The organism is Flavobacterium sp. 28YEA47A (assembly GCF_041262125.1).
Lineage (GTDB): Bacteria > Bacteroidota > Bacteroidia > Flavobacteriales > Flavobacteriaceae > Flavobacterium.
On the sequence record NZ_JBGCCI010000007.1, the window covers coordinates 1 to 230,686 of the forward strand.

At 36.7% G+C, this 230,686-nt stretch carries 209 protein-coding genes, 1 tRNA gene and 1 pseudogene (1 of these 211 cut by a window edge); 137 read left to right on the forward strand and 74 right to left on the reverse strand.

All coding sequences use genetic code 11. From position 1 onward, the window contains the following. Nucleotides 1-130 precede the first annotated feature (130 nt). Nucleotides 131-1,363 carry a glycosyltransferase family 4 protein gene (locus ABH942_RS11000; protein ID WP_370031932.1) on the forward strand — a complete coding sequence of 411 codons (1,233 nt, stop codon included), beginning with the start codon at nucleotides 131-133 and terminating at the stop codon, nucleotides 1,361-1,363. 35 nt (nucleotides 1,364-1,398) lie between these two features. Here the strand turns inward: ABH942_RS11000 and ABH942_RS11005 are convergent, their stop codons facing one another. From ABH942_RS11005 to porU, 5 genes are all read right to left on the reverse strand, one after another. Continuing rightward, a complete protein-coding gene (locus tag ABH942_RS11005) occupies nucleotides 1,399-3,060 on the reverse strand; it encodes a pyruvate dehydrogenase complex dihydrolipoamide acetyltransferase (protein WP_370031934.1) in 1,662 nt (553 codons plus the stop codon). A gap of 5 nt (nucleotides 3,061-3,065) precedes the next feature. Beyond that, nucleotides 3,066-4,064 carry a pyruvate dehydrogenase (acetyl-transferring) E1 component subunit alpha gene (gene pdhA, locus ABH942_RS11010; protein ID WP_370031936.1) on the reverse strand — a complete coding sequence of 333 codons (999 nt, stop codon included), beginning with the start codon at nucleotides 4,062-4,064 and terminating at the stop codon, nucleotides 3,066-3,068. 144 nt (nucleotides 4,065-4,208) lie between these two features. Next, nucleotides 4,209-4,691, reverse strand: a complete 483-nt coding sequence (locus tag ABH942_RS11015) for a cytidine deaminase (protein ID WP_370031938.1) — start codon at nucleotides 4,689-4,691, stop codon at nucleotides 4,209-4,211. A 72-nt stretch (nucleotides 4,692-4,763) separates the two neighbouring features. Further along, nucleotides 4,764-5,942, reverse strand: a complete 1,179-nt coding sequence (porV, locus tag ABH942_RS11020; protein ID WP_370031940.1) for a type IX secretion system outer membrane channel protein PorV — start codon at nucleotides 5,940-5,942, stop codon at nucleotides 4,764-4,766. Between the two features lie 42 nt (nucleotides 5,943-5,984). Further along, nucleotides 5,985-9,827: a type IX secretion system sortase PorU gene (gene porU, locus ABH942_RS11025; RefSeq protein WP_370031942.1), complete on the reverse strand. Its 3,843-nt coding sequence runs from the start codon at nucleotides 9,825-9,827 to the stop codon at nucleotides 5,985-5,987. A gap of 210 nt (nucleotides 9,828-10,037) precedes the next feature. Here porU and gldJ point away from each other — a divergent pair, with 210 nt between their 5' ends. The 4 genes from gldJ (at nucleotide 10,038) to ABH942_RS11045 (ending at nucleotide 14,293) form a co-directional block, all read left to right on the forward strand. Next, nucleotides 10,038-11,711 (forward strand): gliding motility lipoprotein GldJ, encoded by a 1,674-nt coding sequence (gldJ, locus tag ABH942_RS11030; RefSeq protein ID WP_370031945.1) that lies wholly within the window; start codon nucleotides 10,038-10,040, stop codon nucleotides 11,709-11,711. 61 nt (nucleotides 11,712-11,772) lie between these two features. Then, a complete protein-coding gene (gene murF, locus ABH942_RS11035) occupies nucleotides 11,773-13,056 on the forward strand; it encodes a UDP-N-acetylmuramoyl-tripeptide--D-alanyl-D-alanine ligase (RefSeq protein ID WP_370031946.1) in 1,284 nt (427 codons plus the stop codon). Between the two features lie 144 nt (nucleotides 13,057-13,200). Next, nucleotides 13,201-13,917, forward strand: coding sequence for a MotA/TolQ/ExbB proton channel family protein (locus ABH942_RS11040; RefSeq protein WP_370032340.1), 717 nt, complete (start codon nucleotides 13,201-13,203; stop codon nucleotides 13,915-13,917). Further along, complete coding sequence (locus tag ABH942_RS11045; protein ID WP_140000620.1) at nucleotides 13,898-14,293, forward strand: biopolymer transporter ExbD; 396 nt, start codon at nucleotides 13,898-13,900, stop codon at nucleotides 14,291-14,293. Before ABH942_RS11040 ends, ABH942_RS11045 begins: the two co-directional genes overlap by 20 nt. A gap of 79 nt (nucleotides 14,294-14,372) precedes the next feature. Here the strand turns inward: ABH942_RS11045 and ABH942_RS11050 are convergent, their stop codons facing one another. The 4 genes from ABH942_RS11050 to ABH942_RS11065 form a co-directional block, all read right to left on the reverse strand. Next, a complete protein-coding gene (locus ABH942_RS11050) occupies nucleotides 14,373-14,984 on the reverse strand; it encodes a hypothetical protein (RefSeq protein WP_370031949.1) in 612 nt (203 codons plus the stop codon). A 48-nt stretch (nucleotides 14,985-15,032) separates the two neighbouring features. After that, the gene (locus tag ABH942_RS11055; RefSeq protein WP_370031950.1) at nucleotides 15,033-15,551 is read right to left on the reverse strand and encodes a hypothetical protein; all 519 of its coding nucleotides are present in this window, start codon (nucleotides 15,549-15,551) and stop codon (nucleotides 15,033-15,035) included. Between the two features lie 470 nt (nucleotides 15,552-16,021). After that, a complete protein-coding gene (locus ABH942_RS11060; RefSeq protein ID WP_370031952.1) occupies nucleotides 16,022-16,561 on the reverse strand; it encodes a hypothetical protein in 540 nt (179 codons plus the stop codon). Between the two features lie 17 nt (nucleotides 16,562-16,578). Continuing rightward, entirely contained in the window at nucleotides 16,579-17,220 is a 642-nt protein-coding gene (locus ABH942_RS11065) for a hypothetical protein (protein ID WP_370031954.1), read from the reverse strand. Nucleotides 17,221-17,432: 212 nt separating this feature from the next. Between ABH942_RS11065 and ABH942_RS11070 the strand changes: the two genes are divergently transcribed. Together ABH942_RS11070 and ABH942_RS11075 are read left to right on the forward strand one after the other, a co-directional pair. Further along, nucleotides 17,433-18,725: an Ig-like domain-containing protein gene (locus ABH942_RS11070; RefSeq protein ID WP_370031956.1), complete on the forward strand. Its 1,293-nt coding sequence runs from the start codon at nucleotides 17,433-17,435 to the stop codon at nucleotides 18,723-18,725. 45 nt (nucleotides 18,726-18,770) lie between these two features. Further along, entirely contained in the window at nucleotides 18,771-19,595 is an 825-nt protein-coding gene (locus tag ABH942_RS11075) for a sulfite exporter TauE/SafE family protein (protein ID WP_370031958.1), read from the forward strand. A gap of 81 nt (nucleotides 19,596-19,676) precedes the next feature. Here the strand turns inward: ABH942_RS11075 and ABH942_RS11080 are convergent, their stop codons facing one another. The 3 genes from ABH942_RS11080 to ABH942_RS11090 all read right to left on the reverse strand — a co-directional run bounded on the left by ABH942_RS11080 (nucleotide 19,677) and on the right by ABH942_RS11090 (nucleotide 21,534). After that, a complete protein-coding gene (locus ABH942_RS11080) occupies nucleotides 19,677-19,853 on the reverse strand; it encodes a hypothetical protein (RefSeq protein ID WP_370031960.1) in 177 nt (58 codons plus the stop codon). A 46-nt stretch (nucleotides 19,854-19,899) separates the two neighbouring features. Beyond that, nucleotides 19,900-20,346, reverse strand: a complete 447-nt coding sequence (locus ABH942_RS11085; protein ID WP_370031961.1) for a hypothetical protein — start codon at nucleotides 20,344-20,346, stop codon at nucleotides 19,900-19,902. A 183-nt stretch (nucleotides 20,347-20,529) separates the two neighbouring features. After that, nucleotides 20,530-21,534, reverse strand: coding sequence for a hypothetical protein (locus ABH942_RS11090; protein WP_370031962.1), 1,005 nt, complete (start codon nucleotides 21,532-21,534; stop codon nucleotides 20,530-20,532). A 362-nt stretch (nucleotides 21,535-21,896) separates the two neighbouring features. Here ABH942_RS11090 and ABH942_RS11095 point away from each other — a divergent pair, with 362 nt between their 5' ends. From ABH942_RS11095 to ABH942_RS11150, 12 genes and pseudogenes are all read left to right on the forward strand, one after another. Next, nucleotides 21,897-22,073: a hypothetical protein gene (locus ABH942_RS11095; protein ID WP_370031963.1), complete on the forward strand. Its 177-nt coding sequence runs from the start codon at nucleotides 21,897-21,899 to the stop codon at nucleotides 22,071-22,073. Nucleotides 22,074-22,107: 34 nt separating this feature from the next. Next, entirely contained in the window at nucleotides 22,108-23,856 is a 1,749-nt protein-coding gene (locus ABH942_RS11100; protein ID WP_370031964.1) for a hypothetical protein, read from the forward strand. Nucleotides 23,857-23,868: 12 nt separating this feature from the next. Beyond that, entirely contained in the window at nucleotides 23,869-24,534 is a 666-nt protein-coding gene (locus tag ABH942_RS11105) for a response regulator (protein WP_370031966.1), read from the forward strand. Between the two features lie 118 nt (nucleotides 24,535-24,652). Next, nucleotides 24,653-24,883: a hypothetical protein gene (locus ABH942_RS11110; RefSeq protein ID WP_370031968.1), complete on the forward strand. Its 231-nt coding sequence runs from the start codon at nucleotides 24,653-24,655 to the stop codon at nucleotides 24,881-24,883. Beyond that, on the forward strand, nucleotides 24,880-25,179 hold the full coding sequence (gene yidD / locus ABH942_RS11115; RefSeq protein WP_370031970.1) for a membrane protein insertion efficiency factor YidD: 300 nt from the start codon (nucleotides 24,880-24,882) through the stop codon (nucleotides 25,177-25,179). The genes ABH942_RS11110 and yidD overlap by 4 nt, the downstream gene beginning before the upstream one ends. A gap of 197 nt (nucleotides 25,180-25,376) precedes the next feature. Then, nucleotides 25,377-26,450, forward strand: coding sequence for a type I restriction endonuclease (locus ABH942_RS11120; protein ID WP_370031972.1), 1,074 nt, complete (start codon nucleotides 25,377-25,379; stop codon nucleotides 26,448-26,450). Nucleotides 26,451-26,475: 25 nt separating this feature from the next. Beyond that, nucleotides 26,476-26,676 carry a hypothetical protein gene (locus ABH942_RS11125; RefSeq protein WP_370031974.1) on the forward strand — a complete coding sequence of 67 codons (201 nt, stop codon included), beginning with the start codon at nucleotides 26,476-26,478 and terminating at the stop codon, nucleotides 26,674-26,676. A 229-nt stretch (nucleotides 26,677-26,905) separates the two neighbouring features. Next, nucleotides 26,906-27,169, forward strand: a pseudogene (locus ABH942_RS11130) (DUF6804 family protein); the annotation flags it as partial. A gap of 48 nt (nucleotides 27,170-27,217) precedes the next feature. Continuing rightward, a complete protein-coding gene (locus tag ABH942_RS11135; protein WP_370032350.1) occupies nucleotides 27,218-28,429 on the forward strand; it encodes a hypothetical protein in 1,212 nt (403 codons plus the stop codon). Continuing rightward, nucleotides 28,416-29,495: a hypothetical protein gene (locus ABH942_RS11140; RefSeq protein WP_370031976.1), complete on the forward strand. Its 1,080-nt coding sequence runs from the start codon at nucleotides 28,416-28,418 to the stop codon at nucleotides 29,493-29,495. The genes ABH942_RS11135 and ABH942_RS11140 overlap by 14 nt, the downstream gene beginning before the upstream one ends. 30 nt (nucleotides 29,496-29,525) lie before the next feature. Beyond that, nucleotides 29,526-29,786: a hypothetical protein gene (locus ABH942_RS11145; protein ID WP_370031977.1), complete on the forward strand. Its 261-nt coding sequence runs from the start codon at nucleotides 29,526-29,528 to the stop codon at nucleotides 29,784-29,786. A gap of 38 nt (nucleotides 29,787-29,824) precedes the next feature. Next, nucleotides 29,825-30,193: a hypothetical protein gene (locus ABH942_RS11150; RefSeq protein WP_370031979.1), complete on the forward strand. Its 369-nt coding sequence runs from the start codon at nucleotides 29,825-29,827 to the stop codon at nucleotides 30,191-30,193. A gap of 2 nt (nucleotides 30,194-30,195) precedes the next feature. Here ABH942_RS11150 and ABH942_RS11155 read toward each other — a convergent pair whose 3' ends face one another. Beyond that, complete coding sequence (locus ABH942_RS11155) at nucleotides 30,196-30,831, reverse strand: RNA polymerase sigma factor (protein ID WP_370031981.1); 636 nt, start codon at nucleotides 30,829-30,831, stop codon at nucleotides 30,196-30,198. 179 nt (nucleotides 30,832-31,010) lie between these two features. Here ABH942_RS11155 and ABH942_RS11160 point away from each other — a divergent pair, with 179 nt between their 5' ends. From ABH942_RS11160 to ABH942_RS11180, 5 genes are all read left to right on the forward strand, one after another. Beyond that, nucleotides 31,011-32,042: a FecR family protein gene (locus ABH942_RS11160; protein WP_370031983.1), complete on the forward strand. Its 1,032-nt coding sequence runs from the start codon at nucleotides 31,011-31,013 to the stop codon at nucleotides 32,040-32,042. Between the two features lie 35 nt (nucleotides 32,043-32,077). Next, nucleotides 32,078-35,344: a TonB-dependent receptor domain-containing protein gene (locus ABH942_RS11165; protein WP_370031985.1), complete on the forward strand. Its 3,267-nt coding sequence runs from the start codon at nucleotides 32,078-32,080 to the stop codon at nucleotides 35,342-35,344. Nucleotides 35,345-35,487: 143 nt separating this feature from the next. Beyond that, on the forward strand, nucleotides 35,488-36,423 hold the full coding sequence (locus ABH942_RS11170; RefSeq protein WP_370031987.1) for a T9SS type A sorting domain-containing protein: 936 nt from the start codon (nucleotides 35,488-35,490) through the stop codon (nucleotides 36,421-36,423). A gap of 66 nt (nucleotides 36,424-36,489) precedes the next feature. Next, a complete protein-coding gene (locus ABH942_RS11175; protein ID WP_370031989.1) occupies nucleotides 36,490-37,230 on the forward strand; it encodes a hypothetical protein in 741 nt (246 codons plus the stop codon). A gap of 66 nt (nucleotides 37,231-37,296) precedes the next feature. Next, nucleotides 37,297-37,578 carry a hypothetical protein gene (locus ABH942_RS11180; RefSeq protein ID WP_370031991.1) on the forward strand — a complete coding sequence of 94 codons (282 nt, stop codon included), beginning with the start codon at nucleotides 37,297-37,299 and terminating at the stop codon, nucleotides 37,576-37,578. Nucleotides 37,579-37,719: 141 nt separating this feature from the next. Here ABH942_RS11180 and ABH942_RS11185 read toward each other — a convergent pair whose 3' ends face one another. The 6 genes from ABH942_RS11185 to ABH942_RS11210 all read right to left on the reverse strand — a co-directional run bounded on the left by ABH942_RS11185 (nucleotide 37,720) and on the right by ABH942_RS11210 (nucleotide 41,258). Next, nucleotides 37,720-38,355, reverse strand: coding sequence for a hypothetical protein (locus tag ABH942_RS11185; RefSeq protein WP_370031993.1), 636 nt, complete (start codon nucleotides 38,353-38,355; stop codon nucleotides 37,720-37,722). A 67-nt stretch (nucleotides 38,356-38,422) separates the two neighbouring features. Next, complete coding sequence (locus ABH942_RS11190; protein ID WP_370031995.1) at nucleotides 38,423-38,803, reverse strand: hypothetical protein; 381 nt, start codon at nucleotides 38,801-38,803, stop codon at nucleotides 38,423-38,425. Nucleotides 38,804-38,812: 9 nt separating this feature from the next. Beyond that, the gene (locus tag ABH942_RS11195; protein WP_370031997.1) at nucleotides 38,813-39,364 is read right to left on the reverse strand and encodes a hypothetical protein; all 552 of its coding nucleotides are present in this window, start codon (nucleotides 39,362-39,364) and stop codon (nucleotides 38,813-38,815) included. A 7-nt stretch (nucleotides 39,365-39,371) separates the two neighbouring features. Then, entirely contained in the window at nucleotides 39,372-39,926 is a 555-nt protein-coding gene (locus tag ABH942_RS11200; RefSeq protein ID WP_370032342.1) for an imm11 family protein, read from the reverse strand. Nucleotides 39,927-39,940: 14 nt separating this feature from the next. Beyond that, the gene (locus ABH942_RS11205) at nucleotides 39,941-40,723 is read right to left on the reverse strand and encodes a DUF4261 domain-containing protein (protein ID WP_370031999.1); all 783 of its coding nucleotides are present in this window, start codon (nucleotides 40,721-40,723) and stop codon (nucleotides 39,941-39,943) included. Nucleotides 40,724-40,850: 127 nt separating this feature from the next. Next, nucleotides 40,851-41,258, reverse strand: a complete 408-nt coding sequence (locus ABH942_RS11210) for a 5-fold beta-flower protein (protein ID WP_370032001.1) — start codon at nucleotides 41,256-41,258, stop codon at nucleotides 40,851-40,853. 273 nt (nucleotides 41,259-41,531) lie between these two features. Here ABH942_RS11210 and ABH942_RS11215 point away from each other — a divergent pair, with 273 nt between their 5' ends. The 5 genes from ABH942_RS11215 (at nucleotide 41,532) to ABH942_RS11235 (ending at nucleotide 45,876) form a co-directional block, all read left to right on the forward strand. Next, nucleotides 41,532-42,281 carry a LytR/AlgR family response regulator transcription factor gene (locus tag ABH942_RS11215; RefSeq protein WP_370032002.1) on the forward strand — a complete coding sequence of 250 codons (750 nt, stop codon included), beginning with the start codon at nucleotides 41,532-41,534 and terminating at the stop codon, nucleotides 42,279-42,281. A gap of 182 nt (nucleotides 42,282-42,463) precedes the next feature. Next, entirely contained in the window at nucleotides 42,464-43,006 is a 543-nt protein-coding gene (locus tag ABH942_RS11220; protein WP_370032004.1) for a hypothetical protein, read from the forward strand. A 31-nt stretch (nucleotides 43,007-43,037) separates the two neighbouring features. Then, on the forward strand, nucleotides 43,038-43,541 hold the full coding sequence (locus ABH942_RS11225) for a hypothetical protein (protein WP_370032005.1): 504 nt from the start codon (nucleotides 43,038-43,040) through the stop codon (nucleotides 43,539-43,541). Nucleotides 43,542-43,640: 99 nt separating this feature from the next. Next, nucleotides 43,641-44,780, forward strand: coding sequence for a hypothetical protein (locus ABH942_RS11230; RefSeq protein ID WP_370032007.1), 1,140 nt, complete (start codon nucleotides 43,641-43,643; stop codon nucleotides 44,778-44,780). A gap of 127 nt (nucleotides 44,781-44,907) precedes the next feature. Continuing rightward, the gene (locus ABH942_RS11235) at nucleotides 44,908-45,876 is read left to right on the forward strand and encodes a S41 family peptidase (protein WP_370032009.1); all 969 of its coding nucleotides are present in this window, start codon (nucleotides 44,908-44,910) and stop codon (nucleotides 45,874-45,876) included. A 146-nt stretch (nucleotides 45,877-46,022) separates the two neighbouring features. On the opposite strand, the gene ABH942_RS11240 is transcribed toward ABH942_RS11235, so the two are convergent. From ABH942_RS11240 to ABH942_RS11265, 6 genes are all read right to left on the reverse strand, one after another. Next, the gene (locus ABH942_RS11240) at nucleotides 46,023-47,252 is read right to left on the reverse strand and encodes a transglutaminase-like domain-containing protein (RefSeq protein WP_370032011.1); all 1,230 of its coding nucleotides are present in this window, start codon (nucleotides 47,250-47,252) and stop codon (nucleotides 46,023-46,025) included. 259 nt (nucleotides 47,253-47,511) lie between these two features. Beyond that, a tRNA-Val gene (locus tag ABH942_RS11245) sits at nucleotides 47,512-47,589 on the reverse strand. 58 nt (nucleotides 47,590-47,647) lie between these two features. Continuing rightward, entirely contained in the window at nucleotides 47,648-48,868 is a 1,221-nt protein-coding gene (locus tag ABH942_RS11250; RefSeq protein ID WP_370032012.1) for a folylpolyglutamate synthase/dihydrofolate synthase family protein, read from the reverse strand. A 23-nt stretch (nucleotides 48,869-48,891) separates the two neighbouring features. After that, nucleotides 48,892-49,767: an energy transducer TonB gene (locus ABH942_RS11255; protein WP_370032014.1), complete on the reverse strand. Its 876-nt coding sequence runs from the start codon at nucleotides 49,765-49,767 to the stop codon at nucleotides 48,892-48,894. Nucleotides 49,768-49,838: 71 nt separating this feature from the next. After that, nucleotides 49,839-51,065, reverse strand: coding sequence for a Glu/Leu/Phe/Val dehydrogenase dimerization domain-containing protein (locus ABH942_RS11260; protein ID WP_370032016.1), 1,227 nt, complete (start codon nucleotides 51,063-51,065; stop codon nucleotides 49,839-49,841). Between the two features lie 86 nt (nucleotides 51,066-51,151). Continuing rightward, complete coding sequence (locus ABH942_RS11265; protein ID WP_370032017.1) at nucleotides 51,152-52,219, reverse strand: anhydro-N-acetylmuramic acid kinase; 1,068 nt, start codon at nucleotides 52,217-52,219, stop codon at nucleotides 51,152-51,154. Between the two features lie 98 nt (nucleotides 52,220-52,317). On the opposite strand from ABH942_RS11265, the gene ABH942_RS11270 reads away from it, so the two are divergent. Continuing rightward, nucleotides 52,318-53,460, forward strand: coding sequence for an acyl-CoA dehydrogenase (locus tag ABH942_RS11270; protein ID WP_370032019.1), 1,143 nt, complete (start codon nucleotides 52,318-52,320; stop codon nucleotides 53,458-53,460). 89 nt (nucleotides 53,461-53,549) lie between these two features. Then, nucleotides 53,550-55,964 (forward strand): ATP-binding protein, encoded by a 2,415-nt coding sequence (locus ABH942_RS11275; protein WP_370032021.1) that lies wholly within the window; start codon nucleotides 53,550-53,552, stop codon nucleotides 55,962-55,964. A 143-nt stretch (nucleotides 55,965-56,107) separates the two neighbouring features. Here ABH942_RS11275 and ABH942_RS11280 read toward each other — a convergent pair whose 3' ends face one another. Together ABH942_RS11280 and ABH942_RS11285 are read right to left on the reverse strand one after the other, a co-directional pair. Beyond that, the gene (locus ABH942_RS11280) at nucleotides 56,108-57,448 is read right to left on the reverse strand and encodes a sigma-54-dependent transcriptional regulator (RefSeq protein ID WP_370032023.1); all 1,341 of its coding nucleotides are present in this window, start codon (nucleotides 57,446-57,448) and stop codon (nucleotides 56,108-56,110) included. Nucleotides 57,449-57,601: 153 nt separating this feature from the next. Further along, complete coding sequence (locus ABH942_RS11285; protein ID WP_370032025.1) at nucleotides 57,602-57,895, reverse strand: hypothetical protein; 294 nt, start codon at nucleotides 57,893-57,895, stop codon at nucleotides 57,602-57,604. Nucleotides 57,896-58,391: 496 nt separating this feature from the next. Here ABH942_RS11285 and ABH942_RS11290 point away from each other — a divergent pair, with 496 nt between their 5' ends. Then, on the forward strand, nucleotides 58,392-59,351 hold the full coding sequence (locus ABH942_RS11290) for a M28 family peptidase (RefSeq protein WP_370032344.1): 960 nt from the start codon (nucleotides 58,392-58,394) through the stop codon (nucleotides 59,349-59,351). A gap of 282 nt (nucleotides 59,352-59,633) precedes the next feature. Then, the gene (locus tag ABH942_RS11295) at nucleotides 59,634-60,311 is read left to right on the forward strand and encodes an SDR family NAD(P)-dependent oxidoreductase (RefSeq protein WP_370032028.1); all 678 of its coding nucleotides are present in this window, start codon (nucleotides 59,634-59,636) and stop codon (nucleotides 60,309-60,311) included. On the opposite strand, the gene ABH942_RS11300 is transcribed toward ABH942_RS11295, so the two are convergent. Both ABH942_RS11300 and ABH942_RS11305 read right to left on the reverse strand, forming a co-directional pair. Beyond that, a complete protein-coding gene (locus tag ABH942_RS11300) occupies nucleotides 60,300-61,007 on the reverse strand; it encodes a VanW family protein (RefSeq protein WP_370032030.1) in 708 nt (235 codons plus the stop codon). The genes ABH942_RS11295 and ABH942_RS11300 overlap by 12 nt on opposite strands. Next, nucleotides 61,004-61,684: a class I SAM-dependent methyltransferase gene (locus ABH942_RS11305; protein ID WP_370032032.1), complete on the reverse strand. Its 681-nt coding sequence runs from the start codon at nucleotides 61,682-61,684 to the stop codon at nucleotides 61,004-61,006. The genes ABH942_RS11300 and ABH942_RS11305 overlap by 4 nt, the downstream gene beginning before the upstream one ends. Before the next feature lie 47 nt (nucleotides 61,685-61,731). Here ABH942_RS11305 and ABH942_RS11310 point away from each other — a divergent pair, with 47 nt between their 5' ends. The 7 genes from ABH942_RS11310 (at nucleotide 61,732) to ABH942_RS11340 (ending at nucleotide 67,781) form a co-directional block, all read left to right on the forward strand. Continuing rightward, nucleotides 61,732-62,337: a SprT-like domain-containing protein gene (locus ABH942_RS11310; RefSeq protein WP_370032034.1), complete on the forward strand. Its 606-nt coding sequence runs from the start codon at nucleotides 61,732-61,734 to the stop codon at nucleotides 62,335-62,337. Between the two features lie 75 nt (nucleotides 62,338-62,412). After that, nucleotides 62,413-63,471: a mannose-1-phosphate guanylyltransferase gene (locus ABH942_RS11315; protein WP_370032035.1), complete on the forward strand. Its 1,059-nt coding sequence runs from the start codon at nucleotides 62,413-62,415 to the stop codon at nucleotides 63,469-63,471. 137 nt (nucleotides 63,472-63,608) lie between these two features. Further along, nucleotides 63,609-64,181, forward strand: coding sequence for a Crp/Fnr family transcriptional regulator (locus tag ABH942_RS11320; protein ID WP_370032037.1), 573 nt, complete (start codon nucleotides 63,609-63,611; stop codon nucleotides 64,179-64,181). A gap of 73 nt (nucleotides 64,182-64,254) precedes the next feature. After that, nucleotides 64,255-64,734, forward strand: a complete 480-nt coding sequence (locus ABH942_RS11325; RefSeq protein WP_370032039.1) for an SRPBCC family protein — start codon at nucleotides 64,255-64,257, stop codon at nucleotides 64,732-64,734. Nucleotides 64,735-64,963: 229 nt separating this feature from the next. Next, a complete protein-coding gene (locus ABH942_RS11330) occupies nucleotides 64,964-65,431 on the forward strand; it encodes a GyrI-like domain-containing protein (RefSeq protein ID WP_370032346.1) in 468 nt (155 codons plus the stop codon). A gap of 168 nt (nucleotides 65,432-65,599) precedes the next feature. Next, a complete protein-coding gene (locus ABH942_RS11335; RefSeq protein ID WP_370032041.1) occupies nucleotides 65,600-66,184 on the forward strand; it encodes a Crp/Fnr family transcriptional regulator in 585 nt (194 codons plus the stop codon). Between the two features lie 79 nt (nucleotides 66,185-66,263). Beyond that, nucleotides 66,264-67,781, forward strand: a complete 1,518-nt coding sequence (locus ABH942_RS11340) for an alpha/beta hydrolase (RefSeq protein ID WP_370032043.1) — start codon at nucleotides 66,264-66,266, stop codon at nucleotides 67,779-67,781. 90 nt (nucleotides 67,782-67,871) lie between these two features. Here the strand turns inward: ABH942_RS11340 and ABH942_RS11345 are convergent, their stop codons facing one another. The 6 genes from ABH942_RS11345 to ABH942_RS11370 form a co-directional block, all read right to left on the reverse strand. Further along, complete coding sequence (locus ABH942_RS11345; protein WP_370032045.1) at nucleotides 67,872-68,663, reverse strand: ABC transporter ATP-binding protein; 792 nt, start codon at nucleotides 68,661-68,663, stop codon at nucleotides 67,872-67,874. After that, complete coding sequence (locus ABH942_RS11350) at nucleotides 68,660-69,409, reverse strand: ABC transporter permease (protein ID WP_140000572.1); 750 nt, start codon at nucleotides 69,407-69,409, stop codon at nucleotides 68,660-68,662. Before ABH942_RS11350 ends, ABH942_RS11345 begins: the two co-directional genes overlap by 4 nt. Nucleotides 69,410-69,500: 91 nt before the next feature. Beyond that, a complete protein-coding gene (locus ABH942_RS11355; RefSeq protein WP_370032047.1) occupies nucleotides 69,501-70,349 on the reverse strand; it encodes a glycosyltransferase family 2 protein in 849 nt (282 codons plus the stop codon). Between the two features lie 11 nt (nucleotides 70,350-70,360). Further along, nucleotides 70,361-70,885: a methyltransferase domain-containing protein gene (locus tag ABH942_RS11360; protein WP_370032049.1), complete on the reverse strand. Its 525-nt coding sequence runs from the start codon at nucleotides 70,883-70,885 to the stop codon at nucleotides 70,361-70,363. A gap of 51 nt (nucleotides 70,886-70,936) precedes the next feature. Then, nucleotides 70,937-71,995 (reverse strand): 3-oxoacyl-ACP synthase III family protein, encoded by a 1,059-nt coding sequence (locus ABH942_RS11365; protein WP_370032051.1) that lies wholly within the window; start codon nucleotides 71,993-71,995, stop codon nucleotides 70,937-70,939. A 130-nt stretch (nucleotides 71,996-72,125) separates the two neighbouring features. After that, entirely contained in the window at nucleotides 72,126-72,500 is a 375-nt protein-coding gene (locus tag ABH942_RS11370) for a group III truncated hemoglobin (RefSeq protein ID WP_370032053.1), read from the reverse strand. A 118-nt stretch (nucleotides 72,501-72,618) separates the two neighbouring features. Here ABH942_RS11370 and ABH942_RS11375 point away from each other — a divergent pair, with 118 nt between their 5' ends. Then, the gene (locus ABH942_RS11375; protein ID WP_370032055.1) at nucleotides 72,619-73,143 is read left to right on the forward strand and encodes a hypothetical protein; all 525 of its coding nucleotides are present in this window, start codon (nucleotides 72,619-72,621) and stop codon (nucleotides 73,141-73,143) included. A gap of 64 nt (nucleotides 73,144-73,207) precedes the next feature. Here the strand turns inward: ABH942_RS11375 and gcvP are convergent, their stop codons facing one another. After that, a complete protein-coding gene (gene gcvP / locus ABH942_RS11380; protein WP_370032057.1) occupies nucleotides 73,208-76,057 on the reverse strand; it encodes an aminomethyl-transferring glycine dehydrogenase in 2,850 nt (949 codons plus the stop codon). 137 nt (nucleotides 76,058-76,194) lie between these two features. Here gcvP and ABH942_RS11385 point away from each other — a divergent pair, with 137 nt between their 5' ends. Beyond that, nucleotides 76,195-77,004 (forward strand): hypothetical protein, encoded by an 810-nt coding sequence (locus ABH942_RS11385; protein WP_370032059.1) that lies wholly within the window; start codon nucleotides 76,195-76,197, stop codon nucleotides 77,002-77,004. A 38-nt stretch (nucleotides 77,005-77,042) separates the two neighbouring features. On the opposite strand, the gene ABH942_RS11390 is transcribed toward ABH942_RS11385, so the two are convergent. The 10 genes from ABH942_RS11390 to ABH942_RS11435 form a co-directional block, all read right to left on the reverse strand. Next, a complete protein-coding gene (locus ABH942_RS11390) occupies nucleotides 77,043-77,864 on the reverse strand; it encodes a DCC1-like thiol-disulfide oxidoreductase family protein (protein WP_370032061.1) in 822 nt (273 codons plus the stop codon). Between the two features lie 330 nt (nucleotides 77,865-78,194). Further along, nucleotides 78,195-78,512: a hypothetical protein gene (locus ABH942_RS11395; RefSeq protein WP_370032063.1), complete on the reverse strand. Its 318-nt coding sequence runs from the start codon at nucleotides 78,510-78,512 to the stop codon at nucleotides 78,195-78,197. A gap of 53 nt (nucleotides 78,513-78,565) precedes the next feature. Then, nucleotides 78,566-79,069: a GbsR/MarR family transcriptional regulator gene (locus ABH942_RS11400; RefSeq protein WP_140000561.1), complete on the reverse strand. Its 504-nt coding sequence runs from the start codon at nucleotides 79,067-79,069 to the stop codon at nucleotides 78,566-78,568. 117 nt (nucleotides 79,070-79,186) lie between these two features. Beyond that, a complete protein-coding gene (locus ABH942_RS11405; protein ID WP_370032065.1) occupies nucleotides 79,187-82,948 on the reverse strand; it encodes a gliding motility-associated C-terminal domain-containing protein in 3,762 nt (1,253 codons plus the stop codon). 152 nt (nucleotides 82,949-83,100) lie between these two features. Then, nucleotides 83,101-85,128 carry a M3 family metallopeptidase gene (locus ABH942_RS11410; RefSeq protein ID WP_370032066.1) on the reverse strand — a complete coding sequence of 676 codons (2,028 nt, stop codon included), beginning with the start codon at nucleotides 85,126-85,128 and terminating at the stop codon, nucleotides 83,101-83,103. A gap of 185 nt (nucleotides 85,129-85,313) precedes the next feature. Continuing rightward, nucleotides 85,314-85,796, reverse strand: a complete 483-nt coding sequence (purE, locus tag ABH942_RS11415) for a 5-(carboxyamino)imidazole ribonucleotide mutase (RefSeq protein WP_370032067.1) — start codon at nucleotides 85,794-85,796, stop codon at nucleotides 85,314-85,316. Between the two features lie 27 nt (nucleotides 85,797-85,823). Continuing rightward, complete coding sequence (locus ABH942_RS11420; protein ID WP_370032069.1) at nucleotides 85,824-86,981, reverse strand: 5-(carboxyamino)imidazole ribonucleotide synthase; 1,158 nt, start codon at nucleotides 86,979-86,981, stop codon at nucleotides 85,824-85,826. Between the two features lie 140 nt (nucleotides 86,982-87,121). Then, entirely contained in the window at nucleotides 87,122-87,781 is a 660-nt protein-coding gene (locus tag ABH942_RS11425; protein ID WP_370032071.1) for a response regulator, read from the reverse strand. 2 nt (nucleotides 87,782-87,783) lie between these two features. Then, nucleotides 87,784-88,560 (reverse strand): sensor histidine kinase, encoded by a 777-nt coding sequence (locus ABH942_RS11430; protein ID WP_370032073.1) that lies wholly within the window; start codon nucleotides 88,558-88,560, stop codon nucleotides 87,784-87,786. Between the two features lie 688 nt (nucleotides 88,561-89,248). Continuing rightward, the gene (locus tag ABH942_RS11435; RefSeq protein ID WP_370032075.1) at nucleotides 89,249-89,935 is read right to left on the reverse strand and encodes a hypothetical protein; all 687 of its coding nucleotides are present in this window, start codon (nucleotides 89,933-89,935) and stop codon (nucleotides 89,249-89,251) included. Between the two features lie 320 nt (nucleotides 89,936-90,255). On the opposite strand from ABH942_RS11435, the gene ABH942_RS11440 reads away from it, so the two are divergent. Further along, a complete protein-coding gene (locus ABH942_RS11440; protein ID WP_370032076.1) occupies nucleotides 90,256-91,977 on the forward strand; it encodes a hypothetical protein in 1,722 nt (573 codons plus the stop codon). Nucleotides 91,978-92,047: 70 nt separating this feature from the next. Here the strand turns inward: ABH942_RS11440 and ABH942_RS11445 are convergent, their stop codons facing one another. Continuing rightward, nucleotides 92,048-92,686: a hypothetical protein gene (locus ABH942_RS11445; protein ID WP_370032078.1), complete on the reverse strand. Its 639-nt coding sequence runs from the start codon at nucleotides 92,684-92,686 to the stop codon at nucleotides 92,048-92,050. A 134-nt stretch (nucleotides 92,687-92,820) separates the two neighbouring features. Here ABH942_RS11445 and ABH942_RS11450 point away from each other — a divergent pair, with 134 nt between their 5' ends. From ABH942_RS11450 to ABH942_RS11460, 3 genes are all read left to right on the forward strand, one after another. After that, on the forward strand, nucleotides 92,821-94,266 hold the full coding sequence (locus ABH942_RS11450) for a sensor histidine kinase (protein ID WP_370032080.1): 1,446 nt from the start codon (nucleotides 92,821-92,823) through the stop codon (nucleotides 94,264-94,266). Beyond that, nucleotides 94,263-94,940: a response regulator transcription factor gene (locus ABH942_RS11455; protein WP_370032081.1), complete on the forward strand. Its 678-nt coding sequence runs from the start codon at nucleotides 94,263-94,265 to the stop codon at nucleotides 94,938-94,940. The genes ABH942_RS11450 and ABH942_RS11455 overlap by 4 nt, the downstream gene beginning before the upstream one ends. Nucleotides 94,941-95,017: 77 nt before the next feature. Then, nucleotides 95,018-95,725, forward strand: a complete 708-nt coding sequence (locus tag ABH942_RS11460; RefSeq protein ID WP_370032083.1) for a DUF2461 domain-containing protein — start codon at nucleotides 95,018-95,020, stop codon at nucleotides 95,723-95,725. Between the two features lie 234 nt (nucleotides 95,726-95,959). On the opposite strand, the gene ABH942_RS11465 is transcribed toward ABH942_RS11460, so the two are convergent. The 5 genes from ABH942_RS11465 to ABH942_RS11485 all read right to left on the reverse strand — a co-directional run bounded on the left by ABH942_RS11465 (nucleotide 95,960) and on the right by ABH942_RS11485 (nucleotide 106,757). After that, nucleotides 95,960-97,003, reverse strand: a complete 1,044-nt coding sequence (locus ABH942_RS11465) for an NAD(P)-dependent alcohol dehydrogenase (RefSeq protein WP_370032084.1) — start codon at nucleotides 97,001-97,003, stop codon at nucleotides 95,960-95,962. Nucleotides 97,004-97,168: 165 nt separating this feature from the next. Further along, on the reverse strand, nucleotides 97,169-103,609 hold the full coding sequence (locus ABH942_RS11470; RefSeq protein WP_370032086.1) for a T9SS type A sorting domain-containing protein: 6,441 nt from the start codon (nucleotides 103,607-103,609) through the stop codon (nucleotides 97,169-97,171). 16 nt (nucleotides 103,610-103,625) lie between these two features. Continuing rightward, nucleotides 103,626-104,741 (reverse strand): ABC transporter substrate-binding protein, encoded by a 1,116-nt coding sequence (locus tag ABH942_RS11475; protein ID WP_370032088.1) that lies wholly within the window; start codon nucleotides 104,739-104,741, stop codon nucleotides 103,626-103,628. A gap of 41 nt (nucleotides 104,742-104,782) precedes the next feature. Next, nucleotides 104,783-105,364, reverse strand: a complete 582-nt coding sequence (locus ABH942_RS11480) for a phage tail protein (RefSeq protein ID WP_370032090.1) — start codon at nucleotides 105,362-105,364, stop codon at nucleotides 104,783-104,785. A gap of 982 nt (nucleotides 105,365-106,346) precedes the next feature. Then, nucleotides 106,347-106,757, reverse strand: coding sequence for a helix-turn-helix domain-containing protein (locus ABH942_RS11485; RefSeq protein WP_370032091.1), 411 nt, complete (start codon nucleotides 106,755-106,757; stop codon nucleotides 106,347-106,349). A 446-nt stretch (nucleotides 106,758-107,203) separates the two neighbouring features. Here ABH942_RS11485 and ppk1 point away from each other — a divergent pair, with 446 nt between their 5' ends. Next, on the forward strand, nucleotides 107,204-109,270 hold the full coding sequence (gene ppk1, locus ABH942_RS11490; RefSeq protein ID WP_370032093.1) for a polyphosphate kinase 1: 2,067 nt from the start codon (nucleotides 107,204-107,206) through the stop codon (nucleotides 109,268-109,270). Here the strand turns inward: ppk1 and ABH942_RS11495 are convergent. From ABH942_RS11495 to ABH942_RS11510, 4 genes are all read right to left on the reverse strand, one after another. After that, the gene (locus ABH942_RS11495) at nucleotides 109,267-110,499 is read right to left on the reverse strand and encodes a cation:dicarboxylate symporter family transporter (RefSeq protein ID WP_370032095.1); all 1,233 of its coding nucleotides are present in this window, start codon (nucleotides 110,497-110,499) and stop codon (nucleotides 109,267-109,269) included. The two genes, ppk1 and ABH942_RS11495, sit on opposite strands and share 4 nt — an antisense overlap. Before the next feature lie 73 nt (nucleotides 110,500-110,572). Then, nucleotides 110,573-111,130 carry a hypothetical protein gene (locus ABH942_RS11500; protein WP_370032097.1) on the reverse strand — a complete coding sequence of 186 codons (558 nt, stop codon included), beginning with the start codon at nucleotides 111,128-111,130 and terminating at the stop codon, nucleotides 110,573-110,575. Nucleotide 111,131: 1 nt separating this feature from the next. Then, nucleotides 111,132-111,878 (reverse strand): DUF3667 domain-containing protein, encoded by a 747-nt coding sequence (locus ABH942_RS11505; protein ID WP_370032099.1) that lies wholly within the window; start codon nucleotides 111,876-111,878, stop codon nucleotides 111,132-111,134. Between the two features lie 201 nt (nucleotides 111,879-112,079). Next, nucleotides 112,080-113,342 carry a sorbosone dehydrogenase family protein gene (locus ABH942_RS11510; protein WP_370032101.1) on the reverse strand — a complete coding sequence of 421 codons (1,263 nt, stop codon included), beginning with the start codon at nucleotides 113,340-113,342 and terminating at the stop codon, nucleotides 112,080-112,082. Between the two features lie 189 nt (nucleotides 113,343-113,531). Between ABH942_RS11510 and ABH942_RS11515 the strand changes: the two genes are divergently transcribed. From ABH942_RS11515 to obgE, 4 genes are all read left to right on the forward strand, one after another. Beyond that, nucleotides 113,532-114,062: a phosphoribosyltransferase gene (locus tag ABH942_RS11515; RefSeq protein ID WP_370032103.1), complete on the forward strand. Its 531-nt coding sequence runs from the start codon at nucleotides 113,532-113,534 to the stop codon at nucleotides 114,060-114,062. 66 nt (nucleotides 114,063-114,128) lie between these two features. After that, nucleotides 114,129-114,701: an adenylate kinase gene (locus tag ABH942_RS11520; protein WP_370032105.1), complete on the forward strand. Its 573-nt coding sequence runs from the start codon at nucleotides 114,129-114,131 to the stop codon at nucleotides 114,699-114,701. Between the two features lie 15 nt (nucleotides 114,702-114,716). Continuing rightward, complete coding sequence (locus tag ABH942_RS11525) at nucleotides 114,717-115,991, forward strand: hemolysin family protein (protein ID WP_370032107.1); 1,275 nt, start codon at nucleotides 114,717-114,719, stop codon at nucleotides 115,989-115,991. An 89-nt stretch (nucleotides 115,992-116,080) separates the two neighbouring features. Continuing rightward, nucleotides 116,081-117,097 carry a GTPase ObgE gene (gene obgE, locus ABH942_RS11530; protein ID WP_370032108.1) on the forward strand — a complete coding sequence of 339 codons (1,017 nt, stop codon included), beginning with the start codon at nucleotides 116,081-116,083 and terminating at the stop codon, nucleotides 117,095-117,097. Between the two features lie 55 nt (nucleotides 117,098-117,152). Here obgE and ABH942_RS11535 read toward each other — a convergent pair whose 3' ends face one another. Then, nucleotides 117,153-117,857 (reverse strand): LytR/AlgR family response regulator transcription factor, encoded by a 705-nt coding sequence (locus ABH942_RS11535; protein ID WP_370032110.1) that lies wholly within the window; start codon nucleotides 117,855-117,857, stop codon nucleotides 117,153-117,155. Beyond that, nucleotides 117,854-118,906 carry a sensor histidine kinase gene (locus ABH942_RS11540; RefSeq protein WP_370032111.1) on the reverse strand — a complete coding sequence of 351 codons (1,053 nt, stop codon included), beginning with the start codon at nucleotides 118,904-118,906 and terminating at the stop codon, nucleotides 117,854-117,856. The genes ABH942_RS11535 and ABH942_RS11540 overlap by 4 nt, the downstream gene beginning before the upstream one ends. Nucleotides 118,907-119,126: 220 nt before the next feature. On the opposite strand from ABH942_RS11540, the gene ABH942_RS11545 reads away from it, so the two are divergent. From ABH942_RS11545 to murC, 6 genes are all read left to right on the forward strand, one after another. Then, entirely contained in the window at nucleotides 119,127-119,927 is an 801-nt protein-coding gene (locus ABH942_RS11545) for a DUF5694 domain-containing protein (RefSeq protein WP_370032113.1), read from the forward strand. Further along, nucleotides 119,924-121,330 (forward strand): S41 family peptidase, encoded by a 1,407-nt coding sequence (locus ABH942_RS11550; protein WP_370032115.1) that lies wholly within the window; start codon nucleotides 119,924-119,926, stop codon nucleotides 121,328-121,330. The genes ABH942_RS11545 and ABH942_RS11550 overlap by 4 nt, the downstream gene beginning before the upstream one ends. Nucleotides 121,331-121,517: 187 nt before the next feature. After that, nucleotides 121,518-123,515, forward strand: a complete 1,998-nt coding sequence (locus tag ABH942_RS11555; RefSeq protein WP_370032117.1) for an LTA synthase family protein — start codon at nucleotides 121,518-121,520, stop codon at nucleotides 123,513-123,515. A gap of 196 nt (nucleotides 123,516-123,711) precedes the next feature. Further along, a complete protein-coding gene (locus ABH942_RS11560; RefSeq protein ID WP_370032119.1) occupies nucleotides 123,712-125,859 on the forward strand; it encodes a S46 family peptidase in 2,148 nt (715 codons plus the stop codon). Nucleotides 125,860-126,068: 209 nt separating this feature from the next. Continuing rightward, complete coding sequence (locus tag ABH942_RS11565; RefSeq protein WP_370032121.1) at nucleotides 126,069-126,767, forward strand: tetratricopeptide repeat protein; 699 nt, start codon at nucleotides 126,069-126,071, stop codon at nucleotides 126,765-126,767. Nucleotides 126,768-126,792: 25 nt separating this feature from the next. Continuing rightward, on the forward strand, nucleotides 126,793-128,151 hold the full coding sequence (gene murC / locus ABH942_RS11570; RefSeq protein ID WP_370032123.1) for a UDP-N-acetylmuramate--L-alanine ligase: 1,359 nt from the start codon (nucleotides 126,793-126,795) through the stop codon (nucleotides 128,149-128,151). Between the two features lie 54 nt (nucleotides 128,152-128,205). On the opposite strand, the gene ABH942_RS11575 is transcribed toward murC, so the two are convergent. Continuing rightward, a complete protein-coding gene (locus ABH942_RS11575) occupies nucleotides 128,206-128,781 on the reverse strand; it encodes a DUF1287 domain-containing protein (protein WP_370032125.1) in 576 nt (191 codons plus the stop codon). A 120-nt stretch (nucleotides 128,782-128,901) separates the two neighbouring features. Between ABH942_RS11575 and radC the strand changes: the two genes are divergently transcribed. Further along, nucleotides 128,902-129,597, forward strand: coding sequence for a DNA repair protein RadC (gene radC / locus ABH942_RS11580; RefSeq protein WP_370032127.1), 696 nt, complete (start codon nucleotides 128,902-128,904; stop codon nucleotides 129,595-129,597). A 79-nt stretch (nucleotides 129,598-129,676) separates the two neighbouring features. On the opposite strand, the gene ABH942_RS11585 is transcribed toward radC, so the two are convergent. Continuing rightward, the gene (locus ABH942_RS11585) at nucleotides 129,677-130,861 is read right to left on the reverse strand and encodes a hypothetical protein (protein WP_370032130.1); all 1,185 of its coding nucleotides are present in this window, start codon (nucleotides 130,859-130,861) and stop codon (nucleotides 129,677-129,679) included. 208 nt (nucleotides 130,862-131,069) lie between these two features. Here ABH942_RS11585 and ABH942_RS11590 point away from each other — a divergent pair, with 208 nt between their 5' ends. The 5 genes from ABH942_RS11590 to ABH942_RS11610 are packed head-to-tail and all read left to right on the forward strand — an operon-like array spanning nucleotide 131,070 to nucleotide 134,918. Next, the gene (locus ABH942_RS11590) at nucleotides 131,070-131,699 is read left to right on the forward strand and encodes an ABC transporter ATP-binding protein (protein WP_370032132.1); all 630 of its coding nucleotides are present in this window, start codon (nucleotides 131,070-131,072) and stop codon (nucleotides 131,697-131,699) included. Further along, nucleotides 131,696-132,967: an ABC transporter permease gene (locus tag ABH942_RS11595; protein ID WP_370032134.1), complete on the forward strand. Its 1,272-nt coding sequence runs from the start codon at nucleotides 131,696-131,698 to the stop codon at nucleotides 132,965-132,967. Before ABH942_RS11590 ends, ABH942_RS11595 begins: the two co-directional genes overlap by 4 nt. Continuing rightward, the gene (locus ABH942_RS11600; RefSeq protein WP_370032136.1) at nucleotides 132,960-133,505 is read left to right on the forward strand and encodes a hypothetical protein; all 546 of its coding nucleotides are present in this window, start codon (nucleotides 132,960-132,962) and stop codon (nucleotides 133,503-133,505) included. Before ABH942_RS11595 ends, ABH942_RS11600 begins: the two co-directional genes overlap by 8 nt. A gap of 1 nt (nucleotide 133,506) precedes the next feature. Continuing rightward, nucleotides 133,507-134,193, forward strand: a complete 687-nt coding sequence (locus ABH942_RS11605) for a YjjG family noncanonical pyrimidine nucleotidase (RefSeq protein WP_370032138.1) — start codon at nucleotides 133,507-133,509, stop codon at nucleotides 134,191-134,193. An 11-nt stretch (nucleotides 134,194-134,204) separates the two neighbouring features. Further along, nucleotides 134,205-134,918, forward strand: coding sequence for a hypothetical protein (locus tag ABH942_RS11610; protein ID WP_370032140.1), 714 nt, complete (start codon nucleotides 134,205-134,207; stop codon nucleotides 134,916-134,918). Here the strand turns inward: ABH942_RS11610 and ABH942_RS11615 are convergent. Next, nucleotides 134,915-136,192 (reverse strand): replication-associated recombination protein A, encoded by a 1,278-nt coding sequence (locus ABH942_RS11615; protein ID WP_370032142.1) that lies wholly within the window; start codon nucleotides 136,190-136,192, stop codon nucleotides 134,915-134,917. The genes ABH942_RS11610 and ABH942_RS11615 overlap by 4 nt on opposite strands. Nucleotides 136,193-136,386: 194 nt before the next feature. Here ABH942_RS11615 and ABH942_RS11620 point away from each other — a divergent pair, with 194 nt between their 5' ends. Continuing rightward, complete coding sequence (locus ABH942_RS11620; protein WP_370032144.1) at nucleotides 136,387-137,187, forward strand: rhomboid family intramembrane serine protease; 801 nt, start codon at nucleotides 136,387-136,389, stop codon at nucleotides 137,185-137,187. On the opposite strand, the gene rlmB is transcribed toward ABH942_RS11620, so the two are convergent. From rlmB to ABH942_RS11645, 5 genes are all read right to left on the reverse strand, one after another. Then, entirely contained in the window at nucleotides 137,184-137,918 is a 735-nt protein-coding gene (rlmB, locus tag ABH942_RS11625) for a 23S rRNA (guanosine(2251)-2'-O)-methyltransferase RlmB (protein ID WP_370032146.1), read from the reverse strand. The genes ABH942_RS11620 and rlmB overlap by 4 nt on opposite strands. 81 nt (nucleotides 137,919-137,999) lie before the next feature. After that, on the reverse strand, nucleotides 138,000-138,908 hold the full coding sequence (locus tag ABH942_RS11630) for a hypothetical protein (RefSeq protein WP_370032148.1): 909 nt from the start codon (nucleotides 138,906-138,908) through the stop codon (nucleotides 138,000-138,002). Between the two features lie 14 nt (nucleotides 138,909-138,922). Then, nucleotides 138,923-140,398: a SusD/RagB family nutrient-binding outer membrane lipoprotein gene (locus ABH942_RS11635; RefSeq protein ID WP_370032149.1), complete on the reverse strand. Its 1,476-nt coding sequence runs from the start codon at nucleotides 140,396-140,398 to the stop codon at nucleotides 138,923-138,925. An 11-nt stretch (nucleotides 140,399-140,409) separates the two neighbouring features. Continuing rightward, complete coding sequence (locus ABH942_RS11640) at nucleotides 140,410-143,493, reverse strand: SusC/RagA family TonB-linked outer membrane protein (RefSeq protein WP_370032151.1); 3,084 nt, start codon at nucleotides 143,491-143,493, stop codon at nucleotides 140,410-140,412. Between the two features lie 108 nt (nucleotides 143,494-143,601). Continuing rightward, nucleotides 143,602-145,170: a hypothetical protein gene (locus ABH942_RS11645; protein ID WP_370032154.1), complete on the reverse strand. Its 1,569-nt coding sequence runs from the start codon at nucleotides 145,168-145,170 to the stop codon at nucleotides 143,602-143,604. Between the two features lie 368 nt (nucleotides 145,171-145,538). On the opposite strand from ABH942_RS11645, the gene rpsL reads away from it, so the two are divergent. From rpsL to carA, 33 genes are all read left to right on the forward strand, one after another. Beyond that, nucleotides 145,539-145,922, forward strand: coding sequence for a 30S ribosomal protein S12 (gene rpsL, locus ABH942_RS11650; RefSeq protein WP_007136570.1), 384 nt, complete (start codon nucleotides 145,539-145,541; stop codon nucleotides 145,920-145,922). 22 nt (nucleotides 145,923-145,944) lie between these two features. Then, nucleotides 145,945-146,421: a 30S ribosomal protein S7 gene (gene rpsG, locus ABH942_RS11655; RefSeq protein WP_121376831.1), complete on the forward strand. Its 477-nt coding sequence runs from the start codon at nucleotides 145,945-145,947 to the stop codon at nucleotides 146,419-146,421. Nucleotides 146,422-146,431: 10 nt separating this feature from the next. Then, nucleotides 146,432-148,588 carry an elongation factor G gene (gene fusA / locus ABH942_RS11660; RefSeq protein WP_370032157.1) on the forward strand — a complete coding sequence of 719 codons (2,157 nt, stop codon included), beginning with the start codon at nucleotides 146,432-146,434 and terminating at the stop codon, nucleotides 148,586-148,588. Nucleotides 148,589-148,600: 12 nt separating this feature from the next. Beyond that, nucleotides 148,601-148,906 (forward strand): 30S ribosomal protein S10, encoded by a 306-nt coding sequence (gene rpsJ, locus ABH942_RS11665; RefSeq protein WP_056068841.1) that lies wholly within the window; start codon nucleotides 148,601-148,603, stop codon nucleotides 148,904-148,906. A 151-nt stretch (nucleotides 148,907-149,057) separates the two neighbouring features. Then, complete coding sequence (gene rplC / locus ABH942_RS11670) at nucleotides 149,058-149,675, forward strand: 50S ribosomal protein L3 (protein ID WP_140000500.1); 618 nt, start codon at nucleotides 149,058-149,060, stop codon at nucleotides 149,673-149,675. Next, nucleotides 149,675-150,304 (forward strand): 50S ribosomal protein L4, encoded by a 630-nt coding sequence (gene rplD / locus ABH942_RS11675; protein WP_370032159.1) that lies wholly within the window; start codon nucleotides 149,675-149,677, stop codon nucleotides 150,302-150,304. The genes rplC and rplD overlap by 1 nt, the downstream gene beginning before the upstream one ends. Nucleotides 150,305-150,310: 6 nt before the next feature. Next, nucleotides 150,311-150,601: a 50S ribosomal protein L23 gene (gene rplW / locus ABH942_RS11680; RefSeq protein WP_121376827.1), complete on the forward strand. Its 291-nt coding sequence runs from the start codon at nucleotides 150,311-150,313 to the stop codon at nucleotides 150,599-150,601. Between the two features lie 16 nt (nucleotides 150,602-150,617). Further along, nucleotides 150,618-151,442: a 50S ribosomal protein L2 gene (rplB, locus tag ABH942_RS11685; protein ID WP_140000498.1), complete on the forward strand. Its 825-nt coding sequence runs from the start codon at nucleotides 150,618-150,620 to the stop codon at nucleotides 151,440-151,442. Between the two features lie 6 nt (nucleotides 151,443-151,448). After that, nucleotides 151,449-151,727, forward strand: a complete 279-nt coding sequence (gene rpsS, locus ABH942_RS11690) for a 30S ribosomal protein S19 (RefSeq protein ID WP_014085019.1) — start codon at nucleotides 151,449-151,451, stop codon at nucleotides 151,725-151,727. A gap of 8 nt (nucleotides 151,728-151,735) precedes the next feature. Next, nucleotides 151,736-152,146: a 50S ribosomal protein L22 gene (rplV, locus tag ABH942_RS11695; protein WP_056068831.1), complete on the forward strand. Its 411-nt coding sequence runs from the start codon at nucleotides 151,736-151,738 to the stop codon at nucleotides 152,144-152,146. 4 nt (nucleotides 152,147-152,150) lie between these two features. After that, a complete protein-coding gene (rpsC, locus tag ABH942_RS11700) occupies nucleotides 152,151-152,897 on the forward strand; it encodes a 30S ribosomal protein S3 (RefSeq protein WP_370032164.1) in 747 nt (248 codons plus the stop codon). A gap of 19 nt (nucleotides 152,898-152,916) precedes the next feature. After that, nucleotides 152,917-153,342 carry a 50S ribosomal protein L16 gene (rplP, locus tag ABH942_RS11705; RefSeq protein WP_056068828.1) on the forward strand — a complete coding sequence of 142 codons (426 nt, stop codon included), beginning with the start codon at nucleotides 152,917-152,919 and terminating at the stop codon, nucleotides 153,340-153,342. A gap of 12 nt (nucleotides 153,343-153,354) precedes the next feature. After that, entirely contained in the window at nucleotides 153,355-153,546 is a 192-nt protein-coding gene (gene rpmC / locus ABH942_RS11710; protein WP_140000497.1) for a 50S ribosomal protein L29, read from the forward strand. Between the two features lie 17 nt (nucleotides 153,547-153,563). Further along, nucleotides 153,564-153,821 (forward strand): 30S ribosomal protein S17, encoded by a 258-nt coding sequence (gene rpsQ / locus ABH942_RS11715; RefSeq protein WP_026710306.1) that lies wholly within the window; start codon nucleotides 153,564-153,566, stop codon nucleotides 153,819-153,821. A gap of 2 nt (nucleotides 153,822-153,823) precedes the next feature. Further along, a complete protein-coding gene (gene rplN / locus ABH942_RS11720; protein WP_007803649.1) occupies nucleotides 153,824-154,192 on the forward strand; it encodes a 50S ribosomal protein L14 in 369 nt (122 codons plus the stop codon). Nucleotides 154,193-154,203: 11 nt separating this feature from the next. Continuing rightward, nucleotides 154,204-154,518 (forward strand): 50S ribosomal protein L24, encoded by a 315-nt coding sequence (gene rplX / locus ABH942_RS11725; RefSeq protein WP_140000496.1) that lies wholly within the window; start codon nucleotides 154,204-154,206, stop codon nucleotides 154,516-154,518. Between the two features lie 2 nt (nucleotides 154,519-154,520). Beyond that, nucleotides 154,521-155,072 (forward strand): 50S ribosomal protein L5, encoded by a 552-nt coding sequence (gene rplE / locus ABH942_RS11730; protein ID WP_370032167.1) that lies wholly within the window; start codon nucleotides 154,521-154,523, stop codon nucleotides 155,070-155,072. A 3-nt stretch (nucleotides 155,073-155,075) separates the two neighbouring features. Then, entirely contained in the window at nucleotides 155,076-155,345 is a 270-nt protein-coding gene (gene rpsN / locus ABH942_RS11735) for a 30S ribosomal protein S14 (RefSeq protein ID WP_014085011.1), read from the forward strand. 154 nt (nucleotides 155,346-155,499) lie between these two features. Continuing rightward, on the forward strand, nucleotides 155,500-155,898 hold the full coding sequence (gene rpsH, locus ABH942_RS11740; protein ID WP_140000494.1) for a 30S ribosomal protein S8: 399 nt from the start codon (nucleotides 155,500-155,502) through the stop codon (nucleotides 155,896-155,898). 19 nt (nucleotides 155,899-155,917) lie between these two features. Further along, nucleotides 155,918-156,460: a 50S ribosomal protein L6 gene (rplF, locus tag ABH942_RS11745; protein ID WP_370032169.1), complete on the forward strand. Its 543-nt coding sequence runs from the start codon at nucleotides 155,918-155,920 to the stop codon at nucleotides 156,458-156,460. Between the two features lie 12 nt (nucleotides 156,461-156,472). After that, complete coding sequence (rplR, locus tag ABH942_RS11750) at nucleotides 156,473-156,826, forward strand: 50S ribosomal protein L18 (RefSeq protein WP_056068815.1); 354 nt, start codon at nucleotides 156,473-156,475, stop codon at nucleotides 156,824-156,826. Nucleotides 156,827-156,832: 6 nt separating this feature from the next. Beyond that, entirely contained in the window at nucleotides 156,833-157,357 is a 525-nt protein-coding gene (gene rpsE / locus ABH942_RS11755; RefSeq protein WP_056068813.1) for a 30S ribosomal protein S5, read from the forward strand. A gap of 11 nt (nucleotides 157,358-157,368) precedes the next feature. Beyond that, entirely contained in the window at nucleotides 157,369-157,551 is a 183-nt protein-coding gene (gene rpmD, locus ABH942_RS11760) for a 50S ribosomal protein L30 (RefSeq protein WP_008464315.1), read from the forward strand. A 12-nt stretch (nucleotides 157,552-157,563) separates the two neighbouring features. Further along, nucleotides 157,564-158,019 (forward strand): 50S ribosomal protein L15, encoded by a 456-nt coding sequence (gene rplO / locus ABH942_RS11765; protein ID WP_056068809.1) that lies wholly within the window; start codon nucleotides 157,564-157,566, stop codon nucleotides 158,017-158,019. Between the two features lie 15 nt (nucleotides 158,020-158,034). Next, a complete protein-coding gene (gene secY / locus ABH942_RS11770) occupies nucleotides 158,035-159,387 on the forward strand; it encodes a preprotein translocase subunit SecY (protein WP_140000492.1) in 1,353 nt (450 codons plus the stop codon). Between the two features lie 5 nt (nucleotides 159,388-159,392). Next, the gene (gene infA, locus ABH942_RS11775; protein WP_007136545.1) at nucleotides 159,393-159,608 is read left to right on the forward strand and encodes a translation initiation factor IF-1; all 216 of its coding nucleotides are present in this window, start codon (nucleotides 159,393-159,395) and stop codon (nucleotides 159,606-159,608) included. Between the two features lie 11 nt (nucleotides 159,609-159,619). Then, complete coding sequence (ykgO, locus tag ABH942_RS11780; protein WP_002987490.1) at nucleotides 159,620-159,736, forward strand: type B 50S ribosomal protein L36; 117 nt, start codon at nucleotides 159,620-159,622, stop codon at nucleotides 159,734-159,736. 2 nt (nucleotides 159,737-159,738) lie between these two features. After that, the gene (gene rpsM / locus ABH942_RS11785) at nucleotides 159,739-160,113 is read left to right on the forward strand and encodes a 30S ribosomal protein S13 (protein WP_056068805.1); all 375 of its coding nucleotides are present in this window, start codon (nucleotides 159,739-159,741) and stop codon (nucleotides 160,111-160,113) included. 8 nt (nucleotides 160,114-160,121) lie between these two features. Further along, the gene (rpsK, locus tag ABH942_RS11790; RefSeq protein WP_023574076.1) at nucleotides 160,122-160,505 is read left to right on the forward strand and encodes a 30S ribosomal protein S11; all 384 of its coding nucleotides are present in this window, start codon (nucleotides 160,122-160,124) and stop codon (nucleotides 160,503-160,505) included. An 88-nt stretch (nucleotides 160,506-160,593) separates the two neighbouring features. Continuing rightward, on the forward strand, nucleotides 160,594-161,199 hold the full coding sequence (rpsD, locus tag ABH942_RS11795; protein WP_140000491.1) for a 30S ribosomal protein S4: 606 nt from the start codon (nucleotides 160,594-160,596) through the stop codon (nucleotides 161,197-161,199). Between the two features lie 19 nt (nucleotides 161,200-161,218). Then, complete coding sequence (locus ABH942_RS11800) at nucleotides 161,219-162,211, forward strand: DNA-directed RNA polymerase subunit alpha (protein WP_056068801.1); 993 nt, start codon at nucleotides 161,219-161,221, stop codon at nucleotides 162,209-162,211. Nucleotides 162,212-162,249: 38 nt separating this feature from the next. Continuing rightward, entirely contained in the window at nucleotides 162,250-162,765 is a 516-nt protein-coding gene (rplQ, locus tag ABH942_RS11805; protein ID WP_140000490.1) for a 50S ribosomal protein L17, read from the forward strand. Nucleotides 162,766-162,927: 162 nt separating this feature from the next. Next, a complete protein-coding gene (gene carA, locus ABH942_RS11810; RefSeq protein WP_370032177.1) occupies nucleotides 162,928-164,040 on the forward strand; it encodes a glutamine-hydrolyzing carbamoyl-phosphate synthase small subunit in 1,113 nt (370 codons plus the stop codon). A gap of 70 nt (nucleotides 164,041-164,110) precedes the next feature. On the opposite strand, the gene ABH942_RS11815 is transcribed toward carA, so the two are convergent. Beyond that, the gene (locus ABH942_RS11815) at nucleotides 164,111-167,647 is read right to left on the reverse strand and encodes a T9SS type A sorting domain-containing protein (RefSeq protein WP_370032179.1); all 3,537 of its coding nucleotides are present in this window, start codon (nucleotides 167,645-167,647) and stop codon (nucleotides 164,111-164,113) included. 541 nt (nucleotides 167,648-168,188) lie between these two features. Here ABH942_RS11815 and eno point away from each other — a divergent pair. The 5 genes from eno to ABH942_RS11840 all read left to right on the forward strand — a co-directional run bounded on the left by eno (nucleotide 168,189) and on the right by ABH942_RS11840 (nucleotide 176,702). Further along, on the forward strand, nucleotides 168,189-169,481 hold the full coding sequence (gene eno, locus ABH942_RS11820; protein ID WP_370032181.1) for a phosphopyruvate hydratase: 1,293 nt from the start codon (nucleotides 168,189-168,191) through the stop codon (nucleotides 169,479-169,481). 195 nt (nucleotides 169,482-169,676) lie between these two features. After that, nucleotides 169,677-171,644: a tetratricopeptide repeat protein gene (locus ABH942_RS11825; protein ID WP_370032183.1), complete on the forward strand. Its 1,968-nt coding sequence runs from the start codon at nucleotides 169,677-169,679 to the stop codon at nucleotides 171,642-171,644. Between the two features lie 3 nt (nucleotides 171,645-171,647). Continuing rightward, nucleotides 171,648-172,409 carry a LytR/AlgR family response regulator transcription factor gene (locus ABH942_RS11830; protein ID WP_370032185.1) on the forward strand — a complete coding sequence of 254 codons (762 nt, stop codon included), beginning with the start codon at nucleotides 171,648-171,650 and terminating at the stop codon, nucleotides 172,407-172,409. A gap of 98 nt (nucleotides 172,410-172,507) precedes the next feature. After that, on the forward strand, nucleotides 172,508-175,171 hold the full coding sequence (locus tag ABH942_RS11835) for a T9SS type A sorting domain-containing protein (RefSeq protein ID WP_370032187.1): 2,664 nt from the start codon (nucleotides 172,508-172,510) through the stop codon (nucleotides 175,169-175,171). A gap of 247 nt (nucleotides 175,172-175,418) precedes the next feature. Beyond that, complete coding sequence (locus ABH942_RS11840; protein ID WP_370032189.1) at nucleotides 175,419-176,702, forward strand: citrate synthase; 1,284 nt, start codon at nucleotides 175,419-175,421, stop codon at nucleotides 176,700-176,702. A gap of 29 nt (nucleotides 176,703-176,731) precedes the next feature. Here the strand turns inward: ABH942_RS11840 and ABH942_RS11845 are convergent, their stop codons facing one another. After that, complete coding sequence (locus ABH942_RS11845) at nucleotides 176,732-178,039, reverse strand: hypothetical protein (RefSeq protein WP_370032191.1); 1,308 nt, start codon at nucleotides 178,037-178,039, stop codon at nucleotides 176,732-176,734. Nucleotides 178,040-178,133: 94 nt separating this feature from the next. Here ABH942_RS11845 and ABH942_RS11850 point away from each other — a divergent pair, with 94 nt between their 5' ends. The 3 genes from ABH942_RS11850 (at nucleotide 178,134) to ctlX (ending at nucleotide 181,653) form a co-directional block, all read left to right on the forward strand. Next, on the forward strand, nucleotides 178,134-179,687 hold the full coding sequence (locus ABH942_RS11850; RefSeq protein ID WP_370032193.1) for an NAD(P)/FAD-dependent oxidoreductase: 1,554 nt from the start codon (nucleotides 178,134-178,136) through the stop codon (nucleotides 179,685-179,687). Nucleotides 179,688-179,739: 52 nt separating this feature from the next. Then, entirely contained in the window at nucleotides 179,740-180,654 is a 915-nt protein-coding gene (locus tag ABH942_RS11855; protein WP_370032194.1) for a dimethylarginine dimethylaminohydrolase family protein, read from the forward strand. Nucleotides 180,655-180,717: 63 nt separating this feature from the next. Further along, the gene (gene ctlX, locus ABH942_RS11860) at nucleotides 180,718-181,653 is read left to right on the forward strand and encodes a citrulline utilization hydrolase CtlX (protein WP_370032196.1); all 936 of its coding nucleotides are present in this window, start codon (nucleotides 180,718-180,720) and stop codon (nucleotides 181,651-181,653) included. Between the two features lie 50 nt (nucleotides 181,654-181,703). Here the strand turns inward: ctlX and ABH942_RS11865 are convergent, their stop codons facing one another. Beyond that, entirely contained in the window at nucleotides 181,704-182,333 is a 630-nt protein-coding gene (locus ABH942_RS11865; protein WP_370032198.1) for a MarC family NAAT transporter, read from the reverse strand. 137 nt (nucleotides 182,334-182,470) lie between these two features. Here ABH942_RS11865 and ABH942_RS11870 point away from each other — a divergent pair, with 137 nt between their 5' ends. Together ABH942_RS11870 and ABH942_RS11875 are read left to right on the forward strand one after the other, a co-directional pair. Then, nucleotides 182,471-183,598 (forward strand): carboxypeptidase-like regulatory domain-containing protein, encoded by a 1,128-nt coding sequence (locus ABH942_RS11870; RefSeq protein ID WP_370032200.1) that lies wholly within the window; start codon nucleotides 182,471-182,473, stop codon nucleotides 183,596-183,598. 71 nt (nucleotides 183,599-183,669) lie between these two features. Beyond that, nucleotides 183,670-184,035, forward strand: a complete 366-nt coding sequence (locus ABH942_RS11875) for a CoA-binding protein (protein WP_370032202.1) — start codon at nucleotides 183,670-183,672, stop codon at nucleotides 184,033-184,035. A 136-nt stretch (nucleotides 184,036-184,171) separates the two neighbouring features. On the opposite strand, the gene ABH942_RS11880 is transcribed toward ABH942_RS11875, so the two are convergent. Further along, complete coding sequence (locus tag ABH942_RS11880) at nucleotides 184,172-185,674, reverse strand: sodium:solute symporter (protein WP_370032204.1); 1,503 nt, start codon at nucleotides 185,672-185,674, stop codon at nucleotides 184,172-184,174. Between the two features lie 99 nt (nucleotides 185,675-185,773). Here ABH942_RS11880 and ABH942_RS11885 point away from each other — a divergent pair, with 99 nt between their 5' ends. From ABH942_RS11885 to ABH942_RS11905, 5 genes are all read left to right on the forward strand, one after another. Next, nucleotides 185,774-186,238, forward strand: a complete 465-nt coding sequence (locus tag ABH942_RS11885; protein WP_370032206.1) for a hypothetical protein — start codon at nucleotides 185,774-185,776, stop codon at nucleotides 186,236-186,238. 108 nt (nucleotides 186,239-186,346) lie between these two features. Further along, nucleotides 186,347-186,967, forward strand: a complete 621-nt coding sequence (gene recR / locus ABH942_RS11890) for a recombination mediator RecR (protein ID WP_370032208.1) — start codon at nucleotides 186,347-186,349, stop codon at nucleotides 186,965-186,967. A gap of 55 nt (nucleotides 186,968-187,022) precedes the next feature. After that, a complete protein-coding gene (locus tag ABH942_RS11895; RefSeq protein ID WP_370032210.1) occupies nucleotides 187,023-187,811 on the forward strand; it encodes a polysaccharide biosynthesis/export family protein in 789 nt (262 codons plus the stop codon). A gap of 8 nt (nucleotides 187,812-187,819) precedes the next feature. Continuing rightward, nucleotides 187,820-190,261 carry a polysaccharide biosynthesis tyrosine autokinase gene (locus ABH942_RS11900; protein ID WP_370032212.1) on the forward strand — a complete coding sequence of 814 codons (2,442 nt, stop codon included), beginning with the start codon at nucleotides 187,820-187,822 and terminating at the stop codon, nucleotides 190,259-190,261. Then, nucleotides 190,246-191,142, forward strand: a complete 897-nt coding sequence (locus tag ABH942_RS11905; protein WP_370032214.1) for an ABC transporter permease — start codon at nucleotides 190,246-190,248, stop codon at nucleotides 191,140-191,142. The genes ABH942_RS11900 and ABH942_RS11905 overlap by 16 nt, the downstream gene beginning before the upstream one ends. 186 nt (nucleotides 191,143-191,328) lie before the next feature. Here the strand turns inward: ABH942_RS11905 and ABH942_RS11910 are convergent, their stop codons facing one another. The 4 genes from ABH942_RS11910 to ABH942_RS11925 form a co-directional block, all read right to left on the reverse strand. Beyond that, complete coding sequence (locus tag ABH942_RS11910; protein ID WP_370032215.1) at nucleotides 191,329-192,228, reverse strand: type IX secretion system membrane protein PorP/SprF; 900 nt, start codon at nucleotides 192,226-192,228, stop codon at nucleotides 191,329-191,331. Nucleotides 192,229-192,256: 28 nt separating this feature from the next. Continuing rightward, nucleotides 192,257-200,146 (reverse strand): gliding motility-associated C-terminal domain-containing protein, encoded by a 7,890-nt coding sequence (locus ABH942_RS11915; protein ID WP_370032217.1) that lies wholly within the window; start codon nucleotides 200,144-200,146, stop codon nucleotides 192,257-192,259. Nucleotides 200,147-200,148: 2 nt separating this feature from the next. Continuing rightward, nucleotides 200,149-200,577 carry a hypothetical protein gene (locus tag ABH942_RS11920; RefSeq protein WP_370032219.1) on the reverse strand — a complete coding sequence of 143 codons (429 nt, stop codon included), beginning with the start codon at nucleotides 200,575-200,577 and terminating at the stop codon, nucleotides 200,149-200,151. 678 nt (nucleotides 200,578-201,255) lie between these two features. After that, entirely contained in the window at nucleotides 201,256-203,106 is a 1,851-nt protein-coding gene (locus ABH942_RS11925; protein ID WP_370032221.1) for a tetratricopeptide repeat protein, read from the reverse strand. Between the two features lie 303 nt (nucleotides 203,107-203,409). On the opposite strand from ABH942_RS11925, the gene ABH942_RS11930 reads away from it, so the two are divergent. The 25 genes from ABH942_RS11930 to ABH942_RS12050 form a co-directional block, all read left to right on the forward strand. Continuing rightward, the gene (locus ABH942_RS11930) at nucleotides 203,410-204,801 is read left to right on the forward strand and encodes a UDP-glucose 6-dehydrogenase (protein WP_370032223.1); all 1,392 of its coding nucleotides are present in this window, start codon (nucleotides 203,410-203,412) and stop codon (nucleotides 204,799-204,801) included. A 10-nt stretch (nucleotides 204,802-204,811) separates the two neighbouring features. Then, the gene (gene rfbB, locus ABH942_RS11935) at nucleotides 204,812-205,858 is read left to right on the forward strand and encodes a dTDP-glucose 4,6-dehydratase (RefSeq protein WP_370032225.1); all 1,047 of its coding nucleotides are present in this window, start codon (nucleotides 204,812-204,814) and stop codon (nucleotides 205,856-205,858) included. Nucleotides 205,859-205,909: 51 nt separating this feature from the next. Further along, nucleotides 205,910-206,449, forward strand: a complete 540-nt coding sequence (gene rfbC, locus ABH942_RS11940; protein WP_370032227.1) for a dTDP-4-dehydrorhamnose 3,5-epimerase — start codon at nucleotides 205,910-205,912, stop codon at nucleotides 206,447-206,449. A 9-nt stretch (nucleotides 206,450-206,458) separates the two neighbouring features. Then, nucleotides 206,459-207,322 (forward strand): dTDP-4-dehydrorhamnose reductase, encoded by an 864-nt coding sequence (gene rfbD / locus ABH942_RS11945; protein ID WP_370032229.1) that lies wholly within the window; start codon nucleotides 206,459-206,461, stop codon nucleotides 207,320-207,322. Beyond that, entirely contained in the window at nucleotides 207,319-208,197 is an 879-nt protein-coding gene (rfbA, locus tag ABH942_RS11950; RefSeq protein ID WP_370032231.1) for a glucose-1-phosphate thymidylyltransferase RfbA, read from the forward strand. The genes rfbD and rfbA overlap by 4 nt, the downstream gene beginning before the upstream one ends. Before the next feature lie 41 nt (nucleotides 208,198-208,238). Beyond that, nucleotides 208,239-209,207: an SDR family oxidoreductase gene (locus ABH942_RS11955; protein ID WP_370032232.1), complete on the forward strand. Its 969-nt coding sequence runs from the start codon at nucleotides 208,239-208,241 to the stop codon at nucleotides 209,205-209,207. Nucleotides 209,208-209,258: 51 nt separating this feature from the next. Further along, nucleotides 209,259-210,539, forward strand: a complete 1,281-nt coding sequence (locus tag ABH942_RS11960; RefSeq protein WP_370032234.1) for a nucleotide sugar dehydrogenase — start codon at nucleotides 209,259-209,261, stop codon at nucleotides 210,537-210,539. Nucleotides 210,540-210,578: 39 nt separating this feature from the next. Beyond that, nucleotides 210,579-211,616: a polysaccharide biosynthesis protein gene (locus ABH942_RS11965; protein ID WP_370032236.1), complete on the forward strand. Its 1,038-nt coding sequence runs from the start codon at nucleotides 210,579-210,581 to the stop codon at nucleotides 211,614-211,616. Nucleotide 211,617: 1 nt separating this feature from the next. Next, complete coding sequence (locus tag ABH942_RS11970) at nucleotides 211,618-212,049, forward strand: dTDP-4-dehydrorhamnose 3,5-epimerase family protein (RefSeq protein WP_370032238.1); 432 nt, start codon at nucleotides 211,618-211,620, stop codon at nucleotides 212,047-212,049. An 18-nt stretch (nucleotides 212,050-212,067) separates the two neighbouring features. Beyond that, on the forward strand, nucleotides 212,068-213,186 hold the full coding sequence (locus ABH942_RS11975; RefSeq protein ID WP_370032240.1) for an NAD-dependent epimerase/dehydratase family protein: 1,119 nt from the start codon (nucleotides 212,068-212,070) through the stop codon (nucleotides 213,184-213,186). Continuing rightward, nucleotides 213,183-213,833, forward strand: a complete 651-nt coding sequence (locus ABH942_RS11980) for a hypothetical protein (RefSeq protein WP_370032242.1) — start codon at nucleotides 213,183-213,185, stop codon at nucleotides 213,831-213,833. Before ABH942_RS11975 ends, ABH942_RS11980 begins: the two co-directional genes overlap by 4 nt. After that, nucleotides 213,833-214,972 (forward strand): non-hydrolyzing UDP-N-acetylglucosamine 2-epimerase, encoded by a 1,140-nt coding sequence (gene wecB, locus ABH942_RS11985; RefSeq protein WP_370032243.1) that lies wholly within the window; start codon nucleotides 213,833-213,835, stop codon nucleotides 214,970-214,972. Before ABH942_RS11980 ends, wecB begins: the two co-directional genes overlap by 1 nt. Before the next feature lie 7 nt (nucleotides 214,973-214,979). Next, on the forward strand, nucleotides 214,980-216,197 hold the full coding sequence (locus ABH942_RS11990; protein WP_370032245.1) for a glycosyltransferase: 1,218 nt from the start codon (nucleotides 214,980-214,982) through the stop codon (nucleotides 216,195-216,197). Continuing rightward, on the forward strand, nucleotides 216,187-217,299 hold the full coding sequence (locus tag ABH942_RS11995; protein ID WP_370032247.1) for an EpsG family protein: 1,113 nt from the start codon (nucleotides 216,187-216,189) through the stop codon (nucleotides 217,297-217,299). Before ABH942_RS11990 ends, ABH942_RS11995 begins: the two co-directional genes overlap by 11 nt. A 3-nt stretch (nucleotides 217,300-217,302) precedes the next feature. Beyond that, nucleotides 217,303-218,439 (forward strand): glycosyltransferase, encoded by a 1,137-nt coding sequence (locus ABH942_RS12000; protein WP_370032249.1) that lies wholly within the window; start codon nucleotides 217,303-217,305, stop codon nucleotides 218,437-218,439. Further along, nucleotides 218,439-219,440, forward strand: a complete 1,002-nt coding sequence (locus ABH942_RS12005) for a hypothetical protein (RefSeq protein ID WP_370032251.1) — start codon at nucleotides 218,439-218,441, stop codon at nucleotides 219,438-219,440. Before ABH942_RS12000 ends, ABH942_RS12005 begins: the two co-directional genes overlap by 1 nt. A gap of 150 nt (nucleotides 219,441-219,590) precedes the next feature. Beyond that, on the forward strand, nucleotides 219,591-221,117 hold the full coding sequence (locus ABH942_RS12010; protein ID WP_370032253.1) for a lipopolysaccharide biosynthesis protein: 1,527 nt from the start codon (nucleotides 219,591-219,593) through the stop codon (nucleotides 221,115-221,117). Between the two features lie 63 nt (nucleotides 221,118-221,180). After that, entirely contained in the window at nucleotides 221,181-222,494 is a 1,314-nt protein-coding gene (locus ABH942_RS12015; RefSeq protein ID WP_370032255.1) for a glycosyltransferase, read from the forward strand. Beyond that, nucleotides 222,491-223,642, forward strand: coding sequence for a glycosyltransferase family 4 protein (locus ABH942_RS12020; RefSeq protein WP_370032257.1), 1,152 nt, complete (start codon nucleotides 222,491-222,493; stop codon nucleotides 223,640-223,642). The genes ABH942_RS12015 and ABH942_RS12020 overlap by 4 nt, the downstream gene beginning before the upstream one ends. Then, nucleotides 223,635-224,237 carry a sugar transferase gene (locus ABH942_RS12025; protein ID WP_370032259.1) on the forward strand — a complete coding sequence of 201 codons (603 nt, stop codon included), beginning with the start codon at nucleotides 223,635-223,637 and terminating at the stop codon, nucleotides 224,235-224,237. The genes ABH942_RS12020 and ABH942_RS12025 overlap by 8 nt, the downstream gene beginning before the upstream one ends. Continuing rightward, nucleotides 224,227-224,841 carry an acetyltransferase gene (locus tag ABH942_RS12030; protein ID WP_370032261.1) on the forward strand — a complete coding sequence of 205 codons (615 nt, stop codon included), beginning with the start codon at nucleotides 224,227-224,229 and terminating at the stop codon, nucleotides 224,839-224,841. Before ABH942_RS12025 ends, ABH942_RS12030 begins: the two co-directional genes overlap by 11 nt. Nucleotides 224,842-224,851: 10 nt before the next feature. Next, on the forward strand, nucleotides 224,852-225,991 hold the full coding sequence (locus tag ABH942_RS12035) for a DegT/DnrJ/EryC1/StrS family aminotransferase (protein ID WP_370032263.1): 1,140 nt from the start codon (nucleotides 224,852-224,854) through the stop codon (nucleotides 225,989-225,991). A 216-nt stretch (nucleotides 225,992-226,207) separates the two neighbouring features. Beyond that, on the forward strand, nucleotides 226,208-228,184 hold the full coding sequence (locus ABH942_RS12040) for a polysaccharide biosynthesis protein (RefSeq protein ID WP_370032265.1): 1,977 nt from the start codon (nucleotides 226,208-226,210) through the stop codon (nucleotides 228,182-228,184). 50 nt (nucleotides 228,185-228,234) lie between these two features. Then, nucleotides 228,235-229,014: a polysaccharide biosynthesis/export family protein gene (locus ABH942_RS12045; protein ID WP_370032267.1), complete on the forward strand. Its 780-nt coding sequence runs from the start codon at nucleotides 228,235-228,237 to the stop codon at nucleotides 229,012-229,014. A gap of 3 nt (nucleotides 229,015-229,017) precedes the next feature. Next, nucleotides 229,018-230,686: the 5' portion of a GumC family protein gene (locus ABH942_RS12050; protein ID WP_370032269.1), read on the forward strand. It continues 686 nt past the right edge of the window; the window shows 1,669 of its 2,355 coding nt (coding positions 1-1,669); it begins with the start codon at nucleotides 229,018-229,020; the stop codon falls past the right edge of the window.

Sequence of the window (230,686 nt, forward strand, 5' to 3'; positions counted from 1 at the left end):
AAGCCCGCCTGCGCAGATGGTACTGCAATCCTGTGGGAGAGTATGTCGCCGCCTTCCTTTGAAAAGGGTTCCCATAGGGAACCCTTTTTTGTTTTATAAGGTTTGCTTAAAATATCTTTTCTTTGTAATTATGAATAAGCAGAAACTTTTGATTATTGGAATGGTATTTCCAGAGCCGAATTCTTCAGCAGCAGGAAGAAGAATGCTGCAATTGATACAGCTTTTTAAAGAAACAGGCTACGAAATTACTTTTGCAAGTCCAGCGCAGGATAGTGAATATGAATTTGATTTAGAACTGTTAGCAGTTCAAAAAGCTAAAATTAGTCTGAATGACGAAAGTTTTGATATTTTTATCCAGAGCTTGAAGCCTGATATTGTTCTGTTTGATAGGTTTGTGATCGAAGAACAGTTTGGCTGGAGAGTTTCTAAACATTGTCCGGTGGCTATTAAAATTTTAGATACTGAAGATCTCCACTGTCTTCGTTTAGCCAGGCAAAATGCATTCAAAAAGAAAAAAGAATTTACTGCTTCGGATTTATTTAACGATACTGCAAAAAGAGAAATTGCGAGTATCTTACGCTGTGATATGTCTTTGATTATTTCTGACTTTGAAATAAAACTCCTTATTTCTGAGTTTAAGATTGATCCTTCCTTATTATTTTATCTTCCTATTTTTGCTGATACCAGCTTAGATTTTGTTCCTTTTAATGAGAGAAAGGACTTTGTCTTTATTGGTAACTTCCTACACGAACCCAATTGGGATGCTGTTCAGTATTTAAAAAGCACCATCTGGCCTTTGATTCACAAACAGCTTCCTGATGTAAGTATGTTTGTTTATGGGGCTTATCCATCACAAAAGGTTTTGGAGTTAAATCATCCAAAATCAAATTTTCATATCATGGGTAGGGCAGATAATGCTGCTGAAGTGATAAAAAAGACTAAAATTATGTTAGCGCCATTACGATTTGGAGCAGGAATAAAAGGAAAGCTCATTGAGGCGATGGAATATGGAACTCCTAGCGTTACTACCAGTATTGGAGCTGAAGGAATGCATATCGACAGGCTTTGGAACGGTTTTGTAACGGATAATGCAGAAGATTTCGCCAATCATGCCATAGAACTTTATAAAAATGAAAATCTTTGGCGTAAAGCACAAGAAAATGGGTTGCAGTTATTGGAGAAAAGATTTGCTGAAAATCTCTATAAGAACGTATTTATTGCGATGATTAATGGATTAAAAGATAACTTGACAGAACACAGGAATAAGAACTTTATCGGTCAGATTTTGCAATATCACGCGATGCGAAGCACCGAATATATGTCACGTTGGATAGAAGCTAAAAATAAAAAAATCCCGTCTTAAAAGGCGGGATTTTTGTTTTATGGTGAGTAGCTTAATTAAGCTAACATCGTAACCGGATTTTCCAGATATTGTCTCAAAGTCTGCAAGAATTCAGCTCCTGTAGCTCCGTCCACTGTTCTGTGATCGCAAGCAAGTGTTACTTTCATCGTATTGCCTACTACAATCTGACCATTTCTAACAACTGGTTTTTCAACAATTGCTCCAACAGAAAGGATAGCTGAGTTTGGTTGGTTGATGATTGAAGTAAACTCCGTAATGCCGAACATTCCTAAGTTAGAAACTGTAAAAGTACTTCCTTCCATTTCAGCAGGCTGTAGTTTTTTGTTTTTAGCTCTTCCGGCAACATCTCTTACGTTTGCACCTATTTGAGTTAAGCTCAATTGGTCAGCAAATTTTAATACAGGAACAACTAAACCATCTTCAACAGCAACAGCAACTCCAATATGTACGTGATGGTGAATTACCGTCACATCATCTTTCCATTGTGAATTTACTTTTGGATGTTTTTTCAATGCCATTGCACAAGCTTTGATAACCATATCGTTAAAAGAAACTTTTGTGTCAGGCAATGAATTGATTGTACTTCTGGAAGCCATCGCGCCATCCATTGCTACTTCAATTGTCAAATAATAGTGAGGAGCAGTAAATTTAGACTCAGATAAACGCTTGGCAATAACCTTACGCATCTGTGAGTTTTTGATTTCTTCTGAATACGTTTCACCAGCAGGAACAAATGGTTTTACAGCTGGAGCAGCAGCAGTAACTTCTGGTTTAGCAGCAGTTTCTTGTGAAGCTGGTGTTTGAGAAGTTGCAGCAGGCTTGAAGTTTTCGATATCGCTTTTTACGATACGTCCGTTTTCACCTGTACCTTTTACTTGTGAAATGTTTATGTTTTTCTCTTCCGCAATTTTTTTAGCTAAAGGAGAAATGAAAATTCTTCTTCCGTCAGAAACAGTTTCTACAGTTTCTTCTTTCGATTCAGCAGTTTCAGATTTTGGCTCTTCGGCTTTTTCTTCTTTAGCGGGAGCAGATGCAGTACCACCTTTTTTGAAGTTTTCAGCAACTCCTGATATATCCGTTCCTTCTGGTCCTATAATTGCCAAAAGGGAATCAACTGGAGCCGACTCGCCTTCAGGAATCCCGATGTACAGTAGAGTTCCAGAGTTGAAAGATTCAAATTCCATAGTAGCTTTATCGGTTTCGATTTCAGCTAAAATGTCTCCTTCATTAATTTTATCGCCTACTTTTTTCAACCATGTAGCTACAGTACCGTCAGTCATGGTGTCGCTCAAACGAGGCATGGTTACAACTACTACGCCTTTAGGTAAAGCAGTGCTTTCAGATTTTGGAGCTTCTTTGGCTTCTTCTTTAGGAGCTTCGGCAGTTTTTTCTTCAGCCTTTGGTTCTTCTTTTTTATCAGAAGAACTTCCGCCGGCTATTAGGTCAGAAATGTTTTCACCTTCTTTTCCTATAATTGCCAAAAGAGAATCAACCGGAGCTGATTCACCTTCCTGAATTCCGATATATAATAAAGTACCAGAGTTGAAAGATTCGAACTCCATAGTAGCTTTATCGGTTTCGATTTCAGCTAAAATATCTCCCTCATTAATTTTATCCCCAACTTTTTTCAACCATGTGGCTACAGTTCCTTCTGTCATAGTATCGCTCAAGCGAGGCATTGTGATTTTTGTTGCCATAATGATTATAGTTTATGAGGTAAAAAAGGATAGTTTTCTTGTTCGTAAACAACGTCATAAAGTTGTTGCGTATCAGGAAACGGAGAGTCCTCAGCAAACTGAGCACACTCTTCAACCAGGTTTTTAACTCTTTCGTCAATAGCTTCAATTTCTGCTTCTGTAGCATAATTGTTTTCTTTGATGATATCAAGAACCTGAGTGATTGGGTCAATTTTTTTATATTCTTCTACTTCTTCTTTTGAACGGTATAATTGTGCGTCAGACATAGAGTGTCCTCTGTAGCGGTATGTTTTCATTTCCAAGAAAGTTGGTCCGTCGCCACGTCGTGCTCTGTCAATTGCTTCTTGCATTGCTTCTGCAACTTTTACCGGATTCATTCCGTCAACTGGACCACATGGCATTTCATAGCCTAATCCTAATTTCCAGATATCTGTATGGTTTGCGGTTCTTTCTACCGACGTTCCCATCGCATAACCGTTATTTTCTACAATAAATACTACAGGAAGTTTCCAAAGCATTGCCATGTTGAAGGCTTCATGCAAAGATCCCTGACGGGCAGCACCGTCACCAAAATAAGTTAGGGTAACGCCACCTGTATTAAAATATTTGTCAGCAAAAGCAATACCTGCACCAACCGGGATTTGAGCTCCTACAATACCGTGTCCTCCATAAAATCCTTTTTCTTTTGAAAAGATGTGCATCGAACCACCCATTCCTTTAGATGTTCCGGTAACTTTTCCTAATAGTTCTGCCATAACAGCTTTTGGATCCACACCCATACCAATTGGCTGAACGTGGTTTCTGTAGGCAGTAATCATTTTATCTTTGGATAAATCCATAGCATGCAAAGCACCAGCCAGAACGGCTTCCTGGCCATTATATAAGTGAAGAAATCCTCTTACTTTTTGCTGAATGTATAAAGCGGCTAATTTGTCTTCAAATTTTCTCCAAAGTAGCATGTCTTCATACCACTTCAAATAAACTTCTTTTGTAATTTCTTTCATTGTTTGTTTTTTGCTAAACGTTATTGTGCCAGTAAATTGCTAAAATAATAAGACGCAAAATAGTTTCCTCACACAAATTTGCGAAAGGCAAAAATAAGACATTCCTACTTAGAAGTAAAGTTTAAAATGTAAATTTTAGGTTTTTTATAAGAAGTTTTTATCAAACATAAAAGGTAGCAGATTTTTAAGCGAATCTGACTTATAGACTACTCCTGTTTCACCCATGAAATAAATTTCTATTGGATAATCTTGTTTGAATTCATACTCTGATATGGATTGTCTGCAAGCTCCACAAGGTGGAATAGGAGAGGTAACTGGTCTTTCGTCTGATGTGGCTGAAATTGCAATTTTCAAAATCTTAGCATCAGGATATATAGCTCCTGCCTGGAAGATGGCAACTCTTTCTGCGCAAAGTCCAGACGGATAAGCGGCACTTTCCTGGTTTGAACCCAAAACAATTTTTCCGTTGTCTAAAAAAATGGCAGCTCCAACCCTGAATCTTGAATATGGGGCGTATGCTTTTTTACGTATCTCAATGGCTTGATCCATCAGATTTTTTACATCTACAGGCAGTTCTTCTTTGTTGTCAAATACTGAGAATGTGGTCGTAATGTTGATTTGTTTCATAAATGTTTTGAGGAAAAAAAATCCAAATTACTAATGAAAGCAATTTGGATTTTATAGACTTTAAATTATATACTAATATTCATCATATTTGTCTCCGAACGCAAAGCTAAGAGAAAAACGTAATGTGTTTTCCAATGGGTTTCTGATTTTTGAAGTTGAAAACAGGTAGGATACATCCAGTTTTACAATGTTGTATTTAAATCCTGCTCCAAGCGAAAGGAATTTTCTAGCTCCTTTTTCTTTGCTTTCGTTAAAATAACCGGCTCTTACTGCAAAGGAATCCTGATACCAATATTCGGCTCCTAAAGCCCAGGTAACTTCTTTTAATTCTTCTTTCAGTCCGCCTGGTGCATCTCCAAATGATTTGAAAATACCGCTTACCCATCCGATTGAACGATAATTTTGATTGTTTTGTGCTCTTTCCACATCAGTAATCTCACCATCTCCGTTCAAATCAGGATTCTGGGGAGTAGGTACCAACAGCTTGTTGATTTCTGCGTTAAGAGACACTTTGTTATATTCATCAAAAATGAAGTCGAAACCACCTCCAAGTTTTAAATTGGAAGGAAGGAAGTTAGATCCTTCATCTGAATTGTCCAAGTCATAATTAATTTTTGGTCCTAAGTTTTGGAGGTTGAAACCAGCTCTCCATCTTCCGTTGAAATCTTCGTAAGCTATTTCTTCAGTCTGATAGTAACCTGAAATGTCTACTGCAAAAGAACTTGCAGCAGATGCGTCATTGTTCAGCTGTGCCAGTCTCAGGTTAGAACGGATATATCTAAAGGCAACAGACATGGAGTATCTTTCACTTAATCTCAATGCGTATGATAAATCTAAAGCAAACTCGCTTGGATTCACTTCTACAGCAGGGTCATCTGGGTTATCGTTTCTGAATTCGATAACTCCAAGACTGAAATAACGTAGGCTTGTTGCAAAAGCACTTTTTTCATTAATTCTATTGAAGTAGGTGACCTGACTTAAGGAAATGTCATTTACAAGTTCTGGAAGATAAGGCGTGTAGCTTAGCGAAAAACCTTGCTTATCAAGTGAAAATGCATACTTGGCTGGGTTCCATTGTTGTGAGTAGGCATCTGGAGTAGAAGCTACTCCGATATCACCCATACCAGCGGATCTGGCGTCTCCAGCAATAAGAAGAAAGGGTACTCCTGTTGTGATGACCCTGTTTGTTTCTTGGGCTTTCACCATATTGATTCCTAATATGCAGATAATAAATAATGCGGCTTTTTTCATTCTGAAATGGTATTAATTGAATTGAACAAATATAGTATTTTATTAAAGTATAACAAGTTTTTCGTATTTTTCTGTTTTTTTGTTGGTCAGTGTCGACTTGACAGTGAGTTTATAAACGTAAACTCCTTTTCCTATCTTATCTCCAAAATCATCTTTTCCGTCCCATGAAATTTCTCTTGACAGGAATCCTTCTGTGCTAACCACTTGATTGATTGTCTTGACTATTTTTCCTGTTATGGTGATAATCTGTACCTGTACTTCCAAAGGTTCGTACGGACGGTTGTGCGTGAACCAGAATTGGGTATAACTTACAAATGGATTCGGATAGTTAAGTACATTTTTTAATGTTACCGTTTCATCACCAACAACTATAAATTGTATTTCTGACGTCACCGGATTGTTGTATACATCCCAAGCTTTGAAGGTAATCGTGTGCAAACCTACTGCCAGATTACGGAAAGGGAAACGGACTTTTCCTTTTGTGTGATTGTCAAGTTCGGTTTCATAATAATCATTAAGGATATACGGATTGTTTTCATCACCATCTAAAATAGCAACAATATCATGTCCGATACCGCTGGCTGTGTTGATTCCGTTTTCGTCTTCCAGAAAAGCCAGGAATATAGGCGATTCGTTGGTAATGCCTCCGGATATAAATGTTTCGTCATTCATATACAGTCGCACTCTTGGACCGATATTGTCAGCTGTGGCATTGGGATTGATTCCTCCTATTTTGATATCAGTATTGTATCCGGTCTGGTCTTCCAGTCCCTGACTTCGTTTTGCGTAAAAGCTGATTCTTCCATTTCCTACGGGAATTGAAATGTCTCTTGGTACGACAAAATTAAATTCAAATTGCCCGTTTGCGACAGAAGCGTTACCGCGGAAGATGGTTTCGCCAAGCAGCGTAAAATTCATTAAAACTAAATGGCCAGACCCGTCAGTTACTCCGTCGTTTCCAAGTGTAGTTCTTTGTACGTTTTTGTCGAATATGTTTACAGACAGGCTTCCGTTATAGTTTGATAATATCGTGTTTCCATCTACATTTCTGACTTCGCCGGTTAGCTTTACCGGGCTCAAGGCGTTAAAAACAAATGTTGATGTAGCAACAGGCTGGTCATTTATCTTGGTCAAGACGATTTTAGGCTTTGGAATTGCAAGTCGTATAGCTGGATCTCCTATATAAGAAACCATCAGGGCAGAATTGTTGGTGTAATTGTTTTTGGCAACTCTTAAGGCTTCTGAAATAGGCACATTAACTGTTGTTCCATAACCGTATAGTTCACTTGAAAAGGCCTGATTGATTTCTTGTCCGGTAGTAACACTTATCTGTCGCGTAGTGGTTACCATTGAAATTGCCCCGCCTTTAGGGTTCCAATACGTATATTCACCCGCCGTTGGTCTGTAAGGATTGTCGAATCTTGTGAATTCACAGGTCACGGTTACAAATAAAGGATATTTATAACGATTGTTTAGGTTTTGGGCATCTGCCTTTTCAAAAATCCTTTCTTTGGCAAGGCCGTCTTCACCGCCATGTCCGAAATAATTAAAGACAAGAGCACCTTGATTTATGGCGTCAACAAAATCCTTTCTGGCTTTTGGATAGCGGAAACCTCCTGCGGATGCTTCCTGTACATAAGAATCAGTATGGATTTTTTCTACATTCACAAAAGGTTTTTGCGCGGCAATCTGATCGCCTAAGGCATCAATTCCGGTTTGGATAGAATTTTCCCAGAGTTCATCGACGTCATCCGAAATCAGGACAAAGTTGTTTCTCCATTTTCCGTACGATTCGATAGCGTGGTATTCGATTACTTTGGTTACCATTTCTTCTGCCTGCTTTATATCGCTGACAAGCATTCTTCCGACGGCAAGTTCCATGTCATGCGCGCGCGTATCAAGCATAAGTCCCTCGTTATCGTCTAACATCGTAAAATAATCGTCAGACATAATAGAGCCTGCTAACGAAAAACTATTTAAGGCCTCGAAAACCGGAACAATGTTGGTGTTGTTTGGAGTCCTGTTTTTATAATCAAATGATGCATCACCAAATAAATTCAGATACTTTAACCTCTTAGAAGGAATCGATCCGTTATTATAGATGTATTTCACAAAGTTCCGGATTGCACCAATGTCTTGTTTGCCCGAAGAAAATTCTTCATAGATGTTTTCAAGATCAACGACTTTTACATTTAACTGCGAATTATTTCTGTGGAAGTTAGCCAATCGTTCAGCTTGTGAGTGTAGGAAGGCAGGTGTTACAATAAGATAATCAATGTCCTGGAAAGCACCCTGCGAATTTTTCAGGATAGTCCCTTTTAAATTTTGGTTGACTACACGTGTTCTGGAATCTTTCAATGGCGAATAATAATCGGAAGCATCAACGGCTATATAATTTCTGTCTTCGCCCATATAAGCCTTAAAGGAAAAAGCATCTGCTGCGTTATTTTCTACTTTTTGTACATTATATATATCTGTTATATCCCATACTTGTGTTATCCTTGTCGCATTAGAAAGCTGGTATTGGATTACTCCGGTATTCAGATCCGCATCGTTATATTGGAATCGGAATTGTTTTCCGTATCCCTGAAGGTTTCTTTTTGCCTGTAATATGATATAATCTAAATAGGCATTGGCACTTGGGACACCTCTATTATTGTAATTTAATTTTATGGCTACGTTTTCTGCTGCCGGAAAACTGCCTGTCGTATCAAGTTCAGATGCTACGTCGCCATTTGTACTTGTTGCAGAAAAAGCCAGCATGCCGATGTCTTGGTTGTTTGCAGAGATGCTCATCGTGGTTTGTGTAAAGGCAGCTGCAGCTGCGTTTATCTTAAACTTGATTTGTGTTCCTGTAGCAATGTTTGGGAATTTAAAATCAAAGGTCTGCTCGTTCTCAATGTTGAATCTTTCTCCAAACCATTTTCTTCCCAAACGTCCGATATTGATTTTGTCGAGTTCATGGTATTGGTAATCATCAAAAGTTGTAACATTTAAGGTAGCATTGTCAGCAATAGTAGGCATATTTCCAATTCGCTTTCCTGGGCCACCTTGGGCTGTTACATAATAATAGGATCTGTCTGCATATAAATTATTATGAGTCAGGTTTTCTTCATTCCAGTTGTCAAGACCTTCTGCATAAAATAAGATATAATCCTGACTGTCAAAAGAACCGTCGCTTTCTCCTACTAAGGTAATAGCGTTTTCAATAAGATCTTCCGGATAATAAGTGCCGTTGAGTAAAGGTAGCATACGGCCGCCGTTTCCATAAATCTTTATATTTCTTGCATTTGCAGCGCCTACATTCATGCCAAGGCTTTGCAAAAAACTTCTGGATATTTTGTAAACTCCAGATTTTACTACATAGAATCGGTACCATTCACCTGAACTCAATACAGAGTTGGATATGACAGAGGAGTTTTGTGTGGTATTGCCTGATCGCCTTGCAGTTGTAGAAAAGGAATAGGTAAACGATTTTACTCTTTGGAATGTATTTCCGGATTTAATAATAGGTGATAGGCTCAGTACCGCTCTTTGTGAAGCAGGATTGCTCATGTTTTTAAGGCTTGCCTCAATAGAAGAAGGAATCGATGCGACTTTTAAGTCGCCAAGCTGTTCGCGAGAAATAGTTTCGTATACTATATTGGTTATCTGTAGGCTGTTTTCGTCAGCAAAACCAGATACGGGAATTTTTAAATTAAAAAAAACGGATTTCTTATCATAATCAAATTCAAAACTGGAAGACTTGAAAATAGGGGCTTTAATCTGGATTTGTTCTGAATAAATTCCGGAGTTATCAACCCATTCAATAGATATATTGTCTCTTTGTTGAGCAAAAGAAACGTAAGAGCTTATAAGCAATAAGAGTAAAGTAATCTTTTTCATTAACTTGAATAACGCCAGTAGCGCCTAATTATTACGAAAAGTAAAAATAATTTTTTAACTTAATATTAAGTACAATAAACTCAATAAATTTGCGTTCTAGCAGAAGACTTTTAACACAAAATTAGATTTTTATTAATATTTCAAAATTGTTGTTGCAGTTTAATGGTTAATTATTATATTGCGGCTCGAAATTTATTACCTACTGAAAGTATGAAAGTAAACAAAATTATGGCTTTGAAGCTGATGCTCTCCTTGGCATTAGTTATGGGTTTTACTAGTTGTAGCAAGAAATCCAGTTCAAAAAACGCTTCCTCTGCCACTGGTTGGAAAATCAATGACAAGAAAGGCGGATTCCAATACAATTCTAAATTTAAGAAGCAGGAAACTGCTCCGGGATTGGTTTTGGTTGAAGGAGGAACGTTCACTATGGGTAAAGTTCAGGACGATGTAATGCACGATTGGAACAATACGCCTAATCAGCAGCACGTTCAGTCTTTCTATATGGATGAGACTGAGGTAACCAATCTTATGTATATGGAATATCTTGATTGGTTGAAAAGAGTTTTCGATCCGGAAGATGAAAATTATAAAAATATTTATGAAGGAGCTCTTCCTGATACATTAGTTTGGAGAAATAGATTAGGTTATAATGAAACAATGACCAACAACTATTTAAGACACCCTGCTTATGCAAACTATCCTGTAGTTGGTGTAAACTGGATCCAGGCTGTTGAATTCAGTAAGTGGAGAACTGACCGTGTTAACGAAGGTGTTCTTGAAAGAGAAGGCTACCTGAAAAGAGATGCAAAAGTATTAGATGCAAAAGGTGACAACACTTTCAGTACAGAAACCTACCTTAATGCTCCTACAAAAACTTATGGTGGTAATGAAGAAATTGTCCTAAAAGGACAAAGAGGAAGATTAGCGGCTAAAGAAGATGCTAAAAATGTATACGCTCAAAGAACTTCAGGTATCATACTTCCTGAATACAGACTTCCAACAGAAGCTGAGTGGGAATATGCAGCTGCAGCTGATGTAGGTAACAGAGAATACAACCTTTACAGAGGTCAGAAAAAATATCCATGGAAAGGTAACTATACTCGTTCTGGAAAAAGACAAACTAAGGGCGACCAATTGGCTAACTTCAAACAAGGTAAAGGAGATTACGGCGGAATCGCTGGATGGACTGATGATGGAGCTGATATCACTAACGTAGTAAAATACTATCCACCAAACGATTTCGGATTGTATGATATGGCAGGTAACGTAGCAGAATGGGTTGCTGACGTTTACAGACCAATCGTTGACGATGAGGCTAATGACTTCAACTATTACAGAGGTAACATCTACATGAAAAATAAAATTGGTGAAGATGGAAAAGCTGAAATCGTTACAGGTGAAAACATTGCTTACGATACTTTAGCTAACGGTAAAATTATCGCAAGAAACTTCCCTGGACAAATTGCTCAGGTTCCTGTTGACGAAAAAGAAACTTACCTAAGACAAAACTTTGATAAGTCTGATAACAGAAACTATAGAGATGGTGACAAGCAATCTACAAGATACTATGACTTCGGAAATTCTGAAGAAGGTGAAAAAGTAGATGATTCAAAAAGAATGTACGATTCTCCAAAACACAATGTTACTACTGACAGTTTAGGTAACATGGTTAGAAAATATGACAAGTCTTCAAAAAGAACAACTTTGATCGATGATAACGTAAGAGTTTACAAAGGTGGTTCTTGGAGAGACAGAGCTTACTGGTTAGATCCTGCTCAAAGAAGATACTTCCCTCAGGATATGGCTACTGATTACATCGGATTCAGATGTGCGATGTCAAGAGTAGGTCCTAAATCTGACAAGAAGAAAAAAGCAAGAAATTAATTTTCTGTAATAATTCTACAAAAGCCCTTTTTAGGGCTTTTGTTTTTTTAAATCGCATAGCATGGAAATTAAAGAAATACACAACCTGTTTTTAACATGTGCTTCAGTTTCAATCGATACCAGAAAAATTGAAGAAAACTCAATGTTCTTCGCTATAAAAGGTGAACATTTTGATGCTAATACTTTTGCTCAGGAAGCACTGAACAAAGGTGCCTTATATGTAATTATCGACAATAAAGACTATTACATTGACGAAAAGACAATCCTGGTTGCCAATACGCTTGAAACATTGCAGGAAGTAGCAAAGTTTCATAGAGAATACCTCGGATTGCCAATTTTGGCATTAACTGGAAGCAACGGAAAGACCACTACAAAAGAGCTAATCAATGTGGTGCTTTCAAAACGTTATCATACAAGAGCCACTGTTGGTAATTTGAATAACCATATTGGTGTTCCGCTGACTTTGCTTTCATTTACTTCTGATACCGAAATAGGAATTGTCGAAATGGGTGCGAACCACCAGAAAGAAATTGAATTCCTCTGCAATATTGCCACTCCTGATTTTGGGTACATTACCAACTTTGGTAAAGCGCATTTGGAAGGTTTTGGTGGAGTAGAAGGCGTTATCAAAGGAAAAAGTGAGATGTATACATTTCTTTCAGAACACAACAAATATGTTTTTGTAAACCTTGATGATGCGATACAAAAAGAAAAGACAGACAAAAATCTTCGTATCACGTTTAGCCATACAGACAAAAACGCTTCTGTCTTGATTAATAAGATTACTGCAAATCCTTTCGTTGCCATCGAATTTGACGGCATCAAAGTCAAATCACATTTGATAGGATTGTATAATGCCAATAATATCAATGCGGCAGTGACTATTGGAAGGTATTTCAAGATTTCTGATACTGAAATAAAAGAAGCCATTGAAAGCTACATTCCGGAAAACAACCGTTCGCAGTTGTTAGTGAAAAATTCCAATGAAATCATTCTGGATGCTTATAATGCAAATCCTAGCAGTATGGAAGTAGCTATCAAAAACTTCTTGCAATTAGAGAAACAAAACAAGGTTGCTGTTTTAGGTGATATGTTTGAATTGGGTGAAGAAAGCCTACACGAGCACAAGCATATTGTTGCTTTGCTTAAACATGAAGAAAAAGTACAAACCTATTTTGTTGGGAAAGATTTTTACAAAAATAAAATTGACAGAGAGAATCTTCATTTCTTTAAAACTTTCGAGGAATTTACCCAGGCATTTAACGCGGAAAAAATAGAAAATAAGACTTTATTGATCAAAGGTTCCAGAGGTATGGCTTTAGAAAGAACACTCGAATTACTGTAGCTTAACGGAATTGCGAGCTTATAGAAAATACTATATTCTAAAAACTGCCGTTATACTTTTAAAACTAAATAAAAAACTTATTTTTGTCTGAAGCAACAAATAGCTTTATAAATTAAATAACCAAATCCCTGTATTATATTTATGATATTTTCAACAATTTTACTGCAGACTGATACTCTTGCAAAAGCTTCAACGAATACAGTAATTGAGGGAATCGCCAAAAATGAAGAGATGAACCTGTTTAGCTTTCTGATGAAAGGTGGAGCATTTCTGATTCCGATTGTAATTCTTCTTTTTTATACAATCTACCTGATTTTCGAAAGATATCTTTCTATAAAAAAAGCAACCAAGCAAGATTCGCATCTGATTAAGGATATCAGCATACAGTTGGGTTCCGGAAATATGAATGGGGCACTATCATTGGCAGAAAGATCGAGCACGGCTTCAGGAAATATTTTAAAAGAAGGAATCCTGACTATTGGAAGACCGATTTCAGAAATCGAATCCAATATGGAAAGAGCGGCCAATATTGAAATTGGGGAAATGGAAAAAAGAATGGGACACTTGGGACTTATTGCCGGTATCGCACCGACTTTAGGTTTCGTTGGAACCATTTCCGGAGTTATCAAGATTTTTTACAGCATATCGCAAACAGAAGATATCAGTATCGGGAATATTTCTGGTGGTTTGTATGAAAAAATGATCAGTAGTGGTGCCGGACTTGTTGTAGGTATTATTGCTTATGCTGCTTACCACTTATTTAACGGGATGATTGATAATTTTTCTTTAAATGTCCAAAAACAGATTTTGGAATTTGTAAGTGTAATCCAAAGACCTAACGATGGCTCTAAAACGAAATAGAAGATTTCACGCGGAAGTAGCTACTTCTTCCTTAAGTGATATTATGTTCTTTTTGCTGTTGTTTTTCCTTATTATTTCAACACTGGCAAATCCGAACGTAATAAAGATGACACTGCCTAAAACGCAGCAGAACGACAAGACGAACAAGCAGCACATCACGCTGTCAGTTTCTGAAGAAAAGCAATACTATGTCGATAAGCAGAATGTAGCTTTTAATGAACTGGAAGCAGCACTGCTGACAAAAATGGGCGATGCTAAAGACCAAACGGTAATTGTGAGAATTCCTTATAATCTACAGGTACAGGATTTAGTAGACTTGCTTCAGATTGGCGTCAAAAACAACTTAAAGTTTGTGATTGCTACAGATAAAAAATAGAAAATAAAAGAGATAAAAAACGCTTCGGGAAACCGAAGCGTTTTTTGTTTATATCATATTCTTTCACGCTTTACTGATATTATAATCTAGGTGCAATGATGATTTTATGGACAACTTTTGGACTTTTGGTTTTAAAAACAAAACCCAACAAGGCAATACAGAATAAAACTCCAAATAATAAGATCACATTCAGTGTTCCTATTGATGCAATAATCAAGATTAGTGAGGTTATTGATCTGCCGCTACCTACAACTTCATATTGATTTCCTTTTTCAATTTCATAAGCGAGATAGAATGCCCAGGAGAAAATAATCAAAATAAAAGCCATTGCAAATAAAGGTTTTTTGCCCGCTTTAAATTTCGAGTACTTTTCGACTTCATAGCTGCTATTAGGAATTTCGTTTCGCAAGAAATCAAAAATTTCTTGCTTTTTATCCGCATCATTTATTTTTAAATGTTCAGTGGAATCCAACCCAAATAAAACTTCAATATAATTTTTTCCTACTTCAAAGTTAACTTCTTTGAGAAGCTTTTGAGGAATGCCAAATAAGGAAGATGTTTGCTTTCCAATATTTAGCTCGCGAATTACCGTTTCGACTTCGTCTGGTTTTGGATTTCCTTTATAGATGGTTTTGTCATAATAGGCTATGATTTTATCGTCGCCTTTTACATTACTTTTCCAGATTTTCATAGGCTTTTTCTATGGTATTGAATTCATAGCTTCTATTTTCTGATAGCTTTAATTTGATTTTCTGTAAACTCTGATTGGGATTCCATTATCATTAAAAAGATCTTTTAAACGATCTAATTTTTCGTAATCATCATTCTTTAATTTGTCTTTGCCAAAACTTGAAGAAAATGTCTTACAGTTATAACAGAATTGAATATACTCAAACACATTCCCTGCCTTATCAAAAAATAAGATTGCATATCCGGTTTCTGAACATTTTCCTTTACCGATTATATTTTCCTTGATGCTTTTTGAGAAAATGATATCTGATAATTTTGGATATTCAGATTTTTTTAAATTCACGAGTTGTTTGAATTCCCCAACATTTATTTTGCCATTTGTTTTTGGGATTTCACGACATTCAATTATAGATAAGGTGTCATTTGTAAATTGCAAATTCTCAAATGAAGCAATCATAATTGAATTTGTTTTTGAGAAAGGATAGCTGCTTAAAGCATTTACTTTAGATTGCCCTATAACTAAATTGCAAATAAAAAATCCAATCAAAACAAATAAGGTACGATTCATAAATCTTGTTGTTTTAAGCATGGTAAAATTTGATAAAAATTCAAGCCTTGGGCAGTTACTCCAAACGTCATAATATACTCGTGTCTTGACAAATACAGTTCCATTTCTCTAAATAGAATTTAGTTTTTGTTATGGCTAAATATACAAATGTTTTAATCCATTCTAGGTACTGTCAACAGTAACCATAGCAAAAATAAATTCCATACCAGCCCAAGTCCATTTATGATAAGCAATGCAATGTTGTTTTTAAACTTATCTTTAAAAGTTAACCCTGCTGTTATCAAAAGTAAGTTGGTTGATAGGAGTGCAAACAGTTCTAAAGAATTGGATCTCATTAGTCCACCAGCTTCTGTAATCGTTATATAGTTGAATGGAATAAAGTAAATGTTTGTCAAGATAATTAGTAAGGCAATCGTTCTGTTTAGTATTTTTTAACTCCATTTGTTTGTACAGGTTAGAATAATGTTTTTTTAGATTTCGATTTTTTCAATCTGATCTAAATATTCCTGAATCGAATAATCAAAATCTTCTTTTGATAGATTTAAATTGATAACTACATCATCTATTTGTATTTCATAATAATATCCGTCTTCCCACTTTTTGAAATCTGAGGGATTATTTTTTATTATTTGAAAAGCTTTTCCAACACTATCTTTTAAGATTTCTGATTCGCTACATTTTTTCTTAAACAATTCTAATTCTTTTAGAAAATGCAATAAAGAAAGAGTACTTACATCTTCAAAATTGATGTCTTCAATGCTGTTTTTACATTTTGAGACCTGAGGATAGGATAGTACAGAAAACAGGTCAACACCCCATTCAACATAGTTTTTAGGATTATTTTGGTTTACCAGCGTTTCCAACTCTTCAATTATTTCTGATATAGAATCTAATTCTAATTCGCTTAAATCACCGCTATTTGAATAATTCGCATCATAAAGACGAAGCCTTACTTCACGCTTTAAATTTGGAAATTTTTTATATACTGTTATGCTTTTTATTAGATTCATAGTAGAGCTTTTGTTTGTTAATCCCTCTTTTTAGGCATATTCAATTCCTCTTGCCCGCAATCTATGAATTCATCTTCATTTAATGGTTTTAAGCCAATTTCAATTCTTGCTTTGTTAGTTGCTTCTTTTGTCTGAATACACGGCTTACCAAACTGTGAACCATAAAAAACTCTCCTTTGTTTTTTGTTGGTACTGTTCAACCAGTAATACTTATCTAAAACCGAGGCAAAAAAAGCGTTGTCAATATTTCCTTTATTGACTTCTTTTAGAAATAAATCAAAATATACTTTTTCGTTCACAAGCCTGTGTGGATTATGTAACAAAATTGCAACAACAGCTGCCTCAACACATTCGTGCTTCATGTTTCTTTCTCCTAATAATGCTTCAGTCGGGTAGCCATTCTTAATAATAAAGTCAACCATGTTAGCAAAATTTGTAGAGTCAATTTTAGGCATTAATTCCTTTTTATTAAAGCTCAGTTTGTTATCTCTGATGCCTTGATCAAAGCCATACATTTTGCATAACTCAAAAGCCAGGCTGTCTTGCTTAAAGGTATTTTCGGAAATTGGAATATTTGTTTTGGTAGTATGTTTTCGGCTACAGCTAAAAATTAAGGAAGAAACTATAACAAATGAAAGTAGGATTTTGAAAATTCTCATGAAAATGGTTTAAGGTTTACGAATATAAATAATTAAGAGATATAAGTATGAAATTATCTGTGAATGCTATGATCTTGTGTGAATGATCGGATAAACTGATAGTTCATGTTTTAATTCAGATTGATAATTATTTTAGTAAGTTTACGAAGACAAAAAGACTTTATAAACTTTTTGGAATACATCTTGAATATCACAGAAATACAAATTAAAAAATGAAAAAATTACTCCTGCTGCTTTTAACCATGACACCACTATTCAGTTTTAGCCAACAAATTATAGCGGATGATATTGATAAATTTTGGAATGCTTATGACAAAATCGTTGTAGAAAAGGACTCGCTAAAACAACTGGATTTAATCAAAACCTTATATATAGAAAAAGCAACTCCTGGTTTAGGTGGGATTATGAAAGCAAGGCGATATACTGCCGAAGAGTTTGTTTATGCCATCAATCAGTATCCTAAATTTTGGAATTCGGTACGGAATAATACGTTAAAGTCGAAAGAGTTTTCAAAAGAGATCAATGATGGTGTAGCAAAGCTAAAAGAGATCTATCCGGATTTAAAACCGGTCAACACCTATTTCGAAATCGGGATTTTAAGAACAGGAGGAACAACACAGGATGGCATGCTTTTGATAGGAAGTGAAGTTGCTTTAACTGATAAATCGGTTGTTACGGAAGAATTTGATAAAAAATATCCACACCTACGCAGTTATTTTGATACAGAGCCTATCAATGATGTAGTGTTTTTGAATGTTCACGAATACATTCACACACAGCAAAAAACTACTATTGGAAATTCTCTTTTAGCCCAAACCGTAATGGAAGGAGTTGCTGAATTTTTAACTGGAATTTCTTTAAATGTAAAATCTCCAAATCCTCAAATCGAATTTGGATACCAGAATGAAGAAAAAATAAAACAGGAATTTGTAAAAGAAATGTTTTCTTCAAATATTTATAATTGGCTCATGAATAGCCCAAACAATCAATTTAAGATGAGGGATTTGGGATATTTTGTAGGTTATGCCATTTGTAAAAGATATTACGATCAATCTCCAGATAAAAAACAGGCTGTGAAAGAAATGATCAATTTAGACTACAATAATGAAGCAGCGCTGATAAGTTTCGTTGAAAAAGCAAAGTATTTTGATAAACCACTCACTTTCTATAAAGCCGAATTTGAAAAACGCATACCAATAGTAGTCGCTATTTCACCTATTAAAAATGGCAGTAAAAAAGTAAAATCTGGAAAAACCAAAATTACGATTACTTTCTCCCAACCGCTCAACGGACGTAATTCAGGAATTGACTTTGGGCCTTTAGGGGCTGATTATTTTCCAAAATTAAGCTCTGATAGAGTTTGGTCTGAAGACAAAAAGTCTATAACACTTGAAGCCGACTTAGAGCCAAACAAACATTACCAATTTGTTGTTGACAAGACTTTCAGAAACGACGAAGGAATTAGGATAAAGCCTTATCTGGTCGAATTCACAACCAAAAAATAAGGACTTTGTACGTATCTTTGGAATCCTAATTAATACCTTTTCAGTTTGGAACTATTTCTTTTAATATTGGCCGGTTTTATTATTGGTACTTGTGGAACGTTAATCGGTGCCGGTGGCGGTTTTATATTGGTGCCGTTGTTATTATTATTCTATCCAGAGCTTCCACCTGAAACCGTTACTGCCATTTCTATGGCTGTGGTGGCAGCAAATGCCATTTCAGGATCAGCCGCCTATGCAAAGTCAGGAAAGATTGATTATAAAGCAGGCGTTATTTTTGCACTGTTTACAATTCCGGGTTCTATACTGGGTGTGTTTACGGTACAGTATATCCCAAAAGAATCTTTTAATATCATTTTCGGAATCTTGCTTCTTGCGCTTTCGGTATTTCTTTTTTTTAAAAAACAATCAGAGAAAAAACAGGTGCAAGATGACGACAGTCAGCAAAAAGGACTAAAACACCGAAAGTTGGTTGACAAGATGGGTACGGTTTATCAATACAGCTATAACCAGCGCAATGGTATTATCATCAGTATTGTGGTGGGTTATATGTCACCACTTTTAGGCATTGGCGGTGGAATAATCCATGTGCCGGCCATGGTTAATTGGTTGCATTTTCCGGTTTATATTGCAACAGCAACCTCGCATTTTATTCTGGCAGTAATGTCGACTGTGACCGTAATAGTACACGCAATTAATGGAACCTATAATGACCCAACGGTATTAAAAATGGTAGTCTGTCTTGCGGCAGGAGTAATTCCTGGAGCGCAATTGGGAGCCTATTTTTCGCATAGGGTTAAAGGAACAAATATTATTAAAGTATTGGCAATTTGTTTGGCGTTGGTTGGAATTAGGATTTTGCTTAAGAATTAATTGGTAGATAAAGGCAGCCAACCCTGTTAATATGTTGCATGTATTTTTATGTAGCACAAATGCTTGAGTTTAATAAAAAGATCATTTTTTTACAAGCATAATGAATAGGTAAAATGCTCCGCCAAAAGCTAGAACCACACCTAGCATGAGGCAAATTGTACTTGTTGGATGCCCCAATTTTGTAGAAAAAGCAAATCCACTTAAAAGTACGCCACAAATCATTGCGGCAATCGAAAGTAATATTTTGTTTTTATCCATTAATTATATACTGTTATTTTAATTAGTATGTTTGATGCTGTCTAAGTCAATTTATTGGATAATCTCTTCCTAAGCCTAAGTCCCAAAAAATATTCTTTTGAAAATACAAAAAGGCTATAAAAAGAATAACAAGTAAAATTTTAGTTGTTGTATTTATCCCAGTATTTTTAAAGATCTTATATAGGATTATGGGCAAACAAAGAATCAGCCCAATAAAGTAAAATCCGTACATCCATTCTAATCCTTCAAGATCGTGCGTTCCACCAGAGTATAGTTTTATTCCAACGTCGAGCATTAAAAACAATATAGCTGTAATCATTAGCTTGAAATAAATTTTCAAGTTTGTAAATTGAAATACCATGATGGTAGCAAGAATCATTGTTATAGGAAGCAAATCAATTCCGTGAGGAGCATAATAATGCCCAATATAAATATGGAGCAGTACTATGATTATAGAAATAATGGTGATAAGTAATGAATTTAGCTTTGTCATTATTTAAGTTAAAGAAGAAATTTAAAGTGTGCCCGTGCTACTCTATTTGTAATACGTTTATTATTGGAATATAGTATGTATTAAATTAGTTCTATACTAAAATTACTCCCTCTTAACTCTCTCCATTGAATCAACTTCTGAAATTTCTTCATTATCAATTCAGTAAACTCTTATTCCGGAATATCAATTTCTAGTACTCATAAAATACGTCTTAATCATATAATCAGAAAGTTCTTTTAAAGTCTTCCCTGTTTCCGGATGTCTTCCGGGAAGAGTGAAATATTCCATTTGTTGATCTGCATTCTTACCATAAAAAAATCTTTTTGTTCCGTCAGGGTTTAAAAATCTTGTTGTGTCGGTAATCTTGACCTTTCTTTGATATTTAAGAAGTTGTTCATCTATAGGGATGACTTTTCTTCCTTCAGAAGGATCTAACTCATAATCGCATGCTACTTTTTCGTAATGATCTTCACTCCAAATCATACAACCTTTTTCCTTAAGCAAATCGCTTTTTGCTAAATATCCACCACCTATAGCTACCAATAAAAAAACGAAGACTATTTTTACATAGTTCGTTCCGGACTTATTTGGTGTTGCGGAAATCTTTTGAGGAATTGTACTCTGGAAATTCATCCTTTTGTAATCTCTGATTGGAGAATCTGTTATAATATCAGCTCCTATACCTTCATCTTTTCTCTCTACATCTTCATCATTTCTGTCACTATTGAAAGGAGCGATGTTCTCTTTTTCTTTCTCTTTCTCCTCACCATTATTGTCGTCTGGTATTTGTGGTATATCAACCTTCTCAAATTCATTATTAGGTTCTGCTTGTCTAATTCCAATCCTATTGAACTTTTGTATAGGTCTGGGTTGGAAGTCCACCAAGATTGCAAATAACTCTATAGTTGTCAGGCTTGTTGGTGATGGGCCTCCTCTCATATACCGTACTAAAGGCCTGAACTTATCTATATCAATTTTTTTGATATGGTTGAAATCAAGATTAGTATCAAGGTTTTCAGGTGTAAAAAATTGCATAAAAATCACTTTGTCATCGGAGCTGAGTGAATTTAATAAAAGTTCACATAATCCTCTAAGTTTTGCCCCAGTAGGATGTAATAAAAAATGGGGGTGCAGATTGTCTTTTACGGCTTCATAGTGAGCCAATACTGCTTTTTTATACTCTTCCATAATTACTTTAAATTATTGTTTAAACAGGATTTATTAGGAATATTTAGGAATATCCGGGATTTTTCTGGAATAATTGGAATGACTTGAATATCATGCTCAAGTCCTTAAAAATCAGATGTTTCTTTGTCTCAGAAATTAGTTGCTCTATAAGCGCAATAGGGCAAATGTACAAAACTACTTTCAACATTTAAGTGCTGCTGTACAGATTGTTAACAGCTATCCGGGAAGTATAATCTGCTTACGGTCTGATCAGCATCACTTCACTTCCCAAAAAATAGCGGCATCCAAAAATGTTGGCTTACAGCCTTAAGGCTTAACAGCATATCGGACTGCCAAGTGTCTAATTTTTAATTAAAACGGAAATGAAAAAAATAGTTTTGCTGGCAGCTTTTTTGCTGCTAGGTGGCAGCTTAGTGTCTTGTGACAACGAAACGGTAAACGAAAATGGTGAAATAACTTCATATGGTTCAGACGATGGTAATATTCCTATTCCGCCGCCGCCGCCGCCAGATCCAATTATCGTAAAACCAAAACCATAGGTTACATAAATTAAATTTTTATTAATTTCGGGGGATGAAACTTATTTATAAGATTTACTCCCCCTTTTTTTTGCTATTCCTGTTAGCAGGGATTGTCTCTTGTAGTAAACCAAAAAAAGAATTTATACTTCGTGATGCTTTAGATAAAGAGAAGAGTGCTTTATTGGAAAATTATAAAGATAAGGCGGAACAATTCATGAACGCTAAAATATATGATAGCGCTTTTACGTATTATAATAAATCCCTTGAATTACAGATTGAAGCGAAAGATACTTTGGGTGAAGGGCATTCTCTGATAAAAATGGGGCAAATACACTTTGAGGAGGGTGATGCTCCTACTTGTGAAGATAACGTAACACAAGGATTAGCTCTTTTAGAGAATCTACAGCCTAAAGAGTTTCATAATAAAAAAGATAGCTTGGATCGTCAAGACTTAAAAGAAAAATATTTAAGTCAGGCTTATAATCTTTTGGGCAAGTGTTACAGAAGTCTTTTGAATCCTGAACGGGCCATAGAATTTTATGATAAGGCGAAAAATGTTGCCAAAGATTCATTGGCATTATGCACTCTTGAGAATAATAAGGCAAGTGTTTACATTGAAAATCAGGATTATGAAAAAGCATATCAAATACTCAGTAATTTAATGACTTCTGATGTAGTTTTAAATGATGCAGAAACAAAAGCCCGTGTATTAAACAATTTAGGTAATGTAGCTGATATTCTGAAAAAACCAGAGGCTTTGAGTTATTTAGAATCTTCGTTAAATATAAGACGTGCTAATAATTTGCCAATTGCATCCAATTATATCCAGCTAGCAAAATTTTATGAAAATAAAAAAAATAATAATGAAGCGGCTTTGTATGCTCAAAAAGCTTACGAGTTTGCAGGAAGCCTTAAAGATACAGATAAGCGTTTAGAAGCTTTGAAGATACTTATTTATGTATCTGCTAAAAAAGAAGCGGCAGCACTAAAGTATATCGAAATTAATGACAGTATTAATAAAGTACGGCGAAGAAACATAACTGGATTCGCAAGTTTGAAATACGATTCTAAAAATGCAGAAGCAAAAAATTTAAAACTCAGTGCAGAAAATGCGCAAGCTGAATCAGACAAATTATTGCTTGGAATAATAGGAGTCTCGATTCTGATTATTTCCGGTTTCGTAATTTATATATTGCGACAAAGACATAAAAAGGCAAAAATTATGGAGGTGCATAATACAGAAACACGTATTTCGAAAAAAATCCATGATGAGCTGGCAAATGATGTATTCAATGTCATGTCGTATGCAGAATCGTCTGATACACCTTACCCTGAACAACGAAAACTTATTCAGGATCTGGACTCTATTTACCAAAAGACACGTGATATTTCAAGAGAAAACAATACTATCGATACTGGTGAAAATTTTGGTAACGTACTCCGTGAAATGCTAACGGATTATAAGACAGCAACGATTAATTTAATGAACATAAATTTTGACAGCATTGATTGGAACCAAGTCTCTGAGCATAAAAAAATAACAGTCTACAGGGTACTTCAAGAATTGATGGTCAATATGAAAAAACACAGCCATGCTGATGTTGTGGTTATAAAATTCGCTATTAAAAATAAAAAAATCACAATACAATATACGGATAACGGGAAAGGGCTGGGCAAAGATGCCCTAATTTCTAAAAATGGACTGCAAAATGCGGTTTCCCGCATTTCTGCCATTGACGGTACGCTTATATTTGATACTTCAATGGGCGGGCTCAAAGTAACTTGTACTTTTCCTGCATAATTATAAGACTTTATGTTTAAAAAAATAATTGTAGCTGAAGATATTGATAGTATCAGCCAGGGCTTAAAGACACTATTAGAAAAACTTGATGGAGTAGAAGTTGTCTATACGAAGTATTGTGATGAAACATTCCTGAAAATTAAAAAGGCACAGAATGATAATGAGCCTTTTGAACTTTTAATTACCGATCTTTCTTTTAAGAGCAGCCATATGGATGTAAATCTTACATCAGGGGAGCAGCTTATCGGGCAGCTTAAAAAAGAAAATTTCGATATTGTAATAATCGTCTATTCCATTGACGAAAGAGGCTATAGCATAAGGTATCTTTTAGATGATGTAGGGATTGACGGATATGTGTCTAAAGGCAGAGAAAGTACACGAGATTTACTAAAGGCGATAAAAGCAACCTATGATGGTGAACAGTATATTTCACCTCACTTGATTCATTTAAAAAAACCTTCATCGGTAACAGATATTGACCAGTTTGATTTGGAAATTATCCAGCTTCTGGCTAAAGGACTAAATCAGATTGAGATTGTTGAAGACTTTAAACGCAAGGGCAAAAAAGCATCAAGCATTAGCAGTATCGAAAAACGCATTATAAAAATGAAAGCTTCGCTTAAAGCAAAAAATACTACGCATCTTATAAGTTTAGCAAAAGATATGGGGTTGCTCTAAAGTCCATTAAATATTCATTTTGAGTATAAAATGCTTTTTATTCTAACGATTAAGGATTCCCTTAAATTATCTTTTCAAATAAGGAATAAGTTTGCTGAAATCTAAACCTTATTACATTATGGAATATAAAGTTGTGCCTTTTATAGCTTCAATAGATCCTAAAAAAGAAAACACCGGTCACGTTGCCGAACAGCTACAGGCAACTATCAGAAGTCATGTCGATTTAGGCTGGGAATACGTAGGACTGGAAAGTGTAACCACATACGTGCAACCTGAGTATGGTTGCTTTGGTCTAGGTGCTAAACCAGGTTTTACTACCGCAAACCAAATGGTTGTGTTTAAACGATGAGGTATCTGTTACTTGCGGCCATCCGAATTTATTGGCTGATACCCAAAAGCAAACGACGCACTTGCCTTTTTAAAAAATCCTGCTCTCATTTTGTGTTTGAAGCAGCGGCGAATCATGGAACAGTAGCCGGACTAAAAGCATTGCATTACAGATTTAAGACCTGCAGATATGGTGCTGTTGTTTACATTAATCCATCTTCTGGTAAAGCAGAAATGATTTTAGCCAATAAGGATATTATAACCCATGATAAAATTTCGGATAGGCTATTGTTTAACTGCCAACATCCCTATCCCTAAAAGCTTTACCCAATAATTGAAAGAGACCGGCTATATGCCGGTCTTATTTTTTTGGATTTTTTTAGAAAATAAGGATTCCCTTAAAATTAAGTTTTTCAGACACAGTAGGTTTGGATAAAATTTAAAAGCAATATCATATTAAGATGTTGCAATGTCAAATTAGAAATTTTTACAAACAAACTAAACTGTTTTCAGATATGGACTTTAAAGATCAAATAAAATCACTGGGTGAAAGAGTCAGCAAACTCAAAGCTCAGGTTAATACAGAAGAAGCTACGAAAAATGCTTTTATAATGCCTTTTATAAAGGAACTTGGCTATGATGTTTTTAATCCGTTTGAAGTAACTCCCGAGTTGGTTGCGGACATCGGGATAAAACAGGGAGAAAAAATAGATTACGCCATTATGCAGAATGGCGAACCTATAATACTCATTGAATGTAAACACCATGCAGCTCCGTTAAATGTGAACAATGCTTCACAATTGTTTCGGTATTTCCACACAACAAAAGCCAAGTTCTCTATCCTGACAAACGGTATAGAATATAAATTTTATACGGATCTGGTTGAAACGAATAAAATGGATGAAAAGCCCTTTTTCTCGTTTGACATTACAGACATAAAAGAGAACCAGATTGAGGAGCTGAAGAAATTCCATAAAGCATATTACGATTTTGAAAATATTGTAAATACAGCCAGCGACCTGAAATATACCAATGAACTGAAAAAACTGATCCATTCAGAATTTACCAATCCGGGTGGTGATTTTGTAAAGCATTTTGCCCGTCAGGTCTATCCGAGCGTCATAACTGCAAAGGTGTTGGAGCAATTCACCAATCTTGTAAAGACTTCTCTGAACCAGTATATAAGCGACATGATAACCGAAAGGTTAAAATCTGCGCTTACTAAAGAAAATCAGGTAATAAAAGAACAGGATGCCGCCTTAGCAACAGAAACGGAAGTAGAATCTAATCAGGCTGTTACCACTCAGGAAGAATTAGAAGGCTTTATGATTGTAAAAACCATTCTCAGACAGAAAGTAGCTTTAAGTCGCATCGTCTATCGGGATGCACTTTCCTATTTTGCCGTACTGCTTGACGATAATAACCGTAAAACATTGTGTAGGCTATACTTTAATGGAAACAAGAAGTATATGGTAACATTAGATGAGCAGCGCAAGGAAGTACGGCATGACCTATCGTCACTAGACGATATTTTTAATTATTCTGATACGCTCTTAGAAGTATTAGCGAACTATGAAAAAGTAAAATAAAAAGTAACCTAAAACAATCTTAATTATGGAAAAGTATTATGTAAATGACAAAGCACAGTCTAACGGAGACCATGAAGTGCACAAAAGTGGCTGCAATTATATGCCAAGTAGTAGAACATATCTAGGAGAATATTCTTCTTGCGATAATGCTGTTAAAGAAGCCAAGAAAAAATATACAAAGGTTAATGGCTGTTATTATTGCTGTAAAGCCTGCCATACAACTTAATTATGGGATTGCGGTTTCGAAAAAGGGTAAACTTTGGAGGTGGATTTGGACTTAATATAAGCAGTAGTGGCGTTTCATCCAGTTTACGGACTAAATACGGGACGATCGGTAACAAACGAATCTCTGTAAACACTGGCATTAAAGGCGTAACCTATTCAAATAGGCTCCGTAAATCTAATGCGAGTGGTTGTGTCGTTGTTTTTTTAATAACCTTTTTGATTGTAGTATCATGCAGGTAAATAGTATAAAAAATATTTGTGCAGCCTGTAGCATACTATTGCTGTTAGCCTGTCTTCCGTTACCGATTGGATATTATACTTTTTTGAGAATTATTGTATTTATTTCGGTACTACTCATACTCGCTTATGACCGAAATATCGATATTAAATGGAAGATAGCATTGCTGATAATCGGTCTTATTTTTAATCCGATATTCCCAATATACTTATATGAAAAAATATTTTGGATACCTGTTGATCTGTTATCCTCAGCACTTTTTTTATGGATTTTTAAACAAAAATATTTCACTAAAACAATAAAAATGGAAGAAAAAATACTCGAAAAAACAGAAGAAAAAGAAGGCATTACCTATCATGCCTACGGATTTAAGTCAGCGCAGAATGCTAATTCAAGACATCAGGCCGTTGGATTCTTTTTAGATAATGTATACGAAAGATTTATCGAAGAGATGAAACTAGATGCAAAAGGTATTAAAAGCAGGATAGAGAAGTTAAAAGCCGAAGTACTGCAAAGCAAGGCAAAAAAGAATGAAACCCAAGCCGAAATTACTACATACGAAAGCCTTAAGCAGGAAAAGAGCAAGCAGATTGAGGATTTGGAGCTTGAAAGGATAGATATTAAAAATGGTGATGGAGAAACTGGCGACACCATTCCTTTTGTAATTGGGACCTTTATAACAATACTGCTTACGTTTTACTTATTTACATTCTATTCTTCTTCAGGTTATGCCGCACTTTATGGGGTTAAAGAAGGTAAGATCAGTTGGATTTCCAATCCGTTTGCAGAAATAAGTGGGGGTTCTATAGCTATTGTAATCTTATTCCCGGTAATATTCTTAGGATTAGGTTTTTTGATTCATGATGCACTGGAAAAGAATAAAAAGTTAGTGGCTCAAAATAAGCCTAAAAAATTCCTGACTATTGGTCTGTTATTATTTATAACACTAATAGCCGATGCTTTTATTGGATATAAAATTTCACAGGGTGTTCACAATAATGAGTTTAATACAGGTCTGACCCAAGAACAATGGCATTTCAAGATGATATTTACGGATATAAACTTTTATATTGTTTTACTGCTTGGCTTTGTAGTCTATGTCATCTGGGGCTTCCTTCTGAATTTTGTATTAAGCCATCCTTATGTAAAAACAGAAAATGAAAAAATTAAAATACTATTGGAAAACATAGATAAAAAGATTGAAGAAAGACGGGCAGAACTAACTGAAATTGTAGCCAGAATTAATAGTCTTTCTAATCAGATGATGACCTTAGATGATGAAATTTCGGGTAAGCAAAATGATATTATCGGTTATGAAAATGGTGTAATCCCGGTTAGTATTCCTTCTTTGAAAGCGGCCATTGGTGAATTTATGGGTGGGTGGGGTGCCTATACACATGGTTTTTTTGGAGCTAAAGCTCACGACATCTTAAAAGAGACCGAACAGACTAAAGAAGAATGGCAAGAGAATAAAATTCTAAACATTAAGACCGAGTATAGCAGTGGAAAATTTTAAGAAAAAAAAGAAAAAAGATAGGAAGCCTTTGTTTATACTGTTTGCTTTCTTCGCTGTTTTTGTGTTGTTTATTTATCTTATTTCAAGGCCAAGTCCGGAAGAAGATGCCAAAAGGGAATTGCTTGCGGCATATAGAAAAGATGATGTAAAGCAAGTATGGGAAAAATACAAGATAGGATTACATGATAACGAAAGTTTTTTGCTCGCCATACGTACAAAGCTCAATACTTTAGCACTTAGTGATGCAGAAATTAAAGATTGTCTAAGCTGGCTTCCTCCAGCTCCTGAAAGTTTGAATATTATTGTAGTTCCGGATTTGTCTAATAGAATAGATAAAATTCCCGGCCAAATAGATAGTGATAAAAAAACGATGGAAGCCATTTGGAATGCATTTGAATCAACCTGTAAGTTGAAAAAAGACTCTCATGATAGATTGATAGTTGATGTTACGGATAAACATCAGGCAGGAGGTGAATTTGAAAAAATTGCCAATAATCTGAGATTTGATCTTTCTAATCATAAAGGAAAAACGAATAGGCTCTATTTTACACAGCAACTATCAAATCAATATAAGCAAGCTGTTAATACAATGTATGCTTCTGCAAAAGGAAAAGAACTAGGAGCAGATTACTATCGATACTTTCGGCAATATTTAGAATCTAATTTAAAGAAGCCGAATTTCTTTACTAAATATAAAAATAAAGTAATTATCCTTACTGATGGATATATAGAGCCGCAGGATGAGAAAGCGTATACAAAACTTTATGGTTATGAGAAAATACTATATCCTGTAGCAAAAAAAGGAGACTTAAAAGATATGATTAATAAAATTAATAAATATGATCTTAATATTCCATCCGTAAATATAGATTTATCAGATACTGAAATACTTGTTTGTGAAGTAACTGAGAGAAAACCAGGTGAAGGTAAAGATTCTTTGATACTAGAAGCTTATTGGAAAGATTGGCTTAATAGGATGGCTGCAAAAAAGGTATTGTTTTACGAACGTCAAAAAGCCTCAGCAGCCACAATTGAAACAATCAAAAAATTTATCTCTTCATCATAGTTTTCCAGATAAGACTTAATCTATTTAAGGATGAAAAATATTCTAGATTATTTTTCTTTATTGTTGCTCTTTGCTTTTTTAAGTTGTGATAATTCCAAGCAGGAAAAATCTCCTAATGATCGCAGGGTATATGTTTGTGAAAGTGCAATGTCATATAAATACCACCTGAATCCGGAATGTCCGGGTCTTAAACAATGCGCACATGATATTTCTGAAACATGGGAATCGTCTGCAAAAAAAGAAGGACGAATGTTTTGCGGACGAGAAACGGACTACAGTGCGTATGAGTAATTTTTTTTCCTATATTTAATTTCCTAAAACCTACCACAATGAAAACAACACTACTCACATTATTTCTTTGCATTGCTTGTTTAACAGCAAAAGCGCAGACTGCCAAAGAATTAATCGGCAAATGGCAACTCGTACGGTATCTGCATAACGGACAGGAAAAAGACATTAAAGATTTCTTTAAGACAGATCAGGTGTATCAGGTGTTTTATGAAAACGGCAAATTTGAAAGCCTTATCGGTGATGAAGTACACAAAGGAAAGTGGAAAATATCAAAAGACAATCAATACCTGACGCTTACCTCAACGCTGATTCCGGTAAAACTCCATATCGATCTTTTTAAGGATGGAAAACGTATTACGTCTTATGAATCCATATGGACGTTTGAGCACAAAAAAATAAATGATTGATATTACTTCATCAGGCTATACCATATAGCCAAAGCACCCATATTAATCGTTTTTATTTTCTGCATCGTATCTCCTTCCTGCAACATTAAGGACACTTTTTCACGTATAATACTAATGGCAGTATACATTCGGTTGTATACTGCTTTTTCGTCAATGTTCAGCAGCTTTGCTGTTTCCTCAGTAGACAAATCATCTTTCCATCGGTGGTTAAAAACCTTTTGGGTCAGCTCTGGCAGTGTAGCAATGATTTCATCAATCAGGGTATAGATTTCCTTTTCTTCTATTTCTTCTGAAATATGGCTATAAATCAAGGTTCGGGAAAGCTGGTCGAGTTCGTCTCCTATGCTTGAGAATATTTTTCGGGTCATATTGGCGCGGATATAATCCAGTACCCTATAAGTAAAAAAATGCAACAGATAATTCTTTGCATTCCCTTCCGCATTCGTTTTTATCTGTATGGGATTCAGCCAAAACTGAGCCCAGAATTCCTGGGTGATTTCTTCCGTAATTTCTTCACTGCCTACACGATTATAGGCCCATCGATAAAGCAATGCCGCATAACGATTGTAAAATTCATAAAAAGCCGCCTCGTCTTTATTCGTAATCCTGTCGATAAGGATTTGATCTGGAGTTTTCATAGGGTTGTTTTCTACATATTTTGTAGATGCTGAATAAGAAGAACACCGCAAATGTATCATAAAAATATACCTCTCAATTTGACAAAAAAACACTTAACATATTAGTAATGTTTTCATAACGGATATCGCCAAGAAATCGGGAACAATGATTACGATTATCTATATAAGAACAAAACAATATGAACAAGAAGCTGAATAAAGAAGAACAAGAGAAAAAAAAGCTGATTTGGTTTTTGTGGTTGCATGATTATTTCCACAGATATTATAACGGACAGGCATCTGAAAAAGAAATCCAGAGTATTAAGAATTGGAATCCTGAAAAATCAGAAAACACTCCATTTGAAGCTTCCGAAAGCCAGATAAAAAATGGTGTTGAAAAAGTCTGGGAATCCTTATCATCACAATACGGGTTCGGCAATCCGGAACGTCGGCCGATAAAAGTTTTCAGATTGCAAAAACTAATGCCTTATGCGGCGGCTGTCATTGTTATGCTGATGACTTCTGTTGCGGCCTATCAATACAACACCTATGGGACATTCCAAAGTCTAGGGTGTTTATTCTCAAAAGAGATGGTATACCAGACAGACAAAGGAGAAGTAAAAAAGTTTACACTACCGGATGGCTCTTTTATTACGCTAAACGGAAATACCACTCTGGCTTTTGTAAAAAATGAATTTAACGACACCAAAAGAGAAATCTGGCTTGAAAACGGAGAAGCATTTTTTGAAGTAACTAAAAATCCACAGAAGCGTTTTATCGTGCATTCTCAAGATGCTGATGTCGTGGTGAAAGGAACTTCTTTTAGCGTAACAGCCTATAAAGAATTGCATAAAAGCAGCGTAGCAGTCAGAACGGGCAGGGTTGAGGTGTTAAGAGACAACCGAAAAATCTGCGTATTGGTTCCTTCACAAAAAGTAGTTATCGATAAAAAGAAAAATGCGGTCAGCTTATCGGAAATAGAAACTTCAGCAATTGCTACATGGCGACAAGGAAACCTGACACTCAATCATTCTGATGCGGATGAATTAATCCTAAGAATGGAACAGCATTTTGATATTGAAATCATAACACAGCCTGACTTGCTGAAAGACATGAGCTTTAGTGCTTCTTTTGAAAAAGAAACTTCCCTAAACAATGCGCTCGATATTATTTCAGACATCTACGGCATACACTATACCATTAAAAACAATACAGTAACCCTTTACAAATAATTACAACAACTTCAACAACAGCACTAACGAACATTATGAAAAATTGGTTCCTATTTAAAACAATACTACTTTTAATTTTTACGCAATCTCTCTATGCCCAGCAGGATATTTCATTTCCTGAAGAAACTCTGGAATCACGAATCATACGTATAGAAAAATTAGGCAACATCAGCATTGCCTTTGACCATAAACAAACCGGAACAGTAAAAGTCCCGGCCTATTCAGCAAAAAACCAAACTTGGGAAAAAGCGTTGGAAACCTCTCTTTCAGGTACTTCTTTTATACTTAAGAAAAATGGCAGCTCGTATGCTATTGTCCCAAAACCGACTACTGTGAAAAAAATCGGAGCCGTAAAAGGAAAAATAGTCGATGAATTCGGCCTTGCCTTAGCGGGAGCGAATGTGGCACTTGAAGGAGCAAAGGCAGGCGCACAAGCTGATAGTAATGGAAATTTTTCATTGTCGTTAGAAGAAGGCATCAACAATCTGGAAGTAAGCTATATTTCCTATCAGACAAAACGTATTACAGGAGTTGTAGTAAAAGCTGGTGAGGTGACAGACCTGAATGTTGTCTTGAAACCGGACGCATTAGGATTGGATGAAGTGGTAATTACGGTAGACTATAATGATGCTTCTGCCCAGGGATTGCTCATGCAGCAAAAAAGAGCCCCACAGATGAGCGACGGTATTTCTTCTGAACAGATTGCAAAAACGCCCGATAGCGATGTAGGTGCTACCCTGAAAAGAATTACCGGAATTACGACAATTGACAACAAATATGTAGTAGTGCGTTCTATGGGAGAGCGCTGGAATACTGCCGCAATGGACGGTATCAATCTGCCAAGTACAGAAGCCTATAACCAAAACTTTTCGTTTGATATTATTCCTACGGCTATGGTAGAAAGCGTAGTAGTAAGCAAGTCGGCTACACCTGATATGAATGCCAGTTTTGCGGGAGGTTATGTGGAAGTAAGGACAAAAGACATTCCGGAAAAGGATTTTTTCTCTTTCAGCTGGGGAAGTTCCTATAATACCGAATCTACTTTTAAAGATTTTTTGTCCAGGCAAAGAGGTGAATCCGATTATTTTGGCTTTGACGACGGCACAAGAGATTTTCCAAAAGGTCTTATTTCTACTACCTGGAATAATCCGGTGTTTTTTGAACAATCCAAACGTTTTACAAACGATAATTTCACCACCTATAGTTCAAAGGCCGATCCGGGTTCTAGTTTTCAGCTAGCGATGGGGCGAAGCTTTAAGATGAAGAATAATAACAAATGGGGTTTTGCAGCAGCAGCTACTTTAAGAAATGAGCAGACAAAACTGGATATTGAACATACCGGAAGGGGAAACTGGCTCGATAATACAGCTTTAGTGGGTAATTGGAAGGAAACAGGCGTAGCACCTGTAGAATTTTTCAGCTTTCGAAATAAAGGAGCATCATACACCTATACTTCCACATTGGCGGGAATGTTTAATACGGGATTACAGCTGGGTAATAATCGCCTGTCGTTTCGTAATTCCTATACGCATCTTTATGATAATACACTTACGAGGATTACAGGATGGAATGAATATACAGGAGGTAGTGGAATGGCAGCAGCAGCAGAAGGTGCTTACAACTATTTTTATCATGGAATTGTTCCGGACAATGACGACAGAAACATTCCCGGTTTAGATAGACCGTATACAGATAATGTCAATTATCCGGTGTATCAAACATTGATACAGAATAAGCTTGAAGGAAGCCACAAAATTGGAGGGTTAGAGCTTAACTGGTTTGCAGCGAGGACTAGTGTGGCTTCAGACACCAAAGACTTGACACAGAACATAACCTATTATAGTTTTATAGGAAGGGAAATCATGGAATACCACCAGATATATAATTCCGGAAATAATTTTACAAGAGCCTACATAGAGAACAGAGAAACTGACTACAATTATGGAGGATCTTTAAAGTGGAATCTGGATATTGGAGATTTTAAAAATGATATCAAGGTAGGGTATGCAGGTACTCTGAAAAGTAATACTAACCAACAGGAAAAGTTTTTCCTAAGAGTAGATGAAAATAGGGATGTACCCAATAGTGAAAGAAACTCCTTAGCCATTTTTGGCCCGCTCAGTGATTGGTTTGACGGCTCAAAATATGTACCGGGCGGTATCGGGTGGCAGACGATGCCAATCTATAAAGACTCAAAATATGAAGGTGAAGTAAAACAGCATGCACCTTATTTTATGTTTGACAATCGCTGGACAAATAAACTGAGGCTGGTATGGGGTATGAGGGCGGAGTATTTTAAATATACGCTGATTTCTCAACAGCTGGATCCTGCCGACTCAAGAAATTTATTAAAAGAGCCTATCCATGATAAGGCATGGCAGTTTATGCCCTCAGTTAACTTTACTTACAGTCCTATAAGTAGTATGAATCTAAGATTAGCCTATAACAAGACTGTAATCCGCCCTCAGTTTAATGAAAGGACTGGACTTCCGTATATCGATCCGGTAGCCAATGCGATGATCTATAATACTGAAATGACATCTTCCGTAATCAATAATTACGATTTTAAATTTGAGTGGTTTCCCAACTTAGGTGAAATATTGTCGGCGGGAGTATATTACAAAAATATTGACCAACCGATAGAGCGTGAGGGTTACATTTCTAACGAAGGAAACCTATACCTCTATAATGGGAATTCAAAAAATGCAAAACTGGTAGGATTTGAAATGGAGCTAAGAAAGAATCTAGGCTTTATCAACAATAGCACTTTCCTTAACAGCCTTTTCATAAGTGGAAATTTTACCTATAACAAAACACAAGTTACTGCTTACAAAAACAGATACGAGACAGGTGATACCTATAAGGTAGACAGACCATTGTATGGACAGACGCCTTATGCCTATAATTTGGGATTGGTTTATGAAGGAGATAGGTTAGGAGCCAGCTTTTTATACAATGCCAAAGGTGACCAATACATAACCGTAGGCTATTCTTATAATGCCGAAGAAATACAACGTCCTTATGCGGTTGCAGATGCTCAGATTGCCTATAAGTTTTTAAAAAACAAAAATCTTGAGATAAAATTTCATGTCAAAAATCTTTTTGACCGCGTGAAGGAATACTATAACAATTACAATTCCTATTCGGTTACCCGTGGGGTAGGTAGTGAATATGCAACGGAAAGAGAAAATCTGGCGCTTTTGCCAGGTGCGACCAGCAAATATGACAAAGATATTGATAAGATTATTTTTCGTGCCCGTACAGGAAGGACTTTCGGGATAAGCGTTAACCTAATTTTTTAAACGGCCTGCCTATGAAATAAACCCAAAAACAACGCGACACCATAATTTAAAAATAAAATCCAATTCCTGCCTTTACTCGGCTCAGGCAAAGAATTGCAAAAGATAACAGAAGCGGAGAAACTACAACACTTAACAATACAAAAATGAAAAATTTATTACTATTAGCAGCCTTATTGGTTACCACTGTTTTTTACGGACAACTTCCGGTATGGGTCAATTCTTTTGACTCTCCAGACGATATGGTAGGATGGACATTCCATGACCTGAATGAAAATGGGAACAAATGGGTTCAGGGTCAGAATATTTACCATAACGGAACTTCTCTTGTCTATGGTACATCAGGAGTACTGCGTTTTTCTATCAGTAATGTACCAACCGGAAATGCAACCGGTTTTGCTACAGAAAATGATTGGGTAATTTCTCCGGAAATTGATTTGACATCCGCTTCAGGAACGATTACGCTTGCAGCTTATATAGGCAGGCAAAGGACGACACATTTAACCTTAGGTAGATTTTTGTATATATATACCAGTACACCAGAAAAACAAGTGCCTGATTTGTCCGATTTTCAGGCAATGGCTTTAGATGAAGCAGGAGAGCAGATAGCTTATCCCTATTTGATAGTTGCAGGTGAAGGAGTAAATCGCCCGTTTCCAAGTGATTTGACACAATTTGTTGAAAGCCTTGTAAATATTTCTGCATTTGCCGGAAAAAAGATTTACATAGGTTTATGGTCAAACCGAATTAGTTCAGGACCGACTTCCGGTCAAAATGTACAAAATATTAATATTGATGAAATAGGTATCTACGCAACAGCATTGGGCACAAAAGATATTGAGAAAGGCTTGAATGCAACCAAAATATTGCAGAATCCTGCAATGTCAGAATTGGTGTTGGAACTTAATCCGTCACTTTCAGCTGAACAGACAACAGTTAAAGTGTATAATATGATGGGACAAGAGATTATGGCTGCGCCTTTCAATACACGTACAGATGTTTCATCCTTATCTAGCGGCACCTATCTAATTACGATTACTGACGGCACTACTGTTGAGAAGCTTAAGTTTATCAAGAAATAATTAAGTACTCAAAAAATCCCGCAACTATGTCTGGTTGCGGGAAATAAAATACAATCCATATTGATTATGAAAAAAACAATAGTATTTATAATAGGGCTACTTATTTTGACTGCTTGTGAAGCAGAACTTACCAATTCTATTGACGCAGCTCAAAAACCAGCTCGAGTAAAGATAAAAGGATATTCCAGTCCGGATGCCGTACAGCTGAGGTTCAACGGAGAACCGGTTTTGATAAACCAGCAGGGAAGTTACAGAGGAAATATAGAAACTACTCTGGAATTTGTTTTAGACAAAGGAGAAAAAGATTATCTGGGCATTTATAATAATGAAACTGGAAACGAATTGGCAAACTATGAAATTACATACTACAATAGTGACCAATACAAGGAATTGTACTTTTTTAACCTGCCTGGTATTTTTCTAAAGACCTATGCAGTAAAACCTACAGTAAATATCGGGAGGGTAGGCTTTGTGTTCCTTTTTCCAAATCTTGGAGAGTTTTCAGGCTCTGAACTGCAAACAGTAAAGGGCGTGCTAAAAAGAGAAAATGGAACAGTACTGGCAGAATTTCCAAACATAGGAAAGGAAAACTTTTCTGAACTCAAAATCTATAGTTTCTTTAGTAATACCGCTCCCGTATTTTTAGAATTGTATAAACCGGGAACAACAGAATCCTACACAGGTTCTACACCAATACGAGTACAAATTATTCAAACTGTTGGAGCCAATATGATTGTATTGCAGGAAAAATTAGAAAACGGCAATCTGGTAGTCAAAGGCGATATAGATATTGCAGATTATCTTTAATCTGCCACAAAGGCAACATAAAACAAAATAATTGTGGCAGCCAATAGCTGCTCAAAAAGTCTACACATGATAAAGATAGATGCCAAAGACCATGAGCAATTGGTAGAGGCTTATGGCAGATACAAAGAATACCATAATTTATATGGAGCCATAACTATTACTGAAGAGCAAGATCAGGAAATCAGAAATAAAGCATCAGAACTTCAGGGAACCTACGATTATTATAAAATATTGATACATGAACTGGAACGATGCATTGGTAGCTATCATATAGCCAGAAATTCTTTAAAATCAAAAATATATTCACCAGCCAGAAAAATGAGTACCATAAAGAAAAACCAGAAATAGTTTTTTCGACTTGTTGTTTGTAACCCGATATCCGTATCGGGTTTTTTACGTTGCTGTTTTATGGGAAGCAGAGAATTTTTTTTAAATAAATCATAAATCATAAATCATAAATCATAAATCATAAATCATAAATCATATTTCTTAATTTCTAACGCCCACCCAATTTCTATCCAAATCACTATAAGGATAAATATTTATCATTTTCAACATATTTACAAAACCTTTATGCCCAAACATCTCTACTGTAGCCAATTCTTCTTCAAAAATTTCTTGGCATAGAAGTAAATGATGTTTTTGTTTTCCAATTTTGAACTCTTTGTAAACGTCAAAAATGATGTATTTGTTTCCGCCATTATCGTCTTTTAACTGACATATTTCAAAAGGATTAAAATCCTTTTTTGATGCTACACCGGCAATCTGAGTAAAAGTATCACAAATACGTCTTTCAATTCGGTTGAATTCTGTCGGTGGTTCCTGTTCTGGATTGTTATAAGCCTGTTTTGTAAAAGCGATTAATTCATACGTGCCTTTTTTATTCTTAGGGCCTTTTCCGTCAGGGTTAATTAATTGCATCGTTGTAAATCCGGTACCGGATATATGATTTGGAAAATAATACATATCAACAGCTCCAACAGTCATGTCGCCAATAGTTCCGAATGGGATTATTGAAAGCCCAATATTTTCAGCCGAAACTCCTAGAATAGATTCTATTGATTTTAGCTTTTGATTATGATATTCAACGTATTGCTCATCTGTAAAGTTTTGTTCTTCTTTCATTTTTTGTTTGAATGTTTTATATGGTTTTTGAGCTGTCGGTATTTTATGATTTTCCTTCAACCAGAATTTAACCTACCACTGTGTCGTCAATAATCTCCCATTTTTTCATATCCAATATGATTTCTGTAGAACCAAATCGTAGCCTGCCAATAATTAATTCCCAGACACAATTTTCTTCCTCATTTTCGGGCAACGTGATTTTATGTATACTGACAGGCATTTTATAGTTAACCAATTTTATATCTTCTGCATGGAATTCTTCAAGTTTTGTCCTTGCAAAAGTTTTGTAATCGTCTAAATGAACAGTTAATAGTTCCAATAAAAAATCAATTTGCGTTGCTTTCAGCTTTGTGATTTTAACGGTGTTTTCATTTCCGCCGTGTATTCTTAATTCTTTATTAATGGGAGACAAAAGTTTCTTTAGTTCTTCCCTTTTTAAATCTGCCATTTTTATTGATTAATGTGTATAATAACGAATGACCGACTGATTTTTATTGATTTCTACATAGTCAGACGAAACAAGTTCAGTGCCGCAATCCAGTTCTTCAATTGAGAAATAAGTAGGCGTCGTGTTTTGCGTTTGGCTTCGGGCTTCTTCCCAACAGCCTACGAACCAATTCTCATAAATTTCATTTTTTTCTTCGTTATACTCGTCCATCATGTCTTCCCATTCATCTGTATCGTCTTCCAGATTTTCTTCCAACTCGTCCATTTCATCCATCACATCTTCTGATTTTGAATGGTATTCATTCAGGTCGTTGAACAAAAGACTGATAGGTTCCGTAATGGTCAGGCCTCTGGCATTGGAACCAAAAAACACTATTGAAAACCATTCGTGACGGTATTCGAAATTAAAGGAGGCAATATCGCTTTTTTCGTAAGTAGGCAACATCGTAATAGCTGTTCCGTTGAGTATTTGTATAAGCTCTTCAGTAATTTTAGGGCTTCTTGCTTTTAATGTTGCTTGCAACATTGTATTCAGTTCTTTGAGTTCTTTTAATTGTTCCATTTTATTTTTAATAGATAGGATATTTATTTGTAGGGACAAACCGGAATCCTTTCAAACCATATTCGGTTATTTTATTTTTCAGCGCTTCGCTTACGGTCACGCTATGCAATAGGTTGTGAATGGTAAAAATGTCTTCATTAATGCTGTCTTTTTTAACCACTAATTTCCGTACACGGCGTATTTTTTTATCACTCAGCATAAACAAGTCCGATTGTTCGTAATCAACACAATCGATTTCTTTATTGACTTTCATCAAAAAGATTTCCATCGATTCTTCCCATTTGATGTGGTGCACTGTTACGGGTACAAATTCCAAGTGCGGAATATTTAAAGACAAGAAAAAATCTTTGGCTTTGGCGGAAATACCATAATGTCCTGAAATAAAATCAGTGTCGAACTCGCCCTGATAGTAGGTTTTAGGAAAAGGTTTGCCTTCCATTGCCCGTTCTAAATTGCCATCGGCTTCCCAGCTTACATATTTATCCCCGGGATTGATGTCATGTTCTAGGATATAGTAATGCATCGTTTGCTTGTTTCTGTTTTTTTGATTCTGAGTCTTAATTCAAATTACGAATTTTATAATTCCAGTTTAAATGATTCTCCTTCTACAAATTTCCCTTTTGATTGTGTTATTTTGATTTTCTGCTCTGCTGTATAGCCTAATGTCTCACCACTTTTAAATGTAACATTGCTTTTGATGACATAAGCGCAAATTTCACTTAAAAAAGTGTGCAATTCTCTTAAGCTCATAGGGGCGTTTACAAACTCCATTTCCAGTTTGTCAAAAGCGGTCAATCCGTAAGAATAGGCACTATTGGTTTGCTCTCCTCTTCGGACACCTATGTAAATCCATAAATCGAGTGGAATCCGGTCAGATTTTAAGGCTTCAGCACTGTCAAGATATTGTGCTTTAGGAATAAGTAGAGATTGAGTGCCTTGGTATACTCCAATACAATTACTTGTTGCGAGGATAGCCGTTAGTACTTTTGTCAAAATCGCAAAGCGCTCTTTAGCGGTAGTGTTATTCGATAATATGGTTACAAGACCGTGTACATTGTGATTTTCCAGGTCTTTTACTGCAGTTGGCCAATTATAAGCATATTGTGCAGCTCCTTTAATATCGCCCATAGGGATTTGTGCAGCTATTGTTGCCAATACTACTGTTTCGCCCTGAATAGAAAAACTTGCCGACTCTGCAGATTTATCGATATCCGTTACATCAATGCCCCAATCGGATTTGAGGTATGCTATTATCTTATCGATATCAAACCTTTCATCATTGTTAAACATTGGCATTGCAAGCAATAAGTTGCTTTTAACAGTTTCTTCCTGTTTTTCTTTCTTTTTAAAAAATCCCATTTATGATATGTTTTAATAGTTTGTTTCTTTTGTATTATTCATAAATTTCAAGCGATTCTAAGCTGATTTTCTCTAAATCCACGGTGTCTGTTTTTCTTTAAAAAAGACTTGAAACTCCGGCTAACAGTTATAATTTAAAAAAGAAATATACAACCGCCACCCATTCTTTTTTGATTCCTTTGGCATAACCAATAGTGCTACGGCTGGCATTCTCAATCGTTCCGTCATCTTTGATATAGCCCAGAGTGGATCGGCTGCTGTTTTCAACGGTTCCGTCGCTCTTTACATAACCAACTGTAGATCGGCTTTTGTTTTCGATAGTACCATCACTTTTAATATAGCCAATAGTGCTTCGGCTACTGTTTTCAATGGTGCCATCGTTTTTAATATAACCAACTGTTGAATGGCTGCTGTTTTCAATAGTTCCGTCACTTTTAATGTAACCAATAGTGCTACGGCTGCCGGATTCGATAGTCTGTGCCTTGGTAATTGTAAAAATTAGTAAGGCAATGATAAGGAGTGCTGCTTTTTTCATTTCTTAAAAATAGTGTTATAATTATGAATATATTATTTTATTTTGAGTCAGTTGCTGTTTACTGTCCTAAAAAATCTTCAGAATGACCCAAATATAGAAGAAAGAAAAGTCAGTATGATATTAAATTAAGCAACGTAGCTTTTTGGGATATTAACGTTGAATAGCTGAGGTTAATCGTTTGAATAGTTTTTTTTTGCAGACAAATATTTTTTAGTCGACTAGGTTTATACAGTAAGATTTAAAATTTCCTATATTTACGCAAACTAGAATTATATGCTACGAGCCGTTGTCATTGATGATATTGAGCGTATTAGAAAAGAAAATATCGCGATTATAAAATCAAACTGTCCGAATATTTCAATAATCGGACAGGCAGAATCAGTTGAGTCGGGTGTGAAATTAATAAAGCTCACTTCTCCTGACCTTGTTTTTCTTGATGTCGAAATGTCTGACGGAACGGGCTTTGATCTGCTTCAAAAACTAAAACCGATTCAGTTTAAAGTCATTTTTATCACAGGCTATGAGGATTTTGCAATCCGGGCATTCCGATTTTCGGCCATTGACTATCTGCTGAAGCCGCTTGATGCAGTAGAATTAGTGGATGCTGTGAAAAAAGCGCAGGAATCATTCGGCAATGAAGTTTTCGATACGAAACTCAATAACCTGTTTGCTAATATCGAACGTCCGAAGAATCTCCAAAAACTGATACTTAAAACAGCTGATAAAATCTATTCAGTCAATATACAGGATATCGTAAGCTGCGAAGCCGATAAAAATTATACAACTTTTAATTTCATCAATGCGCCAAAGCTTATTGTTTCTACCAACCTCAAGGAATACGAAACAATGCTGGTGCCTTATAATTTTTTCCGAACTCACAAGTCGCATCTGGTCAATATGGCCTATTTCGACCATTTTATAAAGTCAGATGGTGGTAATACAATCGTAATGCAAAACAAGCTTACGGTGCCTTTATCAGTACGCAAAAAAGAAGAATTTCTTTTGCTGCTCGAAAATATGTAGGATACTTTAGTTTAAAAAACACTTCTTCTTTCATTACAAACGATAATCCTGTAAAACGTTACGCAGGTTCATCGGTCAAAATTTTCATTTCTTTTTGATTTAGTATTGCAATGCAGTTCTGGAATGATTTGATTTTCAGTTGCTGTACAAACTTAACTTAATTACAACCTAAATCAATTTAAATGAAAACAACAGTACGCATTTTTGGAATCTTTATCATTTTGTTTGTGTTACTCGCAAGTTCTGCGTCAATCTGGAGATCTCAGCGAGATAAGGATGAACTTCGTGAAAGTCAGGAATTGATTGCTCAGGCACAGCAAAGCCTTACCTTAATGAAAGAAGAAGTCAAGAACATGACGGGCGAATCGAAAGTAGAAATGGAAAATCAAATTGCTGAAGCAGAATCAGGTATTAAAAAACTTCCGTCTGAATCTACTTTTACAATTGTACAGGTATTGTTTGGGGCTTCTATGGTTTTATCAATAGTATTTGGAGTATTTCTTTTCCGTCCGAATTTGAAATCGTCAAAGACGTTGCTTGTAATGTCTATTCTGCTTTTACTAGCCACTTATTTTATTTCGCCTGACATAGAAGGAGGAAAATATTCAGGGTTTTCAAACAGAACATTGGCACTTATTACAGGAATCCCTCTTATTGTTTTAGCGCTATTTGCTTTCTGGATTGCTAAGAAAAAGAATGTAGAAAGTTTGCGTAATGGTCGCTAAACGAATCAATAACTGCTTAATATTTAATCTTATGAAACTTAAAAATGTAATGTTTGGTCTGGTGATTGCACTGGCGGTATCCTGTGGGTCAAAAGAAACTAAAGAAAACAATGCGGCTGCTACAGATAGCACTGCTACGGCCACTGAAGCGACTGAAACAAAAGCTCCTGCATCTGTAAAAGAAACCCTGACAAAAGTCTGGGTATTAAATGATATTGATTACAACGTGGGCCTTAATGCAGCTAAGGACAAAGAAGCATACAAGGCACAGCTTGAAAAAGTGTTAGCTGACATGAAAGGGAAAAGCGAATTAAACCTGAGTGCTGATGGAAAAGTTACTGTTGAAATGATGGATCATACCAATGCCATCAAAAATTACACTGGTAAATGGTCGCTTACTGATGAGGATAAAACTCTAAACGTAATGCCGGAAGGCGCACTGGATCCATTTCAATGGACAATTTGGGAAATTAGTCCGGAAAGCTTGTCGTTATTGATAAATAACACGACAATGAAATTCGTCCCTAAAAAATAAAACAACAACATCTTACTTAATTCACTGATGAGCCATAACCGAAAGGTTGTGGTTTTTTCAGATTGTTTCAATTTTTAAGACCTATACAAAACATCTAAAATGAAAAAAATCCTATTTATCATGCTTTTGGCAATGAGTGCTACAAGTCATGCACAACTTTCGGCCTTTATCAACGGGAAGGCAATCAAAGAAGGAGCAAGCGTCTCTAAAAATGATCTTGCATCGTTGCAGGTTGGTTTTAAGAACCCGAAAAAAGTCACGATTATTTCCGGAGTGAGCGTACTCTATGTTCAGCTTCTTGATGCAAATAAAAAAAACATCCAGACTTTTTATCTCCAAAAAGATGGGTATGTTGCCATCGAAGATTTTTTTAAGAGTAACACACCAACAAAAAAATTTAAAGTATTTGGTGAAGAAGGTTTTTTGGGTGATGGTAATACGCTTGATTGGACATTGTCATCAGCTGTTGGGCAAGAAACCCAGAAAACGATACAGGTAAAAGTCGGATTGTATGTTGCTGAAGAAACAGGCTACAGACAATACGGGCAACGTGTAAATTTGTTGGAGCCTATGACATTCAATGTGCCAATTTGGGATGCAAAAAATGTTACTATGCCATTCCTTGACCTTGCAATCGATAAGACCAATATAGCGGGTGATATGGATACCAAGCAAAACGGAATGCTGGGCAGAGAAGGAACTGAGATTGGGTATCAGCTTCGTGAAAAGAACAAAATATGGTATACTGCTTTTGCTCTTGATAGTGATAAATATCCAGGTCTGAATGCCAAAGAAGTGGCAGACGATTTTATCCATGCCGGGACATACTATGCTAATTATAACCAGATGAATGATAAAAGGCCATTTAAGGATTATGATATCCAGAAATATACATTGCCATGGGATCATATCAACGATTTGCTGGATTCGAAAAACAGGCTTTCTAAGCTTTCATATCGTGTAAACAAAGCAGCCAAGAATAGCAACCTGATGAATATGTTTGAAACAGTTACTATCAATGGTATGAAAGGTTATGCATTCAAAACCAATACGGATGAGCGTGAGCATATTAATGCAACCAATTGGACTCCAAAAGGCAACTTTGTTATTTACATTCTGGAACATCCAACTAATCCAAAGCTGACTCTTATCATTTCAAGCTCTGTAAAAAATAACGGAAATACTCTGGAAGAGACCGATGCGCTTCTCCAGACTTTTATCAATAGCATCAAAAAGTAATAATAATAGTAAAAGTTTGTTTAAAACCGCAGTTGCCTACTGCGGTTTTTTATTTAATAAAAATACCTGATAGTGCTTTATTCTTATTTTTGTTAAGACAACAAACAGAAGTTTTATCAATATAACTATGATCAGACATTTTTTTCTTATCCTGTTCTTTAGCTCATTTGTCGTATATGGGCAAAATTCAGTAAAGGCAAGCAAAGAAAGCCTTAAATTAAAAAAGGAAATCTTTCAGATTATAAAAGAAAACGCTTTGTATACAGACTCTTTGGATTGGAAGAAAATTAAAGACGAATATGAGACAGTTACATTAAGTGAAAATGATTCTGTCAGTCAGAGTATATTATTTAAATTTTTTACTGAAAAACTAAGACAGGCGGGAGATCACCATTCTTTTTTTGTTTCAAAGAAGACCATGTCAGCCAAAAAGCAAATTACGGATCATGAACAGCCTAAAGGTAAATACTTGGGAGACCATATCGGATTGATAAAAGTGCCTCGCTGTGTGATATTTGATGCTGAAAAAGATCTGGCATTTGCCAATACGATACGGGAAGAAATTAAAAGTGTAGATAGTACAAACGATATTACCGGATGGATAGTTGACTTGCGTCATAATTCAGGCGGCAATATGTGGCCCATGCTTGCAGGTTTGAATGCATTAATAGAGGATGGAGAAGTGGGTTACTTTGTTTATCCTGCATCAAATTATAAAATGCCTTGGTTAAGCGAAAATGGGTACCTGTTGTCTAAAAAGTCAAAAGTCAACGATTATAAAATAAAAGACAGGCAGCTAAAAATTGCCGTGCTTATAGATTCATTAACCGCAAGTAGTGGAGAAATGACTGCTATTTCATTTCTTGGAATTCCTAACGTAAAAACATTTGGACAACCATCAGCAGGATATACCACTTCAAATGGTACGTTTCCTTTATCAAACGGATCACATCTGTATTTGGCAACAAGTCATGCGGCTGACCGGACAGGAAAAGTATATAAAGAGAAAATTTTCCCAGATGTAACAGTTGAGGACAATTCAAATACAAAAGAAGATGAGGTGATTGAAGAAGCGAAGAAATGGATAAGGCAATGATTTAGTAATTGTATCAGGCTGTTTTTCTTCAGAAAAATGAAAAAATAAGTTTTACATATTAAAAAAGGGAAGGATAAAAATCCTTCCCTTTTTTAGTGATAAGAGATTTGAAATTCTAACTTCATCACATCATAAATCTTCTATTGTTAATTTTTTACTTCGGGCGATTTCCAAAAATAAGCAGGATCGTGAGTAATAGCATTATTTTTCAAATACTTATTGCTGTCTTTATCAAAACCAGTAGGAATTAGCGAAATATATTGTAAATCGGTATCTGCCTGTCTGTATCTGCTTTCTGTATTGAACTGACTTTTATTGGTGCATTGGATCCAATATAAGTTTTTAGCCATGTAATTATCCAAATACCAGATTTTGGTTACTTTCGTTTCGGTATTTAACTTTAAGGATTGGTTGCTAATTAATCGTTCTCTAACTTCTTCAATACTCAGCAGATTGTTATTTTCGTCCATAACATAAGCGCCATGAGAAGGATCCATCCAAAGCCATTTTTTTAGCGTCTCAGAATATACACTATTAATAACATGGCAGTCGGTGTCCGTATCGTCTTTTGGCATGCAGGTTACATAGCGTGATTTAAAACCCATTGCCAGATACATTTCATTTAATGTCATAGCCTTGTGTCGGCAATTGATGCCCTTGCCTGTTGCCTTATGGTAGTTGTAAAAATCAATGGCATCAAATTCACACAAAGCCCAATTCGTTCCGTCATACTTAATGCTATTGGTAACAAACAACATGATATTAATTATTTTTGAAACTTCATCACCTTTTCCGGCTATGGAGTCCAGGTTGAAATATCGTTTCACTTCTTTTAGATTATGATCGTTTGCGGTCTGGTAGTTAAACGCAGGCAAAGAAGAACCTTTGTTTTCTGATATATACTTGCCAGATTGTTGTAATAGGAATAACTTGTCGTATTGCTTTAATTGGCTAAATGCTTTTATGAATTTTTTCTCTTTTCGAATGTTGGTAAGGTCTGTATCATTTAGAGCATTCTGATAATCTTTATAGCCCCAAACTATTGCTTTTTCAAAACTAGTAATTGCTTGTTTTTTTTCATTTAGCAACGATTGTAAACAAGCTAAATTATAGTAAACATTAGCATATACATCTTTGATGATAGGCTGAAATTCCTGCTTTTCTTTTTCGGTTAATTTTAAATTGTCTAGTGTAGTAGCAACTGTACTTAATACTGTGGCTGCTTGCTGGTATTTCTTTTCGGAATAATGTGTGCTATACTCGACTTGTGCTTTTTGTAAGTCTGAAAGGAATGTGTTCCAAGTTGGTGAATTGGTTTGTGCAAATGAGCTGAATGCAAAAAATGCTGCCAAAAATAAGGTAGGCAAAAGTTTCATGGGCTGTTTCTGTTTTTTGATGATTGATTTTACAAATATGATTTTTTTTAAACTCTTTTGCAATAAGACGAGGCTCTTTTTGAAATGTAACAGAGTAGTGTGTAAAATAAAAAAGGTGTAGGTTTTTAACGTGTAAATTTTTGTAGGTGACAAAAGATTAGCGCTGCCCCAACCGGATAAGGTAGTGCTAAAACAAAACCAAAACCTTTCAGGACTTTGTAAAATGCAAAAAGCCGAAACGTAAGTTTCGGCTTTGTCTTGGTGGGCGATGAGGGATTCGAACCCCCGACCCTCTGGGTGTAAACCAGATGCTCTGAACCAACTGAGCTAATCGCCCTGATTGCGAGTGCAAATATAGACTGTTTTTTTATATCTGCAAACAATATTCGTAAAAATTATAAAATTTCTGCAACTACAAATGTGCTTCCGCCTATGTAGATAAAATCAGTTTCAGAAGCATTTTCTAAAGCGATTTTGTAAGCATCTGCAACAGAGGAATATACTTTTCCGTTAAGTCCAAAGGTTGCTGCTTTTTCTTGTAATGCTGTTGCGTCTAGTCCGCGTGGAATATTTGGTCTGCAAAAATAATATTTGGCATTTTTGGGAAAAAGAGGCAGCACATCATCCAAATCTTTGTCATTTACAACACCTAAAACGATATGCAGTGCGTCAAATTTTTGGCGAGCAACCTGTTTCATGACAATTTCCAGTCCGTGTTTGTTATGTGCCGTATCGCAGATTACCATTGGAGCTTCTTTTAATTGCTGCCAACGGCCTTGCAATCCGGTGTTTTTGATCACGTTCCAGAATCCGTCTTTTATGTTTTCTTCAGAAATTATAAAATTACTTTGTGCTTGCAATACGCGGATGCTTTGCAGCACGGTTTTTTTGTTTTGTTCCTGATAATCTCCCGTAAGGGTAGAAGGGTAGGTACTGCTTACCAAATCAGAAGCAAAATATATTTCAGATTGCATTTCTGTTGCTTTCTTCTCAAATACGGGCTTTGTTTCTGTAGTATATTCCCCAATAACCACAGGTGTTTTTGATTTGATGATTCCTGCTTTTTCAAAAGCAATCTTTTCCATCGTATTGCCTAAAAACTGCACATGGTCCATCCCAATATTGGTAATGACAGAAACCAATGGCGAAATGATGTTAGTAGAGTCTAGCCGACCTCCCATGCCCACTTCGATAATGGCAACATCTACCTTTTCCTGGCGGAAATAATCAAATGCCAGCCCAACGGTCATTTCAAAAAAACTCAACTGGTTCTGTTCAAAAAAGGATTTGTTTGAAGTAATAAAATGCACTACAAAATCTTCTGAGATCTCCTTGCCGTCAATTTTTATTCTTTCCCGAAAATCTTTTAAATGCGGAGAAGTATAGAGTCCGGTTTTGTATCCGGCTTCCTGTAAAATAGAAGCCAGGAAATGGGATGTAGATCCTTTTCCGTTAGTTCCTGCTACATGGATTGTTTTGATGTTCTTTTCCGGATTATGAAGATGGTCCGCTAATAAAATTGTATTGGTCAGGTCTTCTTTGTAAGCCGAAGCACCTTGTTTTTGGTACATTGGCAACTGGCTGAACATCCAGTCTAAAGTTTCAGAATAAGTCATCGGGAGATGAGTTTCAGTGTAATTTAGTTTAAGCCGAAGTTATAGATAATTTTACCAACCTGACGATCAGGAGCATTGTCGCTAGCCTGCCATTTGGTTCTCATGGCGGCTTGTTTTGCCTGATCTCTTAAACATTTGGCTGTGATAGTAGTTCCTTTAATTCCGGCAGTAGCACTAATGGTGTTGCCGTTTTTATCTACAGATACTTCAACGACGACAATTCCAGTTTCATTACTACAATCACTGTTAGGCGTTGGTTTTGACAAGGCTTTTCGGTTTCCTAAAGAATAGCCGCCTCCGCTTCCACCGCCAGAACCCGGTCCGCTTCCGGGACCATTACCAGGTCCGTTACCCGGGCCATTTCCGCCTCCGGTTCCACCACCTGAGCCGCCATCACCATAGTAATTGTTGGAATTTTTATCGCCATTCAGCTTTCCTTTGTTTCCGGACACTCCGTCGTCGCCATCGCCACCTTTGTTAGAACCGCCCAAAATGCTGGAAAGTGCATCATTTGTAGATTTTGATGGTTTTTTGACTTCAACCTGAGTAATAGTAGGTTTTTTGACTTCTGACTTGACAGGCTTTTTTGTTTCTGTAACAGAAACAGCATCCTCGTCGGAGTTCTGTGTCAAAATATCTTCTTGTGAACTAGCTGTTGGCTGTGGCGCTGATTTTGTTGCTTGGGTTACTTTTAAAACCTCGCTTGTATAATCAGCACCAGAACCAAACTCGCTGTCGCCAAAATTTACGGTCACACCTCCGCCTCCGCCTCCGGCAAGTTCTTGAATTCTTTCCTCGGTAGCAAATTTGATCAGAAACAAAAGCAATAGCAGCAACGCAAACAAAGCTGTTGTGATGGCTAAAGACTTTTTTTGTTCGTCAGAAAGGGTGATATTCATAATTTTTGCGAATTATACTCGATAAAGATAACGCAATTATCGAAAAAATGTTATCTAAATACTATCAATAATTAGACCAGCTGTTTCAAGGCAATTTCGAAAGCAGTCGCACTGATATTTTTCTTGTCAGCATTTAGGTCGTGAGCTTTTTGTATTGCATTTTTGATGGTTTCAGAAGTATCGTTGAAGATAGCTTCGTCTGTCATCTGTACTTTTTTCTCCATGAAATAAGCAAATACTCTTGCCATTCCGCAGTTTGAAATAAAGTCAGGAATCAGGCTTATCTTTTTGTCGGCAGCTTCCATAATAGGACCAAAGAAAATCTCCTTATCTGCAAATGGAACGTTAGCGCCACATGAAATTACTTCCAGTCCGGCAGCAGCCATATTGTCTAATTGCTCTTGAGTAACTAATCTTGAAGCAGCGCATGGAGTAAAGATTTCAGCACCTATTGTCCATATCTTTTTGTTGATTTCTTCAAAAGGAATCATGTTGTCAGCTACAAGCTGGTTGCCGTTTTTGTTAACGAATAAATTTCTGATTTCTTCAAAAGTAAAACCGTTTTCATTGATAACACCGCCATCTCTGTCAATGATACCTACGATTTTTGCTCCTGAATTAGCCAAATAATAAGCTGCAGCAGAACCTACGTTTCCAAATCCCTGAACAATAGCTTTTTTTCCTTTGATACTTCCACCGTAGATGTCATAGAAATGACGTACTGCTTCTGCCACACCAAAACCAGTAATCATGTCGGCTACTGTATATTTTTGGTTTACATCAGGAGAATAGATAGGGTTTTCAATAACTTTCACAACACCCTGACGCAATTGTCCAATTCTATTGATTTTATCAGCTTCACTTGGCTTGAAATGTCCGTTGAAAACACCTTCCTGCGGATGCCATACACCACATTCTTCTGTCATTGGAATTACCTCATGGATTTCATCAACGTTTAAATCGCCTCCGGTTCCATAATAGCTTTTCAATAAAGGAGAAACTGCCTTATACCATCTTTGTAAAACGCCTTTTTTTCTTGGATCGTTCGGGTCGAAATTGATACCGGATTTAGCTCCGCCAATTGCAGGCCCTGAAACTGAAAATTTTACCTCCATGGTTTTTGCCAAAGAGAGAACCTCATTCACATCAAGCCCTTTTCTCATTCTTGTTCCGCCACCGGCAGCACCGCCGCGAAGAGAGTTGATTACTGTCCATCCTTCCGCTTCAGTTTCGGCATCTTTCCAGTTGAATATTATTTCAGGTTCTTTATTCTCAAATTTCTTAAGTAAATCTTTCATTATATTGTATTATTTGTCTGTTGTTTTTTATTGGTTTGCAAATATAGTTTTAAAAGCATCAATGCACAAAGTTTTAGGAATTCCGTTTAAGGCAGGAATATTTTTCCGGAACTGTGATCGTGTTTGGCTCCGGTCACGCTAGCCAATACATTCACTTCATTTCGCAGTTTTAAAATGCCAAGTAAGGCAAAAATCAAGGCTTCTTTATATTCTACTGTTTTGCCGTCAGGTACTTTGAATGTTATTTCTGGTAAATGGAAAGCCATTCGTTCCAGCAAGAACTCATTATACGCTCCGCCTCCGGTTGCTAAAATAGTTCCTGTTTTTTTAGGAAGCGCCAATGAGGTCTGTATGGCGACATGCTCTACAAATGTCCGTAACTTATCTGTTATGGAAATGTCATGTTTTTCCATCATAGGCAATACGGTTGTTTTTACAAATTCATAGCCTAAGGATTTAGGATAGGCTTTAGTGTAAAAATCAATGCTGTTAAGTTCTTGTAATAAAGGTTCAGAAATACTTCCACTTCGGGCAATCATTCCTTTGTTGTCATATTCGTGACCTAACAAGCCTGCATAGAAATTCAGAACTGTATTTACCGGAGAAATATCAAAAGCGATTCTTTTGCCATCCTGTTCAAATGAAATATTGGAAAAGCCGCCAAGATTCAGGCAGAAATCATATTCCGGAAACAAAAAACGATCGCCTATAGGAACTAAAGGAGCTCCTTGTCCGCCATATTCCACATCCTGCACGCGGAAATCGCAGATTATTTTCTGATTGGTAAGTTTTGCTATTTCTGGAAGGTTTCCAATCTGTAGGGTAAATCCATTTTGAGGCTGGTGCAGAATTGTATGTCCGTGAGAACATACTCCATCCAGATTTTCCAATTGATTTGCTTTAATGAAATCAGAAATTATGTTCCCTAATAATAAGGTATACTCCTTATTTAGTTTTTCGAGTTCTTCCTGGGAAAAATCCACGGCTCTTTTTAGTCTGGAAACCCAATCTTCTGTATAGGGAACCGCTTTGGTTTCCTTGATTTGATACTGCCAGCAGTTTTCCAGCCTATGAAAAATTATATGGGCCAGGTCGATGCCATCCAAGGATGTGCCTGACATAACTCCGATAACGTTATAGTTTTCTTTAGCCATAGCGCCAAAATTAGGTAATCTTATTGAAAATTTGATATTTAATATTTACATTTGGGCGCAAAAAAACAATAAAACGGCAAATAATACCTTTACAAATTATGGATTTTAAACTAACCGAAGAACATCTGATGATTCAGCAAGCAGCTAGAGATTTTGCTCAGGCAGAGCTGCTTCCGGGTGTAATTGAAAGAGACGAACATTCAAAATTTCCAACTGAACAAGTCAAAATGATGGCTGATCTAGGTTTTCTTGGGATGATGGTTGACCCTAAATATGGAGGGGCTGGTCTTGATAGCGTTTCTTACGTTTTAGCAATGAAAGAGATTGCAAAAGTAGATGCTTCGGCAGCAGTCGTAATGTCTGTAAACAATTCACTTGTTTGTGCGGGTATTGAGAAATATTGTAACGAAGAACAAAAACAAAAATACCTTGTGCCTTTGGCTAAAGGTGAAGTTATCGGAGCTTTCTGTCTTTCTGAACCAGAAGCAGGTAGTGATGCGACTTCTCAAAAAACAACAGCAATTGATAAAGGTGACCATTATCTTTTGAATGGCACAAAAAACTGGATTACAAACGGAGCTACGGCTTCTACTTATATTGTAATTGCTCAAACCGATATTGAAAAAGGACACAAAGGAATCAATGCATTTCTTGTTGAAAAAGGATGGGCTGGTTTTGAAATTGGCCCGAAAGAGCAAAAAATGGGAATTCGTGGATCTGATACGCATTCTTTGATGTTCACAGATGTAAAAGTTCCTAAAGAAAACAGAATCGGAGAAGAAGGTTTCGGATTCAATTTTGCAATGGCGGTATTGAATGGCGGAAGAATCGGAATCGCTTCTCAGGCACTTGGAATCGCAACAGGAGCTTATGAACTGGCATTGAAATACTCTAAAGAAAGAAAAGCGTTTGGAAAAGAAATCTCCAAGCACCAGGCTATTGCTTTTAAATTGGCAGATATGGCAACTCAGATTAGCGCAGCAGAATTGCTATGCCTGAAAGCAGCTTCTGAAAAAGATGCCGGACAAGACATTTCACAATCAGGAGCGATGGCGAAATTATTTGCTTCTCAAACTGCAATGGATACTACTATTGAAGCGGTACAAATTCATGGTGGTAACGGATATGTAAGAGAATACCATGTAGAAAGAATGATGCGTGATGCAAAAATCACTCAGATATATGAAGGAACTTCAGAAATTCAAAGAATTGTAATTTCAAGAAGCATCCTGAATGCTTAAGTTTTGCCAGAGTTTGGCGTTTAAAAAATCCAGCAGTTTCTGCTGGATTTTTTTTTAACAGATTATTTTAAAATAGTATCTTTATCCTCATGAGTCAGAAACCGAAATCTTTAAAAGTAAAAGTTATTGTAGGATATTTATTGCTTTTTGTGATAGCCGCTTTGTCGGTCTGGTTTATCTATTCTGAAATCCTAAAAATTGCCACTCCTAGCAATGACGCCAATGCGGACAACCAAAAGGTAATCCGTGTCAGTAATGCTATTGCCAGTTTGTATGCTTCTGAAACTGTGGGAAGAAATTCGATATTGACAGGCTCTAAGGCTGATCTTAACGAATATACCAAGCTGCTTGACAGTATAAAATTAGAAATTGAGGCTATAAAATCGGAAGCCGATAAAACACAGCTTCCTAAGCTGGATACGATTCAGTACTTGCTTCAGAGAAAGAAAAACAGTATCAATGAAATTATAAAGTTTCGGAAAGATCTTGATACAAAGGTTACTTATAGAAAAGCCGAAAGAAAGGTGTACACTACAAAAGACTCATTGGTCAAAAAAATAAAACCGGTGCAGTTTTCAGGAAGGCAACAATACAGGTCGTTTTTAAATGAAGTGCTTACGAAAAGACAGCTGGATTCTTTGAGTAAGCTACCGCTTTCTAACGATTCGCTTATGATTGCGATTCAAAGGGGCATGCGAAAAATGGCTGCAAGAGAGCTTGAAACGCAATATGAATTGGCAGGAAAGGAGCAGAAAATGCTTGATGAAAACCGATATATTTCAGATCAACTCCGAACGGTTCTGTCTTCTTTAGAAAAACAGATGTTGGAAAATTCATATGCAAAAATCAATGAATCCAAACTCGCCATCGATAATACTATTCAGACGATTGCATGGGTTGGGGCCATAACATTCTGTCTGCTGATTATTTTTGGATATATTATCATAAGAGACATTACTATAAATCAAAATTACAGAAATCAGCTTGAGAGCCTGAATGCTGAAAAAGAAGACCTGCTTCGAAGCAAAATGATGCTTTTGGCTACTGTTACACATGATATACAGACGCCACTGGGAAGCGTTATCGGTTTTTCTGACCTGCTAAAAAACACCAATATTAATCCGAAACAAGAACAATATCTTGACAACATAAAGCATTCCTCAAATTATATATTAAAGCTAGTCAATGATTTGGTGGATTTCTCAAAATTGGAAAATAACCGCATCAATGTTGAAAAAGTCAGTTTTAATTTTAAAGATCTGATTGAAAGTACCTGTAAGCCATTAGGACCGAATGCGGAAAATAAAGGCATTGAGCTTAACTGGGATGTTGAAGAAGTACTCGATGATAATTTTGTGTCAGATCCCTATAGGCTCAAGCAAATTTTAACCAACCTGATTTCAAACGCTATAAAATTTACCCAGGAAGGTTCTGTTGAGGTTCATGCTAAAGTAGAATCAGATACTATTGTTGTTTCTGTAATCGATACGGGAATAGGGATTGCAAAAAACAAGCAGAAAGCGGTTTTTAAAGAATTTACCCAGGCACATGCCGGGATAGAAAAGAAATTTGGCGGAACAGGTCTGGGATTGACGATTGCCAAAAGAATGCTACAGCTTTTAGACGGCGATATCATATTAGATAGTGAAGAAAATCAAGGGTCAATATTTACGATTACGATTCCGGCTATAAAATCAGGAGCAGAAGCTATTGAGACTGCGGTTCCAAGTTTGGATTCAGAAGCAGAATTTTTAAAAGACAAAAGGATTCTTATTGTCGATGACGATGCGATGCAGCTTTCGTTAATGAAGGAGATTTTCTCCAATTATCCTGTAAAAATAACTACGTTGGTCGATGCTGCCAAAGTGAGGGATTTATTAGAACATGAGCAATTTGATCTTGTTTTAAGCGACATTCAAATGCCTAACATTGATGGATTTGAGTTGGTAAGGATTATCCGCAATAACAACAACCAGCAAATAGCTTCTATTCCGGTAATTGCTCTATCAGGAAAGAGAAATCTTAATCCGGAAGATTTTACAAGCAAAGGTTTTACTGCATTCCATCCAAAACCATTGCGATTGGAAGAACTTCTGTTTCTTATGAAATCCATATTCGATGGGAAGCCTGTAGATATTGGAGTTCAGGTTGCCGAAGCCAGAAAAGATGAAAAGCTATTTGATTTGACGAGCCTGAATAAGTTTACCCAAAACGATCCGGTTTCTTTAAAGCTAATTGTGGATACGTTTATTATGAGCGTTTCAGAAAATACGGAAGCGTTACGACAGGCTACTTGTGAAATGAACGTAATAAGGATGTCGGAAATAGCCCATAAGATGATTCCGATGCTCAAGCAAATGGAAGTATATACAATTTCGGACCTGTTAGAACCGATAGAAGATCAAAGTCTGGAATATAGTAAGGAAGAAATGGAAAAATATGTAGAGAGTATTTTCCAAAAGCTATCAATTTTAATTTCTGAATTGGAGAAGGAAATTAGTTAAAGAGGTTCTGAGGTGCTAAGGTTGTGTGTTTTGTATGCGAAATAGGAAGTTATAGAAAGTAGAATTTCATATCTTCTTTCATCTGGAATAATCTTAGATCTGGTGTAATTATTCTAATCTGCGGCTAAAAATCTCAATAGAAACTAAAGATCGATACTGTATAATTTCAATTTGTTATAAAGTGTCTTACGGTCAATATTTAGCAATTTGGCAGCTTTGGTTTTATTAAAGCCTGCTTTTTCTAATGCAGAACGGATTGCCGATTCTTCATTTTCTTTTGAATAATACGGAATCGCATTTTCCTGCTCTATGGCAGTACGCATTTCTTGTGGCAACACATCAATAGGAACGGTATTGGTTTTTGTAAGCAATACAGATCTTTTGATCGTATTTTTCATCTCACGAAGGTTTCCAGGCCAGTCATAATTCATAAATAATTCAATGACTTCGTCATCAAAACCTTCAATGTTTTTTTCGAGATCATCATTAGCCAAAGCCAGAAAATGATGTGCAAAAACCATAATATCCTGCTTTCTTTCGCTCAATCTAGGAGCCTGGATGCAAAATTCATTGAGCCTGTGATATAAATCCTCACGGAAATCTCCTCGCTTAACAGCTTCGGAAAGATCTTCATTAGTGGCAGCAATGACACGGATGTCAACCTTGATTTCATGATTGCTTCCTACCGGTTTTACTTTTCGTTCCTGCAATGCGCGAAGTAGTTGAATTTGTACTTCATAGGAAAGGTTTCCTACTTCGTCCAAAAACAATGTTCCACCATTCGCAGCTTCAAAATGTCCGGTTTTGTCATTGATAGCTCCGGTAAAGGAACCTTTTATATGTCCGAAAAATTCGCTTGAAGCTAGTTCTTTGGGAATAGCACCACAATCAACAGGAATAAAAGGCTTGTCTTTACGCTTGCTTTGCATGTGTATGGTATGTGCAATGTATTCTTTTCCCGTACCGCTATCGCCAATGATTAATACAGACATATTGGTAGGCGAAACAAGACCGATGTATTCATGCAGCTGATTGGATATAGAGCTGGCGCCTTTTACAAAAGCAAAATCGGAAGTTTCTTTTTTTTCTTTTTTCTCGGCAACAGGTTCCGGCTTCTCAAGTCTCTTTTTTAGAGACTGTTCGATAGTGTGAAGAATCTCGTCAGGATTGATAGGTTTACCCACATAATCATAGGCTCCCAATTTCATGGCACTGACGGCTGTTTTAATATCAGTATACCCGGTCATTAGAACAACCTGGGTCTTAAAAGAAGTTTCTTTTATATATTTTAATATCTGGATACCGTCACTGTCTGGCAGTCGGATATCTGTAAGGACAACATCAAAAATTTGATTTCGTATCGCTTCTTCAGCTTCTTTCGCATTGAAAGCATTGGTAACATCATAACCTTTTTTTTGCAAGAAGGTTTTCAGCATTACACAAAAAGACGTGTCATCATCAATCACCAAGATTTTCGAACTCATATTGGGGTACTAATGTTTTTCACAAATTTAAAATTTTAAACCAATTTTAAATGTTAATATATGTTATAATATAAAAACAATAAAGGAGATGCCCCCACATCTCCTTTATATTGCGAAGAATATAAATTCTTCCTTCAACAAACTTAACTTAAACTATGCTTCTTTTATAAGCTCACCTGTAGCCGTGAAATAAGCTGTAACGGTCTTATCATCTTTTGAAAGTACCAGCTTGAATTCTCCGTCGCTAGCAACGTGTGCTTCCTTTATTGTATATCCGCCATATTTTGAACTGATGTTTTTTAGTACATCAGCTGGAATAGCAGATGGTTCAATTGGTTTATATTGTTTTTCCTGAATTACGGAAATTTCATTTGTCATTTTATTTGATACCGCAGCGTTTACCCCAACTCCTAATATTAATCCGGCTAATACTAAAATCTTTTTCATAACAATTTTTTTTGGGGTAATAGCTGTGTTTCTTTTTCGATTAGTTAATAGAAAGAAATGTGCCATTTTGAGAAAGTTATGCCGAATGGTTGTAAGTATCTGTAAATCAGTGTTATTTTTGTTTTTTTAATTATTGTTGAATGTGGGGAATATGTGTAAAAGTGTGGAATTTGTCTAAAAAAAGTGTGGAATTCAACAATTTTAGTGACATTTTGAGAATGTAAGAAAAAGCTGATTCTCGTGATTTAGTTATAAAAAAGTAAGAAAAGTTACAGAAAAGATTATGTCTAAAGAATGAGATGTGAAAAATAACAATTTTCAAAAAAAACTTTTTATGGGTTTTGCAACTCTGCGATTTTTGCGTAAAAAATAGCTCGCAAAATCGCAGAGTCATAAGGGTTTGGATGGATGAGCAAACCCGGATAAGTTTTGAGCTGCTAATTGCAGTATTTTTTTTACTTTAGCCAAAACCAATCTGTCAACTGTAGATCTAATGATTAAGAGAATAGTTTGTCTGTTTTTTTTGATTGCATTAAGTTGTAAATCAAATATTTATGATAGCGGATCAGACAGTCTTGCCAAATCGTATAAGGTAAATCAGGAATCGGTTGCGAAGACCTTAGAATTTCTTGCTTCTGATGAATTGCAAGGCAGAAAAGCTGGGTCAGAAGGAATTGAAAAGGCGGCTCAATATCTGGAAACTGTTTTTTCGCAAAATCATATCAAGCCTTATTTTAAGACCTATAAAGACACGCTTTCTAACTATCCAAAGTTAGCGTATAATATTGTAGGGTATTTGGAAGGAAATGACCCAAAACTAAAAAATGAATTTGTAGTTGTCGGAGCACATTATGATCATATTGGCCTGGCAAAAGAAGCAATAAACGGAGATACTATTAATAATGGAGCAAATGATAATGCTTCCGGGACTACGGCAGTTACAGAAATAGCAAAATATTTTGGCAAGTTTAAGTCAAATAAAAGAAGTCTGCTTTTTGTGTTTTTTTCTGCCGAAGAAGAAGGATTGTTAGGCTCAGAACATCTTGCGAAAAAATTAAAAGCACAGAATTTTAATATCTATACGATGCTGAATTTTGAAATGATTGGTGTTCCTATGAAACGTGATTTCACAGCTTATATAACCGGATATGCAAAATCGAATATGGCTACTAAATTCAATGAATATTCAGGGAAAAATCTGGTTGGTTTTGTACAGCAGGAACTGACATATAGGTTGTTTATGGCTTCAGATAATTATCCGTTTTATAAAGAATTTAATGTGCCTGCACAGACAGTTTGTACATTTGACTTTGAAAATTTCAACTATTACCATCAGGTACAGGACGAATTTAAGCTGATGGATACGGCACATATAACATCTTTTATTCAGGATATGTTGCCAGTAGTTGAAAAAATGGCAAATTCTTCCACAAAAGAAATTGCTTTGAAGAAATAATTAAAGGCTGGCAAGGAGTTTACGCCTTATAAAGATAAATTGATTTCACCGGTTTGTTTCAGTTGCGGAATTTTATTTTACCCACAGATTAAAATAATTTGCAGATTTAAGAAATCTATACCAAATGAAAGAAAGTATGAAATGTTAACTTTCAGTGATTTCTCTTTATGAACTTTGCGGCTCAGCGTCTTTGCGTGAGAAATGGCTCGCAAAGACGCAGAGCCGCAGAATAAAAAAGTATAACTTATAATGCAAGGATAGCTTTGCGATTTAAAAATTAGAATGAAAAATATTATCATAACAGGAACAAGTAGAGGAATTGGTTACGAATTAGCTTTACTATTTGCAAATGCAGGTCATCAGGTTTTGGCTATTTCCAGAAAAACACCTCAGGCATTAATAGAAAATCCAAATATAACCTGCCTTTCTGTCGACCTATCTAAAGAAGACGATCTGGCTAAAATTGAAAACTTTCTTTCTTCTGCATGGAAACAGGTAGATGCCATTGTCCATAATGCAGGAGCCTTATTATTAAAACCGTTTTCCGAAACATCAACACAGGATTTTGAGAAAATTTATAAAGTAAATGTTTTTGGAGTTGCTTCCCTGACCCGAATTTCATTACCTTATTTGAAACCGGGAAGCCATGTGGTGACTATCAGCAGTATGGGCGGTATTCAGGGCAGTATGAAATTTGCCGGACTTTCGGCCTACAGTTCCAGTAAAGGAGCCGTAATTACGCTTTCTGAACTGCTTTCTGAGGAATATAAAGAAAGAGGAATTTCGTTTAACGTATTGGCTTTAGGATCTGTACAGACTGAAATGCTTGCCGAAGCTTTTCCGGGCTATCAAGCTCCGCTTTCAGCAAAAGAAATGGCAGATTACATCTATGATTTTACTTTAAAAGGGAATAAATTTTATAACGGAAAAGTACTACAGGTGTCTTCATCAACGCCTTAATTTGTTATAGAAAGAAAGAGCGACTTTTTTATTCTCTATAAAGGTAACCACTTCAATTTTTTTGCCCCTGTCGATAGTATTGAAAGACACATGATGTTCTTCAATTTCGTTCTGACTGTTCAGTGAACAGCTAATATGGGAACCTTCAATTTCGATTTTAAATTGAATCGGAATGTCAGTGTTGTTTTTAATCCACAGGTCTTTATATCCATAAACAACAGTAGCGTCGGCACCTAAAGGAGTAAAACGCTCTTCTTCGGAATAAATGTCGACAGAATGATTGTGTCTTTCCAATATCTGGAGATTGGCTGTCAGTGCCGTATGATAGATGATTCCAGAAAGCTGACAAAGTCCGCCGCCAACTTCTTCAGAAATTTTCTGATTTACGATGTTTCTTCCTTTTTTAAAGCCGTTTCTTTCGGAAGGATATCCCACGGTTTTCCAAAAAGAAAACAGTTCGCCCGGATAGATACAAATTTCATTAATTGTTTTGGAGGCCAGTTTCAGGTTATGGATTTTGTTCTCTAAAAAGGTTCCCTTTTTTATTTCTTGCTGAATTGTAATGGAGAAACCGGATATATTTTCATGTGGCCTTTTTTGGGCAAAGCGATTTTTAGAAATAAATTTAAGATCGGTAATCTTTCTTTTTATTACCTTGAATTTTAACTTTACGAAATTTGGGATAAGTTTTTTCACCTTTTTGCTTTTTCTAATTCGATAACGAGGTAAGAAGAATACTCTTTGAGAAAGGTTTTACAAAAAAGAGTATCGATTTTTTGCAATAAAGGTCGGATTGAAGAAGGAAATCTGTGGATGGGAAAAAAGAGTATTCCCTGATACTGTTTTATTTTCCAGTCCTGTTTTATAAGATTTTCGATATCTTTTATTAAAAGGGCATTAGCGCCATGCCAGCCTTTGTTTTTGTAATTGAAAAGCCTTCTCCTTTTTTGAGAAGGAAAATCGAAAATCAACCTGCCGTTCTCTTTTAATTTTTGATGTGATTCATTGAGGAAATCTGTTACAGCGGTTTTGTCCAAATGCATCAGAACATGGAAAGAAAAGATAATATCAAAGAAAGCATCCGGATGTGGAATTTGAGAAACACTTCCCAAATTAATGGTTTTGTCCGGGAATTTTTCCTGAGCTATTTCGATCATTTTTGGACTGATGTCTACACCATGATTTGCATAATTCATAAATCTTCCTGTTCCGCAACCTAAATCCAGAATATTAGCAGTGCTGTTATGAGGCAAACGTTTTTCAAGATAGGTCCTTTCTTGTATGTCAATATAGGTGCCGTAGGAATTTCCAAACCTGTTTTGGTCATAAGTGGATGCTAATTCATTATAATATGTTTTTATTTCTTCAATCATATTCTAAATGTATAGCTTTTCTACCAAAAATAAATAAATTTGTAATAATGAGTGAAGTCTTGTCAAAATACCTGCCTGAACATGCTGTGGAACCTTGTTTCGAGTTGATTAAGGCTAATGAAGTCCATCTTAAAATTGTCAATGAACGTGTTACACGTCATGGCGATTATAGAAAAGGTCTGGGTGGGAAACATGAAATCACTGTCAATTCCAGTTTGAATAAGTACAAGTTCCTGATGACGCTGATTCATGAAATCGCACATCTGGTAGCCTTTAAAAAATTCGGAAGGAATATTAAGCCTCATGGCAATGAATGGAAGTATACGTTCCAGCAGTTAATGGTGCCTTTTATCCGACCTGAAATTTTTCCAAGCCATATATTGCCTCTAATGGCAAGGCATTTCAGAAATCCTGCGGCAAGTAGTGATACTGATGCGACTTTGTCATTGGCTTTAAAGCAATTTGACAAAGAAAATGACAAAAGTTATATTTTTGAGATACCTTACGGGAGTTTTTTCAGGATTCATAACGGCAAAATATTTAAAAAAGGAGCTCAGAGAATTAAAAGATTTGAATGTGAGGAAGTAAGTACGGGAAGAACTTATCTGTTTAGCCCCAATGCTGAGGTTGAGCTTTTGCCGGCCCGATGTTAATGTTGATTAAATGCTTTGATTTAAATTTAGAAATAAGAATATTTACATAGAGATTGTATAAACTCTTTATCCAAGATGAATAAAAATTATTATGCCATATTAATGGCTGGAGGTGTCGGTTCACGATTTTGGCCGGTTAGTACCAGCGAATTTCCAAAACAGTTTCACGATATGCTGGGAACTGGAGAAACCTTGATCCAAAAAACATTCGGAAGATTGTCTAAATTAATACCGGAAGAAAATATTTTTATTCTGACCAATGAAAGATACAATGACCTGGTTTTAAGTCAGCTTCCACAAGTGAGACAGGAACAGGTATTGCTGGAACCGGCAATGAGAAATACGGCTCCTTGTATTTTATATGCTTCGCTGAAGATAAAAAAAATAAACCCAGACGCTGTTATGGTTGTGGCTCCAAGCGATCATTGGATTGAAGATGAAACCGCATTCATAAACAATCTGCAAACTGCTTTTGACTTCTGTGAAAAAGATAACGCCTTGATGACTTTAGGGATCCAGCCTACTTTTCCAAATACGGGTTTTGGCTATATTGAATACGATAAGTCGGATGCAAACAATATAAAAAAAGTAAACCAGTTCCGCGAGAAGCCAGATTATGAAACAGCAAAAGAATTTTTAAAAAGCGGTAATTTTCTTTGGAATGCCGGAATATTTATCTGGAGTGCAAAATCAATCATACAGGCTTTTGAGACATTTCAGCCCCAAATGTATAACTTGTTTATGTTGGGTTATGGTGCCTATAATTCAGATTTGGAAAAAGTTTTTATAGAGGAGAATTATGCCGATTCTGAAAATATTTCGATTGATTACGCTGTTATGGAAAAAGCACCGAATGTATTTGTGCTTCCTGCCACTTTTGATTGGAATGATTTGGGAACATGGGGCTCATTATACGAAAAACTTCCAAAAGATAACCAGCTGAATGCAGTTGTAAATGCATCTGTTTTTCTGGAAAATGCTTCCAATAATATCATCCGTACTGATGCAAAAAAATTAATTGTTATTGACGGATTAAACGATTATATTATTGTCGATAAAGAAGATGTACTGTTGATTTATCCTAAGGGAAAAGAACAGGAAATAAAAAGAATTAGAGAGATTATGAACAAATAAAAAAAAGAGGCTGTCCAAAAATAACAGCCTCTTTTTTTGTCCGTTTTTTTGTTCCGCTCCGTAAGAAAGGTCTCAAATATTCAATTCTCAAAGGCTTTTTATAGCGAAATGCAGTATATTTCCAAAAAAGAAACAAAATGACAGAATTTGAGATCAGTCTGAAACAATACTTCGGAATTGTTAACACAGAAGAACTACAATCCATTACATCTTTATTTGAGCCGGAGCTATTGAAAAAAGGAGATTATTTCCTTAGAACAAATAAAAAATGTGATCGGCTGAGTTTTGTGCAATCCGGGTTTTTGAGGATTTTTCTCGAAACGGAAACCAAAGAGATTACGCAATGGATTTCTACAAAAGGTTACTTCGTTACCGATTTGTCCAGTTTTATTTTTGACCAGCCGGCTCGTTGGACCATTCAGGCATTAACCGATGTAGAGATTTATACTATCAGGAAAAGCGAATACGATAAGATAAAAACTGCTATTCCGAAATGGCCTGAGTTAGAGAAACTGTTTATTGTACATTGCTTTACAACACTAGAAGACAGAATCTTTAGCCATCTTTCTATGACCGCAGAAGAACGCTATTATTTTTTCTTCGAAAACAATAAAGAATTATTCAATCAGGTTCCATTGCAGTATATTGCTTCAATGCTTGGTATGACACCTGAAACTTTTAGCCGGATAAGAAAAAAGCAACTTTCTTGAATTCTTGATTTTTATCAAGCCGACATCATTATACAAAACAGACCTTTGTGATGTTCAATTAAACACCATACAAATGAAGCGTCTATTTTTAGTATCAGCAACCCTTTTGATGAGTATAACAGTTATGGCAAAAGAAATCAAAACAGAAATCGTTATTCAGGCAACACCTGAAAAAATATGGTCAATCCTTACCAATTTTGAAGATTATCCTAATTGGAATCCTTTTGTAAGTTCTATAGAAGGTACTGTTGATATAGGTAATAAAATCAAGGTTCGTATCCATCCGCCTGGTGGAAAGGAAATGACTTTCAGACCCGTCATAATTACTAAAATAGACGAAAAAGAATTGAGCTGGCGTGGCAAATTGCTCGTTAGTGGGCTATTTGATGGAGAACATAAATTCGAACTTATAGACAATAAAAACGGAAGCGTAACATTTATCCAGAGCGAAAAGTTCAAAGGACTGTTTGTATGGATGTTTAATCTGAAGAAAACAGAAGATGGCTTTAATCAAATGAATGAGAAATTAAAAGAACTTGCCGAAAAGGAGTAATATAGATTAGGAAGTTGCGCTTTGTCATCTAATCACGCAGAATTGAGCCGCTATTTTATGATTATTTAAAAAATGTCCGATACTCCTGACATAGGGCTGTCACTGGTGCATTTTACATTTGTTCTGTAATCAAATTAATAGAGCAATGAAAAAAAATTACAGCATATTATTTTTATCCTTCATGTTCGTATCTGCAACGGCTCAAATTCAAACAAAAACTTCTAAAACTATGGACAATCAAACGATCCAACGATTTCATGTAATCGGAATTTCGACAAGAACAACCAACAAAGACGGACAAGCCGGCAAAGATATCGAAGCGCTATGGGTCAAATTTTGGAACGAAGAGATTCAAAAACAAATTCCAAACAAAGTCAGTGATGAAATTTATGCCGTTTATACAGATTATGAAACCGACTTTACCGGTTCTTATACTACAATTATAGGATTGCCGGTTAGTTCTTTAGAAAATATTCCGGAAGGATTTGTAGGCCTAACCATCGAAACGACGTCCTACAAGAAATTTATTTCAAAAGGAAAAATGCCTGAAGCAGTCATCAACACCTGGCTTGAAATATGGGCAAATAAAGAGCTTAATTTAAAACGCGCCTACAAGGCAGACTTTACCGTTCACGGAAAAAAATACTATGACGGAAATAACGCAGAAGTAGAAACTTTTATATCTGTAAAAGAATAATTTGTTTGAGTGGGCTTTTGAATTGGGAAGAGTATAAACTTCGGACAAAGGAAGTAGCAGGGGAGTTGGCTTCAGCTTTATATGTTCAATTTTTTTGTATTTTTAGCTGAATCCTAACTTCTGTGGAGTGGTAAAACTACACTTTGAACCTGTTAAGAAATAAGTACGTTGGAGAAAAAAGAACCAATACATACAACATTAGATAAATTTCAGATTGTTTCTCCATTCTCAAAGGAGTTGTTTATACAGCGGGCACAAATCACTGAATTGCCGAAAAATAAGATTATTTTTATCGAAGGCAAGAAAAATCAGTCGGAGTATTTACTGCTTTCCGGAGTAGCACACCGCTACAACATTTCGGATAAAGGAGATATTGTTACGACAGGATTCTATATGTCAGATTCCGTAATAACACCTCATTTTGCGAGAACCCATAAAGGGAAAAATATTTTCAGTTTACAGACTTTGACCGAAGCCGTCATTGCAGAAATTCCAGTTAAAGAATTGGATTACCTACGATATACCAATGAAGAGTTTCAAGCATTCGGACAACGAATCATCGAGACTGAGCTCGCCAATAATTTTTTCAATGAAGTTGTCTTTCGTTCCTATAATGCCAAAGAACGACTTCTTGCTTTGCGGAAACAATTTCCTAATCTTGAAAACCTGGTTCCCCATACTATTATTGCTTCTTATATAGGTATTACAAAAGTCTCATTTAGCAGGTTGAGAAATGAGTTGACCAGAGAATAATACACTTTTATCAAATGATAACGGTTTACTATTTTGCCGGACTCATATTTGTACCATTAATCTATTAAAAACATAAAAGATGAAATGGTACAAAGTAGCATTATTGGTTATGTTGGCAACTAATGCCTATAGTCAGAGTAAAAAACAATTAGAATTATTTGCGGTAGGAGGTTTGCAAATGAACACTTTTAGTTCCGGATTTAATACCAATGTTAGTGATAACATAAATTCTTTTGGTTTAGGAGCGGGAAGTCATTTTTATATGGGTAACTTTTTTTTAGGAACAACATTCCAATTCTTTAATGGTTCACAGAAAAACTCGGAGTATAAGCTCTCCCTTTCAGGAATGAATTCTACTTTTTCTATAGGGTATAATCTACTCCAGCATAATAAATTAAAATTGGCACCGAGTATAGGACTTGCCAACTTCGCTAATAAGGTAATCAGAGATGATATGAAAAATAACAAATCAGAGTATTTTGATAAAAATAATTTTGGATTTGTTCCTGCTCTTGATTTTTCATATATCAATTCCACAGGTGTGTTTTATGGGGCAAGAGTAGGCTCTACTATAGCAATGAATGGTGGGAATCCGTGGAAAAATGGAATTTATGAAAATGCATCCGTATTCACGGACAATACAAATTCATTTTTTATTCAGATTAAACTTGGCGGAGTTCTCGACATAAAAAAGAAAGAAATGCCAGTAGAGACCAAACATGCAAATCTTCCATCACTACAAAAAAATACGGACATGAATACTTCTATAGTCAACAATAACGGAGACAAATTATACACTAGAATTTACCCGAATCCTGATAAAGAAACCGTCTTATTATTGCATGGTGGACCAGGCTTTCCAAGCGACCTGACAGAAGTTGCAGATACTCTGAAGGAGAAGTTTCAGATCATTACTTTTCATCAGAGAGGAACAAAAAAATCGCCTTGCGCAAGCAAAGATTATTCAATGGAAGCGTATTTGAGCGATGTGGAAGCAGTTCGGAAATTTTATCAGATTGATAAGTTCCATTTGTGGGGACATTCCTGGGGTGGACTTTATGCTCAAATTTATGCTGAAAAATATGCGGATAATTTACTGAGCCTATTTTTATGCAGTCCCGGTTCAGGAACCAATATTCAGTGGAAGCAAACCGAAAAAGAAGTAATGCAGCTCAATAAATCGAAAACTACCGGCTGGCAATGGACAAAGATGGGCATGAATAGCTTCTTTGGGATGTTGGGAAGTGATAAGGCCTACAAACGTCTTTTCAAACAGGTAATGAAAAATTACAATAACGGATTTATACCGACAGGCAGTTCTGATATCAGCGAAGATTTTGATTTACTGAAAGCAGCTCCGATAAATAAAACAAGACCTGAAATTGTAAAATATCATCTGTTAATGGGATTATCGGAACCGGATTTTAGAATAACCATTCAATATGGAGATCAGGACATTTATAAAACAAGCAAAAACTTTGTGATAGATCGTTATCCAACAGCAAAGGTATTTACGGTTTTAAATTCAGGCCATATTCCCTGGTTGCATAACCCGGAGGCCTTTAAGGATATTGTTGCCAATCATTATCAGCAATAGAGGATTGTTGTAGTTGTGATAAGTGCAGTTTAATCAGTATAAATACAGACCGAAGATTCATTATCCCGGTCTGTATTTTATGTTTCAAGACTAGGCCTTTTTTTCTTTCTCTTCATCTTCCACATCAGCAAGAAGACTTTCACGTACTTTTTTGAATAGGTCAGATGAATATACGAACTCAACAATCGACTTGTTTTTCGTTTCTAGGATTTCTTCATTAGTTCCTTCCCATTCTTTTATTCCATTTTTCAGGAACACGATTTTTTCTCCAATCTGTAAAACGGAGTTCATATCGTGTGTATTGATGACGGTAGTCATATTGTATTCTTTTGTGATTTCCTGAATCAGTACGTCAATCAATATTGAAGTTTCCGGATCTAATCCAGAGTTTGGCTCATCACAAAAAAGATATTTAGGATTGTTTACGATAGCTCTTGCAATTGCAACACGCTTCTGCATTCCTCCAGAAATTTCTGAAGGATATTTATTGTTGGCATCGACAAGATTTACTCTTTCAAGAACCTCGTTTACACGATCGCGGATTTCATTTTTTTTCTTGTTGGTAAACATTTTTAAAGGGAAACCAACATTTTCTTCTACCGTCATGGAATCGAAAAGGGCGCTTCCTTGAAATACCATTCCGATTTCAGTTCTCAGCTCTCTTTTTTCATCTTTAGACAGTTCAGAATAAACTCTCCCATTGAAAGAAATAGTGCCTTCATCAGGAGTGTGGATTCCAAGTAATGTTTTAAGCAACACAGTCTTTCCGGAGCCACTTCGCCCAATAATAAGATTGGTTTTTCCAGCCTCAAAAGTGGTTGAAATCCCTTTTAATATCTGTGAATCGCCAAATGACTTTTTTATATCTTTTACTTCGATCATGAGCTTAAAAGTAATTGTGTTAGAATATAGTTCATGAGAATCACCACGACACTCGTCCATACGAAGGAAACGGTACTGGCTTTACCAACTTCCAAAGCTCCACCTTTCATATAATAACCATGAAATGAAGGGATAGTTGCCAAAATAATAGCATAAACAATTGTTTTTATAAAAGCATACACGATATGGAATGGGATAAATTCCGTCTGCAGACCCGTGATAAACTCATCACTTGAGGTCAGGTTTCCATATACGGAGGCCATATAACCGCCTAAAATTCCCAAAAACATACTCAAAGCAATAACAAAAGGATAAAGCATCAAGGCAACAATTTTTGGAAATACAAGATAGTTGAGTGAATTGACTCCCATTACTTCCAGAGCGTCGATTTGCTCTGTTACTCTCATTGTTCCGATGCTGGAAGTAATAAACGATCCAACTTTTCCGGCCATAATTATGGAAATAAAAGTAGGAGCAAACTCTAAGATAACGGATTGCCTGGTGGCAAAAGCGATCAAAGTTTTTGGAATCAGAGGGTTTGTCAGGTTCAATGCCGTCTGGATTGCAACAACACCTCCAATAAAGAATGAAATAAAAGAAACGATTCCTAAAGACCCGATAATCAAATCGTCAATTTCCTTCAGAATGAGCTGTTTCATATAGGACCATTTTGTGGGTTTGTTGAAGATTTCCTTCAACATAATAAAATAGCGTCCTATCTGGGTTAAGTATCGAATTATCATTATGAGTTTCTAAATAATGGCTAAAATACGAAATTTGTCAAGAGTAGCTGGTTTTGCTTTGCGAGTTTTTTAACTAATAAATAGTTGCAGCAAATCACAGTAATTTTTCCTTCATTTTTTTTAATCGGTAGTCTCTGATAAATTTGGCTTGCTCTTTGGTTACTAGTAGCGGCTTCTTCTCAGATTTGGCCTTTAGAAATCCTTTTATATAATCAAAAAACAAAAAGGGTTTCTTTTTTAGCATGGCCAGTTTAGCGGATGCTATTGCCGTAATAAAAAAACCATAACCCAAAGTATAGAAGGCTTCGCCTTGTTTGTAGCGTGCTGTTTTATTGTAATTGGCTCCGGTTGGCTTTAAATGTTTTACTTTTAAGGACTGGTCTGTTACAACTTTCCAACCATAAAACTGGCATAGCAATTCGTCGACAGTATCCCATCCCATGGCAGGTTTAAGGGTTCCGATTTGAAGAAAACATTCTTTGCGATAGGCTTTAAAAGCTCCCCGAATATGATCTTTGTCGGTCAGGTTTTCAAGAATCCAATCGCCATTTTTTTCGATATAGGCAAAACCGCCCGCCATTCCTATTTTAGTATCTGATTTGAAAATATTGAGAATCGTTTCAAAATAGTTTTGCGGAAGGATCAGGTCAGCATCCAGTTTTACAATGATATCATAATTAGCATCCAAGGTTTCATATCCTTTATGGAAAGCCTGAATAACTTTGCTTCCGGGAAGATGGATGGCTTCGGATGTTTTCTGTACAAGGTTTATAAACGGATATTGAGCTGCAAATTCCCTAACAATTGTTGAGGTAGTATCGGTTGAATTGTCATCTACCACAACCACTTTTGCAGGAGGAACTGTTTGTTCAACCAACGATTGCAATGTCAGAGTAATAAATGCTTCTTCGTTATGAGCCGGAATGACGATATAATAGTTCATAGTTTCAGGAATTATTTTACTTTCTCTGCGTAAACTATATAATATCGGTTAGTGAATCTTCGCAATAAAGGCCTGATACCAAACTTTTTTACCGGATTTGTCCATTTTTGGCGATCCAGTATTTTCCATCCGGTTTTTTCCAATAGCCAATCGAGCTGCCAGTCTTCAAATTCATGATAATGGCGGTCCCACATATCGGTTTTGCTTCGGTAAGCCGGAGAAAACCAAAGACGTAGCGGAATAGAAATAAATAATTTGTCTGATTTTATATTTTGCAATACGGCATACGGATTCAGCAAATGTTCAAAAATTTCAAAAGCTGTTGCAACTGTATATTGCTGTGACTGTAGCGCTGTCTGATTATTGTCAAGATCCTCTCCGGTAGTGTTTATGACCTGGAAACCGTTTTCTTTCATAATTTTAGAGAACGGATTTTCAACTCCTAAATCCAGGATTGTCTCTGAAGAATTGATATGCTTGTTTAAAAAATCAAGCGTGTGCTTGAATCTTTTTTGCGGAAAAGTTTTTTCGTACATCTTGTATCAAGTTTAAGGCTTCGAGCAATGAAGCCAGAAACCGAACTTTTGTTATAGTCGATACGTAAATGCATTAACATTCATTCCCGCACCAACGGATGCAAAGATAATAACATCTCCTTTATGAAGTTCCTGATTTTCAATTTTTCCTTTAATCAGCAAATCATATAATGTTGGGACGGTAGCCACGCTGCTGTTTCCTAATTTGTGGATGCTCATTGGCATAACACCTTTTGGCGGAACTGCTTTGAAGAGTTTGTAAAATCGGTTAATGATTGCCTCGTCCATTTTTTCGTTGGCCTGGTGGATCAGGACTTTTTTGACTTCCGAAATGTCTATCCCGCTTTTTTCAAGACAACTTTTCATCGCCATTGGAACCTGGCCTAAGGCAAATTCATAAATTTTTCGCCCAAACATTTTAATGTAACGTACATCCGGATCCAGTTCCTTATTATAGGACTTCCCAAAAAACAGATAATTTGCTTCTTCGTATGCAAATGTGGCACTTTCGTAGGATAGTAAACCTTCACTTTCTTCTGTGCCTTCAACAATAGTCGCTCCTGCACCATCAGCATAAATCATAGAATCGCGATCGTGTGGGTCTAAAACTCTTGAAAGTGTTTCAGCACCAATTACAAGGCAGCGTTTTCCCATTCCGGATTTAATAAAAGCATTGGCCTGAAGTACGCCTTCAATCCAGCCCGGACATCCGAAAAGAATATCATAGGCTACACATTTTGGGTTCTTTATCTGAAGTTTATGCTTGATTCTTGATGCCAGACTTGGCAGAATATCGGATTGGATTTTTCCATATTGTACATCACCAAAATTATGAGCTACTATAATATAGTCAATCGTTTCAGCATCAATCTTTGCGTCCGCTATCGCTCTTTGTGAAGCCAAAAAGCCAATGTCTGAGGCCAACAGATTCTTTTCTGCATAACGACGTTCTTCTATTCCGGTAATATCTTTAAATTTTTCAATAATGAGTTCTGTTGGATGCGATAAAGGCTCGCTATTATCGTCCAAAAAAATATGATTATCAAAATCGTGATTGGCGACTTTGATTTCTGGAATGTAGCTTCCAGAACCTATAATTTTTATGTTCATTACTGAAAGATTATTGTTTTTTGCTAATGTATTAAAAATTAACGCGCTTCATTGCAAAAAAGTATTATGCATGCATACAATTATGAAATAGTCAATTTTGTGTCTTAATAATTAAGAATATGATTTTATTTTAAGCAGATTTATGCAGTTTAATTTGCATCACGGTTGCAATGGAAAGGGCTTTGGTTTTGATTTTTTCTGAATTTTCGCCTGAAAAGTTTTCATCTACAGTCAGATAGAAGGTGTCAAGCCAGATTTTGAAATGCTCCGTAGTCAATTTTGATTTTTCATTAAGGTCCAAATGGAGCTTAAGCACGTTGTTTTTATAATTGCCTTTGCCAAACAAACTGAGATTCCAGAAATCTACAATAACAGGTAAATGATGTTTCATATCTATCTTGGCAACTTCGGTAAACAGATAATTAATGGCTTTATTTTGGAGCAATTTTTGATAAAAATTGCCCATCAGCAGGGTTAAATCTTCCCGGTTTTCAAGGTCTTTCATGACGTTTTTAGTGAGTTTTAAAATTAGCTTAATATTTGATTAAGAAAAAATAGCAGGAGTTTTTTTTGTATGCAAAAATCTTATATTTGTTTCAAAATCAACAATCAACATCAAAAAAATGAAAAAAAGTATTTTATTGTTAGTATTATTAATGACTTCATCATTAATTTTTGCGCAATCAGACAAAATTTTTAAACACAATGGAGAAACCGTTAATGGAAAAGTTGTGCGCTTGGACGAATATGTAATCGTATTTAAATATGATGGTGAAGATGCTGAAAACTCAATAGGAAAATATGCTATTGAAAAAATAGTTTACGGCAAAAGCGGAAGGGTTGAAGAAGTTTCCGAAAAGATTGATGTAAAATCAGAGAATGATTGGGAGAAAGTAGTTATCCTTGAAGAGAAGTCGTATATAGCCGGATTGAAAAAAGGAGGAGAGGTAAGAGGTAAGACTGCCCTTATCAATTTCCAGACAGGAAACACGGGCGATAAAAAAGCAGAGAAAAAACTAAAGATGGAAGCTGCTAAATTAGGATGTCCATTTATCCTGCTTATTTCTGATAAGACTACTGTTGGAGATAGTTCAAATGCTCTGGGTGGTACGCAAGCTATCAAAAAAGGTGTTGCTTATAAATATTAAAAAGTATTCAAAATAAAAAAAGCCGATAGTTTACTATCGGCTTTTTTGTTTTATAAGATGTCTATTAGCTTTCCATGTAGGCTTCAATTGGAGCACATGAACAAACTAAGTTTCTGTCACCATAAGCGTCGTCAACTCTGCGAACAGATGGCCAGAATTTATTTTCTGCAATATATTCCAATGGGAAAGCAGCTTCTTCTCTGGTGTATGGGAAATCCCAAGTGTCGGCTGTAAGCATTGCCAATGTATGGGGAGAATTTTTCAAGACATTGTTTTTGTCGTCAGCAGAAGCTTTTTCGATTTCTTTTCGGATGGAAATCATCGCATCACAGAAACGGTCTAATTCTTCCAGGTTTTCACTTTCTGTAGGCTCGATCATCAAAGTTCCAGCTACCGGGAAAGAAACTGTAGGAGCGTGGAAACCGTAGTCCATCAAACGCTTTGCAATATCCGTAACTTCAATTCCTTTTTCTTTAAACGGACGGCATTCGATAATCATTTCGTGAGCCGCACGTCCCATTTCTCCAGAATATAAAGTCGCATAATGACCGTTCAGTCTTTCTTTGATATAGTTGGCATTCAAGATGGCATGCTGGGTTGAACTTGTTAAACCTTCAGCGCCAAGCATAGTGATATAGCCATATGAAATCAAGCAAACCAAAGCAGAGCCCCACGGTGCAGCAGAAATTGCGGTAATTGCATGATCTCCGCCTGTAGCGATTACTGGGTTTGTAGGCAAGAATTCTACTAAGTGTGGTGCAACACAAATTGGTCCAACACCAGGTCCTCCGCCTCCGTGAGGAATAGCGAAAGTTTTATGCAGGTTCAAGTGGCAAACGTCAGCTCCAATTGTAGCCGGATTTGTTAGTCCTACCTGAGCATTCATGTTAGCGCCGTCCATATAAACCTGTCCGCCGTTTTCGTGTATGATTTTTGTTACTTCAATAATAGAGGCTTCATAAACTCCGTGAGTAGAAGGATAAGTTACCATCAAACACGCCAGGTTATCTTTGTATTGGATAGCTTTAGCTCTTAAATCTTCAACGTCAATATTTCCGTTTTCAGATGTTTTTGTAACTACAACCTGCATTCCTGCCATAGTTGCTGTTGCTGGATTTGTTCCGTGAGCAGAAGCTGGGATTAAGGCGATGTTTCTATGCGATTCACCTCTTGACTGGTGGTAAGCGCGAATAACCATCAAACCGGCATATTCTCCTTGTGCACCAGAGTTTGGCTGTAAAGTTGTTCCTGCAAAACCAGTAACAACATTTAGCTGCTGTTCTAGTTTTTTCAACATCGTTTGGTAACCTTCAGCTTGTTCGATAGGGGCAAAAGGGTGTATGTTGTTCCAGTTTGCCATGCTTAAAGGCAACATTTCAGCAGCAGCATTCAATTTCATCGTACATGAACCCAAGGAAATCATCGAGTGATTTAGGGCCAAGTCTTTTCTTTCCAGCATTTTGATGTAGCGCATCAAAGCTGTTTCTGAATGGTGCTTGTTGAATACTTCATGTGTCAAGAAAGTACTTGTTCTGTTCACGCTTCCTTGATATTGAACCTGAGCGGCCAATTCAGTTACTTTTATGGTTTCTTTTCCTGCAACTTCAGCAAAAATAGAAATCATAGTATTGATGTCGGCTAAACCGGTTGTTTCATTAAACGAAATTGAAACCGTATCCTTGTCGATATAATAGAAATTGAATTCGTTTTTCTCAGCAATCGCTTTTACTTTCTGAGCATCCGCTTTTACAACGATAGTATCAAAGAAAGAAGTATTAGCTTGCTGGATTCCTAGTTTGCCCAAAGCATCGGCAACTGTTACAGCAGAAGCATGTATTTTTCCGGCAATATAATCCAAGCCTTTTGGACCGTGATATACAGCATACATCCCAGCCATAACAGCCAAAAGAACTTGAGCTGTACAAATGTTAGATGTCGCTTTTTCACGTTTAATATGTTGTTCGCGAGTTTGGAGTGCCATACGAAGAGCACGGTTGCCATTGGTGTCAATAGTTACACCAATAATTCTTCCCGGCATACTTCTTTTATATTCTTCTTTGGTTGCAAAAAAAGCAGCGTGAGGTCCGCCATAACCCATCGGGATTCCGAAACGTTGTGTTGTACCTACTACTACATCTGCCCCCATTTCTCCCGGAGAAGTCAGTTTCACCAAACTCATGATATCAGCAGCAACGGCTACTTTTATCTCATTTGATTTTGCCTGTGCAATGAATGCAGCATAATCGTAAACCTGACCGTATTTGCCCGGATATTGAAGAATTGCTCCAAAGAAATCAGTTCCAAATGTAAATTCTTCGTGGTTTCCTACTACTAATTCTACACCGATTGGAGTTGAACGAGTCTGCAAAACCGATAATGTTTGCGGCAAAATTTCTTCAGAAACGAAGAATTTGTTTGCGTTGTTCTTTTTCTGGTCGCGGGTTCTTACGTCAAAAAGTAATGCCATAGCCTCAGCAGCGGCAGTTCCTTCATCAAGAAGAGAAGCATTTGCGATTTCCATTCCTGTCAGTTCGATAACCGTTGTCTGGAAATTCAAAAGAGCCTCTAAACGTCCTTGTGCAATTTCAGCCTGGTAAGGCGTATATGCCGTATACCATCCCGGGTTTTCAAAAATATTTCTTTGGATAACCGCAGGAACAATTGAAGGATGATAACCCAAACCAATGTATGACTTGAATACTTTGTTTTTATTTCCTAGTTTTTGAATATGATCTAAATATTCATATTCAGTCATGGCTGGTTCTAAGTTCAGGGGCGCTTTTAGACGGATGTCATCAGGAAGCGTTTCATAGATCAATTGGTCAATTGATTCAACACCAATAGTTTTCAGCATATGCTGCAAATCGTTTTCTCTCGGACCGATGTGTCTTAAAGCAAAAGCATCTGTTTTCATATAATATTGTCGTGGGTTGTTTTTTGTGGCACAAAAATACTTATTAATCTCAGAAATAAATCCTTTTTTAACATGGTTTTTTTAGGAAATTTTCAACGAAAACTCGGTGTTGTTAACAGTTTCGCTATTTTTGCAGGATGCAGGTTATCAGACGACTATTTGATTTTTATATCAACGGCAGCATACACGTCGCTGTTGCTGTTTTGTCGCTGGTTTTAATGACCAACCATATGTTCCAAAATCCTTTTGATTTGTCGATGGCAGGTTTTGCTTTTTTTGGAACAATTTTCGGGTATAATTTTATCAAATATGAAGACTTTTTTAGAAATAAAAAGCCTTTACGATTTGAACTCAAAGGCATTGCTGTTTTAAGTATGATTGCTTTTGCTGCGGCAGCCTATTTCTTTTTCCATCTGAAACTAACTACCCAAATTACGGCTTTTGTTTTCTTTGGACTGACTTTTTTGTATACGGTTCCGATACTGTCAAGCAGGAAGAATATCAGAAACTGGAGCGGTGTCAAAATTTATATCGTGGCGCTTTGCTGGGCAGGAGTTACTACCTTGCTGCCTTTAATGAATGTGGGAACCGAAGCCTTTTCGGATATGATTCTTAAATTTTGCCAGCGTTTTTTACTGGTTATCAGTCTGATCTTGATTTTTGAGATTATCGATTTAAAGACAGATAGTCCTACTTTGGGTACTGTGCCACAACGGATAGGAGTGAAGAAGACCAAAATTGTAGGTATACTTTTACTGGTACCGCTTTATTTTTTAGAATTCCTGAAAAGCACGATTGATACCAATCAGCTTTTTGTCAATGCCATATTGGTTTTGGTTACTTCACTTTTTATGGTTTTTGCTAATGAAAACAGATCGAAATATTATACTTCTTTTTGGGTTGAAAGTATTCCGGTTTTTTGGTTGGGATTGGTGTATTTGTTTTGACGTAACCCTTTCGAGGTTGAAAACCCGCCAGGGTTGGATTAAAAGTTTAAAATAACAAGTAAGATAATTACTCTGTAAATTACCCAAGTATAACAAAGAGCTGTTGGAAGTTCTAGGATTTTGATTCTTCTGAAATGTTCTATGAGCATGAGCAAAACTGTGATAGCAAACCAAGCGAGTATAATGATTTCAGGAATATCTATAAGCTGATTTAGAATTAAGATTGGTGTTAAGAGTATAGAGCCTGCTAAGGATACAGTCATCAGGTTTCCTGTGTAATTTAATAGTGTTCTACGTCCAAGTTTTAGTAAAAACATATTTTGAAAAACAATTTGCCCGAAGGCTATTATCAATTCTCTGCTGAAATTTCCAATAGGCAGATTGGGTATCAGTTTAGAATAATTGTATAGCGTTAAAGCTGTAACCAAAAGGGTAAAGATGATATAAATAATCCGGTACTTGTAATTAAAACTTGGTACGCATTGCAAAACAGTATCATTGGCTTTTTTGTTTGGGATAATTACTTTTCGATTGTATGAGATAAAAGAATAAAGCTTCTTTAGCAAATATTTCACAGGAGGAACGTTTCCGACTTTTTCCATCCACGGAAAAGAATTTCCAATAACTTTCAACAAGCTGTCAATGCCATATAAGACAGTTTTGTTTTTGTTGTCAACTAAAGCGATTTCATTTGAAGCTCTTTTGAAATCAACAAAGTTGTGTTCTTCGGTTGTCAAATTAGAGAAGGGTTTTTTGCCGTTTTTGTCAAGCATTCCTGTTTTTATAAAACCTGTTGTGTAGGCTTGACAGAGTGGGCAATCTTCGTCATAAAGTAGTGTTTGGTTTTCAAGGGTTTTCATAATCAAGTGTTTTGATTAATAATTTGAAAAAATAAAATGCCGTAACATTCGGGATGAGCGTTACAAAAAGTATCTGTAAAAAATCATTTTGCATTATATTGTGAAAGAAGGAGATAAGAAGAAATGTATTTGTAATGATTACGAGCCAATAAACTTTTATATCCCTTTTGAGTTTTTGTTGCTGCTTTGAGAAAATTTCCAATGTTATAAATAGGGCGGTTATAATTTGTATTGAACATAAAAACAATTGACCTATAAATCTCAGATAACAAGTCATATAGCATAAAATACAGATTAGTATTGCGAACTTATTTATTACTACTAGCTTCATCACTCTTTTTCTATGATTATAAAATGTAGAATAATTGTCATATAAATTGCCAGTGCCAGTGGCATAGCCCAAATCCATCCCCAATCCGTAGTATGCCATAATAAAAAAAACAGAATACAAAATAAAAAATAAGCTTGTAGGTGTCTGTTTTTGTAATGATTAACAAGAAGGCTTAATCCGATAGAAACTTGTAAAAAACCTGTGACAATTGTTGATATAAAAGCCAAAAAGAACATTCCGGGTTCAAATACTTCAAATGAGAGTATAACCAAAGGAAGACCTATGGCGAAACAATTAGTTTTTTGTAGAAAAGTCATAATTGATAATTTTTAAACTTTCAGAAAAAAATGAAACTTTTATTGAAATTTTTTTACTTCATGATTTTCATGACCAAACGGCCAATCCAGTTGTCTTTAAATTCGGTTACCTTGTCAATCATATTGTCTGCTTTTAATACGAAATCGTAGAGTTTGGAAGTCTGTTCAACAAAATGCTTTGTTTCTTTAGTCTCATTGCCTTTGATGGAAGAAACATCTTTTAAGACTCTTAATGCCGGTTTAATTTCTCTTTTGCTTCTTTCCTGTGCTATTTTAACAGCCAGTTCGTCTAAATCTTTTTCAGCTGTAAAGAACTCTTTTCTTTCGCCTGATTTGTATTCTTTATATACAATCCCCCAATCCATCAAGGCACGCAGGTTCATACTGGCATTCCCTCTGGAAATCAATAATTCTTCCATAATGTCTTCCATAGAGAGCGGTTCAGGAGAAACCATAAGCAACGCATGAATCTGTGCCATCGTTTTATTGATGCCCCATTGTGAGCCTAAAGCGCCCCATGTTTGGATGAATTTATTTTTTGCGTCTTTGAATTCCATACACCAAATGTATAAATTTATTTTTGAACTTTCAAAAATAATTGAAAATAAAAACGGTAAAAATAAAAAAGACCGTTAGTAGAAACTGACGGTCTTAATTTGTAATAAAAGTGAGGATTAATTTACTTCACGATTTAAATAAACCCAACCTGTTTTTTCTTTTCCATCTCTAAATGCGATATAATAGTAATAGGTTGCTGTAGGAAGCAGCTTGCCATCAGAACATTGACCGTGCCATTGGTTTACGTAATTGTTCATTTCGTAGACTTCTGTCCCATAACGATTAAAGATTTTGACTTTCAAGATGTCAAGTCCAGCTAAATTCCAGGTGTCGTTTTTATTATCGCCGTTTGGTGAAACTCCTTTTGGGATTACGCAATAGCTTTTTTCGACAGGGATTGATGTTGTAGTGGTACATCCTTCTTCATTGGTTACTACAACGGTATATACTCCCGATTCCAGACCGGTAATGTCCGTAGACTGTGTTGTAGCATGAAAACCATTTGGTCCTGTCCAGACATAGGTAGCGTTTGACTCATTGAAAGAATTGTCTATTGCGAAGGCAGTAAGCATATAATGGTCGTTTTCACACTTAGCTCGGGCTCCAACAGAAAAAGTGTCTGTATTTTCATCAATTTGTATATTTTTTGAGAAAGAACAATTGTTTAGGTTTACCAAAACACTGTACAATCCAGGCTCATTGATTTCAATTTCGGCAGAATTACCGCCAATTACTTGTCCATTTTCATTATGCCAAATATAACTAGCATCTAATTCCTGAAAATTGTCAGGAACTACTTTTACTATGCTTTCCTGCCCAAAACAGATTTTGGTGTCTTGCTGCGCAAAATGGAATTCTGGTTGTGGTGTTACGACAAGCTCAAATGATAGAGGTTCTGAAGGACAATTGACCAGATTGGTTGTAACGGTATAAGTTCCGGACATTCCAACTGTCGCATTTGGAAATACGGGATTGATGCCTGTAGCCGTAAATCCGTTTGGTCCTGACCAAGTATAATGGTATAGTAGGTTTGGATTTTGGATGCTGACGTTTATTGGCGAGCCTTCACAAACCGGGCCAATAGGGTTAATGATAGGAGGTAATACAACATTGTAAAAATGGATAGAAACTATGGCTTCGTCTTCTACGCCGCAAAATCCTCTTACAAAATATCTGAAATAATAAGTTGAGCCTTGCTGGGCGCCGGTAGTATTCCAAACATTTGCAGAAAGAGTGCCTGTAGATGAGATTTGTTCCCAAGTCCCATTTTGGTCTGCATTGCCTAACAGATAGTCAAATAAATTGATTGAAGAAGGAATTGAGCAAAGATTTGCATCGTTGTCATTTCCTGCATTTGGTGGGGTTCCTGCGTTGATTTCATAGTTTAAGATTTGATTCAGGCAGGAGTCCGGTTCTGCAGGATACGAAATGGCTACGTGATACATACCAGATTGTGTGTTGACATTTAGAGGCGCAAAATTTAAAGTAGAACTTGTGCCCAATGTAACATTTTCGGCTCCCTGTTTATACCATCTGTATTGCAGGTAAGAAAAATTAGGAACAGAAAGCGTACTGTTTTGTCCGTCACACAAGGTAGCGGCTATAGAAAACACGAATGGGGTGGTAACATCGTGGGTGTAGATGCTTGTGTTTTGACATTGGTCTTTTATTTCAAAAATATAAACAGCAGACTCCAGATCAGTAAATAATGGACTGCTGCCATTTGAAAAAATAAATGGCTGTCCGTTTTTTTCGATTATTCTGAAAGTGAAGTTTCCTTCGCCCACTACGTTTAACAAGACATCCGATAAGGTGCCGGAACATGAAAAATTCAATGCTCCTTTTATTTCAGGAAGTTTTCCTGTTTCAAATTCTTTTATAGTAAATATGCAAAAATTGTTGGCACCTACACTGTTATAGATGGATGAAGGAGTTATGATCCTAAATTTTCCCCCTATTGGAAAATTCAGGTTCCAAGTATTATTATTGATAACAGAGATTGAATTGTTAATGTTAGGAAGGGAATTTTCAGTATAGACAACATTTGTATTAGGATGGCCCCATTGGCCTGTTGCCGGATTGAACTTCTGTAGCCAGTATCCGAGGTTTAAAATTGAGCCGTTATTATTTGTATGGTTAAATCGGAGATTAAAAGAAGAACATCCTTCTACAATTTCAAAAGTCGTGTTACCTATATATTCCTTGATTTGTAAAGTTAAGGTATATTCTGCATTACAAGAATCTTTTATCTTGATACGATAGGTTCCAATTGGTAGCGAACTCATCATGAAGTAGGCCCCCCTGATGTTGACAGAAACATTCATCGGGCCGGTATAACTGCTAGGCACAGATACAAATTCGGCACTTAGTATCTGGACATCAGGTGCGCCTCCTATATAAACAGAACCAAATCCGGGTTCGCATCCGCCTAAATAATTGACTCTTGGCGCACCTGACCCACCAACTGGTACAGTAACCGGTTTTGTATAAGTATTTCCGCATTCGTCTACTATAGTTATAGAATATAGTCCAGGGACAAGGATATTGGAGATGATTATACCTCCATCACTTTGTATGTAGGAACTGGCATTATAGGGAGTGGGGAAAGCAAAGTTAGAAGGTGCTGTGTTTATGGTGGCAGAAACGATATCAGAGCCTAGAATTTCACCAAAAATAACACCAGATGCACCACAGGATCCTGTAACTGTAAATTTAGCATCGGTTTCATGATCAATTGTCACATTGTCTGTAGCCGTTCTTCCGCACGCATCAGTTACTTTTACTGTATAAGAACCTTCCGGAAGTATATTGGTAATATTCCCAAAAATCGGATCAGAATAATAAATAGGATGTGTGGGATTGTAAACAGAAGGATTGAATCCGGCTGGCGCAGAAAGAAACTCTACAGTTATTGGATAGGTAAAGTTTGATGTTTGAACCATAAAGGATTGTATACCGCATCTTAACGTTTGCCGTTCCAGTAATATTGAAAATATTGTATTCATAGGGGTGATATCTTGCCGGAATACTTTGCCACAACTATCTGTAACTACTAAACTATAGCTGTAAGGAGCATTGTAAAATGGGAGCTCTATGGTATTTTGGGGGCTATTTACTATGAAGGTCTTTGTAATAGGAGCGCCGCCCCCTGGAGGATAAATAGTAAATACAAAAGTTAGCGGATAGCTTACTGTTGCTCCTGCTATTGCCTCTACAGTATAAGAAGCTTCAATCGTATTACAATTAATCAATTCAGAATGAGGTATCGTACCAATGGAAATTTGTAGATTGCTAGGGATTTCTTCGAGAGTTACTAAAGTATAGGATCTGGATACTGCATTGCCACAGGAATCATAAACTTTAATCAGGTAGTTTCCTGCCACAAGATCGGTGAAAATGTTGGAAGTTTGCCGGGGTTTTATTATGGGCCCTGAAATGATTTCATATCCTATAGGATTGCCGCTGGTGACATTCACAATTATATTTCTATTGAGGCTGCAAGCAATATCACTAAAAGTCATATTAAATTCTAAAAAAGAAGCTGTACTATTAATGACATAATCTTTTTGCTTCTGATTATTTTCAGTGCCTAAAGTTTGTGTAGCAATGACCCTGTAAGTGCCTCCTGTAAGTCCCGACAAGGAATTAGTAGAGACTGTAGCATAAGGAGTCGCGACATTGGGAAGCTTGTAAATCGTATAGATGATATTAGCATTTGGATGGGTTCCGGATACTGTAAAAGATAAAGTTCCGTTCCTGTTACAAGTTTCATCGGTTCCGGTAACGGTAAGGGTGAAATCCGGCAGCTGTCCGTAAGAGCTGATTGCGTTTAAAGAAAAAATTAATGCAAATATAAAATTCAGGTAAAGTTTTTTCATAAGCAAATCGTTAAGGGAGATTTCAAATATATAAAAAACTGTAAGAAAAATTACGGATATCCATACAAGTAAAATCAAAAAAAACAAATAAAAAAAGGGATTACCTTATTTTGCAGGCAATCCCAAGTGTTTTTAAATCAAATAATTGTGTGTTAAAGTAGCCCGGCTCTTTTTAGCAAGGCATCTGGCTTAGGTTCGCTTCCTCTGAATCTTTTATATAAGACCATTGGATGCTCTGTACCGCCTTTTGACAGTATATTTTCTTTGAATTTTGTAGCAATTTCAGAATTGAATATTCCATGTTCTTTAAAATATTCGAAAGCATCGGCATCAAGGACCTCAGCCCATTTATAGCTATAATATCCCGATGAATAACCACCTTGGAAGATGTGTGAAAAGGAAGTACTCATAGCATTTTCCTTCACATCCGGATAAAGTTTGGTTGAGGCAAACTGAATGTTTTCAAATTCTTTTACATCTTTGATAGGTGTCGGGTCCTGTCCATGCCATCCCATATCCAGCAAACCAAAACTCAATTGTCTTAAAGTAGCCATACCTTCCTGGAAGCTGGCACTTTCTTTTATCTTTTGTATATATTCCGTAGGGATGATTTCACCGGTTTGGTAATGGTGTGCAAACAGCGCCAGGGCTTCCGGTTCATAACACCAGTTTTCAAATATCTGGCTTGGCAATTCAACAAAATCCCAATATACGCTGGTTCCCGAAAGGCTTGGATATATAGTGTCTGCCAACATTCCGTGTAAGGCATGCCCAAATTCGTGAAATAATGTGGTTACTTCATTAAAAGTAAGTAGCGAAGGTTTGGTTTCTGTCGGTTTTGTAAAGTTGCAGACAATAGAAACATGCGGTCTTTCATTACTACCTCCTAAAACATATTGGGATTTGAATGAAGTCATCCATGCGCCGTTTCTTTTTCCTTTTCTAGGGAAAAAGTCAGCATAGAAAATGGAAACAAGATTGCCTGTAATGTCTTTTACCTCATAGGTTTTTACATCGGGATGATATTTTTCAATATCATTTATTTCTATGAAAGTCAGTCCGTATAATTTTCCGGCAACGGTAAAGGCTCCTTCCAATACGTTTTCCAGTTTGAAATAGGGTTTTAGTTTTTCGTCATCCAGATTGAACAATTGCTGTTTAAGTTTTTCGGAATAGTAAGCTCCGTCCCATTTTTCAAGTTGCTCAATACCGTCCAGTTTTTTAGCAAATTCTGTTAACTGGCTGAATTCTTTTTCAGCTGCCGGACGTGCTTTTGCCAATAGGTCATTAAGAAAAGAGTTGACTTTTTCAGGACTTTCAGCCATTCTTTCTTCCAATACAAAATGGGCATGTGAGGCATAGCCTAAAAGTTTGGCTCTTTCAAATCGGAGCTTGGCAATTTGAAGTACGATTTCCTGATTGTCGTGTTCGTTTTTCTGAAAACCTTTTGCACCAAACGCAATTGCCATTTTTTTGCGGAGTTCCCTATTGTCAGCATACGTCATAAAAGGAACATAACTCGGATAGTCTAGTGAAAAAATCCAGCCTTCTTTTTCGTGGCTTTGCGCCAATTCTTTTGCAGCTTCAATGGTTCCTTCCGGTAATCCGGAAAGGTCTTTTTTATCTGTAATATGGAGTTCAAAAGCGTGTGTTTCTGACAGTACGTTTTCGCCAAACTCTAAACTGAGTTTTGAAAGTTCCTTGTCGATTTCACGCAGTTCATTTTTTTTGTCTTCTGATAAATTAGCTCCGTTTCTGGAAAAGCTTTTGTATTGTTTGTCTAGCAAAGTTGCCTGTTCAGCCGTTAGTGAGAGGCTGTCTTTTTTATCGTAAACCGCTTTTACCTTTTTAAACAAGTCAGCATTGAGGCGAATGTCGTTTCCAAATTCGGATAACAAAGGAGAAACTTCCTGTGCTATTTTTTGTATTTCGTCGTTTGTCTCGGCTGAATGCAGATTGAAGAAAATATTAGAAATTCTGTCCAAAGTAGCCCCGCTAAAAGCCATCGCTTCTATTGTATTTTCAAATGTTGGAGTTTCAGGATTATTGACTATTTCGTCTACTTCTTGTTTTGCACTGGCAATCGCTTCTTTGAATGCCGGAAGGAAATCCTCATTCTTGATTTGAGAAAAAGGTGCGGTATCGTATTTTGTTGTAAATTTTTTAGTAAGAACTGACATATCAGGGTCTTTTTAAATATTCTGTAAATAGAAAATAAGTTTCAGGCAAGGGAAAGCTATTCCGGCATGCTGTTTCCAAAAGTATAAAATTGGAAAGTAAATACCTATGGCGTTATGAAAACGTTGAGGTTTAAAATAAAAAACCAAGCCTGTATGGGCTTGGTCTCTACTATTTTTATAAGAAATTATTTTTTTAGATTTTCAGACGCCTTAAGCACAGCTTGTTTCAAACCTTCTTTATAGGCGATAATTTTATCCAAAACGGCCTTATCGCTACTTCCAATAATCTGTGCAGCTAAGATTCCTGCGTTTTTAGCGCCATTTAAAGCAACTGTTGCAACCGGAACACCACCAGGCATTTGAAGAATGGAAAGTACGCTGTCCCAACCATCAATAGAGTTGCTTGATTTTACGGGAACACCAATTACTGGAAGTGGAGACATAGAAGCTACCATTCCAGGTAGGTGTGCTGCGCCTCCAGCTCCGGCAACAATCGCAGCAATGCCACGGGTATGTGCATTTTTGCTAAAGTCGAATAGCTTTTCCGGTGTGCGGTGAGCTGAAACGATGTCTACTTCAGTTTCAATTCCAAATTCTTTAAGTATGTCGATGGCTTCCTGCATGACCGGCATGTCGGAAATTGAGCCCATTATGATTGCAATTTTCATAGGTATAAGGTATAATTAAGCGGCAGCTTATGAATTGCTGATTACTCGTATTAGTTTTTTTACTTCTTCTGCTGTTTTTCTGGCTTTGGCAATGTCTTTATTTACGATGGTAACATGGCCCATTTTTCTGAATGGTCTTGTTTCGCGCTTTCCGTAAATATGAGGTGTTACACCATCAATAGCTAATATTTCTTCGATGTTTTTGTAAACTACCTGACCTGAGTGGCCTTCTTCGCCCACAAGGTTAACCATAATGCCGGCTACTTTGCTTTCTGTATTGCCCAAAGGAAGGTCGAGAATAGCACGCAGATGGTTTTCAAACTGTGATGTATAACTGGCTTCGATACTGTAATGACCTGAATTATGCGGTCTGGGTGCTACCTCATTGACTAAAATTTCGTCATTTTCTGTCTGGAACATTTCAACAGCAAGTAATCCGACATGTTCAAAGGCTTCAGAAACTTTCAATGCTATTTCTCTTGCTTTTGCAGCTACGTTGTCATCAATACGAGCCGGACAGATAACATATTCTACCTGATTGGCTTCGGGATGAAATTCCATTTCAACCACCGGATAGGTCTTGATTTCGCCTTTAGGATTTCGCACGACGATTACAGCCAGTTCATTTTTAAAAGGAATCATTTCCTCAGCAATACATTCTACATTAGGCAGGTTTGCCAAATCAGATGTAGAGCGTACTATTTTGACACCATTCCCGTCATAACCAAATTCGGCACTTTTCCATACGAAAGGTAAAGAAAGGTTATTGTTTTCAAGACTATTTTTTAATTCTTCCAGAGTCTGGAATCTTTGAAAAGGAGCGGTCGGGATATTGTGGGTTTTATAAAAATCTTTCTGTCTTCCTTTGTTCTGGATGTTTCGAAGCGTTTTTGGTGAAGGATACACTTTTATACCTTCCTGTTCCAGTTTTTCAAGAGCTTCAAGATTCACCAGTTCTATTTCAAAAGTCAGAACATCGGTTTTTTTGCCAAATTCATACACCGTATCATAATCCATAAGGTCACCCTGGTAGAATTTGTTGCAGCCCATTCGGCTTGGAGCTTCTTCGCTTGGGTCTAAGACATAAGTCTGTATATCAAATTTTCGGGTATCGGCCAGAAGCATTTTGCCAAGCTGTCCTCCGCCTAGTATTCCGAGCTTAAAATCGGATGAGAAGTAATTCATTGTTGTGTTGTTGTTTGCTGCAAAGATAAGCATTCTTTAGAATGATGAATTATCCTGTTTTAGATTTAAATACTTTCTTGGAAGAAGAGAGTTGTTGAAGCAAAAAACACAATGTGACTGAGGGTAATTTTTTTCTGTGATTAAATAAAAGGCGGTGTTATCTGGTATTTATAAGAAAACAAGACGAGTCCTACTTTTGATTTGATGCCAAACCTTTCAAAGAGAGCTGTACGATAGGATTCGATAGATTTTACAGATAATCCCATACTGTCTGCCATCTGGTCATACGTCAGTTCTCTTTCATCACAAACCAATTTCAGAAACTCCAATTCTCTTTCAGACAATACAATTTGGTTTTTAGCATCTTTGTCGGGTGATGTTTCATAGTTTCTCATACGCTTCAGTATTTCAGAAACGTTGTTGTAGCCTATTTTTACGATATTGTCAATGGCAAATTTGAGATCATGGGCGGTACAGTTTTTATGAAGAAATCCTCTTGCTCCATGATGGTAGGCTGCATCGATAATCTGCTCGTCAAAATGTTGTGTAAGTAGCAATACCTTATATTCGCCCTCTATTTCTTCCAATGCTTTCAGCACTTCGATTCCGTTCATTCCCGGCATGGAATAATCTAAGATAAACAGATTTGGCTGATTTTCCAAAGGCAGTGATGCTAAGAAATCAACACCGTTGTCAAATTCTACAGTTACGGCAAAATTGCTTATTTTTTGCAAGAGCTCTTTTAGTCCCTGTCTTACAATTTTATGGTCGTCAATAATACCAATCGTAATTTTTTCCATGTTTAGGGGAGTTTGTTTTCTGAAAGCCTGATTTTTGTTCCTTTTTCATTTTCTGACCAGATCGTCACAGAATAATCAATAATGGCAGCCCGGTTGATTATGTTCTGCAATCCCATTGTGTCAGTACTATTTTTGATTTTTTCATAGTCAAATCCTTTTCCATTATCAGAAATGGCCATTTCAAAGCTGGGACTGGCTCTCAGCCGTATTTCAATAAGACTGGCTTTGGAATGTTTGAAGCAGTTGTTCATGATTTCCTGAAAAATTCTATAAATGACGATTTTCTCGTTTGTTGAGAATATCCGTTTGTCTTTTCCTTTGAGTTCAAAATGGATAGGGATTGAACTTTTTTGCAGGCGTATGATTTCAGATTCTATGGCTTTTACCAGGTCTTGCTGCATAAGCATCTGGTTGTTTAAGGAATGGCTGATGCTTCGTATGGATTGCGAAAGATTACCAACTGATTGTGACAATGGTTGCAAAGTCTGGTTCAGTTCTGGCGAATCGAATTTCAGGTTTTCAATCTGGAAGTTGATATAAGTAAGCTGTTGTCCGGCATCATCATGAAGATCCTGAGAAATGTTCTGTAATACTTGTTCTTGCGTTTCAAGAATTGTTTGGTTTACTGTTTTCTGAAAATCGATATCCTTTTGGTAGATGACTTCCGTGTAATTTTTGATTTTGCGGATGTATAGTTTTATTAATACCGCGCAAAATAGAATCAGCAGGCTGATAAAAAGCAACCCGATAATAATTCCGAAGGCTACATCATTTAACATTTCTCAGCTTTTTTTCACTATAAATATAAAGGTTTATGAGCGAATAATAGGTTATGTTTACAAAATAACTGATGAGATCATAGAGCTTAAAGTGGCCTAAAATCATTATCTTATGAATATTTTTATTATTAAATCCAAATAAAAGACTGAATCCTGCAAAAAATAATACGGGCGATAACATCAGTATGAAATTATTTGATAAAAAATAGTTTAAGTTTTCCTTTTTTAATTCTGAGGAGCAATTGTAGATAAACAATATTAAATATAAAAAGGCGCCTATTACAAAAGAATAAGAGTTGAATTCTTTGGTTCCGTTTAAAAGGAAAAGATTATATAGGGTAAAACTTAGGAAAAAGGCTATTGCGACTAAGAGTAAAGACTTTTTTATGGAAGAAACATGATATAGGATTAAAAACCAAAGTATGTTATTGATAACTATAAAAATAGAACTATTTAGATGAAATCGAATCTCGTTGTATTTAAGTACAGCAGAGATGGATTCATTTATTACGCTTAAAAGCAGTATGATGAATAAGATGACATGAGCCTTTTTGCCTTTATCATAGTTCAAGACTAACATTATAAAAGTAAAAAGAATATAAATTCTTATTGGAGTTAGTAGTTCAAAAAAGCTCACGTTTTTCTCATTTATTAGTTGTTATAGATATTGTTCTTGCTTTTGTGATGCTTACTTTTTTGGGAGTATTCTTGTTTTTTTTGCAGGATCATCACTAATATCATAATGAAAGTAACCTCCAGATGTATCTTTCACTTTAAAAATAATTCTTTCCTTATTCACAATTCCTTTCTTCTCTTTATATCCTACTATTGCTTCTGTTACATAAATTGTCTGGATGTTTTTATGTTCTTTTTTTATTCCTTCAAACAATGGGATTGAATATGTAGCTTCTGTTGTTGAAAAAGGAGTTTTTCTTAAACTCGCTTTATTGTTTATAGTGTCAATATCAAAAGCTATATAGGCATCATAACATTTGATTCCCTCTTTTTTAATAAAATCTTCTAAATCTTGCCATGGTAATTCATAGAGTTTGATGCCTGATGAATTCCTCAGATGTTGTCTTGCTAATTTTGTAAATATCGTATCTGGAATGGAATGAAAATCTTCAATACAACTATATAAATTATACTTGCATATTGCTTCGCCATATTCACTAAGCCAATTTGCTCGTTCTGAATAGTACATGGAGCTAAGAAATTTAATTATGGGGTCGTTTTTGCAGTCAGTTGAAACGACTGTCATAGTATTTCTTTCTTGAGTTTTTTGAACCGAGTTTTCAGAAGGTGTTTCTTTTTTTTTGCCTTCGCATCCAATCATTGCCAATGATAGGATTAAAAATAATGCTGTTTTTTTCATAATGTAAATATTGGAGGTTAATAATTAAGTTTGCTACAAAGTTTACTTTTCTATACTTCCAACTCAATAGGGTTTCCCCTATTTCTTTTAGGTTTTTCCCTATCCTTCAGCAAGCCTAGCTAAAATATCACTTTTTTCTTAATAATTTATTGTATTTAATGGAATTTCAGTGAGTTACGTAAAAACCTTGTTCAGGGTAGGGTTTTACCTATTGTCCTCTGTTTTTAAGCGGACTAGTTTTGAAAAACAAACCAGTACTAATGCAAAGTGCTTCAATTTGAGGCGCATGTGTTGAAGGACATAACTTAAAAACAGAAAAAATGAAAACAATAGCTAACCTTATAATCGTTCTTGTATGCTGGTGCAGTTATGCACAGGATACAGAAACACCTGAAGAAAAAGTGGCTAAAAAGGAACTGACCGATCTTTATGCAGACTTCTCTTATAAAAAAGGAATTCTTGATCTTGAAAGCAAAAAACTCCAAGATATGAACAATGCCAGGAAACCCTTAGCAGACATAGAGGCACAGTCAAAAAAAGAGCGGGGTATCAAAAAAGAATTAGATGGACTCTACAAACAATACAAAACTGTAAAAGCATATCATCTAAGAAAGGTAGCAGAAAATAAATTGGACAAGTGGTTTCCAAAACCTTCTAATTATATATTACTTGATGAGAATCAGACTGATGAAGCAAAATCAGCTGAGGAAAATGCGACTGCTGCAAAAGAGAATGATGAGACTGAAAAATCAGTATATATAATGTATGGCGATAAAAAAATTGCGGATGAAAGTATCTTCAAAAACAAGGAAGCAGAGACTGTTTTCAAAGAAATTTTGTCCGTTAAGAGTGAAACCTGTTTGGGCAATTTTGAAATCCCGGGCGATAACCAAAAGATACAACTCTATGATGTTGGCTATGATGCCCTTGTCAATCAATTTGTCTGTTTTAAGCAAGTAAAGTTTTCTATCAGAGATGGCAATATTTATGATATCAGGGTTACGGTAACAAATTCTGAAAAGACAAAAGAATACTACTTTGAGAACAGGGTACCTATTTCTATGCTTAATTATCCGAGAGAAGCCAAACGAAATTTTTTGTCACATCGAAGCACAATATTGATGGACAATTCCCTGACAGAAAAAGATGAAGTGAAAAACAGTTATATCCGTATTTCAGATGTGCTTACTTATTTGCCTAATCCGGGAAATAATTTTGTGCCTGACGATATAGAATATACGTTTCCAACCGGTCAAGAAGAGAAGGTTGACAATCCAAAACGTCGGCTTTATCTTTTAAACCAAGATACTAATTTGCAAAATGTGATGGAATTGAGGACTTATACTGATTTTTTAGGGTTGTTTGATGACACTCCAAATGGCATTATGCAAATTGAAGGCAAAGCTGACTTTTTTGTAGTTCCCTTCCAGGTAGGACGCTATCATCCTATGAATTTTTTCAAGAAAGTATCTCCGTATGTACATTATACCCGACTTGATGATGACCATAAAGGACTGACGCTGATTGATAATCCGTCCCAACCCGGCATGCAGATGATTCAACGTCCGCTTGAAGTTATTGAGAAGTCTTATCTGGACATGGGAGCCGTATTGGATCTTTTTAGTTTTTCCTTTATCAAAGAATCTCCGTTTAATATCAACCTGTATTATGCGCTTCGCTATCAGATTGCTACAATTGAACGAGAGAATGCGGACAATATTAATTTTAAGACTCTGGGCCATGCTGCCGGTGTACGCTTTGAGTTTAAAAGATTCAATAATTTCGGTTTTAATTTTTCTCCGGAATTTGCATATTATAATCATATGAATAAAATCGATTTTATGGAAAATCCTAAAAATATATGGGTTTTCAGAAATGAGGCGGAAATTTTTTACTATCCGGGAGCGTCAAAAAAACAGTCGATTTTTCTTCGGCTGAGAACCTTTATGGACGAGAGCGATAGCGAAGATTCTTTTTTTCAGTTACAGTTTGGCTATCGTTTTTCTATTGGATTGGGAAGTGTGAAAGGAAAAGGTTTGTAAATAGGTAGCCCTTGTTACAATGGCCCTATAAAACTGTTTTATGGGGTCATTGTTTTTTATGCCCGATTTTCTATTCGCTAAATCGCATCTCAAATAAAATATAATGCTTTATCCCAAATTCCTTGCCCCAACTTTCGATATCCTTGCCACTGCTTTCTACGGCACACCAGAATTTATTTCCTTGTTTGTCTTCATAAGGCAATATATAGGCAAAAGCATAAAAAGGCTTGCCGGATACAATTGGGAAATGAGAACCAAAATCTCTAAGACTGTAATCTTCAGACCGGGTGCTTTTGTATTCTTTTTGCACTTCGAAACGATCAAACATAAATTTTATTTTTAAAGCCTTATCTGATGATTTTCCCGCAATTACCCTAAGATTCAAACTGTCCTTTTCTATTTTTCCGATATAGCTGTTGGTTGATGAGTTAAAAACAGTGTCTGTTTTTTTGATTTTGCCATTCCAGATTTCCTTGGCAACGATATAATATTCTTTGTTTTTTAATGCAGCTCCTGTAAATTTTGTGGTATAATAGTCAATGTCTTCAAAGCGCATGATATCCGTCAGGATTTTGTTTTCGGAATAGATATCGCTTTTCATCTGTATTGCAGGAACTGCATTCTCTTGTGCTGCTACAGCAAGACACGAAAAAAAAAGATATAATCTTGCTAAACGGATGGCAGTAATCTTGAGGGCATCCTTTTTCATAATCAGGTTATTTAAAGATTAGGGTGCAAATGTAGTCTGGTACCGTATCTGTTGAGGTTAACCGCCATGAATAAGGGTTAATTAGTGTTAACGAAAACGGGAAGAGCACTTTTAAAATTTTATCTTTGACGTGTATGAAGAGAAAGATATTGTTGGCTTTTGCCCTGATGTCCTTTAGCGTTGCAGGAATTGCGGCTTTGCAGTTTTTTTACAGCTACATGACCTATGTTTCAGAGCGTAGGCAGTTCGAAAGAAATTGCAATGAAGCTCTTGACGAAGCCGTAGATAGTTCTTTTGCCAAATACCGCCGGATTGTGACAGGTACGTTCAGAGCATGGCTTTATGATCCTTCTTTTGTTGAAATCACAGCCCGTTGGAATCCGGATGTAAAGGAAACCGTGTTTACCATAAAAGAAACAAAACCTTCGCTTGTTGGGCAGAGCCAGGTTAGTATGAGCATTGGCGATTTAAAGGAAAGATTCGATAGTATTACTCCCAGAAGTAAGGGCTTGCTTGTCAATCATATGGTGAGTCAGGTCGATTCAGAATTGAAAAAAGGATATGTGTGGTTTTATACACAAAAACTAGGCGATAGCCTTACAAAAATAGCGTATGATACGCCTATTGAAAAGGCACTGTTAAAAAAAGAATACAAAGTTGCCTTAGAAAAAAGAGGCATTACGCTTCCTTTTGTTTTCAATAGCAAAAGAGACGGACAGGCTTTTCAGACTAAAAAAGTAAACATCTCCCTAAGACGACCGCATAAGAAAGAAATGCTGCAGGCTTCTGTTGTCAATGCAGATTTGTTTTTGCTCGGACAACTAAAATGGGTATTGGCTGGCTCAGTACTATTATTGCTCATTACATTATTCTGCTTCTGGTATACGCTGAGATTGCTTCTTACGCAACAAAAACTCAATGCCATAAAAGATGATTTTATCAATAATATGACGCATGAGATAAATACACCGCTAACTTCTATCTTCATTACGGCAGAGTCGTTAAAAAAGTTTAGCCACGACAAGGAAGCTCAGGAAAATTATATAGATATTATACTCCACCAAAGCGGTAAACTTATGTTGCTTACGGATGAAATACTGACTTCGGCACGATTGGAAAGTTCCGAGATAGAACTTCATGATACTATAGCTATTGATATGCTGTTAAGGGAAATTGCTGCCGAGGAAGAGAACAGAGCTCAGGTTTCTGTAGTTTCAGATAGCGATATAATAATAAGAGGAAACAAAAAGCATTTGAATAGGGCGATAGCCAATCTGGTAGATAATGCTATCAAATATGACACATGTGCCAAACCGATTGTCGAAATTAAAAGTTTTATAGAAAACGGGAAATTAATAATTACTATTGCGGATAACGGGCCTGGAATTCCTGACGAGCATAAGGATGCAGTTTTCAGTCCTTTTTACCGGATTCCTTCGGGAAATATTCACAATGTCAAAGGATATGGCTTGGGATTGAGCTATGTCAAAAAAGTAATTTCAGTCCACAAAGGCTATATCGAGTTGAAAGACAATATCCCGAACGGAAGCCTCTTCCTTATAAAACTACCTTTATCATGAATCCTACCATACTTTTAGCAGAAGACGAACTATTTCTAGGCAAGGTAGTCAAAGAAAGTCTTGAAAAGCAAGATTATGTCGTTATGTTGGCTCCAGACGGTAAAAAAGCCTGGGAACTCTATAAAACCCACACGTTTTCGTTATGTATATTAGATGTCATGATGCCTTACAAGGACGGTTTTACGCTGGCATCGCAAATCAGGAATGACAATCCTCAAATACCTTTGATGTTTCTCACGGCAAAATCGGATATCAAAGATATTACGACAGCCTATAACAGTGGAGGAAATGATTACCTCAAAAAGCCATTCAGTCTGGATGAACTTTTCCTGAGAGTAAAGGAACTGTTGAGAAGGACATCGTCGGAAAGTGAAAAAAGTGATGAAGACTGGGTTGGTAATTATCTTTTTCTGTCCCAAAGGCAGGAACTAAAAATTAATGATACGATCATAAAACTTTCCCATAAAGAAGCACAACTGCTTGCTTTGTTATTGCAACACAAAAATCAAGTATTGGACAGAAAATTTACGCTATTGCGGCTTTGGGGAGATGATAATTTTTTCAATACCCGTACAATGGATGTCTACATTACAAAACTTCGAAGAAAGCTGGGAGAAGACAAAAACATCGAAATACTAAACATCAGAGGATTCGGATACAAGCTGATTTGTTGATACAGCTGTTTTTTACATTGAAAACCATCCAAAAAGAAACTAACTTTGACAAAAGCTAAAAACCAAAATTAAAAGACATGGAGTCAAAGACATCAGTACATATACCTGCTTTAAGCCTGAACTATCTAAAAATACTCAAGGAAAATAACAACAGGGAATGGTTTAATGAAAACAAGGAACTGTATTTGAAAGAGTATAATGATATTGAAAATTTTGCTGAGTTATTATTGCAGGAACTCCGAAGCCATGATGTGATTGAAACGGTTTCTGGTAAAAAGAGCCTGCATCGAATTTATAGAGATACCCGATTTTCAAAAGATAAAACGCCTTATAAAAACAATTGGAGCGGTGGTTTTAAAAGAGCGACTGCATTGCGCAGAGGGGGCTATTATTTTCATATTGAACCAGACAATAGTTTTATAGCGGGCGGCTTTTGGGCTCCTAATACTGAAGATATCAAGCGCATTCGCGAAGACATCAGTTTTGATCCGGAACCTTTAAGAAAAATCATAAATAGCAAATCTTTTATAGCGACTTTTGGTTCCTTGCAAGGAGAACAGTTAAAAAAAGCACCAAAAGGTTTTGATACTGCCGATGAAGCAATCGATTTATTGCGTTATAAGCAATTCCTGCTCGTTAGAAAGTTTACAGATGTTGAGGTTCTCAGTCCTTCTTTTTTGAAAGAGGCTGACCAGACTTTCAGGAATATGCGTCCTTTTTTTGATTATATGAGCGAAGTACTGACTACTGATGGAAATGGAGAACGACTGCCTGGATTGTTTTAATAAGCCAGAAATTGAGAAAGTTTTGGAAAGGCATTCTAATTAGAATCAAAAAATGAAAAGTATTTGCAAAGAAATCTAATCCAGAAATAATCCAGACTTTTTATTATATGTACCTGTCTCTATATAAGTAAAACGGATATTTATAAGAAGCAATAGGGTTAAAACACTAATAAAAATTGGCTTTATGCAGAACATTTCCTCTACATAAAGCCAATAATTGCTGTTATTTGCTTTTTAAAGTGTAGCCATATCAATAACGAATCGGTAACGGACATCGCCTTTCAGCATCCTGTCATAAGCATTTTGGATATTCTTGATATCTATCATTTCTATTTCTGAAACGATACCGTGCTCAGCACAATAATCAAGCATTTCCTGAGTTTCGGCAATACCTCCAATTCCAGATCCTGCTAAACTTTTTCTACCACCTAAAAGGCTAAAGGCAGCTACAGGCGACGGCTTGGATGGAACACCAACACAGATATGAGTACCATCAGTTTTTAATAAGGAAAGGTATAGGTTTAGGTCGTGTTCCGCAGAAACCGTATCCAATATAAAATCAAAAGAATTTCTGGCAGCAGCCAGTTGAGCTTCGTCTGTAGTAACTACAAAGTTATGGGCGCCTAGTTTTCGTGCATCCTGTTCTTTGCTTGGTGAAGTACTCAAAACGGTAACTTCTGCACCAAACGATACTCCAAATTTTACCGCCATATGACCCAGACCTCCTAAGCCCAAAACGGCTAGTTTGTGTCCTTTTCCTACTTTCCAATGTCTTAAAGGAGAATAAGTAGTTATTCCGGCACATAACAATGGTGCTACAGCTGCAAGATTAAGTTTGTCTGAAACATGAAGAACAAAATCTTCATTAACTACGATAGTGTTGGAATAGCCACCGTAAGTAGGTGTTTTTCCATCCTGTTCTAAACCATTGTAGGTTTGTGAGCTTCCTTTAAGGCAATACTGTTCCAAATCTTTTTGGCAATTTTCACATTCACGGCAGGAATCGACCATACATCCGGTTCCGGCAATATCGCCTACCTTAAATTTTTTGACATGTTCGCCCACTTTCACAACACGTCCTACAATTTCGTGTCCCGGTACCATTGGGAAAATTCCAGGAAACCAATCATCTTTAATCTGGTGGAGATCAGAGTGACAAACACCGCAATATTGTATGTCGAACTGTACATCATGAGGTCCTACTTCACGTCTTTCAAAGTTCCAGGGTGTTAAGGGACTTGTATTGTTTTGGGCAGCATATCCTTTAGTTGCTATCATTGTTTTTTGTTTTAAGAGATTAAAATTCTTACCTACTAAATTAGGAAAAAAAGCAATCCGATTTGTTAAGGCATTCTTAGCTTTTAAGTAGGAATGAAAAAAAAACCGCCAATGCAATATGCATTGGCGGTTTCGGGGAATTATATTCACTTTAACCTAACTTAATTATTCTCTCATCAAGCGTTTTACTTGTGTTCCTTGAGCAGTTGTAATCTTAACAAGATAAACTCCTGAAGGGAATCTTTCCATGTTAAATTGACGGCTTGAATGAGTTGTTTTGTTTGTATCAGAAAGAATAAGCTGTCCGGTAATTGAGTAGACTTCTATTTTTTCTGCAGTTATGTCTCTAGAGAATTCAACAGTCACCATTCCATTTGTTGGGTTTGGATACAATCTCGTTTTAAGACCTCCAAATTCAGGAACAGAAAGTCCGCAGAAGTTGGTTGGATCAGTAATCGTTACAGTAGCTGTACCAGTTGCGGTATTACCGCTGTTGTCTGTTACTGTCAATGTAACGGTATTTGCTCCAACATTGCTACAGTTGAAAGTGCTAGGCGAGACAGACATGCTCGCTATGCCACAATTATCTGTACTTCCGTTGTTAACCTGTGCTGCAGTAATTGTAGCAGCTCCAGCTGTAAGCGGTACGGTAATGTTATTTGTAATAACAGTTGGCGGAGTTGTATCTGCAGCTGTAGTGATAGTAAAGCTATGCGTAGCTGTACAAGCATTTGCATCAGTAACAGTTATGATATACGTTCCTGCAGCCAATCCTGTAGCAGTAGCTCCTGTACCTCCTGAAGGTGCCCATGAGAATGTGTAACCACCAGCTCCTCCTGTTACTCCTACAGTAGCTGATCCGTTAGAGCCACCTGCGCAGCTTACGTTAGATTGCGATGGAACGATAACAATTGGAGAGGGTTGTGTTACTTGAACCGTTCTTGTAATCTGACATAAATTAGCGTCAGTTATTGTCACAGTATAGTTTCCGGCAGCCAATCCTGTAGCGGTAGCCGCAGTACCTCCTGAAGGAGCCCATGAGTATGTATAAGCACTTGTTCCTCCTGTTACTACAACAGAAGCAGAGCCGTTAGTTCCACCATTACAGCTCACATTAACTGAAGATGTAGTTGCTGATAATGCGGCAGGCTCAGTCAACGTAACTGTTCTTGTAATCTGACATAGGTTAGCATCAGTGATTGTCACGGTATAAGTTCCTGCAGTAAGGCCTGAAGCAATAGCTCCAGTTCCTCCCGATGGAGACCATGAATAAGTATAAGGACTTGTTCCTCCTGAAGCTGTAACATCAATACTGCCGTTAGCACCTCCATTACAGTTTAGATTGATCTGCGATGTGCTAGCTGATAATTCAGTAGGCTCAGTTATTGTAAAAGATCTTGTAGTCTGACACATATTTGCATCAGTCACTGTCACGGTATACGTTCCTACAGCCAATCCTGAAGCAGTAGCCGCAGTTCCTCCTGAAGGAGACCAAGAGTAGGTGTATGGTGTTGTACCGCCTGTTGGCGCTACAGTTGCAGTTCCGTTAGTGCCTCCATTACAGCTCACATCAGTTTTTCCACCACCTGTTGCGGCAGAAAGTACCGTTGGCTGGTCGATTGTAAAGCTACGTGTAGTCTGGCATGTATTGGCATCGGTCACAGTCACGGTATACGTTCCTGCAGCCAATCCTGAAGCAGTAGCCGCAGTTCCTCCTGAAGGAGACCAAGAGTAGGTGTATGGTGTTGTACCGCCTGTTGGCGCTACCGTTGCCGTTCCGTTAGTGCCTCCATTACAGCTCACATCAGTTTTTCCACCACCTGTTGCGGCAGAAAGTACCGTTGGCTGGTCGATTGTAAAGCTACGTGTAGTCTGGCATGCATTGGCATCGGTCACAGTCACGGTATACGTTCCTGCAGCCAATCCTGAAGCAGTAGCCGCAGTTCCTCCTGAAGGAGACCAAGAGTAGGTGTATGGTGTTGTACCGCCTGTTGGCGCTACAGTAGCTGTTCCGTTAGTGCCACCATTGCAGCTCACATCGGTTTTTCCTCCGCCTGTTGCGGCAGAAAGTGCTGTTGGCTGGTTGATTGTAAATACTCTTGTAGTCTGGCACGCATTAGTATCGGTAACAGTCACAGTATATGTTCCAGCAGTCAATCCTGTAGCTGAAGCAGCTGTTCCTCCTGACGGAGCCCAAGAATAGGTGTATGGAGGCGTACCGCCAGTTGGCGCTACCGTTGCCGTTCCGTTAGCTCCTCCGTTGCAGCTCACATCGGTATTTCCTCCGCCTGTTACGGCAGAAAGTGCCGTTGGCTGGGTGATAGTAAAGCCACGTGTAGCCTGGCAAGAGTTGGCATCAGTCACAGTCACGGTATACGTTCCTATACTCAGTCCTGTGGCAGTAGCCGCAGTACCTCCTGACGGAGCCCAAGAGTAGGTGTATGGTGGTGTACCACCTGTTGGCTCTATCGTTGCAGTTCCGTTAGCGCCTCCGTTACAGCTCACGTCTGTCTTTCCTCCGCCTGTTGCGGCAGAAAGTGCTGTTGGCTGGGTGATTGTAAATACTCTTGTAGTCTGACACGCATTAGCATCAGTCACGGTTACAGTATACGTTCCTATAGCCAATCCTGTAGCTGAAGCAGCTGTTCCTCCTGATGGAGCCCAAGAATAGGTGTATGGTGGTGTACCGCCTGTTGGCGCTACAGTTGCAGTTCCGTTAGCACCTCCATTACAGCTCACGTCTGTCTTTCCACCACCTGTTGCAGCAGATAAAGCTGTAGCTGGCTGGTTAACTGTAGTAGATCTTGTAATTTGGCAACCGTTAAAATCAGTTACAGTTACGGTATACGTTCCTGTAGCCAATCCTGAGGCTGTAGCATTCGTTCCGCCAGAAGGAGACCATGAATAGCTATAAGGTGTTGTTCCTCCTGTAACTGCTACAGATGCAGTTCCGTTAGCTCCACCATTACAGCTTATATCCGTTTTTGAAATTGTTCCTCCCAATGCAACTGCTGGCTGGTTGATGGTAAATGCTCTTGTAGTTTGGCAATTGTTATTGTCAGTGACTGTTACAGTATAAGTTCCTGCAGCCAGTCCTGTAGCTGAAGCAGCTGTTCCTCCTGACGGAGCCCAAGAGTAGGTGTATGGTGGTGTACCGCCTGTTGGCTCTATCGTTGCAGTTCCGTTAGTTCCACCATTACAGCTCACGTCTGTTTTTCCTCCGCCTGTCGCAGCAGATAAAACCGTTGGCTGGTTGATAGTATATGTTCTTGTTGCCTGGCAAGCATTGGCATCGGTAACAGTAACAGTATACGTTCCTGCTGTCAATCCTGTGGCAGTAGCATTCGTTCCTCCTACTGGAGCCCAAGAATAGGTATACGGTGGTGTACCGCCTGTTGGCGCTACCGTTGCAGTTCCGTTAGTACCTCCGTTACAGCTTACGTCTGTCTTACCTCCGCCAGTTGCAGCAGATAAAGCGCTAGCTGGCTGGTTTACAGTAACCGTTCTTGTAATCTGGCAAGCATTGGCATCAGTAACAGTAACCGTATAGGTTCCTGCGGCCAGTCCTGTAGCAGTAGCAGCCGATCCTCCAGATGGAGCCCAAGAATAGGTATAGCTTGGAGTTCCTCCGGTAACGGATACGGTTGCAGTACCGTTAGAGCCACCATTGCAGCTTACGTCCGTTTTAGATGCAGTACCTCCCAATGCGGTTGGCTGGTTGATAGTATATGTTCTTGTTGCCTGGCAAGCATTGGCATCGGTAACAGTAACAGTATACGTTCCTGCTGTCAATCCTGTTGCAGAGGCATTTGTTCCTCCTACTGGAGCCCAAGAATAGATATACGGTGGTGTACCGCCTGTTGGCGCTACCGTTGCCGTTCCGTTAGCACCTCCATTACAGCTCACATCGGTTTTTCCTCCGCCAGTTGCAGCAGATAAAGCGCTAGCTGGCTGGTTTACAGTAACCGTTCTTGTAATCTGGCAAGCATTGGCATCAGTAACAGTAACCGTATAGGTTCCTGCGGCCAGTCCTGTAGCAGTAGCAGCCGATCCTCCAGATGGAGCCCAAGAATAGGTATAGCTTGGAGTTCCTCCGGTAACGGATACGGTTGCAGTACCGTTAGAGCCACCATTGCAGCTTACGTCCGTTTTAGATGCAGTACCTCCCAATGCGGTTGGTTGGTTGATTGTAAATGTTCTTGTAGTTTGGCAATTGTTATTGTCAGTGACTGTTACAGTATAAGTTCCTGCAGCCAGTCCTGTAGCTGTAGTCGCAGTTCCTCCTGATGGAGCCCAAGAGTAGGTATACGGTGGTGTACCTCCTGTTGGTGCTACCGTTGCAGATCCATTAGTTCCACCATTACAGCTCACGTCTGTCTTACTTCCGCCTGTTGCGGCAGATAAGGCAGTAGCCGGTTGGTTAACTGTAGTAGTTCTTGTAATCTGACAACCATTGAAGTCAGTCACAGTTACAGTATAGGTTCCTTGAGCCAGTCCTGTAGCCATAGCATTTGTTCCTCCTGATGGAGCCCAAGAATAACTATAAGGTGTTGTTCCTCCGGTAATTGATACAGTAGCTGTTCCGTTAGAACCGCCATTACAGCTTACATCAGTTTTTGAAATTATTCCTCCCAATGCAGCCGCTGGCTGGTTAACTGTAGTAGTTCTCGTAATCTGGCAACCGTTGAAATCGGTTACAGTAACTGTATATGTTCCTGCAGCCAGTCCTGTTGCAGTAGCATTTGTTCCTCCTGATGGAGCCCATGAATAACTGTAAGGTGTTGTACCTCCGTTCGCGGATATAGTAGCTGTTCCGTTATTACCACCATTACAGCTTACATCAGTTTTTGTGATTATTCCACCCAATGCAGCTGCAGGCTGATTGATAGTATATGTTCTTGTAGCTTGGCAACCATTAAAATCAGTTACAGTAACCGTATAAGTTCCTGTAGCCAATCCTATAGCTGTAGCATTTGTTCCTCCGGATGGAGCCCAAGAATAGCTATATGGAGTTGTACCGCCTGTTGGCGCTACTGTTGCCGTTCCGTTAGATCCGCCGTTACAGCTCACGTCTGTCTTATTTCCACCTGTTGCTGCAGATAAAGCATTAGCTGGTTGGTTAACAGTAACAGTTCTTGTCATTTGGCAGGAATTGTTGTCTGTCACAGTTACAGTATAGGTTCCTTGAGCCAGTCCTGTAGCTGTAGCAGCAGATCCTCCAGATGGAGCCCATGAATACGTATAAGGAGGTGTTCCTCCTGTTGGTGCTACAGAAGCTGTACCGTTAGATCCACCATTGCAGCTTACATCAGTTTTTGAAGCAGTACCTCCCAAAACAGATGGTTGGTAAACACTAAAATTTCTTGTAGCTGTACATCCAACATTGTCGGTTACGGTTACAGTATAAGCTCCTGCAGTTAATCCTGTAGCTGTAGCATTCGATCCACCTGATGGAGCCCATGAATATGTATATGGAGGTGTTCCTCCTGTTGGAGCTACAGTAGCTGTACCGTTAGATCCACCATTACAGCTTGTATTTGTTACTGCTCCTCCAGTTGTCAATACTAGAGCCGGATTTACGTTTACTGTTATCGTTGCACATGAACCTGGTGTCACACAACCACCTTCACCACGAACATAATAAGTGGTTGTAGTGGTTGGACTCACTGTGAATGATCCTGTACTAGTAGATGTTACCAATGTACCGCCACATGATCCGGAATAAACATGCCAAGCTGTGGCACTGTTTAAGGTTCCTGTAATAGTGACAGTTCTACTGGCTCCATTACAAAGTATAGTTGTAGATGCAGTTAGTGTCGGAACGGTTGGAGCCGTACAGTTGATACATGTCACCGAAGGTGTCGGGAAATTCGAAGGTTGGATAGGAATCGCCGTGGAAGGAGAATTATCATGCATCCAGTTAGCCGGATTATTAATTGCAGCACGTAGCGCAATAGAAGTTCCCGTTAAAGTTCCGTTGTATTTTGCATTTGCAAACTCAGGTCCAGGAGCCGGGTATAATGAAATACAATTCACTCCGTTTTCCAAACCGGTAGGTAAAGCAGAGTCAGATGTTGCCCATAAAGTACTATTACTTCCGGTTGCCGGATTCCATGTTGTTACAGGATCATACTTTGATGAGTTATAATCTCCATGGATGGCTGAAATAAAAATAGGAGATGGAGGTGCAACTACTGAAGTAGATTGGTAAGCAATAATTTGGTCACCTCCAGAAAGGTTAAAACCTGTACCCAAAGCAAAAGTAATACTTCCGCCACCGGTAACTGTAATTATGTCTGGTGCTGTTTCTACAAACGAAATAATCTTACCACATGTAATTCCGGCTGGAATAACATAGGCAAGATGCGGTTCAGATAGTGTGTTCATCCATTGGGTTCCGGACCAGCCCTGTTCTGTAAAATAGAGGGTTTCGCCGGCAGGAAGGTCTTTAAGTGCAATAAAAGCAAAACCGTCCTGGCCTCCGGTATTATAGCCGATAAAGGCTATGTCACCAGCGCCCATCGTCTGTGCTTCTGATTTTGCTCCATACAGGAGCCCTATCAGGAAGATCAAACAGGCTTTAAAAAAAGTAATTGTTGTTTTCATATGATTGATTTAAGGTTTAATGACATAGATAAGCATTATGCCAGCCTCCCAAAGATTGAGGGCGCTGGTCAGACATGATATTTTGTATGAATTGCCCATTATTTTTTAGGACAGTTTCTATTTGGATTCCATCATCTGTAATTTTGAAAATATAGCTGTCAAAGCTGGTCCTGTTGGTTTCCGGATGAAAGTGCATCTTTCCTCTTGGGCCTTCAGGGGCTTCTTCCATTTTTTCTATAAGTTGTTGCAGCCCAGGAATGGTGTCAGTGTCTTTTAATAAGTTTTCCAGAATTATTCCGGATTCATAGCCCAATAAGCTGAAAATACTTGGAGCCTGATGAAATATGGCTTTATGTCTTTCTACGAAGGATATGTTTTTTTTGCTTCTCAGGTTATCTGACCAAGAAGATACAACCATGATGTCCTGAAGCGCTTCCTTGTGCTCTTCTTTTATCTTATCGCTGATAGAAAAAGAAGTGAAATAAAAAGGATAGTCTTGTGTCAGTTTGTTTTTGGTAAGATAAGAAGCATGTTCTTCTGCATAAATACCGCTATGAAAAGCAAATACGGCATCTGGTTTTAAGGGAGCCAGAGTTTCCTGCATACAGTCGGCTTCATTTTCCCTCGGATGCAATGGCGTGATATAGTGCCCGGAAAATTGACTATTGTTTTGATAAAGTGCCTTTTCGATGGCTTGATTGATGCCATAACCAGAATCATAATAAGAGGATGAGGTGGCTATGTTTTTGTAATTCTGTGATGCGAGGTAAGTTCCTAAATGATAGGAACTTTCGGCGATACCAAATGAATTGATATATACGCCTTGTTTCTTTTCTAGAGCATAAGGAAGCGTTGAGCCTATATCTGTAGCTAATAAAAAGAGATTGTTATTTGAAGCGTAGTCATAAACGCTTTCGATATTGCGATGTCCAAAAAAGCCGATAAAAATACTGATGTCTTCCTGTAAAGAAAGTTTCTGCATTTTTTCGATAATTATTTTTTCGTCAGCGCCAATGCCAATGCTTTCAATAAAAAACTTGACATTCAGATCGTTTAATTTTATGCCTCGCATAAAATCCCGATCCAATGATGGGTATTGTTTTGATTGGGGCAACAATATTCCGATTTTCATAATAAATAAAATAAAAGGGGGATGTGACTCCCCCATATTAATTAGTTTCTAGAAGGGAAAATTCCTTCAAGAGCGATGCTCGTGTATACGCCAAGGTATGGATTACGTATTGAAAAAGGAGTGCTTCCTCCTGCAAAAGCAGTAGTACCGCTGATTACAGATTTTACACCGCCTACTACATTCGTTCCTGTTGGACTTTCTCTGTAGATTTCCGGCATATTACCTGAATCTCCGAAACCATTATTGCCATTGTCAGTAGTATTACTTCCATTATTGTTATTGGTAGCAAGAACACTTGTAGCAACATGTGCCTGACCATCAACCAAAGTGTGAGCGTGCATAGGCATATTGTTTGTTGTTAAAGTCACGCTCTGAATTCCTCCAAATTCTCCCCATACAACAGGAGCTAATCCTGGGCCGTTTCCGGGATGAACGACTGATCGCCCTCTTAAGTCAGGAAGACCGAATGTTGATTGTCCGTTTCCTCCGAAGGTAGTGCCTAAAAGGGAAAATAATGCAGTGTTTTGAGCAATGGACATTATTTGTCCGTCGCAGAAAGCCCATCCTCTAGGAGGGAAGTTAAATCCAAATGTCTGAATTTGTCCAAGAAAAGGTTCGTACATAGTTTTAAAAGTTTAAGTTAATAGTTGAATTATAGAATTTATGTATTCTTATAGGAAGGTGTAATTTCTGAAGGAGGATGCCATAAAAAGGCGTTTTCGCATTGAGCGAAAGTTTTTCTGTTTGAATCGCAAGAATAACGCTGGTTTTTTTTGCTAGAAATAAGCGATCAACTTTCGGAATAGTAGTTGTATACATAGCGAAATGTTTAGCAGGTTAGTTTTTGGGCATGTCTCTAAAACATTATGTTTTTTTGACTTTTCAAAGTTGCAATATTTCAAAAACGCATACAATACCACAATTTTGGTATATTTTTTTATCACTAAATTTAGGGATGGTGTAATGGCTTTTTATGCAAAAAAAAAATAAAAACAGGGTGCTGTGTGACAGGATGCGAAGGAAGGAAATCGCATCTTGATGAAGGAAAAATAATTGTTGAGGTTTTACGAAGCGGCTAAGGTTCTAAGTAACTTAGTAGCTCAGATCCTAAACCCACTTTTGTTCTCCTTCTGTCGAATCAAGAATTTTGGAGCCTAATGTGTTTGCCATATCTCTGGCAACAGCAAGAGCTTCTTTTTTAGAGTTGGCCTTATATAATATAAGAGGCCTCCTGCCATCCCGGAAAGAATTGACAATGTAGGAATTATTTGTAAGTGTGGACCAATTGGCAGCGGGACTATTTAGTGTTTCCCGTGTTTTGTAAACGGAAAAATAATCTGTTTTTTGGAAGAATTCCCATTCGCCAAATACAATACCCAGGAAGGAATATAGTTTACGAAAGCGCTTTTGTTCTGTGTTGATTTCTATTCCGGTACTGAGAGCGCTACTAATAAGTAAGCCAAGGCCAATTATAAGCGCAATGATCCCAAACGCTTTTTGCTTTTCAGATAGCAGGATAATGCTGGAAAAAACGAAAACAATAGAAATTGTTCTAGCTAAAAAAGGTTCCTTAATATAACGTATATTAGGTATAACAAGAAATGCCTATGCCTGTTGAGAATCTGTTTCAGGATTCCTCTTGACTAGGTTCGAATTGATAATATTTTTTAGAAAATCTTTATCATTTCTAAGATCCTGTACTTCACGCTGTAAAATTTCAATAGTTTGGTTTTTAGCATCAACCACATTATTCTTGTTCGGGAGAAATTCACTGTCCGGTTCCTTTACTATCAGGTTATCCGGTTGCAGGAACTCATTTTCGTAAATAGTATCCTTAATAAAATAGTAAACAGATACATTTACCGCTTTCGAGACTTCAATTAGAAAATCCAAAGTAATCTCTTTCGATTTAAATCGATTCTGAAGATTTTGGGGAGAAATGTTTAATCTTTTTGCAATTTCATTCATTTGAATGTCAAGTGATTGCAATTTCTTTTTTAAAATTTTCCCGTCCATACAAAAATAAATTTGTTTATTATAAATTAAAATGTTTACTTTGTTTTATAAAAGTGTAGAAATACAACAAAACGTAACAAAACAAACAACGAATATAGAAAAAAATATGTCGTCATGGCACGGCATATCTAATAAATATGTCATTTTTTCACCAAAGACAATCGTAAAGTTATTGTTTTTTTACCTACCCATGAGCAAAAAGTAAAAAAATACTCCCTAAAATTTCAAATCTTTTGCAGAATTTTGAAAACGAAACTAGCTTTGTCATAATACTTCGATCTGCGGGAATCCATTAGTTATCTGATAAAAGTCGAAGTATACCTGGATAATCAGGTCAAACGTATTGCCAAACTGTAAATAATAAGGAAGAATACCGCAAAGCATAATAGTATCTTAATGATATAGTCATTATAAATTAATACTTTTATAACTACTTAAGATATGATATGATTCTGGAAACCAAGAACAAAGAAGTGAGCCTGAAACCTGATTTTTTTGACAGGGATATCAGCTGGCTTTCATTTAATGAAAGAGTTCTTCTTGAGGCAGATGCCAATGATGTGCCTCTTTTTGAAAAAATAAAGTTCCTTTCCATCTATTCTTCCAATCTCGATGAATTTTACAGGGTCAGGATACCATCTTTGATGGCCCTCAAAAAAATTTCCAAAAACAAAAAGGAAAATAGCTTTGTCTACCAGCAGATCCTGGACAAGATACAGCATATTGTTGACGACCAGCAGCGGGTTTTTGGTGCAATAATGACAAAAAAGATTCTACCGGGACTTGAAAAAGAAAAGTTTCACCTTATTTACAATGAGCCTATTCCTGAAAATATCCATGAGGAATTGACCCATTATTTTTTTACGGAAGTATTGACATTCCTACAAGTGGTAGAAATAACCAAAGAAACAGAATTCTTCCCGGAAAATAATAAACTGTACAAGCTTGTGGTGCTTGAGGAAAATGCCGATACACACAAGCTGTTTCTTCTAAATATACCGTCTGATGATTTGCCCCGTTTTTTCTCAGTAAAAAAAGGAACAAAAACACATATTGTTTTTCTGGATGATATTATCAGCTTCGGGTTGAAATTTATTTTTAAAGACCAGAAACTGCCGGCCGATTATAATTTCAAAATAACACGAGATGCCGCTATTGAACTCGATGACGAGTATGATGAGGCTATGGCCGAAAAAATGGAAAAGAAGATTGCCAAGAGAGATTATAGCTTTGCTACCCGTTTTTTATTCGATTATCGCATGCCACCGCCATTTTTGCAATCGGTGATTGATACATTTAAGCTGAAAGATGCGACCATTGTTTTGGGTGGACGCTATCATAATTTAAAAGACCTGGCTTCGCTACCGTTAAAAAAACAAAGCCTGTCTTATGCTGAAATGATTCCTATTCCTTTGGATAGTCCGGCAGATAAGAGCCTTTTTGATACCATTGCAGAAAAAGATCTTATGCTGCATGTCCCGTATCAGTCGTATGACAGCGTACTCCGCTTTTTTAACGAGGCTTCCATGCATCCCAATGCCGAAGAAATATACGTAACCCTTTATCGTGTAGCAAGCGATTCAAGAATTGCGAATGCCTTGATAAGTGCGGCTAAAAACGGAAAAAAAGTAACCGTTGTAGTAGAATTAAAAGCACGATTTGACGAGGCAAACAATATAAAATGGTCAAAACAGCTTAAAAAAGCCGGCGTCAGGATCGTTCATAGCATTCCATCTCTAAAAGTACATGCTAAAATAGCGCTCGTAAAATTTAAAAAACAGAGTAAAATTCCGTCTATAGGATTGTTGGCAACCGGAAACCTAAATGAAAATACAGCCCGTTTTTATACAGACCATATTCTTATGACTGCCAATAAAGAAATGCTGAAAGATTTAGAAAAGACATTTCTGCTTCTTACCACCATCAAGAAAAACCCAAAGAAATATAAAATGGATTTCAAGTGCCTTCTGGTAGCCAAATTCAATCTGCGGGAAAAATTCATCAAGCTGATTGATACCGAAATCCAAAACAAAATAAAAGGACTAAATGCCGGAATTATTATAAAACTGAATAATCTGGAAGAAAAAAGCCTTATCGAAAAATTATATGAAGCCTCCAATGCAGGAGTAAAAATCCAACTGATGATTCGGGGAATTTGTTGTCTTGTTCCGGGAATTCCGGGTAGGAGCGAAAATATTTCCGTTCGACGAATTGTTGACAGATATCTCGAACACGGACGCATTTTTGTATTCGAGAACAATGGCAATCCATTGTTGTTTATGGGTTCAGCCGATTGGATGAACAGGAATATTTACAATAGAATAGAAGTCTGTTTTCCGATATATGACTCAGTGCTGAAAAATGAAATGCTCAATATCCTTAAAATCCAATTAGAGGATAATACAAAGGCTTCTTTGCTAGGAACATCGCTCGAAAATATTCCGGTAAGAAATGAAGAACCACCACTGCGTTCCCAAGAGAAAATTTACGACTACCTGAAAAGAAAAGCCTAATCGAGTTCCATTGGGTTTTCAATATCAACAAACTCGTTTTCGTTTTTAGAAATCACTATAGTTGCTACGCCATTACCAATGAAGTTGGTTATAGCTCTTGCTTCACTCATAAATTTATCAACTCCTAAAAGGAAAGCCAATCCTTCAAGTGGAATTTTATGAATGGCCGTGAGTGTCGAGGCCAAAACAATAAAGCCACTTCCCGTAACTCCGGCAGCTCCTTTTGAAGTAATCATCAGCAGTCCGATAATAGTCAGTATTTCGCCAAAAGTGAGATGCACATTGTATAACTGTGCTAAAAATATGACGCACATAGAAAGATAAATAGATGTGCCGTCAAGATTGAAAGAATATCCGGTTGGCACTACCAATCCTACAACCGATTTACTACAGCCCAATCGTTCTAACTTGTCCATTAAGTTGGGCAATGCCGGTTCAGATGATGAAGTTCCCAGAACAATTAGTAGTTCGGCCTTCAGGTATTTTATAAAATCCCAGATTCTCATTTTATAATAGCGTAGGATGCCGCCCAATACAAAAAAGATAAAAATAGCCATTGTCACATATACGGTAAACATCAGTTTTCCTAAAGGAATCAAGGTGTGTAGTCCAAACTTCCCAACAGTATAAGCCATACCTCCAAAAGCACCTAATGGAGCCAGAAACATCACAAATTTTAAAGCCTTAAAAACAATTTTTGAAGCCTTGTATAAGGTGGCTACTACAGATTCGCGCCTGCTATAATAATTGAGCACTATGCCACAAACTATGGCTACTACTAAAACCTGCAAGGTGAAATTATCCATAAAAAACTGCCACCAGTCAAATTCTGTTCTTGGGTTGGAGGTGTATTTTGATGCGTCCTGGATATCAAGGCCAGACTTGTCAATTTTGCCGGGCTGGATGACATAGGCTGCAATAACGCCAATAGCCAAGGCAAATGTGGTAACGATTTCAAAGTAAATCAGTGCTTTTATCCCAATACGCCCCACTTTTCGAAGGTCGCCCATACCACTGATTCCTAAAACGATGGTTAGAAAAATAATAGGAGCAATAAAAAGCTTGACAATCTGGATGAAAGTATCGCCTATGACTTTCATTTTTGTACCGGTTTCGGGTATATAATGTCCAACCAAAACACCGGAAATGATTGCTATCAGTACCCAAAAAGTAAGATTGGTGACTATCTTGAATAAAAGACTATTATTTTTTGCAATGCTTTCCGCCATGGTTAAGGAAATTAAAGCGTGCAATTTAAAGTCTTAAAATGAATTGGCTGGCAAAACGGAAAATATTTTTTAGCTATTTCAATTTTTTCAGGATTTCCTTTGAAGCTCCTTGATAGGCCGCAGAATGATTCGGGTAATCTTGTACTAAAATAGTCTTGAGTTCCGGATATATCCAGTCGTTTATTTTTCCAAAAGCATAAAGGGCTCTCATGGCATAGGCTTTGGTTGCCACCTTTTGATCGCTGATAAGCCAGTCGAAACAGGATTCTGTCATTAGTTCCAACTGTTCGTCCGTCAGGAAAACTTCTCCTGATTTTTTCTTTTTCAAATGGTGAGTGGCCGAAAAAAGACAGATTTTAGAAACGGAACGCAACGCACCGTCATGCGAATATGATGAAAGTGTTTTGCAGAAAGTATCCAGATAGGGAATAAGCCAGTAGATATGGTTTTCAAAAACCAATTCCGAAATCCAACAGCCTTTATAGTGGTTTTTGTTTTGGATATCTAATACCACGGACATCAAAACGGGCAACAATTCCAGATTGGCAGAAACACTATCAGACATTGATTCACGACTTTGCCTGTGTGCCGTGCTATTTTCTAATTTTCGGATAAAATCAGAACTCATCATTTTATGCTTTTTTGATAAATAGCTCCACAACTACACTTATTACAACGGTCAGGATCGTAAATAGTATAAAGAAATAAATATAGGTTAGAACCGTTTTTAAAATGTTTTTTAAAGTTGATTGGGTATCAAAAAACTGATTGTAGACCCAAAATGCAAGTAGGATATCAATAAGTACAGATATTCCGGAGAGTAGCAACATGGTTTGGGTTCCGCTGTAAATATAAAGAAGCGGGAAGAAAATAAATTGGAGAATCAGCTTTTGTCCGGCAATAAAACCGTTTAGCACCAAATGTTCTACCAAATTATAGCCTGTTTTTCGAAAGGCAAGAAAAGAAGCGATTGATAGTAGAGGAATGGTAAACAAAGTTGCCAGTGCATAATGTGCAGTAATCCAGTCTCCTATAATATTGAATGTCTGTTCCGAATCTTCATTGGTTATAGTGGACGGAATCTCAATATGAAAAAAATGATATAGCAGACCATAAAGAGAACCCAGCAAAAAAACCAATGCTGTAGGTTTGAAATGGTTGACTCTTTTACCTTCGATAAATTCTCTAATGGAATGACCGGGTCTTGTAAAAAGCTCTTTGGCAGTAAAAAGAAGTCCTTTGTCAAAATGAAAAATACCATGCTGTACATCATGCCAGAGGTAATGAAAATTTATAGGATGTGTATCCGCAGATTGTCCACATTCGCTACAGAAATTTCCAGTAATTTCATGTTCGCAATTTTTGCAAATCGGATTCATAGATTGGGCTGTTTGGAGTAAAAGTATTAAAATAAAATAACTGTCAAAAGTTTATAATGAAAGGCGATGCAAAAAAATTAGTGTATTAATAAACTTTGCGCCTCTGCGCCTTTGCGAGCAATTATTTCACGCAAAGACGTAGAGGCGCAAAGCATGAATGACTAAACTTAGCGGGATATATTTTGGGAATTTCCGAAAAACTTATTTTTTAGCAGCCACTTTCCATATCGTATTGCCGCTGTCATCATTGACTAATAATGAACCATCCTTCATAACCGTTACAGCTACCGGACGTCCGTAAACTTCGGCTTTTTCTTCATTGGCAATAAATCCGGTCAGAAAATCTTCAGGTTTTCCGGAAGGCTTTCCGTTTTTAAAAGGTACAAAAAGCACTTTGTAGCCGCTTAGTTTTGAGCGATTCCACGAACCATGCTGTCCAACAAACGCCCCGTTTTTATATTTAGCCGGAAAGGCATCCTTATTGTAAAAAGCAAAACCAAGAGAAGCCGTATGGGCACCAACTGAAACATCAGGAATGATGGCTTTTGCAATTAATTCTTTTCCTTGTCCTTTCATTCTTGGATCTTCAATCTGTCCGTAATAGGAATAAGGCCATCCATAAAAACCGCCTCTTTTTACGCTTGTAATATAATCCGGAACAAGCTCGTCTCCCAGATCATCACGTTCGTTTACAGCTGTCCAAAGTTCATTGTTTACAGGATTCCAGTCCATTCCAACAGGATTTCTCAATCCGCTGGCATAGATTTGTTCTTCCGTTCCGTCTGGATTGATTTCTAAAATATTGGCACGCCTTTTTTCTACTTCCATTCCATGCTCGGCATTATTGCTGGCAGAACCTACAGAAACGTATATTTTTGAACCGTCAGCATTGGCAAGCAGATTTCTTGTCCAGTGGTTGTTATAGCCTCCGGCTGGAAGTTCCAGTATTTTTGTTCCGTTTCCTCTTAATTTCAGGTCACCGGCGCTATAAGGAAAACGGAAAAGACCGTCGGTATTGGCGATGTAAAAATAATTTCCAAGAATGAGCATCCCAAAAGGCATATTGAGTCCGTCCTTAAAAATTTCACGGGTTTCAAAAACGCCATCATTGTCCTTGTCTCTGAAAATAGTGATCTGGTTTGCACTTTTAAAAGTGTTGCTTTCCACTACAAAAATGTCATTATTGGGCGCAATATAAGTCCAACGTGGATTTTTCAACCCGTCAGCAAATTTGCTAACCACAAATCCTTCCGGAGCTTTGGGCGTAATTCCTTCCGGCCATTCTTTCATCCGGCTTATTTTTCTTGCAGATTCTGTAGCATACGGAGCAGGAAGTTCCAAATCGCCAATCGCAGTTTTTACGACAGTAGTACTATTTTTTACAGGCTGTTTCTTTTCCTGTCCGTTGCAGGATAAGAACGAAAAAGCAAGGCAGGGAAGTAGGTGTAAAATTCGTGTTTTCATAGCTCAAAAAAATTAGTGGTTGTGTTTTCTGAATATTGAATTTACTGATTTTAAATTTTTTATCTTCGGGCTTTAAAGAATATTAAAAATTATTTAACAAAAATAAAATTGTAATAAAACTGAAATAAATTGTAAAATAGCTGGATTCTATTTTAGTATATTTGCAACTTATTATTTAATAAAATCATTGTGATACAACTTCACGACAAACATTTTGTTCCTTTCATCAGTGGAAAGGAAATCGATTCAGCTATAGCCAAAATGGCGCAGGAAGTAGCTGAAGACCTAGACGAAGAGATACCCTTATTTGTGGGCGTCTTAAATGGCGCCTTTATGGTTGTTTCAGACTTTATGAAACACTATCCGAAAGCCTGCGAAGTTAGCTTCGTGAAATTAGCCTCGTATGAAGGCACTACTACAACCCATGAGGTAAAAAAGCTTATCGGACTTAATCAAGATTTATCGGGAAGAAGCGTTGTCGTAATAGAAGATATTGTCGACACAGGTAATACTTTGGTAGAACTGAAAGCAATGTTTGAGTCGCAAAATGTAAAGCAACTTAAGTTTGCTACCTTATTTTTAAAGCCCGAAGCATACAAAAAAGACATAAAAATTGATTATATTGGTATTGAAATTCCAAACAAATTCATTGTGGGCTATGGCCTGGATTATGATGGACTTGGAAGAAATATTCCTGAAGTATACCAATTGAAAGATTAAGTCGGATTGGAAATGAAACATTTTGGATTGAAAAATCCTGGCATATAATAACTCACAACTAACAAAATGATTAATATCGTATTATTTGGGAAGCCTGGAGCGGGAAAAGGAACTCAGGCCGAATTCTTAAAAAAGAAATACAATCTGACCCATCTCTCAACAGGAGATATTTTTAGGTTCAATATTAAAAATGAAACGGAACTTGGCAAATTAGCCAAAACCTATATGGATAAAGGGGATTTAGTTCCAGATGAGGTAACTATTCAGATGCTTCAAAGTGAAGTAGATAAAAATCCGGGATCTGAAGGATTCCTTTTTGACGGATTTCCAAGAACCTTATCACAGGCAGCAGCTTTAGATAACTTCTTAGAATCTAAAAAAGAAAAAATTACAGCAACGGTTGCTCTGGAAGCAAATGATGAAATATTAGTAAAAAGACTTTTGGAAAGAGGAAAAACTTCCGGAAGGCCAGATGATCAGGATGAAGAGAAAATCAGAAACCGTTATCAGGAATACAACGAAAAAACAGCTCCATTAATGGACTATTATAAAGCACAAAATAAATTTCACGCTGTGGACGGAATCGGTACCATAGAAGAAATTACAGATCGATTAAGTACTGTAATCGATAGCCTTTAACTAAATTTATAAAACTTGGAAATAGCTATAATTTTCTTTTTAATCCTTTTGAATGGTGTTTTTTCGATGTCGGAAATTGCATTGATATCTGCGCGAAAAAACAGATTGGAAACTTCTGCAAAAAAAGGGAATACCAGTGCCAAAACTGCTTTGGATTTGGCCAATTCACCAAACAAATTTTTGTCTACCGTTCAAATCGGAATCACATTAATCGGAATCTTAACAGGTATTTATTCAGGTGATAATGTCACTGGCGATGTAAAGATTTTCTTGGATCAGTATGAATTCCTTCAGCCGTATTCAGCAAATCTTTCAGTTGGAATCGTAGTTGTTATATTGACTTTCTTCTCATTGGTGCTTGGCGAATTGCTTCCAAAAAGAATAGGGCTCAATTATCCGGAAACGATTGCAAAGACAGTCGCTTTGCCAATGAAGATAATTTCGGTAATTACCGCACCTTTTATCTGGCTTTTGACCATTTCGACAGAATCGCTTCTGAAATTGTTCAGAATCAGACCAACAGCAGATGGAAAAGTTACTGAAGAAGAAATCAAGGCAATAATTAAAGAAGGAACCGAAGTAGGAGAAGTACAGGAAATCGAACAGGATATTGTGGAACGTGTTTTCCATATTGGTGACAGAAAGGTAAACTCGCTGATGACGCACAGAAAAGCGGTTGATTATCTTTCTTTAGAAGACGATCTTCCTACGCTTAAACAAAAAGTCCTTGATGAAATCCACTCCGTATATCCGGTTTGTGAAGAAAGTTTGGACGAAGTGGTTGGTGTTGTGCTGCTAAAAGATTTGTTTGCCAAATTTGAAAGCGGAGATTTCAACCTTAGAGAAATAATGAAAGAACCGGTTTATCTGATCGAACATACTTCTGCCTATAAAGCATTGGATATTTTCAAGAAAACCAAAGTGCATTATGCTATCGTAACAGACGAGTACGGAATCACACAAGGTATGATTACCTTAAACGATATTCTGGAAGCGTTGGTAGGTGATGCATCTGATTTCTATCATGAAGAATTTCAGCTTGTAGCCAGAGAAGATGGTACCTGGTTGGTAGACGGACATTATTCGCTTCACGACTTTTTGACTTATTTTGATTTGGATGAGCTGATTAATGATTATGAAGTTACAACCGTGAGCGGCTTAATCATGACGGAGCTTTCTTATATACCAAAACAAGGCGAAAAACTAATCTGGAACTTATTTGAATTAGAAGTTATAGATATGGACGGTGTTAAAATCGATAAGGTTTTAGTACGTTCCCTAAAAGAATAAACAAAAAAGAAACAGTATAAAGTTTAAGGTTTAGAGTTGACAGTATGCTGTGGCTTTAAACCTTAAACTTTACACTTTAAATAAAGAAAATGACAGAGGGAAATTTTGTAGATTACGTTAAGATTTATGTTACTTCCGGAAAAGGAGGAAAAGGATCTACGCATTTGCATAGAGAGAAATTTATTGAAAAAGGTGGTCCTGACGGAGGTGACGGAGGACGAGGAGGACACGTATATCTGGTAGGGAATAAAGGACTTTGGACATTGTTCCATTTAAAGTTTGCAAAACACGTCAAAGCCGGACATGGAGGCGATGGAGGAAGTGCCAGAAGTACAGGTGCAGACGGAGAAGATAAATACATTGAAGTGCCGCTGGGAACTGTTGTTCGTGATAAGGAAACCAATGAAATCCTGTTCGAAATTACAGAACATGGCGAGAAAAAGATTGTAGTAAAAGGAGGAAAAGGCGGATTAGGAAACTGGCATTTTAGAAGTTCCACAAACCAAACACCAAGATATTCACAGCCTGGAATGCCGGCTAACGAATTGGACATTATTCTGGAACTTAAAGTTCTGGCCGATGTAGGTTTGGTAGGATTTCCAAATGCAGGTAAATCTACTTTACTGTCTGTACTGACATCTGCAAAACCAAAAATTGCAGACTATCCTTTTACAACACTAAAGCCGAATCTTGGAATTGTAGCCTACAGAGATTTCCAATCGTTTGTAATGGCAGATATTCCGGGAATTATTGAAGGTGCAGCCGAAGGAAAAGGACTAGGACATTACTTCTTAAGACATATCGAAAGAAATTCGGTATTGCTGTTTTTGATTCCTGCCGATGCGGACGATATTAAAAAAGAATATGAAATCCTTTTGGATGAGCTGAGACGCTACAATCCGGAAATTTTAGATAAAGAACGCTTTATTGTAATTTCGAAATCAGATATGCTTGACGAAGAACTGAAAGCAGAAATGAAAGCGCAGCTAGACAAAGAATTTAAAGGTTTGAAATACCATTTCATCTCTTCAATCGCTAACCAGGGACTTGTTGAACTAAAAGACAAGCTGTGGGAGATGCTGAATGCTGACGAGAATCAGGAATAAAAGCAATAAAAGCAATAAAAGAGTATAAATAAAAAGGCGACTTAATAGTCGCCTTTTATATTTTGTTCTGATCTATCCGCTTGAAAAATTCATCCTTAAAGGTCGCTCCAATAGGTAATTCTTTGTTGTTGATGAAAACGGAAAAATTATCGGTCGATTCGATTTGTTTTAAAGCCACTACATACGATTTGTGGGTTTGTACAAAATCATCCTGTGGCAAAGATTCCAATACATTTCGTAAAGAAGAATGCGTAATGAATTGCTGTTCCAGGGTATGGATGCAGATGTAATTTTGGAGACTTTCAATATAAAGAATGTCTTTTAAGAACAGCTTGACAAACTTATTCTTACCGTCGGTTTTTATAAAAATAAAATCGGCTGAACTGGAGGGCTGGACTTCTTGTTTTGGACCAGACTGCAATTTTGATACCGCCTGATAAAAACGTTCAAAAGCAATAGGCTTGACCAGATAATCAAGTGCGCTCAGCTCAAAACCTTCTAATGCAAAATCTGGATAGGCAGTCGTAAAAATAATCCTGATGTCTTTTGAGATAATTTTTGAAAGCTGAAGTCCTGTAAGTTGAGGCATCTGTATATCCAAAAGAACTAAATCGACAGTATGACTATTTAAAAATTCTAAAGCCTTTAGCGAATCATTAAACGTAGCTACTCTTTCCAGAAAAGAAACCTGTTCAACATATTTCTCCAAGATGCGCGTTGCTGGTGGTTCGTCATCGACAATTATGCATTTGAATTTCATAGATTGCTTTTTAGAGGAATTTTCAAATAAGTCTTAAAGGTATTATTTTCTTTTGTTTTTTCCAGTATGAAATTTTCGTGATAGGCATATTCCAGGCGTTTGGTAAGATTATCAAAACCAATTCCCGTTGACGAATAATTTTCGCCAGGCTGATTGCTGTTGAACGTTGAAATTTCCAGAAAATGACCGTTGATTTTTATGGTAATATTCACTTTTTTCTCTGGATCATTCAGTTTTCCATGCTTAAAAACATTTTCTGTAAAATGGATTAAAACCGATGGAAGAATCATAAGATTGCCAGCGTTGCCTTCAATCGAAAAATCAAGGTAAAGCTGATTTTCAAATCTTTTTTCCTGCAAATCAATGTAGTTTTTGATGAACTGTAATTCTTTGGAAAGCAGCACATATTCTTTGTCGGTTTCCGTAATCACATAACGCAAAAGATCGGATAATTTCAGCAAATCGGAAGCAGTTTCAGGATCTTTTTCAATCCATTCGCCATAAAAAGAATTGAGCGTATTAAATAAAAAATGCGGACTCACTTGCGATTTCAATAGCTGGAACTCAGCTTTTTTATTTTCTAGCAATAATTGCTGATTTTGTCTTTGGTATTGCTGAAATTGTAAGATAAGATAAAACAATGTACTTAATATTACAGCAGGCATCCCGAAAAAAAAGTTGTCCCGGATATAATAGGTTGGCTGTCTTGATGCGTCATAATAATTATGGAAGCCAGTCAATTCAAAAACAACAACTTCCTGCAAAAAATAACGTACACCGGCAAAAAGCACCAATGAAACAGGAATGGAAAGTATGTATAAAATTATTTTTCTTCGATTCAAAAACCAATGGCAGAAAGTATAAAAATTAAAAATATAAATACAAAAAAGTGCCAATGCCAGAGTTATTGAAAATAATACAGACATCAAATCAAAAGAAAAAAACGAAGAGTCCTGATTAAGGCTGGTTGTAAATTCCCAAAGCACAAAAATCAGATATACGCTGAGGAAAAATGTAATATGATAGTGGAATGGAATTTTTAGCTTCATGTCATCTGTATTGCTTCTCAAAAATACGATTATGACTTTGAATCAAATCAATATTTACACGAAACCTGAATTTCTTGTGTCAAACGGCCAGGTTCATTATATGAAATTATTCAGGTTTTGATTTTGAAGGTTTGTAAGATACTATAACGCCTTCGTCAAAATTTAAAAAAGCGCTACTGTTGGGATTTTACTTTTGGAACAAATTTAAAACGCTCAAATTATGAAAAGAATAGTCTTGTTGATGTTATTAGTTGCCTGCACAGGATTGATGGCACAAACAAAAAAGAAACAGATTTTACTGGTTGGTAGCTTTCATTTTGAAAATCCGGGATATGATGTCGCCAAAGTAAACACTTTTGATGTTATGACTCCAAAGAGCCAAAAGGAACTGGAAACAATAACCAACCGTATTAAAAAGTTTGGCCCGGATAAAATTTTTGTAGAATGGGATTATACAAAACAGAATGAATTAGACCGGTTTTATGCCCAAAATCCTGATAGCTTATTAAAAACAATGGCTGATGAAAGAGTACAATTAGCATTACGAGCTGCTAAAAAACTCAACCATAAAAAAATGTTTGCAATTGATTATTTAGATACGACTTTTCCCTATGAGATGATGCTCTTAGGAATGGAACAGGCGGGTCAGACACAATTAATAGAGCAAAACAAAAGAATGATGAAACATATAGAAACGACTACAAATAAAAAGATTGCTACCTATTCGCTGACGGATCTGATTCTGAGCATGAATACTCAGGAATATACAAATTCTGACATCCAATGGTATGTAGGTTTGGCAAACAAGGCAGGAAAGACAGATAATTTTATTGGAGCTTCTTTGGCATCGGAATGGTATAAACGTAACCTTTATATGTTTTCCTTGGTGCAAAAACTAACAGAAAGCAAAGACGATAAAGTAATGGTGCTGCTAGGAGCAGGTCACATCTCAATGTTTCGTGAGATTGTCAAATATGATCCTGAATTTGAAATCGTTGAACTTAAAGATATTTTAAAATGATACGGCTTATATTGGTAATTGCTTTTTTAACGATAGGGCAATGCCAGCAGGTTTTTGCCCAGGACGAGCAGCTTTCAAAAAAACAAATGATTTATGATATTGACTGCCTGGTTGAAAAAATAAACTATTCGCATCCTAATCCCTATTATTACAGGAGTAAGGAAGAATGGACTCATTATTTGGATTCACTAAAAAATGAATTGCCGGAAAATCTTTCGTTATTTGGTTTCTGGAGGCAGATTGATAAAATATTGGTTTTTATGAATGATGCCCATACCCGAAGTTATCCTACCCAGTTTTATAAAAAATATGTAAAAGATGGAGGCCTGTTTTTTCCTTTTTCAATAGAAAACAAAGAAGGAAGCTATACCGTCAAAAAGAATTATTCAGATCAAACGGCAATCGATTCTATAAATAAACTTGTTGCAGTAAATGGCATTCCGATTGAAAAAGTAGTGCAGACTTTAAAATTACAATCTTCAAAAGAATTGGATTTTCTGGACGAAAAATATGTCACGGCTTCTTTCCCGTATTATTTATGGCGGGTTTATGATTGGAGGGCTCCTTACACGATTGATTTTTTAGATAAGAATGGAAAAACAAGTAAGATGGAAGTACAAGGTGTTTTGAGTACTGCGCTTGCCGAAAAGAATCCAGAAACAACGGAAGAAACCTGCAAGTTTTCGATTCTTAATGATTCCACAGCCTTGCTTACGATTAAAGATTTTGACAGTGAGAAGCGAAGCTATTTCAAGAAATTTTATAAAACAAGCTTTAAGAAAATTGACAAACTTAAAATTAAAAATGTGATTATTGATGTCCGCAATCATGATGGAGGCGATGCCCGTTATGGTGAAGATTTAGGGCGTTATTTTGCTGATAAGCCTTTCCGTACTTCCTCTAAAACGTTATGGAAGGTAACGCCGGAATTCAAGAAAAACTTTTCGGCAATGTACATACCAAGAATAATGCGATGGGCGAAATTTACCTATGGAATCAATAAGCATACAAAAGCAATCTGGAACACAAAAGATAATGAGTTGGCAGTCGTGGAACATAAACTTGTAAAACCTAAAAAGTCATCGTTACAACAGAAAAGGAATATTTATGTACTGATTGATAATTATACTTTTTCTGCCGGGTCAATGTTTGCGGCTATGGTAAAAGATTATCAGCTGGGAACTTTGGTAGGACAGCCAACGGCCAATCTTTCTTCTTTTTATGCAGATCCTATGATGTGGTATGCATTGCCGTATTCCAAATTTACTTTCCAGGTGTCGACCAGTCTGGATGTGCGGCCAAGCGGCATTATCGATACAGAAAGTATTCTTCCTGATATTGAGATTGAAGATAACGAGGACGCATTACAAAAAGCAATAGAATTAATACAACAGAAAAGATAAAGCATCGTAATGATGCTTTTTTTATAAGTTAAAACAACAGATATAATTTTTGGCGCGTAAACAGAATGTAAATTATTCATTATTTTTGTATGAACAAACATTTACTTCGATTCCCCAACGCTTTTTCTGCTACCACAGAACAGGCTTTTGTTCCGTTTTTCGAAGGAGCTAATAGTAGTTAGATTTTATGAAAATCAACTGGAAAAATGATTTTACGGTTATGCTGTTGCGACTTATGGTCGTTTATGTCGCATTCATGTTCGGTAGATTTATCTTTTATTATTTTAACGACCACCTGATAGATCCCATTCACCATAAGGACCTGTTTTCTTTGCTGAGAGGAAGCCTGATGTTTGACACGGTTTCCATTCTTTATCTTAATCTGCCTTTTATTTTTTTCTCGTTGCTTCCTTTTCGGTTTCGGGAAAAAGAAAACTATCAGAAAAGACTTTTCTGGATTTATATGATTTCGAACAGCCTTGGTCTGCTGGTCAATTTTGCAGATGTGTTTTATTATCCATATAAACAGTCCCGATTGGTTTTAGGTGATTTGTTTTTGGTTAAGGAAGATAGCTTTTCACTTTTGATACTCGACTTTATAGCCGATTATTGGTATGGTTTTATCTTTTATTTCATTGTGCTTGGTATGCTTTGCGTTGGGTTCAGATGGATAGGATATGGAAAATCGGTAGTGTCAAGTAATAGAAATTATTATATCGTCAATTCGGTATATCTGGGCGTAATGGTTTTTCTGACCGTTTTTTTTGTCAGGGGAGCCAGTCTTTCAAAAGCTTCTTTTCCTATTTCGATGAGCGATGCCTTTATGTATACGGATAATGCTTCGCACACTTCCTTAATATTGAGTAATCCTTTCTGTCTTTTCCGAACGTTAGGCAAATCTAAAAAAGTTCCCAAACTCGAATATTTTGACAAAAAGACGGCAGAAACGTATATGCCAACAACACATATGCCGTCCTCTTCAGACAAATTTAAGATTGACCGCAATACAAATGTTTTTATTATAATTTTAGAGAGCTTCGGCAAAGCGCATATCAAAAGTCTTTCAGACCAGTTTAAGCCAAAACAGCAGACTAATACTCCATTTCTGGATTCACTTTTTCAGGAGGGCTATCTTTTTACAAATGCACATCAGAATGGCTACCGCTCTATGGATGCGCTGCCAGCAATCTGGGCTTCGATCCCGACTTTTAAAGAACCATTTCTGTCATTGCCTAATTCTGTTGCCAATTATCATGCTTTGCCAGCTTGCATGAATGAAATGGGCTATCATACGGCTTTTATGCACGGAGCCGTAAAAGAATCGATGGGATTTGTGTCTTTTGGTAAAAACCTTGATATTGAAGAATTCCAGTCCAGAGAAGAATACGAAAAAGTAAAAGGAGATGATGATTTTGACGGGAAATGGGGAATCTGGGATCATAAATTCTGGCCTTTTGTCCATGAAAAAGTCAACCAGATGCCAAAACCGTTTTTTACAACCGTTTTTACGCTTTCGTCCCATCATCCGTTTAGTATTCCAGTCGAGTTTAAAGGTAAATTTTCTGAAGGAACGCTCCCAATACACCGCGTTATCAAATATTCAGACTATGCACTCCAGATGTTTTTTGAAGAAATTAAAAAAGAACCCTGGTTTAAGAATACCCTTTTCGTAATAACGGCCGATCACGCTTCCGGAGCCGATTCTCCAAAGTTTTTAAAACCACCGTTTGATTATTCTATTCCGATTCTGTTTTATCATCCCGGTAAAAATTTCAAAGGAACCGATGACAAGATCATGCAGCATATCGATATCATGCCTACGCTTTTAGGAATGCTTGACTATGATAAACCTTATTTTGCTTTTGGAAAAAATCATTTCAATCCGGAAGGACGAGAAAACCATTTTGCTATTAATTTTTCGAATAGTGCCTTTAACTGTACTACTGATACGCATTACTACCAATTCAACGAAAAAGATATACTGGTTAAATCGGATTATAGAAAAGACCCGTTGTGGAAAAATAACCTGATGAAAAGCAAAACACAAGTAGATGAAAAGAATATTTTGTATTTCAAGGCATTTATCCAACAATATTATTCGCATTTAGGCGAGAGAAATTTTTTACCACAAAAGAAAACCAGGAAAGCAAAAGAAATTGCTGTTCGTGCGGAAGAAGTCAGGTAAAAAAGCCAGAAAACAAGAACTCTAAAACAAAAGTTAAAATTGCGATAACGATTTAGTTTTCTCTTTCGTTTGTAAGTCTAAAATTTTAAAATGAAGTATATTCGCATCGCAAAAATATATGTTAGTAGTCAAAAATGTAACAAAAAAACATTTTATGCGACTACTCACATACCTATTAAACTTTAAATACTATTAAATGAAAAAAATTATTTTATCCTTAATTACGGCTATACTGCTTGTTCCTACAACGGTGAAGGCTGACGAAGGGATGTGGTTCTTGATGTTCATTGAACGTTTGAATCACCGTGACATGCAGAAAATGGGATTGCAATTGACTTCTGAGGAAATCTACAGCATCAACCATTCAAGTATTAAAGATGCTATTGTTCAGTTCAATGGCGGCTGTACTGCAGAAATTATTTCTAACCAAGGTTTGGTTTTGACTAACCACCACTGTGGTTATGATGCGATTGCAGAAGTTTCTACTCCAAAAGACAACTACTTGAGAGACGGATTCTGGGCAAAAGACAAGAAAGCGGAAATCAAGCCAAACTCACTTTACGTACGTTTCTTTGTGAGAATGGATGATGTTTCTAAAAGAATCCTTTCTAAAGTTACGGATAACATGAGCGAGGCTGAGCGCGAAAAAGCAATCAACCAGGAAATTGCTAAAATCCAGAAAGAAAATGATGAAGGAGGGAAATATACTGTTTCTGTTCGTCCATTCTTCCAAGGAAATGAATACTACTATTTCGTTTACCAAGATTATAAAGACGTTCGTCTGGTTGGAACTCCACCGGAAAGTATCGGAAAATTCGGAGGTGATACAGACAACTGGGAATGGCCACGTCACACAGGAGATTTCTCTATGTTCAGAGTATATGCTGATAAAGATGGAAATCCTGCTGAATATTCTACTGAGAACGTTCCGTTGAAACCTAAGCACCACTTACCAATCAGCTTGAAAGGTGTTCAAGAAAATGATTTCGCAATGATTTTAGGTTATCCAGGTAGAACAAACCGTTGGATGCCAGCTGGTGGAATTGAGCAAAACGTAAAATTTGCTTATCCTGCATGGGTTGAAGGTTCTAAAACCGGAATGGACGCTATGAAAGTTCACATGGACAAAAGCGACCAGGTACGTTTAAACTATGCTTCTAAATATGCTTCTGTAGCGAACTATTGGAAAAACCGTCAGGGAATGATTGATGCGTTGACTAAATTCAAGACAGCAGATACAAAACAAAAAGAAGAGGCTGAGTTCAACAAATGGGCTAACAAGGCTGAGAACAAGCAAAAATATGGTGATGTTGTTGAAACAATCAATAAATATTACAAAGCAACAAACGAAAAGTCAAGACACGATAATTACCTGATTTCTATCTTGAGAAACAGCAGCCTGGCTGGTGGTCCTGCAAGTTTAGGAAATGGAATTGCAGCTTATGCTAAAGAAAATGATGCTAAGAAAGCTGAAATGCTTCCAAGACTTCAGGCAGCAATCGAAGGTGTTTATGAAGGTTTCTATCTTCCATTAGAAAGAGACGTATTGATTGCAGAACTAAATCTTTATGCTGCAAAAGCAGGTTACAAGCTAGATCCATTTATTGAAGGACTTGCTAAAGAAAACAAAAATAACTTCACGAAATTTGTAGATGAGGCTATCGCAGAAAGCGTTTTCGCTACAAAAGAAAAAGCAGAAGCATTTTTGAAAAATCCAAATCCGGATGCATTGAAAAATGATAAGCTATACTTGCTTTCATCTAGTATTTTGGCTACTTACAGAAGCAAGCCGGAAGAAATTGCTAAATTGGAAAATGATTATCAGAAGTCATTCCGTCTTCTTGTAGAAGGATTACGTGAGTCTAAGCTGAACAAAATCAAATATCCGGATGCAAACTCAACTTTACGTCTGACTTACGGTAAAGTTCGTTCTTTGCCTGCGGATAAGAGAAATGATGCGAAAATCAACAACTATACTACGCTTCAAGGAACAATCAAAAAATACAAGCCAAACGACCAAGAGTTTGACTTGCCTAAAAAATTGATTGAATTGAACGAGAAAAAAGATTTCGGACCATATGCTGACAAAAAAGGATATATGCCTGTAAACTTCTTGACAGACAACGATATTACAGGTGGTAACTCAGGTTCACCGGTATTGAATGGAAAAGGAGAGCTTATTGGTGTAGCTTTTGACGGTAACATCGAAGCTATGGCTGGTGACGTAATCTTTGATTCTAAACTACAAAGAACAATCAATGTTGATATCCGTTATGTTTTGTTTATCATTGACAAATATGCCGGAGCAAAACATATCATTGACGAAATGACAATCGCAAAATAATTTTTAGATTAGTTATTAGTTCAAATAATTTAAAAAGCCGTTTCAATTTGAAACGGCTTTTTTTGTGGAAATGAATTTGAAAGAATTACTCAGTTTGCTCCTGTTTTATATGAGTTTTGATTGACAATAAGCTAGTTCTCCAAAACAGATAAAATCCATCCCGCTATTCCAAATCATTTTGCTATTTTTGGAAGACTAAATCAAGCCTGTTGAAACGTTTTTTTTTACTTTTATTTTTGTTTCCGATAGCTGTTTTTTCACAGTCTGAATATGTGAAAGGAGAGCAGTTTTTTAATAAGGGGAATTATGAAAAGGCTAAAGAAATATTTGTGGCTCTTTATAAAAAAAGCCCAAAAGATACAGGCATTATTGAGTATTTAGGAGATATCGAAGCACATACAAAAAACTGGAATGAAGCCTTAGGGTACTATGAAAAGCTAAAAGAATTAAAACCTTCAGAAGCCAATTATTTTTATAAATACGGAGGTGCCCTTGGAATGAAAGCCAAGGAAAGCAATAAGTTTAAAGCTTTAGGGATGATTGATGATGTGGAAGATTCTTTTAAAAAAGCCATTGAACTAAATCCAAAACATATAGAATCGCGATGGGCATTGGTTGAGTTATATTTACAACTTCCCGGCATTGTTGGAGGCAGTGAAAGAAAGGCACAAAAGTATGCTGACGAACTGATGGCGCTTTCTGCTGTAGACGGTTATCTTTCAAAAGGGCATATTGCAGAATATTTCAAAAGATATAAAGAAGCAGAAAAGAATTATAAAAAGGCAGTCGAAATTGGAAGGTCAAAAATGACCTATAAGAAATTAGCCGACCTATATAAAAATAAAATGAAACAGCCCGAAAAAGCAAAAGCTGTTTTGGATGAGTATGCTGAAAAAAGCAAAATATAATTAAATCTGATCATAATCGGAATAGATGAGAACACACTTTATAGCCATTGGAGGCAGTGCTATGCACAATCTTGCCATTGCCTTGCATGAAAAAGGATACCAGGTAACCGGGAGCGACGATGCTATTTTTGAACCTTCCAAGACACGTTTGGAAAAAAGAGGATTGCTGCCTAAAGAAATGGGTTGGTTTCCTGAAAAAATTACTTCGGATATCGATTCGGTTATTCTTGGAATGCATGCCAAAGCCGATAATCCGGAACTTTTAAAAGCGCAAGAATTAGGATTGAAGATTTTTTCATATCCTGAGTTTTTATACGAACAGTCAAAAAATAAGACAAGAGTAGTAATTGGCGGTTCGCATGGAAAGACAACCATTACTTCGATGATTTTGCATGTTATGCATTACCACGGAATCAATGTGGATTATATGGTTGGAGCGCAATTGGAAGGTTTTGATACGATGGTGCATCTGACGGAAGAAAATGATTTTATCGTTCTTGAAGGAGATGAATACTTATCATCACCAATGGACAGAAGACCAAAATTCCATTTGTATCAGCCCAATATTGCCTTGATTTCCGGAATTGCCTGGGATCATATCAATGTTTTTCCAACGTATGAAAACTATGTAGAACAGTTTGAAATTTTTATACAAAAAATAACCAACGGAGGTATTCTTGTATATAATGAAGATGATGCGGAAGTAAAAAGAGTAGCGGAAGCAGCGACAAATCCTATTCGAAAAATTCCGTATTCAACACCAAATTATAGCGTAGAGAATGGAACAACATTGCTCGAAACTCCGGAAGGCGATATGCCAATTGAAGTTTTTGGAGCCCATAACCTGAATAATCTTGCCGGAGCCAAATGGATCTGCCAAAATATGGGTGTTGATGAGGCAGATTTTTATGAAGCCATTGCCAGTTTTAAAGGCGCTTCAAAACGTTTAGAAAAAATTGCAGAAAATAAGAATAATGTAGCCTACAAAGATTTTGCGCATTCACCAAGTAAGGTTGCGGCTACAACAAAAGCAGTGAAAGAACAATACCCTGACAGAAAACTGATTGCTTGTCTGGAATTGCATACGTATAGCAGCTTAAATGCTGAATTTCTGAAAGAATACGAAGGATCATTAGATGCAGCCGATGTGGCGGTTGTTTTCTATTCGCCTGATGCTGTAAAAATCAAGCAATTGGAAGAAGTAACCTATGAGCAGATAGCAAAATCGTTCAATCGTGAAGATCTGATTATTTATACCAATCCTGCGGCATTTAAAGAATATCTTTTCCACCTAAAATTTGATACGGAGAAAATCGCATTGTTGTTGATGAGTTCCGGAAATTATGGTGGACTGAATTTTGATGAGGTAAAAACGCTTCTATAAATAGACTATGATGATTAGTGGATCAGCCATTTCCCTTTCCGGAAGCTGGTCCGCTTACTTTTTAAATTGGTAATGTCCGGTTATTTTGTATTTGAAGAGGCAATCTTCCAGAACTTGTCCGGAACCAACATTATGCACAATCAGATTCCGTTTTCCGTCAGCTGTTTTTTTGTTTGTTACAATCCCTATATGCGGCATTTTTTCGCCAATCATCCAGGTTACGAGGTCGCCTGTCTTATAATCTGAAGCAATATCGGTTACTTCCAAACTTTTGCCAAATCGCGTAAAAAAGACCTGAAGATTTGGCACTCTTCTATGGTCAATATTCGGATCTGTCTTTTTGAGTCCCCATTTTTGCGGATATTTTGAGAAGTTTTTTTTCATGTCTTCATGTACTTCTTTCTGAAGGTCAATTCCCAGTTTTCTGTACGCCCTGATGACAACATCGGTACAAACGCCTTTGTCTTTTGGCACATCACCGTTAGGATAATTTATAGAAAAGTAACTTGGGTCATAACTGACTTTGTCTTTCGTCAGCGCAATTGCTGCATCTGAAAGTTTTTCCGGGAAACTCTTTTCTAAAGCAAGAGTAATATAAAGGAAACAGGTAAGAGAGAGAAAATACTTCATGGCAATTAGTTTTCAGGTATAACGTAAAATGTATGATATATCTTATAACTAGGATTTATTTATAAGTTTTTTTCTTAAACGATATATTCGTATATTTCATCATAATTTAATTTAAACGCCATGCAGGAGAATAAAAAAGCACCTTCAATTAAAAATTGGGCTGAAGATGACAAGCCTCGTGAAAAACTAAAATTGAAAGGCAAAGAAGCCTTAAGCAATGCTGAACTTGTCGCCATCCTTATACGGGCTGGAAACCACACGGAAAGCGCGGTAACATTGAGCAAACGAATCTTAGCAGATGTTAAAAGCCTGAATGCTATGGGGAAAATCTCGATCGAACAACTCGTAGCCTATCATGGTATTGGAGAAGCTAAAGCGATTACAATTATAGCTGCTATGGAATTAGGTCGCCGCCGTCGTTCTGAAGAAACTGTTCCATTAAAAAGAATGACATCCGGCAGAATAGTTTTTGAAGCGATGCAGCCTATTATCGGTGAACTTTCACACGAAGAATTTTGGATTTTGTATCTCAATAATTCCAATAGGATTATCCATAAATATCAGTTGAGCAAAGGCGGAATAACAGGAACTGTAGTAGATATGCGTCTTGTTTTTAAAGTAGCCATCGTGCATAATGCAACATCAATAATTCTCGCTCATAATCATCCTTCAGGAGTATTATATCCTAGCGAATCTGACAGGATAATAACTAAAAAATTAAAAATAGCAGGAGAAAATCTGGATATTAGAGTTTTGGATCATGTTATAATTACTGAGAATGCCTATTACAGCTTTAGAGATGAGGGCACTTTATAAGTTTAGAAAACGATCAGTATTTATAACACACTAATAGAAACGTTTTTAGCAACGGTATTTTTATTTCCTGCTAATCCGGTTATTTTATCTTCGCATCAAATTCCTGAATAATATTATAATTTTTGTCCTTAATAATTATTCTATAAACACCTTTGTCTAAAATAAAATTTGCCTTTGCTTCTTTATTTATGATTTCAATAATATCAGCAGGAACTCCATTTTGCTCATATTCATTTTTTCGATAGGCAAGAGCCAAAACAGGATATTCGGCGATTTTAGATTTTGGAATTGTATATGTTTTTCGCTGTCCGTCTAATAATAGCCAATTAGGCCTGTCATCTAAGTATTTTGTTATAGGATGAATTATCCTGCAGTCAGTCTGGTCGTTTGTTTCTCCTCCATTGAATAATTTTCCAGTGTCATTAACCATGATTACTGATTTTTTTGGATTGGCCATCAAAACATAAGGACTTGTAAATTTAACATCCCCTTTTTCAGTATAAGCGACCTGATCAATAGTAAAAGGATCAATATTTGTCTCGTCTTTTAATCGGCCGGCCATAGCTCTTCCCCAATTTTTGTTTGTTGGAGTTCCTTCTATAACGTGATCATAGCCACAATGGATTAAAAATTTTGAATTAGGATTCTTCTTAACCAATTGTGCAATATTTGCCGCTTCTTCAATTTCCCTTTCTTTTCCGTTTTTCCCTTCTGCTGCCTCATATTCAAATAAAACAAAGCCAATTTTCAATGCTTCATTTAACAAATTAGCCATTTGAGGCTCTTTTACATAAAAACCACTTTGCATAACCGGAAATTTTCGAACGTTTATTAATGAATCTGCAAGTGCTTCCAGTCCAAAAAAGCGATAGCCATTATCATATAAACCTTGTAAGAGCGATGTTGTAAAAACCCTGTGCATATTATTATGATGGGCTTCGTTAATAATGATAATCTTTTCGTCTTTTGAACGGTTTATGATATAGTTCTTTGCATGCTTTTGCTTGAAAGTATTAAAGTACAAACTATCTTCTTTGCTTATTTTTCGTATGGCACTTCCGTTTTTATCCCAAGTCTCTATAGCTTTTTGATAATATCCGCTTATGGAATAATCTGTTGCTCCCATCTGATATTTCCAAGCCAATGTATCTTTTTGGATTTTGGCGGCGATATCTTTTGAAAATAAATAAACTTCTGTATTTGTTTGGGCTGAAATTTTTAAAGTGAAAAGTAAAATGAGAATACATTTGAATAATTGTTTCATAACTGTCTGTGCCCTTTATGCGGATTAATGGAATAATATTTTATAAATATATTTTCTTTTACTGAAACATCAACTGCTCTCTGTCAAAATAATATAAGGGCATTAAGTAAATACAGGAACCAGACAACGGCATTTTATAAATTTGACTTAACAAAATATTTTAAAGTATTTGAGTATCTTGCAGGCAGTTGCAGAAACAACATTAATTATGATTCAGACCAAAAATCTCACTTTTTCTTATAATGGGAAAGTGAATTTTAATTTCCCAGATATTTCTTTAGATAGCGGTCAGGTACTTTTGATTACCGGCGGTTCCGGGAAAGGAAAAACAACATTGCTTCACCTGTTGGGAGGCCTGCTAAAAGCACAATCAGGATCCATTCGTATTGGAGATAAAAATATTGAGAGCCTATCCCATAAAAATTTGGATAAATTCAGGGGAAAAAATATAGGGCTGATCTTACAGCAGTCGCATTTTGTGGAAGCATTTTCTGTTTTTGAAAATGTTGTTCTTTCTTCCTGGCTGGCAACCGGACAAAAAGCCGAAGAGAAAGCAAAATCACTTTTGGCGGAACTCGGACTGTCAGACCAGATACATAAATTGACATCACGTTTGAGTATAGGACAGCAACAAAGGGTTTCGATTGCCAGAGCTTTGGTAAATGAGCCCCAATTGCTTTTGGCGGATGAACCTACATCAAGTCTTGATGATGAGAACGCTTACAAAGTAGCCGATCTGCTTTCGCAATTGTCTAAAGAATATGGAGCTGCACTCATTATTGTTACGCACGACCAAAGATTAAAAGATCGTTTTTCTAATCAAATTACATTAGTATGATTGTCAAATTAGCTTGGAAAAATATCTGGTTCAAACCTTTGAATACCATCTTAAGCATTGTTTTGTTAACAGCAAGCGTTGCCATAATTTCATTGTTAATCTTACTTCAGGAGCAGTTTGAAAAGCAATTTTCGAGCAATATTGACGGTGTTGATGTTGTTTTGGGAGCACAGGGAAGTCCGCTTCAATTAATTCTTTCCTCAGTTTACCAGGTTGATGCTCCAACAGGCAATATTAGCTACAGTGAAGCCAAAACATGGATGAAACATCCTTTTGTGAAAAGTGCCATACCGCTCGCGTTTGGAGACAACTACAGAGGATTTAAGATTGTAGGAACAACACCGGACTATCTGGATAAATTTGGAGCGACAGTTGCTCAAGGAAGAATATTCCAAGCCGATTTTGAAGTTATTGTAGGTGCAGAAATTGCAAAAAAGCTAAATATAAAAGTAGGAGATAAATTTTTCGGATCGCATGGCGATGCAGCCGAAGGCGAGGTTCATGAAGAATTTGCTTATAAAGTCAGCGGTATTGCAAGTCCTACCGGAAAAGTAATCGACAATCTTATCCTATGCAATATCCCAAGTGTATGGGCAATGCACGAAAATCATGAACATGCAGATGAAAATCCGGTTCATGGAGAAGAAGGACATATTCATTTTGAAGGCGATGAACATGAACATCACGATCATGAAAAAGTAATGCCGGTATCGGAAGAAGGAAAAGAAATAACCGCAGTACTGATAAAATTCAGAAATAAAATGGGCTTTGTGACCTGGCCGAGATTGATAGCGCAGAATACAAAAATGCAGGCAGCCTCTCCTGTAATTGAAGTCAACAGACTATTTTCTTTATTTGGAATCGGGTTGCAGGCATTGCAGTATCTGGCATACGGAATTATGCTTATATCGGGAATCAGCATCTTTATAGCACTTTATAATACACTGAAAGAACGAAAATACGAATTCGCACTATTGAGAGTCAGTGGGGCCAGTCGTGTGCAATTGCTTACATTGGTACTGTTTGAAAGTGTATTGCTGTGTTTCGTCGGATTCATTTTCGGCACTATTGTTGGAAGGATTGCACTGTTCTTAATTTCTTCCTCAACAGATGAAGAATATAAAATGACTTTTAATCCGTTTGCTTTTATATGGCAGAAAGAAGGAATTTTATTTATAGTAACTATCTTTGTAGGAGTATTGGCTGCGACAATTCCGGCCATAAAAGCATACCGATTGAATATTTCAAAAACTTTAGCAAATGCGTAAGACTTATTATTTCGTTATAACTCTTTTCACTTTTTTAAGTGCAATTTATATATCTGATAACCTGAAGGAAAAAAAATCAGATTCTCTTTCTTTACAACAGGCCGGTTTTTTACCAAAAATGGAAACTTTTTCTAAGCCTGAGGCAAAGTCTTTTGTTGTGACAGATACCTTAAACTGGAAACTGTTAGGAGCAATCAAATTTGTAAAGAAACAGAATAAGGATTATCCTGATGGAGTAATGTATCCAATAATAAATTCTACCTTGAAGGTGAAAAACAAAAAAAGAATTGCAATGTCAGGATTTATTGTCCCAATAGACAATACGACTTATGCACTTAGCAAAAATGTTTTTGCCGCCTGCTTTTTCTGTGGTCAGGCAGGGCCGGAAACTATTATGGGAATAAAATTCAGAGGAGGTACTCCGAAATTGAAAACTGATCAGTATGTAACTTTGGAAGGTAATTTTCGTATAAATGACAATGATGTGGAAGATTGGATCTATCATATAGAAGATGCCGTAATTGTAAAAGGAAAATAAATTGGAAAGTAAAATTTTAGACGTTTTTTTTGATTTGGACCATACTTTGTGGGACTTTGAAAAAAATTCAGCATTAGCATTCGATACCATCTTGAAAAAACACAAAGTAGATGTGGATATTCAGGACTTTATTTCGTTATATGTTCCTATAAATACCAAATATTGGAAACTATATCAAAACGATGAGGTAACACAGGAACAGTTGCGTTACGGAAGACTAAAAGATGTTTTTGATCACATGCAGGTAGAGATTGATGACGAAATGATTCATTTTTTAGCAGAAGAATATATTTGCTATCTTCCTCAGTTCAATCATCTTTATGACGGTACAATAGAACTTCTGGAATATCTGAAACCAAAATACAGACTGCATATAATTACGAACGGATTTCATCAGATACAAAACAATAAACTGGTCAATTCTAATATTGTACATTATTTTGAAACCATTACTAATTCTGAAAACGCAGGAGTAAAAAAACCAAATCCGGAAATATTTAACTATGCGTTGGATTTGGCTAAATGTTCTAAAGAAACAAGTATTATGATTGGCGATAATCTGGAAGCTGATATAGAAGGCGCCCTAAATGTAGGCCTCGACGCTATCTTTTTTAACGAACACAATTTAGAAACGCATCCTAATATTAAGCAGGTGAATCATCTGCTGGACTTAAAAAAATATCTTTAAACTTTTCCTATATGAAAAAAAATATCCTAATCTTATTCTTGTTTGCCTCACTTTCTGCTTTGGCGCAAAGATCATTGAATGATTACAAATATGCCATCGTCCCTGTAAAGTTTAATTTTACAAATGAGGAAAATGAGTACAGACTCAATACAATCACAAAATTTAATCTTACAAAGATGGGATTTGAGGCTTTCTATGATAATGAGAATCTGCCTTTAGAAATAGCCACCGAAAGATGTAGCAGAGTATTCGTTAATGTAGAAAAAGTAAGTTCATTAATGGCAACAAAACTGGTTGTTGTATTCAGAGATTGTGAAAATAAAGAAATTAATAGAAGTGATATTGGGTCCAGCAAGGCTAAAGAGTATAGACTTGCTTATCCGGAAGCGCTGAATAATGCCTTTAAGTCGCTATTTACTATTGGATATAATTATAATGGGAAAGTTTATAAGGCAGAGTCTAAAAAGGCTGAAACTCCTAAATCTTCAGTTGAGCCGGAAAATACTCCAAACATGCTTTTTGCTCAGCCAATTTCAAATGGCTATCAATTGGTTGACAGGACTCCAAAAGTTGTATTCAAAATTTTCAAAACTTCACATCCGGATTATTTTACAGTACAATCTGATACGATTAATGGAGCGTTAATCAGGAAAAATAATGAATGGATACTAGAATACTATAAAGATGATAAGCCGGTTTCAGAAAAACTTTTAATCAAGTTTTAATAACCATATTTATTTTTCCAACGATTTTTTAAAAATTCCCTTGTTGATTGTTCTCTGGAGTTATTTCCGGGAACATAAATAGGGGAATTTTTTATTTCATCAGGAAGAAATTCCTGTTCAGCAAAATTGTTTTGGTAGTCGTGGGCATATTTATAATCTTCGCCATAACCTAATTCTTTCATCAATTTTGTAGGTGCATTTCTCAAATGAATTGGAATTGGCAAGTCGCCCGTCTGTTTTACTATTTGCTGTGCTTTCCCGATCGCCATATAAGAGGCATTACTTTTAGGTGAAGTTGCAAGATAGATGGCACATTGGCTTAAGATAATCCGACTTTCCGGATAGCCTATGGTAGTCACGGCTTGAAATGTATTGTTTGCCATGATAAAAGCTGTTGGGTTTGCGTTGCCAATATCTTCACTGGAAAGTATCAGCATGCGTCTTGCGATAAATTTGACATCTTCACCACCTTCAATCATACGTGCCAGCCAATAAACGGCCCCGTTGGGATCGCTGCCGCGGATTGATTTTATAAAAGCAGAAATAATGTCATAATGCTGTTCGCCGGTTTTATCATACAATACTGTATTTTGTTGTACCAGTTTAAGTACAGAATCGTTCGTAATTATGATTTTTTCATCGTTTGATGCATTGACAACAAGATCGAAAATATTGAGCAACTTTCTACCATCTCCGCCCGAAAGTCTTAATAGAGCTTCCGTTTCTTTTAATTCGATATTCTTTTCTTTTAGGTAGACATCGGTTTTCATTGCACGTTCCAGCAGAGCTTCCAGATCTGATTTTGAAAAAGCATTCAATATATAAACCTGACAACGCGACAGTAATGCAGGTATTACTTCAAAACTAGGATTTTCTGTAGTAGCGCCTATTAATGTTACCCAGCCTTTTTCTACAGCAGCCAATAAAGAATCTTGTTGTGACTTGCTGAAACGGTGAATCTCATCAATAAACAAGATTGGGTTTTTAGCTGTAAACAAACCGCCACTCTGTTTGGCTTTTTCAATGACATCACGTACTTCTTTTACTCCAGAATTAATTGCACTCAAAATATAAAACGGACGTTTTGATTCTTGTGCAATGATTTGAGCCAAAGTGGTTTTTCCTGTTCCGGGAGGTCCCCATAAGATTAAGGAAGGAATAATACCTTTTGCAATTTGATGCGTTAATGACCCGTTAGGGCCTACCAATTGTGGCTGGCCTAAATAATCTTCAAGCTGTTGCGGGCGAATTCTTTCTGCTAATGGTGCTTCCATTTTGTAAAATTACTGAATTTGCAGAAGTTTTTTTAATGCTACACAGCATAAACTTTTGTGAAATTTCTAAAGAGTGATCTGATTTGTCGAATAGGCTAAAAAACGGATTATTTATTTTTAATGCTGACAAAATAGCACGAAAATAAAATTGGATAAGTTTTTGACAGTTTTTGGTAAAAAAAATCCTAAAAGCAATGGACGATAAAAATTTGAAATTCTCTCCCTCAGTTTTGGCCTGGCCATTGTTTGCTGTAGTTCTTTTATGGATTGTTTTTTGGGCAGAAGTTCGCTTTAAGCTCAATCTTACTGAATATGGAATTTATCCCCGTACTTTCTCCGGATTAAGAGGGATTATATTCAGTCCGTTTCTTCATGGTGATATTCAGCATCTCTATAACAATTCAATTCCGTTGTTTCTTCTGATTGCAGCATTGCGGTTCTTTTATAGAAATCAGACTTTAGCAGTGCTTGGATATGGGATTTTGTTGTCTGGTTTTCTGACTTGGGTAATTGGAAGGGAATCCTATCATATTGGCGCCAGTGGTTTGATTTATGTCTTGGTCAGTTTTATCTTTTTTAAAGGTATCCAGACCAAGTATTACAGACTGGTTGCTTTATCACTAACCGTTATCCTGATGTATGGAGGTTTGGTCTGGTATATTTTTCCAAACGTCCAAGAAGGAATTTCCTGGGAAGGCCATTTGGCCGGGCTTATATCGGGTTATGTCTTTTCCTTAGCAATAAAAACTCCAGAGTATCAAAAACCAATTATATATGATTGGGAACGACCGGATTTTAATCCTGAGGAAGATATGTTCATGAGGCATTTTGATGAAAATGGAAACTTTCAAAATTTTCCAAAGCCTGAAGACGATGCTGAAATCAGGGATGAAGAATTTTTCAGATCCAATTACAATGTCTTTTACACAATTGTTCGAGATGATTCAGAAGATAATCAGGAAGATGAAATAGATGGTGCAGAAAAGAATAGTTAACTTCTCTGTCTCACGGTCTCGTAAAGAAAAGCACCACAGGCAACCGATACATTTAAGGAAGCAATAGTACCAAACATTGGCAGTTTTGCTTTTTCATCTACAATTTTTAAAACTGAAGGATTAACACCACGATCTTCAGATCCCATAATAATGGCTATAGGCTCATTAAGCGATAAGTCATAAATGTTCTGGTCTGTCTTTTCGGTAGCAGCAATTGTTTTTATGCCGGATCCCTGAAGATGGAAAATGGCATCTTTAATATGTTCTACCTTGCAGATTGGTACATTGAAAACAGCACCTGCTGAAGTTTTTACAGTGTCACCATTAACTGGAGCAGCTCCTTGTTTTTGAATAATAATTCCGTCGACACCTGTACATTCTGCTGTTCTGATAATGGCTCCAAAATTTCGGGCATCAGATATTTGATCCAGGATAAGGAAAAGAGGAGTCTTGCCGCTATCTATGACCGTTTCGATAAGTGTTTCAAGATTATGAAAAGAAACAGGTGCAATAGTAGCAACGGCACCCTGATGGTTATTCGGTGTCAGTTTGTTCAGCTTTTCTATAGGCACATACGAAAAATTTACGCTGGCACGTTTCATGACTTTCATCAAGTCTTTCATTAATTCGCCTTGCGCGTCTTTCTGAATGAATACTTTGTCTATTTCTTTTCCAGCTTGTATAGCCTCTATAATCGCTCTGATTCCGAAAATTTGATGTCCTTTTTCCATGGTGGCAAAGATAGGATAAAGTTATAGAGAAATAAAATAAGGCCGGTGAATTCAATCTGCCGGCCTTTAAATATTTTTTAATTAGTTTGTCTGGAAGATATCCGGCCAATCAACGCCGCCTTCTCTGGTAAGGGTGACAGTGCCGCCATCGCCCCACGTGTTTCTCCACGTAAACACCATAACAGGTCCGGTGACGCTAATGATATTATAAGTAAAAGTGTCGGAATACTGGTCGGAACCGCTAAAAAGGAATTCGCGGCACACCCATGTTAAGAATGCACCGTCTGGACCAACGGCAGGATCATCATCGTAAATAGCTTCAAATAATCCGAATGAAGCATCATCAAGGCTGTACTTTCCTGGCTCAGCTTCAGTCCAGGTTACTGAGCCGCTAATAGTGCCGGCAATCCCGGTTCCGGTTCCGTTTCCTGTACCATCGCCATACTGCATAGAAGTCTGAGTATAGGTATGTGTCCCTGACAAATCATCCGTAATTGGGCATAATGGTTTTAAATTGATTACGACAGTACTTGTAGATTCTTTTGTAGAAACGCCTACCGGGAAATTTGCTGTTGCAGAGGTCAGTTTCAGAGCAATAGTTAATGGAACTGATAATTCCGGATCCAAAGAGGAAGGGATTATCAGTATAGGAAAAATTACATCAGTATCTCCGGCAAGAAGTGTAAAAGTCCCGTTATTTAAAATGGTAAAGTTTGTACCTTCAATAGCAGTTGTCTTGGACTGATCTACCTCATAGGTGACAACAATGTCCGATGGAGCTGGTGAACCATTACCTCCTACTAAACGGGCAGAAGCTTGAAATTCAAATTCATCCATTCCAATATCAAATGTCCCGTCAACGGTGCTCAACGGAAATTCGATAATTCTTGTTCCAGCCCCAAAATCTGTTACATCGTCATCTACAAGACAAGAAGAGAACAGGGCCAATATAATCGCAATAGTTGCGAATTTGAGTTTAAAATTTTTCATTTTTCATCTTTTTATTAGTTATCCCAAAAAATAGGTGATGTGAAAGCGTCATCTGTTGTCTGGTTAGGGACATTTGCAGAATTTGCCACATATTCTGAGTTAGGATACATTAATCGGATTGGGCGTTGCGGCCTGCTGGCAATTAATGATATAGGAAGACTTGATGGGAATCCGGTTCTGGTATATTCGATCCAAGATTCGACACCGTTTATACTATTCAGAGCAATCCATTTTTGTGTTATGATAGCTTCAATTTCATTTCCTGATGAAGCAGCCCATCCTACAAGGTTGGTGGCCTGTGAATAATAAGTACTGGCTTGAGCAGCTGTAAGGCCCAAAGTTTGATAAGAAGCCTGGATTCCAGATTCGTACAATGCCTGAGCGCTTCCAGCCATATAACCTCTTGCGACAGCTTCGGCCTGAAGTAAATAGCTTTCAGCAGCTGTTAGTATATAAGCATCTTGGGAAAAGTTTTTAAGAACTCCATTTCCTAATCCGGAATAAGGAACAACAATGGTTCCTTGTTCGTCAGGAGCGCCTTGGTTTATACCAGCAAAACCTCCGCCAGGAATAGGAGCATATATTTTTTCCAGTCTTGTGTCGTTTGTAGTTCTGAGATAATCAACAGTGTATTGTGTTCCTTTTAAAGACCTGTTGTCGTCTGTTGGGCTTCCGGATAATGTTGTTCCGAAAGTTTCAAAAAACGGATTCATTTTTCCAGTACTTGCTAGGTAGCCAGGATTGTTTGTCACATTTTCGGTTATGAAACCGCTGCCTTCGTTGATGATATCATCAAATTTATCTGCAATATAGGCTTGTTTTGAAGGCATTCCGGATTGGCGAATCAAGATTCTCATCTTTAAGGTATTGGCAAATTTTACCCATTCGTCCATATCTCCGTGAAGCATAATGTCATTTCTGCCCGGATTTAATGCGGAAGCGGGAGCGTTTTTGATAAGATCTATCGCGGCATCTAATTGTACAATCAGGTCGTCATATACAGCTTCTGCATTATCGTAAGCAGGAGTCAGTTCTAAATCGCGTTGTAATGCCTCTGAATAAGGAAGGTTGCCATATAAATCTACAAGATACTGATAATAGAAAGCTTTCATTATTTTGGCAATACCTTGGTAATTTTCATAATCTTCCAAAGTTGTCTTTTCAATCTGATGGAAATTGACCAATGTCAGATACAGGTCATCCCAGATGTCATTATAAAATGTACTGTTTACGGTATACTGCATTTCGTCTTGATAGGCGATAAATTCTTCGATATTGTTCGCCCAGTTATAAGCCATAAAATTACCTACCTGGTTCATCCTGACATTGAGTTTCGCTGCTCCAGAATTTTGAGCATTGGCTAGCAACAATTCCGGCTTCACATTAGTAGGGTTATTTGGGTCTTGATTGATGTCCAGATAATCACTACAGGAAATCAGCAAGAAAAAAGAGGCAACTAATAGTGAGCTTTTTTTGAATATATTTTTCATCATTTCTTGAATTAGAAGGTTAATGTAACATTGAAACCGTAGCTTCTGGTTGGAGGAACTTCATTTACTGATCCAACGCCAACAGCATTTCCTGTAGTAAATCCAAATTCAGGATCTGTATATCGGTTCGCTTTTGGTAGAATCATAAATACGTTGCGGGCGTTTGCTCCAATGGTTATGCCTTCAAAAGGAGAATGCTCTAATGCTTTTTTAGAAAAGGAGTAGCTAAGTGCAATTTCGCGACATTTGAAAGCCGTAGCATCGATTACATAATTCTCTGCTATATTGCTATAAACTGAATCCCAGAAAGGCTGGCCTCCGCTGGACGTTGTAATGCTTGTATTTGGAGTATATACGCCCGGTGCACTTTGATACGATGAGTTAGGGAATACAAATGGTAATCTTCCAGTTTGAGCACTTTGCACTGAAGATCCTGTGAAATCAAGCATTTGTCCTATTTCATTATAAAATACGTGTCCTGTTCTGTAATCAAAAACAGCAGAAAGCCTGAATCCTTTATAATTAAAGTTAGTTGAAAGGCCTACAATGTAATCAGGAGTTGTTTTTCCTAAGTTTTTCAAGGCTGAAGACTGTATAGGGTTACCTGTTGCCTGGTCGATAATTACCCTGCCCTGGTCGTCTCTTTGGTAAGCAGTTCCTTTAATGATAGGATATTCTTGCCCAACAACAGCATAAACTCCTGCAGTTGGAAAACCGCCTAAAGAAAGTTCGTTTACGCCAGGCAATAAGCTCTTAACTTCAGTTTTAGGAGCACTATAGCTGATTCTGAAATCCCAATTAAAATCTTCAGTCTGTATTGGCACAAATCCTAAGTCCAATTCAAATCCTTTGGTCTGTAATTCTCCGGCATTTAGCAAAGCTCTTGTTGCGCCTGAAGAAGAAGAAGCGGCTGAATTGATAATCTGGTCGGTAGAGCTTGAAATATAATAACTTGCATCCAATGAGATTCTTTTATTAAAGAATTCAAGATTCAGGTCGAATTCTTTTGATGTGGTAAACTCAGGCTTTAATCCTGCTAAAGCAACAATATTGTTTAAGTTAAATGATGTCAGGTCGCCATAAGGGAAACCGGCAGATCTAATATAGGTGTTTTGATTTGCATAAGCAGAAGTAGAGTTTCCTACTTTGGTATAACTTGCTGTTACTTTTGCAAAATTCAAAACATTTCCTTTTAATTTAGGAAAAGCAGATGTTGGGATAAATGAAACACCATAGCTAGGGTAGAAGAAGGAGTTGTTTTCCTTAATCAATGCTGAAGACCAGTCGTTTCTTCCGGTAATATTTAGGAATAAATAGTCTTTATAGCCTAGTTCAGCACTTCCGTATAGTCCGATGCTTCTTAATCGGGAATCGAATTCAACTCCACGAAGCTCGCCAGTTCTCAAAGAGACATTGTAAAGCCCTTCAACAACCAAATTATCACCACGAATTCCGATTTCTTTTGTTCTGATATCTCTGATATTGTTACCCAGTATGATTTTGGCGGTAATATCATCTGTGATGTTAAAATCAAAATTAAACATCAGGTCGCTGTTAATTCTTCTCTCGAAATTTGAACCATCGGAAACACCTTGATTTAAATCCTGACGACCACTGCCGTCTGTGAAAACATGACCGTTATTAGTATGCTTGAAGTCAGAACTCAGCACGCTTACGCCTCCTCTGTATAAAATATTGAACCAGTCGTTTATTTTATAGCCTAAATCAACCGATCCTTGGAATCTCTCTGAAGACGAAATGCGTCGTGAATTTTTCAGAATCCAATAAGGGTTATAGGCATAATTTGTAAAATAATCCTGTAAATCTCCCTGCGAATAAACGCTTAAAGGAACGTTGATAGGAGTCTGCAAAAGCTGGCTGTAGATGCTTCGTCCAGCTTCCGTGTCTGAAAAGAACTCGGTTTCATCGTCAGAACCTGTTAGGCTACCCGCAATGTCTGTCTTATCGGTAAAATAAGAAACATTACCGCCAACCGACCAATTTCCAGAAGTTTTGCTTGTATTCAATCGGAAGGTGTTTTTGTGGTAAACATCACCAGGAATAATTCCTTCTGTTTTTACGTCTTGTGCAGAGAAGAATAAATTACTGGTTTCATCACCTTGTGATAATGAGAAACCATTTTGTTTTGTGGTTCCTACATTAAAAAAGTCTTTGATATTGTTTTTTCTTGCTACATAACTAAATTCTCTGATAGTACCGTCAGGTAATTCAGCTCCTACCTGTACCATTGATCCATCTAATGGTGCTCCCCAGTTTGTGTTTTCAACCGGATCAAGTTCTCCTGCCCAACCTTGACCAAATTTCGTTTGCCTGTCCGGAATGAATTGGACTTTTTCAAAAGTGATGGTTGAATTGTATTGCAATGTCATCTTGCCGTTGCGTCCTTTTTTGGTAGTAATCATAATAGCCCCGTTCGAACCGGCAGAACCGTATAAGGCGGCGGCATTAGCACCTTTCAGAATGGTAGTGGTTTCTATGTCGTTCGGGTTCAATTCGCTTAGAGTGTTCATGGCAGAAGGTACACCGTCAATTACAATAAGAGCTTCATTGTTTCCTGAAATAGATCTTGCGCCTCTTAATACGACTCTGGTTTGTGGATTGACCCCGCTGTTTATAGTATTGATCTGTAAACCGGATACTTTTCCAATCAAAGCTGTGGCTGCATTTACAGCTTTTGCCTGATTTAATTCGTCAGATTTTACGACCTGAGTAGAATAACTCAGTTCTTTTGGGTTTCTTTTTATTCCCAGTGCTGTCACAACAACTGTTTCAAGCTCAGTCGCATCATCTTCAAGAACAATATTGAAATTGGTAGCCGTAGCCATGACTTCTTTTGAGGTCATACCCATGAAACTGAAAACTAAAATGTCGGGAGGCGAAGCTTTAATTTGAAATTTACCATCAAAGTCGGTTTGAGTACCCGTTGTCGTCCCTTTGATGGTTACGCTTACCCCAGGAAGGGGCAGTTCGTTTTGGTCTCTCACTGTACCAGAAATTGTCCTTTCTTGTGCAAAAGAAATCTGCATTATTAACGCAAAAGCAAGCGTTAACAAGCCGTTTAACTTTGTTTTCATTAGATATAGGTTAGAATTAGTTAATCCAAATTTCTTAAATATTTCTTAACAAACCTATACTTTTTTTAATTTTGTTTTTAATATATTAATGTATCAATATAATAGTTGTTAAAATTTAGCTTTAAAGCTAATGTGGACAATTGAATTGGAAAGTTTTATTTGCTGGTCGCCAGTACTGCCGTTGGCATAAACAATATTAAAGAGTCCGTTTTTGGTAAGTAATCCAAATCCGAACCCAAGCCCCAAAAGATTTCCATCATTGTCTGTAGTCTTGTCCTGATAATACCCAAAGTCAATAATCGAATGTACGTAAATTGTCGGAGCCAAGACATATCTATATTCTGTGAGTATAGAAGAATAGAGATTGGCCTGCAGGCTGTTCTCATTAAAACCTCGTATGGAATTAATTCCGCCAAAACGGAAAAGCTCATTGGTGATATAGCTGTCACTCTGCAGCAAGAAGTTCTGACTCCGCAGTGCTATAATGTTCTTGTCGTTTAGATAGAGATTGTGCCGGAGATCTATGTTTGTGAAAAATTGGCTGTTTTTTGAATTTTCAGAATTTCTGCTTCCAACACCGGCCTTGATGCTAATTAGTGTTTTGTCTGGAAACAAAAAATCGTCCCTTTTGAATTTTGTGTACTCAAAATTGGAAGTGATGAAAGAGTTGTCGAAATCTCGCAAGATTGAACTGTTGAGGTTTTGAATGTCGTTCGATTCAGTAGATTGGTATCCTATATATAGTCTTGTATTATAATTAAAATAATAGCCTAGGTCAATGGCGGTCTGTGTATTTTGGAAAGTACTGTCCTGCTTGAAGATATTTAACTGGGCTTTGATTCCTAAAGGACTTTTGAATATATAAGGTAATTCGATGTTGACATTAAAGGTCTTTTGGTCATTACCGTCACTTTTCCAATACAGATTAAAACGTTCGCCCACGTTTAGTGAATTGACTAGCAATAGATCGAGATAACCGTTAATTTTCATGTCACCCTTATCATTATTTCCAAAACCTATGAATCCGTCAAAACGATTTGGTTTGGATTTTTCCACATAAACATACACTTTGGTAGTGTCATTCATGAAAAGGATTTCAGGATATTTGGTTTGGGTTACAAATTGAAATTGGTTGAAATCTTCATGAATGTTTTTAAGGCTTTGCTGGTTGAATACCTTATTGCGATAGCGGCGCCTGATTTCCTTTTTGTGTCCTTCAGGAAATTTTTCATAACCGTTAATGACGATATCGTTTACCTGTCGTAGCTTTTCGGTTTCAAATTTTAACTCGGCTAACAGAATATTTTTCCGTTTTTTTAGATTTATGAGTTGAAGTTTGGCTAAAGAATAACCTTTGCGCTCTAAGCTGCCTAAAGTGGTGTTTAGAAAATTTTCGGTTTCACTAAAAGGAATCTTTAGGGTGTCTTCGTTGTTTTGGATGATTCCCAATTGTTTCAATTCAGAATTCTTTCCTATATAAATATGTGTAAAATTGGTTTTGGAACCCAAATGAAATTTGAATAAAAAAGTACTGTCATTCTGTTTTTTGTTTTCCTGTATTTCATTTTCGAGGAAGCCATAGCGTTTTAATTTTTCCGAAAGACTGTTGGCCTCGTCAACAATGCTTTTGGCATTGCTGTGTTTTTTAGAATAACCAATCGAATCGATTGTTTTCAAATCACTTTGGGAATCGGATGTGATTTTTAAATAAAGTTTTTGGCTTAAGCAATTTAAGCTGAATGAAATACAGAATAAAAGAAAAAGAAATCTTTTCAAAATATCATAATTGTTAAAACGCTGTCCGGAATCTCAGGTTTTATTCCGAATTTCTTTCGATTTATAAGAATTAGGAATAAACTATTTGGGTTGTTGGTAAATCACAGTAAAAGTAACGCAAAAATGCAACGAATAATATATAAAAAATAAATCTAGGTTAATCTGTTTGAAAATTAATGGATTAAGGTTTGTTTAAAAAAAAATAATTATTACATTTGCAACCCCGTAAAAAGCGGGAAATTAAATCATAATATATATTAGTATTAATTATGCCAACAATTCAACAATTAGTAAGAACTGGAAGAACCCAGATAACTAAGAAGAGTAAATCGGTTGCTTTAGATTCTTGTCCTCAAAGAAGAGGGGTTTGTACGCGTGTTTACACTACTACACCAAAAAAACCAAACTCTGCAATGCGTAAAGTAGCGCGTGTACGTTTGACAAATGGTAATGAAGTGAATGCTTACATCCCAGGAGAAGGACACAATCTACAAGAGCACTCGATAGTATTAGTTAGGGGTGGAAGGGTAAAAGATTTACCAGGAGTTAGATACCACATCGTTCGTGGAGCGCTTGATACATCAGGTGTTGCAGGAAGAACGCAAAGAAGATCTAAGTATGGTGCAAAACGCCCAAAAGAAGCAAAAAAGTAATTTAAACTTTTAAAGTAAAGACATGAGAAAAAGACAGGCCAAAAAAAGACCTCTTTTACCAGATCCAAAATTTAACGATCAGTTAGTGACGCGTTTTGTGAACAACTTAATGTGGGATGGTAAAAAATCAACTGCTTTCAAAGTATTCTATGATGCATTAGAAATCGTAGAAAACAAGAAACAAGATGCAGAAAAATCTTCATTGGAAATCTGGAAAGATGCTTTGACTAACGTTATGCCTCACGTAGAAGTACGTAGTCGTAGAGTTGGTGGTGCTACATTCCAAATCCCAATGCAAATCAGACCGGATCGTAAAATCTCTATGGCAATGAAGTGGATGATACTTTATGCGCGTAGAAGAAATGAGAAATCTATGGCTCAAAAACTAGCTTCTGAAGTTTTAGCTGCTGCTAAAGAAGAAGGTGCTGCTGTTAAAAAGAGAATGGATACTCACAAGATGGCTGAAGCAAACAAAGCATTCTCTCACTTTAGATTTTAATCCTTAAGAAATGGCTAGAGATTTAAAATATACAAGAAATATCGGAATTGCTGCTCACATTGATGCTGGTAAAACAACAACAACTGAGCGTATCCTTTTTTATACTGGAAAATCACACAAAATTGGTGAGGTGCACGATGGTGCTGCAACAATGGACTGGATGGCGCAGGAGCAGGAGCGTGGTATCACGATTACTTCAGCTGCTACGACTTGTGAGTGGAACTTCCCAACAAACCAAGGGAAACCAACTCCAGATTCAAAGCCTTACCATTTCAACATCATTGATACTCCTGGACACGTTGACTTTACCGTAGAGGTAAACCGTTCTTTGAGGGTATTGGATGGATTGGTTTTCTTATTTAGTGCTGTTGATGGTGTTGAGCCTCAATCAGAAACTAACTGGAGACTTGCTGATCAATACAGAGTTCCACGTATGGGATTCGTAAATAAAATGGACCGTCAAGGTTCTAACTTCCTTGGTGTATGCCAACAAGTTAGAGATATGTTGAAATCCAATGCAGTAGCTATTACATTGCCTATCGGTGATGAGGCTGACTTCAAAGGAGTAGTTGACTTGGTAAAGAATCAGGCTATTGTATGGCATGATGAGACTCAGGGAGCTACTTTCGATATTATCGATATTCCTGCTGACATGGTTGCAGAAGTTAAAGAATACAGATCAATCCTTATCGAGGCTGTAGCTGAATACGATGAAAATCTATTGGATAAGTATATGGAAGATGAGAACTCTATTACAGAGGACGAAATCAACAATGCTTTGAGAGCTGCTACAATTGATATGGCTATCATTCCTATGATTGCTGGATCTTCTTTCAAAAACAAAGGAGTTCAGTTCATGTTGGATGCTGTATGTAAATATTTGCCTTCTCCATTAGATAAAGAAGGTATCGAAGGAATTCACCCTGATGATGCTGATTTATTAGAAGAAGATCAAACTAAAATCTTACGTAGACCAGACGTTAAAGAGCCGTTCGCTGCTTTGGCATTTAAAATCGCTACTGACCCATTCGTAGGTCGTTTGGCTTTCTTCCGTGCTTATTCAGGACGTCTTGATGCTGGTTCTTATGTTTTGAACACTCGTTCAGGAAACAAAGAAAGAATTTCTCGTATCTACCAAATGCACGCTAACAAGCAAAACCCAATCGAATTCATCGAAGCGGGAGATATTGGAGCTGCTGTTGGATTTAAAGATATCAAGACAGGAGATACATTGTGTGATGAAAAGAACCCAATTATCCTTGAATCTATGAAATTCCCTGATCCGGTAATCGGTATCGCTATTGAGCCTAAAACTAAGGCTGACGTAGATAAAATGGGTATGGCTTTGGCTAAATTGGCTGAAGAAGATCCAACGTTTACAGTTAGAACAGATGAGGCTTCAGGTCAGACGATTATCTCTGGTATGGGTGAGCTTCACTTGGATATCTTGGTAGACAGGATGAAACGTGAGTTTAAAGTAGAGGTTAACCAAGGTGAGCCTCAGGTAGAATATAAAGAAGCGTTCACAAGATCTGCTCAACATAGAGAAACATACAAGAAACAATCTGGAGGTCGTGGTAAATTCGGTGATATCGTATTTAGAATCGAGCCTGCTGATGAAGTGGACGGTAAAGTTCCGGTTGGATTACAGTTTGTTAACGAAGTAAAAGGTGGTAACGTTCCTAAGGAATATATCCCAGCTGTTGAAAAAGGTTTCAGAGAAGCAATGAAGCAAGGTCCTTTAGCAGGATATGCGGTTGATAGCTTGAAAGTAACTTTATTAGACGGATCTTTCCACCCTGTGGATTCTGATGCTCTTTCTTTCGAATTAGCTGCGAAAATGGGTTACAAAGAGTCTGGAAAAGCTGCTGGTGCTGTTATCCTTGAGCCAATCATGAAAATCGAAGTTATCACTCCAGAAGAAAACATGGGTGATATCGTAGGTGACTTGAACCGTCGTAGAGGTCAGGTTAATGACATGGGTGACAGAAATGGAGCTAAGACGATCAAGGCTGATGTGCCTTTATCAGAAATGTTCGGTTATGTTACAACATTGAGAACATTGTCATCAGGTAGAGCTACTTCAACAATGGAGTTCTCTCACTATGCTGAAACGCCTTCTAACATTTCAGAAGCGGTAATCAAAAAAGCAAAAGGTAACGCTTAATTCTAAAGAAAAATGAGTCAAAAAATCAGAATAAAACTAAAGTCTTACGATCACAATTTGGTGGACAAATCTGCTGAGAAGATTGTAAAAACTGTAAAAAGTACAGGTGCGGTTGTAACAGGACCAATTCCGTTACCAACTCACAAAAAGATTTTTACTGTGTTGCGTTCTCCGCACGTTAACAAAAAATCTAGAGAGCAATTTGAAGTAATGTCATACAAAAGATTGTTAGACATTTATTCTTCTTCATCAAAAACAATCGACGCTCTAATGAAATTGGAGCTTCCAAGTGGAGTTGAAGTAGAGATCAAAGTATAAGTATCTCATTAAGAAAACAACACATTATTTAGGCGAAAAAATATTTTTAGGATAAATCGCAAAATAGTTTTACTTTTGCGCCTCCAAAAATAGGATTCGTTTGAATAATGTGTTCTATTGTTAGTATTTTAATAATTAATAATTAATATTTATGTCTGGGTTAATTGGTAGAAAAATCGGCATGACCAGTATTTTCGATGAAAACGGGAAAAATATTCCTTGTACAGTAATCGAAGCTGGACCATGTGTTGTTACCCAAGTCAGAACCAATGAGGTTGACGGGTATGAAGCGTTGCAACTTGGTTTCGATGACAAAAATGAGAAACATTCCACAAAAGCTGATCTAGGTCACTTTAAAAAAGCTGGAACTGTAGCTAAGAAAAAAGTCGTTGAATTCAAGTACTTCGAAGAAGAACACAAATTAGGTGATGTACTCACTGTAGACCTTTTTGTAGAAGGCGAATTTGTAGATGTACAAGGTGTATCAAAAGGTAAAGGTTTCCAAGGTGTTGTTAAGCGTCACGGTTTTGGTGGTGTTGGACAGGCTACACATGGTCAGCACAACCGTTTGAGAGCACCAGGATCAGTAGGAGCTTCTTCTTATCCTTCTAGAGTATTCAAAGGAATGCGTATGGCGGGTAGAATGGGAACTGATAATGTAACGGTTCAAAACTTAAGAGTTTTGAAAGTAGTTGCTGAAAAGAACCTACTTTTAGTAAAAGGATGTGTTCCAGGACACAATAACTCTTATGTAATCATTCAGAAGTAATGGAAGTAAAAGTTTTAAATATCAACGGAAAAGAAACTGGCAGAACGATTACTCTTTCTGATTCAGTATTCGCAATTGAGCCAAATAATCACGCGGTATACCTTGATGTTAAGCAATATCTTGCTAACCAAAGACAAGGAACTCACAAAGCTAAAGAAAGAGCTGAAGTTACTGGAAGTACACGTAAGATTAAAAAGCAAAAAGGAACCGGTACAGCTCGTGCTGGTAGCGTTAAGAACCCTTTGTTTAAAGGTGGAGGTACAGTTTTCGGGCCTAGACCAAGAAGTTATTCATTCAAATTGAATAAAAACTTGAAGCGTTTGGCAAGAAAATCTGCTTTCTCAATCAAAGCAAAAGAGTCAAATATTATCGTAATTGAAGACTTCAATTTTGAAGTGCCAAACACTAAAAATTTCATTAACGTTTTGAAAGCTTTAGGGTTAGAAAGTAAAAAATCTTTATTTGTGTTGGGAGAGTCGAATAAAAATGTATATTTGTCCTCACGCAATTTAAAGGCGTCTAGCGTTGTAACTAATTCAGAATTAAGCACTTACGCTATTTTGAATGCAAACAATTTAGTGCTTTTAGAAGGGTCTTTGGAAGGAATTGAAGAAAATTTAAGCAAATAATAGGCCATGAGTATCATAATTAAACCTATAATTACTGAGAAAATTACCAAAGATGGTGAGGTTTTCAATCGCTTTGGATTCATCGTTGACAAAAGAGCAAACAAAATTCAGATTAAGAATGCTATCGAGGCGGCTTATGGAATTACTGTTGTTGAAGTAAACACGATGAACTACAGAGCTGATAGATCTACTAAATATACTAAAAGTGGTATCATCAACGGAAAGACAAATGCTTACAAAAAAGCAATTGTTCAAGTACAAGAAGGAGAAACGATAGATTTTTATAATAATATCTAATAAATAAGGCAGAAACATGTCAGTTAGAAAATTAAAACCTATTACCCCGGGTCAGCGTTTTAGAGTTGTTAATGGTTTTGACGCCATTACAACTGATAAGCCGGAGCGCTCTTTGTTAGCACCGATAAAAAACTCAGGAGGTAGAAATAGTCAAGGAAAGATGACCATGCGTTATACGGGTGGTGGTCACAAGCAACGTTATCGTGTTGTTGATTTCAAAAGAACAAAAGACGGAATTCCGGCTACTGTGAAATCAATCGAATACGATCCAAATCGTACTGCTTTTATCGCTTTGTTAGCTTATGCTGATGGAGCAAAAACTTATATTATCGCTCAAAACGGATTGCAAGTAGGTCAGAAAGTAGTTTCTGGTGCTGATGCATCTCCAGAAATCGGTAATACATTGCCTTTGAGCAAAATTCCTTTGGGAACTGTTATTTCTTGCATTGAGTTGCGTCCTGGACAAGGAGCTGTTATTGCTCGTTCAGCAGGAACTTTCGCTCAGCTAATGGCAAGAGATGGAAAATATGCAACAATTAAAATGCCATCAGGAGAAACAAGATTAATCTTGTTGACTTGTTCGGCTACAATTGGAGCAGTATCTAATTCTGATCATCAATTAGTAGTATCTGGAAAAGCAGGTAGATCTAGATGGTTAGGTAGAAGACCTAGAACAAGACCAGTTGCGATGAACCCTGTTGATCACCCAATGGGTGGTGGTGAAGGACGTTCTTCAGGAGGACACCCACGTTCAAGAAAAGGGTTACCTGCTAAAGGTTACAGAACGCGTTCTAAGCAAAATCCGAGTAACAAGTATATCGTAGAACGTAGAAAGAAATAATAAGATATGGCACGTTCATTAAAAAAAGGACCTTTTGTTCACTATAAGTTAGATAAGAAAGTTCAAGAAAACATTGAAAAAGGTAATAAAGGAGTTGTAAAGACTTGGTCTAGAGCTTCTATGATTACTCCAGATTTTGTTGGACAAACTATCGCAGTTCACAACGGTCGTCAGTTTGTACCTGTTTACGTAACAGAAAACATGGTAGGTCATAAATTAGGAGAATTTTCACCAACAAGATCTTTTAGAGGTCACGCTGGAGCAAAAAATAAAGGTAAAAAATAAGAAGAGCAATGGGAGTTCGTAAAAGAGAAAGAGCTGAAGGCATCAAAGAGGCTAATAAGCAAGTTGCCTTCGCAAAATTGAATAACTGCCCTACTTCACCTAGAAAAATGCGCTTAGTAGCAGATCTAGTAAGAGGTCAGAAAGTGGAAAGAGCTTTGAATATTTTAAGATTCAGCTCTAAAGAAGCTTCAAGAAAGTTAGAAAAACTTTTGTTGTCTGCAATCAATAATTGGGAGCAGAAAAACAGCGAAGGTAACGTAGCTGAAGCAGGCTTAATTGTTAAAGAGATCAGAGTAGATGGTGGTATGATGTTGAAAAGACTTCGTCCAGCTCCACAAGGTCGTGCACACAGAATTAGAAAACGTTCTAACCACGTAACTATCGTGTTGGGACAATTAGATAACACACAAAGCAATTAATAAGATGGGACAAAAGACAAATCCAATTGGAAACAGACTTGGGATCATCAGAGGATGGGATTCAAACTGGTATGGTGGAAATGATTACGGTGATAAACTTGCCGAAGATCACAAAATCAGAAAGTATATCCACGCTCGTTTATCAAAAGCTAGTGTATCAAAAGTAATCATCGAGAGAACTTTGAAGCTTGTAACCGTTACTATCACTACTGCTAGACCAGGTATCATTATCGGGAAAGGTGGCCAAGAGGTAGACAAGTTGAAAGAAGAGCTTAAGAAAATTACTGACAAAGAGGTTCAAATCAACATCTTTGAAATTAAAAGACCAGAGCTTGATGCTTACTTAGTGGCTACAAGTATCGCTCGTCAAATCGAAAGTCGTATTTCATACAGAAGAGCTATTAAAATGGCTATTGCGGCTGCAATGCGTATGAACGCTGAAGGTGTGAAAGTTATGATTTCGGGTCGTTTGAATGGTGCTGAAATGGCACGTTCAGAAATGTTCAAAGAAGGTAGAATTCCTCTATCAACTTTCAGAGCTGACATTGATTATGCACTTGCTGAAGCTCATACTACTTATGGTAGAATGGGAATTAAAGTGTGGATCATGAAAGGTGAGGTTTACGGCAAGAGAGATTTGTCTCCACTAGTTGGAATGGACAAAAAACAAGCCGGAAGCGGTAAAGGTGGAGATGCCCCTCGTGGTAAATCTGACAGACCAAACAAATCAAACCCACGTAAAAGAAAGTAAATTTTTAAATTAAAGAAAAATGTTACAGCCTAAAAGAACAAAATACCGCAAGGTACAGAAGGGTAGAATGAAAGGTAACTCTCAAAGAGGGCACGAACTTTCTAACGGAATGTTTGGTATTAAATCTGTTCATGAAACTGGAATGTTCCTTACTTCTCGTCAAATCGAAGCTGCGCGTATCGCTGCAACTCGTTACATGAAAAGAGAAGGACAATTATGGATTAAAATATTTCCAGATAAACCAATCACAAAGAAGCCACTAGAAGTGCGTATGGGTAAAGGTAAAGGTGCAGTTGAATATTGGGCTGCCGTTGTTAAACCCGGAAGAATTATGTTTGAGGTAGGTGGTGTGCCTTTGTCAGTTGCAAAAGAAGCTTTGCGTCTTGCAGCACAAAAACTTCCTGTTAAAACTAAGTTTGTCGTAGCTAGAGATTTCGAAGCATAATCAATTTTTATTATGAAACAATCAGAAATTAAAGATCTGTCTGTAGCTGAGTTGCAAGAGAAACTTAGTCAACTAAGAAAGACATATGCCGACCTAAAAAATGCTCACGCAATTTCTCCAATTGAAAATCCACTTCAAATCAGAGGTTTGAGAAGATCAGTTGCAAGAATCGCTACAGAGTTAAGCAAAAGAGAGTTACAGTAATTGTATTCTGCTAAAAGATGGAAAAAAGAAATTTAAGAAAAGAGAGAATAGGTGTTGTTACTAGCAACAAAATGGAGAAATCTATTGTTGTTTCTGAAACAAAAAAAGTAAAACACCCGTTATACGGTAAGTTCGTGTTGAAAACTAAGAAATATGTAGCACACGACGAAACAAACGACTGTAACATTGGAGATACTGTAAGAATTAGCGAAACGCGTCCTTTAAGTAAATCAAAATGTTGGAGACTAGTTGAAATCATTGAAAGAGCTAAATAATTATGGTACAACAAGAATCAAGACTAAAAGTAGCAGATAACACAGGAGCTAAAGAAGTTTTAACTATCCGTGTTTTAGGAGGTACCAAAAGAAGGTATGCCTCTGTTGGTGACAAGATTGTAGTATCTATCAAAGATGCAACTCCAAACGGAAACGTGAAAAAAGGAGCTGTTTCAACTGCAGTTGTTGTACGTACCAAAAAAGAAGTGAGAAGAGCTGATGGTTCTTATATCCGTTTCGATGACAATGCATGTGTTCTTTTGAACGCTGCAGGAGAAATGAGAGGAACTCGTGTTTTTGGTCCAGTAGCAAGAGAACTTCGTGAAAAACAATTCATGAAGATTGTATCATTAGCACCAGAAGTGCTTTAATTATTTACAAGATGATAAAGCTAAAAATCAAATCAGGAGATACAGTAAGAGTTATCGCTGGCGACCATAAAGGTGCTGAAGGTAAAGTTCTACGTGTAGATCGTGAAAAAAATAAAGCGATTGTTGAAGGTGTAAACATGGTTTCAAAACACACGAAGCCAAGTGCGAAAAACCCTCAAGGTGGTATCGTTAAGAAAGAAGCTCCTATTCATATCTCAAACATTTCTCTTATAGATCCTAAGACTAAAAAGGCTACAAGAACAGGTGTGAAAGTAGAAGGAGATAAGAAAGTAAGATTTTCAAAAAAATCTAATCAAGTATTATAGTGATGGCTTATATACCTAGACTTAAACAAGAATATAAGGACAGAGTTATCTCTGCTCTTAAGGAAGAATTTGGTTACAAAAATGTAATGCAAGTTCCTAAATTGGAAAAAATCGTTTTGAGCCGCGGAGTTGGAGCTGCTGTATCTGATAAAAAACTTATCGATTATGCAGTAGATGAGTTGACAAAAATTACTGGTCAAAAAGCAGTGTCAACTATTTCTAAAAAAGACGTAGCGTCATTCAAATTGAGAAAAGGAATGCCGATTGGTGCAAAAGTTACTTTGCGTGGCGAAAGAATGTATGAATTCTTAGACAGATTGATTACATCTTCATTGCCTCGAGTAAGAGACTTCAGTGGAATCAAAGCTACTGGTTTTGATGGAAGAGGAAATTACAACCTAGGAGTTTTGGAGCAAATCATTTTCCCGGAAATTGATATCGATAAAGTGAACAAAATCTCTGGTATGGACATTACCTTTGTAACATCTGCAAAAACAGATAAAGAAGCGAAGTCATTATTAGCAGAATTAGGATTACCTTTTAAAAAGAATTAAGTTATGGCTAAAGAATCAATGAAAGCCCGTGAGGTAAAAAGAGAAAAAACGGTAGCGAAGTATGCTGAAAAAAGAAAGGCTTTATTAGAAGCTGGAGATTATGAAGGCCTACAAAAATTACCGAAAAATGCTTCTCCTGTTCGTTTGCACAACCGTTGCAAATTGACTGGAAGACCTAGAGGGTATATGCGTCAATTCGGTATTTCACGTGTAACTTTCCGTGAAATGGCTAACCAAGGATTGATACCAGGAGTTAAAAAAGCCAGCTGGTAAAATCAAAAATTTTGTTTTCTCGATAGATAGTTGTAAGTTTGCCGGATTTTTGCCGCGAACCGGCAACTATCTATTGATTAATTAGTAAGTTTTAATGGTTTCAGGTTCTACCGGAAAGACCGGGATGAATACCAAAACCGCAATTTTAATTAATATGTATACAGATCCTATTGCGGATTATTTGACAAGAGTTAGAAACGCTGTGGCTGCAAACCACAAAGTCGTTGAAATTCCTGCTTCTAATCTTAAAAAAGAAATCACAAAGATTTTATTTGATCAGGGATATATCTTGAGCTACAAGTTTGAGGACAACTCTGTACAGGGTACAATCAAAATCGCTTTGAAGTACGATAAAGAGACCAAAGAGCCAGTTATCAAAGATATCCAAAGAATTAGTAAACCAGGTTTGCGTAAATATGCAGGTGCTGCTAAACTTCCAAGAATCCTTAACGGATTAGGTATTGCTATTGTTTCTACATCAAGAGGTTTGATGACAGGAAAACAAGCTAAGCAATTAAACATTGGTGGAGAAGTAATCTGCTACGTATACTAATTTTAAAACGACTTATACGATGTCAAGAATAGGAAAAAATCCAATCGCAATCCCAGCTGGAGTAACTGTAGAAGTTGCAGAAGGAGTGGTTACGGTAAAAGGAAAATTAGGTCAGCTTACTCAGGAATATTCTAATGTTACTGTAAAAGTTGAAGATGGTCAAGTTCAGGTTGAGAGATCATCTGATCTGAAAGAAGAGAGAGCAAAACACGGATTATACAGATCATTAATCAGCAATATGATTGTTGGTGTATCTGAAGGATTCACAAAAGAATTAGAATTGGTTGGAGTAGGTTACAGAGCTTCTAATCAAGGACAAAAACTTGATTTGGCTCTTGGATTTTCACACAATATCATTTTAGATATCGCTCCAGAAGTAAAATTGGAGACAGTTTCTGAAAAAGGTAAGAACCCAATCGTAAAATTAACATCTTTCGATAAACAACTTGTAGGACAGGTAGCTGCGAAAATCAGAAGTTTCCGTAAGCCAGAACCTTACAAAGGAAAAGGAGTTAAGTTTGTTGGTGAAGTATTAAGAAGAAAAGCAGGTAAATCAGCTTAAAAATAAAAGATTATGTCATTAACAAAATCTGAAAGAAGACAGAGAATTAAATTCAGAATCAGAAAAATCGTAAGCGGTACTGCTGCTAAACCAAGACTTTCTGTATTCAGAAGTAATAAAGAAATCTATGCACAGCTCATAGACGATGTAAATGGTGTTACTTTATTGGCTGCTTCCTCTAGAGAGAAAGAAGTAGATACTAAAGGTACAAACGTAGAAGTTGCAGCAGCAGTTGGAAAACTGGTAGCAGAGAAAGCGTTGAAAGCCGGAATTGAAACCGTTACCTTTGATAGAGGCGGATATCTATATCACGGTCGTATTAAATCATTAGCAGAAGGCGCTAGAGCGGCTGGACTTAAATTCTAAGAAATTATGTATCATAAATACAAAAACGTAGAGTTAGTAAAACCAAGTGGACTTGAATTAAAGGATCGTTTGGTGAGTGTGAACCGTGTAACTAAAGTTACAAAAGGTGGTAGAGCTTTTGGTTTTTCTGCAATTGTAGTTGTAGGTGACGAGAACGGTGTAGTTGGACATGGACTTGGAAAATCTAAAGATGTTTCTGAAGCTATTGCTAAAGCAGTAGAAGATGCAAAGAAAAATCTTGTGAAAATTCCATTGAGCAGCAAAACTGTTCCTCATGAGCAAAAAGGTAAATTTGGTGGAGCGCGTGTATTCTTAATGCCTGCATCTCACGGTACAGGAGTTATCGCTGGTGGAGCTGTTCGTTCGGTTCTTGAATCAGTTGGTATTCACGACGTATTATCAAAATCTCAAGGTTCTTCAAACCCTCATAACGTGGTAAAAGCAACTTTTGATGCTTTATTGCAAATGAGAAGCGCTTACACTGTTGCAAAACAAAGAGGTGTTTCTTTGGAGAAAGTTTTTAAAGGTTAATTCAAGGAAAAATGGCAAAATTATTAGTAAAACAAGTTAGAAGCAAAATCAACTGTCCTCTATCTCAAAAAAGAGGTCTTGAAGCTTTAGGTCTTCGTAAAATAGGACAAGTTGTGGAGCATGAGTCAAATCCTGCTATCCTTGGGATGATAAACAAAGTAAAACACTTAGTTTCTGTTGAAGAAGCTAAATAACAAATTATAGTTATGAATTTAAGTAACTTACAGCCAGCTGAAGGCTCAACACACAATCAAAATAAAAGATTAGGTAGAGGAGAAGGTTCTGGAAAAGGTGGTACTTCTGCAAGAGGTCACAAAGGAGCTAAGTCTCGTTCTGGTTACTCTAAAAAGATTGGTTTTGAAGGAGGTCAGATGCCACTTCAAAGACGTGTGCCTAAATTTGGTTTCAAAAACATCAATCGTAAAGAGTACGAAGGTGTAAACCTTGATACACTTCAAGCTTTAGTTGATAATGGCATTGTTACAGATAATACTGTTGATATGACAGTTTTCGTAGCTAACCGTTTGGCAACTAAAAACGAAATCGTAAAGATTTTGGGTAGAGGTGAATTAAAAGCTAAATTAAAGGTAACCGCACATAAATTTACTGCTACTGCAAAAGCTGCTATCGAAGCTGCTGGTGGAGAAGCTGTAACTTTGTAATCCTTAATAATCAAGATGAAGAAGTTTATAGAATCGTTAAGCAATGTTTGGAAGATTGAAGAGCTAAAAAACAGAATTTTAGTTACTCTTGGATTGTTATTGGTGTATCGTTTTGGAGCACAAGTAACGCTTCCAGGGATTGATGCGACTAAGTTACATGGACTTACTGATCAAACAAAAGAAGGAATCGGATGGTTAATCGATGTATTTACAGGTGGTGCGTTTTCGCAGGCATCTGTATTTGCATTAGGTATCATGCCGTACATCTCCGCATCTATTGTAGTTCAGTTGATGGGTATTGCTGTGCCTTACCTTCAAAAGCTGCAAAAAGATGGTGAAAGTGGAAGAAAGAAAATGAACCAGATCACGCGTTGGTTGACTATCGTTATCACGTTAGTTCAGGCGCCAGGTTATATTTTCAACCTTTACAGAACTTTGCCAGGAGAAGCTTTCCTTTCTAATGTGAACCCAGGATTGATTTCGCCTTTCGCGTTCCAATTCTTATCTGTAGTAATACTTGTTTCAGGTACTATCTTCGCGATGTGGCTTGGAGAAAAGATTACTGATAAAGGAATTGGTAATGGTATATCGCTATTGATTATGGTGGGTATTATTGCGAGAATGCCACAAGCATTCATCCAAGAATTCTCTACCAGAGTAACAAACAATAACGGTGGTCCAATGCTTTTGGTTTTCGAAGTAATAATTTGGTTGCTCGTCATCGTAGCTTGTGTTCTATTAGTTATGGCGGTTCGAAAAATCCCAGTTCAGTATGCACGCCGTACGGTTTCAGGTGAATTCGAACAAGCAGGAAACAGACAATGGATTCCTTTAAAGCTTAACGCTTCTGGAGTTATGCCAATCATCTTTGCTCAGGCAATTATGTTTATTCCTGCTGCTTTGGCTGGTTTATCTAGCTCAGAAACAGCTACTTCGGTTAGTACAGCTTTCCAGAATATCTTCGGATGGCAGTATAACTTGGTTTTCGCCTTGTTAATCATAGTTTTTACTTACTTTTACACCGCAATTACAGTACCTACAAATAAAATGGCAGATGATTTGAAAAGAAGCGGCGGTTTCATTCCGGGAATTAAACCTGGTGCTGAAACTTCAGATTTCTTGGATAAGATTATGTCGTATATTACATTCCCAGGTTCATTATTCCTTGCTTTGATAGCCGTGTTCCCGGCAATCGTTGTAACTATTTTGAATGTTCAACCATCTTGGGCTTTGTTTTACGGAGGTACATCGTTATTGATTATGGTTGGAGTTGCAAGTGATACTATCCAGCAAATTAATTCTTATTTGTTGAACAAGCATTACGATGGTTTGATGAAAAGTGGTAAAAATAGAAAAGCAGTAGCTTAATTTTTATGGCAAAACAATCAGCAATAGAACAAGACGGATCCATCATTGAGGCATTATCAAATGCGATGTTCCGTGTAGAGTTAGAAAATGGACATATTGTAATAGCTCACATCTCTGGGAAAATGCGTATGCATTATATCAAATTATTGCCTGGCGATAAAGTGAAGCTGGAAATGAGCCCTTACGATTTGTCAAAAGCAAGAATTACTTATAGATACTAAAGGCTATTAAAATGAAAGTAAGAGCATCAGTTAAAAAAAGAAGTGCCGAGTGCATCATCGTACGAAGAAAAGGAAGATTGTACGTTATTAATAAAAAGAATCCTAGATTTAAACAAAGACAAGGATAGTTATGGCAAGAATAGCAGGGGTAGATATACCTAAAAATAAAAGAGGAGTTATCGCTTTAACTTATATCTTCGGAATAGGAAAAAGCAGAGCTATTGAGATTTTAGAAAAAGCTCAAGTAAGCCAAGATACTAAAGTTCAAGATTGGAATGATGATGAAATCGGAGCTATCCGTGAGGCTGTTTCATACTTCAAAATCGAAGGTGAATTGCGTTCAGAAATTTCATTGAATATCAAGCGTTTGATGGATATCGGATGTTATAGAGGAATTCGTCACAGATCTGGTCTTCCATTAAGAGGACAAAGAACTAAAAACAACTCTAGAACTAGAAAAGGTAAAAGAAAAACTGTTGCTAACAAGAAAAAGGCAACTAAATAATAAGTAGTATGGCTAAGGCAAGTACAAAAAAACGTAAAGTTATCGTTGAATCAACAGGCGAAGCTCATATTAATGCAACTTTTAACAACATCATCATCTCTTTGACTAACAAAAAAGGTGAAGTTATTTCTTGGTCTTCTGCTGGTAAGATGGGATTCAGAGGTTCTAAAAAGAACACTCCATATGCCGCTCAAATGGCAGCTGAAGATTGCAGCAAAGTAGCGTTAGAAGCTGGACTTAAAAAAGTAAAAGTATATGTAAAAGGACCAGGAAACGGACGTGAGTCTGCTATCCGTTCTATACATAACGGCGGAATTGAAGTAACAGAAATTATTGACGTTACTCCAATGCCACACAACGGATGTCGTCCTCCAAAAAGACGTAGAGTTTAATTAATATTTAAGTATAACTAGGTAGAATCTAAGATTATCGGAGGATATGACCTGAATTCATAATCTCTACCTTAATTAATTTTTTAAAATGGCAAGATATACTGGTCCAAAAACTAAAATTGCTCGTAAATTCGGCGAGGCAATCTTCGGAGATGACAAAGCCTTCGAAAAAAGAAATTATCCACCGGGACAACACGGATTGGCTAAAAAAAGAGGTAAGAAATCTGAATATGCTATCCAGTTAATGGAAAAGCAAAAAGCTAAGTATTCTTATGGAATCTTGGAAAAACAATTCAGAAACTTATTCGAAAAAGCTTCTGCTACTAAAGGAGTAACAGGTGAAGTTCTTTTACAACTTTGTGAGGCAAGATTAGACAACGTAGTTTTCAGAATGGGTATTGCTCCTTCTAGAAGAGCTGCTCGTCAAATCGTTTCTCACAGACACATCACTGTTAACGGTGAACTTGTAAACATTCCTTCATATCACTTAAAACCTGGAGATAAAGTTGCTGTTCGTGAGAAATCTAAATCTGTAGAAGCTATCGAGCGTTCATTATCTAATTCAAGTCACGTTTACGAATGGATCACTTGGAACAATGACCTTAAAGAAGGTACTTTCGTTTCAGTTCCAGCGAGACTTCAAATCCCAGAAAATATTAAAGAGCAACTAATCGTAGAGTTGTATAACAAATAATAAGACACTAGTCGAACATATGGCAATATTTAATTTTCAGAAGCCCGATAAAGTTATCATGATCGATTCTACCGATTTCGAAGGTAAGTTTGAATTCAGACCTTTGGAGCCTGGTTACGGATTGACTGTTGGTAATGCACTTAGACGAGTCTTGCTTTCCGCTTTAGAAGGATATGCAATAACATCTGTTCGTATCGAAGGTGTAGATCACGAGTTTTCTACAATTTCAGGAGTAGTTGAAGACGTTACAGAAATCATCCTAAATCTTAAACAAGTACGTTTCAAGCGTCAGATTGAAGATATAGACAATGAATCTGTTTCTATCTCAATTTCTGGCAAAGACCAGATTACTGCTGGAGATTTTCAAAAATTTATTTCTGGCTTCCAAGTATTGAACCCAGAACTAGTTATCTGCAACTTAGATAGCAAAGTTAACTTGAATATGGAGTTAACTATTGAAAAAGGTAGAGGATACGTTCCTGCAGAAGAGAATAAAAAACAAAACGCTGCAATTGGTACTATTTTCACAGATTCTATCTTTACACCAGTAAAGAATGTGAAATATGCTATCGAAAACTTCCGTGTTGAGCAAAAAACAGATTACGAAAAATTAGTTTTCGAAATCAAAACTGATGGATCTATCAATCCTAAAGATGCTCTTACTGAAGCTGCTAAAGTTTTGATTCACCATTTCATGCTGTTCTCTGATGAAAGAATAACACTTGAAGCTGATGAAATCGCTCAGACAGAATCTTATGATGAAGAATCATTACATATGAGACAATTGCTTAAAACTAAGCTTGTTGATATGGATTTGTCTGTTAGAGCTTTAAATTGCTTGAAAGCGGCTGAAGTTGATACACTCGGAGATCTAGTATCTTTCAATAAGAATGACTTAATGAAGTTCCGTAATTTCGGTAAAAAATCATTAACTGAGCTTGATGAGCTTGTTGCAGTGAAAAATTTACATTTCGGAATGGACTTAACAAAGTATAAATTAGATAAAGAATAATCTAATCCCGATTCGTTCGAGATTAAATTTCAATAGCAATGAGACACGGAAAAAAAATCAATCACTTAAGCAGACAGTCAGCGCACAGAAAAGCTATGTTGTCTAATATGGCTTGTTCTCTAATCGAACACAAACGTATTAACACTACTGTTGCTAAAGCTAAAGCGCTTAAACAATATGTTGAGCCTTTGATTACTAAATCAAAAGAAGACACTACGCACAACAGACGTATTGTTTTTTCTTACCTTAGAAATAAGTATGCTGTAACTGATCTTTTTAGAGATGTTGCTGCAAAAGTTGGTGATCGTCCAGGTGGATACACTCGTATCATCAAACTTGGAAATCGTCTAGGAGATAATGCTGATATGGCAATGATCGAATTAGTTGATTTCAACGAACTATACAACGGAGGTAAAAAAGAAGTTAAAAAAGCAAAAAGCCGTCGTGGTGGTAAAACTGCTAAGAAAGCAGAAGAAACTACTGTTGAAGAGGCTCCAAAAGCTGAAACTCCAGCTGCACCAGCTGCTGAAACTTCTACTGACGCTGCAGAATAATGAAGAAATTCATTTCATAAATAAAAAAAGGATAAGCTTTAATAGTTTATCCTTTTTTTTTGCCTTTTTCAAAACGATCCTTGGAGAAATAAATTTTTAGAAACTCCAAAATTGAATTAAATTTGCAACCGCATTCCGCAACTACACAACACAACAATAAAAATGAAATACACAACACGACAAAAAGCAATCCTCCTTCTCAGTGATGGAACCATCTTTTACGGAAAATCTATAGGCATAGAAGGAACTACTTTTGGCGAAGTCTGCTTCAATACCGGAATGACAGGCTATCAGGAAATTTTCACAGATCCTTCTTACTTCGGACAGATTATGGTGGCGACTAACGCCCATATCGGAAATTATGGAGTGAACGAGGAAGATGTGGAATCAGACCAGATTATGATTTCAGGATTGGTTTGCAAAAACTTTTCTTTTAATTATTCGCGCGCCAATTCTTCAGGAAGCCTTGAAGATTATTTCAAAAAGCAAAATTTGATTTGTATCTCTGATGTTGATACAAGAGCTTTGGTAAGCTATATACGCGATAATGGAGCTATGAATGCTGTGATTTCTACTGATGGGAAATCAATCGATGAATTAAAGGAACTGTTGGCAAAAGTGCCAAATATGGAAGGTTTGGAATTGGCTTCTAAAGTATCTACAAAAGCTCCTTACTTTGTAGGTGAAGAAACGGCTACCTACAAAATCGCGGCATTGGATTTAGGAATCAAAAAGAATATATTGCGAAATCTTGCTAAAAGAGATTGCTATATAAAAGTATTTCCTTTTGACACGACCTATGATGAAATGAGAGCTTTTAATCCTGATGGTTTTTTCCTTTCAAATGGTCCCGGTGACCCAGATCCGCTTTTTGGAGCGATAGAAATTGCCAAGAAAATTTTATCTAATGACGATCCTGTTTTTGGTATCTGCCTTGGGCATCAGGTTTTGGCTCTTGCAAACGGAATTCCTACCTATAAGATGTTTAACGGCCACAGAGGGATAAATCACCCGGTAATGAATGTCGTTACAGGAAAAGGGGAGATAACTTCGCAAAACCACGGATTTGCAGTAAATCGTGAAGCGTTGGAAAAACACGCTGATTTAGAAATAACACATCTTCATATTAATGACGGAACCGTTGCAGGTATGCGAATGAAAAACAAAAATTGTTTTTCAGTGCAGTATCACCCAGAAGCAAGTCCAGGACCGCATGATTCGTCTTATTTGTTCGATCAGTTTATTGAAAATATAAAAAACTACGTAACGAAATAAAAATAAATTACAATAAGAATAAAAAAGAGCCACTGTAAAGTGGCTCTTTTATTTGAAGTCTGCTTGCAGATTATTGTTTTATTACCTTAATGGTTTTTGTTTGTCCCTCAGCAGTTACTTTTACTAAATAAGATCCTGATGGCAAACCAGACATGTCAATAGCACCATTAGTGTCATTGATTGTTTTAGAAACTACATTTTGACCTAATAGGTTAAAAATTTGTACATCTGAAATAGTTTGATCATAAGTCAGGTTCAGAATACCGCTAACTGGATTCGGATAGGCTTTGAAGTTAGCATTATTAAATGTAGGTACGCTTAATGTAGGGCTCCAAGCTGAGATTGAGAATATTTCTTCATCATCATTTCCATATTCCCATACTCTGATGTAAACTGTTTCTCCAGGTGTTCTTTCGGTCAGATTAATTCTTGAATAATTTGCACTGCCTCCATCGTCATTACATTCGATTAATTCTAAGGCATTGCAAGTGCCTGAATAAACTGCTAAGCCAGAATCAAAACCTGTAACGCTAGAACCGATAGGATTGCCTGTTTGGATGGTTAATTTACCATCAGCAGGAATAACCACTTTATACCAAACATCACCGCCATTATAACTAGCGCAACCTGGTGCAGGAATGCTGCTTGTAGCAGCAGAATCTGTTGCATCCGCTACTGTTGAATTAACTGCCCCACCTGCATAGTTTGTAGCAGCAGTCAGTGTTATGGCATTGGCGCAGTCATCATTTGCAGGTGTAGCCATGGTTCTTACACAAATATCAAAAGTAGTTGATGCGATTACATCTCCAAGGTAGCTGAATACTCTTACGTAATAAGTCGTGCCAATAGTCAGTCCGCTAACGACACTTATATCATCATCGCTTGTAGAAATGCTTATCAACTGACCGCCACATGCTCCTTCGAATACTTCATGAACAAGATCTGATGGATCACCTTCAACATTCAGAAGGCTTATTTTGTGTGAAGTTGCTGTAGCTACAAAAGTGTACCAGACATCATCATCTGCGGTTCCAACACTGCTAACAGCTTCCCCTGAATCTGTAGCACCAGCGATTGTACCGGCTGTTTTTTCAGTACAAGTTGCATCAGTATTTACAGTAAGTACAATTGCGCCTGTACAATCATCATTTGCAGGAGCTGCAGGTCGGGTACCAATACAGATATCAAAAGTTGTTGATTCTGGAGGGTTAGAATAATAGCTGTATACCCTAACATAATAAGTATTGCCTATAGTTAAATCTGCAGCAAAACTTGAATCATCATCGCTGGAGTATAATAAGGCTAAGGTGCCGCAAGTACCATCAAATACTTCATGTACTAAATCAGTTTCGTCTCCTTCTACATTTAGAAGGTCTATCTTATGCATTGTTGCAGTAGCAACAAAACTATACCATACATCATCGTCAGCTTCGCCGGTATCTGTGTCAATTCCTGAATCGGTAGCACTTACCAATGTTCCTGGAGCTGTTGATGTACAGTTAAAGTCAGAGTTTACGGTTAGGGCAACAGATCCGGTACATTCATCGTTTGCCGGAGCCGGAGGAAATGCTCCTACGCAAATATCAAACGTTGTTGATTCTGCGGCTGAGCTACCATAAGTGAAAACCCTAACATAATAAGTAGTGCCAACAGTTAATCCTGTAACTGTGCTAACGTCATCGTCGCTGGAGTTTACGATAGTCAGTGCTCCGCAAGAACCATCCAATACTTCATGTACTAAATCTGTCAGGTCGCCCTCAACATTCGTAAGTGTTATTTTGTGCGTAGGAGCTGTAGCAACAAAACTATACCATACATCATCGTCAGCTGTTCCTGTATCGGCCGTGATACCTGAATTTGTTGCGCTAACTAATGTTCCTGCAGTTGTTGTTGTACAGTTAAGATTAGCGTTTACTGTTAAAGCAACAGCTCCGGTACATTCATCATTTGCTGGTGCTGTTGGAGGAACGCTGATACAAAGATCAAAAGTTGTTGATTCAGGTGCGGAAGAACCATAACTGAATACTCTCAAATAATAAGTTTCTCCAACTGTCAGTCCAGAAACAAGGCTTGACTCCGGATCGCTTATGTGTATGCTTATAAGTTGCCCTCCACAGCTTCCGCTGAATACTTCATGTACAAGGTCTGTTATATCGCCATTTATATTTAGAAGTTTGATTCTGTGTGAAGTAGATGTGGCTACAAAACGATACCAAACGTCATCATCAGCATTACCTGTACCTGGTGCGCTTTCATTTGAATTAGTAGCACTTACTAATGTGCCAGCCGTTTTTAATGTGCAAGAATCGTTTGTGTTTACCTGAACTGTCACGGCATTTGTACAATCGTCATTTGCCGGAGCAGCTGGTGGAATACTTACGCAAACATTAAATGTTGTTGATGTTGATGGGCTGCTGCCATAACTGAATACTCTTATGTAATATGTAGATCCAATATTCAGTCCGGTAACAAGGCTTGAATCAGGATCGCTGGAGTTTAATACGGTTAATGAACCGCAAGCACCGTCCAGTACCTCATGAACCAAATCAGTCATATCGCCACTCGTGTCAACCAGTTTTATTCTGTGTGTAGTAGCAGTAGCAACAAAGCTGTACCATACGTCATCATCTGCAGTTCCGGTATTGGTTGCAAGGCCAGAATCTGTAGCGCCAACTATGGTTCCTGGTGTTACTGAAGTGCAAGAACTGTTTGTGTTAACAGTTAAAGAAACTGCATCTCCACATTCATCATTAGTTAATGACGGCATTGTGGTTACGCAGATATCAAAAGTAGTTGCTGCTGGGCTGCTAGAATAACTGTAAACTCTTACGTAGTAAGTTGTACCAATAGTTAGTCCGTTAACAAGACTCGAATCAGGATCACTGGAGATTAATGTGTTTAATGTACCGCATGTACCTCCCATTACTTCATGTACCAAATCAGTCTCGTTCCCTTCTTTATTGTAAATGTTGATTTTATGTGATGTTGCTGTAGCTACAAAACGATACCATACATCATCATTGGCTGTTCCTATTTCAGTGCTGACTTCAGAATCTGTTGCGCCATACAAACTGCCTGTAACGGAAGAAGTACAAGTAAGACCGGAATTTGCTGTTAGAAGCGTTGCATTGGCACATTCATCGTTGGTCAAGACTGGGAAAGTCCCAACACAAATATTAAATGTCGTCGTTACAGGGTTGGCATAATAACTATAGACCCTTACATAATAAGTTGTGCCTACGGTTAGGCCAGATACGATGCTTGAATTAGGGTCGCTGGAACTTAAGATGTTTAACGTTCCGCAGCTTCCGCTCAAGACTTCATGAACCAAGTCGGTATCATTACCCACCACGTTCAGAAGACTGATTCTGTGTGCTGTTGCTGTTGCGGTAAAAGAATACCATACATCATCATTGGCATTGCCGATATCCGCTTCAATTCCGGAATCAGTAGCGCCTACTAATGTTCCTGCTGTCTGTGATGTGCAGGATAAGTTAGTGTTAACGGTTAGTGAAATGGCATTGGCACAGTCGTCGTTGATAGGAGCTTGTGCATATGCCTGACAATAAAAGGCAAATAATGCCAAAAAAAATAAATTTTTTTTCATGCAGTTAGTTGTTTGATTAATAGTGATTAATAGCTTCTAAATATCTTGATATTTAGGGTAAAAGGCAATAGATGATTAGAATTTTGCGGTTATGGATTAGAATTTGCAATTCGATAGAAAAATATTTTCTTTTATCCTTAAAAACCTGCTGTATAGTCTTGCTTTTTTAGATAAATAGCAATAAAAATAAATAATCATTGATTGTAGAAAACTTGATATCATAAATTGATTTCCTGATGAGCCAGTGTGTTTTTATCTTTGAAGCGAATATTTTTCACATCTCCTTATCATTTGATATGAATTTCTTAAATCTGTGTAATTATCCTAAATCTGTGGCAAAAATAAAAACTCACAATTGAGGGTAACTGGTCAAAATCAATACCTCTGTGTTAAGTATAAACTTCCAGATAGTATTTAATAATAATGCTAAAACGTTTGCGTTTATAAGTTTTTAAAAAATAAAAGATTTCGGATTTTAAAATCCTTAAATTTGTTTTCCATTCAGAAAAACAACCAAATAATAACAAATAAACAATTAATAATGAGCAGAATTATTAAAATACACGCGAGGCAAATCCTAGATTCCAGAGGAAATCCAACTATTGAAGTTGATGTAGTAACAGAACATGGAGTTCTTGGAAGAGCTGCTGTGCCATCAGGAGCTTCAACTGGAGAACATGAAGCTGTAGAGCTACGTGACGGAGGAAAAGCATTCATGGGTAAAGGCGTAATGAAGGCTGTGGAAAATGTAAACATAAAAATTGCTGAAGAATTATTAGGGAATTCTGTTTTTGAACAAAACCTGATCGATCAAAGAATGATTGAATTGGATGGTACTCCTAATAAGTCAAATCTTGGAGCAAATGCTATTCTTGGAGTTTCTTTAGCTGTTGCAAAAGCAGCTGCTAATGAATTGGGAATGCCATTATATCGTTATGTTGGAGGTGTTTCTGGTAATACATTGCCGGTTCCGATGATGAATATCATTAATGGTGGCTCGCATTCTGATGCTCCTATAGCTTTCCAGGAATTTATGATCATGCCGGTAAAAGCAAAAACATTTACTCAGGCAATGCAGATGGGAACTGAAGTTTTCCATAACCTGAAAAAAGTATTGCATGACAGAGGATTGAGTACTGCAGTAGGTGATGAAGGAGGATTTGCTCCAAATCTGGCAGGAGGAACAGAAGATGCTCTTGATTCAATCAAAAAAGCAGTCGAAAACGCAGGCTATGTTTTTGGAGAAGACATTAAGATTGCATTAGACTGTGCGGCTTCGGAATTTTATGTAAACGGAAATTACGATTATAAGAAATTTGAAGGCGAAACCGGAAAAGTTCGTTCTTCAAAAGAACAAGCGGAATATTTGGCTGAATTGGCTTCAAAATATCCAATCATTTCTATTGAAGACGGTATGCAGGAAAATGATTGGGATGGATGGAAATATCTTACTGAACTAATTGGAGACAAAGTGCAGTTGGTAGGAGATGATTTGTTCGTGACCAATGTAGAACGTCTTAAAAAGGGTATCGATAAAGGAATCGCAAATTCAATCTTGGTAAAAGTAAATCAAATCGGTACACTGACAGAAACAATTGCGGCAGTAAATATGGCACACAATGCAGGGTATACTTCTGTAATGTCACACCGTTCAGGAGAAACAGAAGACAATACGATTGCAGATTTAGCAGTAGCTTTAAACTGCGGACAGATTAAAACAGGGTCGGCATCGCGTTCTGATCGTATGGCAAAATACAATCAACTGCTTCGTATAGAAGAAGAATTAGGAAGTACGGCCTATTTTCCTGGAGAAAAAGCATTTAAGATTAAATAATTTAGTTGTCTTTAGATAATTAGTAACCCTTTTGGATCGTAAATTCCAAAAGGGTTTTTTTGTAAATCAAATTCTAAATTAAAACCGTCAAATTCTAAGTTTTGCTTATATTCGGGAAATAGAATGTTATTTTTGTTAATTAGCGTGTCAGAAAACAGATAGGCTAAAGTATTAAGAGATAAAACGTTTTTTAGAATGAGTATGAAATCCCTTGTGATTTGCTTTTTTATGCTGTTTTGCGTCCTTTCCTATTCGCAGGAAACGACCATTGACAGCCTGAAAAAAGTTTTAAATCATTCAAAAAACGATATTGATAAAGCCGAATTGCTAAATGCAATAGCATCGGAATACATGTCCAGTGATCCAAAACAAATGGGTGATTATGCAAACAAGGCACTGGAACTCTCCAAAAAAATAAAGCATCGCATCGAAGAAGGGAATTCGTACCTCAATTTAGGAAACGTAAATGTCATTCTTGGAAACTACCCGTTGGCTTTGGATAATTTTTCCAATGCACAGGAAATCTTTGAAGCCGATCTTATAACAGACCTTAAAAATAGTTCTGAAATTAAAAAAGGCCTGGCGCGTGCTTATGGCAGCATTGGGATTGTTTTTTCAGAACAAAGCAACTATGCAAAAGCACTGCAATATCATCTGAAAGCTGTTAAGATTTATGAAGAGATGAAAGATGAAGCCAGGACAGCGCGTATCTACAATAATATCGGGATTGTATATCAAGCCATAAAAGAAGATTTTAAAGCGTTGGACTATTTTACCAAAGCTCAAAAACTCCAGGAAAAGACAGGTGATATGACGGTAGGAATCACTACTACCAATATAGGGAATATTTATTTGAGGCAGAAAAATTATCCTAAAGCTTTGGAATACTACACGAAGTCCAAAAACACATTTGCTAAAAGTAGCGATGCCAGAGGCCTTGGCGAGCTGTATAATAATTTAGGATCTTATTATTGGCAGACAGGCAATTCGTCTCAAGCACTAGAAAGCTGGAAAAAAGCCATTGCTCAGTTCAATTCTATAGATGATAAATTCGGAATATCTGACACCTATTCTCACCTGGGTAATTTTTACTTCAACCATAAAAAATACAATGAAGCATTGGGTAATGCTACCAACGCTTTGAAACTTGCAAAAGAACTGGATGTATTGGAACAAGTCATGAATTCTGAAAAACTCATCAGCTCGATTTATGAAAAACAAAACAAGTTGGACTTGGCCTTACAGCACTATAGGTATTATAATGTTGCAAGAGACAGTCTGATTAGCCACGAAAATATCAGAAAAAGTGTGCAGGCTGAAATGAATTTTGATTTCGAAAAGAAGCAAACGATACAGCAGGAAGCTCATGAAAAAAGAGAGCTGCTTTACAAAGAACAAAATAAGCGATACCAGTTGCAGACTATTTTCGGAGCTTTATTCGGAATCCTAATTTTCGGGATAATCTTCCTTATTTACAACAGGATGCAGCTTAAAAAAACATTGACCTTGCAAAAGGAACTGGCAGAATATGAGCAAAAAGCACTGCATCTTCAAATGAATCCCCATTTTGTATTCAACTGTCTGGGCTCGATTTCGAGCTTTATTGTGCAAAATGGCACAGATTCGGCGATAAAATACTTGTCTAAATTTTCAAAATTAATGAGGCTTACGCTGGAATATTCTAAAGAATCGCTTATCCCGATTGATAAGGAAATTGAAAGCCTGCAAAATTATTTGGAGCTGGAGCAACTTCGTTCCGATAAAATGTTTAATTTCAGCATCACCAAAAGTGACCAGATAGAAGACGATATGGCTTTGCCGCCACTTTTATTACAGCCTTTTGTAGAAAATGCGATTATCCACGGTCTAATTCCTAAAAAAGAAGTCGGAAAAATTGATATCGATTTCTCCTTAAAAGAAGAGAGCCTGATATGTATGATTGTCGATAACGGAATTGGTTTTGAAAAATCGCAAGAACTAAAAGCAGCTTCGGTTTCAATTCATAAATCGATGGCTTTGGATATAACACGCAAACGACTTGAGATGATGGGGGCAGTTACCTCAAAAACATCCAAAGTAGAAATTAAGGAACTAAAAGACGAAAATGGAAAGCCTATAGGGACGGAAGTAATTCTATACCTGCCAATACAATATATTAAATAAATTATGATTACAGCAGTATTGATTGATGATGACAGTAATTTGAGGAATGGAATGAAAAGTCTGTTGAGTCGCTATGCGCCCGAAATTAAGATTTTGGGAGAAGCTGACAGTGTGAAAACAGGCATCAAGGCTATGGATACTCTTAAGCCTCAGGTTGTTTTTTTAGACATACAACTTACTGACGGTACAGGTTTTGATATTCTTGAAAATCTGGCCCAAAAAAACGGCAAATCATCATCGCATATTGTTTTTATAACGGCTCATGAAGAATATGCAATCAAGGCATTCCGATTCAGTGCTTTGGATTTTCTTTTAAAACCTGTAGATCCGGAAGAATTGGAAAAGGTTATCGAAAAAATCAAGAGCGCTTTAGAAAAAAATGATAATTATGCCCATATCGACCTGCTTTTGGAAAATATAAGGAAGAAAGTCGATAATTTTAAAAGAATAGCACTTTCCACATCTGATGGAATCCATCTGCTGGAAGTCAGCGATATTATCCGATGTGAATCAGAAGACAATTATACCAAGTTTTATATTAAGAATGGCAAACCAATCTTAATCTCAAAAACACTAAAAGAATATGAAGAATTATTGGCAGAGCACGGATTTGAAAGAATCCATCAATCCCATCTGATCAATCTTTCCTGCCTCAAATCCTACATCAAAAAAGACGGAGGTTATGTTATTATGGCCGATAATAGCAAGCTTCCGATATCACAAAGAAAAAAAGAAAGACTGCATGAATTGCTGAAAATGATATAGCGAATTCTAGTCCAAAATGCTAAAATTCTAAATATTTTCTTTTTTTTGACTACTACTTTGTTATATTTGGAGGTTACTATGTAAAAAATGAAGGTTATATGAAAAGAGTATTACTTTATGGGCTGTTGCTTTTATGCGGATTCGGCTATGCGCAGAACGTAGATATCTTTGACCCATTTTTTAAGAATAAATTACTGGCAGCCAATACTTTTAATGGAATAGCAAAAGACAGCAACGGAGCTTTTTTCAGAATAGATGCCAATATGGACGGTGAAATTCAAGTCAGTGAAGCTATCCGTGTAGTAGAATTGGATATTTCCTCTTCGGAAATTTCTTCACTTCAGGGAATTCATGAATTCCCAAACCTGAAAGTTCTCAAATGTTATAAAAATTCAATACACACCCTTGACCTTTCAGGTAATTCTAATCTTGAATCTATAGAATGTTCTGAAAACCTAATTTCCTCGCTGAATCTGAATGGGCTGACGCATTTATCCTATCTGGATTGCAGATTTATGGCAGGTCAATTAACTTCTTTAAATTTAAACGGATTAACTGCATTGAGAGTACTCAAATGTGGTCGAAATAATATAGGAACATTAGACGTGTCTCCACTCATAAACCTTATTGAGTTGGATTGCAGTATTTCAAATATTTCCAGTCTGAATCTTAACGGATTAGTGAATTTAAAATCATTAGACTGTAGTGTAAACCAACTTTCTTCTTTGAATATATCTTCACTTGGAAACTTAGAAAAGATTGACTACTCTTATAATAGTGGCCTCGCATCACTGAATATTTCTTCCCTGACATCGCTTAGGGAATTGTCATGCAATGCGGCTGGGATAACCTCTTTAAATCTTTCAGCATTTCCACAATTGACTTATTTGAGCTGTCATAGCAATATGTTGTCAGGCTTAGATTTTTCAGGAAACAGCAATCTTGAATTAATAGAATGTAGTGCAAACCAGCTGACAACTTTGAATGTTTCCAACCTTTTATCACTGAATACCTTGATGTGCAGTTATAACCAGCTTACAGCTTTAAGTTTGTCCGGGTTAGAAAATTTGATACAAGTAGATTGTAGTAACAATAATATTGTTGTCGTTGAAACGGCAGGACTTAGCAGTTTGATAGCTGTTGCGTGTGATAACAATGCAATCACGAAATTAGACTTCAGCCATTCGCCTTATATATCGGTTATTTCTTGTGCAAATAACCTGCAACTTGCTTCTGTAAATTTGAAAAATGGTTTGTCGTTTGCGCAAATTCAGGATACTTTTAATTTCAATAATACGCCAAACTTAGAATACGTTTGTGCAGACGAAGATGAAGTAGCATTATTGCAAAGCTTTTTCTCAGGACAAGGCATGAATGTTTCCGTTACTCCATATTGTACTTTTACGCCAGGAGGTGATTACAACACCATAACCGGAGTGTTGAGGCTGGATGAAAACGGTGATGGTTGTGATTCTAACGATAGGACGCAGCCTTTTATCAAGGTAAAAATAAATGATGGGACAGAAGAATCCTCGGTGTTTTCGGATTATGAAGCAAATTATGCTTTTTATACACAAGCAGGTTCATATACACTAACGCCGGCTACAGAAAATAGCTCGTTCTTTTCTTTTAGCCCTGTTGGAACAGTGGTTAATTTTCCAAATGCAGACAATAATGTCCACACGCAGAATTTTTGTATTACGCCAAACGGAGTTCATTCGGATGTAGAAATAGCTATCTCGCCTGTAGTTCCGGCCCGACCTGGTTTCAATGCCGTATATAAAGTAGTTTATAAAAATAATGGGAATCAGACTGTTTCACAAAACTCGGGAGTAACGCTTCTCTATAATCAGAACCTGATGAATTTTATATCGTCTGATCACATAACAAGTTCGCATAGTCCGGGCAGAATAAGTTGGGATTATACTGATTTACATCCTTTTGAATCCCGCAGTTTTACAGTAACCATGAATATTAACAGGCCAACAGACGGAAACCCTGTAAATATTAATGATGTATTGAGTTTTAGTGCTTCGGTTACTACGCCGGGCGATGAGAATATAAGCGACAATTCATTCGTACTTCGCCAAAAAGTCGTAGGATCTTATGATCCTAACGACATTAGTTGTTTAGAAGGAGATGTCGTTCCGCCTTCAGAAATTGGAGAATACCTTCATTATCTCATTCGCTTTGAAAATACAGGAAATGCCCCGGCTCAAAACATAGTAATTCGTAATGAAATTGACGAAGAAGAATATGATGTATCATCTTTGCAGATATTAGATAGTTCGCATAAGCTAAAAGCCAGAGTTAGAGGGAATTTATCAGAATTTATTTTCCAAAATGTTTATTTGGATTCTGGAGGACACGGAAATATTTTATTGAAACTGAAATCTACAGAAAGCCTTATTGCTGAAAGTACGGTATCTAGTAGAGTAGGCATCTACTTTGACTACAATACTCCGGTATTAACCAATAGGGTGACGACAGTATTCAAAATGTTATCAGTAAAAGAGAATGAAAAGGATCAATCAATCAAAATTTATCCGAATCCGGTAAACAAAATGCTTAACATTAAAGCTGATGGCATAATTCGCACAGTACACCTATACGATGCGCAAGGTAGAATACTCATGACGCAGCTTCTTGGAGAAAGTCAGGTGAGCTTTGATCTTTCAAGTTATGCAGCCGGTGTTTATTTCGTGAAGATTGTTACGGACGAAGGAGCCAAGACTGAAAAAATTGTCAATAGAAAAAACTAAGAAACCGATTCGTAAATAGAAAATAAAATCACTAAAAATATTTAAGAGTTACTTCTGTAATAACTAATTTTTACAGCCTGCTGATTTATCAGCAGGCTTTTTTTTAAAATAGAATTTGTTTGTGTCTGATTTGCAAAATTTAAAGAAATATTAACGAAATCGTTACCGTATTACTTTTTAGTTATTATCGAATTCCCTATTTTTGTTAAATTATATTTTTCAATTTTAAATAATTTCCAATAATATTATGTCAAAAACAGCAATATTAGAAATTGATGGCAACAGACACGAATTTCCAGTACTAGTTGGAACGGAAAACGAAGTTGCAATCGATATCGACAAACTACGCAGTGCAACCGGCGCGATAACTCTTGATCCGGGTTATAAAAATTCAGGATCTTGTAAAAGCGAAATCACTTTCCTTGATGGAGAAGAAGGGATTTTGCGTTACAGAGGATATTCAATTGAAGAATTAGCTGAAAAAGCTGATTTCCTTGAAGTTTCTTACCTTTTGATCTTTGGAGAATTGCCAACTGCAAAGCAATTGGAGCAATTTGAAACAGACATTAGAAAATATACTTTGGTAAACGAAGAAATGAAAAATATCATTGACGGTTTTCCAAAAAATGCCCACCCAATGGGTGTATTGTCTTGCCTGACAAGCGCACTTACAGCATTTAATCCAAAATCAGTAAATGTTGATAGTGAAAAAGATATGTATGAGGCAGTTTGCAAAACAATGGGTAAATTCCTTGTTATTGCTACCTGGACATACAGAAAAAGCATGGGCTTCCCATTAAACTATTATGATAACACTAAAGGATATGTTGAGAATTTCATGCGCTTGATGTTTGAATTGCCAACAGGACCTTATACTCCAGATCCAATTATTGTTGCTGCTTTAGATAAGTTATTTATCCTTCATGCTGATCACGAACAAAACTGCTCTACTTCAACTGTAAGAATGGTAGGTTCTTCGCATGCAGGTTTATTTGCTTCTATTTCTGCTGGAGTTTCTGCTCTTTGGGGCCCGCTTCATGGAGGTGCTAACCAGGCTGTTTTGGAAATGCTTGAAGAAATCCAAAAGAACGGTGGCGATGCTGACAAATATTTGGCAAAAGCAAAAGATAAAAATGATCCTTTCCGTTTGATGGGCTTTGGACACAGAGTTTATAAAAACTTTGACCCAAGAGCAAAAATCATCAAAAAAGCAGCAGATGAAGTATTGGCGACTTTAGGAGTTAATGACCCAATCCTGAATATTGCTAAAAAATTAGAAGAAGCTGCGTTGGAAGATGATTACTTCAAATCAAGAAACCTATATCCTAACGTAGATTTCTATTCTGGAATCATCTACCGTGCATTAGGAATCCCAACAGATATGTTTACGGTTCTTTTTGCAATTGGTCGTCTTCCGGGATGGATTGCTCAATGGAAAGAAATGCGTGTGAACAAAGAACCAATCGGTCGTCCAAGACAAGTATATGTAGGATCACCATTAAGAGATTTTGTTCCTTTCGAAAAGAGATAATTTTCAAAAAATAATTTTCAAAAAAAGCTTCACTGTTTAGTGGAGCTTTTTTTTGTTCTGAAATTTTCCCAGCTGATTACCGCATAAGCAATCAGAATTCCTTGCAAAGGCATCATATAACGGGAGGCATTCACCGGCCCGGTTATCAAAATAGCATAGGAAATAAAAATCAGCAGATAAGAGCCTGAAAAATCAATTCGCTTTCTTCTCTCCCAGAGATACCTGAAAATAAATCCCCATTTAAATAGGGTAGCAATAAATATAGGAATCAATATCAGGACAATCCAGAAGTATTTATAACCAAAAAAGTTAGAAATGGTTTTCTGTAAGCCCGCCGTGCTTAACATATTCAGGAAACCCTGATTCGGATCGTATTTTTCAACCAGCGTCATTAAATCAAACCGTCCGGGATCAATTGAACCACGTACAGAACCATAAAAATGGAAGATAGAATAAGAGATAAGATTTTCTTGAATAACCTTTTTTCCTTCTGTAGCCAGGAATTCACTCTGTTTTTCAAATGTAGGCAGTTTCTCGACTTCAAGATAAATAGCATCCCTCCATTGATTGGCCGCCTCTGTTCCTTCTTTTTGAGCTTTGAAAAGATAAAGGTTATAGTCAATCAGATTGATATTCTGCATGGATGAAAAATGGAAATAACCGGTTCTTTCTTTGTTAAAGCCCATATAGCCTATAGTAAACAGCAATGGCAGGAAAACAGAATAACGAAATGTTTTTGTTTTCACGAAATAGAAAAGAAAGAATAAAAGGCTGACAATAGAAAAAAGATAAAAAGCAGGTTTTAAAAATACCAGCGCAATGAGTAGCAGCTGTATCTTCAGTATCTTTTTCGAATCAAAACTTCCAATCAGTTGCAAAGCAATCAAAAGAGATAAGGTCATAACGAGAGCTTCGGTCATGATCAGATGTGTATAGATAAAAACAGAGGGAGTCAGCAAGAGTAATACGGTCACTAATCGAAATGATTTCCCTCCTAATCTTTTAAATAGCTTTAAGATAAGATAGATATTGAAAAAGCCTAATAAAGTTTGAAACAGAACAATTGTCAAGTCGTTCGAGAAACCAGGGAAAAGAATCAATAAAGGATATAAGAACGGTCTTTTAGTCAACAATGTTGCTTTGCCAAAATCTGTCGTGGTAGAAAAATAATCTCCGTTTTTCAAAAGCTCAGCAGTTGCAAAATAATCATCCGAATCAGACAATCGAAAGTCACCTTGGATAATTCTAAGTGCTAAAAAAAGCAGCATAAGAAAACTGAGAAATAAAAAATTTTTTCGGAATCCAGAATCGTTAAGGTTGTTGAAAAAAGTTGTCAATTGTGCTTTTTTAAGAGTTTCTAGGCAAACAAACTTACTTAAAATATTGGAAACTAAATTTAGGAAATGTAGATTTGTCAACCATAGCATTAAGATGAAAACTAAAAAGGCAATTATTATCGGAGGCGGTCCGGCTGGCTTGACTGCTGCGTATGAATTTATTCAAAATACCGATATCCAGCCTATTGTTTTAGAACAGAGCGAGTTTTGGGGCGGAATTTCCAGAACTGTAAATTATAAAGGGAATCGTATCGATATTGGCGGACACCGTTTCTTCTCAAAATCGGATGTCATTATGGACTGGTGGTGTAAAATCCTGCCGATTTTGTCGGAAGAGAAAACAATTAAAATCTCCTACCAGAACAAATCGAAGGAATTGAATACTATTGAATTTCCGTCAGATGCTAAAAATCATGACAATGTTATGCTTGTCCGTAGCAGGAAATCGAGAATATATTATCAGAAACAATTTTTTGATTATCCGATTTCGCTGACACCGGAAACGGTCTTGAAACTTGGGTTATTCAATACGTTTCTGATAGGAATGAGCTATCTTAAAAGTGTGGCTTTTCCAATTAAGAATGAAAAGAACCTGGAAGATTTTTTTATTAATCGATTTGGGAAAAAGCTGTACAAGACATTCTTTAAAGACTATACGGAAAAAGTCTGGGGCATAAAATGTACTGAAATAAGTTCGGAATGGGGAGCCCAAAGAATCAAGGGATTGTCAATCAGAAAATCGATTGCCCATTTCCTGAAAAAAAAGTTTTCCAAAAAAACGGATAAGAATATCAGCCAAAAAGATACAGAAACATCGCTGATTGAATATTTCCTCTATCCAAAATTTGGTCCAGGCCAGATGTGGGAAGAAGTAGCCCGAAAAATTACTGAGAATAAAGGTGAGCTTCACCAAAATCTAAAAGTGATAAAAATTCAGGCAGAAAAAGATACAATCACGGCAGTGACTGTACAAAACCAATTGACAAAAGAGAAAATTGTCTTTGAAGGCGATTACTTTATTTCAACAATGCCGGTTCAGGAACTTATAGCCTCTTTAGAAGCAGAAGTGCCAGAAAAAGTCAAAGAAATTGCAGAAGGATTGATTTATCGCGACTTTATAACAGTTGGTCTGCTCCTTAAAAAAATGACAAAAGAAGAAATCACAGATAACTGGATTTATATTCAGGAACCTTATGTCAAAGTAGGAAGATTGCAGATTTTTAATAACTGGAGCCCATTTATGGTGGAAGACCCAAGTACGACATGGGTAGGTTTGGAATATTTTTGTTACGAAGGCGATGCGCTTTGGAATAAATCTGAAGCCGAAATGAAACAGTTGGCAATACAGGAAATGGTTGAAATTGGAATGATTAATAGTGAAGATGTCCTTGACAGCGTTGTAATCAAAATGCCGAAAACATATCCGGCCTATTTTGGAACGTATGAAAAATTCAATGAGATTATTGATTATACCTCAGAATTTAAAAATCTGTACCTGATTGGAAGAAACGGAATGCATAAATACAATAATCAAGACCATTCCATGCTTACGGCCATACAGGCAGTGCAGAATATAAAAAACGGTATTTCGGGCAAAGAAAATATCTGGGCTATCAATACCGAACAGGAATATCACGAAGAAAAATAAACTTAACAAATAATAAAAAAGCCTTTTTTATCTTTGTCAAAAGCCAAAAGCTATGTTACAATTAAATGTAAAAAACGAAACATCAAGATTAAGAGCGGTAGTACTGGGTTCTGCTGTAAATAACGGCCCAACGCCAACCGCTGATGAAGCCTATGATCCAAAATCATTAGAACATATTCTTGCAGGGACTTATCCGGTAGAAAAAGACATGATCGAAGAAATGGAAGCATTTAATAAGGTCTTTCAGAAATATGATGTAAAAGTATACCGTCCGGAAATGATTGAAAACTACAATCAGATCTTTACAAGAGATATTGGGTTTGTTATCGACGATGTTTTTGTAAAAGCCAATATTCTTCCCGACAGAGAAAGAGAATTAGATGCAATTCAATATGTAATAGACCAAATCGACCCGAAAAAGGTTGTTCGTCCACCAGATGAGGTGCATATTGAAGGTGGCGATGTAATGCTTTGGAATGATTATATTTTTATCGGGACTTACAAAGGAACAGATTATAAAGACTATATTACTGCCCGAACCAATATGGAAGGCGTTAATTATATCAAAGAATTGTTTCCGCATAAAAAAGTAAAGGAGTTTGACCTTGTCAAGTCAAAACTGGTAGCCAGAGACAATGCATTACACTTGGATTGCTGTTTCCAGCCAGTAGGAAAAGACAAAGGGATTATTTACAAGAGCGGTTTCCGTCAGGAATCCGACTATATCTTTTTAGTAAATCTTTTTGGTAAAGAAAATCTTTTCCATATTGACCGGGACGAGATGTATTATATGAATTCAAATGTATTTTCTATTGCAGAAAACGTAGTTGTTTCAGAGCGAAATTTTACCAGGCTAAACAATTGGCTTAGAAGTCAGGGTTTTACTGTCGAAGAAATCCCGTATGCTGAAATAGCAAAACAGGAAGGATTGTTGCGGTGCTCAACCTTACCGCTGATTAGAGATTAATCTGTTTTAAGCAAAATGCTTCTTTTTGAAACCAGTTTAGCCTAAAACACTATACCAAAATATATGAGACAAACAACAAATTCCATTTTGATGATTCGTCCGGTGGCTTTCCGGATGAATGAACAGACAGCGGTAAACAATTATTACCAGAAAGTACTGGACGGACTGCTTCCGGAAACTGTGAATGCTAAAGCACAGCAGGAATTTGATGCTTTTGTAGAAAAATTGAGAGCAGCAGGAATTAATGTGGTGGTGGTTGAAGACACAAAAAGTCCTGATACGCCGGACTCTATTTTTCCAAACAACTGGATCTCATTCCATGAAAATGGAGATGTAGCACTTTATCCGATGTTTGCTGAAAACCGCCGTGAAGAGCGCCGTGAAGACATTTTAGATTTATTAGAGGACCAGGGTTTCAGAATAGATAATATTGTAGACTATACTTCTGCAGAAGAAGATAAAATCTTTTTGGAAGGAACCGGAAGCCTGTTGCTGGATCGCGCCAATGGAAAGGCATATTGTGCACTATCACCAAGGGCAGATGAAGAACTTCTTATTGAGTTTTGTGAAGATTTTGATTATGCACCGGTTATTTTTGAAGCCTTTCAGACCGTTAATGGAGAACGAAAGTTAATCTATCACACTAATGTCATGATGTGTCTGGGAGAAACTTTTGCAGTTATCTGTGCCGACAGTATCGATGATAAGAAAGAAAGAAAAATGGTGTTGGATAACCTGAAAGCCGATGGAAAAGAAATAATCCTGATTACAGAAGATCAGGTTAATAATTTTGCCGGAAACATGCTGGAAGTAAGAGGTGAAAATGACAAACGTTATTTGATAATGAGTGCCGCAGCATACAAAAGCCTAAAGCCTGTACAGATTGAAAAATTGGAATATCATTGTGAGATTATCAGTTCCAGCCTTGATACTATTGAGGCTTGTGGAGGCGGAAGTGCAAGATGTATGATGGCTGAGATTTTTTTGCCAAAAGAGTAACAAGAAGTAAGATATAAAAAAAGCCCTGAATTTTCAGGGCTTTTTTATTATTAGGAGGAGATTGTTTTTAGAATGTTGACAACAGAGCTGCTAATGTATTGTACACCAATAGCAATAACAATAAAACCAATAATCCTTGAAATAGCTACAATTCCGGAAGCTCCAAGAATTCGGGATAAATAGTGGGCGCTTCGCATTACTAAAAAGATGACGATGGCAACTGCCGCTATCGATATACAAACAATGATTTGTTCATTCAAATGTTGGTAATCTTGATAAAGCGCAATCAAAAGAGAAATAGATCCTGGCCCGGCCAACATTGGAATTGCAAGCGGCGTTAAGGCAATATCATTCCTTTTTTGGGCATCGTTTTCAACTTTTTTGTTGACTCCCCGTGTTTTGTTAAACCTCCCGGAAAGTAAGGCGAAACCAGAATTTAAAATGATTAATCCCCCTGCGATTCGTAAAGCGTCAATGCTGATTCCGAAGAAATTCAAAACATACTGACCGATAAAAAAGGAGATGATGAGGATTATAAAAACATTTATAGCTGTCCAAAGTGAAATTCTCGAGCGTTCTTCTTTAGTGTCTTGCTGTGTGAGCCCGACAAAAATAGGTACTGCGCCTAGCGGGTTGATAACCGAAAATAACGCTGCAAATACATAAATGAAAATTTCCATAGTTTTTGTTGTAAAATTAGAATTGGAAATGCTGGATGTAGTAAAGTTATAAATAAATTATTATTATCAAACACTAGGTTATATTTTGTCGGATATTTCAAACAATATATATTTGTATTTCACCATAATTTTTGAAAATGAGGTTTTTAAAAAACATTTTTACAATAATAACGCTTTTGATATGTGTTTCTGGGGCATATTCACAAGTTTTGGAAGGTCATGTATATGATATGCAAAATAATGCCCTACAAGCAGCAACAGTCTATCTGGACGGTTCGACAGTAGCAACAACGACAGATGCGGAGGGTTATTTTAAAATTAATGCTAATACCAATAGCAGGGCTACATTAGTAGTTAGTTATATGGGATATAAAACAATACGATTAGAAGACCCTTTTCAGCATAAAAAAATCAAAGTCTTGATGGAGGAAGATGCTATTTCAATGCAGGAAGTAGTGCTTGTAAAAGGACCTTTTACACGAAAAGAAATGATGAAGGCATTCAAAGAGCAGTTTTTAGGAAGTACAGATGCAGGAAGTTCCTGTAAGATCCTAAATGAAAATGATATCAACCTCTACTACGACATTAATACAAATACATTAAATGCTACATCACATAAGCCAATCAAGATAAAAAACTCTTATCTGGGCTATGAAGTCTTTTTTGAACTGGCAGATTTTAATGTTGTATATAGAAGAAGAAGTCTTTCCAGTTTCTCCATTGATAAAAGTTATTTCTCAGGCACGACATTTTACAAAGAATTATCCCAATCTAAAAAAATAGATAAAAGAAGATTGAATTCATATCTGGGTTCGACCTCACATTTTGTCAATACAATTGCTAATGAAAGTTGGGAGAAAGAAAGGCTGGCCCTTTTTGTAGACGGGTTTAAAGTAGATCCAAAAAAATATTTTGAGGTAAGTGATACCTTGGGAGTTAAAAAAATTACAGTTCTTAAGGAGCCGATGAAGCAGGTTCCGATTTACAAAAAGGAAAGCCCGGAAATAAGTAGGAAAGGGCAAACCATAATCATTGGTTCACCAGCTGAAATTACGGGCTATAATGAGGCTGAAGTACCGTTTAATGTTTTGTTTAACGATAAACATCAATCCCTAGCTGACTTTACCGAAAAAGTCATTTTTGTAGACGAAAATGGAAATTATAGTCCAATCTATGGAGTAATGGTTGGAGGTTATATGAGTTCTTTAAAAGTGGGAGATATGCTTCCTATTGATTATTATCAATCTGTCAAAGGAAAATATTGATGTTATTGTTTTGATAAAAATCGTTTCTTTGCCCAAAAATTCAAGTAAATTTATAGTCTATAGACACATTCATGAAAAATAAGAAAACATTAGTATTGGGCGCTTCTTCTAATCCGGCACGTTATTCCTATATGGCAATCAGAAATCTAACAGAAAAAGGTCATTCCGTTGTTGCGATAGGACTTAAGGAAGAAGAGGTATTAGGAGTGAAAATCCAGACCAAGCAGATTCCTTTTACCAACATTAATACAGTAACGTTATATCTGAATCCACAAAGACAGAAAGACTATTATAATTATGTAGTTTCCTTGTCTCCAAAAAGGGTGATTTTTAATCCGGGAACAGAAAATCCAGAATTTTACCAGCTACTTAAGCTAAATAATATAAAAGTAGAAGTAGCTTGTACGTTGGTACTGCTTTCAACAAATCAGTTTTAACAATAAAAAGAAAGGCCTGGAAATCCCAGGCCTTTCTTTTTTAAGATTCTTTCTTTATCAAGTTTTGCGCCTTCGCGCCTTTGCGTGAAAATAATTGCTCGCAAACGCGCAGAGCCGCAAAGTATCGATTGTTTATTTAGAATCGGGTTTGCGTAGTTGCTTTTTTACTAATCAGCAATAATCCTAAAAAGGTCAATCCGCCGTTCAGGATAATTAATTCCTCTGCGAACTGATAATTGCCAAACAATTCCGTAGAGTAGGAGCTGATTAAAAACGTAATGCTTGGTGCCAGTATGCATATAATCGGAACATATCGGTCGTTAACGGTTTTGGTTTTCATAAATAACCCAAAAGAATACAATCCCAACAATGGGCCATAAGTATAGGCAGCGACTTTGAAAATCAATCCAACGACGGCATCGCTGTTCAAAAGATAAATCACAATAATCACCAAAAACATCAACAATGAAAATCCGATATGGACAAGATGGCGGGTGCGGACCATATTCGGGTTCGCAGCGTTTTCGGCCTTATCCATTCCTAAAAAGTCAACACAGAATGAAGTTGTAAGCGCTGTCAATGCAGAATCGGTGGTTGCAAACGTTGCTGCGGTCAAACCTAATAAAAATACGATTGCAGGAACCAATGTCAGGTAATTGAAAGCAATTTCAGGGAAAAGCAGGTCGGTTCTTGGTTTTCCTGATACCGCATCCAAAGGAACGCTGATCCCGTTTTTCTCCGCATACATATACAGCAATGCACCCACACTCAGGAAAAAGATATTGATAACTACAAAAATCCCTGTAAAAGTAAACATGTTCTTTTGGGCTTCGCCTATGTTTTTACAGCTCAGGTTTTTCTGCATCAGGTCCTGGTCAAGTCCAACCATAGCCAGAGTTACAAATATACCTCCCAAAATCTGCTTCCAGAAATAATTGCTTTTCAGCCAGTCTTCAAAGAAAAATATTTTTGAATAATTGCTGTTTTTTACGGCTTCAAAAGCCTCAGGGAGATTGTAATCCAGGCTGCTGCAAATAAAATAAATAGTGAAAATAACCGAGGAAACCAGAAATAAGGTCTGTAGCGTATCCGTAATGATAATCGTTTTAAGTCCGCCACGATAAGTATAGGCGAAAATCAGTCCTAGGGAAATCAATACCGTAACCCAGAAAGGAACACTAAAAGCGTCAAAAACATAACGTTGCAATACGATAACAACAAGGTATAGCCTTGCTGCGGAACCAATAGTACGGCTTATTAAAAATATCGTGGCTGCCGTTTTATAGGATACATGCCCTAAGCGTTGTTCAATATAACCATAAATTGAAGTCAGGTTCATTCTGTAATACAACGGGAGCAGTACTTTGGCAATGAGTATAAAACCAATCGCATTTCCCAAAACAAACTGAAAGTATTTAAACTGTATATCAGGAGAACCAACTTGTCCCGGAACAGAAATAAAAGTTACGCCAGACAGCGCCGTTCCAATCATCCCGAAAGCCACCAGATACCATTTGGAGTTTTTATTCGCCTTAAAAAAGGCATCATTTCCTGAATCTTTTTTGCTGACCCTATTGGAAATCAATATCAATATGCCAAAATAAATAATGATTATAAGGAGGATGGTAAGTGGTTGCATCTGTGTTTGAGTTTATTGCAAAGCAAATAAAATTTACCCAAAAATAGCAATTAATCGCAGTTTTATTCTAAATTTGGAATAAATCAAAAAGAAAATTAGATGAGAAAAATCGTTATTGCAATTGCCCTGTTTTTAGTTTCATCTGCAGGATTTGCACAAGAAGATGCCGTTTCTGATGTCAAGATCGATATGAATTTCAATAAATCGCTTTTTCCGATGGCTGAAGGAAATATGTACATGTCAACTGAACCGGTTGCTTTTATTATGGCAAACATGATGGCGCAGACATATGAAGAAGCAAAAGTTGAAATGCAGGCTATTTCAGAAGACAAAGATCTTACCAATGTGAAAAAAGGGGAACTGAAAGAAAAAGGAAAAGATATTCTTTATCAGACTGCCTTAGTCAAGAACGATGATGGACAAGATCTCGTTATGGAAATTTATGTCGTAAAAGTCGATAAGCAGAATACGATAATGGTTTCTGGCGGGTATGATTTGAAAGCCAAAGAAACATTCAAAGATGAAATAAAAAAAGCTGCCCTATCCGCAAAAGCTATAAAATAGCTAATACAAAACAAACAAAAGCTTCCAGTTCCTTCTGGAAGTTTTTTTGTTTAAAACAGTTTTTGTAGCTGTTAAAAATCAAGTCTCCGTTTAGTATATTTGCACTCTATGGAATTTTCTTCGAAACTTTTAGAAAAGGCAGTTTATGAAATGTCTCAATTGCCGGGAATTGGCAAACGCACAGCATTGCGATTGGTATTGCATTTGCTGAAACAGCCAAAAGAACAGACAGGTTTGCTGTCTCAGGCACTTTTGACGATGCGTGAAGAAATTAAATTTTGCCAAAGCTGCCATAATATTTCGGATGTTGCAGTTTGTGAAATCTGCTCAAATTCCAATCGGGATCATCAATTAATTTGCGTTGTAGAAGATATCCGTGATGTAATGGCTATCGAAAATACAGGGCAATTTAGAGGAATCTATCATGTTTTGGGAGGAAAAATATCTCCTATCGACGGCATTGGCCCAAGCCAGCTGAATATTCCAACATTAGTCGAAAAAGTCAAGACAGGAAATATCCGGGAGCTGATTTTTGCACTAAGCTCAACCATGGAAGGAGACACTACCAACTTCTATATTTATAAACAGATTAAAGACTGCGATGTAATAACTTCTACAATTGCACGAGGAATTTCTGTAGGCGATGAGCTTGAATATGCTGATGAAGTCACGCTTGGAAGAAGCATCCTGCACCGCGTACCCTTTGAAAATTCGTTTAAAAATACATAGAATTGTCTACCATATTCTAAATGAAAAACTATATTTGTTTACTAAAAAATTGATAATGAAGAAATCACTCCCGTTTCTTTCCATAGTGATAGCTATTATTTTTGCCTCATGTGTCCCTAACAAGGATTTGATATACCTTCAGAACAAAAATAATTCTGAAACCACTTCATCTGTAAATCCTGTTGTAGCAAAGCCTTATCGTGTGCAAACAAATGATATCATGAGCATTAAGATCAAAGCATTGGATGCCGCTCTGGTAGAAATGTTTAATGCGACAGACGGGAATGTGAACAACCTGAATGAACAAAATCTATACTTCAACGGATATTCTGTTGATGACCACGGAAACATCAGGATTCCGGTTCTTGGCGAAGTCAAGGTTGTTGGCCTGACATTAGAAGAAATCAGGATCAAGATTGAAAAACAGCTATTAGACGAATATTTCCATAAAGAGGCCAATATTTTTGTAAATGTAAAACTGACCGGTCTTCGTTATACCGTAAACGGAGAAATCGCATCACCGGGAACAAAGGTGTTATTTCAGGAAAGAGTCAACGTAATGGAAGCCATTGCAAATTCAGGTGACATAACCATGGTTGGAAACCGTAAAGAAGTAACCATTATTCGCCAATATCCCCAGGGAACCGAAATGCATACGTTAGACCTTACGGATGCTAATGTTATGAATTCCCCTTATTACTATATCCAGCCAAATGATTATATTTATGTTAAGCCTTTAAAACAAAAATCATGGGGAACCGGAACAACGGGAATTCAATCGTTGGCAACCGTCCTTACCCTGATTTCTCTGGTTACCACAGCAATAGTGCTCATTAACAGATAATCTATACCATGCTTGATCCGAAGGACTTTTCATTTTTTGAAAATCAGAACAATTTCGATTTCAAAGGTTTCTTGATAAAAATATTGAGTTACTGGAAATGGTTTTTGGTGAGCCTTATTATATGTTTTGCCATAGCCTATCAGGTAAACATCCGTAAAGAGAAAATTTACGGAATGGAGAGTCTTATCGCTATCCGCGAAGAGAGCAATCCTTTTTTTACTTCAAATACCAGTCTCGTTTTTAACTGGGGAGGTACGTCTGATAAAGTTCAGACCATCATAACTACACTAAAATCACGCTCTCACAATGAAATTGTGGTTGCCAAGCTCGAATATTACATTAAATATTTTACGCAAGGAAAATACAATCTGATTGATGCGTATGGCGAAGCTCCGTTTAAAGTTGTAATCGATAAATCCAAAGGACAGCTGTCTGGAATTCCGATAAAAATAAAATTCCTGAACGCTTCTGAATATGAACTTTCGGTTGCTTTTGAAAACGAAAGCGTTGGGCTTGTCAATTATTATAATGAAAGTAAAAGCCAGATTGCTGTTGCAACAGGCGAACATAGTAAAAAGTTTAAGGTAGGAGAACAGGTGAAGTTGCCCTATCTGAACTGGAAGTTGGAACTGAAGTCTGATGCCAGCTCGTATGCCGGCAAGGAATACTTTGTGAGATTTGACAGTTTTAATAGTGTAGTCAACCAGTATCAGGGTATTAATGTAGATAGCGACAGTAAAGGAAGTTCTATATTAAAGCTTTCCATGCAGGGAACCAATAAGGCCCGTATGGTCGATTATCTGAATACTACGGTTGAGGTGTTGCGAAAAAATCAGTTGGACAGCAAGAACCAATTTGCTATTAATACGATTGCCTTTATTGACAGTACGCTCATCCAGATGGAAGAACAGCTAAAAGGAACGGAAGGCCAACTGAAAGATTTCCGCAGAGGCAAAAATGTTTTTGAACTGGAAGACGGAGGCGAAAAGATTTCAGAGAAGTTAGCAGGACTTGATGTTGAAAAAGACGCAATCAACCGTAAAATAGCCTATTACAATACGTTGCGTTCTTATCTGAATAACAGTGTCGATTATTCAAAATTGCCGGCGCCTGCTGTTGCAGGAATAGATGATCCTAACATTGTAGGGAACGTTTCCCGATTAATAGCGCTCTCAATCCAACGTTCTGAAAAAGCATATGCCGTAAAGAATGAGCGGTTTTTCAGAGATTTTGATAACGAAATGGAATCGGTTAAAAAGGTTCTTTTAGAAAATATTGCATCAGCAAAAGCGGTTATCCAGAGTGATCTGGCATTGGTCAATGCTAAATTGGGCCAGGCAGAAAGCACTATCAAGAGATTACCGGATGACAAACAGGATTTGTTGAAGATTACCAGAAAATATGATTTGGCAGAAAATATATTCAACACGTTTCTTGCCAAAAGAAATGAAGCCAACATTGTCAAGGCGGCCAATCTTTCTGATATTCATTTTATTGATTCGGCAAAAGATACAGGCGGCGGATTATTAGGCCCGAAAACAAGCGTAAATTATGTACTTGCCTTATTCTTGGGATTGATGATTCCATTGGTTATTGTGTTTGTTATCACGTTTATGGATAACAGCATCAATACGGTCGAAGACATTGGCAAGCTAACCAAAATACCATTGCTGGGTGTCATAGGTAAAAAGAAAACGCCTACCAATCTCGCTGTTCTTGAAAAACCAAAATCGGCATTGGCAGAATCTTTCCGCGCTATTAGATCATCACTTCAGTTCTTGTATAAAAAACAAAAGCTTTCCGGAGCAAAAACGCTGATGCTGACATCCTCTATTAGTGGTGAAGGAAAGACTTTCTGTTCTATAAACATTGCTACTGTTTTTGCATTAAGCGAAAAGAAAACCGTAATCGTAGGATTGGATTTAAGAAAACCTAAAATTTTTGGAGACTTCGATCTTGACAATACTTTTGGAGTAGTGAATTATTTGATAGGACAGAAAACGGCTGATGAAATTATCCAAAAAACAAAAATACAGCATCTGGATGTCATCACTTCGGGACCTATTCCTCCTAATCCGGCGGAGCTTATTCTTGGCGAAAGTATGAAAGACCTTTTGGATGACTTAAAACGAAAATACGATTATATCATTTTAGATACACCACCGGTAGGATTGGTTTCTGATGCTTTGGAATTGGCACAATTTTGCGATGCCACACTTTATGTGGTTCGTCAGAATGTTACCAAAAAAGGAATGTTGGCTCTGGTAAATGACAAGCATAAGAGAGGCGAGCTCACAAATATAAGTATTGTATTTAATGGCTATGAAAGCAAAGCCAGATATGGCTATGGTTACGGCTATGGTTATGGCGACTACAGTAATGGCTATCACGATGAAGACGAATCAGAAAATCGTTTTAAAAGACTTTTAAACAAATGGCTGAAAAAATAGCAAGACAAACAGGAAACAGCCTCAATGATCAGCAATGGCTTTATGAAATATCTCCTAAAAGAAAGCTGGTAGCCTTTAATTTTGGAGAAATCTGGAGATATCGCGATTTGCTGATGTTATTTGTCAAAAGAGATATAGTAACATATTATAAACAGACAGTCTTAGGCCCGTTATGGTTTTTGATCCAGCCTTTACTGACTTCCATTATACAGTTTGTAATTTTTAATAAGATAGCGCAGATCGAATCAGATGGGATAAATTATTTCCTGTTTGCATTGGCAGGAAATACACTTTGGTTTTATTTTTCTGATTGCTTTAAATCGACTTCAGATACTTTCAAAACCAATCAGAATATTTTCGGGAAGGTTTATTTTCCAAGGGTTATCATGCCTATATCCATAACCATATCCAACCTTTTAAAGTTTGGTATACAGTTTCTGTTTTTTATCTGTATGATGACTTATTTTATCATGCAAGGCAAAGCAGTCATGCCGAATTGGGAAATTGTATTTACACCGATTCTTTTAATTCTGATGGCCCTGATCTCACTTGGATTTGGAATGATTATTTCTTCATTAACCACAAAATACAGGGACTTGACTTTTTTGATCGGTTTTGGCGTACAGCTTTATATGTATCTTACTCCGGTGGTTTATCCTACTTCGCTGGTCGTAAAAAAATTAAAGCCTTATGGTTATGAAAACCTGGTGTATCTAAACCCGCTTACCAGCCTTTTTGAGTTTTTCAAATACTCTTATCTGGGCAAAGGCGAGTTTACAACATTTGGCCTTGTTTATTCTGTAGTATTTTCAATCGTTATCTTTTTATTGGGGCTTATCGTTTTTAATAGGACTGAAAAGAATTTTATTGATACAGTTTAATAAGCTAAAAGATGCTCTTAAAATCTTTGCGGCTCTGCGCCTTTGCGAGCCATTATTTCACGCAAAGACGCAGAGCCGCGAGCATAAACCAAACATATTTGGCGTAAAACTTCTGATAATCATAAAGAACATAAATAAAAAAGCGGGGACAATGTCCCCGCTTTTTAGTTGAACTCAAACCAACTCTTAATTCGCTTTTGGCGTTAGGTTAAATCTCAAATAAAATTCATGCGTTCCGCTAGTTGCGCTTGCAATTTCATCCCGTAAAGAATGTTCGTAAGCATATCCGAAATCAAACCAATCGTTAACTTTTATAGTTGCCAATCCGTTGATTGCTTTGTCTGTTCTGTAAGCCACACCAAGTCCGAATTGCTGTTTGTAGCTCACAAGGCCTGTGATGTCCATAGAAACCGGAGCACCATTAACATAGCGAAGCAGGGTAGAAGGCTTTAGCATAAAGTCTTCATTCAGGTTGATGTCATAACCGCCGCTTAGATAAATATGAGGCCTGTCTGAAGCCACTGTTGCCACTCCGTCTTCATTTTTAGCACGCTGAGTGCTAAGCATTTTTGGAGTAGAAAGCGAAACATAAAATTTCTTGTGCTTTAAATAAGCTCCAATACCAAAGTTAGGGTTGAATCGGTTGATGTTTACCAAAGACGGGTCAGATTCTACATTGTAAGTTTGTAATCCGTTCACGTTTACATCGTAAAAATTTCCGCCCGCCTTAACTCCCAGGTACAGGTCAAGAGTTTCGTTTATAGGAACCAGATAAGAGAAATCTGCAAAAACCGAAGTCTGTTTTTCAACGAATGTCTTGTCGTTTATAATAGAAAGTCCGATTCCCAATTTTTTCCCTGTTGGCGTTCCGAATGACACAGCTTGGGTTTCCGGAGCATCTTTTATTCCTGCCCATTGTGTCTTGAAGCTGCTTGAGATTAAGGTTTCACCATCAGCCCCTGCATAAGCAGGGTTGATGATGTTCATGTTATTTCTGTAAAATGTAAAGCTGGTTTCCTGTTGCCCGTATGCATAAGCGGCAAAGAAAAATAACAGTACAGTGCTTAATTTATTGAATGTTTTCATAATGATTGTCATTTTTATTTGTTGCTGATTATCGGGTTAGGTAAATCCATCCTTCATAAACAGGAGTTCCGTTTCCTAAATCAATTTGGTAATAGTATGAGGATTCAGGCAGTGGGTTGCTAGAACCTTTATAATGACCATTCCAATCATTTTTGTATCCTTTGGCACTGAATACTTCAGATCCCCATCGGTTAAACACTTTTACTACAGAATTTGGATAGTTGGTGATGTTGATAATCTGCCATGTATCGTTAATTCCATCGTTGTTTGGCGTAAACGCTTGAGAAATGTTGATTTCTGTCAAGTCGCAAACGTCTCCGATTCCGTCTTTGTCAATATCTTCCTGACCTGGGTTGTATGTGTAAGGACAGTTGTCTATTTCGTTTGGAACACCGTCGTTATCATAATCATCGTCACAAGCATCACCTATTCCGTCATTATCAGTATCAACCTGATCCGGGTTGTAAGTGAACGGACAGTTGTCGATTGTGTCTTCTACACCATCATTATCATCATCTGGATCACAATTGTCAGGAATTCCATCACCGTCATTATCTCCAAAGGTGTTGATAACTGTTACTATAGCTTCAGCTGATGAAACATTTCCGTGAATATCCGTAACCGTCATAGTCACGAAATTAGTTCCCGTTTCACCACAGTTGAATGCCGTCTGGCTTAATACAATAGAAGCAATACCACAGTTGTCTGAAGAACCATTGTTGATCTCTGAAATTGTGATATAGGCCATTCCGTCAGCATCAAGAGAAACAGTCACATCGCGTGTGATAGCAAATGGAGCCATCGCATCCTGAACCGTTACTATTGCTGTTTGAGTAGCAACATTTCCGTTAACATCGGTTACACTTAAGATTACTGTATTGTTACCAACATTTGAACAAGAGAAGTTGGTCTTGTCAAGCGTGTAACTTGCGATACCGCAATTGTCTGTAGAACCGTTGTTAATCTGTGCAGGCGTGATTGTAACCTGTCCGTTGATATCCAATTGAACCGTAATATTCTGTGTGATTACTGTTGGAGCAATTGTGTCAGCCACAGTTACGATAGCAGTATTAGAAGCAGTGTTTCCATTCACGTCAGTCACTGTTAAGGTTACCGTATTAGCACCCACATTAGCACAGTTGAACTCAGTTATATCAAGAGCGTATGTTGCAATACCACAGCTGTCTGCCGAACCATTGTCAATCTGAGCTGCTGTGATTATAGCCTGTCCGTTAGCGTCAAGCTGAACCGTAATGTTCTGCGTGATTACTGTTGGAGCAATAGTGTCTTCTACAGTTACTACAGCTGTTGCTGATGAAGTATTTCCGCTAGCGTCAGTCGCTGTAAGCGTAACCGTATTGGCACCTACATTAGTACAGTTGAATTCTGTGATGTCTAATGTATAAGTTGCAATAGTGCAATTGTCTGTCGAACCATTGTTGATCTGTGCAGGCGTAATTGTTGCCTGTCCGTTAGCGCCTAACTGTACTGTGATATTCTGCGTAAGAACAGTAGGAACTATTACATCTTCTACAGTTACAATAGCTGTATTCGAAGCCGAATTTCCATTTACGTCAGTTACTGTCAATGTTACTGTGTTAGCACCTGTATTTGTACAATTGAAATTTGTAATGTCAAGCGCATACGTTGCAATTCCGCAGTTGTCAGTAGAGGCATTATTGATTTGTGCAGGTGTGATTGTAGCCTGTCCGTTAGCATCTAACTGAACTGTTATATTCTGCGTGTTTACAATTGGATTAACAGTATCAACTACAGTTACTATAGCTGTATTTGAAGCTGAATTTCCATAATTGTCAGTTACAGTCAAAGTTACCGTGTTAGCACCAACGTTTGTGCAATTGAAGTTTGTAATGTCAAGCGCATACGTTGCAATTCCACAATTATCTGTCGAGCCGTTGTTGATTTGTACAGGTGTGATTGTAGCCTGTCCGTTAGCATCCAATTGAACTGTAATATTTTGTGTTCTTACAGTTGGAGCCATCATATCTGCAACCGTTATTATAGCAGTTGTTGAAGCGTAATTTCCGTTAACATCAACACCAAATAACGTAATCGTATTAGTAGTTCCTATGTCTGAACAGTTAAAGAAAGTACGGGAAATACCCATTGTTTCGATAGCACAGTTGTCGAAAGAACCATTGTCCACATCAGCTGTTGTCAACGTATATTCACCATTGATGTTTAGGTGAACGGTTACGTTTTGAGCAATCATTGTTGGAAGAATGTTATCTTCAACGGTTACTACAGCCGTATTTGAAGCCGAATTTCCGTTTACATCAGTTACAGTCAATGTTACTGTATTTGCCCCAACATTTTCGCATGTGAAAGCTGTTGTGTCAAGAACATAAGTAGCAATTGTACAGTTGTCAAAAGAACCATTGTTGATTTGAGCCGGTGTGATTGTCGCCTGTCCGTTTGCATTTAACTGAACTGTGATATTCTGTGTTAATACAGTCGGATTGATATTGTCTTCTACCGTTACAACAGCTGTATTTGAAGCTGAATTTCCATGAATATCGGTTACAGTCAATACTACTGTGTTCGGGCCAACATTAGTACAGCTAAAGTTTGTAATGTCTAAAGTATAGGTAGCAATCGTACAATTGTCTGTAGATGCATTGTTGATCTGAGCAGGCGTAATCGTAGCCTGTCCGTTTGCATCCAATTCAACCGTGATGTTTTGCGTAAGAACAATAGGCGCCAAGACATCTTCAACAGTTACAACTGCCGTGTTAGAAGCCGAGTTTCCGTTTACATCGGTTACAGTAAGCGTTACCGTGTTAGCACCTACGTTTGTACAGTCGAAAGCTGTTATATCAAGAACATAAGTTGCAATCGTACAGTTGTCAGTCGAAGCGTTGTTAATTTGAGCAGGTGTAATCGTTGCCTGTCCGTTAGCATCTAACTGAACCGTGATATTCTGTGTAATAACAGTCGGAGCAATAACATCCTCTACGGTTACGATAGCCGTATTTGAAGCCGAATTTCCGTTTACGTCAGTTACAGTAAGCGTTACCGTGTTAGCACCTACGTTTGTACAGTCGAAAGCTGTTATGTCAAGAACATACGTAGCAATTGCACAGTTGTCAGTCGAAGCATTGTTGATTTGAGCCGGTGTAATTGTCGCCTGTCCGTTAGCATCAAGCTGTACAGTAATATTCTGTGTAAGTACAGTTGGAGCGATAACATCTTCTACCGTAACTATAGCCGTATTTGAAGCTGAATTTCCATTTACGTCAGTTACTGTCAATGTTACCGTATTTGCACCTACATCTGTACAGTCGAAAGCAGTTATGTCAAGAACATAAGTAGCAATGGCACAGTTGTCAGTCGAAGCATTGTTAATCTGAGCAGGCGTTATTGTCGCCTGTCCGTTAGCATCAAGCTGTACAGTAATATTCTGTGTAAGAACAGTCGGAGCGATAACATCTTGTACCGTTACAATAGCGGTATTCGAAGCCGAATTTCCGTTTACGTCAGTTACGGTCAATGTTACCGTATTTGCACCAACGTTTGTACAATCGAAAGCTGTTATGTCAAGCGCATAAGTAGCAATCGCACAGTTGTCAGTCGAAGCATTGTTAATTTGTGCAGGCGTTATTGTAGCCTGTCCGTTAGTATCCAATTGTACAGTAATATTCTGCGTAAGCACGATTGGAGCAATCATATCTTGAACAGTTACGATAGCCGTATTTGAAGCCGAGTTTCCGCTAGCATCAGTTCCTGTTAAAGTCACCGTATTGGCACCAACATTAGTACAGTTAAAGGAAGTGATATCAAGTGCATAAGCAGTAATGGCACAATTGTCAAAAGAACCATTGTTTACCTGTGCAGGAGTTATTGATACTTGTCCGTTAGCATCTAGTTGTACTGTTATGTTTTGAGTAATGATAGTCGGATTTGTAGTATCCTGAACTGTTACAACAGCAGTTGCTGTTCCTGTATTTCCATGAATATCGGTTACAGAAAGTGTTACCGTATTTGCTCCGGTTTCTGAACAATTAAAAGTAGTCTTGCTTAAAGCATAAGAAGCAATACCGCAATTGTCTGTTGAACCATTATTGATTTGCGCAGGAGTAATTGTAGCCTGTCCGCTTGCGTTTAGCTGTACGGTAATGTTCTGCGTAATTACATTTGGAGCCATAACATCGGCTACCGTAACTACTGCTGTTGCAGCACCTAAGTTGCCTGTTGGGTCATTTCCGAAAAGTGTAATCGTAAAACTTTGTCCTACATCAGCGCAGGTAAACAAAGCTCTGGTGATTCCAAGGTTAGAAATACCGCAATTGTCATAAGAACCATTGTTAACTTCTGAAGGGACCAGATTATAAATTCCGGCTGCATTCACGTTAACAGTAATGTTTCTGGTAATGATAGTTGGGTTTGTAGTATCCTGAACCGTTACCACTGCCGTTGAAGAAGAAGTATTTCCACTAGCATCTACAGCTGTTAATGTTACCGTATTTGGCCCTAGATTTGAACAGTTGAATGTACTCGGACTTACTGTCAAAGAAGTGATTCCTACGTTATCAAAAGAACCATTGTTTACTTGTGCAGGAGTTATAGATACCTGCCCGTTAGCACCAATAGACACGGTTGCATTTTGAGTGATTACGGTTGGAGCAATATTATCAATAACGGTAACTGTTGAAGTTGTTGTGCCAACATTTCCTTTAACGTCGGTTACAGTCAAGGTTACAGTGTTAGCGCCAAGGTTTGTGCCATTGAAAGTTAATGGAGAAGCCGTAATGCTTCCTATACCGCAATTATCTGTCGAACCGTTGTTGATTGCAGCAGCAGTTGTAGAAGCCTGACCGTTTGTACCTAAGTATAAAGTAAGGTTTTGTGCAACAGCAGTTGGATTTACAGTATCGTCAAAAGTAACAGTGAATGTTCTTGTTGATGTTGTACCGTCGCCGTCTGTAGCTCTCAAAGTTACAGTTGAAGTTCCAAATTGTCCTGTAACAGGTGTGAAACTTACTGTTCTTGTTGCTCCGGTACCTGTAACTGAAATGTTTGCCAAAGGAAGCAGAGCCGTGTTTGTTGAACCTGTTGCCTGAAGCGAAATGTTCGCCACCGGAGATTCACTATCTGCTACAGTAACATTCACAGAACCTGAAGTATTGTAGCAATAGCCTTGGTTGGCTACAGTTGAAATGGTAGGTGGCGTACTTACGATTGATGTCAAACAATTACCGTTAAAACGTACTCTGTGTTCGTTTACAGAACCACCTGTTGCAGCTGTAAAGCCCCAATAAGCATATTGATTTCCTAAAATCGCATTTGGAATATCGATTACAGTATTAAAAATTACAGAACCTTCATAAGTTACCTTAAGTGTTTTTGAAGAAGCAATCCATTCAAAAACAGCGTCGTGCCAATTACCATCTTCTATTTGTCCTGCATTATAATAAGGAGCAAATTCTGAATGTGCAGCAGTACTTAATGCCAGTCCATTTTTTATGATAGCGATGTGGTCATTAGAAATAGGGTCTGCACCAGGATTGTAATAAGTATCAAATTCTACAGCAAGAGAAGGCGAGATTCCTTGGTAGCCAAGACCGCCTCCTGCAACTCCTTGGTTGGAAGATAAAGGTTGCAATACGAAAGCCAATCCATCTGCACCTGCGTCAGATGCACCAAAATAAAGTTGAGTACTGATTTTGAAGTTTTCATTCAAGTCAAGTCTGGCTTTGCCCCAAACTGTACCATACAGGTTACCTAGATTTTCTGTAAGACGTACTTCATTTCCGGTCAATAATGCATTTCCGTTTGTAATAACGTCAGATGCGTTAAAGGTGTTACAAGGAGTGATATAAATCGAAAAGCTTGTCGTTGCCGTACAACCATTGTTATTTGCCGTAACAGTATAGCTCGCAGTAGACTGTGAGCCTGTTGGAGTTCCGGTAATGGTTCCGTTTAATGGGTTAAATACCAATCCAGTAGGCAAAGTTGGAGTAATGCTCCAGTTAGTGCTTGCCCCGCCAGTATTACTCACAATAATTGGAGTGATCGTCTGGCTTTGGTATAAATTATACGTTGCCGATGTATACGCTATTACAGGAAACTGATTAACAGTTACCGTAAAAGTGGTTGTAGCAGTCGCTCCTAATTGATCCGTAACGGTCAATGTTATCGTAGCCGTTCCATGCTGATTGGCGGCTGGCGTTACAGTAACTGTTTTATTTGCACCTGCACCAGATACCACTATGTTTGCGTTTGGAACCAGAGTTGTATTTGAAGAACTTCTTGTTACAGTTAAGCTTGCTGCCGGAGTTTCCACATCAGCAACTGTAAAGGTAAGAGCTGAGGTTGCTGCATTGGCGCAAACTGACTGATTAGCAATAGTCGAAATAGTAGGGTTATTATTAGCTACAGTAGTGAATGTAACTTGAGGCCCATAGCCAGTTCCCACAGAGTTAGTAGCATAAGCCCTAACATAATAAGTGGTTCCTGAGTTCAATCCTGCCATAACACTTGTAAACGTACCCAAACCAGAGCCGTCTGTAGTTTTGCTGTTTGCAATAGTTGGATTTGCAGTAGTACTCCAGCAAATACCTCGTTCAGTAACAGCTTGTCCGCCGTCCGAGCCTACAGTTCCTCCTGATGATGCAGAGTTTGCCGTAATGGCGCTTGCGGCTGTTGTAGCAGTGACATTTGGTACAGTATACGCCAGTGTGGTAAATGAAGTATGATAAATTGTCGAATAGGCAGGAACTGCATCGCGTGTTACAAAATACAATTCATAAGTTGTATTTGGTGTCAGTCCTGTGATAGGGAAAGGTACTTCAACATTGGCAGCCATAGCAGATGAGCCATGTGCCACAGGAGTCACAGATCCATAGGTAGTACCCGCCTGAATTTGAGCTTCAGTTGGTGCTGCTGAACCTTGCGGAACAACAACATAATAGCCATTTACAGGATTTTGTGAAGTTGAGTTAAAAACAGCAGATGTGTAAGTGATATTATTTACTGCACCGCTTGCCTGGGCTACATCTTCAATAATATCGTCAATATCTGCAAGAGTACCTGCGGCATAATACCAGGTGAAATCATCACTGGCATTTACAGCTAAATCATTGAAACGTACATAAAAACCATAAGAACCATCAGTGTATCCTGAATTTACTACAGAAGTCGCCGGGTTTTGGTTGATGACATTAGTCCAGGTACAACAAGCGTTTACGATTGTATTTCCTCTTGGAGAATTAGAATAAAAAAGAATTGCCTCCTCAGTATTGTATATTTTTAATGCGGCAGAAGGCTGTGAAGCTACCGTGTTTAATACAAAGGCTCCGTTTACAAGGTTTCCTTTCTGTTTGACGTTGCTGTCTGTTAAACCGACAAAGTCATCCCGGGTTCCAACCCAGATCCTGACATTGCTTATAGGGGCAGCACTGACGTTCTTTACTTTTACCTTTACTTCGATATAACCCGCACTTTGCAAAAGAGTAAAGGTGTTTTCAACTTCAAGAAGTGAACCTCCAACATTTATGTTTCCTTTAGAAACCACCTTCCCATATCCGTCTGGAGCGGTTGTAAATGTGAATCCAGAATAATCGATTGTCTGGTTGGTCAATGATGGATTTTGAGCTATAGTTCCGTTATTGTTCCATTCATTGGTTCCATCTCCTCCCACAGCATAAGCATTATCAAGAGCATAATTGTTAAAGGTTAATTTTCTCCATTGTGCAGCAACAGCATGGTAATAAAAAGGCTGCTGCATATTTCCTGAGTTATTAATGGAATTTTCAGATCCACTCCCAACACGCATTTTATTGTTGTTGATGACTCTTGTCTGAGCTTCTGCTAAAGAAGGCATCAGGAGCATAAGAACAGGAACAATCAATACAATAGCCAGGGATAATTTTCGAAAGTATTTTTTACTATTTCCCATGATTAAACTTTATTGATTGCTACAGATGAGACAGTCCATTCGGAGCCTTGCTTACTAAGTTCCAAATCTGCGCGGACCGTTTTTGGGCTTTGATTCTGGTCATAGTTATAAACAAATGACACACGAGCCGTCTTTTCATTTATTTCAAATGTCCAGAACAACAGGTAAGCCTGTAGATGTTGCGATTTGACTTCCTGTTTAGATAAAAAGACTACTGGTTTTCCATTTTTTGAAACCTTGATGTCTTTGTCAAAAGAAACGCCATGTTGCATAACATATAGCGGTTGGATAGATTTTCCAGGCAGATAACCCTGGAGTTCTTTAAGATCGATGCATTTTTGTAGCACCTTAATTTGGTCATCGGGGGATTGTGCATAGGCATGGCTAAAGCACAAGATGACCATTAAGAGAATTAGTGATAATTTTCTCATATCTAAATTAATTGGTTAACGATTATTGAAATTTGGGACAGAAACAAAAGGTCATTGTTTATGACATTTTGTTTATTGAAATCATAAAACTTTTTAAGAGAGCAGTAATCTGATTACTGTAAATAGAATCAGGCCCGCAAAAAAGTACAGCATGACACGAAGTCGATAGGGGATTTTTTTAGCATAGATAGTCATTGAATTAAAGAATTAATTTTTTAGTTTTTGCTCTCCACAAGTCATTCTTCCATGGGTAATGGAAGTAACCCGATTAAGTAGAGGCACAATTAATAATTAGATTTGGGGCGTGGTATTTGTTAATGTTGTTACAAATTAAGCCCATAAGTAGGCTGAAAAAGGAGAAAGTAGTATAGATAAAATATAGACAAGCGCGTTTTTAAGTGTCTATATTGCAGGTGTTAAATATCTAAAAATCAATAAGTTAAATATAAATCTATATTTTGTCTATGAATCGCTAAATCCGACAAGGCAGTTTTTACGTATTTAAAAAGCTGAAAACAGCTTTTTAAAAGTCATTTTTTTCATTTTTATGCACTTCATCGGATAAAAATGTCATTTGGTCGTTTATTTTCTTTTTGAGAATAAAAATGGGAAGAATTGATGATGTATAATGGGCAAAAAAAAGACCCGCTGCAAGCGGGTCTTTTTTAAGATGTCAAACTAGATTTCCGAAATTATTTTTTGGAACTCATTATCATCTTGGATATTTATTTTTTTCTTGATGCGGTACTTTTTTGTAATCACGCTTTCATGTGAAATCTGAAGTAGGGTTGCTATTTCTTTATTGGAAAGATTTAGCTTTAATAACGAACAGAAATTGATATCGTTTTTGGTCAATACTGGAAACTGTTCCTGCAGCTTGTCGTTGAAGTCCGGATGTATTTGTCCAAATTTAATCGAAAACTCTTTCCAATAGTCCTTTTGTTTGATGAGCTGTTGCAATGAAGACTTAACAGAATTTGATTTTGGATCAGTGTTGGAAGATTCACTTTCGATAATTGAAGAAATTTGATCTTGCAAGTTGGCTAATTGCAAAGTTATGGAAGTTAATTCCTGTTCTCTTAGTTGTATAATTTGCTGTTGATCTTCAGTGATTCTTTTCTTATAGGCATTTCTTTCCAGAAGATTTATTTTTTCAACTTCGGCTTCTTTTAGTTTGGCTTTTTCTAGTTTATGCTTAAGCCAATAAGTTCTTGAAACGGCAAATCCCAGAATACAAATTACTACTATTCCTGAACCAATAAGAATATAATTGCGTCTTTGAGCATTTACTTTTTGGCTCAACAACTCATTTTTTTGTTTTAGAGATTTGTTCTTTTCGTGCTGGATTTCCGTCTGGAATTTTGCCTGAAGTTCTTCTGTGGTAGTTTCCTTATGAGCATCGGCTAAAGAATCTTTAATGATAATAGCTTTTTCAAGGGCTTCAATTCCTTTATCCTTGATATTGGTATTCTTAAAAGTAATGGCAGAAACCTCATAAAAAAACATCTGATCTTCGGCATTGAAGGTTTTTCGATTTGGAGAATTTTCAACGAGTTTGATGATGCCCAATGCTTTTTCAAAATCTCCAATCTGATTTAGTAACTGGATATATTCGGCTCCAATAAGCATGAATCGAAAAGAATTCGTGTTTTTGATTCCGTCAAATGCTTTTTTGTAGTAAGCACTTGAGAGATCGTATTTTTTTTCATGGAGTGCTATTTTCCCCAGTTTACTATAGGCAAGGCTTATGAATTCTGCATTATGGAAATCTTCAAGCCCTCTTGCTGCTTCTAAAAGCACTTTTTTTGCCTTGGAATTGTTTTTAACATATGTCAGGCAGTCGCCATAATTGATAAGCGTCAAATAATAATTTTTTAAATCGTTGACTTCTTTCATGGCTTGCAGGCACTCTTCATATAAATCAATAGCAAATCTGAAATTTTCTAATTTGAAATAGATATTGGCAAGTTTCTGCTTCTGTACAACCAGATTTTTTTTATCATTTTTATCCTTCGACCTGCTTAAGATTTCAATGCCTTTCAATAGATATTTGGTAGCCGTTTTATTATCAATCATATAGGCATAGTTAGAAGCCATTTCACCATATATGATAGCCTTTCCTTTTTCATAATCTATAGATTCATATAGCTTCAAGGCATCCTCCTGATAATCTAATGAAGTTTTATAATCACCAGAGTTTCTGTATGCAATAGAGAGGTTGACAAGGCTACCGGCTTTGTTTTTTGGATATTTAGCTGATTTCAGAACGGCTTTGTTAAAAAACATCTTAGCCGAATCGTGTTTGGAGGTCAGGCTGTAATAAATACCATAATTATTGTAATTTTTTGCAATAACCGTGTCATGAAGCAAGTGATTGTTTTTTAGCATTATATCAAGATAAACTCTAGCACTATCCGGCTTTGAAAAAATATACTGAGTAATGCGTTCCTGAGCCTTAACAGCGTCAAAAGGTTTGTTTTGCGCAAAAATTCCCATGGGGATGAGAAGAAAAATTACTTTTTTTATCATAGAAGTGGTAGTAATAAAAAAATGTTCTTGTGTAAATTAAAATAGGGCTGGTAAAATTAGAATTAATTCTAATACCATTAAAATATGCCCAATAAATTGTTTATAAATTTGAATTAAATTGTAAAAGCATAACAAAAAGAGTTTTATGTTGCTATTGTTTTTTGCAATGAGAATTTTATTTTTATAATTTAGAAAATGGATACCACAATAATGAGTTATAATGTTAAAAGCCTTACTTTTGCCAAAATTTGTATCGTAGTGAATAATTTTACGATTCAGTAGTAAATTAGTTCAAAAAATAAAATGAAAATAACAAAGATTTGCTGTATCGGTGCAGGATATGTCGGAGGCCCGACAATGGCTGTCATCGCACAAAAATGTCCAGATATAAAAGTAACGGTTGTCGATCTGAATGAGGCAAGAATTGCAGCATGGAATGATGAAGATACTAACAATATTCCAATTTATGAACCCGGATTGTCTGACGTCGTTGCCGAAGCACGAGGAAGAAATCTGTTTTTTTCTACCGAAGTTGAAAAAGCGATTGATGAAGCAGAAATGATTTTTATCTCGGTTAATACACCTACAAAAACATATGGTTCCGGAAAAGGAATGGCGGCTGACTTGAAATATATCGAGTTATGTGCCAGACAAATTGCCCGGGTTTCCAAATCCAATAAGATTGTTGTTGAAAAATCAACGCTTCCGGTACGAACAGCCGAAGCAATCAAAAATATTTTAGACAATACAGGAAATGGTGTACGTTTCCAGATTCTATCCAATCCGGAATTTTTAGCTGAAGGTACTGCTGTGCAGGATTTGCTGAATCCGGACAGAATACTGATTGGTGGTGATACTACAGAAGAAGGACAGCATGCTATAAATGCTCTTGTAGATGTCTATGCCAACTGGGTAGACAGAGCACGCATATTGACTACAAACCTTTGGTCTTCAGAATTGTCAAAACTCACCGCTAATGCATTTTTGGCACAAAGAGTTTCTTCAATAAATGCACTTTCAGAACTTTGTGAAAAAACCGGAGCCGATGTAAATGAAGTAGCCAAGGCTATAGGGATGGACAGTCGTATCGGACCAAAATTTCTAAAAGCATCGGTTGGTTTTGGAGGATCGTGTTTTCAAAAAGATATATTAAACCTGGTTTATATTGCCAAGGCCTACGGACTTAACGAGGTGGCTGATTATTGGGAACAGGTAATTATCATGAATGACCATCAGAAAAGAAGATTCTCGCATAAGATTGTTACGACGCTTTATAATACTGTTTCAGGAAAGAAAATAGCATTTCTGGGTTGGGCTTTCAAAAAAGATACCAATGATACGCGTGAATCTGCAGCTATTTACGTAGCTGATGATTTGATTAACGAACAGGCAGAGTTGCATGTTTTTGATCCTAAGGTAGGGGAAGGTCAGATTCTTTCAGACTTGAATTATTTGGATTCGCGAACTCCGGAAGAAAACAGAAAACAAATGAACGTTGCTGAAAATCCCTATGAAGCCTGTAAAGGGGCGCATGCAATTGCAGTTTTAACAGAATGGGATGAGTTTAGAGACTATGACTGGAAAAAAATCTATGACAATATGATGAAACCAGCTTTTGTATTTGACGGAAGAAATATTCTGGATGCCAAAAAACTGACAGAAATTGGATTTGTATACAAAGGGATCGGATCATAATATTAAAAAGATGAAACAAATATTAATCACAGGAGGTGCAGGCTTTATTGGATCACATGTTGTCAGGAGATTTGTAAAAAAATATTCGGACTATCATATTTTTAATTTAGATGCATTGACCTATGCGGGAAATCTTGAAAATATTGCCGACATAGAGAAGGAACCTAATTATACTTTTATAAAAGGGGACATTGTTGATGCTGATTTTATAAACGATTTATTTGCAAAACACCAGTTTGAAGGTGTATTGCACCTGGCAGCAGAATCTCATGTAGATCGTTCTATAACAGATCCATTGGCATTCGTAAAGACAAATGTCATCGGAACCATGAATCTGTTGAATGCTTTTAAAGAGAAATGGAAGGGAAATTTTGAAGGAAAACGCTTTTATCATATCAGTACCGATGAGGTTTATGGAAGCCTCGGAGCAGAAGGACTTTTTACTGAAACTACACCTTATGACCCGAATTCACCTTATTCGGCATCAAAAGCAAGTTCGGATCATTTTGTCCGTGCTTATGGCGAAACCTATGGATTGCCTTATGTCCTGACGAACTGTTCAAATAATTATGGGCCAAATCATTTTCCGGAAAAACTAATTCCGCTTTTCATAAATAATATCATCAACAATAAGGCCTTGCCGGTTTATGGTGATGGAAACTATACCCGTGATTGGCTTTTTGTAGAAGACCATGCCGTGGCAATTGATTTGGTTTTCCATGAAGGGAATAATCATGAAACCTATAATATTGGCGGATTTAATGAATGGAAGAATATTGATTTAGTGCGATTGCTTTGCAAAATTATGGACAGCAAGCTGGGAAGAGAAGAAGGAACGTCTGAAAAACTGATTACCTATGTAAAAGACCGTCCTGGCCATGACTTGCGATATGCTATTGATGCTTCAAAAATTAATAAAGAACTGGGTTGGAAACCTTCTGTTACTTTTGAACAAGGACTGGAAAGGACAATCGATTGGTATTTGTCCAATGAAGATTGGCTCAAAAACGTAACCAGTGGCGAATACAGTAAATATTACGAAAAGCAATACAGCTAGTTGATTTATTTACGATCCGTTCCAAAACCAACCTGACAAAATAAAATTGAAATGAAAATTGAAAATACGCCGATAGAAGATTTGCTCGTCATTACTCCAAAAGTATTTGAAGATGAAAGAGGATATTTTTTTGAATCTTACAATGAAACATTGTTTAGGGACAACGGCATTGATATAAAATTTATACAAGACAACCAGTCATTTTCAAAATATGGAGTTATACGTGGACTTCATCTGCAAGTTCCCCCTTTTGCACAGACAAAGTTAGTTCGCGTACTGCAAGGTGAAATCCTTGATGTTGCTGTAGATATCCGCAAGGATTCTAAAACCTATGGACAACATTTTAGCATTTTGCTATCTGCAGAAAATAAAAAACAATTGTTGATCCCTCAGGGATTTGCACATGGTTTTTCAGTTTTGAGCCCAACAGCTATGGTTTCGTATAAAGTAGACCAGCTGTATGATAAAAATAGCGAAAGGGGAATCCGTTTTGATGACCCAACGCTAAATATCGACTGGAAAATTAATCGTGAAGAAAGTATCGTTTCTGCGAAAGATCAAATTCTGGGAGAACTAAAAGATTTAGTGTAGTCATAATCTATGAAAAAAATACTGATAACTGGTGCCAACGGACAATTAGGGAGTGAAATAAGGGTTCTGTCTCCGCTTTTTCCTGCCTTTGATTTTGTTTTTGCAGACCGATCTGAATTCTCACTTGAAAACGAGTCTGAAACGCTATCATTCTTAAAAGAAACTAAAGCGGATTATCTGGTTAATTGCGCAGCCTATACCGCTGTTGACAAAGCAGAAACAGAAATCGAATTGGCAGATCTGGTCAATCATAAAGCAGTAGCAATATTGGCAAAATGGAGTTTTGAAAACAACTGTAAACTTATTCATATATCTACAGATTATGTTTTTGAAGGTACTTCTGAAATTCCGTTAAAAGAAAACGACCAGACTAATCCCCAAAACGAATATGGCAGAACAAAACTGCTAGGTGAAATAGCTTGTCAGGAAAACAATCCCGACAGTATTATCATCAGAACTGCATGGGTATATTCCGAATTTGGTGCTAATTTTGTCAAGACAATGTTGCGATTGATGGGTGAAAGAGAGTCGATAAATGTTGTGAATGACCAGATTGGGAGCCCAACCTATGCAAAAGATTTGGCAGAAGCCATCTTTAAAATCATTGAAACAGAAAACTGGCATCCGGGAATCTATAATTTTTCAAATGAAGGAAAAATAAGCTGGTTTGAATTTGCCCTGGCTATCAAGGAAATTTCAGGAAGTAACTGTGATGTGAAAGGGATTCCTTCTGAAGCATATCCTACTCCTGCCAAAAGGCCGGCGTATTCCTTATTAGATAAAACAAAAATTAAAGAAGTTTATAATATCAAGATTTCAGATTATAAATCTAGTCTGGAAAAATGTTTAAACAATCTAAGCAAAAAAATATGAAAGGTATAATATTAGCCGGAGGTTCGGGAACAAGGTTATACCCGTTAACCCGATCGATATCGAAGCAATTAATGGCTATCTATGACAAGCCAATGATTTATTATCCGTTATCGGTTTTGATGCTCGCAGGAATTGATGAGGTTTTGGTAATATCTACACCACATGATTTGCCTAACTTCAGAAACCTTTTAGGAAATGGAGACGATTTCGGAATCAAAATCCAATATGCAGAACAGCCAAGTCCTGACGGATTAGCACAGGCGTTTATAATTGGAGAAGAATTTATCGGCTCTGACGATGTATGTCTTATTTTAGGAGATAATATCTTTTACGGACACGGACTTACAGATTTGCTTAAGACAGCAGTAAATAATGTTGTGGTTGATAGAAAAGCGACCGTTTTTGGATACTATGTTCAGGACCCGGAACGTTATGGCGTTGCTGAATTTGATAAAACAGGAAGCGTAATTTCGATTGAAGAAAAACCAAAAGAACCAAAAAGTAATTATGCTGTTGTAGGACTTTATTTTTATCCTAACTCGGTTGTTGAAATAGCAAAAAGCATAAAACCAAGCGATAGAGGAGAACTGGAGATTACTACAGTTAACCAGGAATACCTGCATTCGAAAAATTTAAAAGTAGAATTGATGGGACGTGGTTATGCATGGTTGGATACAGGAACTCACGAATCATTATTAGAAGCCTCCAACTTTATCCAGACTATTGAAAAAAGACAAGGACTTAAAGTGGCTTGTTTAGAAGAAATCGCTTTTGAAATGGGTTATATTTCAAAAGAGAAACTGATTGAATTGGCAACACCACTGCAAAAAAATGAATACGGGCAGTATTTGTTGCGATTGGCGAATAGAAAATAAGTACTTTAGTGTTGCATATAATCTAAGCGCGGTAGAAAAAAATGTCAAAGATACTTATTACAGGAGGAGCAGGATTTATAGGATCCAATTTGTGCGAACATTTCCTAGAAAAAGGAAACCAGATTGTTTGTCTGGATAATTTTGCCACAGGCCATAGGCATAATATAGAGCCGTTTTTCACTAATCCAAATTTTACGCTGATAGAAGGCGATATTCGAAACCTTGAAACCTGTAAAAAAGCGGTACAAGGAGTCGATTATGTATTACATCAAGCAGCTTTAGGATCGGTTCCCCGCTCCATAAACGACCCAATAACAAGTAATGAAGTCAATGTTTCAGGCTTTTTGAATATGCTTGTCGCTTCTCGTGATGCTACTGTAAAACGTTTTATATATGCTGCCAGTTCATCCACTTATGGTGATTCTGAAGCCTTGCCAAAAGTAGAAGATAAAATAGGAAAACCGTTATCTCCGTATGCCATCACTAAATATGTCAACGAGTTATATGCTGATGTTTTTAGCAGGACTTATGGATTAGAAACTATAGGCTTACGATATTTTAATGTTTTTGGCAGACGCCAGGATCCAAATGGAGCCTATGCAGCTGTCATACCGTTGTTCGTAAAGCAGTTTATGAATTATGAAAACCCGGTAATAAATGGGTCAGGAGATTTTTCACGAGATTTTACGTATATTGACAATGTAATTCAGATGAATGAAAAGGCAATCCTAACGGAAAATCCGGAAGCACTAAACACCGTTTACAATACGGCTGTTGGTGACCGAACGACACTGAATGAATTAGTAAATTATTTGAAACAATTTTTGACCGTATTAGATCCGAAGATTGATGCTGTAGAGATAAAACACGGGCCTAACAGAAAAGGTGATATACCACATTCGTTGGCAAGTATTGACAAAGCCCGAAAATTATTAGGATATGAACCAACGCATAAGATAAAAGAAGGATTAAAAGAAGCAGTAAGTTGGTATTGGGAAAATCTGAAATGATATTCGCAGATATTTTAAAATAATGATGACAGAATAACTAAATAAACTTCAATGAGTTTAAAAAAAATTGCTGTAATAGGTTTGGGTTATGTAGGATTGCCGTTAGCAAGGCTGTTTTCTACAAAATATCCGGTAGTTGGATTTGATATTAACCAAAACAGGATAAAGGAACTGCGTTCAGGTACAGATAGCACTCTTGAAGTCTCTGATGCTGAACTGAAAGAAGTCCTGGTAGTTAATCTTGATGGGCAGGAGAATGGATTATTTTGTTCATCGAACTTAGAGGATATAGCCAACTGCAATTATTATATAATTACCGTTCCTACTCCTGTAGACAAAAACAACCGACCTGATCTGACTCCGCTTTATAAAGCAAGTGAAACAGTGGGAAAAGTACTGAAAAAAGGAGATATTGTTATTTATGAATCTACAGTTTATCCGGGAGTTACAGAAGAAGAATGTGTACCTGTCTTAGAAAAAATATCAGGTCTAAAATTTAATATAGATTTTTATGCCGGCTATTCCCCTGAAAGAATTAATCCAGGCGATAAGGAACATACTGTAGAGAAAATATTAAAAGTAACGGCAGGATCAACACCTGAAATTGGGCAAAAAGTAAATGAATTATATAAATCGGTAATTACAGCCGGAACACATTTGGCGCCTACAATTAAAGTAGCGGAAGCGGCAAAAGTAATAGAGAATTCACAAAGAGATATTAATATTGCTTTTGTAAACGAACTGGCAAAAATTTTCAACCTGTTAGGCATTGATACACATGATGTGCTTAAAGCAGCAGGTACAAAATGGAACTTCTTGGCATTTAAGCCAGGATTGGTAGGAGGTCACTGCATAGGTGTCGATCCGTATTATCTGGCTCAAAAAGCACAGGAAGCGGGCTACCATCCTGAAATTATCCTGGCAGGCAGAAGACTTAATGACAGTATGGGAGAATATGTAGCCTCGCAGATTGTAAAACTGATGATCAAAAAAGAAATCACGGTCAACGGTGCAGAACTGCTAATGTTGGGAATCACTTTTAAAGAGAATTGCCCAGATGTACGCAATACAAAGATTATTGACGTCATTAAGGCTTTAGAAGAATATTCTATAAAAATTACGATATACGACCCGTGGGCAAATCCGGAAGAAGTTAAATACGAATACGATCTGGTTACTACAAAATCATTACCAAATAAGCAGTTCGATACAGTAGTTTTGGGAGTGGCACATAAAGAATTTTTAAGTCTGGATATGGCATCCCTCTCTAAAGATAATGGCTTGATATATGATGTAAAAGGAGTTTTGGATTACGCAGATGGAAGATTATAAATAAAAGAATAAGAGAAGAAGCAAAAAGTCAAAATAGATATGTTGAAAAATAAAACGCTTTTAATAACGGGAGGAACAGGTTCATTTGGAAATGCAGTATTACATCGTTTTCTGCATACCGACCATTTTAAAGAAATCAGGATTTTTTCCAGAGATGAGAAAAAACAAGACGATATGAGGAACCAGCTTAAAAACGATAAGCTGAAATTTTATATCGGAGATGTCCGTGATTATAGCAGTATTGAAAAAGCCATGCATGGTGTAGACTATGTTTTTCATGCCGCAGCTTTAAAACAGGTTCCGTCTTGTGAATTTTTCCCGATAGAAGCTACCAAAACTAATGTTTTTGGAACGCAAAATACAATTGATGCTGCCGTGGCAAACGGAGTAAAAAAGATAATTTGTTTGAGTACTGATAAAGCTGCTTATCCTATAAATGCTATGGGAATTTCAAAAGCATTGATGGAAAAAGTAGCAATTGCAGCATCCAGAAACATACATGAAAACAAAACAGTTGTCTGTTTGACAAGATATGGAAACGTGATGGCGTCGAGAGGATCAGTAATTCCTTTGTTCCTGAATCAAATCAAATCAGGAAAACAAATTACAATAACAGATCCAAAAATGACACGTTTTTTAATGTCACTTGACGAAGCTGTAGAATTAGTCCTTTTTGCTTTTGAGCATGGAAACCAAGGTGATCTTTTTGTAAATAAGGCTCCTGCCGGAACCATTAATGACCTGGCTTTAGCTTTAAAAGAACTATGCCAGTCAGATAATGAAATCAAAGTCATAGGAACACGTCACGGTGAGAAATTATACGAAACGTTGTGTACTCGTGAAGAAATGGCAAAAGCGGAAGATATGGGAGAGTTTTATAGAATTCCGGCAGACAACAGAGATTTGAATTATGCTCAATACTTTTCGGAAGGCGAAAAAGACATTTCAATTATCGAAGATTACCATTCTCACAATACGGAACAGCTTGGTGTAGAAGGCATGAAAAAATTACTAGTCAAATTGCCTTTAGTAAGAAAGGAAGTTTTTGGTGAAGACGTAGCCCAATTGCCAAGTTAAGATGAAGAAACAGCCTCAAATAATTCAAGGCAATATTCATGAAGATGAAAGAGGAAAACTGTTTTATGCCAATGAATTTGACCTTTCAGATATCAGGCGCTATTATATCATAGAACATCCCGATACTGAAGTAATCAGAGCTTGGCAGGCGCATCAAAAAGAGCAGAAATGGTTTCAGGTCATTTCAGGGAGCTTTTTAGTAGCAGTTGTTCAGCCAGATGATTGGGAAAATCCTTCGGAGAAATTAGAAGTCAGAAAATTTGTTCTTACTGCTGATGAAAATCAGATTTTACATATTCCGGGTAATTTTGCAAATGGTTTTAAAGCCCTGGAAAAAAAATCAAGAATGATTGTTTTCTCTGATTTTTCATTAGAAGAATCGTCAAAAGATAATTTTAGGTTTGACAGCAAACTCTGGTTTGACTGGAATTAAAAAAACATATAAATAAAGATGCTAAGAATAGGAATTACTGGCCAGGCCGGATTTGTAGGAAAACATTTGTATAATACAATCGGACTTTTTCAAGACAAATTTCAAAGAATTGAATTCGAAAAAGATTTCTTTGAAGATGAAGCAAAACTATATGATTTTGTTTCACAATGTGATGTGATTGTACATTTGGCTGCGATGAACAGGCATAATGATCCTCAGGTAATTTATGATACCAATTTAGGATTGGTTCAAAAGTTAATCAATGCTTTAAACAAAACAAACAGTAAAGCCCATGTCATTTTTTCTTCTTCAACTCAAGAAGAAAGAGACAATCTGTATGGGAAATCCAAAAAAGAAGGCAGGGAATTAATGGCTCAATGGGCTAAAACTTCCGGCGGGAAATTCACAGGCATGATTATTCCTAATGTTTTTGGACCTTTTGGTCATCCCAACTATAATTCTGTAGTCGCTACTTTTTCCCATAAAATAGCTCGAAATGAAACACCAACTATTGAAGTTGATGGAGATTTGAAGCTGATTTATGTAGGTGAGTTAGTTGATGAAATTTTAAAAGTTATTAAAAAAAGCGAAAGTAATGAATCGCTAATAGTACCTCATACAGCTGAATCCAAAGTATCTAATTTATTGGCTTTGCTGGAAAGGTATAAATCAGAATATCAGGACAAGGGCATTATCCCTCAATTAGAAAGTAAATTTGAAACCAACCTTTTCAATACGTTTCGCTGCTATATTGATATTCCAAATTATTTCCCGGTCAAATTTACGCAGCATACAGACCCTAGAGGTGCTTTTGTTGAAGTAATACGCCTGAATGTTGGCGGCCAGGTTTCGTTTTCTACGACTGTTCCGGGCATAACAAGAGGAAACCATTTCCATACCCGAAAAATTGAACGTTTTGCAGTAATTAAAGGTAAGGCGCTAATCCAGCTAAGGCAAATTGGTACAGATGAAGTACTCGATTTTTATTTAGATGGAAATGAACCCGCTTATGTAGACATGCCAATCTGGTATACGCATAATATTAAGAACGTAGGCGAGGAGGAATTATATACTATTTTTTGGATTAATGAATTTTATGATCCAAATGACCCGGATACTTATTTTGAAAATGTATGAGACAAAATAGATTAATATCGAATGTAAAAAGAGTAGTAATTCCTGTTTATAATGTTTTTAGAAAAAAAATAAACGGAGTCAATAATAGCTTTACTAAAAAATCTTTTCCAAAAAACTTAAAAGTTGAAATAAGAGGAAATAATAATCAAATAAAATTCGAGTCAAATAGTTTTTTAGGAGATATTACGATTTTTGTTTATGGAAACGATAATAAGATTACGATAGCAGATAACTGTGTTATTAAATCTGGATTTTTTTGGATAGAAGATAATAACTGTGAGATATTTATAGATAGCAAAACAACAATAGAATCTGTTGATTTTGGAGTTTCAGAAAATAACAGCAAAGTTTATATAGGAAAAGATTGTATGCTTTCTTCGGGAATTAAATTTAAAACTGGAGATTCCCACAGCATAATTGATGCCGAGAAAAATATAAGAATAAACCCGGCTGGAAATATTTATATAGGGAACCATGTCTGGATAGGGCAAGATGTTATTGTGCTTAAAAATACAACAATTGGGGATAATTGCGTAATAGGAATTCGCTCATTAGTAGGCAAAACTTTTGATGAAAATTTATTGATAGCAGGAACGCCGGCAAAAATACTAAAGGAAAAAATTAACTGGACCAGAGAAAGATTATAATGAAATCAAGACTAAAAGTAATGACAGTGGTTGGGACAAGGCCGGAAATTATCCGTCTTTCTCGTGTTATGGCCGCTTTAGATAAATCAGAAGCAATTGAGCATATTATTGTTCATACAGGACAAAATTACGATTATGAATTAAATCAAATCTTCTTTGATGATCTGGGCATTCGCAAACCTGATTTTTTCTTAAATGCAGCTGGAGCAACGGCTACTGAAACAGTTGGCCAGATTTTGATAAAGATAGACCCGTTGCTGGAAAGCGAAAATCCCGATGCGTTTTTGGTATTAGGAGATACGAACAGCTGTCTTTGTGCTATTCCGGCTAAGAAAAGACAAATTCCTATCTTTCATATGGAAGCAGGAAATCGCTGCTTTGACCAGAGAGTTCCTGAAGAAACCAATCGGAAAATAGTAGACCATATTTCAGATATCAATCTGACATATAGTGACATTGCGAGAGAATATCTTTTAAGAGAAGGATTACCTGCCGACAGGATTATAAAAACAGGATCTCCAATGTTTGAAGTATTAAACCATTACCTTCCGTCAATCAAATCTTCTGATGTTTTGGAAAGATTAGGATTACAGGAAGGGAAGTTTTTTGTGGTGTCCTCTCACAGAGAAGAAAATATCAATAGTGAAAAGAACTTTAATGGCTTAATGGAGAGTTTGAACCTCATTGCAGAAAAATACGACTATCCGATTATCGTAAGTACACATCCACGTACACGAAATATGATCGAGAAAAAAAATATACAAATGCATCCTAATGTTCAGTTCCTAAAACCATTAGGATTCAACGATTATAATGCGTTACAAATGAAATCCTTTGCAGTGCTTTCTGATAGCGGTACGATTTCTGAAGAATCATCCGTTTTGAATTTCAGAGCATTAAATATCCGTGAAGCTCATGAAAGACCAGAGGCGATGGAAGAAGCATCGGTAATGATGGTAGGACTAAGTCCTGAAAGAATAATGCAGGGATTAGTACAGCTTCAGTATCAAAAAACAGGCGATGAACGCAATTTCAGACCTGTTGCGGACTATTCGATGCCAAATGTGTCAGAGAAAATGGTTCGTATTATACTGAGCTATACTGATTATGTGAATCGTACTGTTTGGAAAAAAAACTAAGAAAAGCATGAAAGTCCTGATGATTAATACCGTTTCCGGTTACGGAAGTACTGGCTCTATCTGTGAAGATATAGCAAGTGTCCTGGAACATCAAGGGCATGAATGTTTTATTGCTTATGGACAGCTGACAACAGATTATGCCCGAAGTTATAAAATTGGGACAGTTATCGAAAATCACCTGCATAATGTGGGTTCAAGACTTTTGGGAAAGCAAGGCTATTTTACAAAAAATGGCACTCAAAAGTTGGTTTCCTATATTCAGGAAATAAAACCGGATGTTATTCACCTCCATAACCTACATGGTAATTATCTGAATCTTCAGATTTTGTTTGAATATCTGATTGACTCTAGGATTCCGTTAGCATGGACGCTTCATGATTGTTGGGCTTTTACCGGAAAATGTGCACACTATACAGATGTTCAATGCTATAAATGGCAGACTCATTGTTACGCGTGTCCGCAGGTAAAAAAATACCCGCCAAGCTTGTTTTTTGACAGGTCGAGCGAAATGTATGATGACAAAAAGAAATGGTTTACGAACGTATCACAAATGACTGTTATCCCGGTTTCAAACTGGCTGGCAGGCGAGGTAAAAAAATCTTTTTTGAATAAGCATACTATCAGCCCGATATACAACTGGATTGACCATGCTACTTTTAAAGATTTTGGTGAACAGAATTTTTCAACCACATACGGTGTAGATTCGGGAAAGTTTACAATTTTATTGGTTAGTGCCAGTTGGCATTCAGAGGATCCTAAATTTCAGGATGCCTTAAAATTGTCAAAACTTATCTCTGAAGATATGCAAATCGTGATGATTGGTAATTTGAAAGATAAGAAGCTGTTGCCGCATAATATAAAACATATCCCTTATGTACATGGAAAAGAAGAGTTGGCCAAAGCCTATTCTTTTTCAGATGTATATGTCCATCTTTCAACCGAAGATACATTCGGAAAAGTAATAGCAGAAGCCTTAAGTTGTGGAACTCCGGCAATAGTTTATGATTCAACCGCCTGTCCGGAAGTACTAGGAGAAGATTGTGGCTATGTAGTAGAAAAAAGAAATGTTGAGCAGCTGTCTGAAGCCATTAATAAAATTAAAGAAAAAGGCAAGGCGTATTTTTCTGATAGCTGTAGAAAAAGAGTAATTGAAAATTTTGATTATTATACCAATATTAATCAGACAATTGGTATATATAAAGATATTTTAGGCTATGATAGTTAATCTGATCGTTATAGCGCTTATTCTATTCATAGGATTTCATTATTCCAGAAAAAGGAATAAGGATAGTGACTATAATAGAAAACGATATATAAAAACGATATGTTTTATTTTAATCCTTCAATCTGGATTGCGAAATGTAGCAGTCGGGACAGATACTTATACCTATTTTTTGTCTTTTGAGGATACGAAAAATATGTCTTGGGACAAAGTTTGGCAAATCGTTATAGATTATTATAAATACAATCAAGGAAAAGATCCAGGGTATACGGTTTTCGAGAAATTAGTCTCTTTGTTTACAGGAGAATATCAGCTTTTTCTTTTCGCGATAGCTATATTGTTTTTTACTGCTTTAGGACGGTTTATTTATAAAAATACCGATGGGCTCCGAGATGCCATGGTAGCCTTTGTGATTTATTCGGTATTGTTTTATAGCTTTTTTTCAATAACAGGACATCGGCAAACTATAGCAACGGCAGGAACGCTTTTTGCTTTTGAGTTTTTAAAGAAAAGAAAACTATTCTATTTTCTTCTGATTATTTTGATTGCATCAACAATACATAAAACATCTCTTGTATTTATACCTCTTTATTTTATAACTTATCTTAAGAAACCCAATTATTATTTTTGGATAGTTATAGTATTGTTTCCTGTTCTACTGTTAATTAGTAACGCTGTTGCCTTATATATATTTAGCCTCACTAATTCTTATGAAGAATACCAACATATGGATGAATTGAGACCTGTGACTTTTGTTTGTTTAATGCTATTGATATCTGTAACAGCTTTGATTAGATATAAAAAAATCATCAAACTCAATCCTACGGCTACGTTTTATTATTTTGCTTTGATGATTGGGATAGTGTTTCTTTCGCTCGTTTTTGCCATACACGGTTACATGCGTATAGTACAATATTTCTCCATATTTATCATGTTACTTATCCCGCTGATTTTAAGATCTTTTAATTCTGCCGGAAGAAAGATAGAATTTTTAGTATATTCTTGTGCGATTATGATATTGTTATTCTTTTTCTTGAAATCAAATATCGATATGGAGTATAGGTTTTTTTGGGAAGAAATGCGACTTGAGGAAGTGTATTTATAGTTTATGGAGAAAGAAATTAAATATATCGCATTATATGATGTTCCAGGAAGAAATCTTAGAGTATCTTCTCCTGCTGCAATAAATAAGATAGACTATATAGGAGACTCAATTGTAAAAGCGGGATTTAAACTCCATTTGATTTCTCCCTCCTGGTTATATGATGAAGTAAAAAGCAAGTTTTTTGTTAAGCGAAGTACGTCTGATTTAGGGAATAACAAAAAGATAACATTTTCTTCGGGTCTTTCGCTTTCAGGAAAACGGACACGGTTTTTGAAGATATTTTATTCTTTATTATGGCTGTTTTTTTTCCTTTTAAAGAATGCTAAAAAAAAGGAGAAAATAATTGTATATCACTCGCCTTGGCTATGTTTACCGGTTTTGTGGGCAAAGAAAATAAAAAAGTTCAATCTGATTCTTGAAGTTGAGGAAATTTATTCTGATGTTTCCTCATTACATCCATATTTTGATAAACTCGAAATAAAGATGTTTAAGGCAGCAGATTCTTTTTTATTTTCAACAGATCTGTTAGTTGATAAAATAGGTAACTCAAAACCTAATTATGTTATATATGGAGGGTATTCTGTTAGTGAAATATTGGCAGAGCCAGAAAATACTGGTAAAATTCATCTGCTCTATGCAGGAATAATTGATCAAATCAAAGCCGGAGCTTTTAATGCTATAGAAAGTGCAGCATTTTTAAACGAAAATTATGTCTTACATGTTATTGGGTTTGGAGAAGTTGATATTTTGAAAAAAAGAATCGAAGAAATAAATGCCACATCCAAATGTAAAATAGTATTTGACGGTTCATTATCAGGAAACGATTATATTCAATACTGTCAGAAATGCCATATTGGACTAAGTACCCAAAAAATGGAAGGGAAATATTTAGAAACTTCATTTCCAAGTAAAATCCTGTCATATATGGGTATGGGATTGCGGGTTGTTTCTGGACAAATTGATTGTGTAGAAAAGTCAAAAATACATAATGAGATTTTCTTTTATAAAGAAGATTTTCCGGAAGAAATAGCACAAGCAATACAAAAAATTGATGTTAATTTGCCATATAATGGCAGAGAAGCCATCACAATGTTAGACAAAGAATTTATAGAAGAATTAAAGACAAACATTTTAAGATAATGCAGAAAAAACCATATTTAATTGATATACCTGTTTTGATTCTTTTTTTCGCACGTCCAAGACCTTTGGAAAAAGTTTTTGAACAGATAAAAATTGCCAGGCCATCAAAATTATACTTATATCAGGATGGGCCAAGAGCAAATAGGGAAGATGATGTTGAAAATATCAGACAATGTCGTGAAATAGTCGCAGATATAGACTGGGATTGTGAAGTAAAATACATGTATCAGGAAAAAAATTTCGGATGCGATCCTTCAGAATTTATTTCTCAGAAATGGCTTTTTACAAATGAAGAGCATGGTATTGTTCTCGAAGACGACGATGTGCCTTCTCAAAGCTTTTTCAGGTACTGTAAAGAACTTTTGGAATATTACAAAGATGATGAACGTATCAACATGATTTGTGGAATGAATCAGATGGAAGTGTATGAAAATACGCCCTATAGTTATACGTTTTCAAAATCAGGTTCTATTACAGGATGGGCTTCATGGCGAAGAGTTTTTGAAAAATGGGAAGAACATTATGACTTTTTAAAAGATGAATATGCTTTAGAAAATGTCAGAGGTGTATTGGGAAGAAAAGGATATAAACACTTTCTGCAAAATGCAACAAGTCATAAAAATAGTGGCAGAGCACATTATGAATCTATTTTTGGAGCGGCAGCGATTTTAAATAGCAGGTTAAATATAGTTCCTAAATATAATCTTATTTCAAATATTGGAATTGATTCCAATGCTACTCATGGAGCAACATCTATGGATATTTTGCCAAAGGGAATAAAGAAAATATTTTATATGAAACCTCACGAAATTGAATTTCCATTAAAACATCCTAAATATGTTATTGAAGATGTAAACTATACAAAGGGGATTGATAGAGTTATGGCAAATGGATATCCACTGGTTAAAATATACCGTTTTTTTGAATCCATAACCTATAGGTTGTTAGCAGGAGATCATAAAAGTGTTGTGCGAGGATTTAAGAGAAGGGTCAAAAAATAATTAAAGAGCGTATAGATAACTATACCAGCGAAATTTTTAATATAGCTAAAGTTTTTTCTACTTTATCAGTGATTTTAGCACATTACCTAAAAAGTAGAATTAACCAAGATGTATAATGCATTGGTAGGACTTAGATAAATCTTAATTTAAATGAATAGTTCCCGACAAATTAAATTAGGAGCTTTAATGTCTTATGGCGCTATAGCCTTCAATATTATTGTAGGTTTTTTATATACACCATGGATGATTAAGCAAATAGGCAAGTCAGATTATGGGTTGTATATATTAGTTACTGCTTTCATTTCTTATTTTGTCATGGACTTTGGCTTAGGGCAAACCATTGCTCGTTTTTTATCCAAATACAAGGCAAATAATGAACCTGAAAAAGTAAATCAAATGCTGGGACTTACCTCAAAGTTTTATCTTTTGATCAATGGCTTGATTCTAATCACGTTAATTGTTGTTTATTTTTTTATAGAGAACATATTTGTAGAGCTAAGTCCGGTGGAAATTGAAAAATTTAAAATAGTCTACCTGATTGCTGGTGGTTTCAGCTTGATTTCCTTTCCCTTTTTGCCCTTAGATGGTGTTTTGATTGCCTATGAAAGATTCGTTCTTCTGAAGCTGTGCGATATCATCAGTAAGGTTGGGATTGTAATTTTAATGATTATTGCCTTGTTATTAGGGTATAAATTATATGCTTTAGTAGCCATAAATGCAGTTATAGGAATAGTAATTATCTGCATAAAGTTTATATATCTTTCAAAACGGACAGATATAAAAATAGATTTTAAATTTAAAAGCAAAGAATTATTAAGAGAACTGATTAAGTTTTCTTTTTGGGTGTCTGTTATCGGGATAGCTCAAAGACTTCTTATAAATATAGCACCATTTATTCTTGGAATAGTTTCCGGAACTGAACAAATAGCTATTTTTTCAATAGGAATAATCATTGAAGGGTATACATGGACACTTGCTCATGCACTAAATGGGCTCTTTTTACAGAGAGTAGCTCAACTTGATATGCAAAAAAACAACCTTCATGAAGTCACTAATTTGATGATTCGTGTCGGTAGGATTCAGCTTATGCTAATGGGACTCTTATTTATCGGACTTATAGTATTTGGACATGAATTTATAATACTTTGGATGGGAGCAGGTTTTAGCGAATCCTATAATGTGGTTTTATTCTTGATCTTGCCGGGATTAATAACTTTAAGTCAGGAAATAGCCTATACTTACTTATTTGTTATAAACGAATTAAAATATAGAGCGATTATATTTGTTGGAGCTTCTATTTTAAGTGTAATCATTTCTTTTCTTTTGGCTCCTCATTTTGGCGCTTTAGGTTGTGCAATAGGTATATTTTCTGCAACGATGATGTGCCACGTAATAGGTATGAATTTTATTTACTGGAAGAAAATAAAATTGGAAATACCTCGATTTTTTAAAGAATGTTATAGCAGTCTGATTATTCCTTTTGTATTGACGCTCTTATTTGGGTTCTTATTAAATTACTTGCAACCGGATAAAAATTTGCTTTACTTTTTATCAAAAGCGGTTCTATTATCTCTTTTTTATATAATTTCGGTATGGCTTATTGGGCTACATGCGGATGAAAAAGAATTATTTAAATCAATGCTGCTAAAATTAGCAAACAAGCTAAAAAGGAAATAATAGAAGTTAATAAGCATGCTGAAAGACATTCTGGATTGTAATTGAAGAAAAAATAACAGGTAAATGAAGCCCAAAATTCTGGTAATAAGTCGCGATTCTTGGAACGATACTAATAATAGCGGTAATACACTATCCAATCTTTTTCAAAATTGGGATACGGAAAATATTGCCAATATATATTGTAGAGATGAAATTCCAAACAACAAAATTTGTTCAAACTATTTCAAAATCTCAGAAAGCCTTCTCCTGAAAAAACTCTTGAGAAAAACCGCTGTGGCAGGCGTGAAGGTTCAAAAGCAAGAAACCGCTTCAAAAGCATCTGAAATCAAAGACGAGCAGAAAGAAAAGAAAATCTATGATTTTTTTAGAAAAAACAGACTTCACATATTTCTATGGGGCAGAGAACTGCTTTGGAAAATAGTAAATTGGAAGAGTAAAGAATTAAAAGATTTTATTAAAGATTTTAATCCTGATGTCATCTATTCGCCTTCGTATGATTCTTTTTATATGCACGATATTTTAAAATTTGTCCAAAAAGAATCAGGTGTAAGAGTTGTATTTTTCCATTGCGATGATTTGGTTACTTACAGGCAACATTCTTGGTCACCTCTGTATTGGATAAACAGGTTTATCCTTAGGAAACATATGGACAAAAGCATACGGTTGGCAGCTAAAAACTATTGTATCATTGATGAACAATCCAGAGTTTATAAAAAAATCTATAATCTGGACTTTGATATTTTATATAAAACGGGTGATTTTACAAATCTCCCACAAACACATACTCCAAATACTCCTTTAAAACTAATCTACACTGGCAATATAATTTATGGTAGAATTCATAGCCTGTTTTCTATTGCAGATGCTTTGAAAACAATCAACTCCGAAGGAATCAAAGCAAAACTCTATTTGTATACTGCAAATGAAATTACTTCGGATGTAAGGCATAGATTAGAAAGCTCCGGGTCTGTTGAAATAATGGGCAAAGTTCCTTATTCTCAAATTCCGGGAATTTTAAATGATGGAGATATTCTCGTACATGTAGAATCTTTTGAAAAACAGCAGATGTTAGCGACATCTCTGTCGTTCTCTACCAAAATCGTAGATTATTTGGAGGCTGGAAGACCTATCTTTGCAATGGGCTGGAAAGAAGCCGCTTCAATTAAATACCTTCATGATAATGGCATTGGTGTCACCGCAAACAATAATCAGGAAGTTTTAGATAAGCTAAAAGATTTAATTGACCATACAGAAAGTTTAAATGATAAGGGCTTAAAGGCATGGAGTTTTGGGAAGGAAAAGCATAATAAAGATGAGGTGCTTAAGAAGTTTGAAAGCGATATAGAAAAAGTAATGGCAAAGAGTGAAATTGTATGAGAAAAATTATTCGTACTTCAACAGTCGCAATGTCTCTGGATCTGTTACTGAAAGGGCAATTGGCTTATCTACAAAAAGAATATGAAGTTATTGCCGTGTCCGGAAATGATAATCATTTAAAAAATGTTTCAGAAAGAGAGGGAGTCAAAACTGTTAGCGTCGAAATGCAAAGAAATATTAGCATTGTCAGAGATTTGATTTCGCTATGGAAATTATATGTTCTATTTAAAAAAGAAAAGCCATTAATAGTGCATTCCATTACTCCAAAAGCAGGACTTCTTTCTATGATTGCGTCTTATTTTGCAGGTGTGCCAATTCGCATACACACTTTTACAGGATTAATTTTTCCTTCAAAAAAGGGCGTAATGCAACAGATACTCATAACCATGGATCGATTGCTTTGCAGATTTGCTACGAACATTTATCCTGAGGGGAATGGTGTAAAAGCAGATCTTATTAGCTACAAAATAACAAATAAGCCATTGAAAATTATAGGAAATGGTAATGTAAATGGGATTGATATAGATTACTTTGACCCGCAAAAAATAGCTGATGAGGATAAAAAACAGTTGAAAAACAGTCTAGGGATCAATGCTCAAGATTTTGTATATATCTTTGTAGGAAGGTTAGTAAAGGACAAAGGAATTAATGAATTAATCAAAGCTTTTAAAGAGCTAAATGCATCTGAACAGAATATAAAGTTAATTTTAGTTGGGAATTTTGAAGATAAATTAGACCCTTTGTTTTTGGAGACTATTTCAGAGATTCAGCAAAATAAAAATGTTATTTCCGTTGGTTTTCAAGAGGATGTTCGCAAATTTTTTTCAATCGCAGATGTTCACGTTTTTCCCAGTTATAGAGAAGGATTTCCAAATGTGGTTATTCAAGCAGGTGCAATGGGGATACCTTCAATAGTAACGGATATTAATGGTAGTAATGAGATTATCATTGAAAATGAAAACGGAATAATTATTCCTGTCAAAAGTTCTGAAGCAATTAAAACAGCTATGGAAAATATCTTTTTAAATCATACTTTAAGAACTCAATTGTCTAAAAAATGCAGGCAATTGATTATTGAAAGATATGACAAGAACTTTGTTTGGGAATCACTTTTGTCTGAATATAAATTTCTTGAACAAAATGTATAAACGGCTTTTCAAAAGAGTAATCGATTTTAGTTTGTCCCTGATGGGATTTATATGTTTATCGCCCATATTTCTGGTGATAACAATCTTTTTGTTTTTTGCCAATCAGGGGAAACCGTTTTTTGTACAGAAACGGCCGGGAAAAAATGGTGAGATTTTCAAAATAGTCAAGTTTAAGACTATGAACGATAGAAAAGACAAGCAAGGCAAGCTGCTTCCTGATGCTGATCGCTTGACTAAAATTGGTGCCTTTGTCCGTAAGACTTCACTTGATGAAATTCCACAGCTTATAAACGTTATAAAAGGAGATATGAGCCTAATAGGTCCTAGGCCGTTATTGGTGCACTATCTACATTTGTATTCGGATTTTCAGAACAGAAGACACGAAGTGAAACCGGGAATTACCGGTTGGGCTCAAGTAAATGGCAGAAACGCGATTAGCTGGGATAAAAAATTTGAACTGGATGTTTGGTATGTTGATAATATCTCTTTTAAATTAGACATGAAAATACTTTTTATGACAGTAAAAAAAGTGATAATAAGCGAAGGTATAAATGCAGCTGATGTTGCCACAATAGAACCTTTTAATGGAGAATAGTATTGTATTATATGGAGCAAGTGGGCACTGCAAAGTAATAATGGATTCCGTTTTTTTGCAGGGCGATGCTATAGAAGCTATTTTAGATGATAGCCCAAAGAAAAAGCATCTTTATGAAATCCCAATTATTAAAGCGGAAGATTTTAAAGTTAGTAGCAACACTCTTTTGACCATTTCTATTGGCGATAATAAGGTTCGCAAAATGATATCTGAAAAAATCAGTGCTAAATTTCATACAGTAATACATCCAAAAGCCATACTTTCTAAATATTCTTCTCTTGGAGAAGGAACAGTAGTAATGGCTGGAGCAATTGTAAATCCTGACACTGTTATTGGGAAACATTGTATTATTAATACAGGTGCAGTAATAGACCACGATTGCAATATAGACAACTATGCCCATATTTCACCAAATGCCTCGTTGGCAGGAGATGTCAAAGTAGGTGAGGGTACACATGTTGGTATTGGTGCCTCTGTAATACAGGGTGTTACGATTGGGAAATGGGCAATTATCGGGGCAGGATCAGTAGTGCTGAAAGATGTTGAAGATTATGCTGTTGTTGTTGGAAACCCAGGCAGAATTATAAAATATACAGAAAAATAGATACTATAAAATGAGCAATCAAAAAATATGGCTTTCTTCCCCACATATGGGAGGTACCGAGCAAAATTATGTCAATGAAGCTTTTGAATCAAACTGGGTGGCACCACTTGGACCTAATGTAACCGGATTTGAGCAAGATTTAGAAAAATTTATCGGACAGGATTCTCATGTCGGAGCTTTGAGTTCCGGAACTGCTGCCTTGCATTTAGGATTGATAATCTTAGGCGTTAAAGCAGGTGATGAGGTTATTTGTCAGAGTATGACTTTTTCAGCTTCTGCTAATCCGATCATGTACCAGGGTGCAACTCCAATTTTTATCGATAGCGAAAAAGAAACCTGGAATCTTTGCCCAATTGCTTTAGAAGAAGCTATAACTGACAGGATTACCAAAGGAAAAAAGCCTAAGGCTATCATTGCAGTACATCTTTATGGAATGCCTTATAAGGTAGACGAAATCCATGCAATTGCTAAAAAATACGAAATTCCGGTTTTGGAAGACAGTGCTGAGGCATTGGGCAGCCATTACAAAAAGCAAAAATGTGGTACTTTTGGAGAAATTGGTGTTCTTTCATTTAACGGAAATAAAATCATTACTACTTCTGGTGGTGGTGCTATAGTCACAAAAGACAAAGAATCTAAAGATAAGGTTATATTTCTCTCTACTCAAGCCAGAGACAACGCTCCACATTACCAACACAGTGAAGTAGGCTATAATTACAGAATGAGCAATATTTGCGCCGGAATTGGACGAGGCCAGATGGAAGTTCTTGAAGATCATGTGGGGCTAAGGAGACAAATGCACGAATTCTATAAGGATTATTTCAAAGATGTTGAAGGAGTAACAGTGCTTTGTGAGCCTGATAACAATTATTTTTCAAATCATTGGCTTTCTGCTATTGTACTAGATCCTTCAAAAACAGGAGGGAAAACTCGTGAAGATTTAAGATTAGCTTTAGAGCAGGCAAATATAGAAAGTCGTCCGCTATGGAAACCGATGCATTTGCAGCCTGTTTTTGAAAACTATCCGTATTATGGTAAAAATGTTTCGGAAAAGCTTTTTGATGATGGACTTTGCATGCCATCTGGTTCAAATTTAACGGAAGATGATAAAAACAGAATCAGAACCGTTTTAAATCAGTTTTTTAATTAAAAAGTATAAATAGAAAATTATCAGTATTTTAAAAAACAATTGTTATATAGTTACACTAACATCTATAGAAGGGCAATTGTTTAACAAAAAGAGTTAATAAACCCTTAAAATTTTAGTATTTGCTTAACATAGTTGTTTTTTATATAACTTTGCCAAATAAATAGACCAGACTATTAAGACCCCCCTCAAGTTTTAACCAATAAAAATTGAAAAGAATTGGATAAGAAATCCTTTAGAACTGATTTGTTAACAGCAATGTCAGGACTAAAATTGAATTTTAGTTTTAAAAATTTGGGATATCTTCCCAGGTGGGTAGTTTTGCTGTTAGATTTGGGGATTGTATTTGCTGCGGGGCTAATAACCTATCTTCTGTTAAAAGGAATTAAGTTAACTTATATTCCTGATGGCTACCTCTTTTATGGTGTCATGTTGTATTTTTCTGTAAACATTTTCTTCTTTTGGGTCTTTCGTACCTATTCAGGAATTATACGGCACTCATCTTATATCGATGCAGTTAAGATTTTCTTTGCGCAGTTTTGTGCCTTAATCACACTTGTATTTGTCAATTTTGTATTCCTGCTGGATCATGACTACAAGATATTTTTGAATACGGGAATTTTTATTAACGGAGTGCTTTCTTTCTGTTTTCTGTTTTTTTACAGGATAGTTGTAAAGCAGACTTTTGAAAAATATCTTAGCATTTCAAGAAAGGAAGGCCAGATGCGTGCTTTGATTTACGGTTTTGATAATAATGCAATAGCTGTAGCGAATGCTTTGAGGTCAGAAAATCCAAGCCGATTTAAATTGCTCGGATTTATTGATAAGTTCAATCAAAATAGTTCAAAAAGAATCCTAGATTTGCCAATCTTACAGCTTAAGAGGCGTGTGCCGGTTGTAATGCGTTCTGTAGGAGCCGAAGCACTTATTATTGCCGACAAATCGTTGACAAAAGAAGAAAGACTGGCGATAGTTGACGAATGTTTAGAGTACAACTATAAAGTATATACCATATCTCTGATTACCGACTGGGAAAATCAAGAGGAAATTTCCAAGAATATCAAGAGTTTTGAAATCCAGGATTTACTGGAAAGAAAGCCTATTGTTCTCGATACACATTCTATTTCTTCACAATTGTGTGACAAGACGATTATGGTGACCGGTGCAGCCGGCTCAATAGGAAGCGAAATAGTAAGACAGATAATTGGGTTTGATCCAAAAACCATTGTGATTCTCGATCAGGCGGAAACTCCTTTGCACAATCTTTCACTCGAAATAGCCAATTGCAATCCTAATATCAGAATACATAATGTTCTGGCAGATGTCAGAAACAAACAAATACTAAAACAAGTATTCAAACTCTACCAGCCGCAAGTTGTATACCATGCTGCTGCATACAAACATGTGCCGTTAATGGAAGAAAATCCGTCCCAGGCTATATTTACAAATATTTTGGGAACAAAAATTCTGGCTGATTTGGCTCATAAACATAAAGTAGAACGATTTGTTATGGTTTCTACAGATAAAGCAGTAAACCCAAGTAGCGTGATGGGAGCCAGTAAAAGGATAGCAGAAAAATATGTACAGTCTCTGAATTATAAATATAAGAATGATGCCGAAAATAATGGCACAAAATTTATAACGACCCGATTTGGAAACGTTCTGGGTTCTAATGGTTCTGTCGTGCCGCTTTTTAAAAAGCAAATCGAAGAAGGAGGCCCGGTTACAATCACACATCCTGACATTATCCGCTATTTTATGACAATTCCTGAAGCATGCCAGCTGGTTCTTGAAGCAGGAGCAATGGGTAACGGAGGTGAGATTTATATCTTTGATATGGGTGATCCGGTTAAGATTATCGATTTAGCAAGAAAGATGATTAAGCTGGCAGGATTTGCTCCAGACAAGCAGATAAAAATAAAAATAGTAGGCCTTCGTCCTGGAGAAAAACTTTATGAAGAATTGCTAAACGATACTGCCAAGACATTGCCAACGCATCACGAAAAGATAATGATTGCAGAAGAAATATTTGATGATTATGAAGCGGTTACAATGGCTATTCATGACCTTATCGAGATTTCAGAAATTACTTCAAATGAGGAAATCGTGACAAAAATGAAGCTGATTGTTCCGGAATTTAAAAGTATGAACTCTATCTTTGAAACCTTAGATAACAATCATGTAAGTCAAATTTAGTTTTCTTTAGCCTGTTAATTGTTAAATAGTATCTTTGTATTAAAAACCATATGAAAAAGTTGAATTATTTTAGGCCTGTAATTATACTCTTTTTATCCCTTTTCATATTCTCATGCGCTTCGAGAAAGAATGTAGCTTATTATCAAAATATTGACCAGCTTGCTAATCTGGAAAGCTCATCTTCATACGAAACTATACTGCAGCCAGATGACCTATTAATGATAGTTGTTATGGCTGAAAATCCTGAGGTGGCGGCACCTTTTAATTTACCATCCGTTATTATGCAATCAACTACTGAGGTTGAAAATCAGCAGATGCGGATGAATAGTTATTTGATAGATTCGAAAGGATTTATCCAATTCCCAATATTAGGGTCTATCCAAATTGGTGGTCTTACCAGAACCCAGGCGATAGCTAAAATAACCAAAGAGCTTGAAAAATACATCAAAAAACCTTCCATAAACCTTAGAATATTAAATTATAAGGTTACAGTTCAGGGTGAAGTTATGCAACCCGGAATTCACAATATTACCAGTGAACGAATTACACTAGCCGAAGCATTGAGTATGTCAGGAGACCTAACGGTTTATGGTAAAAGAGATAATATTCTAATCATCCGGGAAGTGGATGGAAAAAAACAATCCACCAGAGTAGATATCACAAAAGCAGATTTTTTGAATTCTCCTTTTTATTACCTGAAGCAGAATGACGTAGTATATGTAGAACCAAATAAGACTAAAGTAAATTCTTCTGCGGTTGGCCCGAATACTGCGATTGTTCTTTCCTCTATTTCCATAATTGTAACGATAATAGCCTTAACAATACGATAGTAAATGATGAGTAACAAGCAAGAAATATCACAGGAAAACCACGAGTCAGATTTTAATATAAGAGAACAGGTAGAAAAATATCTTGTTCATTGGAAATGGTTTGCGCTTTCAGTTATTGTAGTATTATGCCTGGCTTTTTTATATTTAAGATATACCACACCATTATACAAAGCCACTGCTACTATTTTGGTAAAAGATGACAAGAAAGGTGGTTTGGCTTCTGAGCTTTCAGTTTTATCTGATCTTGGAGTAGGAACTTCCAAAAGTAATGTTGATAACGAAGTTGAAATTCTAAAATCACGAACACTGACGGAAAAAACCGTAAACAAGCTGCACCTGAATATTCATTATTTGAGCCACGGCCGTGTTAAATCATCTGAATTGTACAAGGCATCACCTATAACTGTTGTCTATTCTCCCACAAATGAACAGTACAAAAGAGAAATACACACATTTACAATAGAATCAGTAGGTGCTAATAAATTTAAGCTTTTTAAAACGGAAGACAAAGAGCTGGGAACTTTTAATTATGGTACTCTGATTAAAATTCCGGAAGGCACTCTTTCGGTTACAAAAGTAGATATTGCAGATAAAAGTTCGTTTTCAATAGATTGTATTATTTATCCTGTTGAAATCATGACGACGTATTACAGAGGAGCTTTAGGAATAGTTTCTGTTGGAAAAAATACAAGTGTAATCGAGCTGTCTGTGGTAGATCAAAACTCCCAAAGAGCAGCCGATTTTTTAGATACTTTGGTAGAAATCTATAATGATGATGCTATTGAAGATAAAAATTTAGTTGCAGAAAAGACCTCACAATTTATTTCTACACGTCTCGGACTGATAACAGAAGAGCTTACAGAAGTAGAAAAAGATGTAGAAGGCTTTAAAAAGCAAAATAATCTTACGGATATTCCTACGGAAGCTACGATGTTTCTTGAAAGCGCTTCCGAATATGAAAAGAAACAGATAGAAACAGAAATCCAATTGAACGTAGTGGCGTCAATGCGTCAATTTTTAAATTCAAGCGGGCCTGGAGATCTTATTCCTAGTAATCTCCTTTCGACACAGTCTGAAGCATCAGATCTGATAATGGAATACAATAGGCTTGTAATTGAATACAATAGAATTGCTGCCGGGGCGACAGCAGAAAACCCAGTAGTGGTTAATACTGCCAAGAAAATTCAGGCAATGAAATCAAATATTAGCCAAAGCCTGGCCAGAATGCAGTCCTCTTTAACCATTACTAAAAAGAATTTGGATCAGCAAGGATCGATTTTAGGAAGCAAAAAAGCAAAAGTGCCTCGCTTAGAAAGAGAATTCAAGATTATTGACAGACAGCAAAAAGTAAAAGAAGCCTTATATCTTTACCTTCTTCAGAAAAGAGAAGAAACAGCCTTGACTTTGGCCGCAACCGAGCAAAGTGCAAAAGTTATAGATTCTAGTTATTTTTCTGGAATTCCGGTTTCTCCTAAAAGAAGTATGATTTATCTTATTGCTTTGGTAATAGGATTGGCTATTCCTGCAGCAATTATCTATTTGCAAGAACTACTGAACACTAAGATCAAAAGCAGACTGGATATTGAAAAGCGTTTAACAATCCCTTTCTTGGGAGATGTTCCGAAATCAGATTCTCATGAAGAAATGATCAATACTAACAGCCGTTCCAGTT

What these genes read in the sequence shown, in the direction of transcription:
- ABH942_RS11000 (WP_370031932.1), top strand. Translation starts at nt 131, where the DNA reads ATGAATAAGCAGAAACTTTTGATTATTGGAATGGTATTTCCAGAGCCG.
- ABH942_RS11005 (WP_370031934.1), bottom strand. Translation starts at nt 3,060, where the DNA reads ATGGCAACAAAAATCACAATGCCTCGCTTGAGCGATACTATGACAGAA.
- pdhA (WP_370031936.1), bottom strand. Translation starts at nt 4,064, where the DNA reads ATGAAAGAAATTACAAAAGAAGTTTATTTGAAGTGGTATGAAGACATG.
- ABH942_RS11015 (WP_370031938.1), bottom strand. Translation starts at nt 4,691, where the DNA reads ATGAAACAAATCAACATTACGACCACATTCTCAGTATTTGACAACAAA.
- porV (WP_370031940.1), bottom strand. Translation starts at nt 5,942, where the DNA reads ATGAAAAAAGCCGCATTATTTATTATCTGCATATTAGGAATCAATATG.
- porU (WP_370031942.1), bottom strand. Translation starts at nt 9,827, where the DNA reads ATGAAAAAGATTACTTTACTCTTATTGCTTATAAGCTCTTACGTTTCT.
- gldJ (WP_370031945.1), top strand. Translation starts at nt 10,038, where the DNA reads ATGAAAGTAAACAAAATTATGGCTTTGAAGCTGATGCTCTCCTTGGCA.
- murF (WP_370031946.1), top strand. Translation starts at nt 11,773, where the DNA reads ATGGAAATTAAAGAAATACACAACCTGTTTTTAACATGTGCTTCAGTT.
- ABH942_RS11045 (WP_140000620.1), top strand. Translation starts at nt 13,898, where the DNA reads ATGGCTCTAAAACGAAATAGAAGATTTCACGCGGAAGTAGCTACTTCT.
- ABH942_RS11050 (WP_370031949.1), bottom strand. Translation starts at nt 14,984, where the DNA reads ATGAAAATCTGGAAAAGTAATGTAAAAGGCGACGATAAAATCATAGCC.
- ABH942_RS11055 (WP_370031950.1), bottom strand. Translation starts at nt 15,551, where the DNA reads ATGAATCGTACCTTATTTGTTTTGATTGGATTTTTTATTTGCAATTTA.
- ABH942_RS11060 (WP_370031952.1), bottom strand. Translation starts at nt 16,561, where the DNA reads ATGAATCTAATAAAAAGCATAACAGTATATAAAAAATTTCCAAATTTA.
- ABH942_RS11065 (WP_370031954.1), bottom strand. Translation starts at nt 17,220, where the DNA reads ATGAGAATTTTCAAAATCCTACTTTCATTTGTTATAGTTTCTTCCTTA.
- ABH942_RS11070 (WP_370031956.1), top strand. Translation starts at nt 17,433, where the DNA reads ATGAAAAAATTACTCCTGCTGCTTTTAACCATGACACCACTATTCAGT.
- ABH942_RS11080 (WP_370031960.1), bottom strand. Translation starts at nt 19,853, where the DNA reads ATGGATAAAAACAAAATATTACTTTCGATTGCCGCAATGATTTGTGGC.
- ABH942_RS11085 (WP_370031961.1), bottom strand. Translation starts at nt 20,346, where the DNA reads ATGACAAAGCTAAATTCATTACTTATCACCATTATTTCTATAATCATA.
- ABH942_RS11090 (WP_370031962.1), bottom strand. Translation starts at nt 21,534, where the DNA reads ATGGAAGAGTATAAAAAAGCAGTATTGGCTCACTATGAAGCCGTAAAA.
- ABH942_RS11095 (WP_370031963.1), top strand. Translation starts at nt 21,897, where the DNA reads ATGAAAAAAATAGTTTTGCTGGCAGCTTTTTTGCTGCTAGGTGGCAGC.
- ABH942_RS11100 (WP_370031964.1), top strand. Translation starts at nt 22,108, where the DNA reads ATGAAACTTATTTATAAGATTTACTCCCCCTTTTTTTTGCTATTCCTG.
- ABH942_RS11105 (WP_370031966.1), top strand. Translation starts at nt 23,869, where the DNA reads ATGTTTAAAAAAATAATTGTAGCTGAAGATATTGATAGTATCAGCCAG.
- ABH942_RS11110 (WP_370031968.1), top strand. Translation starts at nt 24,653, where the DNA reads ATGGAATATAAAGTTGTGCCTTTTATAGCTTCAATAGATCCTAAAAAA.
- yidD (WP_370031970.1), top strand. Translation starts at nt 24,880, where the DNA reads ATGAGGTATCTGTTACTTGCGGCCATCCGAATTTATTGGCTGATACCC.
- ABH942_RS11120 (WP_370031972.1), top strand. Translation starts at nt 25,377, where the DNA reads ATGGACTTTAAAGATCAAATAAAATCACTGGGTGAAAGAGTCAGCAAA.
- ABH942_RS11125 (WP_370031974.1), top strand. Translation starts at nt 26,476, where the DNA reads ATGGAAAAGTATTATGTAAATGACAAAGCACAGTCTAACGGAGACCAT.
- ABH942_RS11135 (WP_370032350.1), top strand. Translation starts at nt 27,218, where the DNA reads ATGGAAGAAAAAATACTCGAAAAAACAGAAGAAAAAGAAGGCATTACC.
- ABH942_RS11145 (WP_370031977.1), top strand. Translation starts at nt 29,526, where the DNA reads ATGAAAAATATTCTAGATTATTTTTCTTTATTGTTGCTCTTTGCTTTT.
- ABH942_RS11150 (WP_370031979.1), top strand. Translation starts at nt 29,825, where the DNA reads ATGAAAACAACACTACTCACATTATTTCTTTGCATTGCTTGTTTAACA.
- ABH942_RS11155 (WP_370031981.1), bottom strand. Translation starts at nt 30,831, where the DNA reads ATGAAAACTCCAGATCAAATCCTTATCGACAGGATTACGAATAAAGAC.
- ABH942_RS11160 (WP_370031983.1), top strand. Translation starts at nt 31,011, where the DNA reads ATGAACAAGAAGCTGAATAAAGAAGAACAAGAGAAAAAAAAGCTGATT.
- ABH942_RS11165 (WP_370031985.1), top strand. Translation starts at nt 32,078, where the DNA reads ATGAAAAATTGGTTCCTATTTAAAACAATACTACTTTTAATTTTTACG.
- ABH942_RS11170 (WP_370031987.1), top strand. Translation starts at nt 35,488, where the DNA reads ATGAAAAATTTATTACTATTAGCAGCCTTATTGGTTACCACTGTTTTT.
- ABH942_RS11175 (WP_370031989.1), top strand. Translation starts at nt 36,490, where the DNA reads ATGAAAAAAACAATAGTATTTATAATAGGGCTACTTATTTTGACTGCT.
- ABH942_RS11180 (WP_370031991.1), top strand. Translation starts at nt 37,297, where the DNA reads ATGATAAAGATAGATGCCAAAGACCATGAGCAATTGGTAGAGGCTTAT.
- ABH942_RS11185 (WP_370031993.1), bottom strand. Translation starts at nt 38,355, where the DNA reads ATGAAAGAAGAACAAAACTTTACAGATGAGCAATACGTTGAATATCAT.
- ABH942_RS11190 (WP_370031995.1), bottom strand. Translation starts at nt 38,803, where the DNA reads ATGGCAGATTTAAAAAGGGAAGAACTAAAGAAACTTTTGTCTCCCATT.
- ABH942_RS11195 (WP_370031997.1), bottom strand. Translation starts at nt 39,364, where the DNA reads ATGGAACAATTAAAAGAACTCAAAGAACTGAATACAATGTTGCAAGCA.
- ABH942_RS11205 (WP_370031999.1), bottom strand. Translation starts at nt 40,723, where the DNA reads ATGGGATTTTTTAAAAAGAAAGAAAAACAGGAAGAAACTGTTAAAAGC.
- ABH942_RS11210 (WP_370032001.1), bottom strand. Translation starts at nt 41,258, where the DNA reads ATGAAAAAAGCAGCACTCCTTATCATTGCCTTACTAATTTTTACAATT.
- ABH942_RS11215 (WP_370032002.1), top strand. Translation starts at nt 41,532, where the DNA reads ATGCTACGAGCCGTTGTCATTGATGATATTGAGCGTATTAGAAAAGAA.
- ABH942_RS11220 (WP_370032004.1), top strand. Translation starts at nt 42,464, where the DNA reads ATGAAAACAACAGTACGCATTTTTGGAATCTTTATCATTTTGTTTGTG.
- ABH942_RS11225 (WP_370032005.1), top strand. Translation starts at nt 43,038, where the DNA reads ATGAAACTTAAAAATGTAATGTTTGGTCTGGTGATTGCACTGGCGGTA.
- ABH942_RS11230 (WP_370032007.1), top strand. Translation starts at nt 43,641, where the DNA reads ATGAAAAAAATCCTATTTATCATGCTTTTGGCAATGAGTGCTACAAGT.
- ABH942_RS11235 (WP_370032009.1), top strand. Translation starts at nt 44,908, where the DNA reads ATGATCAGACATTTTTTTCTTATCCTGTTCTTTAGCTCATTTGTCGTA.
- ABH942_RS11240 (WP_370032011.1), bottom strand. Translation starts at nt 47,252, where the DNA reads ATGAAACTTTTGCCTACCTTATTTTTGGCAGCATTTTTTGCATTCAGC.
- ABH942_RS11250 (WP_370032012.1), bottom strand. Translation starts at nt 48,868, where the DNA reads ATGACTTATTCTGAAACTTTAGACTGGATGTTCAGCCAGTTGCCAATG.
- ABH942_RS11255 (WP_370032014.1), bottom strand. Translation starts at nt 49,767, where the DNA reads ATGAATATCACCCTTTCTGACGAACAAAAAAAGTCTTTAGCCATCACA.
- ABH942_RS11260 (WP_370032016.1), bottom strand. Translation starts at nt 51,065, where the DNA reads ATGAAAGATTTACTTAAGAAATTTGAGAATAAAGAACCTGAAATAATA.
- ABH942_RS11265 (WP_370032017.1), bottom strand. Translation starts at nt 52,219, where the DNA reads ATGGCTAAAGAAAACTATAACGTTATCGGAGTTATGTCAGGCACATCC.
- ABH942_RS11270 (WP_370032019.1), top strand. Translation starts at nt 52,318, where the DNA reads ATGGATTTTAAACTAACCGAAGAACATCTGATGATTCAGCAAGCAGCT.
- ABH942_RS11275 (WP_370032021.1), top strand. Translation starts at nt 53,550, where the DNA reads ATGAGTCAGAAACCGAAATCTTTAAAAGTAAAAGTTATTGTAGGATAT.
- ABH942_RS11280 (WP_370032023.1), bottom strand. Translation starts at nt 57,448, where the DNA reads ATGAGTTCGAAAATCTTGGTGATTGATGATGACACGTCTTTTTGTGTA.
- ABH942_RS11285 (WP_370032025.1), bottom strand. Translation starts at nt 57,895, where the DNA reads ATGAAAAAGATTTTAGTATTAGCCGGATTAATATTAGGAGTTGGGGTA.
- ABH942_RS11295 (WP_370032028.1), top strand. Translation starts at nt 59,634, where the DNA reads ATGAAAAATATTATCATAACAGGAACAAGTAGAGGAATTGGTTACGAA.
- ABH942_RS11305 (WP_370032032.1), bottom strand. Translation starts at nt 61,684, where the DNA reads ATGATTGAAGAAATAAAAACATATTATAATGAATTAGCATCCACTTAT.
- ABH942_RS11310 (WP_370032034.1), top strand. Translation starts at nt 61,732, where the DNA reads ATGAGTGAAGTCTTGTCAAAATACCTGCCTGAACATGCTGTGGAACCT.
- ABH942_RS11315 (WP_370032035.1), top strand. Translation starts at nt 62,413, where the DNA reads ATGAATAAAAATTATTATGCCATATTAATGGCTGGAGGTGTCGGTTCA.
- ABH942_RS11320 (WP_370032037.1), top strand. Translation starts at nt 63,609, where the DNA reads ATGACAGAATTTGAGATCAGTCTGAAACAATACTTCGGAATTGTTAAC.
- ABH942_RS11325 (WP_370032039.1), top strand. Translation starts at nt 64,255, where the DNA reads ATGAAGCGTCTATTTTTAGTATCAGCAACCCTTTTGATGAGTATAACA.
- ABH942_RS11330 (WP_370032346.1), top strand. Translation starts at nt 64,964, where the DNA reads ATGGACAATCAAACGATCCAACGATTTCATGTAATCGGAATTTCGACA.
- ABH942_RS11340 (WP_370032043.1), top strand. Translation starts at nt 66,264, where the DNA reads ATGAAATGGTACAAAGTAGCATTATTGGTTATGTTGGCAACTAATGCC.
- ABH942_RS11345 (WP_370032045.1), bottom strand. Translation starts at nt 68,663, where the DNA reads ATGATCGAAGTAAAAGATATAAAAAAGTCATTTGGCGATTCACAGATA.
- ABH942_RS11355 (WP_370032047.1), bottom strand. Translation starts at nt 70,349, where the DNA reads ATGAACTATTATATCGTCATTCCGGCTCATAACGAAGAAGCATTTATT.
- ABH942_RS11360 (WP_370032049.1), bottom strand. Translation starts at nt 70,885, where the DNA reads ATGTACGAAAAAACTTTTCCGCAAAAAAGATTCAAGCACACGCTTGAT.
- ABH942_RS11365 (WP_370032051.1), bottom strand. Translation starts at nt 71,995, where the DNA reads ATGAACATAAAAATTATAGGTTCTGGAAGCTACATTCCAGAAATCAAA.
- ABH942_RS11370 (WP_370032053.1), bottom strand. Translation starts at nt 72,500, where the DNA reads ATGAAAGACCTTGAAAACCGGGAAGATTTAACCCTGCTGATGGGCAAT.
- ABH942_RS11375 (WP_370032055.1), top strand. Translation starts at nt 72,619, where the DNA reads ATGAAAAAAAGTATTTTATTGTTAGTATTATTAATGACTTCATCATTA.
- gcvP (WP_370032057.1), bottom strand. Translation starts at nt 76,057, where the DNA reads ATGAAAACAGATGCTTTTGCTTTAAGACACATCGGTCCGAGAGAAAAC.
- ABH942_RS11385 (WP_370032059.1), top strand. Translation starts at nt 76,195, where the DNA reads ATGCAGGTTATCAGACGACTATTTGATTTTTATATCAACGGCAGCATA.
- ABH942_RS11390 (WP_370032061.1), bottom strand. Translation starts at nt 77,864, where the DNA reads ATGAAAACCCTTGAAAACCAAACACTACTTTATGACGAAGATTGCCCA.
- ABH942_RS11395 (WP_370032063.1), bottom strand. Translation starts at nt 78,512, where the DNA reads ATGACTTTTCTACAAAAAACTAATTGTTTCGCCATAGGTCTTCCTTTG.
- ABH942_RS11400 (WP_140000561.1), bottom strand. Translation starts at nt 79,069, where the DNA reads ATGGAATTCAAAGACGCAAAAAATAAATTCATCCAAACATGGGGCGCT.
- ABH942_RS11405 (WP_370032065.1), bottom strand. Translation starts at nt 82,948, where the DNA reads ATGAAAAAACTTTACCTGAATTTTATATTTGCATTAATTTTTTCTTTA.
- ABH942_RS11410 (WP_370032066.1), bottom strand. Translation starts at nt 85,128, where the DNA reads ATGTCAGTTCTTACTAAAAAATTTACAACAAAATACGATACCGCACCT.
- purE (WP_370032067.1), bottom strand. Translation starts at nt 85,796, where the DNA reads ATGAAAATTGCAATCATAATGGGCTCAATTTCCGACATGCCGGTCATG.
- ABH942_RS11420 (WP_370032069.1), bottom strand. Translation starts at nt 86,981, where the DNA reads ATGAATTACTTCTCATCCGATTTTAAGCTCGGAATACTAGGCGGAGGA.
- ABH942_RS11425 (WP_370032071.1), bottom strand. Translation starts at nt 87,781, where the DNA reads ATGGAAAAAATTACGATTGGTATTATTGACGACCATAAAATTGTAAGA.
- ABH942_RS11430 (WP_370032073.1), bottom strand. Translation starts at nt 88,560, where the DNA reads ATGTTAAATGATGTAGCCTTCGGAATTATTATCGGGTTGCTTTTTATC.
- ABH942_RS11435 (WP_370032075.1), bottom strand. Translation starts at nt 89,935, where the DNA reads ATGAAAAAAACAGCATTATTTTTAATCCTATCATTGGCAATGATTGGA.
- ABH942_RS11440 (WP_370032076.1), top strand. Translation starts at nt 90,256, where the DNA reads ATGAAAACAATAGCTAACCTTATAATCGTTCTTGTATGCTGGTGCAGT.
- ABH942_RS11445 (WP_370032078.1), bottom strand. Translation starts at nt 92,686, where the DNA reads ATGAAAAAGGATGCCCTCAAGATTACTGCCATCCGTTTAGCAAGATTA.
- ABH942_RS11450 (WP_370032080.1), top strand. Translation starts at nt 92,821, where the DNA reads ATGAAGAGAAAGATATTGTTGGCTTTTGCCCTGATGTCCTTTAGCGTT.
- ABH942_RS11455 (WP_370032081.1), top strand. Translation starts at nt 94,263, where the DNA reads ATGAATCCTACCATACTTTTAGCAGAAGACGAACTATTTCTAGGCAAG.
- ABH942_RS11460 (WP_370032083.1), top strand. Translation starts at nt 95,018, where the DNA reads ATGGAGTCAAAGACATCAGTACATATACCTGCTTTAAGCCTGAACTAT.
- ABH942_RS11465 (WP_370032084.1), bottom strand. Translation starts at nt 97,003, where the DNA reads ATGATAGCAACTAAAGGATATGCTGCCCAAAACAATACAAGTCCCTTA.
- ABH942_RS11470 (WP_370032086.1), bottom strand. Translation starts at nt 103,609, where the DNA reads ATGAAAACAACAATTACTTTTTTTAAAGCCTGTTTGATCTTCCTGATA.
- ABH942_RS11475 (WP_370032088.1), bottom strand. Translation starts at nt 104,741, where the DNA reads ATGAAAATCGGAATATTGTTGCCCCAATCAAAACAATACCCATCATTG.
- ABH942_RS11480 (WP_370032090.1), bottom strand. Translation starts at nt 105,364, where the DNA reads ATGTACGAACCTTTTCTTGGACAAATTCAGACATTTGGATTTAACTTC.
- ABH942_RS11485 (WP_370032091.1), bottom strand. Translation starts at nt 106,757, where the DNA reads ATGGACGGGAAAATTTTAAAAAAGAAATTGCAATCACTTGACATTCAA.
- ppk1 (WP_370032093.1), top strand. Translation starts at nt 107,204, where the DNA reads ATGATTCTGGAAACCAAGAACAAAGAAGTGAGCCTGAAACCTGATTTT.
- ABH942_RS11495 (WP_370032095.1), bottom strand. Translation starts at nt 110,499, where the DNA reads ATGGCGGAAAGCATTGCAAAAAATAATAGTCTTTTATTCAAGATAGTC.
- ABH942_RS11500 (WP_370032097.1), bottom strand. Translation starts at nt 111,130, where the DNA reads ATGATGAGTTCTGATTTTATCCGAAAATTAGAAAATAGCACGGCACAC.
- ABH942_RS11505 (WP_370032099.1), bottom strand. Translation starts at nt 111,878, where the DNA reads ATGAATCCGATTTGCAAAAATTGCGAACATGAAATTACTGGAAATTTC.
- ABH942_RS11510 (WP_370032101.1), bottom strand. Translation starts at nt 113,342, where the DNA reads ATGAAAACACGAATTTTACACCTACTTCCCTGCCTTGCTTTTTCGTTC.
- ABH942_RS11520 (WP_370032105.1), top strand. Translation starts at nt 114,129, where the DNA reads ATGATTAATATCGTATTATTTGGGAAGCCTGGAGCGGGAAAAGGAACT.
- obgE (WP_370032108.1), top strand. Translation starts at nt 116,081, where the DNA reads ATGACAGAGGGAAATTTTGTAGATTACGTTAAGATTTATGTTACTTCC.
- ABH942_RS11535 (WP_370032110.1), bottom strand. Translation starts at nt 117,857, where the DNA reads ATGAAATTCAAATGCATAATTGTCGATGACGAACCACCAGCAACGCGC.
- ABH942_RS11540 (WP_370032111.1), bottom strand. Translation starts at nt 118,906, where the DNA reads ATGAAGCTAAAAATTCCATTCCACTATCATATTACATTTTTCCTCAGC.
- ABH942_RS11545 (WP_370032113.1), top strand. Translation starts at nt 119,127, where the DNA reads ATGAAAAGAATAGTCTTGTTGATGTTATTAGTTGCCTGCACAGGATTG.
- ABH942_RS11550 (WP_370032115.1), top strand. Translation starts at nt 119,924, where the DNA reads ATGATACGGCTTATATTGGTAATTGCTTTTTTAACGATAGGGCAATGC.
- ABH942_RS11555 (WP_370032117.1), top strand. Translation starts at nt 121,518, where the DNA reads ATGAAAATCAACTGGAAAAATGATTTTACGGTTATGCTGTTGCGACTT.
- ABH942_RS11560 (WP_370032119.1), top strand. Translation starts at nt 123,712, where the DNA reads ATGAAAAAAATTATTTTATCCTTAATTACGGCTATACTGCTTGTTCCT.
- murC (WP_370032123.1), top strand. Translation starts at nt 126,793, where the DNA reads ATGAGAACACACTTTATAGCCATTGGAGGCAGTGCTATGCACAATCTT.
- ABH942_RS11575 (WP_370032125.1), bottom strand. Translation starts at nt 128,781, where the DNA reads ATGAAGTATTTTCTCTCTCTTACCTGTTTCCTTTATATTACTCTTGCT.
- radC (WP_370032127.1), top strand. Translation starts at nt 128,902, where the DNA reads ATGCAGGAGAATAAAAAAGCACCTTCAATTAAAAATTGGGCTGAAGAT.
- ABH942_RS11585 (WP_370032130.1), bottom strand. Translation starts at nt 130,861, where the DNA reads ATGAAACAATTATTCAAATGTATTCTCATTTTACTTTTCACTTTAAAA.
- ABH942_RS11590 (WP_370032132.1), top strand. Translation starts at nt 131,070, where the DNA reads ATGATTCAGACCAAAAATCTCACTTTTTCTTATAATGGGAAAGTGAAT.
- ABH942_RS11595 (WP_370032134.1), top strand. Translation starts at nt 131,696, where the DNA reads ATGATTGTCAAATTAGCTTGGAAAAATATCTGGTTCAAACCTTTGAAT.
- ABH942_RS11600 (WP_370032136.1), top strand. Translation starts at nt 132,960, where the DNA reads ATGCGTAAGACTTATTATTTCGTTATAACTCTTTTCACTTTTTTAAGT.
- ABH942_RS11610 (WP_370032140.1), top strand. Translation starts at nt 134,205, where the DNA reads ATGAAAAAAAATATCCTAATCTTATTCTTGTTTGCCTCACTTTCTGCT.
- ABH942_RS11615 (WP_370032142.1), bottom strand. Translation starts at nt 136,192, where the DNA reads ATGGAAGCACCATTAGCAGAAAGAATTCGCCCGCAACAGCTTGAAGAT.
- ABH942_RS11620 (WP_370032144.1), top strand. Translation starts at nt 136,387, where the DNA reads ATGGACGATAAAAATTTGAAATTCTCTCCCTCAGTTTTGGCCTGGCCA.
- rlmB (WP_370032146.1), bottom strand. Translation starts at nt 137,918, where the DNA reads ATGGAAAAAGGACATCAAATTTTCGGAATCAGAGCGATTATAGAGGCT.
- ABH942_RS11630 (WP_370032148.1), bottom strand. Translation starts at nt 138,908, where the DNA reads ATGAAAAATTTTAAACTCAAATTCGCAACTATTGCGATTATATTGGCC.
- ABH942_RS11635 (WP_370032149.1), bottom strand. Translation starts at nt 140,398, where the DNA reads ATGAAAAATATATTCAAAAAAAGCTCACTATTAGTTGCCTCTTTTTTC.
- ABH942_RS11640 (WP_370032151.1), bottom strand. Translation starts at nt 143,493, where the DNA reads ATGAAAACAAAGTTAAACGGCTTGTTAACGCTTGCTTTTGCGTTAATA.
- rpsL (WP_007136570.1), top strand. Translation starts at nt 145,539, where the DNA reads ATGCCAACAATTCAACAATTAGTAAGAACTGGAAGAACCCAGATAACT.
- rpsG (WP_121376831.1), top strand. Translation starts at nt 145,945, where the DNA reads ATGAGAAAAAGACAGGCCAAAAAAAGACCTCTTTTACCAGATCCAAAA.
- fusA (WP_370032157.1), top strand. Translation starts at nt 146,432, where the DNA reads ATGGCTAGAGATTTAAAATATACAAGAAATATCGGAATTGCTGCTCAC.
- rpsJ (WP_056068841.1), top strand. Translation starts at nt 148,601, where the DNA reads ATGAGTCAAAAAATCAGAATAAAACTAAAGTCTTACGATCACAATTTG.
- rplC (WP_140000500.1), top strand. Translation starts at nt 149,058, where the DNA reads ATGTCTGGGTTAATTGGTAGAAAAATCGGCATGACCAGTATTTTCGAT.
- rplD (WP_370032159.1), top strand. Translation starts at nt 149,675, where the DNA reads ATGGAAGTAAAAGTTTTAAATATCAACGGAAAAGAAACTGGCAGAACG.
- rplW (WP_121376827.1), top strand. Translation starts at nt 150,311, where the DNA reads ATGAGTATCATAATTAAACCTATAATTACTGAGAAAATTACCAAAGAT.
- rplB (WP_140000498.1), top strand. Translation starts at nt 150,618, where the DNA reads ATGTCAGTTAGAAAATTAAAACCTATTACCCCGGGTCAGCGTTTTAGA.
- rpsS (WP_014085019.1), top strand. Translation starts at nt 151,449, where the DNA reads ATGGCACGTTCATTAAAAAAAGGACCTTTTGTTCACTATAAGTTAGAT.
- rplV (WP_056068831.1), top strand. Translation starts at nt 151,736, where the DNA reads ATGGGAGTTCGTAAAAGAGAAAGAGCTGAAGGCATCAAAGAGGCTAAT.
- rpsC (WP_370032164.1), top strand. Translation starts at nt 152,151, where the DNA reads ATGGGACAAAAGACAAATCCAATTGGAAACAGACTTGGGATCATCAGA.
- rplP (WP_056068828.1), top strand. Translation starts at nt 152,917, where the DNA reads ATGTTACAGCCTAAAAGAACAAAATACCGCAAGGTACAGAAGGGTAGA.
- rpmC (WP_140000497.1), top strand. Translation starts at nt 153,355, where the DNA reads ATGAAACAATCAGAAATTAAAGATCTGTCTGTAGCTGAGTTGCAAGAG.
- rpsQ (WP_026710306.1), top strand. Translation starts at nt 153,564, where the DNA reads ATGGAAAAAAGAAATTTAAGAAAAGAGAGAATAGGTGTTGTTACTAGC.
- rplN (WP_007803649.1), top strand. Translation starts at nt 153,824, where the DNA reads ATGGTACAACAAGAATCAAGACTAAAAGTAGCAGATAACACAGGAGCT.
- rplX (WP_140000496.1), top strand. Translation starts at nt 154,204, where the DNA reads ATGATAAAGCTAAAAATCAAATCAGGAGATACAGTAAGAGTTATCGCT.
- rplE (WP_370032167.1), top strand. Translation starts at nt 154,521, where the DNA reads ATGGCTTATATACCTAGACTTAAACAAGAATATAAGGACAGAGTTATC.
- rpsN (WP_014085011.1), top strand. Translation starts at nt 155,076, where the DNA reads ATGGCTAAAGAATCAATGAAAGCCCGTGAGGTAAAAAGAGAAAAAACG.
- rpsH (WP_140000494.1), top strand. Translation starts at nt 155,500, where the DNA reads ATGTATACAGATCCTATTGCGGATTATTTGACAAGAGTTAGAAACGCT.
- rplF (WP_370032169.1), top strand. Translation starts at nt 155,918, where the DNA reads ATGTCAAGAATAGGAAAAAATCCAATCGCAATCCCAGCTGGAGTAACT.
- rplR (WP_056068815.1), top strand. Translation starts at nt 156,473, where the DNA reads ATGTCATTAACAAAATCTGAAAGAAGACAGAGAATTAAATTCAGAATC.
- rpsE (WP_056068813.1), top strand. Translation starts at nt 156,833, where the DNA reads ATGTATCATAAATACAAAAACGTAGAGTTAGTAAAACCAAGTGGACTT.
- rpmD (WP_008464315.1), top strand. Translation starts at nt 157,369, where the DNA reads ATGGCAAAATTATTAGTAAAACAAGTTAGAAGCAAAATCAACTGTCCT.
- rplO (WP_056068809.1), top strand. Translation starts at nt 157,564, where the DNA reads ATGAATTTAAGTAACTTACAGCCAGCTGAAGGCTCAACACACAATCAA.
- secY (WP_140000492.1), top strand. Translation starts at nt 158,035, where the DNA reads ATGAAGAAGTTTATAGAATCGTTAAGCAATGTTTGGAAGATTGAAGAG.
- infA (WP_007136545.1), top strand. Translation starts at nt 159,393, where the DNA reads ATGGCAAAACAATCAGCAATAGAACAAGACGGATCCATCATTGAGGCA.
- ykgO (WP_002987490.1), top strand. Translation starts at nt 159,620, where the DNA reads ATGAAAGTAAGAGCATCAGTTAAAAAAAGAAGTGCCGAGTGCATCATC.
- rpsM (WP_056068805.1), top strand. Translation starts at nt 159,739, where the DNA reads ATGGCAAGAATAGCAGGGGTAGATATACCTAAAAATAAAAGAGGAGTT.
- rpsK (WP_023574076.1), top strand. Translation starts at nt 160,122, where the DNA reads ATGGCTAAGGCAAGTACAAAAAAACGTAAAGTTATCGTTGAATCAACA.
- rpsD (WP_140000491.1), top strand. Translation starts at nt 160,594, where the DNA reads ATGGCAAGATATACTGGTCCAAAAACTAAAATTGCTCGTAAATTCGGC.
- ABH942_RS11800 (WP_056068801.1), top strand. Translation starts at nt 161,219, where the DNA reads ATGGCAATATTTAATTTTCAGAAGCCCGATAAAGTTATCATGATCGAT.
- rplQ (WP_140000490.1), top strand. Translation starts at nt 162,250, where the DNA reads ATGAGACACGGAAAAAAAATCAATCACTTAAGCAGACAGTCAGCGCAC.
- carA (WP_370032177.1), top strand. Translation starts at nt 162,928, where the DNA reads ATGAAATACACAACACGACAAAAAGCAATCCTCCTTCTCAGTGATGGA.
- ABH942_RS11815 (WP_370032179.1), bottom strand. Translation starts at nt 167,647, where the DNA reads ATGAAAAAAAATTTATTTTTTTTGGCATTATTTGCCTTTTATTGTCAG.
- eno (WP_370032181.1), top strand. Translation starts at nt 168,189, where the DNA reads ATGAGCAGAATTATTAAAATACACGCGAGGCAAATCCTAGATTCCAGA.
- ABH942_RS11825 (WP_370032183.1), top strand. Translation starts at nt 169,677, where the DNA reads ATGAGTATGAAATCCCTTGTGATTTGCTTTTTTATGCTGTTTTGCGTC.
- ABH942_RS11830 (WP_370032185.1), top strand. Translation starts at nt 171,648, where the DNA reads ATGATTACAGCAGTATTGATTGATGATGACAGTAATTTGAGGAATGGA.
- ABH942_RS11835 (WP_370032187.1), top strand. Translation starts at nt 172,508, where the DNA reads ATGAAAAGAGTATTACTTTATGGGCTGTTGCTTTTATGCGGATTCGGC.
- ABH942_RS11840 (WP_370032189.1), top strand. Translation starts at nt 175,419, where the DNA reads ATGTCAAAAACAGCAATATTAGAAATTGATGGCAACAGACACGAATTT.
- ABH942_RS11850 (WP_370032193.1), top strand. Translation starts at nt 178,134, where the DNA reads ATGAAAACTAAAAAGGCAATTATTATCGGAGGCGGTCCGGCTGGCTTG.
- ABH942_RS11855 (WP_370032194.1), top strand. Translation starts at nt 179,740, where the DNA reads ATGTTACAATTAAATGTAAAAAACGAAACATCAAGATTAAGAGCGGTA.
- ctlX (WP_370032196.1), top strand. Translation starts at nt 180,718, where the DNA reads ATGAGACAAACAACAAATTCCATTTTGATGATTCGTCCGGTGGCTTTC.
- ABH942_RS11865 (WP_370032198.1), bottom strand. Translation starts at nt 182,333, where the DNA reads ATGGAAATTTTCATTTATGTATTTGCAGCGTTATTTTCGGTTATCAAC.
- ABH942_RS11870 (WP_370032200.1), top strand. Translation starts at nt 182,471, where the DNA reads ATGAGGTTTTTAAAAAACATTTTTACAATAATAACGCTTTTGATATGT.
- ABH942_RS11875 (WP_370032202.1), top strand. Translation starts at nt 183,670, where the DNA reads ATGAAAAATAAGAAAACATTAGTATTGGGCGCTTCTTCTAATCCGGCA.
- ABH942_RS11880 (WP_370032204.1), bottom strand. Translation starts at nt 185,674, where the DNA reads ATGCAACCACTTACCATCCTCCTTATAATCATTATTTATTTTGGCATA.
- ABH942_RS11885 (WP_370032206.1), top strand. Translation starts at nt 185,774, where the DNA reads ATGAGAAAAATCGTTATTGCAATTGCCCTGTTTTTAGTTTCATCTGCA.
- recR (WP_370032208.1), top strand. Translation starts at nt 186,347, where the DNA reads ATGGAATTTTCTTCGAAACTTTTAGAAAAGGCAGTTTATGAAATGTCT.
- ABH942_RS11895 (WP_370032210.1), top strand. Translation starts at nt 187,023, where the DNA reads ATGAAGAAATCACTCCCGTTTCTTTCCATAGTGATAGCTATTATTTTT.
- ABH942_RS11900 (WP_370032212.1), top strand. Translation starts at nt 187,820, where the DNA reads ATGCTTGATCCGAAGGACTTTTCATTTTTTGAAAATCAGAACAATTTC.
- ABH942_RS11905 (WP_370032214.1), top strand. Translation starts at nt 190,246, where the DNA reads ATGGCTGAAAAAATAGCAAGACAAACAGGAAACAGCCTCAATGATCAG.
- ABH942_RS11910 (WP_370032215.1), bottom strand. Translation starts at nt 192,228, where the DNA reads ATGAAAACATTCAATAAATTAAGCACTGTACTGTTATTTTTCTTTGCC.
- ABH942_RS11915 (WP_370032217.1), bottom strand. Translation starts at nt 200,146, where the DNA reads ATGGGAAATAGTAAAAAATACTTTCGAAAATTATCCCTGGCTATTGTA.
- ABH942_RS11920 (WP_370032219.1), bottom strand. Translation starts at nt 200,577, where the DNA reads ATGAGAAAATTATCACTAATTCTCTTAATGGTCATCTTGTGCTTTAGC.
- ABH942_RS11925 (WP_370032221.1), bottom strand. Translation starts at nt 203,106, where the DNA reads ATGATAAAAAAAGTAATTTTTCTTCTCATCCCCATGGGAATTTTTGCG.
- ABH942_RS11930 (WP_370032223.1), top strand. Translation starts at nt 203,410, where the DNA reads ATGAAAATAACAAAGATTTGCTGTATCGGTGCAGGATATGTCGGAGGC.
- rfbB (WP_370032225.1), top strand. Translation starts at nt 204,812, where the DNA reads ATGAAACAAATATTAATCACAGGAGGTGCAGGCTTTATTGGATCACAT.
- rfbC (WP_370032227.1), top strand. Translation starts at nt 205,910, where the DNA reads ATGAAAATTGAAAATACGCCGATAGAAGATTTGCTCGTCATTACTCCA.
- rfbD (WP_370032229.1), top strand. Translation starts at nt 206,459, where the DNA reads ATGAAAAAAATACTGATAACTGGTGCCAACGGACAATTAGGGAGTGAA.
- rfbA (WP_370032231.1), top strand. Translation starts at nt 207,319, where the DNA reads ATGAAAGGTATAATATTAGCCGGAGGTTCGGGAACAAGGTTATACCCG.
- ABH942_RS11955 (WP_370032232.1), top strand. Translation starts at nt 208,239, where the DNA reads ATGTCAAAGATACTTATTACAGGAGGAGCAGGATTTATAGGATCCAAT.
- ABH942_RS11960 (WP_370032234.1), top strand. Translation starts at nt 209,259, where the DNA reads ATGAGTTTAAAAAAAATTGCTGTAATAGGTTTGGGTTATGTAGGATTG.
- ABH942_RS11965 (WP_370032236.1), top strand. Translation starts at nt 210,579, where the DNA reads ATGTTGAAAAATAAAACGCTTTTAATAACGGGAGGAACAGGTTCATTT.
- ABH942_RS11970 (WP_370032238.1), top strand. Translation starts at nt 211,618, where the DNA reads ATGAAGAAACAGCCTCAAATAATTCAAGGCAATATTCATGAAGATGAA.
- ABH942_RS11975 (WP_370032240.1), top strand. Translation starts at nt 212,068, where the DNA reads ATGCTAAGAATAGGAATTACTGGCCAGGCCGGATTTGTAGGAAAACAT.
- ABH942_RS11980 (WP_370032242.1), top strand. Translation starts at nt 213,183, where the DNA reads ATGAGACAAAATAGATTAATATCGAATGTAAAAAGAGTAGTAATTCCT.
- wecB (WP_370032243.1), top strand. Translation starts at nt 213,833, where the DNA reads ATGAAATCAAGACTAAAAGTAATGACAGTGGTTGGGACAAGGCCGGAA.
- ABH942_RS11990 (WP_370032245.1), top strand. Translation starts at nt 214,980, where the DNA reads ATGAAAGTCCTGATGATTAATACCGTTTCCGGTTACGGAAGTACTGGC.
- ABH942_RS11995 (WP_370032247.1), top strand. Translation starts at nt 216,187, where the DNA reads ATGATAGTTAATCTGATCGTTATAGCGCTTATTCTATTCATAGGATTT.
- ABH942_RS12000 (WP_370032249.1), top strand. Translation starts at nt 217,303, where the DNA reads ATGGAGAAAGAAATTAAATATATCGCATTATATGATGTTCCAGGAAGA.
- ABH942_RS12005 (WP_370032251.1), top strand. Translation starts at nt 218,439, where the DNA reads ATGCAGAAAAAACCATATTTAATTGATATACCTGTTTTGATTCTTTTT.
- ABH942_RS12010 (WP_370032253.1), top strand. Translation starts at nt 219,591, where the DNA reads ATGAATAGTTCCCGACAAATTAAATTAGGAGCTTTAATGTCTTATGGC.
- ABH942_RS12015 (WP_370032255.1), top strand. Translation starts at nt 221,181, where the DNA reads ATGAAGCCCAAAATTCTGGTAATAAGTCGCGATTCTTGGAACGATACT.
- ABH942_RS12020 (WP_370032257.1), top strand. Translation starts at nt 222,491, where the DNA reads ATGAGAAAAATTATTCGTACTTCAACAGTCGCAATGTCTCTGGATCTG.
- ABH942_RS12025 (WP_370032259.1), top strand. Translation starts at nt 223,635, where the DNA reads ATGTATAAACGGCTTTTCAAAAGAGTAATCGATTTTAGTTTGTCCCTG.
- ABH942_RS12030 (WP_370032261.1), top strand. Translation starts at nt 224,227, where the DNA reads ATGGAGAATAGTATTGTATTATATGGAGCAAGTGGGCACTGCAAAGTA.
- ABH942_RS12035 (WP_370032263.1), top strand. Translation starts at nt 224,852, where the DNA reads ATGAGCAATCAAAAAATATGGCTTTCTTCCCCACATATGGGAGGTACC.
- ABH942_RS12045 (WP_370032267.1), top strand. Translation starts at nt 228,235, where the DNA reads ATGAAAAAGTTGAATTATTTTAGGCCTGTAATTATACTCTTTTTATCC.